Raw genomic sequence first — 230,686 nt, forward strand, 5'->3', positions numbered from 1 at the left:
GACGTACTCGGAAAGCCTCAGGCCGCAGGCAGAAGCCTCGGCGCTGGTGTTTATCAAGGAAGTATTCGGCATCGGAGCGAATGTTCGGAGTTATGGAGAGGTTGCCGCCATGGCACAGTTTAACTTTGGGAGCTTTGGGTTGGGCTACAGCTACCAGTTCAACCCCGGCAACGAGGCGCTAAACCGGCGTATCAGTAACACTAGCCATGAGATTGGCCTGAATTACCGCTTTGGTGGTGCAGGGCTGGGAATGCTATAACGATAGGCGCTGGGTCCGCTTATAGGCCCATCGCTCTTTGTAGTCTAGCCACTTCTGGCCCCGTATTTTTCGCATGGTATTATCGACAAGTCGCATGAAAAACACGTTGTACAGCATGTTTGCGAAACGTTTGGGCGTTCGTGGTAATGCGCGCAACGTCATCGAAAAGCCGCCATCTAGGTATGTGATGTAATGCCACCAGCCACTGGGCATATAGAGTGCATCACCATGTTTCATGTACACCTCATATCCCTTCGCGTGTCTGAGTGCCGGGAAACGCTCGAAATCGGGGTTGTCCATGTCAATTTTGTCAATATTGTGAATAGAAAACGGCACCTTGTATAAATGCGTACTTTGGTCAGGTCCAAAAAGTACCACCCGTTTATTCCCTTCGAAATGAATATGCAGGTTGTCCGGCAAATCGATGTCATAATGTGCAAAAACCTTGGAAAGGCCACCGCCAAAGAACAACGCAGGCAATCGTTTGAAAAACTTCAGACCGATGTCGGGATATTCAAAGTCTTCCAGCAATTGCGGGCAGTGGTCTTTCAACGTATAGAAAAAGATCCGAAGATCGGTAGGTTGTGTTTTTAACAGATCAATGTAATCGCCGAACCGCATGGTGGTTACCGGTGCGTACACACTTTCTTTCCCCTGAGCGGGTTTGTTGTCGTAGAGCGGTACCGTTTGGTCGCCCGCCAATGCTTTGATGTGATCGAACGTCCATTTGCTATTCCAGGCATTCGTCAAGTTTTTGATCAGAACCGGTCGTTGGGGGCGATAATACCGACGGATAAATTCAGTTTTGGAGATCGGCTGTATGCGTTCGAGTGGTTCCAGATTAAACGTTGCCATATGCTTTGACAGTTAGCGATTCTAGTTTGTTAGCCCGATTGATTTTTGCTAAGAGGTGCGATTTGCCAATCAATTCCGCACAGGTCAACACTGCGCCGATGGTAACACCCAAGATACCATGCATATTCACACTCTGGCCGGTGAGCAATAGATTCTTAATCTTGGTGCGTGTTGGCAGGTAGTTTTTCAATGGGTGATTGGCATCTTTAACAAATCCGTACATACCGCCAGTCTCACTGCCGATGTAATCGCGGTACGTCAGCGGGGTGGATACATAGGTGGCTCGGATATGCTTCCGGAGGTTTGGAAATTTTTTCTCCAATTCATTCAGCATGATTTCTGTTTTCTCCTGCTTAAATCGCTCATAATCGCTGCCACGGTTACCCGTTTCAGCCACGGTATTATGTGTATGTGCCCATTGTTTTACCTCGTCGTAACGCATATAGGTGAATACCGTCATGGCTTCTGCCCATTCATCCTGATCTTGTTTTACATTCATCGATACCATATAGCCCATTGGCCAGTCCTCGGGGCGGTAATGGACGTTATTCCATACGCTTGCCTCATCCCGGAAATGATAATAATTTTTATTGAGGTAAGGTACGCGTTTTGGGCTTAGCACGATATACAGACTGAACGAGGAGATGGTGTGTTCGGCTTTTCGGATATGGTTTGCATACGATTTGCGTATCGGATAGTTACCGATTAAGTCTAATGTCCTCTTGGGGTCTATATTTGCAATAAATGTTTTCGCTCGGTAGGTTTTTGCATCCGCAGTGGATACGGATTGGAGCAAGCCGTTTTCTATGTTGAACTTGACTACCTCTTTGTATTTCAGTGATTTTCCGCCATGTTTGTGAAGTTCCCGTATGAGGAGCTTGGCCAGTTGTCCCCCTCCGTTTACGCATCGCCAGGCACTTTCGATGTATGAATTGATGGATAGCGCATGGACATAAAATGGTGTCTTATCTTCGATACCCGCATACAGTAGGTTTGTGCCGGCTAGTACGGCCCGAAGTTTGGGATTAGATGTACAGTCATTGATCACATCGCTTACTTTCAGACCTAAGGTTTCTTCATTCAGCTGATACGTTTCTTCCGCGTTTAAGCGGTATAAGGGGAAGCTTTGACAGACTTCTTTCATTTTGGCATAAAACCGTTTGATACCCTCCCGCTCATCCGGAAAGTGCCGACTGAGCTGTTCCACAAAATTGGCTCCTCCCTGTGCATACGGATATTCAATGGGATCATTATCAAAGGTAACCCGATCGAATCCGTCCTGATCCATTCGTTTGAGACGCAGTTTTTCAGCGATACCTAGGTAGTGAAAATATTGGTAAAGATTCTGCCCTTTTTCCAGACCGCCGATGTAATGCACTCCTGTATCAAAAATACACCGATCGCGCACGAAAGTCTGCAGGTTACCTCCGTATTGGTTGTTCTTCTCCAATACCAATACATTTAGTCCCTCTTTGGCAAGGATAGTTGCGCAGACCAAGCCCCCCAAGCCACTTCCGATGACGATGATATCAAATGATTCATGCATGTTGGCGTAAAGATAAAATAAAGTATTTTGGATAAAGAAAAGGAAGGTTTAATTTGTGTGCGCTAGCCGCGCTGGCTCCTGTCGTGAAGGCGACTTCCTTTTCTCGCCCTCCGCCGGGCAGGCTTTATTTTTTGCCCTCGCCGGGCGGGCCTTCATTTTGCCTTGATGCAAAACGAAGCAAAAGATCAAGGCTTTGAAGCCTCGGTCGCAGGCTGATTGCAAAGCATTCATAGCGCGGATTGCAGCCGCTGTGCTTCCCCAATCCGCTTGTTTGCTGCCGATACGGTCGTTCCCGCACATGCTTTTCGGCTCCCTGCTTCCCGATTCTTCAAGGCCGGTCTCCCTCCGAACGTCCGTTCCGTGCGTCTATCCGTACTAACTCACCGTATCGCTTTTTATGCCACATGGGAGATTCTGCGGGATGCAGTGGGATGCACTACCAGCCGTAGCAGGAGCTCCAAGTGGCGAGTTTTTGGATACTTTTTGCGGTCAAAAAGTATCACGCCCGGCCGGCATGGAGGCCAAAGAGCCCTGTCGCGGCGAACGACGGAAAGCCCTGCGTGCAAAGGCAAAAAGAAAAGCCTCGTGCATCGCAACCATTAAATTAACCTTCCTTTATTTCCGATATCCGACGAAACAACCTCTTTCAAAAGCCAACTGAAAGCCAAGCATCAGCAACGAAGTTCCCGTTTCGGGCTTTACATCTCCAACCACAACCCAGGTAGCAGTTCTCGCATGCGGCATCCAGTCAACAGATGCTGGTTCAGACACCATCAGTACATCGTGTCCCGACAGCGGAGGGATGTCCGTCACAAACTGCAGTGCGTACCGATTTACGGTATAGGTATGCTGGGCTGCGCGAATTTTTTCCGCATCGGCATCCCAGGCAGTAATCCTGCGCTCTGCACTGTCGTAAACCAATAAAAAATCTAACACACCGTAGCCGCATCCCAAATGCAGAAAGCGTCCCTTGAGGGGAAGCTGACGCATCAACTGGTGATAACTGTCTTTGTAAGCATTGAAGGTGGCTTTAACGGTGCGCTGAATATGTCGTGGTTTATAAACAAAGTTGAAATAGAGTTTCTTTCTAAAGTAGTTGGCCGGCTCGTGCTCGTTGCGCAGTGCCCGGAATTCTGCTTTGAAGTAGGACGATATACGTTTCGTCCGTTCGGCATAGCCTTGGCCAAATGAGGAGTCGTCGTGTCTGATTCTGGGCAGGAACTTCATCGTGATTGGTCCGGGCTTGAGCATGTTGTCATTTTTAGGAAGCGCATGTACATTGCCATGCACCAGGAGCGGCAGGATATCCAGTTTGAGTTGTTCTGCTAGGTAAAAAGCACCTTTGTGAAATCGCTGGATGGTGGTGGTCGTCGAACGTGTACCCTCGGGGAAAATAATGATGGAATATCCCTGTTTGACCTTTTTGCGGATTTTCTCCAGGCTACCGGGTTCATTTTCGGAAGCCGGAGGGGCGCCCACCATCCGCATGGCGCGGCCAAAGAAAGGCGAGCGGAACTGCCGGTCGTTCATCATGAAGATTTGTTTGGGATGCAAGAGTCCCACCGTTGGTGTATCCAAAATTGACGTATGGTTGGCAATCAAAATGACGGGCGGATCATAATTAGCAGGTGAGCGGCCGATCACGTGCATGCGGACACCCGGTGTGCGGTACATAAGGTTGTGGAAAAACAGCTGCAAGGCACGATGGAAAACGGCAAACTTCTTCTTCCTGCTGAGCGGCACCACCGCAATGAACAGTTGTGCTAGCAGGCTCAATACCAACCCGCCGAGAAAAAAATAGCCGAAAGTTAGACCCGTGAGAATCAGGTTGACGATGCGCCAGGGCGTATTTCCCCGCTCCTGGGGTTTTGTCAGGAAGATGCGGAAAAGCCAGGGCTGCAAGGAAAACGACATCAATACCACCACCAACAAACCGATCAGTGGAATCACGGAGATGGATCGGATGGCTGGATGTTTGGCAAAGACGAGTATCCCGAAACAAAGCAGGGTGGCAAGGGCAGACATGACAACCCCGGCTTTGTACGCCGCCATATCGCGGCTGCCGTAGGTATATTCTTCCAATAGCCCTTTCGTGACAAAAATGGAATAGTCGACCCCCAATCCGAAAATCAATGTGGTGATAATGATATTGAATGCATTGAATTGAACACCAAAGGCACCCATGAGGCCCAGCGTAACCAACCACCCTAGGAAAATAGGAATATTGGTAAGCAGGGTGATTTCCAGGCTGCCGAAGAATAGAAAAGTGACCACAAAGACGGCAATGGACCCAATAAAAAACAGCGTGTTAAAATCGGCTTCTAAATTGCCAAGTAATTTTTCCTGCAAATGTTTCCGATCGATGGCCAGGATACCGGCCTCTTCATCCGCCAACGACTGGATGGCCGCTGTGGCATTGGTATCATTAATCTTTACGACGCTGGTGATGGTTGTCAGCTTCTCGCGAGTGGCTACAAACTCTTCGAGGAATAGCTCATTCAGCAACCTCTGTCCGGCGGTATCTAAGGGAGAAAACGTACGGGATAGCGTTTCAAAGAATGGTTGAAACGTGGTTTCCTTAAAACCGACATTGTGACCCTCGGTAAGTAGCTGCTGGATCAACCGCTCCTTTTTATTGCCCGACCAAAACTGGTTCCATCGGTCGATTCGTTCCTGTTGTTGCACGGCAGACAGCGCGACGCCTCCCGCCGACTGGAAAGTTTGTATGTTTCCCTGCTCCTCCTGATGCTCCAACTGACGATACAGACGGGCATTCCGGTCGGCAGCTTCGTCATACGTGCTGCCATAGGAGACCAGGTAGATGGATTTTGCTGAGTAATTTGCCAGTGTGTCAAGCCGTCGTTCGGCCAACTTAAGGTGCTCCGGCTCGTAGTTCAACGCCGCAAGGTCATCGTTGAAACCGACCCGCTGATACGTGAAAAGGCTCGCGATGGTGAGTAGGATACCTATACCGAGTATCCATTTGTTCCGACTGAAGTCGTATTGGGCAATGGCATCGATGAATGTATTTTGCCGTACGGAAACACGTTGGGTAGGTGCATAAACCTGCGGGATGAAGATCAACGAAAAGACGGCCGCACCCAACACGCTCACGGCGGAAAAAATGCCCAGATCTCTCAGTACGTCGGAATGCAGGAATACCAGGCAGAGAAAGTCGACCGCGGTAAAAACGGCACACATCAATAGCGGCTTTGCAGTGCTCTCAAACAACTTCCGGATATCCCCGGTGCCACGGTAATGCGTAAGGATGTGGATGGAATAGTCAAGTGTGAGCCCCAGCAGTACCGATCCGATGCCAATTGATATGGCAGAAATGGTGCCTCTCAGCCAGTACAGTACGGCGATTCCGAGAAGGCTTCCGAAGATTGCAGGAAAAAGGACGATCAATGGAATGGTGACACGGCGGTAAAAATAGATAAAGAGGGCAACGAGTAAGACCAATGCGATGGATAGCGTGAGTTGTATATCCCGTTTTATCTGCCGGGCGTTGGCCACTGCAACGGCTGTGGCACCAACGTATTCGGCATGGGCGCGCCCGTTAAACTGTGCGTTAAGCTGTTGGATGGTTTGGTCGAGAATCTGTATAAATTCGGTGTTTTTGGCTGTTTCTCCTGTATTTCCCGATGTCGTGATGAAAGCTAACAGGTTTTTGCGGTTGCGGCCAATCAGGTAACCGTCTTCCAGCGTAAACGGTCCGGTGGATTGCAACCGCTGGAATTTGCGCAATCCCAGAAAGGTCAATCCCAGCGGATCTTGCCTTACCAACGGCGTTGACACCAGGTTTTGCGGACGGGTAATCGTTTGGTAGGCCCGTTGTACACTCACCGCTATAGAATCCGAACTTAAGAGGGAATCAATACGACGGTAGTCGTTTTCATCCATAAAAAGCGGCAGGTTGTTGCTTACCAATTCCAACAGCTCCATGAGTTGATCATCTTCCAACCGGACTTGCAGGCGGGTGATATAGGATGCCGCCTGTTGTTCCATTGCTGCAGCAAACGCATCGGCATATTCCTGTAACGAACGTAGGTCGCCCGCCTTGGGTGTCGAAATGTTGATCACCGTTTTATCGGCAAATTTGACGGATTGCAATACCTCTGTAATGTATCCGGTACCGTCATCGGCAGGAATGAGCTTGGTAATATCCTCTTCAAACCGGATGCGGCTAGCCCAGTAAGCAAGTAAGACGAAGACCAATGGAGTGACGAGAAAGAAGATCCACCGGCGGTCTTTCAGGAAACGGTATATGGAATAAAAAAAGGTAGCCAATACAGTATTTTTGAGCTACAAAGTTAGCAGATTTTCATTTTTTTCATTTTCTTTAGCTTCTATTTCTGCCCGACCGGATGTTCAGTAGCAGGTAAGACAGGATCCCGGCCACTGCGGCCGCAGAAATACCCAGCACGAAACTACCTGCCACGTATTCCGCAAGGTGTTGCTGGATGTAGGGACGATAGGTGTCAAATTGCTGCCAGTTGAACGAGGAAACTGCCTCGGATTGTCCCCATACAAATGTGCCGATGGACAAGCAAGCGTATACGATAAATGGGATAAGTGGTGGAATACTGACGTTCGAAAACGCAAAAGCAATCAGTTTGTTAAGGCGGAGTACCCAAGCCAGAAACAACACAATGACGGTCTGAAATCCCCAGAAAGGGGAGAGCCCGATCAGTACCCCCAATGCGACGGAAAGCGACTTTTTGAGGGGAGTATCCTCACTGTGTAACAGATCTTCAAAAAAGAAACGCTTAAATCCCTTTTCTTTGAAGGTGCGGAAGTAATTGCGTGGACGGATGTACAACAACGTGACCAGTACAAGCCAGGTATTGAGTAGGCTGATACGGGTGAAGTCGCGGAAGGGCCGGAAGTGCGAAACCCGTTCATCGGGGTCATAGAGCACACGTACTGGTACGTTGCGTATCGGGATGCCGCGCCAGGCAGCCTTAACGATCACCTCGATCTCAAATTCAAATTTTGTGGTGTAAAACCGGATATCACGGATTTCCCCGAGCGGATAAAGCCGAAAACCCGATTGGGTGTCTGAAAGGGGAATTCCGGTTTCGAACCGGAACCAGAAGTTGGAAAACCGATTGCCAAAACTGCTTTTTCCCGGAATGCCGTCCTGATTCATATTTCGGTCGCCAATCAGCAAAGCCATTCCATTTTTTTCTATTTCCTGGACAAACGTAGGGATGTCATCCGGAAAATGCTGCCCGTCAGAATCCAGGGTAATCGCATAATCATATCCCTGTGCAAGTGCTTCCCCGAATCCCTTACGCAATGCATTCCCCTTTCCCCTGTTGGTTGGCAGGTCAATGCGGGTCAATGTAGAATACCGCGATAGGATATTGTGGGTTGCATCTGTGCTTCCGTCGTTTATCACAATCAGGTGCGGCGTATGGGTAAGCACGCTATCTATGACCCGGGATAGGGTTTTTGCATTGTTGTAGGTGGGAATGATTACACAAGCATTGATAGCTGCTAGTACGTCGTTGTGGGTCATTTAGGTTGATTCATTCCTTTGAAAACTCTTCGAAGTAGCCATGGATCATGGCTTTGAGGCCTTCGTCGTTAAGCGAAGGTAGTGCCTGCTTCACAAATTGCCGGTCTTCTTCGATGTGTTGGTTGTACTTTAAAAACCGGGGAAGGTGTTCCTGTACGCTGAGCCGGATCAGTCGGATTTCAGCGTTATCCGGATCATCCGCTACCGCTTGTTCAATCCATTGTGCAGCTTCCTTTATTTTCGGTCCACGGTCGGCCAGTTTCTCATACCTTGCCAACAGCATCAGGCCTGATCCCTTATAGGCTACTAAAACAGGTTTGTCTGTTTGGGTTACGTCTTTCAGCGGCTCGTAAAAGGCTTCCGCCTGCTCTTTTGATTGGGTGGCATCTTTATAAAGAAGCCGTATGTTTGTTAGATCCTGACCATGCGCACCCAACCAAGTGCTTAATACCATTAAAAGAGCGATCACTTTTCTCATAACTCAATCTTAAAGCGTTTCCTTTTGGAAGACACCGCTGAACTTGAGTGCCACGGTGTTTTCAAACGACGTGGTGCTTTTGACTGAAAGCAGCCCGTCATCTTCCTCAACATCCAAGGTTACCTGAATGTTTGGATGCTCGGTTGGATTGATGATCGCCATGAATTTTACATTGCGTGCTTTTTTCAATGTCAAGGTGTGGTCTGCCCATTTTTCAGCAAGCTCTTTGATGATCTGCATCATACACACGCCCGGTGTAACGGGCCGGTTTGGAAAATGCCCCTTAAATACCGGATGGTCCTTGTTGATCACAATGGAGGCCGACACTTTCTGGTCTTGTGCAGAAAATGATTGGATGGTATAGAAGTCGTGTAAAAGCGACATAGCGAGCAAAAGTAAAAAATTATGGGAACTATTTGGCTACGAACTTATCCTCCGGTATGGATGTGTTTTTGCGCTGGTTTGCAAAATCCAATAGGGTGTAGTCAGCCGAAGGATCGACTATTTTGACCTGCTTTACTAAAAAAGAGGAACCGTCAATCGTCAATTCGATCTGCTTGATGTATTTATTGAGCGCCTTTTCTTTGGGAACCAACACCGCTGCGTATCCCTTGCTGTTTTTGTAATAGGCGATGTAGAAGCGCATTTCATCAAAGAAATTTCCCTGTTGTACGGTTTCCGTCAACAACTCGTTTAATGCATTGAACCGCCGGTTTGCCGCAAGATCCGTTTGCGAAGTCTTGCCGCTTTCATTGCGCGTATACATCTTGTTGTCGTTGAAAATAACCGTATAGGGGGTGGGGTTGATGTATTCCCACCGGATTTTCCCGGGATTTTTGAAGTAAAGTTTGCCGGAAGATTGTACCGCATTTTCCAGGTAGCTTAAATGTTTGGTCTGCGTGAAGTTGCTTTCCAGCGATTGCAGCGTTTTCGCATTGGCTGCAGTTTTCTCTTTTAACGCGTTAATTTCGGGGGCCGTTAGTGCCTGTTGCCCAAACACCGTTATGCTTACCAAAAACAGTACGAATCCTATGACACTAATCTTGCGTATATGCATGTTGTCGGATTAATTTTTCCACAGTCACCATAGTAAACTTCCGCTTCTTAAATTCAGGCAACAACTGTTCCAAAACCGGAACAATCCGCTCATGCGTATCGTGGAGCAGGATGATATCGCCCGGTTTGGTTTTTTTTAGAATGGTGCGTACGATTCGTTCCGGTGTACGGTTAAGGGTATCGTAGGGGCGTATCCGCCACCCGATAACGGTATGCCCCGTTTCGTTGATGGCACGAGCCAGATGGGGGGTAGTCACCCCAAAAGGGGGGCGGAAAAACCGGGGCTGTTTTCCGAGGGTTTGTTCGATAGCGTCGTCTGTTTGCTGGATTTCGGTTACCCATTTCGCATGGGTATGAAAATCTATGGTAGAAGCATGGGTAAAAGAGTGGTTACCCACCACATGGCCGTGCTGCTGCAATTCTTTTATCAAATGCGGATATTGAGTTACGTGTTTGCCAATGCAGAAAAAAGTGGCCGGAATCCCGTGTTTCTCCAGTTGTCCAAGTACCTGCTTTGTATACACAGGGTGGGGGCCATCGTCAAACGTGAGGGCGATTTGGAGGGTTGCTGAATCTGCGCGGTGGACGGCCTTCAGGAAAAAATTCCATTGAATGTTAAAGGCACCCAACGCCAGTATAGCAAGTGCTATCCCTAATAATCCGATGACTAACCCAATCATTTTTCGACCAAAATCACACTATGATTCTGCCCACGGCGTTGCGTGTAGATCAATATCCGTTGCAACGTGCGGGATGATACTTCATTCAATAATAAGGTTTGAGGGATGTGTTGGTGCTGAAAAATTCCCAGCACCAGAAAAAGAGCCGCTGCAACTACCGTGTCGTACTCACCCAGCGTATGCTTGAAAGCGACCTGCGGTAAATCCGCAAATAAGGTGTCTCCCAAGGTACGATAGATTCCGTCGTAACGGGCATCGCCATTGCAACCCAGCATAACCGCATCCAGTGCATCCGTGCTTACCCCATTTCGTTGCAGGAATTCCGCAATGAATGCAGGTGGATTATCCACTTCGAGCCGTGTTTCTACCGCTAGCACCTTTCCAAGGGTCTGGTAACTCTGTTGCTGTGAGGCGATAAAAAAAATGGCACCTTCGGCGGCGATTTCTCCGGGAGTACGATCATCCAACGGGGTAGGGATTTCCGCTCCTTCGTGCTTTAAATAGCCGGCGATATCCCAGAACTGCGGTGTCCGCTCGCCTAATTCATCCACACCCCCCAACAGAACTGTCTCCGTGGGGTGCTCTGCCAGATAGATCAGGGAATCCAGAAGGGCCGATTCAAACGAATTGGCATTGTTCACATAGGTCATGTTATATCCCTTGCATCCCAATGACAATGCGAGAGCCGCCGCAGCCATATTGTGCGTAGATTGGATGAATGGCGTGGGATTCAGCGATGACCCTTCTTCGGCTCGCAGGTGTTCGACAAAGCGTTCCGAATCACGCAGGCATCCGAGGCCGCTGCCGGTGATCACCGCGTCTATAGACGTAATACCGGCTTCTTGCATGGCAAGCCGGGAAGCGAAGAGGGCCATCCGCATGCTTTTGTTCATACGCCTGAGCTGCAATGCGGGAATGAACGCTTTATAATCCGGATCCAACGCAGGGACGGGGTTCTGTGCATAGGATGTTAGCGCATCAAAGAAATAGCCTGCCTCAAATGTGGGCTGGATGGAAATACAGCCACTGCCATGTATGTAAATCGGCTTAATCATGGTCTTTAGAAAATAAGAGGGTACTGCAGTTTCCACCGAATCCGAAGGAATTGGATAGCACATGGGCTATTTTCTTTTCCCTTAATTCAGTTTGCGGAATAATTCCGAGGGACGCAATGGGCTGTGAAAAATTCAGGTTCGGAAAAACTACCTGATGCTGTAGGGCCAGGAGGGAAAAAACGGCTTCGATTGCTCCGGCGGCAGCTAATGTGTGGCCGGTGAAGGCCTTGGTCGAGCTGAAAGTCGGAAGTGCGGATGCCGATCCGTATATTCGTAATAACGCATTCCCCTCTGCGAGGTCGTTGTTCGGTGTAGCCGTACCATGTGCATTGACGTAGTCGATATCAGTGGGATTCAAACGTGCGGTTTCGAGGGCTTTTCGCATCGCAAGGTAAGCGCCCTCGCCGTTGTCTGAAGAGGCGGTTTGGTGGAACGCGTCGTTGGCATTACCATACCCTGTCAAATAGGCAATGGGCGACTTGCCACGTCGTTTAGCTACCTCAGCAGCTTCCAATACTAAATACGCTGCGGCTTCTCCTAAGTTCAAGCCATTGCGGTTTTCGTCGAATGGCCGGCAATGGCTGTCCGTATAGATCATCAGGGAGTTAAATCCATTGATGGTAAACCGGGAAAGGCAGTCTGTACCACCTACGAGGACACGGTCTAACAGACCTGCCCGGATCATCCGTGCCCCCAGCATAATGGCATTGGCGGCGGAGGAACAGGCCGTGCTGATGGTGGTCACAAAATCGGATATACCTAGGTATCTTCCCATCTGTTCAGCGGCATAGCCACAGGGGTGTGTCTGGATAAATGGCTGATGTTTCTCTGATATGAGGTAGTCATCGTAGTATTGTTCGGTGGCATCCATGCCACCCACAGTGGTGGCAGAAATCAATCCCGTCCGGTATCCGTCTCCCGGTTGAAAAGCAGCAGCTTCCATTGCTTCTTTGGCGGCCAGTAACGCCAATAGCGTGCTACGCGTGCAGGCGACCTCCGGGGAAAGATGCAGGCGGTCATACAGCTCGGCATTGCCAATGGGTATTTCCCCTACCAATAGTCGCCCCCGGTGGTAGGTATCCAGCTGTGTGATGGGGCCAATGCCGTGCTTTGACGCTACGAGCGACCGGAAATTTTCAGTTACATGGTTTCCGATGGCGGAGATAGCCCCCATTCCGGTTATAGCGATCGGGGCGGTAGGAATCATTTGCGGTTTGCCTCAATGAAATCGGCCATCGTCTGGACGGTCTCAAATACTTTTCGGCCTTCTTTGGGGTCCGATAGCTTGATGCCGTAACTTTTATCGAGCATCACGATGAGTTCCAGTGCATCGATGGAGTCCAATCCCAATCCATCGCCAAATAAGGGCGTATGGTCATCCAGGTCGTCCACGGTAAGGTCTTCCAGGTTCAGTTGGGTAATGATTTTTGCTTTCAGCTCTTGTGTCAATTCACTCATGTTCGTTATATATTCGTTTCAACTGCGCAACGGTATGCGGTACGCTACCCGACTTACCGATGTAATATAGCAATAAATCACATGTATGCCCGCTTATTTCCGTCCATCCACTAATCGCGTTTGCTAACTTTTTGTCGTCCAGTGCCGCTTGGGTATACGGGACGAGAAACTCCGGCGAATAGCGGTCAAAAATAAAGAAAACATTCTCGCTATGCAATTGATGCCGGATGCTGATTTCGCCGAGTGCAATATTCGGCAATGTGTAGACAAAGGTAGCCGGACTGGCCGTCGCATTTTCTGTATTGAAAATGCCCAATGCATGCTTATTGTCAGAAAGGTAACTGGAAGAACGATTGGAAAAAATAAGGGCCGTGTCGCTTGGGTAAGGGCCTGAATCCCGGGTCATGAGCTCAGTCGCGATGAAAATGGCCTTACACAGGCCGTCCATCTTATGAAATTTCGGATAATCGATATCCAACTGGCGATAAGCGGATTTAAGAAAATCGGCCAATGTTGTGGAAGAATCCATTTTCAACCAGGTCGTTCCGTTCAATGCGATGGAACGATCGCGGATCGTGCAGTAAGACTGGATATAGTGGGAAGGAACGTCCATGTGATTACACTTTTTCAAAAATCATAGCGATGTTGCAACCCCCGAACCCCGATGCGGTTTTCAGGAAGGTACCCAGGGGGCGTTCGGTTGGCTGAGTGATGAGGTTCAGCGGCTTACTCGTACCCGTATGCTGGAAGCCGAGCGAAGGAATCAGCCGATTGGCCCTGAGGGAGTGTATGCCCAAAATGGTTTCCAGCAGGCCACTGGCTCCGAGCGTATGGCCGTAGTAGGCCTTAAGGCTATGCAACGGTGTGTCCGATAAACCGGCACGGTGCAGGGCGATGGCCTCCATCTCATCGTTGTAAACTGTTGCCGTACCATGCGCCGAAATAAAATCAAGCATGGGCTCCCCGGCCAGTTGCATGGCTTCCCGGATGCTTCGGTACAATCCTTCTCCCGTGCGTGAGGGACCGGAGATGTGGTTGGCGTCGTTGAATGACGCCGCCGCCTTGATCCGGACCGCATCGTCCGTGGCTTTTTTGGTTACGTATGCCGCAGCGATTGCCTCGCCGAGATTCAGGCCGTTTCGGTCGCGGTCAAACGGTCGGCAGCGACCATCGGACAAGGCCTGGAATGCTTCGAAGCCCGAAACAATAAATTTCGAAATCTCATCGCCACCTACCACCAGTGCCTGATCATAGGTATCGCTGTATTGCAGGAGCTGCCGGGCTACCGACAAAGCCAACGCACCTGAAATACATGCATTCGAAATCGTAATCGGGGCATTGGCGAATCCGAAGTAGTGTTGGATTGCGTGAGCCATTTCCGCGAGGTATATGCGGTTTTCGGGAAACTGTGCCTCCGGATTGTGCAGCAGGGATACATTCCCCTTGGTAGTGGATAACAATACCAGCGTGCGCCTATCAACGGGAATGCTGTGGGCGTCTATCAGCTGTTGGATGGCCAGGATAAACAGCGTTTCGAGACGTGTGTAGCCTGATGCATTCCGGATTTTTCCGATCCATTGGTGATCGGCTATGCGGGCGGCATGGATGCGATGGTCGGCGAGCGTCGCATCATCAACCGGAGCAATTGCCGTCTCCCCCGTCAGCAGTTGCTCAAAATTCAACTTGCTTCCCATGCCCAGGGGGGAAATGATGCAATCACCGGAAATAAAGACATCCGTTTTCATAGCAATCCGTGCTGTGCTTTCCAATCTTCAAAAAAAGGTGGATTGGTGAGCATGAGCTCGCCGTTGGTATCCGTAAATACCTGAATGGTCTCCCCGGTTGCAATGATCCGTTTGGAGGCGTCATATATGGTATACCGAAACGTCATCTTTGCAGCGGGGCTGTTGATAAAGGTGGTCTCCACCGTCGCCCAATCGCCGTGACGCAGCGGCGATTTGTATTCGCAGGTACATTTGACCACCGGAGCCAGAAAACCATTGCGCTGTATATGCTGGTAGGAAATACCGAACGCCTCTCCGAATGCTTCGCGACCGTCTTCGAAATACGTGATATAGTGCCCGTGCCACACAATGCCCAGTGGGTCGGTCTCGTTAAACCGTACACGGAAGCGGGTGGTATGCTGAAGTGGAGAATGCATCAGTGCGTTTGATGTTTTTTATCATAAAATATAGCAGCAATCAGGGTAATCACAAAAAACAGCAAAAGATACCCTAACGGACGGGCGATATCGGTTGCCGTACCATTGCGAAGGATGACATCGTAAAAGGCCGATATGCCCCAGTTCATGGGTGAAAATGCCGATACCTTTTGCATGACCTCCGGCATGATAAAGGTGGGTACCCATACGCCGCCAAGTGCTGCAAGGATAATCACAAATATAGCGCCGAACGGCGCGGACTGCTCTTGGGTTTCGGCTAGGGTGCCGATAAGGATACCCAGTCCGATGGCTGCTAACCCGGCTACGAACGCAATCAGCACCATCAAGGGAAGCTGTGCGCCCGGATCAAACTCAATCAATCCAATGAGTGGGAAAATATACTTGGCGATAAGCAGCATCAACGCAAATTGGATTAGGCAGATGACCGTATAGGTGACGATTTTGCCTCCAAGGATAATGGCATAGGAAACCGGACTGGTACGCAGCCGGATGTAGGTACCCAGGTTTTTTTCCTTGACCAGGTTGATGCCCAGTGGAACCACGATGAAGAAGATGCCAAACAGAATCCATGCCGGGACATTGTGTTGCACCGCATTGGGAATGATGCCGTCTTTGCCTTTTTGCGCAATGATCTCATTAAAAGCGATGATCTCGTCGTTCAGCAGGCCGGGATCTTCGGTCAGCTCCATTTGATCAATGAATACGTCGTAAATTTTCTGTACTTCTACCTTGGAAAGCATCCGCTCGATATTGCTTTTGACACCATTCCGGAACGTCTGTCCGGCCGCCGGATCAAAGTAGATGTTGATCTCCTTGGTCTTCCATTTTTTTTGGGGTTGTTGGCCGGTAGTGGCTATACTGTCATTTCCGGTCAGGGCAAATTCCCCCAATATTTTATCGACGTTGTGGTTTACCTTGTCATTCAACTCGTCGCTGATGCCTGCCGGAATAACCAGTGCAATCTGGTATTCGCCGCCGCTCACCAAATCCCGTGCCCGGTTGTCGTCAATAGGCTGCCCGGCTATTTCGGTGATCAGCTGTACATTGGGAGCCTCAGCAAGATTCTTAGCCACCAGCTTGCCGATCTCGCCCTGGTCTTCGTCGACCAACACAATCGGCAGTGTAGATTCGCCCACGGCTTTGAACGTGCTTTCCTGAATGAGTGTGATCGTAATGATCAATACCGAAGGCATGAAAAACAGGATGGCCAATCCGCCCCAGTCACGTAGCAAGAGCAATACTTCTTTGTAGGCCGATACGAACAATTTACGCATAGTCCCTAAGTTGGCTTCCCGTAAGATGGATAAAGACATTTTCCAAGGTGGATGCCCCCGATACAGATTCGATCAGCTGCTGCGGCTTGCCCTCAACGACGATACTTCCTTCGTCAATGATCGCGATCTTGGTACAAAAATGCTGCGCTTCGTTGAGGTGGTGCGAGCTGTATATAATCGTTGTTCCCTGTTCGTTGAGTTCATGCAGCAATGCCATGATCACTTCTTTCGAATGTACGTCTACACCCACCGTGGGTTCATCCAGGAAGAGTACATTCGGCCGGTGCAGGATACCTGCCAATAGATTGACCCGCCGCTGCATGCCACCGGAAAATGTTTTGATGGGCTTCCCCGCAAAGTCTGTCAGGCCAACACGTTCCAGTCCGTGGGCAATGTCTTGTTTTAATCGGGCGGCCGGGAGTCCGTACAGGCTACCAAAGTAGTAAAGGTTTTCCGTCGCCGTCAGGGTAGGGTACAAGGCGTATTCCTGGGGTACGACACCGATTTGCCGTTGTATCTCCCGCCTATGCTGCCGATAATTGAGGTTTTTGAACCACAACTCCCCCGATGTGGGTTTAATCATTCCACACAAGGTGGAAATCAATGTAGTCTTGCCGGCTCCATTGGGGCCGAGTAAACCAAAAATCTCCCCCCCTGCGATAGAAAGTGATAAATCTTTCAATGCATACCGGTCGCTTCCCGCATATCGTTTGGACAGTTGGTGTACACGGATGATTTCCTCCATGGGACGAAAATAAGGAAAGTTGTTGAATTAGCCGCTAAACATCCTTTTTCAATCTCGTAAAGAACTGCTTTTCCCGTTCGGCAAGGCTCAGCAATTGGTCGGAGAGCTTTTCATAGACGTCGCTGCCGGATTTGCGGTTTTTGTAAATGCGTGAGATGTCCAGCGCGAAATCACGCCATGCATCGCCAATGGAAGTCATCTCCTCAGACCGCTGGATCAGTGCTGGATTATTAAGTAACGTACCCGCCTCCTGAAGGAAAGCGGCGTAAATAAAGCGGAACCCACCGCCTCCCGTACCGATTTCCTCCTGCATACGCACGAGCTGGCCCAGGTAATGGTTGGTCTTTTTAATCCCGATGGATGCGGGCCATTTGCGGATGTTTTTAGCTACCCATTTCATTGCCTGAACACCGATAATGGGAACAGGAGCCAGCATGTCGTTACAGGTCTGACGGATTCCCTTTTTAATAGCCTTCTCCAGATCGAAACTGGTGGGTAGCCGTTCCAGGTAATAGAGGTGCCCTTTGGGAGGAAGTGCCCCCTTGGCAAAACGCACGCGTTGCAGTTCGTCTTCCGTCAACCGGGTGGTATAGTCCATCACCGGGTCGCTGATGAGGTATTCTCCGGCTTCTTTGCCGTACACAACCAGGTTGTGGGCATTGAAATGGAAACGGTATTCATCCGGGAAATAGGTAAGATGATAGACGCCTACTTGCAAACCCACCGGAATGCCCTGCGCCAATTTCTCATCCAGTACAGCTTTTGCCTTTTCGGGAGATGAAAAGCGTTGGTGTTTGACACCGATCCCGAGTCGTTTAGCCAATTTCTTGAAAATATTTCCGGGCATTGGCCGGTAGCTGAAACCCGGAGCAAAATTGACCTTTATGAAGGGAAGGTAGACGAAGAATAGACCGCTGCCGATCCCAAAAGCCATCGGCTCGGAGATGTGGACGCCGCGGTGGTTCAATAAATTCGAAATGACTCCATTTTCACAATGGGCAGATTGACGGTGTTCAAAATGGATATCCATGTGTCGTATTAGCAGAGACCGGATGTTAACTGTTCAACGGTGATACCGAATACATCGGCATATTTTCGGAGCGTCTTTTCCTTCAATTTCCGGAAGCGTGTTGGATGAAGATGCCGTTTGACGAACCAGCGATGTATCCCTACATAGCTGGCCAACAGCGGAATGTCCATCCGATTGAGTTCCATGAAATAGGCGATTGGACTCAGTTGTCCGGCGATGACCGCAGTTTTTGTAGCAGCGATTCGCTCCTCAATCAGTTCAAGCGATTCGTTGAGGGCCAATGTCTTGACTTCCCAGCCACGGCTGGGGACTGTTGTATAGCGGCCGTTTTCATCAACGGCATAGCAGAGCTCATGGACATTTTTCTTAGCCAGGCTCCCTTCGTCTTGAGGCACTTCGTCTTTTTTCACTCGAAAATAATTATCTCACTGATCCTTGGTTTGCAGCAACATTTTCATGGATGCTAGCAAGGCCGTCTCCCCATTCACCGAAACCCGGCCCTGAATGTTGCAAATTTTCAAAAAATCTGAGGTAAAAACAAGTTCGGTGTGCGTGCAGGTCAGTAATTGGTCGCCTACTTTGGGCAGTTTTTGAACTTCCAGCTCAAGAATGGTGCTGATAACACCCAGGTTGTCTTTTTCTTTATCCCACAGTACTTCATTTGGCCGAATGAAAAAATAATTCAGGAAGATGAAGCTGGTCTGAGCAAGGTTTTCCAGCATTCCCATCTCAGACAGCGCTCCATCCTGTACAAATACGCAGTCGGGGCGCACCCCGAAGCAGGTCTCCGTTTTGAAGCCGTCTACCGTCACCACGCGATCAACCATAACCATGGGTGGCCGATGGGGGATGAGTTCTTCAATATCCGGGAATGAGGTGTGCTTATTCAAGGTCTTTGGCTATAACGGTTCGCATTTCTCCGGTGGCGATAATCTGTTCGTGCAACTTGACTTCCCCACGTACCAGCGTCACACCAAACAGGCGCTGCAGGATTAGAAGGCTGGTACGAAGCTCGTCACCGGCACGGGGCAACCTGATGATTTCAAAATCCTTAATGGATCCGATATAGCCAACAGGAGGATCTTCCCCCCGCAAAAAATAGTCATATCCCTGGTGCAGGGCGATGGTTTGGGCAAAATGTTCAATAACTCCAGCCTCCGTCAAAAAACCGTCGCGGTTTACCAATACATGTTCTTTGGGTATTTTAAAACCGGAAACCAGGTGGTCATCTGCGTATTCGATGAGCGTATCAACCAATACGAATGGAGGTTGTTGCGGGATCAATTTACCGATTGCCTCTTGTGATGAAACCAGGCTCATATCATTAGGTTACTTCCAACAGTGCGTAAACATAAGAAAATCTTCCGCTTTCCGGTACAGACAGCAGTATTTTTTCTCCACGTCGAAGTGTTTTCGTGTTGAAAAGTTCTTCCAATTGAATGTAACTGGATGCCGACCCCACATTACCGATTTTATGCAGGTTGATGAACCACTTTTCTTCGGGTATATCGACGCCAGCTTTGACAAAAGCTTCCGATAAACGGTCTTTGAAAAAATAAGACGAGATGTGCGGAAGAAAATAGTCGATATCGCGCACATCCACCCGGCGTCGGTGCAACACTTCTTGTATGCTTTGTACGCCCTTGGGAATGATCTGCGCTTCAAGTAGCTTAATGTCCTGTTTGATCGCAAAGATGGAAGAGGAAAGCCATTCATCCGGGGAAGCGTCGCTCCAGGGTAACAGTTTCCCATCGATCTTGGTAGCGCCTGCGTACATGCAGGTCTCCAGTTCGTTGGCATAGGAGATGCCGTCGATCCAGTGAATGGCCAGCGAGTTTCCTCGTGAAAGGGGCTGGTCGCCCAGCAGCATAGCCGCGGCGCCGTCAGACAACATCCAACGGAGGAAGTCCTTTTCAAAAGCGATGATGGGATTCTGTTCAAGCGCGACAAGCCGTTCCGATTCGTTGATAAACTTATCAGCGCGCAACCAGGAAGAAACCCGCTCGGATCCGGTGCAGACCGCTTGTTTAGCACCTCCGGTAGCGAGGGCCATATACGCGTATTTAAGCGCATTGATGCCCGATGTACAGATGCCCGAAGCGGAGTTAAGTTCCATCGGTTTGTTTTTCCACAATCCGTGTACCATACTCGCATGCGAGGGCAGCAATTGATCGGGAGTGGAGGTGCCGCATGAGAGCATATCGATTTCCTTTTTATCCACGCCGGTTTGTTCCATCAATTGGTTGATCGCCTGCAAGGTAAGTTCCGCATTGTTGTGCGTAGGTTGCCCATCTGTTCCAATGGCATAATAACGCGATGTAATCCGGTTGTTGCGCAGTACGATGGAACGCGCCCGGGATGGAAGGCCGTTTACCAAACCCAGTACCTGCTCCATACGGTCATTGGAAACGGGGTCATTTGGTAAGAACTTCGCTATCGCATTAATGTATACCTTTGGCATTACCTGGGCTTTTTAAATTGAACCGACTGATAGTATTTTGTCTCCTTCCTAACGAGGGAAAGGAAGGGCAAATGTAGTATTAAAAATAATAAAGTCACGATCGGAGCAAGCACCCATATGGCAAAAAGCAGATAATAGTTGAAGGCTTTGAGCCAAGGTTTGCGTGATTCAGCTTGGGGAAGGCCTTTGCTGCGGATGAGTTTTGCCCACTTGGCGAACATCGAATTGGCCCGTTTGTCGGTAAAAACCAGTACCGGTTTGATCCGGACGGCCTCCTGTTCCACCCACTCGGATTGCAACGTGGTGTAATCGCCGCTTCGGAGGTGCGGTAACAGTGAGGTGCCGAATTTCCGGGATTCATGGATGTCTCTCTCCGAAACCCCCGGCTTGGGAAATAGCCCTAAATAAGAATCTTTCCGGCCTTTCATCATCCAATGGACGATGGTGATCACACTGATGTGGTTGAGATGTCGGTCTACCAGTGCAACGTTCCCTACGTGGTTGGCATGGAGTTCATACAACGCTTTCTTAACTTTTTCCTGCGCCATTACCCACATGTTACGGCAGTTAATAACCGTAACCACCGGTTTGCCACTTAGCAACACCTTGGCTTCATCGCTTTTCAAAAACGAGTTAAACGGAATGGAAGGCGAGAGGTACCATACCTGATACCCCAGGACGATGAGATCGTAATCTTCCTGGAGAATCTGTTGGTCAATGGGCTCCAGTGCGCAGGGAATTTGCAGGAACGATTCCGGAAATGCATCGAAAAAAGAAAAACTACCCCAAGGGAAAGGATAATCGGCAACCGGCCGTATTCGATGGAAGGAAAGCTCCACTCCCGGATCTTCCGCCAGCGGCGCCAACAAATTATCCAGGATTTCCTTTTGCTGCCCCGTTTGGGTGTAGTATACGACTAAGACTTTTTTCATTTTCACGTAAAGGTCGACAAGTTACCTCGTACTTCGTACCTATTTCATCTTCTTTAGGCTTTCCAAAAATCGTAATAATTAAACCATTGCAAAGGATATTTTGCTAAAATTTGTTCGATGCTTTGCGTAAAGGCTTGCAGCAGGGCCTGTGCATCGCGGTGGTTGAACACCGCCTTGCGCGCGTACAAGTGATAGTGCCTATTCCGTTCGCGCATCACGTAAACAAAAAGTACGGGAGTGCTGAGCCTTGAGCTGATCAGAAAGGGGCCCGCTGGAAAACGCGCCGGCTGACCCAGAAGTTCCGCGGTCAATGTTTTGCTTCCATCCACGAAACGGTCGCCTGTGAAACAGATGATTTCCTTTTTTTCAATGACCTGATTGATGGCAAAAACATGCGACAGATCATCCTTAACCACGATAAAACCCGTTTTGGGGGTAGCCATGATGCTGGAAAGGTACGATTTGATGGCCCGCTGTTCCTCGTCGGTCGTCACCAGATGGATCTGTTTGTCAAATTCGCCCATAAAATATTGGGATACCTCGAAATTCCCCACATGGGCGCTGATGAGGATACCGGCACTGTTATCTTTAGCCAGTTGCCGGATGTGATCGATACCGTCAAATTCATAGGTGTATTTGTGTTCCAGTCCTGCGGTAATTGCAACCTTGTCAATGATGGTTTGCCCGAATACGAAGTAGTTACGGTAGGTATTTATGAGGCTTTGGATCACCGGGTTATGGCGGTGATGACGGAAATACCGATAGATAGCCCGGGTTTGCCGAGGCGAAAAGATTACGTAGTAAAAAGAAACAAATACGAGCAGTAAATAGGCAACATTTATTCCTGCGTGCTTAATCAGGAAAATGAATATTCGGTAACCGGAAACCGTTCCCTTCGACTTTCCTTCCCATTCAGCCATTGGTCTTGATTAGGCGATGGCATGCAGTTTACTGCCGATCAAATCATAGAGGTCGTTGAATGTTTGGACGTTGGTAAAATCCTTGCTTTCCAGCTTAATGCCAAAATTCGATTCGATAATGACAACCAAATCCACATAGTCCAAACTATCCAGATCGAGCGAATCCTTTAAGTTCGCTTCCGGCTGGATAACTTCCGACTCCACCTCAAATTCCTCCGTTAAAAACGTATTGGTGATATCAATGATCTCGTCCCTGCTCATGGCTAATGCTGCGCTATTACAGTTTTTTTACAATTAAAGCGGAGTTTGTCCCGCCGAATCCAAAAGAATTCGACAAAAATACATTAAAATTTTGGTTTATCGTATTTTTTACCAAACTCAGATTCCTGGCAGTTTCGTCCACTTCTTCCAGATTGATATTGGGAGCAATGAATCCATGCTGGGCCATAATCAGTGAGTAAACCACTTCGCTGGTTCCCGCCATCCAGCATTCATGCCCAGTCATTGACTTGGTAGAGCTGACAAAAGGGGCAGAGCCGAATAATTGGGTTAAGGCACGGGCTTCGTTGGCATCGCCCATGGGGGTGGAGGTAGCATGGGCGTTGATGTATTCAATGTCATCCGGGGCGAGGCCTGCTTGCCGCAAGGCCATTTCCATCGCCTGTATAGGTCCTTCCACATTGGGCGTAGAGATGTGGTCGCCATTCGACGAAAATCCATAGCTCAATACTTCCGCCAGGATAGGTGCACCCCGCCGCACCGCCGATTCGTATTCTTCAAGCACCAGGGTGGCGGCTCCTCGGCCCGGTACCAGTCCATTGCGGCTTTTATCAAAAGGGCGCGACGCCTTGGTAGGCTCGTCTTCGCGGTCCGAAAATACCCCCAGGCCGTCAAAACTGGCCATGGCGTACTTGTTGGTTTCCTGTGCACCGCCGCAGATGATACAATCCTGTAATCCCTGTTTGATAAACAGATAGGCGAGGCCAATGGCGTGTGAGCCGCTGGCGCATGCTGCACTGATGGTCATGTTGATGCCGCGCACGCGATAGATGGTGGAAAGGTTCATCGTAACCGACGAGTTCATCGACTTAAAGATGGCACCTGAACCCACCAACGTGGTGTCTCTCTTTTGCCGTACGATATCGATGGATTCCATTACCGCTTGGGATACACTGTCGTTGCCGTATACCAGGCCAATGATCTGTTTGTCAAATAATGTCTCGTCAATATTGGCGTTTTGAAGTGCCTCACGGGTGGCCACATAGGCATATTCACTTTCCTCCCCCATGCTGATGCGTTGCCTGCGGGAGAGCACTTTGGCCAGATCCGGTTTTTCAACGAAACCGGTAAGTGCCGACCGGTATCCGAATTCTTTCCGCTCGGGTGAGAAAACAATGCCTGAACGGCCCAAATAGAGCGATTCCTTCACTTCGGCCAGGTTCTTGCCCAGTGATGAATAAATACCCATTCCCGTAATAACTACACGCCGATCCATTCAAGAATAAATTCCGCCGTTGATGTGGATTATTTCTCCCGTAATGTACGAAGCTTTCCTGGACGCAAGAAAGCTTACCAAATCCGCAACTTCCTCGGCTTTCCCAAAACGATTTAAAGGTATTAATTTTTTTAGTTCTTTTTCATCCAATGCGCTGGTCATGTCCGTTTCAATGAAACCCGGAGCCACGGCGTTGACAGTGATGTTGCGTTTGGCCACTTCCTGTGCAAGTGCCTTGGTAGCGCCGATAAGGCCCGCTTTGGCCGCCGAGTAATTCGTCTGTCCGGCTGTGCCCTTGGCACCCGATACCGAGGCGACATTGATAATGCGCCCATAGCGATGGCGGAGCAGGTCCTGGATCAGAAATTTGGTGACGTTATAAAATCCGTTCAGGCTGGTCTGCACCACTTGGTTCCAATCGTCGTTCTCCATCCACATAAAAAGCCCATCGCGTGTAATGCCAGCGTTGTTAACAATCACTTCAATCAGGTCATCGGGATGTTGGCTTTTCCAATGGGCAAGTTGCTCATGGGTTTCCACTTGGTTACTCACATCAAAGCGTATTATTTCGGCTTCACCTCCATTTGCGGCAATGAGTTCCCTTGTTTCCTCCGCAGCTTTGGCGTTTGACTGGTAGTTAATTAATACCGGATAGTTCAGGTCGTGGGCCAATGCGATACAAATGGCTCTCCCGATACCCCGCGAACCTCCGGTTACCAATGCATAGTTTCTGCGTTCCATCAATTCGCTTTTTCGAAAGGCTCCGCATTGTCAAACCACTCATTGCCGAGTACCTGGCCCTTGGTGTCGATAAATCCCCATTTTCCCTTGTGCTTCACCCGGGCTAAACCGTTGATGAATCCCTTGTCTTCACCGCTGGTTAGGAAACCGATGAGTGCAACAGAGATGCCGTATTCGGCCGGGATGACCAATTCACCGGATTTGTCGATGAACCCCCATTCCTTGCCCACTTTCACAGGGGCCAAACCATCTGAACTGAACACCTCCGCGTCGGGATATTCAGGTTGAATCGCCAGTTCGCCCTGTGCATTGACATACCCCCACTTCTTGTCGAGGTATACCGGTGCCAAGCCATTGCGAAACGCTCTTGCTTTTTCAAACTGAGGTTCGATAGCCCATTCTCCCTGCGTATTGATGAAACCCAGTTTGTCATCTTTCCGCGCATATGTTAGGGTTTCGCCTTCCAAAAACGGCCATATTTTGGTGGCATCCTTCACGTGTTTGAACGTGTCGTCCGCAGTGATAATGCCGAATGCCGTGCCTTTGCGGGCTACAAACACCCCGTTACCCGAGATGTCGATCTCATCGTATTCGGGTGTAATCACAGTCTTTCCCGTGGTGGAGATGACTCCCCATTTATTACCCTGCTTTACCTTGGCAAATCCATGCTCAAAGGGTTTAATTTCCGTATAGAGAGGTTTTAATACCACATTTCCTTTGGTATCCATCAGGCCTATCAGATCGCTCTCCCGTAAAAAAGCCAGTCCATTGCTGTCAAAGTCATACAGCTTATCCGAATGAGGCAATTCTACCGGTTGACCACTTTTGTCGATATATAGCCACTTCTTCTCTTTAGCTACGACAGCTATTCCACTGTTGAATGCTTTGGCGTTGTCAAATTGGGGCTCGATGACAATGTCTCCCGAGGGATTGATGTAACCCCACTTCCCATCGATGAATACCGGAGCCAGACCATTGGAAAACGATCCTGCTTTTTCATAGGCTGGGGCAATGACCAGTTTCCCTTGGGTATTGAGGTAACCGATTTTTTTATCTTTCTTGACGAGAGCCAATTCTTGAGCCTGCGTAAGTGAAACTGCTAGTCCCAACAAACAGCTAAGGAATACTTTCATAGCTTTAGATTTTTAGTGAATCAATTCATTCGAAATAATCATTCATTACTTGTTTGCTTTCATGGTATTCATGAATGCTTTGCAATTATTGATATCATATTAGTTTCTTAACGGCATCAATGAGATCGCTACGCTAAGTTTGTTCTTAATGGCCTCATGGAACCTACATTTTCATCAACACGTTTGCCATTAGCGGTGATGAAACCCGTAAAGCCGTAGGCGAGCGGGTTTCATCGCCTTTTGAGTCAGGCGCTGACCTGTCAGGTTTCATGTGTTTTTACATGATCCTTAAGGGCGGTTAAATAGGGTGATAGTACCATATCCTCTTTAAAGATAGGAACAATCGACCGGATATCTGTATAAACTTTTTTACTTTTTGACGAAAGAAGGGACTCGCATGCCAGTGCTTCCACAGCCTGTATAAGCGTAAGCAGTTGGATAGCCAGCACCTCATATGCGTTGTCGATTACCTTTTTGGTAAGCCAGGCTGAATTGGTCCCCATGCTGACGATATCCTGGTTGTCTTTGTTGTTCGGGATGCTGTGCGTATAAATCGGCGTAGCCAGGGTTTGGTTTTCTGCGGTGGTAGATGTAGCCGTAAACTGGGCGCCCTGCATGCCAAAATTCAGCCCCAGTTTTCCCAGGTTGACAAATGAAGGCAATATTTCATTCAGTGATGAATTGAGGAGGTAATTCAGTTGCCGCTCCATCAACAGGGTTAACTTCGTGATGGCAATGCGGAGTTTGTCCATTTCAAAGGCAACGTAGTCACCGTGGAAATTGCCGCCATGATATACCGTTTCTGAAGCCACATCGATGATGGGATTGTCATTTGCCGAGTTGACCTCTTCGATGAGCGTATGGGTGCAATGTTGCAATGCATCCCATATAGGACCCAGTATTTGCGGCACGCAGCGGATGGAATAATATTCCTGCAATTTATCCTTAAAGATGCTTTCTTCAACTTTTCGGCTGTACAGGTGTTCGTCGCGTTTGCGGATCAGTTGGCTGTCGGCAATGATTTCCCGCATGCGTGCAGCCACTTGTTGCTGCCCTTGGTGTTTTTTTACACCATTCAACGTTTCGGAAAGATGGTCATCGTAGGCGCGTACCAATTCATTCATCAATGCCGAACAGGCGATGGACCAGTTCAGTAACCTTCTGCCATAGATAGCATTGACGATGCCGATACCCGTCATAACCGAAGTGCCGTTGATGAGCGCTAGTCCCTCGCGTATATGCACCTGCATGGGCTGTAGCCCCTCGTTGGCCAGTGCCATTGCTGCGGGTGTCTGCTTTCCCTGATAGATCACGTTTCCCTCGCCGATCATGTTCAGTGCCAGGTGCGCCAGTTGTACCAGATCGCCGCTTGCTCCTACGCCCCCATGTTGGTAGATCACGGGGAAAATATCGCGGTTTAATAACTCTTTCATCAACTCTACCACGCTGGGGTGTACACCTGAGTAACCTAGCGACAACGTATGTAAACGGGCTAATAATGCAGATTTTGCATAGATGGGGTCCAAAATGTCGCCCATCCCGGCTGCATGGCTTCGGATCAGGTTGTATTGCAGTTGGATTTGATCACCTTCGTTGATCCGGTATTGGGCCATTGGGCCGAATCCCGTATTGACACCGTAAATAATCTTATCTTTGGCAAATTGTTTTAGAAAGGTGTGACTTTGGTTCACTTTATCCGAAACATGCTGAGGCAAAACAACTTTTTGGCCTTCAAACAGCACGCTGTAAAAATCTGCCAACGTGATCGGATTCGTCAGTTCTATCATGTATTTAGCAACGCATAAAAATAAGCGGATGCAAACTTAGGTAAATTGACGTTGATATCCAACTGACAAAGAATCTGGATTTACCCAAAAATTAACCGGCGTCCATTACAATTGCGGTCATGGGATCGGATTAAAGTAATGGGTTAAGTTAGAAATTCCTTATACAAAACCCACTGATTACTCGGAGTTAAAGGGGATTTCATTCGGGTTTCGTTCGGAGTTTATTCGGTAGTTAACCGAATAAACTAAAAGTAAAATCAGGATAATTAGCAATGGATCCAAGTGTTATAAGTGGTTTTGGTATAAGGCTAAGATAAGGTAAGGTAGGCACACCTTGTTTTTATAGGTAACTTTGCCTAAGTTTGGCACATCCATATCCCAATTTACAATAATGATTTCAGAGCACGTTGATGTTTTAATAATCGGAGCCGGGCCATCCGGGGCCGTGGCGGCTTCCCTTTTGCATCAGAAAGGAGTGAAGGTTAAGGTTGTCGAACGGACGCATTTTCCACGTTTCGTGATCGGGGAAAGCTTAATCCCCCGATGCATGGATCATTTTGATGAGGCTGGTTTTGTCGAGGAAGTGGAAGCGAAGGGATTCGAAAAAAAATTTGGAGCCCGCTTTCTTCGCGGAAGCGAAGTTTGCTGGTTTGACTTCAGCCAGAAATTTTCACCGGGATGGGATTGGACGTGGCAGTTGCCCCGGGCGGAATTTGATCAGACCCTTACCGATATTTTGCAGCGCCGGGGTGTAGATATTGCCTTCGGTACCACCGTGGAAAATGTGGTGTTCAATGGAACCGATTCGTTGACTACGGTGTCTGACGAGGCAGGGAACCGCCGGGAAATACAGGCGCGGTTTCTGATCGATTGCAGTGGCTATGGGCGTGTTTTACCCCGTTTGCTTGATTTGGATGCCCCTTCGTCGTTCCCGCCCATGGCGGCAACATTTGTACATGTCAATGACAAGCGTCGTCCTTCGGGCGATGAAGGAACCCTGATCACGTTTGATGTACTCGACCAAAAAGTTTGGTTTTGGGTGATTCCGTTTTCCGACGGCCGTTCGTCATTGGGATTGGTTTGTCCGAAGGAGCACTTGGAAGCGTTGGATCAGGGGGATAATACGGAAACATTCCGGCAGATCATCCGCCAGTCGGATTATTACCGGGAGCGCTTTGACGGACTGGATTTTCTGTTTGAACCCAAGAAAATTGTCTCGTATGCCAAAGCGGTGAAAAAATTATACGGCACTGGCTATGCCCTTACCGGGAACAGTGCCGAATTTCTGGATCCCGTGTTTTCTTCCGGAGTTTGCTTTGCTTCCGAATCGGGCGCACTGTCTGCGAAATTGGCAATCAGACAACTGGCCGGCGAGGTGGTAGATTGGGAACATGAGTACGAAGAACACATGCTTTGGGGAGTCAGTGTATTCCGTTCGTATATACGCGATTGGTATTCAGGTGATTTGCAAAAGTTTATGTTCCATCCGGAAGTGAATGAGGACGTACGTCGCAAGGTATGTTCGGTATTGGCGGGATATGTGTGGGACAAGGAGAATCCATTTGTGAAAAAGCACGACCGCGCGGTAAAGGCGGTGACCCATCTATTGCCGTAAAAGAAGGTGAGGGTTTCCGTTGTTATCGGTTGTTGGGTAGCGCTGATGGTCACCGCTTGCGCCGGTGTCAGGCAACTGCCGTCAACGGCACACGATACGAGCCAGGTAGGAGAGCGTACCAGGGTATCCGCCGATTTTTATACGATGCCACATGGGAGACTGCATAGAAATGACCAGGGTATTTGGGAATTGTATGTCTCCGGTGACCCGCTGGAAAGGGGGGTGACCAATGGAATGCTTACCAAAGAACTGCTTGACCAGCAGGAAGCGGCGTTTGTTTCTCAGATACGGGAATTGGTACCCTCGCGGTTTCGTCAGTGGCTGTTACGCGGGTTTCTGAAGTTTTTCAATCGCCGGTTAACCCATTACGTGCCTGCAGAATACCAAACCGAGATATACGGACTTTCCCGATCTGCATCGGATGCATATAACTTTCTGGCGCCGCCTTATCAACGGCTGCTGTATTTCCACGGTGCACACGATATCGGGCATGCATTGCGGGATCTGGCGCTCGTGGGCTGTACTTCGTTTGCTGCCTGGGGAGCGCATACAGCCGATGGAAAACTGTTAATCGGCCGTAACTTCGATTTTTATGTGGGCGATGCATTTTCCGAGGAGAAAATAGTGAGCTTTATCCGTCCCGATCAGGGATACAAACACGCCATGGTTACCTGGGCGGGTATGGTAGGGGCTGTTTCGGGCATGAACGAGAAAGGGCTTACCGTAACCATCAATGCCGGGAAATCCGATATACCCTATAAAGCCAAAACGCCAATATCCTTGCTTACCCGTGAAATCCTGCAATATGCGGCAACCATCGATGAGGCTATCCATATTGCTCAGCAGCGAGAGGTGTTTGTGTCTGAATCGATTATGGTGGGTAGTGCGGCCGACCGGAAGGCCGTGCTGATCGAAGTATCGCCGAAGAAATTCGGTGTCTATGAGGTGGAAAATAATGCGGATTTGCTGATCTGCGCCAACCATTTTCAAAGCCAGCCTTATCTGTCTGACAAAAAAAACCTGAAGCAGTTGGAGGAGAGCCATTCCGCATACCGGTTCGAACGTATGAACGAGCTGATCGCATCGGCACCTCCGCTCACTCCGGCGTTGGCAGCTTCCGCGCTGCGCAACCGGGAAGGGATCAACGGTGTCCGCCTGGGGTATGGAAATGAAAAAGCCATTAACCAACTCCTGGCGCATCATGCGGTGATCTTTCAACCCGAAGACCGCCTGCTTTGGGTTTCTGCAAATCCCTATCAGTTGGGGATGTTTGTGGCGTACGATTTAAAAACCGTGTTTTCACGGATGGATACCCTGTCGACCGCCTTGCCGGTGGATGAAGCTCGTCTTCGTATTCCCGAAGATCCCTTTGTTCATACCGATACATTTGAGAATTATGAACGATTTCGGCACCAAACCCGTACCTTGGAGGCCGCTATGGAAAGCGGCGAACAAATCGACGATACCGTGCTGACCGGCTTCATCGCACGCAATCCGGATTTTTGGAAGGGATATTTTTTGGTGGGCGAATACTACAAAAAAAACGGGAGGTATGAGGAAGCGCTGCGTTATTTCCGGATGGCTCTTGGCAAAGAAGTGACAACGGAGCCGGACCGTCGGTTAATTGAGAAACGAATCAAACAGTGTGAGCGAAAATAAATGACAGCTATACCAGCGATCGAGACAGCAGATAAAAATACAATTAAGCGGTTTCAGGAAGAGAAGCTGCAGCAGCTTCTGGCATACCTTCAAGCCCGTTCCCCGTATTATCAGCACCTGTTTAAGCATCGGGATATTGATATCGGTTTGATCCGGTTTTTGGAAGATTTGACGCGGATACCGATGACAACCAAAGCAGACCTGCAAGACCATAATCGGGACTTCCGTTGTGTAGATGCCGGGCAGGTCGCCGATTACGTGACCACATCGGGTACCTCCGGTGATCCCGTATTATTGGCATTGACCGATGCGGACTTGGACCGGCTTGCTTACAATGAAGCGTTGTCGTACCAGTGCATGGGATTGCAACGCGGAAATTCATTGCAGCTTACTACGACCATCGACCGGCGTTTCATGGCAGGATTGGCCTATTTCCTCGGAGCGCGCAAAGCCGGCATCGGGATTGCGCGGGTGGGATCCGGTGTGCCTGAACTGCAATGGGATACCATCGCCCGGGTGCAGCCCGACGCGTTGGTCTGTGTACCGTCGTTTTTGCTTAAGATGATCGAATTTGCTGAGGCAAATGGCATTGATTATCAAAGAAGCAGCGTCAAAAAAGCCCTCTGCATCGGGGAGCCGCTGCGTAATCCCGATTTCTCCTTCAATGCGCTCGGGCAACGCATCCGGCGGCATTGGGATATCCAGTTGTTTTCCACGTATGCATCCACAGAAATGGCTACGGCATTTACGGAATGCGAACACGGGATCGGTGGGCATCACCATCCGGAATTGATTATCACCGAATTTGTGGACGATGAGGGTAACCCCGTACCGGAAGGGCAGCCCGGTGAGCTGGTGGTCACGACGCTGGGCGTGGAAGGAATGCCGCTGCTGCGCTTCAAAACCGGGGATATTGTGCAGCCACACAATGAGCCCTGTGCTTGCGGGCGTACCACCCTGCGGCTCGGACCCGTAATCGGCCGCAAAAATCAAATGGTCAAATATAAGGGAACCACACTTTATCCACCCGTGTTGTTCGATTTACTGAACGATTTTGAAGAAGTGGAGAACTATGTGGTTGAAATTTCGTCGGACGAATTTGGTGAAGACGAAATCACGGTGCGGGTCGGTTCCAACCGTGCCTCCGAAGAACTGTTGCTAAAAATCAAAGATCGTTTCCGGGCCAAGCTGCGGGTAAGTCCCCGGATTTTGTTCGCTCCCATACCGGAAATCAATCGGATTAAGTTTCCTGAAAACTCACGGAAAAGCGTGACGCTTATTGATTACCGGAAATAAACCTGACTGCTCGCCGATGATCGATTTTCTTATCTTTGCCGAATGGAGCGACAAACCTTTGCGGATTTCAAATTCAATAAGCAGATTCTTACTGCGATTGAGGAAGCGGGTTACACAAATCCTACTCCGATCCAGCAGAAGGCTATTCCGCCGATACTAGCCGGGCAGGACGTAATGGGTATCGCGCAGACGGGTACCGGCAAAACCGCGGCCTTTGTGCTACCTATTCTGATGAAGCTGAAATATGCGCAGGGAAAGGATGCCCGTGCACTTATCCTTTCGCCCACACGCGAGCTCGCCATGCAGATTGATGAAAACATCCGCTTGTTTGCAACCTATACCGACTTGCGTACCGTCGTATTGTATGGTGGATTAGGGCCCAAAACCCAGATTTCAGAATTGGAAAAGGGGGTGGATATCCTCGTTGCCACACCGGGACGATTTCTCGACCTCTACCTTGCCGGCCATATCGTGACCAAATCCTTGAACGTTCTGGTGATGGATGAGGCAGACAAGATGATGGACATGGGGTTCATCGGAAAACTGCATCGCATACTGGAGGTGGTTCCACGCAAACGGCAGAACCTGTTGTTTTCGGCAACGATGAGCGAACTCGTACATAAGATTGCCGGCGATTTTCTGGCTTTTCCTACGTTGGTGGAAGTGAGCGAACAGGCGACGCCGGCCCAAACGGTTACGCAGACACTCTACTACGTACCCAATCTGAAAACCAAGATCAACTTGTTGCAGTACTTGCTGAAAGACGATGAGACTTTTAGCCGGCTTATTGTGTTCTGCAAAACCAAAACCGTTGCAGACAACGTTTTCCATTTCCTCGAACGCCGGTACGGTACGGAAAATGTGCGAGTGATTCACGCCAATAAGGGACAGAATACACGGATCAATTCCATCAATGCGTTTAAAGAAGGAACGATCCGGATATTGGTGGCAACGGATGTCGCGGCACGCGGATTAGACATCAGTAATGTGAGCCACGTGATCAACTTCGATGTGCCGATCGTCATCGAGGATTATGTACACCGGATCGGCCGCACAGGCCGGGCATCCCAAAAAGGAGATGCCATTACTTTCTGTAATCCGGCGGAGGAGTATTACATCCGGAAAATCGAAAAACTCATCCGGCAGCAGATTCCCGTAGCGGACATTCCCGATGGCGTATTTGTCGAAAAAACGGATTTCGAAGAGCGGCAGGCCATTGCGCGCGAAATCGATGCGCAAAAACGGAAAGATAACCCGGAATTCAAAGGTGCGTTCCATGAAAAGAAAGGAGCTAACCAGAAGACGAACAAGCAGGGGCGTAACGATAGAAAGCATAACCGTACATCCGGCAAGCCGGATACCCGCAGGACGAAGCGATGAAGCGACTAAGAATTACTCCTTTGAACATTGCGTCGGCCTTGTTAATGACCTGGCTGCTATGGCAAATGATCGTGGATACAATTGGGATGGGCACCATTGGCTGGATTTTCTTACTTTTGTTGGTCCTGGTTGTGGCCGATCAGTTTTTTCGCCTCATGCTGCGTAGCCTGAAGCGTGTGTGGATCGCTGAAGGGATTTTTGTCGTATTTGTGGCGCTGGCGATCTGGATACTGAGGGTATGGTAGCGGATGGGGTAACGAGATAGGACACGGATAACACGGATTAAGCGGATGTTTGCTGAAGAACTTTTTGGTGAAAATCCGTGAAATTTGTGTCATTCGTGACTAATTTAAAAAACTAAACATGAAGAAAGCAGAAATAAAACTAACGATCGAATTGGACGACAACAATGTACCGGATAAGATTACCTGGGAATCTACGGACGGTGAAAATAAAGAAGCGCTTCCCGCAAAAGCATTGTTTTTAGCCTTATGGGATCACAACTATAAAAACTCGTTACGTATCGATTTATGGACGAAAGATATGCCGTTGGATGAAATGAAGCGGTTTTTCTATGAAACCTTACAGACATTGGGCGATACGTTTATCCGGGCTTCGGGCGACGATGAGATGGCGAAGGCGGTGATTGGCGACCTGCGGGACTACTGCGATCATTTTGCCGAAAAAATGGAGGTAACACAAAAGCAGAATTGATTTGGAAATTAGTTATAAATCTGAAATCGAATGAATCACTTCTTAGTAAAATCCGAGCCATTTAAATACAGTTGGGAGCAGTTTCTCAAGGATAAACAGACCTTTTGGGATGGTGTACGTAACTATCAGGCACGGAACACCCTGCAATCCATGAAAAAAGGCGATTTGGTATTGTTTTATCATAGCAATGAGGGCAAGGAAGTGGTCGGGATTGCCAAGGTCGTGAAAGAGCACTACCAGGATCCAACCACGAACGATGAGCGATGGGTTGTCGTGGACCTGGCCCCGGTAGAGACATTGAAGAAGCCGGTTACGCTGGAAACTATAAAGGCAGACCCGTTGCTCCAGCACATTGCATTGGTGCGGCAGGGAAGGTTATCGGTCATGCCCCTTACCCGGGAAGAATTCGATCGAATCGTCGCGTTGGGTAGTGGAAATTTTGTAGATTAGTGCCCTAGTAAGAATTAATCCCCATGGATATGCTGAAACAATATGCAAAATATGGCCCTTTGATGTGTCTATTGACAATGGGCATGATGTCGTGCAACAACGGAACCACAACGCAGAAACAAGAAGAAGAGATCCATAATGCGGCCACACAGGTCGTGCCCGAAGAGGCGGAAGGATTGATCGGACGTTGGGATATCACCGTAGATAAAGACGGCAAGCAAGTGCCATCCTGGCTGGAAGTCAAACTTTCGGGCTTCGATGTACTGGTAGGTGCTTTCGTGGCCGATGCGGGAAGTAGCCGCCCCGTCTCACACATTACACTCAAAGACGGTGTGTTTTCTTTCCAGATTCCACCGCAATGGGAAGGAGGCGGCGGATTGTTTACCATGGAAGGGAAGCTGGAAGGAGACGGGATAAATGGGACAATCACGACGAACAAAGGAAATGTCTTCCAATTTACCGGAGTTAAAGCGCCTTATCTGGTTAGAACAGGTGAAGTGACATGGGGCGAACCGATCGAACTGTTCAATGGCAAGGACTTAACGGGGTGGAAAACTTCGGGCGATAACAGCCAATGGGTGGTTGAAGACGGTATATTGATCAATAAAGAAAGCGGAGCTAACCTGATCAGCGAGCAGCAGTTTGAAGATTTTAAACTGATAGCCGAATTCCGTTATAAAGAAGGGGCCAATTCCGGCATTTATTTGCGGGGGCGCTATGAAGTGCAGATAGAAGATTCCCCGAAAGACAGGCATCCGGGGTCGCATTATTTCGGAGGCGTGTATGGATTCTTGTCGCCCAGTGAAATGGCGACGTTGGGTCCGAATGAGTGGAACCGATACGAAATCACCCTCCGGGGGCGCATGGTTACCGTTGTGGCCAATGGCAAAACAATTATCAGTAATCAGGAAATCCCGGGAATTACAGGCGGTGCACTGGATAGCCATGAAGGAGAGCCGGGCCCGATTTACATACAGGGAGACCATACCGGAGTAGAATTCCGGAAAATTACTGTGATACCGGCGAAATAGTCTATCGGATAAGACCGGATAGCCAGCCAAACAATTTCCGATTGCCTTTGTTGAATACTACAAAACAGACAGTATGGCAAAGACAATCGGACTTATTTTGGTCATCGTTGGTATCGTAATGTTGGTATGGACTGGTTTCTCGTTTACAAGCAAAGAGAAAGTGGTGGATATCGGGTCGGTTGAGATCAATGCAGACAAAGAAAAACAGGTTAACTGGCCGCCTTATGTCGGGGGCATCGTCTTAGTGGCAGGCGTGGTTCTGTTGCTGGTTCCACGCAGGAGATAGTGACTATATTCTCCAAAACATAGAAATATCCTTACTTTCGTAGTCGTGGAGAGAGACTACGTTACCCTTACCGATCAACAGTTGGCTTCGTTGCTACGAGCGGGGGATTCAGGTGCGTTTAAACTTATCTACGACCGGTTTTGGGACAAATTACTCGTAGTTGCGGCTAAGCGGCTGGATAATGTTCCTGAGGCCGAAGAAGCAGTACAGGATATATTCCTGAATCTTTGGCGCCGGCACGAGACCTTTGAACTAAAAGTATCTTTCGAAAATTACCTGGCCGTAGCTGTTAAGTTTGAGGTAATTAACCGCCGCGCGAAGCGTGTACGGGAAGAGGTGTTACACGAAGAACTCAAGTCCCTGCTGCCTGCTGCCTGCACCCACAAAGCAAGTTTTGATTTAGAATACCTTCAGCAACAGCTGGAACACAGCCTGAACAGTCTTCCCCCGAAATGTCAATTGGTATTTCGCCTCAGCCGTGAAGATGATTACACAAACAAGCAAATTGCAAAGGAGCTTGGTATCACAGAAAAGGCGGTTGAAAAGCATATCTCCAAAGCTTTAAAAGTCCTCCGCAGACGAATGGGACGGTATTATCGCTGGTATCGTATCTTGCAGAAAGAAAATTTTACAAAAAAGGTAGGGTACGATGCGTCTTCCTTGGCTATATAGAAAAAGACAAGGAAATGACCCCAGAAGAAATCGATCGGTTGGCCAAAAAATGGCAAGACGGTACGATAAGTGACGAAGAGTACGCGCGATTTGAGCAGTGGTACGATTCGTTTGATGATACGGTGCTCAAAATCGATTCGGATGAAGGGGAGGCCGCTATGAAGTCGCGCCTTTACCAGCAGATTACCCATGTGGGCGGAATAGCACATACGGATTTGCTCCCCCTGTATCGCCGTCCGTTCGTGTTGCGTTATGCGGCGGTAGCAGCTGTATTGCTGGTTGCCTTTCTTTTTTACTGGAACCATCAAAATGCATTTATTGACTTGCCCTGGGTTGCTCATGTAGATGTCCGTGCAGCGGAAGAGGTCAGGCAGGAAATATTGCCGGATGGCTCCATTATCTGGTTGAAACCCGGTGCTTCGCTTCATTACAAAAAGGATTTTGTCAGACGTGACGTGGTGCTAGTTGGCGAAGCACTGTTTGAAGTTTCAAAGAACCCGGGGCATCCCTTCCGCGTGCAGGTGGGTGACTATGTCGCAACCGTATTGGGTACCAGTTTCAATATCCGGCAGTCAGCTAACCGTAAAGATATGGAAGTGGTGGTGCTTACCGGTAAAGTAGCGGTCCGTAAGCAGCAACAAAAAGCGGAAGGTGAAGTGTATGCTGCAAAAGCCGCTGCGGAGGTCGTATTAATGCCAAATCAACGATTGAAGACAAGCAGAGGGCTTAGGCTGGAGGCACCGCCCGTAGAAACGCTTGAATTGCCGCAAGAGAATGAATATACACAGGGAACGGCTTATAACATGTGGTTCAATGATACTCCCTTTAAGGAGGTCGCCCGTCGTATTTCCACGAAATTCGGTATAACCATAGAAATTGACAATGAGCGGTATAATGCGTGCCGGATCAGTGCGAACCTCAACGATCAACCGCTTGAATATTCGGTTGAATTGGTTGCTGCTGCACTGGGTGCTGAATATAAAATTGAAAAAAATAAGGTAACATTAAAAGGAGGAGGCTGCTTATGATCTGATGGATACACCCCTGCCAAACGGTAAATGTTTGCCTGTTACTAACTACTAACCAAACGGTAAACGAATGAGAAGGAGTGAAACCAAGTTGTAAATAAATATCCTGAAAAAGTCCAGATTCTGGCTGCCACCAGAACCCGGACAGTGGTTTAATAAAATGTAGTACTTTATCTTGGGAATTGTTAATTCCCAATCAAACCGAAACAAAAATATGAAAATCCAATTGTATGGAAAAGCCATACTGTGGCATATGATCCGTATTACTTTCTTTTATATGGTCGCGTTGCTGTTAGGTGGAGGGCTCTTATATGCCGATCCAGCTGATGCTCAATCATTGAAGCAACCCATCGACCTTACTATTGCGAATAAACCGATTACACAGGTACTTCGCCAGATCGAGCAGCAAACGGATATCCGCTTCATTTATACCAACAATCTGTTGGATGGAGCCGAAAATGTAACGCTCGATGTGCACCGTCAGCCTGCGGCTGACGTACTGGAAACTCTACTCTCACCGCTGGCTATCCAATATGAAGAAAAGGATAGGGGGTACGTAGTATTGAAGAGACGTGCCGAAACACAGGCTATGCTGGCCCTGCTTTCGTCAATATCGGCGAAAGCCCCGACCCATAGTATTGTAATTGAGCAGACCTCAGTGACCGGTAAGGTGGTTTCTGCCGTGGATGGTCAACCCCTGGAAGGCGTGACGGTTACAAATAAGCGTACCGGTCTGCATGCGGTTACCGATGGAAGTGGTGTTTACCGCATTACGGCTATAGCCAGTGATGTTTTGGTGTTTTCTTTCGTCGGCTACAAGGAACGTGAGGAAGCAGCGAATCCGGATCTTGTTATCCAATTGGAAGAAACAAATACGGGTTTAGATGAAGTGGTTGTGGTAGCTTATGGTACAACCAAGAAAAGAGATTTGACGGGTTCGATTTCTACGGTGGATTCCAAGGTACTTACCAACCAATCCAATTCGACGGTAAGTAGGGCATTGGAGGGCGCAGCGCCTGGCATTCAGGTCTCGGCAGTAGACGGTCAACCGGGTGTGGATATGGGAATCCGTGTACGTGGTTTGGGGTCTGCAAGCCAAAATACGTCCAATGCATTGGTCGTTATTGACGGTGTGCCCGCTCAAAATGATAATCCGCTGTCTACGATCAATCCGAAGGATATCGAAAATGTCACGATCCTGAAAGATGCAGCATCGACCGCGCTGTATGGTTCACGCGGGGCTAATGGGGTGGTGTTGATCACCACAAAACGAGGGAATAAAGGTGTGCCGAGGATTTCTTTTGAAGGAAAAACAGGTGTGAATCAGGTAGGGCCTTATCAGTTCGACAAAATATCCGATCCGAAGGATATTTATGAATTTGCCTGGCTATCCATCTATAACTCGGTACGGTATGGGGTGGATGGAACGGGTATTTCCAAAGGATACACGACCAATGTCCAAAACCCGAATATGAGCCATGAAGACGCGGCGGAATTTGCGAGCGCCCATTTATTTGACTACGTGGGGTCAACCTCCAATTTCCAGATGAATAATTTGGGTAACTGGATGCTGTATGACGTACCGGGGGCTGTATATACGCCCAAGGGTTCTGGTGCGTCTGCGAGCGCTACGATGTCAGGTGCCTATTTGGTTAACCCCGATGGGAAGATCAATCCGAATGCAAAATTGCTTTATAACGAGAATTACGACAAGTACCTGCTTGAAAATAGATTGAGGCAGGAATATAACTTGTCTGCTTCCGGAGGTTCGGATCGCGTGAATTACTTTTTCTCAGGGGGGTACCTGGAAGATCCATCTTATATCCGCGGATCTGCATTTGAACGGTACAATGCGCGGGCTAATGTGGATGCGCAATTATTTGATTGGCTAAAAGTGGGTACAAATGTTGGCTTCTCGAATCGGACTACCCAGTCGCCGGCCACACGTTTTGGCCGGAATCCGGGAAGTGCGGTTGCCAACGTCTTCCGGTTTATCAACGGACAAAACCAATTAACGCAATTGTACGCACGTGATCAAGCCGGTAACATTGTGATGGAAAACGGTGAGAAAAAAGTGCATGTATTGGCAGGAGATACGTATTCGCCGCTTGGTCCAACATCTTCGGCCCTTTCCACTACCAATATTCTGACCGTGCTGGATAACGATATGGATATTCGGGTTTCTGACGACTGGAATACGCGGACCTATGGTCAGATCAATTTCCTGCAGGACTTTACGTTTACGGTTAATTTCTCATTGGATAAATATAACGAGCGGAGAACCCGTTATTGGAACAGTGAATCCGGACAAGCTGCCGGGGTAGGAGCTTTTGGAAAAGTTTTTTCAACGGTAACCATTATGAATACCCAGCAATTGCTCAATTACAATAAAGTAAGTGGGCTGCATTCCGTTGAGGCATTGCTCGGGCATGAGTACGATTCTTTCAATTACGAGCTGCTCAATTACAACTCTTCTTATGAGCTGATCGATAACTTTCCAAGCTATGTGAATTTTGTTGGTCGGTACAACGGCGGCACGTTTTCCAATCCGGGAGGAGGGTTGGACATCCGGCGGATGGAAAGTTATTTCGGCCGGGTGAATTACATTTATAACGATAAATATTATGCACAGGCTTCGATCAGAAGGGATGGATCATCTAAATTTAAATTAAAAGACAAACGTTGGGGAACCTTTTGGTCGGTTGGTGCCGGATGGCGTGTGAACGGTGAAAGCTTTATGGAAGACACCAAAGGGTGGCTGGATATCCTGAAGCTTAGAGCCAGCTACGGCGTGATCGGAAACCAGAATGGGATTTCCAATTATTCCGGGTATCAGACCTGGGGATACGGAGCTACCTACACGGAGACGACCAGCGGAACCGGAATTCCGGCTTCTTATACGTTGACGCAAAACGGTTACGTGAACGACCAACTGACGTGGGAAAATATCCATACATTGGATGGAGGGATTGATTTCGGGTTGTTTGGGCGTATACGGGGATCGTTCGATTTTTATGACCGCACCACTGAAAATGCGATCTGGAGCCAACCCATCGCTTTCTCGAAGGGACAATCTTCGATCTCGACGAATTCAGCCAAGTTGAACAATAGAGGTTTTGAAATAGACCTTTCCGTGGATATCATCCGCAATGCCGACTGGAACTGGACGGTTTCAACCAACGGAACACACTATAAAACCATACTGAAGGCAGTCCCCGATGGAGTTGGATCCGATGCGTTGGACGGTAATTGGACTTCCGGGGTGGACGGATGGACGGCTGCCGGTACAGGTTCCGTGGGCAACATCACCTACCTGAGAGGCATTAACAAGGACTACTTTAACATGTACCTGTACAAATACGGAGGCGTAGATCAAGCTACGGGATTGCCGTTATTTTATCACCAGGTTACCGAAGCGGAGGCAAATGCCGGATTATATCCGAATTATAGCGTAGGAGAAAGCTTTACAACAACGGATTACTCCCTCGCCAGCCGGTATGAAATGGGAAGCGCATTGCCAAATTGGATCGGCGGTTTCAGCACCACCCTGCGGTACAAAAATTTTGATTTATACGGTGCGCTAGCCTATCAAGTGGGCGGCAAATTCTTAAGTACAGAATACGCCAATAACCTATATGTCAGCGAGAATCCGGGTAGCGCAATTTCTGCGGAATTGATAGGTAATACCTGGACACCGGAAAATACATCGGCGAAATTTCCCATGGTTATGTATGGGAATACCTATGGGAATGGATCGACCATTGGCAGCTGGATGTATACGGATATGGCTATGTTCAGCGCCTCGTATTTGAGTTTCAAAAATATAACGATCGGATATACATTCCCCGAAGCTTGGTTGAGCAAGTACAAGATTGGCCGACTGAGAATCTTTGCGTCGGGAGATAATCTATTTATGGTTACTTCTCATTCCGGCATTGATCCCCGGCAATCGTTGGTCGGCGGATGGGAGGTCGGTGCATTCTCTTATCCCACGATGCGTACGTTTTCGGGTGGTATAAATTTGGAATTTTAAGACAAAAGAAAGATGAAGAAGATTTTAATATACCTGTTAGGAGGAATGTTGATCGTTTCCTGCAGCAAGAAACTTGAAGTAACCCCTCCAAATAATATCACGGATGAACAGATTCAGGAGCTGTTGAAAAGCGGGGACGAAGAGACCATCGAACTGGTGTTAGGCGGAATGGCCAACAATATGCCGAAGATGATCAATTTCAGCGGCATAAACGGTACCGGGACTGCCGACGGTCGGTATAGGAGTGTGCAGGGACTTGATGTGATGCGGAATATAGAAGGCAACGACATCGTGTTTGCAGACCGGAGCCTCAATATGTTCGGTGCGGATGAATACAACCTACTGGATTTTACTTCAGCCTCGTCAGACAAGAATTCACCGTATTGGTTTTATGCGTGGGGTGCCATCACCACGGCAAACAAAATGCTGAATTACCTGGATGATGCGACGGTAGGCAGCAACAGTAAGCTGCAGGAATACAAAGCCCGGGGGCTTATTTTGCGGGCCTATGCGTACAATTACCTGATGGAAAATTATCAGGATGCATATCTGCAGGGTGGACAGGCGAAATTAGGGATGCCTATCTATGATTTTTATTCGCCGGTTCAGGAAAGCAAAGGACGGGCAAGTGCCGGCGAGACGTATGAATTTATCAAAAAGGATCTGACCGATGCGATCCGGTTACTGGAAGAAGCCGGGATTGGTTATACGGCGGAACTTGCCGATCTGGATTTAGGCGTAGCTAAATTTATATTGGCCCGGGTGGCATTGTGGACCGGGGATTGGGCCACGGTTATCAGCCATTCGAATGATATTCTTGCCCACTATCCTGATTTAATGGGAGAATCCGTATATGGTGGCAAAAATACCGGTACAAACAGTGATCCGGTGTTGAGACCGGAACAGAATGGATTCCTGAACAATGCCGCAAATCCGGAAGTTATTTTCGGCTTTCCATTGGGAGAGGCGCTGACAGCACATAACAGTTGGATGAATCCCTTTGCCGAGGGGTACGGTGGTTTGAGTCAGGGCTTCCAACGGATCGACAACCGGCTATATGACAAGATATCGAGTTTGGATTATCGCAAAGACTGTTTCATGGGGCAACCCTGGGGCGATTATACGTATCCAACGAATGGTGACCAACGTACCATTCCGGTGCTTACCAACCTGAAATTTGCGGCGACACATGGATTGGGTAGCGACGATAAAAAGAATGTCGGAACAGTTACCTGCTATTACATGCGTTCTTCAGAGGTATTGCTGATGAAAGCCGAAGCGCAGGCGCAGAGTGGAGATGAAGCGGGTGCAGAAACCACCTTGAATGTATTGCTGGCGGCCAGGACCAAATCTGGATCGACTCCGTTGACCTGTGACACTTATCCGGCCATGGCTGGATTATCGGCCCTGGAAATGGTTCAATTGCAATCACGGATCGAGCTGTGGGGTGAAGGGGGCCGTGAATTCTACAATAATAAACGTTGGAATATAGAAGTAAACCGTGCTTCTTCTGCCAACCACGTGGATAAGTCTACCTATCCAGTTTCAAAAATGACATTGCAGATCCCTTTAGACGAGATCATGTACAACGATAAAATGGAACAGAACTAACGGTGCTGTTCTTGACCGTCTCGTTTCATAAATTTTAGCAAGGAAGGGGAGATCGTATCTCCCCTTCGTAATAAAATTGAACATGGATAGAAGATCTTTTTTAGTTACAAGTTCCCTATTGGGATCGTCGTTGTTATGGATGGGCCAAAAGAATGCGAGGGCGCTGACCAGCGTTTCCGCATCCCCCCCTGATTTATTCAGCTTATTTCAGGAACCCGGCAGTGAATACCGACCGTTTGTGCGGTGGTGGTGGAATGGAAATAAGGTGAGTAAATCCGAAATAACCCGGGAATTGAAGCTGCTGAAGGAGGCCGGTATCGGCGGGGTTGAAATCAACCCGATTTCGTTTCCGAGTCGCGCTGACGATATGGGAATCCGATCCCTCCGATGGCTCAGCGACGAGTGGATTGATACGGTGAAATATGCAGCAGAACAGGCGAAAGAGTGGGGGATGACCGCAGACCTCATCGTCGGTTCGGGTTGGCCCTTTGGTTCAGAAGATCTCAGCGAAGAGGAAACTGCCCAAGTGGTGCTGGTCTATGCAGAAGAAATCGAAGGACCGACAACGTATCAAGTAAAACCTTTCCACTTTTTCAGCGCGGTGGACCCGGGCGTAACGGATAAAAATGCACTGAGAAATCCCGAATTGCTCGCATTGAAGCTGGCAAAAAATCCAATCGGTTCACTGGCAGATGTGACGGATCTGTCCGATGAGATCGGAAAGGAAAAAATGGTTATTGACATTCCGGAAGGCAAGCACGTATTGTATGCACTGGTTAAATTCAATGCCTTTGCAGCGGTCATAAATGGCGCACCTGGTGCCGCTGGTTCCATTCTGAACCATATGGACCGAGAGGCTGTAACCCGCTATCTTCATCGGATGTCGGATACCATGCAACAGCGCATCGGTCCGTTGAAGAACTACCTGCGGGCATTGTTCACCGATAGCATGGAGCTGGAGGGAAGCAATTGGACAGCTGATTTTGCAGCGGAGTTTAAAAAACGGTGCGGTTACGACCTGATGCCCTATCTACCCTTCATTTTGTTCAAAGTGGGGCGGCTGGGTGCAGTAGTGGATGAAGACTACGGAGCTAAAAAGACGGATGCATTCAACGAATTACTCAGCCGCGTGCGCTTCGATTATGAGTTTACCAAAGCGTGTATCCTGAAAGAGCGGTTTACGGATACTTACGTAGGTTGGTGCCGTGACCTGGGGGTTAAGTCACGGGCGCAGGCATACGGCCGCGGATTTTTTCCGCTGGAGAGCAGCCTGGACTATGACATCCCGGAAGGGGAATCCTGGACAACGAATTACCTGAGACACAAATTGGGGGAAGAGATGTCCAACGAAGATTACCGGCGGGGACGGGGCTATACCATGATTGACAAGTATGTTTCGTCTGCAGCGCACCTCAAAGGAAAGCGAGTGATAAGCTGTGAAGAAATGACCAATACCTACGTGGTCTTCAACGCTACCCTGGAGCTCCTGAAGCGGGGGTCTGATCAGGCGGTAATGGCGGGCATTACCCATTCGGTATGGCATGGGTTCAATTATTCTCCCAAGGAAGCGCCCTTTCCCGGATGGATACAATATGGATCTTATTACAGCGAAAAAAATAATTGGTGGCCCTATTTCAAGTACCTGAATGCTTATAAGGCAAGGTTATCATCGCAACTGCAAAATGGCGATTACTTTGCCGATATTGCAATCTTGCCGGCAAATTATGACCTTTGGGCGAATCACGGTGTGCAAACGGACCCTTTTCCTGAAAAGTTAAATGTGCCCTATACATCCTTATTATGGGAAGCAATCAATAAGAACGGCGGGAGCGCGGATTATATTACTGAAATCATACTGGATGGATGTACCGTTTCCGATGGTAAACTTCGTTACGGCAACCGGGAATATTCCGTACTTTTCCTCCCCGGAGTCGCCAGTATAGCGGCATCTTCGTTGGAAAAAATTCATCAGTTTGTCCAAAGCGGTGGCAGGGTATATTGCATAGAGCGGCTGCCCGAGAAAGGATTGGGTTTAAAAGGGCTAGCCGGTGAAGACGTTGCCGTGAAGGAATGGGTGTCCAAATTACAGGCATTCCCCCAGCGGTTTGTACGGCTTGACAAACCGGCCGACCATGATTTCTTAACATGGTATACGGAGATCGCAGCTACCCATGATTTACCTTCCTACCTTCGCATAGCGGTTCCAAACAGTTATTTTATGCAGATACGGTATCAGCGTGACGACGACAGTGAGCTGTTCTTTTTTCAGAATGCCCATCGCTACGATTCGCACGTTACCGACGTTGTTTTTACCGAAGCGATCGCCAAGGGACGGACATGCTGGGTCTGGGATTTGGAAAAAGGGGAACGATCGATATGGGACCTGGATAAAGACCGGTCTGTCCGGATTGAGTTGGGGCCGAGTGAATCGTTGATGCTGGTGTTTGATAAACATCGGAAAGGATCGAAATGGAAACCCATTCCGATGGCCGGCGCGGAAACGCAAACATTGGACACGTCCTGGGAGGTGGTCCTTCGCCATCAGCAGGAATCGACCGAGCGGACGATTGAGCTCACCGAACTGGTTGACTTTAAAGACCGGGAAGACCTGGTTCATTTTTCGGGAACCGCCGTTTACCGGAAGAATATCCGGATCGAAGATGCCGCAGCCTACGCCTTAAACCTGGGGCGTGTGGAAGGAATTGCCGATGTTTATGTGAATGGAAAACAGGTTGGAGTAAAATGGTTCGGACGCCGGCTGTTTGACCTATCCACTGTATTGGAGACCGGTGATAACCTCCTGGAGATTCATGTGGTTACGACCATGGGTAATTACCTCAAAACGCTGACCGATAACGAAATCGCCCAATTCTGGGTTAATCGGAAGGGCCGGGAACAAGAGATACAATCCATGGGAATGATCGGACCGGTAACGTTATATAAAATATAAGTATTTGAATCAATGAACAAATTATTTCTCGTTATTTTTTTAGTAGTTTCCCAATGGTGCCGTGCACAGGAATTTCAGGCGGGTGACTTCGGTATCCTGGCGGATGGGCAGACATTGAATACGCGATCCATTCAGGCGGCCATTGATCACATCCACGAAAAAGGTGGGGGGAAACTGGTGTTTTCTGCGGGCAACTATGTGACGGGCACCATTTACCTGAAATCGAATGTGACACTTCATCTGGAGGAGGGAGCCAGTCTGCTTGGGTCGAATAATCCGTTTGACTACGTTAAAGATCCGTATGTCAACTGGCAGTCGATGATTTTTGCAATCAAGCAGCGGCATATCGGGATTACCGGTAAGGGAACGATCAACGGGAGAGGTTTTCAGACTGCGGTAAATGCGGTTCAGAATGTGCACCGGGGAATCGTTGAAGATGAACTGAAGCTGGACCGTGTGCGGGAATGGAACAGACCTGAAAACATCTATTTCCGCGAATGCGAAGACGTGACGATTCAGGATATCACGCTTCGGGATCCGGGCAGCTGGAACCAGACCTACGATCAGTGTGTCAACCTGCTTGTGGAACGGATCAAGGTAGACAGTAAATCGTATTGGAACAACGACGGAATAGACATCGTCGATTGCAGGAATGTCGTCATCAGGGATAGCTATTTTGACGCGGCCGATGATGCGATTTGCTTTAAATCCCATGATGCAAATGCTTTTTGCGACAGCATTTTGGTTGAAAACTGCGTAGCGCGGTCAAGCGCGAGTGCCCTGAAGTTCGGAACCGTTTCCCGGGGCGGATTTAAAAATTTCGTCGTCCGCAACCTGACTGTGTACGATACGTATCGGTCAGCCATCACGTTTGCGGCAGTCGACGGAGGTTTTGTCGAAAACATCCTGGTTGACGGTGTACGCTCGATCAATACGGGCAACGTGATCTTCCTTCGCATCGGTGACCGTTGGAGCCAGGGGAAAAAACCCTATATGAAGAACATTACCATTAAAAATGTCTACGCAGAAGTGCCATTGGACAAGCCGGATGCGGGGTATAATTACGAGGGCCCCATCGAGGATCTGCCGCGGAATATTTCTCCTGCAAGTATCGTCGGATTGCCCGAATACAAAATAGAAAACGTACGGCTGGAGAATATCGAATTGGTTTATCCGGGCGGCGGAAATCCGCTTTATGCACATCGGGGTACGGATCCGTCCGAGCTGGACAGCATTCCGGAAATGGCCGATAAATATCCGGAGTTTTCACAATTTAAGGAATTGCCGGCCTGGGGATTTTATATCCGGCATGCGAAAAATATTGATTTTAAGAATGTGACGTTCAAAGCGGCGCGCAAAGACTACCGGCCCGCAATTGTAACGGATGATTTAACGGGAGGGACGTGGACCGGGGTGCGTTTCGAGGAACCGCAGTCTGACGAGAAAAAACAATATATTTTCCATAACTCCCAAAACATTAACGTTGATTAAGCCAGATGCTATGAAGAGAATTGCTTATTTAGGGTTGTTTTTTCTGATGGCGGCCAATGTGCAAGCCGCCGAATACAACGCTTCGCTTTTCGGCTGCAAATCGGATGGAGTCACCAATAACACCAGTTCCATCCAGTATGCCATTGATTTTATTTCAGGTAAGGGCGGTGGGACACTGCATTTTTACGTGGGCAGGTACCTCACCGGGTCGTTTGAACTGAAATCCAATGTAACCATCGAATTACACGAGGGGGCGGTCATTTTAGCCAGTCCGAATGTTTACGATTACCTCAATTATTCGGGCAGTAGGGCGTTGATTTATGCCAACGGCCAATCGAATATCAAAATACAGGGAAAAGGTGTCATCCAGGGGCAGGTACCGCTGTTTACCGCAAATATGGAAAATCTGACATCGAAGGGGATTGTCAGAAAGGATAGTCAGCACCTGCTGCCTGATCTGATACGGATTGAAAACTCGGAGCAGGTAACGGTGGATGGGATTATGCTGCTGAACGGGCTGGAAAACGTACAGTCGTACATTGGGTGCAGGCAGTTGTCGCTTTCCAATCAAATCATCAAGAGCAACGCCTATGGAAGCAGCACGGGAATTTTCCTGTCGGCCTGCTCAGCGGTTGAGCTACGCTCGTTGTATGTCGATGCCTCGGGCAAGCCGCTGCGGGAAGAAGGGAAAAATGAAATCCGCCTTCAGGAAAATTGTGTGACACCTAACGGAAAAAAGCTATAAAATGTACACAAAGATGTCAACGAAACGATATATACTCAGTTTTATTTTTTTCTTGCTGATTTCTTCGGTTTTTGCAACCGAATATAATGCCTCTTTTTTCGGAATTAAATCCAATGGAACTACACTGAATACCAGCTCGATCCAGAAAGCGGTCAACTTTATCAGTGAACGGGGCGGGGGTACGTTGAAATTCTACGTCGGACGGTACCTGACGGGTACCATCGTGTTGAAGCCCAACGTAACGATCCACCTGGAGGAGGGAGCCGTGCTGGTCGGGTCGACCAACATTTACGACTATAACATCGATACGCCCAATTGTGCATTGATTTACGGCAAAGGGGTCGACAACATCGCCATCAAAGGGAAAGGCGTGATTGACGGACAGGGCAGGGAGGTGGCTTACCATTTGATGGATCAGATCCATAATGGGATCATCGCCGATCCGCTGGATTACGACCGCCCCCGGAACAGACGCCCGAAAGCAATCTATCTGCGGGAATGCAGCAATGTACGGATTGAAGGAGTTACCATCCGGAATGCGGCCGACTGGGTGCAGACGTACGACCAATGTGAAGATATAGTGATCGATGGAATCACGGTAGACAGCAAGGCTTTCTGGAACAACGATGGGATCGACATCGTGGATTGCAAAAATTTTAAGCTGTTGAATTCCTTCATCGACTCAGCGGATGATGCGATTTGCCTGAAGTCGCACGATGCTTCGAAGCGATGTGAAAACGTGGAAATCCGAAACTGCGTGGCCCGGTCAAGCGCGAATGGAATCAAATTCGGTACCGTATCGGCGGGCGGATATAAAAACATCCGGATCATCAACAACAAGGTCTATGATACGTTCCGTTCAGCATTCACGATTGCTACGCCGGATGGTGGGATCGTGGAAGATATACTGGTGGATAGCCTGTATGCGTACAATACCGGTAATCCGCTGTACCTGCGTATCGGTGCGCGGTGGAATAACGGAAGGCAGGGCGCCCTAAGTAACGTGGTGATCCAGAACATGTATGTGGAAGTGGCGGCTGATAAACCCGATGCCGGTTATTCGTACGAAGGTCCTGTCGAGGACAATCCGCGGAATATATCCCCATCCAGCATTGTGGGGCTGAAAGACCAGCCGATCCGCAACGTCACCCTTCGCAATATAGCATTTGTTTATCCGGGAGGCGGGAATCCTAACTATGCATACCGGGGAACTACCGAAGAAGAATTGGCCGCGATTCCGGAAATGGCAGATGCTTACCCGGAGTTCTCCCAATTCAAAGAGCTCCCCGCCTGGGGTTTTTACATCCGCCACGCAGAAGGGATTACCTTCGAAAACGTAAAGCTGCGGGCGGAAGCGAAGGATTATCGCCCCGCCTTGGTCCTGGACGACGTGAAGGGATACGATGTGTCGGGATTGACCGTGGAAGAGGGAAAGAATAAAAAGAAAAAACAGATCTTTGTACAAAATTCCAAGAAATGATGCGCGTTTCAATCCTTATGCTGGGTCTTGTTGTTTCATGTGGTTTAGCAAACGCACAGAAGCGGCCGGTGGACTATGTAAATCCCCTGATCGGCACCGCACGGATGGGCCATACCTTTCCGGGGGCGACCGTACCTTTCGGCTCTGTGCAGTTGAGTCCGGAAACCGATACGTTGTCGTATGAAGTGGACGGCGCATATAACAAAGATGTGTATCGGTACTGTGCCGGTTACCAATACGACGACCCCACTATCGTCGGATTCAGCCATACCCATTTCAGCGGTACGGGCCACTCCGACCTGGGAGACTTTTTGATCATGCCCACGGTAGGCGAACTCAAGCTGAATCCAGGCACGGCGGACGATACCGGGACAGGGTACCGCAGTAAATTCTCACACGACCGTGAAGTTGCCGAAGCTAACTACTATAAGGTACTGCTGGACGACTACAACGTCACCGCTGAACTGACCACATCGGAGCGGGTGGGTTTTCACCGCTATACTTTTCCCAAAACAGCGGATGCACATATCGTATTTGATCTGAAAGCCGGCATCTATAATTACGATGGGAAGAACGTTTGGACGTTCGTCCGGGTGGTAAACGACACGCTGGTTACCGGGTATCGGCAGACAAATGGCTGGGCGCGTACACGTACGGTATATTTTGCGATGACTTTTTCCAGGCCGTTTAAAAGTTATGGGCGGAAGAGTCACGACCAACCTCAGGTATACAGGGGATTTTGGCGGAAGTTCAACCAGGAAAAGAACTTCGCGGATCTGGCAGGAAGGGACATGACGATGTATTTCGATTTTGATACCCGGGAGGATGAAGAGGTACAGGTCAAACTGGCGCTCTCACCGGTGAGTCAACAGAATGCCCTGGCAAATCTATACCAGGAGATTCCAGACTGGGATTTCGATTCGGTGAAAGCCGCCGGACAGGAATGGTGGAATAAAGAGTTGTCCAGGATTGATGTCGAAACGGTGACCGAGGATGACAAGGTCAATTTCTATACGTCGATGTACCATACCTTTTTGGGACCGACCGTCTATATGGATGCAAACGGGCAATACCGGGGATTGGATCAGGAAACGCATGTGGCAGAGGGTTTTGTTAACTACACCTCGTTTTCGTTATGGGACACCTTCCGTGCGCTGCATCCCTATTTCAACATTGTGCAACCCAGCCGCAATGCCGATATGGTTGCTTCCATGCTGGCGCATTACGACCAAAGTGTATTGGGCATGCTCCCCATCTGGTCCCATTACGCCAATGACAACTGGTGTATGAGTGGATACCATGCCGTTTCCGTTATTGCGGATGCCATTGTGAAAGGAGTGTATACCGGAGATGCGGAAAAAGCGCTGGAGGCGTGCATCGCCACGTCAAACCGGGAAGATTACGAGGGAATCGGCGAGTACATCCGGAGGGGATATATTCCGGCAGATCTTAATGGTACTTCCGTATCTTCAACGCTCGAATATGCGTATGACGACTGGTGCATTGCGCAGATCGCCAAGAAGCTGGGGAAAGAAGCAATCTATCAGCAATACATGGAGCGGGCGGGGAACTGGAAAAACGTGTTCGACGGACGCATCGGTTTCATGCGGCCGAAAAACTCGGATGGTGAATTTGTAAAAAGCTTTGATGTGCTGGATACGCACGGGCAGGGATTCATCGAAGGGAACTCATGGAATTTCAGCCTTTTCATTCCGCATGATCCACACGCGCTTATCGGATTACATGGAGGGGAGAAGAAGCTGGCTGCGTATCTGGATAGCCTGTTTACCATGGAGCTGCCCGATAAATATTTTGAAAATACGGAAGATATTTCCCGGGATGGGATCATCGGTAATTACGTGCACGGCAATGAACCTTCGCACCATGTGGCATACCTGTACAACTATGTGGGGCAGCCCTGGAAAACCCAGGAGCGTGTCCGGTACATTCTGAATGAAATGTATCAGGCCCGGCCCGATGGCCTTGGCGGCAATGACGATTGCGGGCAGATGAGTGCTTGGTATATTTTTGGCGCACTGGGCTTTTACCCGATTTCACCCGGTTCGTTGACGTACGAGCTGGGGAGTCCGTTGATCAAACAGGCGAAGCTGAACCTGGAAAATGGCAAGACGTTTACCGTCCGGGCAACAAACCAGTCGCCGGATCATGTATATGTCTCCAAGGTATTATTGAACGGAACTCCATTAAAGCGGCATCACATCACACATGAAGAAATCATGGGTGGAGGTGTGCTGGAGTTCGTCATGAGTAAAAAGCCGAGATAATTACTCCCGCACCACTTCTTTGAACAGGTTCTGCAGTTCTTTGGCATCTTTGGGTTTCAGCTTGCCGGCCAGAACTAATCGTAGTTCACGGCGTTGGAGTGCTTCATTGTAGAGCTTCTTCTCCTCATCCGTTTCGGGGATCAGCTGAGGTACGGCAATGGTTCGGCCATTCTGGTCGATGGCGACAAACGTATAAAAGGCTTCGTTAGAGCGAACCTTGGTGCCTGAGGGGATATTCTGCGCCGAGACCACCAAGCGGACCTCCACTGAGGTATGAAAGGCACGTGTTACCTTCGCCTCAATGCTGATAACATCTCCCAATTTGATGGGATGTTTGAACGATACGTTATCGACCGAGGCGGTTACGACAATCCGGTTGCAATGCTTTTGGGCCGATATCGCTGCAGCAATATCCATCCAATGCAAGAGCCGCCCGCCCATCAGGTTGTTCAGTGTGTTGGTATCATTGGGCAGCACCAACTCATTCATGATGGTGTAGGATTCGCGCGCAAATTTTTGGGTCATACTGCAAAGATGGGATTATTTTTCGGGTTTTTCTCAAAGATGCCAAGCCGCAAAGAACACTTTAACGGCTTGGCGTCTTTGCGCTTCTGCGGGGGATATTATTGCCTCCGAAGCTGCTGGTCGACCAACTCCAATCCTTCCTGAAAGCTATGGGGGTTGTAACCCAATACGGAACGGGCCTTATCAAGGATAAATCCCGTTCGTGCGGGTCTTGGAGCTGCTTGGCTCAACGTGGAAGAACTCACTTCACGGATAAGCGATTTATCCAATCCCCAGAAGTCGGCCACGGCTGCCACCAATTCATGGATGGCGAACAGGTCCTTGCCCGAAATATGAAAAATTCCTTCCGCCCCTTGGGTGGCAGCAAGCAGGCATGCTTGGGCAAGGTCCTCGGCTAATGTGGGCATGCGCCATTGATCGTTCACGACGTTTAAGGGCTGTCCCTTTTCGAGTGCACCTTTGGCCCATAATACGATGTTACTCCGGCTCATATCAGCCACGATACCATACACCAGGATGGTACGCAGAATAGCCCACTTGCAGGAGGATTGCTGAATGATTTTTTCGGCATCCCATTTACTTTGGCCGTATAAGCTCAACGGATTGGGCTCGGCATCCTCCGCGTACGGCCCTTCTTTTCCGTCAAAAATGAAGTCTGTGGACAGGTGAATGAGATGGATACCATAGATTTCGCACAGTTCAACGAGCGATGCCACGGCTTCGACATTTAGTTTCCGGCAACCTTCGGGATCGTGCTCACACGCGTCGACGTTGGTCATTGCCGCAGTATTGATGATTACATCCGGGCGGTATTCGGCCACCGTCTCACGGAGCCGTTGCGGGTCAACGATATCCAAATCAATGTAGTGATATCCATTTTTTACGGGATGGCGATTCTCGCCACGCGACGTGGCGATCAGTTCGATGGAGTTATCCGCAAGTGCTAAATCTGTTATTTTTTGGCCCAATAGGCCATTGCTGCCGGTTACGAGGATTTTGTTCATATGGCGACAAAGATACACATACAAAACTTTTCTATCAGCACAGTACAGGTTGCTTTTTTAAAGTGAATACCTACCTTTGGTAATACGTCATTAGCTTTGCTGTATTTTTTATGACTTTATAAACCTGGTATGCATAATTGTATAGAAATTCCATCGCAGAATTTATTCGTTTGTTCATGGTATTCATCAATTTTAATTAGAAGGTGCCTGATAAGCGCTACTGTCGTGCATATGAGATAGACTGGTTTCCAATAAAAGGGGGTAGTATTGCAACGTAATTAATAGCTTAATAGGAGGCCGATGGAAGATAGTTTTTTATCCAAATACAATTGAACTTGCTTTTTTGGAGCTAATACATATCTTTGGTAGGGAGAAAAAAGTAGCAGTTTGCTCTTCCCTAAATTGCCAATTTTATAAACCTGATTTATGCGTAAGTACATAGATAAGGCAGATGATGAGTTAATAAGCTTGTTGAAAAATGACGATGAACAAGCTTTTACGGAATTATATAACCGATATTGGAAAAAGCTTTTCGTAATTGCAGCTAATCGGATTACTCATATAGAAGATGCTGAAGAAATTGTACAGGATATCTTCACTGCCCTTTGGCGTAGGCGGCAAACCTTGAGTCTCAAGTCAGAATTAACGAACTACCTCGCTGTATCCGTAAAATATCGGATCATAAAGATGCTAGATAAGTACCATAACCAGGAGCGGTATATCGATTCGGTGGTATCCCAAGATCAAGTAGACGATTCTACACAGGAATGGTTGGCTTTTGAGGAACTCCGTGCAGAGCTTGCCAAATATACACAGCAGCTTCCTGAGAAATGCCGGCTGGTTTTCCAATTGAGCCGGGAAGATGGGTATTCCCAAAAACAGATCGCAGAGGCTTTGCAGATTTCCGAAAAGACCGTCGAAGCACACCTTGGAAAAGCATTCAAAACGTTACGGTCCAAATTAGCTAGTTTCATGACGACATTATTGTAGTTTGTCGTCGTCATGTCGGTATCGTCATGCAGTTTCAGTAAGGTCCCTCGATTTACTGAATCGTAAAGATATCTTACATGACCAACGGAATATTTCAACAAAAACTAGGGGATTTGCTTTTTTGCGGGTACATACAAGTAAAGAACCAATTTGATGACCGAAAAGAAACGACACCAAGAACTGGCATCCAAGTGGCTAAATGGTACGATCACCGAGATAGAGAAATCGGAGTTCAGGGCTTGGTATGACGGGCATGTGGATGGTCGGTTTGAAGTACCATCGTCATTTGCGGGTAGCGAAGAAGAGTTGAGCGATCGGATCTTAATGAAAATTCGGGAGAATATGCATCAAGAGATCACGGCAACGGTAAAATTTAGGTATCGTTGGGTCATTGGCATTGCGGCATCTATCCTATTATTTATATCAATTGGTGTTTATTTTTGGTCTATAAGTTCACCAAAAAATATGGATAGTCCCTTGACTCGGCAGGATGTAGAGCCCGGTGGAAATCGAGCGACACTCATGTTGGCAGATGGACGTGTTGTCGATTTAAGTGCAGATCAATCGGGTATTGTTGTTGGAAAAGAATTAGCTTATAACGATGGGACTGCGGTCCTTGCACATGAATTGCCGTTACGAAAGAATGCTTCACGTTTCATGTGCCTGAGTACACCAAAAGGCGGTCAATATCAAATTACATTGCCGGACGGCACCCGAGTTTGGTTAAATTCAGCATCTTCCCTGAGATATCCTGAGGCGTTTCCTACGGATAGACGAACCGTAATCCTTGAAGGAGAAGCATATTTTGAAGTAAAAAATAGGAGTAATGTGCCGTTTGAAGTGGTGAGCAAGGGTCAGGTTGTAGAAGTGCTTGGTACCCAATTTAATATTAATGCCTATAAAGATGAAAAGAAAATAAAGACTACGTTGGTTGAGGGCTCGATATCTGTACGTCCTCACGTGGCAGATCAACAGATTGCACACAACATTGGATCTATACTAGATAGTAAGTCTGTGATGATCCTAAAGCCCGGGGAACAGGCTGTATTAACGGAAGATGGCGTACAGGTAAATAAGGTGAATACCGAAGAGTTCACAGCATGGAAAGACGGGTATTTCTATTTCCGCGATGCTACGTTACAAGATGTAATGAAGCAATTTAGTCGTTGGTATGATGTTGATATACAATATGGCATGTTGTCGGTAGACGACGGGGACCTGTTTGTGGGGAAAATTCCGAGAGAAGTGAGCTTGGCTACGGCAGTACAAGTAATAAAGGGAACCGGAGTTCAGATCGAATTCAGCGAAAAAGAACGCTCCGTCGTTATTAAAGATTTTATTGCGAATTGACACTATTTTAGATACACACAACTACGGATAAAATAAATAATTGAGAAATATGTATAAACCATCAATTGGCATAGTAGCGGTTCTATTCTTCATCGGTAGTTTTCTATTCGGATGCGGGAATAAAACAAAACAAACAAAAGAAGATAAATTTGCGGATCACGTGCGCACCACCGAGTTCCAGACGCCGGAGGAAGAAATGGCTGGATTCAAGCTCCCGCCAGGTTTCGAAATTACCCTGTTCGCTTCTGAGCCTGATATTACCAAACCGATCAATATGGAGTTTGATGACCAGGGAAGGCTGTGGGTCACCCAGTCATCTGAATACCCGATTGCCGCCGGTCCGGGTACCGGAAAGGACCGTATCTCCATTCTGGAGGACAGCGACGGCGATGGAAAAGCAGATGTATTCACGCATTTCGATGACAACCTAAATATACCGATCGGTATCATGCCGGTATCTGATGGGGCTGTTGGATTCAGTATTCCCAATATTTATCATTTTAAAGATAATGACAACGATGGCAGAGCCGATGAAGACGAGGTACTTGTTGGCCCTTTCGGATTTAAGGACACCCACGGCATGGTCAACAATTTCATCCGTGGATACGACGGATGGATTCATGCATGTCATGGATTTACCAATGTTTCGACAATTGCCGGTAGAGATGGTGATTCAGTTACGCTGGTTTCGGGAAATACATTCCGTTTCAGCATTGACGGGAGCCGGGTAGAACAGACCACAAACGGGCGTATCAATCCTTTCGGTTCGGCCATCGACGAGCGGGGGTACCTGTATTCGGTAGATTGCCACAGCAAGCCAATCTTCCAGCTGATTCCGGGTGGAGATTATCCCCAATGGGGACGTAAGGATCCTGCCATTGGCTATGCCCCTGAAATGATGAGTTATGAATTGGGATCTACCGCACTTGCCGGATTGGTTCATTATACCGATCAGCAATTTCCTGAAACCTACCGCGGTAGCTTTTTTACGGGAGACGTGGTGACCTGCCGGATTGACCGCAATACCGTAACCTATCAAGGGACCACCCCCATAGCAAAGAAAGAAGAACCATTTCTCACCAGTGAAGATCCCTGGTTCCGACCGGTGGACATAAAAACGGGGCCTGACGGTTCCCTGTACATTGCCGACTTTTATAACCGCATCATCGGCCATTACGAGGTGTCACTGGATCATCCCGGCCGTGATCGGCTGAGCGGACGCATATGGAAAATAACCTATACGGGTAAAGACGGGGGTACTGTGCCTGTCAAAAACTGGGCAAAGGCAGATTTAAACGAGTTAGTTGCCGCGCTTGATCATCCCCATTTGTCCGTCCGTTTAAAAGTGGCGGACCGCTTGGTTGAAGTTTTCAAAGACAAGGCCGTGCAGCCCGTACTCGATCGCGTGTCAGCTACAAATTCGTCATCGACGGGATATATCCATGGATTGTGGATTTTGCACCGCTTGGGAGCATTGCCCGAGCCTATCATCGAGGCAGCATTGCATCACAAGGAATCTGTCGTCCGTCAGCATGCCTTACGAATTTTAGCGGAGTCAGAAAAACTTACCGATGCCCGGCGGCGTATCGTATTGGCGGCGCTTACGGACACAGACCCTTTCATTCAGCGTACAGCAGCTGAAGTATTAAGCCGTTTTTCCAGTATCGACCACGTTGATCCGTTGCTGACTTTATACGTGAATTGCCCCGAGGAGGATTCGCACCTAAAGTATACGGCACTGTTGGCGGTCCGCAATAACCTGAGAGGAGCCGGTGTTGCAGAACAGGCGGTAAAAATGAAATGGGACGATACCAAACAGGGCACGATCGCGATGGCTATGCGCGACGTCCCGTCACAGGCAGCTGCGACATTTGTATTGGATTATGTGCTCCATCACGATATACCGCACGATGTACTGCAGAAGAACCTCGAATTTATCGGTAGGTATGCGAGTTCTGCACAGCTTTCGCAAATTGTGCCAATTATCACGGAAAAGTTTGCGGGCGATAAGCAGATCCAGCTCTCGCTGTTTCTCAATATTCAGGAAGGGATTGCCCAGCGGGGGCTTGCCGTTAATCCAGCCCTGCGGACATGGGGTACACAGCTTGCCGGTCATTTCCTGAACGAGCTGTCAGACAATCAGGATACGTGGATGAGTACACCGATGGAAAGCCGTCGGGACGATCTCAGCCCTTGGTTGATGTCAGATGCATTCCTTACGCAGGTGACGCCCGCCTTCCGGATTTACCTGAGCGAACGAAATGGCTATAAGCCCCGGTCGATCCTTTACACCAAACCCTTTACACTGCCGGCTGAAATCCGCATGAATGTATTTGATAACGATGTGCATAACACGGAGGAAAAAGTAGGTACATCAAAAAATGCTGTACGTATCCGGTTGGCCGACGGCGATCAAGTTATTGCAGAATACCGCATGAAGCAGGACACCAAGATGGAGTTTTCGGATCTCATTAAATCAACCACACTTGATTTGCATGAATATGAAGGTAAAATGGGCTATATCGAGGTGGTTGACAGCTCGGAGACAGGATCCATCGGTATCGGGAAGTTGGAACCTGCAGTGGTTGACATGCCTCCTTACACCCCTTCAGATATAGATACTTGGCGGCAGCGGGCAGCTGAGATAGCCGGGAATCTGAAAATTACGGACTTAAGGAGTCGCCTTGTACAGGTATTTCAGGCATCCTGGATCCATGTCGATACACGCTTAGCGGCAGCGAATGCACTGGCCAATATGCCTGCAAGAGAAGATGCCGATTTATTGGGTAAGGTATTCGTAGATAAATCAACACCTGCTTTATTGAGGGAACGTTTGGCGGCGATTTTGGGACAGCTACCTCCCGAGCAATCACTTCCCTATCTTCAGGAGGCACTGGAAGGCAGTGCCAGACCCGTGCAACTCGCAGCAACCACTGCACTGGCGGGATCATCCACCGGAATAGGGTTGCTTCTGCAAACCATGGAGGACGGAAAGGCAGCTGTCGATTTGCTTACGGAATTCCGGGTGAAAGAATTGCTGGAAGCTCATGCGCAACCCAATCAGCAGGCGCGCATAAAAAACCTGTTGGCGAAGGGAGAAGATGAACGTGCTGCGAGGAAGAAACTGATCGAGGATCGCATTGCCAACTTTAAAGAGACCGGGACACGCACGGAAAAAGGTAAGGCGATCTTTGAAACCAACTGTGCGATATGCCATCAGATCGGTGGTTCCGGTGGGATGATCGGTCCGCAGCTTAACGGCATCGGCAACTGGGGTGTACGGGCACTGACGGAAAAGATATTGGATCCCAATCGGAACATTTCGGAATCTTTCCGCACATACAACATTACGCTAAACGACGGAAAGCAACAAACCGGATTGTACCGGAGAACCGAGGGCGAAGTAATGGTTTTTGCAGATATCAGCGGCAAAGAGTTTAAGGTGGCCAAAAAGGACATGAAATCCTACACGCCGTCGCCTTACACATTGATGCCCGATCAATTCAGGCATATCCTTTCCGAGGAGGAATTCGGTTCGCTATTGGAGTATCTGTTGAGTGTTAAATAACAATCTTATAATACAAAGATGATCATGGAAAAAACAACTGGAATGATGTTGATTGTGTTGTCGGTTTTATCGGTTAACATCAGTTGTATGGGACAACAAAAAAAGCAAAGAACAGTGTTGTTTGAGAAACATGTACTTTGCGACACCTTTGTGTCGGAAGGGGTTACTGTTGCAGACGTGAATAAGGATGGACAGCTGGATATTGTTGCCGGCGCCTATTGGTTTGAAGCACCGGCATGGAAACAACACGAACTGGCCCAGCCGCAGGCCTTTGCGTATGACAAAGGGTACAGCAATGCTTTTCTGCATTTTGCGCTCGATGTGGACCAGGATGGCTGGGTGGATATCATTCGGGTGGACTTCCCAGGAAAAGCGGTGGTTTGGCATGAAAATCCAAAAGGTGCTCCCGGCCACTGGAAAGAACATCCCATTTACAAAGCTTTCGGAAATGAGACACCGCTTTTCATCGATATTGACGGTGATGGAAGGCCGGATCTGCTCGGCAACGATCCCGAAGCGCAGGAGGTGATCTGGCTGCAGGCCCCTCGTAAGCGCGGGGATACCGTATGGAAAAAGCACGTCATCAGCAAAGAAGCTGGACTCGGAACCCATCAATTCACACACGGACTGGGCGTCGGCGATCTAAACGAGGATGGCCGTCCGGACGTGTTGATTAACAAAGGCTGGTGGGAGGCTCCAGCCGTACACGATGACCTGCCCTGGAAATTTCATCCGGCGGATTTCGGGGAAGATTGCGCGCAAATGCATGTGTTCGATGTAAACGGTGACGGTTTGGTGGATGTTATCAGCTCATCCGCACATAATTACGGGGTTTGGTGGCATGAGCAACAGCGCGACGCTACGGGCGGCTCCCGCTGGGAAAGGCACGTGATAGACAGCACGTTCTCGCAGAGCCATGCACTGACGTGGAAGGACATCAACAGCGACGGGCATCCTGACCTGATTACCGGAAAACGTTTTTTTGCACACAATGGGCATGATCCGGGGGCTTTCGAACCGGCGGTATTAAAATGGTATGAGTTTATGCCGGGTAAGGCGCCCTATTGGCGCGAACATCAGATCGATGATAACAGCGGAGTGGGGCTGCAGGTCGTGGTCGAAGACGTAAACGGAGACGGAATGGAAGATGTTGTTGTTTCCAACAAAAAAGGGGTGTTTTTCTTAAAGCAATTAGGTCATAAATAGAAGGTAGAAAAGGCGATCAAACGAAAGGAGGTTTTACAAAAGGAATCAATAAATGTAAGTGGTTTGCCAAAAATGCCGGTAGTGATGGAAGCACTACCGGCGTGTAATGAGCAGATCTGTGATTAAATAGTAGCATGATTTGATCATGCCAATAAAGAGAAAACCAAGATAAACTCAAACATTGCAAAATTATGTATTTAAATGGATTGGGCAAGTGGCTACGATGTCTTTTGCCGCTACCACACCTGACATTTTTAAAAAAAATGTCCGGAACACAGCAACGAATGCTAATTATGAATCTATCCCTATTTTCTTTAGCTCTTGTCTGTTTCCAGTTCGCGTTTGCAGGGAAAATAGTTGCGCAGAAAGTTACCCTACAAGAAAAGGAAGCAACGGTTGTTCAATTATTGAATAAGATCGAGAAACAGACAGGCTTTACCGCATTTTATAGAAAGAAGGACATAGACGAGACAAAACGCCTAAGCGTCAATTTGCGCGAAGTGGAGCTGAGGGAGGCTCTTCATGTGATTTTTGACGAATTGGCGTGTGATTATGAGATTAAGGAGCGAATAATTATCGTGCGAAAAAGTGAGAAGAGAGAGCTCCAACAAGAAGTAACAAAGCCGCTAAAAGAGGTTCAGCATGAAGTTTTTGGAAAGGTTTTGAACCAATCTGGAGCTCCGTTGCCAGGGGTGACGGTTTCTTTAAAGGGCATGCAAGTGAGTACAGTAACTGATGAGGATGGAAATTTTCGGATTAACGCCGAAAAAGGTCAACTACTGATTTTCACGAATATTGGTTATGAGACTCATGAGGCTGTTGTCAATGATCAAAATAATTTACAGATTGTATTAATTGAAACGTTGGCTGATCTTGATGAAGTGGTTGTTGTAGCTTTTGGTACACAAAAGAAGGCTACCATCACCGGGGCAATTACATCTGTTGGGCAGCAGGTTGTCAAATCAATTACCACTTCAGATTTATCCAAAGGATTGGCCGGCCGACTTCCAGGAGTCAGGGTAGTACAAAATTCAAGTGAACCGGGGTCTTTTGATACTAAATTCGATATCCGTGGATTCTCTGATCCGCTGTTTATCGTTGATGGTATGGAAATGGCAAAGCGAGATTTTGTTAGGTTAAATCCAAACATTATAAAAGATATCAGTGTGCTGAAAGATGCTTCGGCTGCGGTGTACGGCGTAAAGGCAGCGAATGGTGTTATACTTGTCACCACCCAAAAAGGTGAGATAGGAAAGCCCGTAATAAGCTATTCAGGAGATTATGAGATCCAATCATTTACCAATACATTGACACCCTTGGACGCTTACCATTATGCTGTATTGAATACAGAGGCTGAAATCAATAACGGTATTCCACCGAATGCGACGACCTTTAGTGCCGAAGATATTCAGGCCTATAAAGACGGTACTAAACAGAGTACAAATTGGTACGATTTGGTAACGAGACCTTATTCTGATAAACAACGTCATAACGTCAGTGTTAATGGCGGCAGCGAACGCATCCAATACTTTACCTCTATCGGTTACACAGGTGAAGATGGGATGTGGAGAAGTGGAGACCTTAATTATAAAAAGTACGATTTAAGAGCGAGTGTGACGGGTGAGATTACTGACAATCTAAAGATGAGTTTAAGCATTGACGGAATGCAGGATCAAAAAAATGAACCAGGAGCTCCGGCTTTTTTACCGGGAGTGATTGGAAGTATGTATTTCTCACTTTTCATGCAAGTTCCGACCAATCCTGTCTATGCAAATAACAATCCAGCATATCTGCAGGATTCTTACGACGGGCAGCATCCATTAGCCATATCCAATGCCGATATCGGAGGCTATACACGTACGCAATTGAAAACTTTTCAGGGAAATTATACGATTGACTACGATGTGCCTTTCATTGAGGGGCTTAATGCCAGTCTCCGGTACGGTTATTATAACCTTGAACAATACATAAAGAAATGGGCTCCGAAATTTCAGATGTATTCCTATGAGGAGTCTACGGGGACATACCGCAACACTGCTACAAAGAACGATCCGGCAAATTTGATGGGTGACTATACATCCATGCAGCGGCATACACTATATGGCCAACTAAACTACGCCAAATCGTTTTTAAAGAATAACCTCAATGTTACACTGGTCTTTGAGCAGAAACAATTAAAAAACGATAATTTATCTGCTTACAGTGAATTTGATGCCAACGTTGATCAGTTTTTTGCGGGAACACGTAATCATCGGGTCACTTCTACTGATATTTACGAAATCAACAACCAGAATATCATCAGTAAAGTCAATTATAATTATGATTCTAAGTATCTGTTAGAATCAGGATTTAATTTCGGTGGATCCTCACAATTTCCAGTGAATGGCCGGTGGGGATTTTTCCCATACGCATCTGTGGGTTGGGTAATATCACAGGAGAAATTCTTTAAGCCAATGTCGTCGTTCGTCTCCCAATTGAAACTACGGGGATCGTGGGGGAAAATGGGCGACGATGGAGCAGCTGCATTCCAATTTTTGGAAGGATATGACTATCCCAGTGGCACATATGTTTTTGATGACCGGATTACCCGGGGGCTGGGTTTTAGGAGTATTCCCAATCCTAACTTGACCTGGAGTACAAGTGTTACAAAGAACATTGGATTGGATTTGGATATCAAAAACAGGTTTGTTTATCTAAATCTCGATTTCTTTCAGCGGGATCGATCCGGATTGTTGGCTACCCGGACAACCATTATACCCGGCACCATCGGTCAATCACTGTCTCAAGAGAATTTAAATAGTGACAAAATCCAGGGGTTGGAAATCGTGGTTGGGCATTCCAAAAAGAAAGGTGATTTTATGTATGATGTATCGGCCAATATGTCCTATACCCGCGGCCGGCTAATCCATATCGAGCGCAATGCTGATCCGAACTCCTGGGAGAATTGGAGAAATAACGGAACAGACAGGTGGACCAATATCGTTTGGGGATATGATTACATTGGACAGTTCCAGACCTATGAGGAAATCGTTAATTCACCTTTACAGGGTAATCATGCGCTTGCTAATCGGTTCTTGAAGCCGGGTGACCTCAAATACCGAGATGTGAATAATGATGGACTGATAAATCGGTTGGATGAGATCCCCATTGCACGGGGAAATACGCCGGAGATCAGTTTTGGTCTTGGAGGAACATTCAACTATAAGCAATTCGATTTGGACATCTTGTTTCAGGGAGCGGCTAATGTCAACTATCTGAACGACGGCCAGTGGTATGCAAGGGAGGGTATTCATTGGATAGGACGTAATGGACTTATGAAATTTGCTGATAGGTGGCATCGCGAGGATTTGTTCGATGTAAACAGTCCATGGATTCCGGGCAGGTATCCGTCTACCTATTCGAGAGGGCCGGAATCACCTTCAACCCAATCCAATATTGCGAATTCAACATTTTGGGTAAACAATTCATCATATGTGCGGCTGAAAAGCGTGACATTTGGCTATACCTTGCAAAATGCTTTCCTCACTAAAATAGGTGTACAAAGTCTCCGGATCGTATTAAGCGGATTTAACCTAATTACATGGACGGGATTGGAAGATGTGGATCCGGAGCGCCTTCAGAACTTGATCTATCCAAACACAAAAACATACAATTTTGGTTTGAACCTCCGGTTATAATCCGTTTAGCAATTATCCAAATATAAAAATATGAAAACCAATTACATATATATGTTTGCGGGATTATGGTTGATGGTGGCCCTGACTTCCTGTAAAGAATTTTTAAATACCAAACCATTAAATATCATCAGTGATGAGGACGTATTTAAAGACGAGTCATTAATCTTATCTTATCTGGCTACGCTTTATGACGCATTGCCGATGGACAATTTTGGCAACGCGATGTTAGGTCCGAATGAAAGTATAGGTGGTACGGGCAGTGGAGGTGATTTTTGGGGATACAATCACATACGAAGGGTCAATGCACTATTGGAAAAGCTGCCAGCGTCTCCGCTTAATGAAAACCTTAAAACAACTTTGATAGGAGAAGCGAAGTTTCTAAGAGCTTATTATTATTTCGGAATGGTAAAGCGATATGGAGGTGTACCGATAATCAAATCTGTGCAACAATATACTGGCGAAGGCGATATAAGTGTGTATCAGGTGCCCCGCGACGAAGAGGTTGATGTATACAATTTTATTTACGAAGATCTGGCCGAAGCAGCAACATTATTGCCAGAAACGAACAGCAAAGGCAGGGCGACGAAATTCAGCGCATTAGCCCTCCAATCGAGGGCAATGTTGTACGCAGGCTCATCGGCCAAATATGCTCCCGTACAGCTGAATGGATTGGTAGGTATCCCCGAATCGGAACAAAACAGATTCTGGCAATCGGCATTTGATGCGGCGGAGGCCATTATTAATTCCCGCAATTTTTCACTATATCAACAACAAACTGATTTAGCTGAGAACTTCGCGCAATTGTTTTTAGATGACAGTAATCCGGAGGCAATTTTTATACGGTATTATTCGTATCCTGAAAAAACGCACAACTACGATCGCGATGTGATTCCGTTCGGTGTTCGCGGCCCCGATGGTTATGGCTCGGGATCCACTCCGGTATTGGAATTCGTGGAACAATTTGAGTTGAAAGATGGGTCACCAGGTGCACTGAAAATCGGCACACCCAATGCCCCCGTTTTTTACGATCATCCTATGGATCTTTTTGCTGATCATGATCCTCGGCTTTTGGGTACGGTTATTTTGCCAGCTAGTCTATGGCGGGGAGAGGAGATCGATATTCAGGCAGGACTTTTTGATCAAGGCGTTAAAATTGAGTCAGGTGATCCCAATGTAAGGTATAATCCCGCAACCAAGCGAATTGATGCCAATGGAACTATTAAAGTAGTGGGATCAAGTGGTTTCGGCTCTGAAAAAACGCAAACAGGATTCTATTTAAGGAAATATCTTGATAATACGTTGGCACGTGCCAATGTACGTACTAACGGTTCGTCGCAACATTGGATCGCGTTGCGTTACGGTGAGGTGCTATTGAATTACGCGGAGGCAGCTATTGAACTTGGAAAAATTGCGGAGGCTAAGGAAGCTATGAATGAAATCAGATCAAGGGCGGGAATTAGTGTACTTACTGATGAAGAAGTTACCCTTGATCGGGTACGGCATGAACGGGTGATAGAACTGGGCTTTGAAAGCCATAGCCTGTGGGACTATAAACGTTGGCGGTTGACGGATCGGTTGTACAATAATTCAACGGTTGGTGCACTTAAATGTTATTTCGACATCCAAGCCAATGCCTATCGATTCGAAACTTCAACCGTGCCAAATGCTTTTAAGACGTTTGTACCCACGTCATATTATACGGCAATACCTGCCTCCGAGTTAACGGCTAATCCGAATCTGATTCAAAATCCGGGATATTAAAAACTATGAATATGAACATTTCACGAATAATCATCATCGTATTATCGGCTGTTTTCGCCTCTTGCAGTATCGATAATTATTCTCCGCCGAATGGGGGAATTCATGGAAAGCTGATCGATAAGATCACCAGTAAAAACTTTCAAACACAGCAACCCAATGGATATAATGTATTATTATTTGAGAAAGGAGGATCTCAAAATATTCCGTTGGTAATCCCCGGGAAGCCTGATGGTACGTTTGAAAATTCCTATATTTTTCAAAATGAGTATAAAGTGGTCGTCACGGAGGGTGCTTTCTTTCCGCTTGACACGGTGACAGTGCAAGTAGGAGAACGCACGCAGGTTGACTTCGAAGTGATGCCTTATCTGGCCTTGACTAACGTCAGTGTAACCACTTCACCTGGGAAAATCACTGCTACTTACAACATAGCCCGACAGGTGGAAAGCGGAAAGATATTGGATCGCATGACCTTGGTATCTGAGATCCCCACGGTTAATAACGTAGTGTTTGATCACCGACGAGCTACCGATTTGTCTGCTGTTGCCGACCCAGCGATATTAGCCGACACGTTTGTTGACGAGATCGACGGATTGACTTCAGGTAAGAAGTATTATGTGCGTGTAGCCGCGCGAATTCAATCTGCGCTCGGGCGATATAATTACAGCGATGTTTTTGAAGTTACTATTCCTTAAAAAAATGACAAAATTCGGAATTAATACTTTTTTATTTACAGGATCGTTTACAAACGACAGTATATCTTTATTTTCAAGGTTTAAGGATTGGGGATTTGATTCGGTGGAGATTGCGATAGATGACCCAACTGTGCTTGATGTTCAGTTAATTAATAAAGGGTTGACTGAAAATGGATTAGTTTGCGGATCCGCCTGTGCGGCAATGGGGCCGGGCAGGGACTTGCGGGGTACCGTAGAAGAACAAGAAACCGCGATCCGTTACCTAGAATCATGTGTTGCATTGCTTGCTGAAATTAACTGCCCCGTATTGGTTGGTCCATTGTATTCAAGCGTTGGCAGAGCTGCTTTTGAAGAGAAAGCGGCCAGGGAAGAACAATGGCATACGGTTGTGAACCACCTGCGTCATTTGGGGAGCTATGCAGAAGATTGTGGGGTGACTTTGGCGATTGAACCGCTCAACCGATATGAAACTGATTTTATAAATACCGCTTCTCAGGCTTTGGAGCTTGTTGACGAGATTGGTCTTCCGAGTGTAAGAGTACATTTGGATAGCTATCACATGAATATTGAAGAGAAATATCCTGCAGAAGCCATTCTTCGGACGGGCCGTCAACTTGCTCATTTTCATGCGTGTGGTGTGGATCGTGGGGCGCCGGGTAATGATCATACGGATTGGCTGAAAGTTATTGATGCATTGAAAAAAATTGATTATCAGGGGGATATCGTGATTGAATCGTTTACCCCGGATGTCAAAGTAATCGCTAAGGCTGCATCGATTTGGCGTACCACGGAGCCATCGCAGGAGTCCATTGCCCGCAAGGGACTGGATTTTCTGCGGGAACAGTGGGACAGGAGATAGACCGGCGAATATTAAAAGATAGAAAGGGCCGGTAGCAGGTAGGAACAGGACAACGTAATCCAACAAATTTGTTTTCTTTGTTGAGATTATAAACAAAATGCCTGAAATGAGTACCCTGCACTTGAAAATTCTTTTTTTTTGTCCGTTACTGAATGCTGTACTGTTTCTAAATGCCCAACAGCTACAGGTGTCCGGGCTGATGGTGGATCATTTGCACCATTCAGATTTTCAGGTGGTCAATGGATATCCGGTTATTGGATCCGACGAAGAGGGAGATGGTCAGCGTGTAGAGATGGCTAATAAAAAGCCGGTATTGGGCTGGGAACTCGTCAACACGGTACGGGGTGCGTATCAATCCGCTTACCGTATACTTGTGTCAAGCAGTGCCGACAGCCTCGCCAAAGAGGTCGGTGATGTTTGGGATTCGGGTATGGTGGCATCGGATGAATCGACTAATGTATTGTATGCAGGAAAACCATTGGTACCCAATACGGGCTACATATGGAAGGTGATGATATGGGATGAGAAAGGTGAAGCTTCCGGTTGGTCGCCCGTGAGCCGTTTCCGGACCGCGGCGGAATTGACCGACTATCAGACAACTTTTTATCCCCTGCAGAAAACCGATGAAGCTCCCGTACGGATCTCCAAAGCAGGGAACATCATACGGGTAGACTTCGGTAAGGCTGCCTTCGGACAATTGCGGCTGACACTGAATTCACCTACCAAAATGGAAGCGGTGACTGTTAGGTTGGGAGAGGCTGTTCATCCCGACGGGAGCATCAATCGCAAGCCCGGTGGGACAATCCGGTATGCGGAATATCAATTGTCCTTAAATAAAGGAATATACACGTATCAACTGCAGTTCCGTCCTGACAGGCGCAATACCGGTCCACAGGCTGTAAAAATGCCCGAGTACATCGGTGAAGTGCTGCCGTTCCGTTATGTAGAGCTGGAAGGGTATACAAATGAATTGGAAAATACCGATGTCGTGCGCTCCAGTGTCCATTACCCGTTTGATGACTTTGCTTCGTATTTCGAGAGTTCGGATTCTGTACTCAATGCCGTGTGGGAGCTCTGTAAATATAGCGTCAAAGCCACGACCTTTGCGGGTATTTATGTGGATGGTGATCGCGAGCGCATTCCTTACGAAGCGGATGCATACATCAACCAGTTGTGTCACTACGGTGTAGATAAGGAATACAGTATGGCGCGTAGGTCTCACGAGTACCTGCTGCACCGTGCTACGTGGCCTACTGAATGGATTCTGCAATCGGTATTGATGGCGTATAATGATTATTTGTATACTGGAGATACCCGGTCGGTAAGTTGCTACTACGAAGATCTGAAGGCTAAGCTTTTGTTGCCGCTACGTGACGCCAATGGGTTAATCAGCACGAAAACCGGGAAGCAGACCAAAGCATTGATGAAGACGATCCATTACCAGGGCGACTCGATTCGCGATATTGTGGATTGGCCGCATACAGGCGGTTTTGGCATGGTGGGCAATGGGGAAACCGATGGTTTCGTGTTTACTACCTACAATGCCGTGGTTAACGCCTTTCATTATAAAGCACTCAAGGATATGGTGGTATTGGCCACGGCCATTGGCCGGACGGAAGATGCGGCATTGTTTGCCGAAAAGGCTGCAGAGACGTACAAGGCTTTCCAGTCGTTGTTGTGGGACAAACGTAAAAAGGTATTCCGCGATGGCATCGATACCGATCATGCTTCTTTGCACACCAATATGATGGCTCTGGCTTTCGGGTTGGTGGCTCCAAAACAGGAAGATGCCGTGATGGCATTCATCCGTTCGCGTGGCATGGCGTGCAGCGTGTATGGCAGCCAGTTCCTGATGGACGCTATTTATGCAGCCGGCGATGCGGATTATGGCCTTTCACTACTTACCTCACAAAGTGACCGGAGCTGGTACAACATGATCCGCGCCGGCAGCACCATTACCATGGAGGCGTGGGACAATAAATACAAACCTAACCAAGATTGGAACCACGTATGGGGAGCTGTTCCGGCTAATGTCATTCCCCGGAAATTGATGGGTGTCGAACCGTTGGAACCCGGTTGGAAAACATTCCGTGTACGGCCTCAGATCGGCTCCTTGGAGTGGGCTAATAGTAAAGTGCCCACTATCAAAGGTGATGTAACGGTTTCCTGTAAGCAGGATCCATCCACATATGTGATGCAGCTTGTTGTGCCAGGGAACACCAGCGGGACGGTGGAATTGCCCGTGGAATTAACGGGACATCCAAATATGAGAATTAACGGGGATCCCATAAAGGTTAACATAAAGGATGGTAGGATGGTTTCTCCGCCCCTAGGTGCGGGAAACTATGAGATTATCGTAAGTAGGTAAAATAAGATGATAAACAAAAGCAAGAAAGCACTTTACACGTTGATCGCTGTCGCCGTTGTGTCGGCATTGACCGGTTGTGATTCCATCCGGTCCGGGAAAGGCGACTGGAAAACTATTGAACAGGTTTTCGCGGAAGCCCCCGACTCGATCCAAACCAGCGTGTATTGGTATTGGATTTCGGACAACCTCTCAAAGGAGGGTGTGGTCAATGACCTCCACGCCATGAAAAAAGTGGGTATCAACCGGGCATTCATCGGCAACATCGGGCTGGATGACCTGCCCGGTGGCGGTTATGGGAAGGTTAAAATTTTTACGGACGAATGGTGGGATATCCTTCACACGGCCCTAAAGACAGCTACGGAACTGGGAATCGATATCGGTATTTTCAACAGTCCGGGCTGGAGCCAATCGGGTGGTCCCTGGGTGAAGCCCGATCAGGCGATGCGTTACCTTGCCGCCACGGACACCCTTGTAAAAGGCCCTGCGAAGTTCACGGGCAGCCTGCGGTTGCCTCCGGGCGACTTTCAGCGGTTGAAGACGCTGGCATTCAGGACACCGAGGGATTACGGTAAAAGTATGGCGGATCTTCAACCGGAGGCAACGGCGGATTTTGCCGGACAACCGTTGGGGAACCTGTTTGACAAGGACCGGCATACGGAGGTCGCCCTGCCGTCCGGCACGAAGTCTACGATCTCCCTATCGGTAGCGGATGCCTTTACGGCCCGGAGTCTGACCATCTATCCCGCCCGGCGCAACATGGCATTCGACGTTACCCTGGAGGCGATGAGGAACGGAGCGTTCGAACCGGTTAAGTCGTTCCGGCTGGACCGCACCAACAATGCGCTGAATGTGGGGTTTGAGCCCTATGCGCCGGTGATTGTATCGTTCGATGCGGTGGAAAGCAATGTGTTCCGTTTCGTATTTGATAAAACGGTGGGGAATGCCGGCATTGCCGAGATCGAATTGAGCGCCACTCCGCGCGTGGAGCGTTTCAAGGAGAAATCGCTGGTACGCATGCACCCCACCCCGTTGCCCTACTGGCACGATTACCAATGGGAGCGTCAGGCAGAACCGGAGGATGCACTTTTTACCGTGGTTCCTTCCGATGTAAGGGACATCACCCCGCAGGTATCCGCCGCCGGCGAATTGACGTGGGACGTTCCCGAAGGCAGCTGGACGATCCTACAAACGGGGATGCTGCCCACTGGGGTCACCAATGCACCGGCGAGTCCGGAGGGGACCGGCCTGGAAGTTGACAAAATGAACCACGAGCACGTTCTCCGGCACTTTGATGCGTTTCTTGGGGAGATACTGCGCCGCATACCGGAAGCCGACCGGAAAACTTTTAAAGTGGCGGTACAGGACAGTTATGAAACGGGCGGGCAGAACTGGACGGATGGTTTTGAGGATAAATTCAAGCAGACATTCGGATACGATCCGACACCTTACATCCCTGTTTTTTATGGGCATGTGGTGGGCAGCCAGGACCAGTCAGACCGGTTCCTTTGGGATGTGCGGCGTTTTGTGGCCGACAAAGTGGCCTATGAATACGTAGGCGGGCTCCGTGATGTGAGCCATAAACACGGGCTGACCATCTGGCTGGAGAACTACGGGCATTGGGGCTTTCCGGGCGAGTTCCTGCAATACGGCGGGCAGTCGGACGAAATCGGCGGTGAGTTCTGGAGCGAGGGTGAGCTGGGAGACATCGAAAACCGGGCCGCTTCTTCCGCTGCCCATATTTATGGGAAAAGAAAAGTATCAGCCGAATCATTTACGGCTGCGGGAAATACCTTCGGCCGGTATCCGGCGATGTTTAAACAGCGCGGCGACCGTTTCTTTGCCGAGGGGATCAACAATACCCTACTGAGTGTCTACATCCATCAACCGTACGAGGATAAAAAGCCTGGGGTGAATGCCTGGTTTGGCAATGAGTTCAACCGCTTCAACACATGGTACTACGATATGGATCTTTTCGTGGATTACCTGAAGCGCAGCAATTTCCTGCTGCAGCAGGGGCTGTATGCGGCCGATGTCGCCTATTTCATCGGTGAGGATGCACCGAAAATGACCGGCATACAGGATCCACCGTTGCCCAAAGGTTATTCGTTCGACTACATCAATGCGGAGGTGATTTTGAACCGTATTTCCATGAAGGACGGCCGGTTTACCCTGCCGGACGGACTTTCGTACCGGGTGCTGGTGCTGCCGCAACTGGAAACGATACGGCCGGAAGTGCTGCGGAAGATCGAGCAGCTGGTAAAGGATGGGGGCATTGTGCTGGGACCCAGGCCGCAGCGTTCGCCCGGCCTGGCTGACTATGGCAAGGCTGATGAGGAAGTCCGGGCGCTGGCGGATAAGCTGTGGGGCGATGGGAAGGACACCCAGCAGAAAGAGCACGTTTACGGAAAAGGGCTGGTATTGCAGGGAATGACCCTTCAGGAGGCCCTGAAACGGGCAGATGTACCGCCGGACGTGCAGCTTGCGGATTCGGACCCCGCGGTGTTCATACACCGCACACTGCCCGATGGGGACATTTATTTTGTATCCAACCAAAGTGACGGAAAGATCCAGATCAACCCGACTTTCCGTATTTCGGGTAAGCAGCCGGAGCTCTGGGACGCCGTTCACGGAACGATGCGGGACCTGCCGGAGTTTGACGATACGGGCAGTGGAACCACCGTACCGCTGGAACTGGATAGCTACGAAAGTGCCTTTATCGTATTCCGGGAAAAAGTCAATAAAATACCATCAGCTACAGGCAAAAATTTCCCCGCGCCCAAAAACACGGTACCGATACAGGGAGCTTGGCAGGTTGAATTTAGACGACCGGATTCGACAGGCTTTACCCTACAGATGGATACCCTCACGGATTGGTCCCTGTCGGCCGACACTGCCGTGGCACATTTCTCCGGTGAGGCCTGGTATCGCAGGGAATTGCCATCGGTTGCTGTATCGAAGGGTGCACGCATTTATGTGAACCTGGGGTCGCTGGTAGCATTGGCGAAAGTGAAGGTCAACGGCCAGGATGTAGGAGGGGTTTGGACACCGCCTTACCGGCTGGATATCACCTCCGCTTGGAAGGAAGGCAATAATACGATCGAAGTAAAGGTTGTCAATACCTGGGTGAACCGGCTGATCGGCGATCAGAAATTACCACCCGAAAAGCGCTCCACATGGACACTTGTAAACCCTTATACGGCAAACAGTCCCTTGCATCCTGCCGGATTGACAGGACCGGTTACGCTTGAAGTTTTTAAGGATTAGAAAAATTGAAATGAGAACTTATTTTTTAACCGTTATCTTTTTTTTATCCGTATCCAACTCTCTTTTTAGCCAAATTGAAGATCGGTTATTTCCTTTGGCACCCAACAGTATTCATTTGGATGGATACTTGGATTCTTATATCCAACGGTCGATTGAGCAATGGAATAAAGGTGATTTGCCCTATTCGGAATTTGTGAATTTCTTTAAAGAGGGACGGCCTCAGTTTGCCTTGGGCGAAATGTGGGGAAAAGCTGTCCGTTCGGGTTGTATGTTTTATCGCTACACGCGCGACCCGGAATTAAAACGGATAATGCAAGAAACAGTCAGTGATATGTTGTCCGCCCAGGATACGAATGGCTGCATCAGTTGTTCGGAACCGGAAAAACAACCCGATGGCCCGAATGGCGACCTGTGGGAACGGAAATACGTCATGCTCGGCATGGAAGAATATTACGAATGGGTGAATCCGGATCCGGCGGTTTTATCGAGTTTAATCCGGCAGGCCGATTGTATCATGTCCCAGGTGGGCAAGGCACCGAAAATAGAAATCACTGATTTGGGATGGAGTGCGACGAATATCGGATACGAGCCCTGCCATATTGAATCCAGTTCCCTGCTGGAGCCTTTTATGCGGCTTTATGAATGGACAGGAGAGCAGCGTTTTTTGGATTTTGCGACTTATATTATTGAATCCGGGGGGACCAAGCATTACAACATCTTTGAGATGGCCCTGAAAAATGTCCAGCCGTATAAAATGGCGGGACATTATCCCAAGGCGTATGAAATGCTATCCATTTTTGAAGGACTGGTTGAATATTACCGGGTAACCGGAAAGCCGGAAATCAAACAGATGTTTCTTAATTTATTTCATAACGTCAGAAAGTACGAAATCACCGTCATCGGGAATGGAGGGTCTGACCAACCCTACCATCCGCAGGTTGCTGGGGAAGCCTGGGGAAATACGGCCTTGGAGCAGACCAACCCCGATATTACCCGTATGATGGAAACGTGTGTGGGCGTTACGTGGCTGAAATTTTGCAGTCAGGTATTGCGCATTACCGGCGATCCATCGGCCATGGATGAAATAGAGAAGTACGTTTACAATGGACTTATCGGCGCCATGAAACCAACAGGGGACGGCTTTAGCTATGTGAACCTGCTGAATGGCTGTAAGGTAAATGGTCACGGTTGGGGATGGCATTTTGATGATTTGCATGTGACCTGCTGTAACCTCAACGGCCCCATGGGATTGGCATATATACCCTACGTAGCGGCGATGAATTCGCGGGAGGGCCCCGTCATCAATCTGTATAATCAGGGCGAAATCCATTTTCGGTCTCCGCGAAGGAAGCCCGGTACGATTGCCATTGCCACGGATTACCCCGTTTCGGGCGATATCCACATGAAGGTGAGTCTCGGAGGAACGGAGAAGTTTACCCTAAAATTCAGGATTCCTGAATGGAGCAAAGCAACGACTTTACGGATAAATAACCAGGAGGTGTCTGTTGTTCCGGGCTCTTATGCTGAAATCACGAGGAAGTGGAAAGCGGGCGATGAGATCGCCCTGTCATTGGATATGAGGTGCCGGGTGTTGGATGCTCCCCATGGAAGTAACCGGGCAGGAGATAATTTTCAAGCCGTTTTATACGGACCGTTAGTATTGGCGAGGGACGAAAACATGGACAAGGATTATAACCAGCCGGTGACACTTCAATCCAAAGATGGGTTCATCCAGGCAATACAAAGTACGCCAACGGCCCAACCCATTAATCTTCAGTTTTCTGTACCGATCGAAGGGGGAAAATACATTACGATGATTGATTATGCCTCCGTCAACAATTGGGATAATGGGAAGCATGTATGTACATGGATTCCGAAGAAAGAGAAAGAATAGGTATTCATCTGAAAAAAATGCCTCAATCGGGATAAGTTAGCTCCCGATTGAGGCAATGTCTGTTATTTAAATGTGATATCGATCCATTTTCCGCTAAGTTCACCGTCGATGTTCAATACCATATTCCCGTCTTTAACAACGTGTTTAATATCCGACTTTCCGTTCTTTACCGCGGCCTTTCCGGCAGCAAACGGAACCGGTAAGCTAATTTCGCCCTCACCTGCCACACGCAGTTGATAGATCTTTAAACCTGCATCCAACGGAACGTAGCAAATATCAACGGGTTGACTGCTAAACTTGTAGTTGACATTGTCTACCGTGATGCCTGTACATTGAACGCCGTTGAATGCAATCAGCTTACCCGAATCATCTGTACGGAAAGCTACGTTCATTTTTCCCCGATAGGTCACATCACGACCGTTGATTTTCAGGTGTTGGATATCCAATTCATCGGAAGGTAGGGGATTCGCTGCCAATGCTTTTGCATCGGCTTCTTCATTCCGGGAAAATCCGCCCTCCCAGTTTTCACGGTGCGTTCGGTAATGCTTTACCAGGGCAGTGGTGCCGTTTGGAAATTTGGTGGCAAAGAAATCGGTCGTACGAGACACATAGGTGGGGTTGTCGTTTTCCGTGAATTTGCCGGTGGATGGATAGGCATTCGCGGCTGACAGGATTTCGAACAGCGTGCGCGATTCGTAGCCGAGGCTGGCCGACTGATCGTCACGGGGTCGGAATCCGCAATAGTAGGCAACGCCTTTCCCCTTTTTTAATTGCGTTCCCACAATCTGATTTTCAACTTTTGCTACGACGGTTGCTGCCGGTGAAGTGGTGCTGACGGGATAGATCCGGTCTACCAGGAAGTCGGTCAGAATTACTTGTTCGGGTACGTTTGAAAAACTATTTTCAAACGAGATTTGCTTTCCGCTGGCTATTTCCCCCATATAGGCATCGAATGGGTAGCTGACACCGAACAGCGATTGCCATTTTGTTGAACAGTCGTTTCCTTTGCTGTCGATCAGCGGAGGCGCACTGCACCAGATGACTTTGCCCCCGTTTTCCACAAATTGATCCATCATGTCGAGCAATCCGGCCTCGGGCAATGGCTCAAACAGCGCAACCAGGGTACTGTATTTTTTGTCAGCAACCTGGATCTGGCCATCCGGAAGCACTTTACCCATTTCCAGCAGCTTATCGGCCGTGAGGTAATTCGCATAGCCATACTGCGTCATCCAGCTACCGAACCGTTCTTCTACCGCTACGAGGTTCATCGGGTATAAGATCAGGACCTCGATATCCCGGTGGACGTTATCGGTCATTAATTTCATCGGCTTCGAAGGCTGGGCACCGAAGGCTTCGTTGAGCATATTCTTCCAATGGAGCGCAGCATTCGGGAATCCCCAAGCGGCGGCATAGGCATTCGGATATTTGTTGACCACGCCGATGGAAGTGCCCATGGCTGCGCCGTAATAGTTGCGGTCACCCCATCCACATTCCGCAAAATCGTTTCCGGTGGGCTGGAGGTACTCGCCCCACTTGAAATAATCATAACATGCTGCAGCGGCCTGGTGTACCGTATTGCTCCAGACGAAGTTTGATGTATATTCATATTTATAGGCATTGTCGTGGAGTTTTTCGACGTCCCATAAATCAATGGTAGGGCTTTCAGCCCACGATGAATGCGCACTCGTTGGCATCTCCCGGTCAAATAATTGCTCGGCGTAGTCTTTCGCGTGTTTAAACAGGTCGACCACCCCGTGGTTTAGCAGCTTGTAGTACCGGTCCCTTAACAAATAGGTACGATGGATGTCTTCCGGTTTTTCACCCATCACGTATTGAACGTTGCGTACCGCTCCGGCGGTCGCCTGGTAATAAGGTGCTCCATAGGCAAAATAGAGCATGTACTTGTCATCCAGTGGTTGACCATATTTTTGCTGGTATTGTTTGGAGAAACCCTCCGTTAAAAAACGGGTGTTAAATTGACCGCCCTCGTGATGCGAGAAATAGACCCAGTCCTGCTGTATGTGCATTTCATCGGAATAGAAAGCAGTTAAATTTACGCCCTTCTTCTTATATTTATCAATCAGACTGTTCAGAAACGCTGGTGCTTTCTCACTGAAATAATCCATTTCCGGGGTTTCATATTCCAATAAAACCATCACACGATCGTACCCTTCCAATTGTTTCGGGCCGTCGTAGTAAACCCGCAGGTTTCGGACCGGATAAATCATGTCGGCCGGATCGTTTTTTATGCCGTATCCATTACCACCGACGTCTATTGTATCACCCGCTTCGTATTTAATATCCTTTATTTCAATGATATCATCCGGATTAACCGCAATATGGTGCGATGCTTGTACCGGTTTTTCTTTGAACGCATACGCCTTTATGTTTTTCAGTGTAACGCGGAATTTTCCTTTGTTGTTTGTCCAGAAAAGCTGTTGCCACATCGAAATGCTGAACTGACCGTCAGAAGGATTGCGCAGCCCTACTTTGTAACCCAACCATCTTCCGGCTTCCTGGGTTTGATTTTTATAGGCTGGGCCAAGTTCAAGTGGACTAAGCAGACTCAGGCAGATGCCCATTCCATATTGTTTGGCAAAATCACTGATGAATTTGATTTTATCGACGTATTCATCCATGTCTGGGGTTAAGCGCCGCTCTGTGCCCGCTTGGGGGCGGTATTGCCTGAAAAATTCATCAAACGCAATCGTCAGCTCTTTGTCGCCCCGTTGTTTTCCTGCTTCGCACACATCCCGCAGGCTGCGTATGGAACGTGTAAAGCCGAGGGACATATCAATTTTCTTGTCCGGGTCCATTAGGTCATAAAGCTGCTGATCGCTGGTCAGGATGATCACTTCGGATCTTGCCGGTTGCAGAAAGCCTGCAACCAGTACCAAGAGAATAATTAGCTGTTTGTTCATCTGTATTATCTTTAATGGTGATCGTATTTGTCTGGAGCTATTTTTACGGCCGAATGGTTATGTCATAATCACCCGAGCCCAGTTTAAGAATAAAGCCGGTCTCTGACGCTGTAATTTCCTGGACCAGCTTGCTTTTCGTAAGGGATTCTCCATTGATGTCTACCTGTGCCTGTGAGGGAGATACCAGGTGGAAATAAGCCGTTGTATTGACCGGTATTTCCAAGTGGTGTTTTTTGATCGCACCGGAATAGTCCCAAGTCGATGCGATCCGCCCGGCGATGGAATGATAGGATCCTGTTGCTTTCTTCAATTCGACACCTGGGCCGGGAATTTCCGGCTTGATGTGAAACGTCTGGTATCCTCTGTCAATGGGTTGTATACCCAGGATGTTTTCGAATATCCATTCGTTGACCGCTCCGAAGGCATAGTGGCTGAATGAGTTCATGGCAGCATTGTGAATGAAGCCTTTATCTTTGGTATAGCTATCCCACCGTTCCCAGATGGAAGTGGCTCCGTTGGCTACCTCGTAGCCCAAAGAAGGATATTCGGTACTCAATAGGAGGCCATATGCTTTGTCAGATGAGCCGGTCATGGACAATGCAGGCAATAGGGGTTTAAAGCCCAGAAATCCGGTGGTGAGTTTATCACCATTCGCTTCCAAAAGGCTACGGAGATGGTCGCCGATGCGTGTCAAGTCCGGCTCATCCAATAGATTCATATAGATTGCGTTGGCGTATGCAGTTTGGGTATGGCCAGAAAATCCATTTTGCCCTTCTACGTAACCTTCACCGTTCCCGTAAACACGTTCGTCGATATTGAATTTGCCGTTTTTCAGGTAGTAATCTTTAAAAGCACGTTTGATAGCCGATGCCTGTTCGGAATAAGTAGTTGCGAGAGCTGCTTGGTTAGCGGCATCACACATTTCTGCCATGAGCCGCGTGCAATAGTAGTAATACATAGCCGCCAGTAGGTCCGGACTGGTTTTCTTTCCGACTGAAAGCCAATCGCCAAAACCGCCTTTCGGGCCGATGTCATCGTAGGCACCTTCCCTGACCACACCATCTTTATCCGCTTTGGATTTGAGGAAATCCATGAATTTGACCATATAGGGAAGGGACTCTTCAACGATTCTCGTATCATTATAGGCCCTGAAAATTTCATACGTGCAGATGATGCCCGCCTCTGACCAACCCGGCGAATAGGTGTCTGTGGCCCTGACGGCCGCCAACCCGTTTTTATCAAGCGGTATGGGCGCATAAATGGGAAATGCACCGTTAGGCCATTGTGCATCGTTCAGGTCACGGATCCATTTTTTGTGAAAAACCGCAATATCGCTGTTATAGGCCGCCGAACGGATATATATTTGGGCATCGCCTGTCCATCCCAGACGTTCGTCGCGTTGGGGACAATCGGTGGGGATATCGACATAATTGGCCCACTGCGTCCACACGATATTGCGATAGATTTGGTTTAGCAGGCTGTTGTCCGTTTCAAAATGACCGGCGTTCTCCAGATCCGATGTCAGTACAAGTCCGGTAAGAAAGTCGTTGGCCGGCATTTCGCGAAGGCCGGATACCTCTACATACTGAAAACCATGGTAGGTGAAGGAGGGACTCCATACCTCTTCCCGAGCGGCACCCTTCAGAATATACGTGTCGGTTGCGCGGGCTGTACGGAGATTTTCCGTCACCAGGGTACCGTCGGGATGCAACATCTCGCCATATCGGAAGATCAGGGAATCGTGCGCTTTTCCTTTGATTTTCAACCGGATATTTCCTGCAAAATTTTGGCCGAAATCGACGAGATACTTTCCATTTGCCAATTTCTTTATGGTCTTTATCGGCAATTCTTTGACCACCCTGACCGGATTACTCGGATAAAGCTGGAGTATGCTTTTTGGATGGTCTGCAACTACTTGCACCGGATCCCACGCCGCATCGTTAAAGGCGGGCTGGTTCCAGTCCTCTTTTTCTTTCGTGGCGTCATAGGTTTCGCCCTGCAACAGGTCAGATTCCATAACGGCGCCCGTTGAAGCCTTCCAATCGCTATCGGTAGATATGACCTGCTTGCTTCCATCTTCAAAAACAAGTTCCAGTTGGGCTTTCAGCAGGGGGCTATCGCCATAGTACTGATTGACTTTTTCGGCGCCCACCAATAGCGCATAGCCAATATAACCCGCGTACCAGCCATTAGACAAGATAGCACCCAATGCGTTGGTACCTTTCTGCATGTGGGAGGTTACATCGTATACATTGTAATAAATCCGTTTATTATAGTCCGTCCATCCCGATGCAAAGTAGTCGCGGCCGATCTTCGCACCGTTTATATAAAATTCGTTCAATCCGAGCGAACTCAGGTAGAGCCGGGCCGATTTGACCTTTTTGGATAGGGTAACTTCTTTTCTCAAATAGGGCGACGGTGGCAAATGGTATTTACCGGGCTTGGACAGGTCATTCAGATCATAGCCGATCCAGCGTGCACTCCAGTCGGTATTTTGAAGCAATCCCATTTCCCAATAGGCAGGGTCACTCCATTTTCCTTGCTGGTTTTCCGCATTCCATACCCTGACTTTCCACCAAACCTGCTGTCTGGATTGGAGGGGTTTGCCCTGGTATTCGATTTGGTTGGTCCGGCTAGAAGAAACCTTTCCCGAGTCCCAAATGTCGCCTTGATCTTTATTCAGTTTGTCTTCGGAGGAAGCAACGATAAGCTGGTAGGCCGACTGATACTGATTATGTTTATCGGATGTTAACTCCCAGCTCAACCGGGGAGCCGGTTCATCTAAAAAGGGGTTGTGCTTATATTCGGCACGGAGATTTACCGGGGTGATGTCAAACGCCAATGCGGATAGACCGATATGCAACAAGCAAACGCTAAAAACGTATCTTATCATGTTTACAAAATATGGGTTATTAATAAAGTAATGATTTTTTTAGTGTTAACGGACATCGCGATAACGGAACCGGCTGTTGGGGATTTTCAACTTCCTAGTTTTATTCGTTTGATTTTTGCTTGCCCTTCTTTCGAAAAAGTGATTTTTAGATTTTTCATCGCACCCTGGTAGTTTGCAGAATCTCCGAGGTAAATTCGGTAAATGCGATTGCTGCCATCTGCAGAAATGGGTTGTTGAATTTGGAAAGATACCGCTTTTGGAAAGTCCCCCGATTTCTGCTGATTTTCTTTCGCTATATTTTTATCACCTTCCGACCAGTTTAGCCAATCCGTGAGGTCGGACTTACCTACAGGTTGAATTTCGATCGTGAGCGACAATTCAGGATTTGCTGAAGTTATTTCTCCCTCGATTTCAAGGTAGGGTGTTTCAGCCGCTTTCCAAAAAGTTACAGGGCTGACAAGTGAAGTATTTTCTTTAAAATTAATGTGTAGACCATCCTGAACGGGGAAACCTGAGTCGGTTATGTCTCCCTCATAATACCAGTTTTGCCGTGACTGCTGGAAATTCCACTCGGGCTGGGGCTCAACCTTCCGGTTCGCTTTCGCGTAACCGCGGATATCCGATTCTGTTCCCAGAATTAGCGAGGTTGTATACGTCCACTTGATGTTATGATCTAAGATTTGCTTACCTATGGGGGCTGTGTGCCCCGTTTGTACATCTTTTTCCCCGCCAAAACCTTTGTGGCTATCGTTTGGGTGGAACCCGCCGTTGAATGTCATCACTTCAGGCTGGAAAACTCCTATTCCATATCCCTTGTCGTCGAGCAGTGCCACCCAATTTTCGGGTGTATAAAAGTGCACCCATGGCCATCCTTTATTGTCTGACTTATCTACGACGACGGTGGTAGGCTGGTCGGTAAATGGTTGGTCGCCCAGGTAGGTTACCAATTTATACCAGGGTCCATTTGTGTACACTGCTGGCATTTCTTGGGAACAGGCCTGATATTGGGTTGTATCGGAGCGGTGGTTGACGATTGTGGCCTCCAGGGTAATTACATTATCTGTTAAGGTATAAAGGCATTCAAATTCGCATTCTCCGGCCACACCCGTCTTGTGGGGCCATTGCATGGGAATGGCACGGACGAATAGGACATTGTCGCCATACTTTTCGAAGTCAATGACTTGCGAACGATGCCCGCCTGCGTCTCCGGATTGGATGGGATTCCAGCCCAACCCCGCCCATTCAGGGGTTGGGGTTTCTCCATTCGGCCCCACATACGGCCAGGGGCCGCTGTAATAAGACAGTTGGATTTGGCGTCCCCAATCGTGGCTATTGATCATATTCTGTCCGCCGTTTTCCCGATCGGACAAAAAGGTAACCGCACCGCCTAGACTTAGATCAATACCCAGTTTGATGCGGTCGTTTTCCAGATACCGCATGGACGATTCGACTACTGTTTCCTTCGCCGCAGGCTTTTGTGAACATGCGGTGAAGGTACCGAAGGATAGGTGAACCAATGGGACTAACAATAAACTGTATTTTTGCATTATTCCCATTTTTACCAACCTGGATTTTGCCAATTTTGACCGGTGTAAGACTGCATCTTCGTAGCTTCCGACTGGCTGATGGGCTGCAACAGGTATTTATCCGAATTTGTGTTGCGATCCTGCAGTTTGAATCTTGAATAGGTATAGCCATCGCCAGTCTTTGTAATCCGCATTCCTGTTACAAATTTGTCCGTTTCGTTGAGGATTTTCCACCGTCTTACGTCAAAAAAGCGATGTTCTTCGAAGGCTAGTTCAACCTGACGTTCGTTGCGATAGCGTACTTCGAAATTTTCTTTGCTTAGTCCCGAAGGTAGTGGAGGCATATCAACACGCGCCCTGATCCGGTTGAGTGCTTCCCGCGCCGAAAGTGCGCTGGCACCGCTTGCTTTAGCTTCTACCGCTGCATCTGGTCCGACAGACTGATAAGCTGCTTCGGCAAAGTTGAGGTAAAGTTCTCCTAAGCGGAAAATCTTCATGAGTCCGTCTGCATCTACACTAACCCCAGATTTATAATTGTTGAATTTACGGAGGTAGTAACCGGTCCGTGTATACCGGGTTTCTGTGATGTTGCTGGAAATACCACTGTTGCCACCTACGTACGTTTCAACCGGAGTGGCCGAAGGTGGATTGGTGAACGATTCGATCCGCAGATTGCGGATCGTGATTTCGTATCCATCCCCCCCGGTAGGATCAAACCGCAGAAAGTGATTTTCCGGCGATTGTCCACCATTGGAATTGACGCCGAAACCGAAATTTTCGATTGCGGTACTTAAATCGTATTCAAAGCGGGTCCACTCCGATGCTTCTTGGATCGTGATGTTTTCTCCCGACGAAACTCCACCCTGAGGTCCGCCAGCTACGCAGAAGAAGAACTCGGCGTTGTTAACGGTTTTGTTGCTCTTGTATTCAAAACTGATCACACGACGTTCTCCGGCGCTCAGTGTATTACCCAATGTGGTCGTGAATACCCAAGGGTCACTGGAAGTTGTACGGATGGTTTGCTCTCCACCATTGGTTGTTAAATCAACGTTATTGAGTGGTGTCGTAAACGTAAGTGGATATAGATCTTTGTCTACGGAACCGCTGGTAAGCGAGCGGGGAGAATTATTGTAATAAACGGACGCATAGAAGCGTGGATCCCGCCCTTCATAGGGATTCTCGGGATTATAGCCCGAAGCAGGATTAAGGATCGGCTGAAGATGCTGGGCATCGGAGTAGCCAAGTACTGGCATTTCACCCGTCGATTGCATGCCGTACGCGTCAACAAGTTCCTGTGAAGGGCCTGCACCCGCTTTTTCCGCTCCACTGGTAATCGGGGTTCCCGCAAATTTCCATACGTTGGTACGCGCTGTGGTCGATTCGAAGATGGTTTCTTTATCAATGGCACGACTGGGGTCAGACCGCAGGATAAAGTAGTACGCATATGCGTTTTGAGCGATGTCCTCCGCCGGTTTTGTCTTAAAGAGTTCGAAGCCGTGGGTGAGGCATTGATCAAGTGCCTCTTTCGTAATTTCCGTCGCTTTTTCCCAGGTATATTTACTTCCGGCCTCATACCAGAGCGGGCTTGCGGCATACAGCGCAGCCTGTGATTTGACGGCATATGCAAAAGCGCGTGTGATGGTTCCCCGTTCACTATCGCTAATATCCCACCGGAATCCGGTTGTGGCTGAATTGGTTTCAGGCAACGCCAGTGCTGCATCACAGTCAGCGAGGATGAAGTCAACGCATTCTTCAAAACTGGCCCTACGATCTTGAGAGAAATCATGGGTTACTTCATAAGGTGTGTTGATGATCGGCACGCCACCAAACCGTTTGATCAGTTGAAGATAGAAGTAGGCACGTAATACATGTATCTGCCCAATCCAACCATTTTTTTCGTTCTCGTCGATATTGGCTGTAGCAATGGACGGATCGGCAATATTGGTCAGAAAAGTATTGCATTTACGTATTCCCTGAAAGTAATGCGCCCAAGAGTAGGCACCTGCAACCGGATTGTTGGTCGAAGAAGTACGGTCATTGTACCAATCATTTACATTGCCATTGGCTCCGTCACTGGCATCGTGTGCTTCGTCGCTGAACGAGGCAAGCGGTGTACGTTGTCCCTGATACATAAAGCCGACCTGAGGCATATAGGAAAGGCATGCACCATAATAATTTCTTGTCCGTTGGTAGTTGCCAAAGACATCGGCTAAGGTCATCCTGCCATCTGAAGGTAAATCCAGGTCGGCACACGATTCCAAGCCGAAAAGACCAAAGAATATAATAGTTAATTTAAAAAATTGCTTCTTCATACCCTGTTTTTTAGAAGTTTGCACTTAAGCCAAGATTAAATACCCGATAGGGTTGAAACGTACTCATGCTCCCGATTTCAGGATCAACATACTTTGACCGCATGCGGTCAAAGGTGAATAAGTTTTGCGCCGTGAATGCCACCCGGATTCTTTCGGATTTTATCCGCTGCGATATGCTTTCCGGCAGTTGGTATGCGATTGTTAAGTTTCGTAATCGTAAGTAGGAGCGGCTGCTCAGGAAGTAATCATTAGCAACATGGTTGGTAGAAGGCGACAACGACAATGCCGGATAAGAGATTGTCTCACCCGCAGCATAACGCTCGGGTGTCCAAGCATGCAAGTGTATATCGTTGAAGATACCTTTCCCCAAATTTTCGTAGGCACCTATGCCGCTTAGGAACTGAGACGCGTGGTTGACACCGTGCAACAAGAAGGAAAACTCCCAGTTTTTCCAGGTAGCTCCTGCTGTTAAACTATATTCCTGCTCAGGTAACCGTGCATATCCCATAGGAGCCATATCGCGTTCGTCAATGATGCCGTCTGCATTCAGGTCTTGATAGATGAAATCACCCACCCTGGGCGATCCGAATGAGTAGTCGAGTCCAGAATTCGCGAGCTCCTCCGCAGAATTGAACATTCCATTGCCGTTCTGGTAGTCGATTTTATAACCCCAAAGTTGACCAAGGGCATAACCCTGGGAACGGTAAGGGTACGCATAATCGTCTCCTTTTGATGCTTCGTTAATGTCAATGACCTTGTTTTTTGCTTGCATGAAATTCGCTTGAGCGAAAACAGAAAAGTCCTTCGTGAACGTTTTGTTATAACCCAATGACAATTCCACCCCTTTGTTTTCCATCACACCGTCGTTCAACTTTGGATAGTAATTTAAGGGGATACCTTGGTATTCGGGTATTCTGGAACTGCTGTTTATCAGCATATTATTTACTTTATGGGTGAAATAGTCAACATTCAATGTAAATTGATTCCACAATCCGAGATCAAGCCCAAGGTTCAACTTTTTAATTCGCTCAGCTTCGAGCGCCGGATTACCCCGTTCCAATTCCGATCCATCGGACCGGATGTTATCCAGATACAGAAATCTCGAATCGCCCAATTGATCGTTGGCTGTAATGCCGTATGAAGCGCGCAATTTGAGCAGAGTCAGCAGGTTTGAATCGAAAAAGTCCTCTTTTGACGCAATCCAGGCACCGGATATGGCGGGTGTGCTTGCGTACCGGTTGTCGGGGTGAAATTGCTCCGAACCTGAAAAACCGTAATCGGCTTTCAGGAAATACCGGTCTTTATAGCCATAGAGCACCGTTACCCCATAATTCTGACGCATATAAGGGAGCACAGTATTGCTGCTACCTGCGGCTTCTTTTTCCTGTTTTAGGTAATAGGTATGGGCAGAAGCATCCATGCTATGGTCGCCAAACCGGCGATTATAGTCCACGCTAGCCAACAGGTTCAGGTAATAAAAGAAAGTTGAGCCTTTGCCATAAGACAGGGGAGTATTTTCAAAGGATTTGTACGTGGAGAAGTCAGTTAACGTAGAGAAATCATCGCCTCTGAGTACCCTTTTATAGCTTTGAAGGGTATTAGTTTCATTCCGTAGATACGTTTGGTAGGCCATTCCTCCTTTGACAGACAATCCCTTCGTCAAAAAATCCATGTTTAAATTGAGTCCCGTTTGGGCAATTACATTGGTTTCGATAATTGAGCGATAACCGGATCGATTTAACATGCCATAGACAGGATTATCCAAATCGGTTACGGTTACCACCTGATTGCTCATTTCAGGGTTGTCTTCGATGATTGGAGACAAGGGTCCGAACATCGTGGGGGGCTGCTGGAAAATCTGCTCATATATGCTCCATCCCATGCCACCGCCGGCTAGAATCTCTCGTTTTACGTTGCCCGTTAACCGCATGTATCCGCTCAGGTAGTTGTTAAACTTTACATCCATGTTGGTACGGAAATTTCCAATATTCACCCGTGGAGTGGGATCATATTTCCGGTCCGGCTCATCGGCAATGATAAAAGGTTCCCCTTGATTGACGAAACTCAGGTTGGAAAAATAACGGAATTTTTCACTTCCACCGGAGACATTCACTCCAATGCGTTGCCGCATTACGAAGTCTTTAATATACTGGTCAAACCAATTATTGTTTGGATATCCGATATCGCTTCCCAAACGGAACTGTTCAATGTCATTTTCAGAGAACTGGGAAAAAGGACCTAAACCATCGCGTTCGCCAGCAGCATTACGTAGCTCCGCATATTGCGCTGAGTTGATGAATAAAGGCCGTTTAGTCATTTGCTGAAAAGACTGGTCTACATAACCCTCTACATTTAATTTGCCATTGTGGCCGCGCTTTGTGGTGATTACAATTGCACCTGAAGACCCCTGTATGCCATAAATGGCCGTAGCGGAAGCATCCTTTAGCACGGAAACACTTTCGATTTCTTTGGGCGAAATGAATTCGACATATTGAGTGGGGGCAATGACTCCGTCAATGATAAGTAATGGATTATTGCCGTTTACGGATGAGGATCCGCGGATCGCTTTGGATAGGTTTCCATAACCGAAGAATGTCAACTCAGCGATATTGGAAACGACCGTTAGTCCAGGAAGCCGCCCTGCATAGGTTTCCGAGAGAACGTTGCTAGGTGTTTTATCCAATTCGGCACCCGAAACTGACGAAACGGCACCGGTAATAGACTCGCGGGTATAGGACTGATAACCATAGTTCACCGATCCACCCATATGATGAGGGTCAATTTTAAGAACAATTTCCTGATTGGCTATCTGATCGAGTGATATACGTAGATTTTGATATCCCGATGCGGAAATCAGTAGGTAGTCTCCACCTGCAATTTCGGGCAAAGGGAAGGTGCCGTCTTTGGCTGTCAGCGATACATTTTTGCCGTCTTCCGTGGCGATAATTGCGCCACCTATAGGCTGATTAAATTCATTTATGATTCGAATTGATGCCGTACTCGCCTGTTGTGCGAAAAGCGGTGCTGCCATCATGAACAGGATGATGTAGAGTGCAGCGATTTTTATATTTTTTTCCATACTAATAGTCCTTGTAGTTTACCATCCCGGATTTTGCCATTTTTGCCCCGTAACCGACTCTAGCGTAGCCGCCTCATTCAAGGGTAGGGGCAGCAGGAGATCACGGTTTTGATAGCCGCCACGCGGATTGTTGGAAATATTTCTGCGTGTATAGGTATAGCTGCCGTTCCCATTTTTGGTAATAACCATGGCGGTCAGCCACTTATTTAACTCGCTTAAATCTCCATCGGGGGTTTGCCAGCGTCTTACGTCAAAATAACGCTGTTCTTCCCAGGCTAGCTCTATTCTCCGCTCGTTCCGGATGCGCAGAATCAATTCTGCCGGTGATAGATCTGCAGGAAGTGCCGGCATTCCTGATCGAGCCCGTACCTCGTTTGCCGCGGCTCTTGCGTCTTCAAGATTGCCGGACTCGGCTGCCGCTTCGGCCAAATCCAATAAGGTTTCGCCCAAGCGATAATATTTCCAGTTGGAATTGTTGATTTGATTGATTCCACTGGCACCGGGTGTGACGAGCTTGCAATGGTAATAACCCGTGCGAGAAGCCATACGGTTTGTGATGTCAAAACTTGGTGCATGTTTTCCACCGGTGAACGTCTCTATTTCTACCGTTTGGTTGTCCCATATAATGTTGCTCCCATTGTACAATGCAGTTTCCGCCATCCGGGGATCGCGGTTTGCATAGGGATTGTTGGGATCATACAAGGTGTTTTTCGGATTGTAGTTGGGTTGCAGGTGTTTTTCATCCAAGTAAGGCTTATTGAGATCCAATACCGGCTGGCCATCAATGGTCTCGAACGCATCGATCAGTTCCTGAGTTGGAGAAGAAGCACACTTATAAGTATTGGACATGTTGCTGCCGATATAGCCGATGTGCCATACGAATACGCCGCCAGACCTTACTTGAAAGATTGTTTCCTTGTCGCGTGGTGTTGCTGAATAATCGGCGTCTTGACATACCAGTTGGCGTAATGCTGCGGCAGGTCCGTTACCGAATACAGCGGGTTGTGTGGTCTGTGTAAACAACTCGTATCCATTGGCCTTTAGTTGGGTCACCGCTTGCTTAATCACGTTGTAAGCTTCCGGCCAGTAATTTTGACCTTCGTTATGAAGCGGACTGGCGGCAAACAACATGGCTTTTGCTTTTAATGCACATGCCAGTGCTTTGGTCATCCGCATTGCGTCGTTCGGATCAGTGATGCGCCATGGTAAGTTTGTTTCCGCAATCGCAGCATCACATTCTGCAACAATAAATTTGGCTACATCATATACCGATGACCGGGTCAATGACGAAAAGTCGGCATCAAAGGGTACCGTGGCATCTAATATAGGCACTTTGCCGAACCATTTGACAAGCTCCATATAAAAGAAGGCACGCAATACCCTCGCTTCTGCTTTAAATCGCCCGCGGTTGCTTTCCGTTTTTACCGCCGCATTATCAATGAGTTCAATGAATTGAGAACACAGGCGGATTTGCTGCCAGGAGCGGTTCCAGTAATCCGTATTACCGGCCCCGTGACCATCGGGCGCATCACGCAGGCTGTGGGAGGAAGCAGAGTTGTTATCATTGTAAAGGCCGGTAGTGATGACCCCCTGTGCTTCGTCGGAAGTCCACGCATCGTCGGTAGCTGCCACCACAGCTTCTTCGAAGAACCAGTACGCGTATCCTTTTTGTGGAATGTTTTGATAGCAGGTATTCAACAATGCTTCTACTTTTTCCGGATCGGACAATACCTCGTCCATCTGCATATTGCCGTCCGGTGCCATGTCTAAGGCATCGGTACAACTTGCATAAGGAAGCACGAAAAGCAATATCATGAAGGTTAATCGTTGGAATTTCATATCATGCAACTTAAAAGGTTAGAAAGTAATATTAAGACCAAAATTGATCATCTTGGTCAATGGATAAACCAACGGGTCATTTTGCTCGGGATCTACCGTGTCAATCGGGAATTTCTTAAACGTCAAAAGGTTATTTCCGTTTATATAGGCCCTCAACTGCTGCACCCGGATTGGTTTCAGCAATTTGTCGGGAAGGCGATAACCAACTTCCATGTTTTTCAGGCGTAGAAACGAGCGGTCCATAATGAAAAAGTCATTGGCAACATGACTGACGCCCGAACTCATGGCAAGTGCGGGATAGGCGATGGCCTCGCCGTTTGCATACCGTTCGGGAGTCCAGGCTTGGCGGTGCCAGCCATTATAAAATCCAACTAATGCGAATTCATTGACACCCCATCCATTTGTATATTTGTTGCTTTGACCGATGCCTGTGAGCAGAAACGATAAGTCGAAATTCTTATAGTTCAACGTACCTGAGAAACCATAAGATACCCGCGGAACATCTGGATACCCGATCGGTACCAAGTCACGGTCGTTAATGACATTATCCCCATTGACGTCGACGTATTTGAAATCTCCTAGACGGGGGGTCCCACCCATTTGGTAGTCGGGTAAGTTATCAAGTTCTTCTTGGGTATTGATATACCCATTGCCATTGCTGTAATCAATCTTGTATCCGAATGGTTGACCGATGCTGAATCCTGTTCTGCGGTAGCGATAAGCATAGTCTTCACCATAACGGACCTCATCGTAATTAACGATTGTATTCTTATTGTATGCGAAGTTTCCTTTCAGCACGACTGAAAAATCCGTACTCATATTTTTGCGGTAAATGAGCTCCGCTTCAAAACCTTTGTTATCCACAACGCCGATATTAACTTTGGGGATATTGTCTAAGGGGACACCTTGCAAAGCTGGGACGGTTTTGCGGCTGATCAATATTTTATCCCGGTGTTCTTTAAATACATCGATATTCAGGGAGATACTATTCAAAAATCCGAGCTCAAGACCGATGTTGGTTTTGCGGGCTATTTCCCATTGGAGGGCTTCGTTACCCATTCTTCCCTGCGTGATGCCCTGACCCCGTCCCAATGTGGGGAACACACCACCCCCGATGTTGATGAAACTTTGATACAGAAATCGGTCTTCACCCATTTTATCATTTCCGGTGAGACCGTGTGATGCACGTAACTTTAAGTTGGTCAGTACAGGATTGTCTGCAAGGAACGCCTCGTTGCTTGCTACCCAGCCGACTGAAAATGCTGGAAATGAACCGAATCGATTTTTCGGTGAGAACTGTTCCGATCCGTTGTAGCCATAGTTAAACTCGGCTAGATAACGATCGTCGTAGTTATAGGTTGCTCGTCCTACGATACCCACAATGTTGTAGGGCAAATCGGCTGAGTACTTATCCCAATTGTCCCGCTGATAAAGGAACATACCGCCGACATTATGCCGTCCAAATGCCCGGCTGTAATTAAGCGATGTTTGATAATTCATATAATAGCGTGTCGACATCGATTTGGATAACCGGATTGCAGCATCCTGATTCGTACGGATCGCCGAATATCCACTGGGGTCGTCTGCGCTGCGCCCCACATGAAATGCATAGGTGTCGAGGCTACGCACTCCTTGTAAAATGGTGCCAGCCTGGCTGTCGAAGGCGATCATTCCTTTGGCTGATAATCCCTTTGTGATAAAGTCCAATCCCCAGTCCAGCGCGAACGACGAGTTCAGCATGTTGGTTGTTTCCTGCCGGTAACCGCGACGGTTGATTTCTCCGTATGTATTTCGATCTTGACCCGATTGTGCGATGATCTCATTTTCAGGAACTCCATATCCGGCAACCGTCACTGGCCCCGGATCTGTAGGAGGTGTTCCCCAAGTGTAGGCAATCATGTTTTGTACCATCCCCGCAACACTACCGCCGAATAAGTCGATCGTTTGCGGTGTATTCATTTTTTCCAGATATGTGGCAATATTCAACGATGCCTTTAGATTTTTGGCGATATTATAATCGATGTTACCGCGGAAATTATAGCGATCCATTTTATAGCTCGGATCGTAACCGAGGAAACTTTCAGGTTCTGTTTTGAAGTTTCCGCCTTGCCCGATGTATCCTGCATTCAGGAAATAAGTGAACCGCTCGCCTCCGCCATTGAAATTAGCGTTGGCTCGGGTTTGCGGGGCCCAATCGCGGAAGTAATCGTGAAATACGTCGCGATCGGGATAAAATATGGGATCCTCCCCGCTCCTGTATTTATCGATCATGTATTGGGTAAAAGGCATTTGATCTTCCGTCGCGTCAGGATTGGAATTCAGGAATGCCTGGTTTCGCAATTCAGCAAATTCCCAAGAGTGGATGCGATCTGCTTGGGACAAAAAGCGTTGGATACTATGATCTACCGAGACGTTTAACTCCGATTTGCCTGCTTCACCCCGGCGCGTGGTGATCATGATGACACCATTGGCACCACGGACTCCGAATACCGCAGTTGCAGATGCATCTTTCAAAATACTGATGGATTCTACTTCACTGGGATCTATTTTACTGATGTTATCACGTGGGATACCATCAATTAGAATCAAAGGGGAGTTGTCGTTCAGGGTTCCCAATCCACGGAGGTATAGATTGACCATGTCATTTCCCGGTTGTCCTGAAGATTGCAGTCCTACCAATCCGGGTAACCGACCGGCCAATGAGGTGGATAAATTGGCAGATGCGCTATGCTTTAAATCTTTGGTATCGATGGTTGAAATGGCGGCTGTTACGGAAACCTTCTTTTGTACACCATAACCTACAACCACTACTTCGTCCAGACCAAAGTTTTCGGATTCTAATGTGACTTCAATAAACTTTGCATCGCGGACGGGGATTTCCTGCCCTAAATAACCCACCAAGCGAAACGTCAGCGTATCGCCAATGCTTATTCCCGTCAGTGAGAATATACCGTCTGTATTTGACGATGCGGCGGCACGCTTATTTTTAACACTGACTGTTACACCAGCCAATGGGCCGTCAGCATCTTTCACTCTTCCGCTTATATCCAGTCCCTGTTGCGCATTTAAGGCAATTGGTGTGGAAGCTAAGGCGAAAACAAGCGTACATAACAGCCACGAATTTTTTAAATTTCGGAAGCGTTTAGACATAATTTGCAATTAATTGGATAAATAATCTAGTTCATACTTGGTTTCCATTGCGGATTTCTCTCCGTTAAGGGGTTATCGCATTTGAATAATGCCTATTTATCAAAATCTGAACTTTAATATAAGGTTATTAATAAGAAGAAATGTCTCCAGTGTGTCGGTCCCTCGGCCAACGATGGTTGACGTTTAACTAATAGTCAACGATACTTAATAGGCGTCCACTATACTTTTTTCATAACATGTAAAGCTGGGGTCATATAATATTGGTTTTACAACTACACAAAAATAGTGACGAATCTTCTTCCGGCAACCCGATCCATACCGTAGTGACCTGTGCTGTCCTGCTATAAATATAGGCCGTTAACTGCATAACAAGTGAAATAGTGGAGTAAAAGTAAAAAAAATGGAGTCTTTCAAACTTCTCAGGATAGTGCGGGTTGCGGGCTGCCGTTGTCGTCATTACTTTTGTTTCACTACCAAGTAAAACAGATTATAGATGCAATTTGCTAACGGTATCACAATTATAATCTTCTGTTGTATTTACTTTTAAGAAAAAAAGTATCTTATAAGAAGCAGTATCGTTAACCAATTTTTAATGTCCGGGATGATTGTGAGTGTGTTTTTTATCATTTATTGTCGCTTTATCTATTGTTCAATAGAAATTCTCCTGTTTCAATTATTGTATTGCAATTGTTGGTAATCGAGCGGTATGTGACGTTCGCCTGGAGGGATATTAGAATTGAAATTGCTAACCAAAATAAAGGATTTATGGAAAATGTGGAAAATCGGGTAGCAACGAAAATGTTTCAAATGTTTAACAGCACGTTGTCACAGTGTGTTGAATTCACCTTAAAATAATTCTAACGTTTAAATTATGAGAACAAAGAAAGCATACATGCAAATGGGGACGGTGGTGATGACGTTGCTCGCACTCATAAGTTTCAACTTTATCAGTTATGCTCAGGAACAGATTACGGTGACGGGTACGGTGCTGGATTCATTGGATAACATTCCGCTGCCGGGTGTTACCGTCAGTGTCGAAGGGGCAACTACCAGTACCAAAACCAATGAGGATGGCGAATTTAGTCTCAATGTGCCACGTGAAGCTACGTTAGTTTTTGCTTATTTGGGATACAACACGGCTTATAGGACCTTACAGGGGGAAGACCACATCGATGTTCGACTCAGTTCCGCGATACAAGGCCTTGATGAGGTAGTGGTGGTAGGGTATGGGCAGCAAAAAAAAATATCCGTAACCGGTGCGGTTTCGAGTGTGGGTAACAAAGAACTGCGCAAAAGTTCGTCTGCAAGCTTAGCGGTAGCATTGGCAGGAAAGCTGCCGGGGTTGGCGTCCTTGCAGCGGGGAGGTGGGCAGCCGGGACGTGACGATGCGACGATGTTTTTAAGGGGGGCAGCGACGACCAATGGTCAATCGCCGCTGATCTTGATTGACGGTGTGCCGAGGGATAATATCCGCACATTGGATGCCAATGAAGTGGAATCGGTAACGGTGTTGAAGGATGCGTCCGCAACGGCCGTGTTCGGGGTTAGGGGAGCCAATGGTGTCATTCTCGTTACGACACGGAGAGGACAGGAGGGGAAGATGGAACTTAATGTAAGCCTCGATCAAAGTTATACGTCGCTGACCCGGGAACCTGAACGCCTGCATTCTTGGGACTATATGGCATTGCGCAATGAAGCAGCTAAAAACGATGGTGTTGAAACCCCTCCGTTCAGTCAGGAGGTAATTGACCGCTATATCAATCCCCTGGCAGGGTTGGATCCCAATGATCCGGATTATGCGCAACAGGCCCGCATCCGGGAGTATATGTATCCCGATCACGACTATTATCGGATGTTTATTTCGAAATATACGCCTCAAACGCGGCTGAATGTCAACGCCGTTGGGGGTACAGATAAGGTCAGCTATTTCGTAAATGGCGCATTGCTCCGGCAGGGCGGGAATCTGAACACTGAACCGAAGTCGGTGCTGGGGTACGATCCGTCCTCCTGGTTGGAACGCTATAATTTCAGGGCGAACCTTGACTATAATGTCAGCTCGTCTGTGAAAGCATTCCTGAATATCGGTAATTACATTGAGAAGGTTAACATGCCTTCAGCAGGGCTATATGGTGGGGATACCAATTGGATGATACGGGATTTAATCTACCAAGCCCAGTCCGTTTTGCCTATTACGCCCGGCCCCGTAACCATTGATGGATTCGGTGTAGCGCCGGGGCAGGTGGTGGATCCGGGATATATGGACCGTTCGGCGTTTGAAATCATCAATCGGATGGGGTACCGGAATGAAGTGCGATCAAACTTGAATGCCTCATTGGGGGTAGATGTTTCGCTTGAAAAAATTACTCCCGGATTGAGTATCCGGGGTATGGTTTCGTACGATTCCCGTGCAACGACGGCCATGCAGGGCTACAAAACCGAGCGGTTGTATTTGGCTGAAGTCAATCCGGAGACCAACGCGATGAGTTATGCCGTTAAGCGCTCGGATGAGACATTGCTTAGCTTGGAAAAGGGAGCAGATTCGCGGTACAATATCAACTTGCAGGGATCTATAAATTATGCCCGTACGTTTGCCGATAAACATGAAGTGGGCGGGATGATCCTTGCCCAACGGGATTATTGGGAGTCGACCGCTGGGGAAATTCCCTTTAATGTAATTGGCGTGGCGGGTAGGATTACGTATGGATACGACAACCGCTACTTAGCAGAATTCAACATGGGCTATAATGGTTCGGAGCAGTTTGCGCCGAGTCGCCGGTTCGGTTTCTTCCCGGCTGCCTCCGTGGGGTGGGTAGTTACGAATGAACATTTTATGCCGGAAAGCAATGTGCTTTCCAACTTGAAGTTAAGAGCTTCTTATGGAAAGGTAGGCAACGACCGGATTGGAGATATCCGCTTCCTATACCAGTCTGATATTACGATTGGCGGGGGACCGTTAGGTAGTTTAGGAAGAGGCCAGGGTATCAATCAAGGGTTGCTGGGGAATCCGAACATCACCTGGGAAGTGGCAGAGAAACAAAATTATGGTGTGGACATGGGGTTGTTCAATGCGGTGAATATCGCCTTCGATTATTTTATTGAGGATCGTAGTGATATTTTGATTAGACGGCAGTCTGTACCTGAGTTTCAAGGAGTACCGCTCGATAACGTGCCCCGTTTCAACATGGGAGTCGTCCAAAACAAAGGATTCGAAGTTGAACTCAATTATAACAAAACAATTAACGATAAGCTGAACCTGACGTTTACAGGTAACTATGGGCAGAATGCCAATGTGGTTAAATTCATGGACGAACCCTCCCGGGATGAAGATTATGTCCATCGGTATCGTAACACGGGGTATGCGCTTAACCAAAATTGGGGATACAAGATCGACTACAGCAACGGCAATGGGATGTTTAATTCACAGGAGGAATTGGACGCATACATGGCCACCACTTCCTATGGTTTTGGTGTTCCAAGGGTGGGCGATTTCAAATACATCGATGTGAACAAGGATGGCGTGGTTGACGACCGCGATCAGGTACCTATCCATTACAGTTCCATTCCGGGTATTGTATATGGTTTCGGACTGTCGGTGGGGTATTCGGGTTTTGAATTATCAGCTTTTTTCCAGGGGGTTGGGAAGTATTCCGCCATGTGGGATGCCAGCCAGGGCGTCTATGAGTATACCTATCAAGGCACCTATTTCGGTTACCATAGGAATGCCTGGACACCTGAGCGCTATGCAAACGGCGATAAAATAACATACCCCGCGTTGAGTACACATAGCACAACAAACCACGTAGCGAATGATTTTTTCATCATGGACCGTTCTTACCTGCGTCTCCGAAACATTGAACTCGCCTATACAGTGCCATCTGATGTGTTCAAAAGAATCGGAATAAATACCCTGCGTATCTATGTGGGCGGACAAAATCTTTTCTTGTGGGATAAGTTACCGATGGACCATTTGGATCCGGAAAATATAGATCCGATCGGTTATCCGGTGACCAAGATGATAAATTTCGGGTTAAATGCAACTTTTTAATTGGGAGAGAAAATGATACAGCAAATTAAAAAATACGTAGTATGGGGTATGGTGTGTCTACCGCTTTTGAGTGTTTCGATCTCCTGTAAAAAGGCGTTGGACATGGCACCTGACGGCCGGTTGACATACGATGAAATATTCGCTGAAAACGACAAAGTCGGGGCATTCTTGAATTCCTGCTATACGTATATGCCTGCGAAAGGGGTGCGTTACTTCTTTTGGAGCCGGGGGCCGGTCGAGTGGAGTGACGAAGCCTGGGACACAGATGCCGAATCGGAATCCGGACTGATGTCGGGCCGGCTTTATAACGGCGATGCGTCGGCCGCGAATCATCCGGCGGTCAATGTCAGTGAAGATAGCGGAAATGGAAATTATTGGGGACGTTACTGGGCAGGTATACGCAACAGTACCGTGTTTATCAACCGTATTGACAGTGCAGTAGTAGACAACGAGTCGGATCGCAAACGGTGGAAGGCGGAAGCGCATTTATTGCGCGCATATTATTACCACGAACTGCTCAAGTGGTACGGAGCGGTTTTACCCATTGTTCGGGAACCTTATGACTTCGATGCAGATTTTTCGCAAGTGCAGAAAGCCAGTTATTACGAGGTGACAAAATTTATCATGGAAGACTGCGATGCGGCCCTGGCTACGGACGAGTTGCCCTGGCGGATTACATCCGACGGAGAAGCTTATCGGCTTACGAAGGCTTTTGCCGAGGCCATTAAGTCCAAAATGATCCTGTTCGCAGCCAGTCCGCAGAACAACGCCGGCGAAAACCGGTGGCAGGAAGCGTATGAGGTCAATAAACAGTCGTTAGCCAATTTGCGGAACCAAGGCTACGAACTGTACAATAAAGTGAATTTTCCACAGACTTACCTTTCGGACAATGCATTTATTGGCCCCGACAAAAATGAAAAAGCCGCTTTGTACAACGAATATTTCACACAGACCACGCAATTTGCGGCTGCTCCCGTCGATCGGGAGACCATTTATCAAAGCCGGGATAGCCAGGGAGATGTCTGGAACATAGATGGCATAGGTGCACAAGACGGTTACAAATCAGGCACCTGCCCCTCTCAGGAGTTGGTTGATGCTTATGAAACGATTGATGGACAGCCCATACTGGACTTGGCAAATCCATATGCAGATGAAAAGCACCTGCAACCCAACTACAATCCGGAAAACACGTTGTATGATCCGGCTGATCCCTATGCCAACCGTGATCCCCGTTTTTACGCATCTATTTATTACAACGGGTCCAGGCGGTATGCGTTTTGGAATTTTGCCGAAGCGAAGGAATCGGTGGAAAACTATCCCGCACCGATGGGTGCAAGGACCCGGATTATTGCTACCTGGGCAGGCGAACCTCAAACCGGTCTTCATCCCACGGTGCGGAAAGCAACCCGTACCGGCTATTTCCAACGGAAATTTCTGCATCCCAATTCCGGCACGAACAACCGCGTCACCGGCGCCAACTGGAAGATTTTCCGTTTGGGTGAAGTCATTCTGAATTTCGCGGAAGCAGCCGCCGAAGCGGGGCATCTCGATGAAGCACGGGAAGCAGTTAACGAGATTCGTAGCCGGGTCGGAATGCCCGAACTACCCGCAGACCTAAATCAAGCGCAACTGATACTCAGAATCCGTCACGAACGCCGTGTTGAACTGGCAATGGAAGAGAATCGGTATTTCGATGTAAGGCGTTGGCTCAATCCCGGTGAAGATCTTTCCAAAACCGACAAATGGATTACCGCAGCGAACATAATCCGCAATGGCGACGGTACGTATACCTACGGCAGGCGCACCGTTCGCGATGTGGAACGCCGGAATTATACAAGCCGGTTTGTCTGGCTGCCCATTCCATTGGATGAAGCAAACCGGTTGAGGTCAGCAACGGGAGTAGACTGGCAGAATCCAGGATGGTAGAACATGGAAAACTTTATTCAGATGACAAAGTATTTGATTGATACGGCAAGGTGGAGCGCTTTGGCAATTTTAGTGTCCCTTTGTTCTTGGGTCTATGCACAGGAAAATACCCAAACAGTAAGCGGTCGTGTGGTAGATGAATTAGGCCGCCCGTTGCCCGGCATCGGAGTCCAATCTGAAAACGGCAAAAATGGCACCTCTTCCGACTGGGAAGGCAGCTTCTCGATTGACGTTTCGGATGGCAGCACCTATCTTGTCTTTGCGGGCGACGACTACCGCACACAACGTGTCGTTTTGGCGGACGCGGAAGAGGGAATGGAAATAACGATGGTAAAGGATAACGATCGTCAGGACCAACTTGTTGAGTTGGGGTACACCCGCCAGCTCAGGCAGGAAATGACGGGCGCGGTTGCTACCGTATCGGGCAGCGTATTGGAGCGGCATCCCGTAGCCAATCTGAGTCAAACCTTTGCGGGTCGGTTGGCGGGGCTGACTACTCAGGAAACCTTTTCCGAACTGTCACGGGCCAATACAAGCTTGTACGTCCGGGGTATTTCCAGCGCGCGGTTGAATAGTCCCTTGGTGATCATTGACGGCATCCCGACTTCTTACAACAGCAGTCAGTCCCTGGAGTATATATCGGCAAATGAAATCGAATCAATCAGCGTGCTCAAAGATGCATCCACACAAGCATTATACGGAATACAAAGCGCCAATGGTGTTATTGTGGTAACCACCAAGCGGGGCAGGCCGGGCAAGGTTGACATCAACGCACGGATCGACCAGTCCATCCAACAGGTAACCACCAGGCCGGTGTTTTACACGGCGGCAGAATATGCAGAAATGCGCAATCAAGCGGCATTTAACGATGGTATCGAAAATCCGTTTACGGAGGAGCAGCTTGCCCATTTCCGGAGCCGGGATTTACCCGACTTGTATCCAAGCAACGACTGGTACGACCGTTTTATGCGTGATTTTGCGTCTATGCAACGGGTAGGAGTGAACGTGACCGGTGGTAATGACCGGGTAACGTATTTTTCCAACCTGAATTTCATGCATCAGGGAGGATATTTCAAGACCGATCAGGACCGGTACAACTCCAATGCGAACAACGTATGGATAAATTACCGTTCGAATGTCGATATGCGTTTCAACGATTACCTGACGGGCTTTGTTCGGCTTAGTGGAAATATTAAACGTGAGCGTACACCGGGTGGGGCATCCAATGCCGATGTATATGGAAGCATCTTCCAATTGCCGCCTACCCTGTATGGACCCACCACTCCTCAGGTACTTGATCCGGAGACGGGGGAAGTGCTCGACCCGGGTGGGGAAGTCATTACCACCCAGGCAATTGATTCGCCAACCTATGGGTTATTGAATCGGACCGGATATATCCGGCATACGGTAACGAACATTACCTCCCAATTCGGCCTGGATCTCGATATGAGTTTCTTAACCAAGGGATTGAACCTTTCAGGGGTATTTGCGTACCAAACCAATTCGGTGGGGAGTCTGAGCACCTTGCAGGACTTTGAGCGCTATCAACGCACGAACAATTGGGATGTGCTGGAGTTTACCAAAAAAGGGGGAGAGCAGAACACGCCGCTGCGGTACGAAAAAGGTCACCAATATTACTATCATTTGACCTATAAGGCACAATTGGATTACCAGCGTACATTCGGAAACCATCAACTGAGTGGGTTGGGATACATGTTTTACCAAAACCTGACCAAAGCCGATGTCAGTTCGCCGGAATTGCTGCCGTACAATCGGGTAAATACAGGAATCGAGTTGAATTACGGTTTTGCAAACCGGTATTTTATCAAAGCGGTAACCGGTTACTCTGCGTCTGAACAATATGCGCGGAACCATCGGTACGTATTTACCCCGGCAGTCGGCGCCAGTTGGCTGGTCTCCAACGAACGTTTCATGGAGGGATCAAAAAATTGGCTTTCTCTGCTAAAAATCCGGGGTTCCTGGGGTAAGACCGGTAACGACCAAAGCGGACTAAGCAGATACGCATATCTAGATAATATCCGGCAAGCGTCGGGCGGCCCCTTAGCTTACCTTCAATACCTAATCATCGAAGAACAGACGGGCAATCCCTTGATACAGGCGGAGATATCCACGAAAACAAACCTCGGTTTGGACTTGGGATTATTTAATGCATTCAGTTTAAGTGTGGATGTATTCAAGGAACGGATGGAAAATATGGTGGTCGGCGCGACGGCTACCGTTCCTACCTACCAAGGTGTGCCACTTGATAATTATCCCGCGGTAAATGCCGGTATTTTCGAGAACAAAGGCTACGAAATTACGCTTGGATATTCAAAAACGGTCAACCCCAGGCTTTCATTCGATGTGCAGGGGATATTTGCCTACACGAAAAATAAGGTAATAGATGTTAATGAGGCGATGAGAACGGAAGATTACGCCTACCGCCGGAGGGAGGAGGGCTTTCCCTTTGGTCAGGAATTCGGTTATTTAGTAGATTATAGCAACGGCAATGGCTTTTTCAATTCCACAGACGAAATCACCCAGAGCGGATTAGCGTACGGCTTCGGCACACCCAGGGTGGGCGACCTGAAATACCGTGACCTGAATGGCGATGGAACCATTGACGAACGGGATCTGGCACCCATCGGTTACGGAGCGATCCCCCGCATGACCTATTCCCTGTCGGGCGGGGTCAGGTACGGTGCATTTGACTTAAATGTTATTTTCCAGGGAATCGGCCAGTATTCGTCTATTATCGATGGTGCCGGGGTATGGGAAACCGAATATGACGGACTTTTCGGTTCATTACACCGAAATGCATGGACACCGGAACGGTATGAAAATGGCGAGACCATCACGTGGCCAGCACTTTCAACGACCAAATCGGTTAACCACGAAAACAGCGATTTTGTGAATTTTGACCGCTCGTACCTACGGCTCAAAAACCTGGAAATCGGTTATACGCTATCGGGAGCCAGGATCAAAGCGCTTCGCATGAATCAGATCCGATTTGTACTGAGCGGGCAGAATCTGATTACGTGGGACCATATGAAAACCAAGGATTTCGGCCCGGAAGGGGATGGTTTTCTGTCGTTTCCCGTGTATCGGGTATACAGCGTAGGAATCAATGTGATGTTATAATGGGCAAACAAATAGGGTTATGAAGGCAATCAGTAAAATAAGCTATATATTTTTAGTGACGTTGATCACATCGGCTTGCCAAAAGCAGCTGGATTTGGATCCCGACGGACGGATTACCATGGACGAAGTGTTCAGTGACTACAATCGCACACGGGGATACCTCAATTCGTGTTATGGATATGCGCCTGCACCCAATATGGACCGTGCTTCATTTACTGACGAAGCGCAGGATGCAGATGACGCAATCGCGAACTCAAAATTTACCATCTGGTATGCGGGAAGTATCACCTCTTCTTCTTTTCCCACTTACTCCGTAGACGGTAACCCCTGGATAGACCTCTACGAAGGTATCCGGAAGTGCAATGTCTTTTTGGAGAATATCCAAACCGCAACTGTATATGTGTCGGAAGAGGAAAAAAATGGCTGGATCGCGCAAGCGCATACATTACGGGCATTGTATTATCTGCAGCTCATAAAGCGCTACGGCGGCGTGCCTATTTTTGATAAGCCACTGGAAATAGATCACGATTTTTCAATGGATAGGCGGGCATCGTTTTCGGAAGTTGTGCAGTTTATTTTGAACGACTGCGATGCGGCATTGGCGGTACCGGCTACACGCGATGGGTTTTCATGGCAGATTTACGAAAATCAGTTCGGGAAAATGAGCCGTGCGGTCGCTTACGCTATCAAGTCCCAAGCGATTACATACGCTGCCAGCCCATTGTGGTCCGACGGCACGTTTACCTGGGAAGATGCGACGCGGATCAATGCCGAGGCATTGGCCCAGTGTTTGGCAAACGACTATCGGTTGTTTGACGTGCAACCCGGAGCAGACGTAGCACAGAATGCGTATGCGCTGTATTTTATTACCTCTTCAGACGATGAACGTGCAGTCGACAAAGAAACCATTTATCAGTTGGGAGAGCAGATGGCCGTGTGGCGTGATGCAGGTATGCCCACCAATCCGGGCATGGACCGCTCAGGCCCCGGGCCTACCCAGGATTTGATAGACAGTTACGAGATGGCCAACGGGGAACCGGCTATCCTGGGATATGAGGATGCAGATCGGCTTAAGCCGATCATCAATCCGGCGTCGGGATACAATGAAAACGATCCCTATACGGGAAGAGATCCGAGGTTCTACGCCTCCATTTATTACAATGGTGCGCCACGCAACCTGGGCGGAGGCTCGGGGCGTACCGTAGAGACGTTTGTTGGAGGTGCGGATGGGATTTCTTCGAACGACCGGAAACATACCCGTACGGGCTACTACATGCGGAAATTCAACAACCATCGTTCGGGTCAGAACAATAGTGCCGATGGCGCTATACGCTTGTTCCGATTGGCGGAATTATACCTGAACTTTGCGGAGGCAGCTTACCAATCTGCCGGCCCGGATGTAACGATTACGGAAGGTAATCTATCGATGAGTGCCCGGGATGCGGTGAATGCCGTAAGGGCACGGGCGAAGATGCCCCCATTGCCGGCTGGGCTTAGCAACGAAGATTTTGAGCGTAGATACCGCAACGAACGGCGGATAGAACTCGCTTTTGAAGAACATCGTTATTTTGATGTCAGGCGTTGGAAGATCTTGTCCGAAACCGATAAATTTGTTACCGGTATGCGCATTCAAAAACAGGGTGAAACACTTGCTTACTCCCGTTTCAAACTTAGGAACCGGAATAGCTTTTCTGACAAGTATCTGCTGTATCCGATTGATCAGGATGAAGTTAATAAGATTTTTAACCTGACCGGAGAGAACTGGCAGAATCCGGGTTGGTTGGATTGATTTTTAGAAACTAACCAGTATATAAACAAATGATGAAAAGGATGAAGACAAATTGCATGACCGCAATTACGTTTTGTTGCGGTTTCATGTTTTTTTTGGCGTGCAGGGGAAATCCGCCGGAGCCGCCACCCGTTATTAAACAAACCGCTTATCTTTCGTTTGATGCAGCAACGGCCAACCAACTCGATATTACGGCTAAGAGCAGTCATCAATATCAAATACGAACGACGGGCGCGGACCCGTATATCCAGCTATTACCGTTGACATCCGGACTTGCGGATGGCCATGTGGTATTAGCATTTGAATATCAAACCACTTCATCACTTCATCATTTACAGGTTTTTTTGGGGGCTCCGGTTAGCGAAGAACGTTCGCTAAAGACTTCACAGGTAGCATCCGCTCCGTCGTGGAAAACATTCTCCATTGATTTGGGCGACCAAATCAGGGATTTCAGTTGGGGCAACACGGGAGATTTCATCCGGCTGGACTTTGGCGATGAAGCGAACATCACGTTGGATATTAAGAATGTGCAGTTGCGCAAAAGAAATGAAGCGGAAGAAAAATTGGCCCGGGAGCGGGAGCTTTTCAGGCAGGATGACGAGGCATTGAACCAGGAGATTGCGGCCTATTTGAATCGGAGTTATCCCGCAGAAATTGCAGATGTATCGGTGAGTAAGGAGACAATTACGATACGTGGAACCCTCCCTGGGGGCGAAGCGGCGGTACTTGCGGAAGTTATGCCTTATGAGCAGCTTAGCCGGATTGAGACATTTAAAAATAAACATCCGATCGATGGCTCACCGTTCAGTCTATCGTTGGATCGCTATGTAGAGCAGGAGGGATTTCGGTACGATAGAGCGCTTTCGGCGTGGGCGGTTGTTCGTGAAGGCGGTACCCGGGACGAGCTATTGTCACATGCCCACTATGCGAACGATATTCAGGCCCAATGGAGTATGCCAGCTCAGTCGCTTGCCCATAAAAAAGGGCTGGGAGGATTTTCCGCCAACCGGGGCTTTATCGAAGATCTCGATGACCTGCCGGTAGGTAGCGTAACCGTCAATGTGCCGATAACCAGCTTCCTCTATTTGAATGCACACCCAGGCGCTTACGTTCACGAATACGGTGGCCGGCCCTATTATTTTGACCGTGCAAAAATAGACGAGTTGGATAAAACCTTCCGTGCTGCAGCGGCAAAAAATATCATTGTCTCTGCCATCATTTTAGTACAAAAAGCGGCGGAATGTGCAGATCCGGCAGTTGGCAGGTTGCTGCAGCACGAACACTATACCGCGGATGCGTTTTTTACGATGCCGAGGTTAGACAATGCGGAAAGCGTATACTGCTATGCTGCGGCACTTGATTTTCTTGCCGACCGGTATTGCCGGCCCGGAAGCCCCTATGGACGGATCCATCACTGGATTATGCACAACGAAGTCGACGCGGGAAGTACCTGGACCAACATGGGAAAAAATAGACCCTTGTTCGTGTTTTTAGACAACTATTACAAGTCAATGCGCATCTGCTATACCATTGCGAGAAATTACGATGAACGGTCCGAAGTATTGGGGTCGTTTACCCATTCGTGGACAAATCCGGCTCCTGGCGGTGACTACGCTACCCTGGATATGATTAATGGATTACTCCGGTATTCCGAGGTTGAAGGCGATTTCCAGTGGGGCTTAGCCTATCATCCCTATCCGGAAGATTTGAATGAACCCAAAACCTGGAACGATAGCCAGGCAACGTTCAGCACGAAAACTCCCCTGGTTACGTTCAAAAACCTGGAGGTACTGGATAATTGGGCTAAAAAACCGGAGAATACCTATTTGAAAACAAACAAGCGGACGATTTGGCTCTCAGAAAATGGGACCAATTCCCGTACGTATGCCGAAAAGGATTTACAAGAACAGGCTGCTGGGCTTGCCTATGCGTGGAAAAAACTGGAACGTCTGGACGGAATTGATGCCATGCAGTGGCATAACTGGATCGATAACCGGGGTGAGTTCGGCTTACGGATCGGACTGCGCAGGTTTCCGGATGATGAAGAGGATCCCGGAGGCAGGAAGCCGGTTTGGTATGTCTATCAGGCAGCGGGAACGGAACGTGAAGACGCTGTTTTCGAGCCGTATAAGTCAATCATAGGCCTAAGTAATTGGGATGAGATTATCAAAGACATACAATGATGAATAACCTGAATTGAACTACAGAAAGATACTAAAACTATGAATAAATTAACACGTAATTTTATCGTCCTCATTGGACTTGCGCTTCCCACGATGCTTCATGCCCAATTCATCAACAGCGACCAATGGGCCATGACCGATGCGTTGGGCCGGAAAGCGAGCGGATATGAGATTGCCGGAGGCAAGAAAAAAGATAAGTTCGTCGCGATGTTTTATTGGACATGGCACCAAGGTAACGACGATACGACTTATCAGGTAAAGAATATCACAGAAATCGTCCGGGAACACCCCGAGGCGATGAAGGATTACAACCACCCGGCGTGGGGAACCAAAAGACCCGGTTTTTTTTACTGGGAACAACCCTTGTTTGGCTATTACAAAACTACCGATCCCTGGGTGTTGCGCAAGCATGCGGAGATGCTGGCGGATGCAGGCGTGGATGCCGTGTTTTTTGACTGCACCAACGGCAGTCTCACGTGGCAGGACTCATACGAAGCGCTGCTAAAAACCTGGGACCAGGCACAGCGTGATGGCGTGAAGGTTCCCAAAATTGCGTTTATGCTGCCTTTTGGCCCGGTACCCAATGCATTGGTTTCGTTGCGACAGCTTTATCAAGATCTTTATAAGCCGGGCCGGTATAAAGACCTTTGGTTTGTCTGGAAAGGAAAGCCGTGTATCATGGGCTATCCCGATAACCTGACCGATACGGAAGAAGATCGGGAGATTGCTGAGTTTTTTACCTTCCGTCCGGGCCAACCGGATTATGTGGACGGCCCTAAACGGGATGACCAATGGGGATGGCTGGAAAACTACCCGCAGCATGGCTATGTAAAAGGAAGTGATGGTAAATTTGAACAGGTTACTGTGGGGGTTGCGCAGAATGCCGGTCCGGAAACCAACGGTCATTGCAGCGCCTTTAACCTGCCGGGTACATTCGGACGCAGCTTCAGCCAGCGCAACGGGTTTGACCCACGGGTAGATGGTTATCTATACGGCTGGAATTTCCAGGAGCAATGGGACCGGGCCAATGAACTCGATCCGGAACTGGTATTTATAACCGGATGGAACGAATACATTGCAGGTCAATGGCTGCCCGAACACGGTTGGACCGGCGACCCTTTTTCATTTGTCGACCAATTCGATTGGGAACACAGCCGTGATATCGAGCCGAACAAGGGATGGGGCGATAAAGGCGATGTATATTACCTCCAATTGATTGACAATGTGCGTAAATTCAAAGGGATGGCACCCCCTGAAAAGGCATCGGCACCTAAAACCGTACGGATCAATAGGTGGGCGGATTGGGACAATGTAACTCCTTATTTCAAGCACTACAAGGGCAATACGCTACACCGCGACCATCGCGGACGGTACGATCGGTATTACACAAACACTACCGGAAGAAACGACATTGTCGGCGCCAAGGTGGCACGGGATGACAAACAACTCTATTTTTATGTAGAAACTGCCGATAAGCTGACCTCACCGCAGGACCGGAACTGGATGATGCTGTTCATCGATACCGACCGTAATAAAGCCACGGGGTGGAATGGTTACGACATCATTGTGAACCGGGTGAATCCGCGGGGCAACCAAGCGGTGGTGGAACGGAATGTAGGAAACCGATGGGAATGGGAAGAAACGGCAGCGGTACCCTTTTCGGTCGATGGAAATAAACTCACATTCGGCGTAGATAAGCATGTGCTTGGTTTGGGAGCGGGAGCCGTGGATATTGAATTTAAATGGAATGACAACATGCAGGAAAACGGGAACATCATGGATTTCTATGTAAATGGAGATGCAGCTCCCGGCGGACGGTTTAATTTTGTCTATTCTGCAAAATGACAACAAAGAATAACCTGTCGTTTTTACTCCTTATTTTCTGTTGTAATTTTAGTTACACATTGAAAGGACAGGAAACGCCCATTCACAGCATCGGCAATGGTCAGATGCTGGTTTACGGTCGGCAAGCATGTGGAGTTTACGGGATACCTCATCATCCAAGCATTCAACTACTTGGAAGAAACCGGAGACGATGCGTTTGTAAAAGAGATCTTCCCGATGCTTAACTGGGCCTGGCAGGTGCAGGCCGAGGAATTGATCCAGGGAATGCTTCCGTTTAATGGCGATGAAACTTATGTAGCCGGGGGTATTTTGCCGAGAGAGGCACTTTGCGATGGTTCCGCGGAAGCCACGTTGCTATTCATCAATGCAAGTGAGGATTTGCTGGCATGGTCAAAAGATAAACAGATGTGGAATGAGAAAGAAATGACTTTGGCCGAACAGATTTTAACGGATACTAAAGACCGCTATCGGAGAAATTTTATTTCGGAAGGCAGGTTGCAAACCAATAACCCCGACCGGATGGAAGGGCAGGAATATCCGTTGTTTCGGCATGGGGTATGCGAGCAGATAGGCCGCGTTGAAGGTTGCGAAGTCTTCGGATGGACACAAAAAACCCAGACCAACCGATATCTTTGCGCCAATTGTTTTGCCAAATCGTCGCTTCCGGCCGTTCGGTCGAACGTTTATTTCATACCTTCCGTTACCCTGACACCCTGTTATATCAACGATTCTTTTCTTGACGGGAATTTGACGTCCCGTTTTGTCGAAGAGCTGGCCAGCGATTACATAAAAACGGGCAGATTCCCGTCTCAACAGCAGGGTACGGGGCAGTATAAGATATTGGGGTATGACTACGGCTTTTTCCTTTATGCGCTAACCCAAATTAATCATCAGCTTCGATATAAAATCTATGAAGAAATGATGGAGGCGATCGATAAAACGGGAGCTTGGGTGGAATATTACATGGAAGGTAAACCAAACGGAACCTTTTGCCGTCCCTGGGAGAGTGCCATCAATATAGAGGCAGCTATTCTCTTTGCTGAACGTGAAGGGGCAATGGATAAAAAGAAATAATAAAAAATCAAATGAGAAATTTGTTTCGCAACCCGACGATTATCTTATTATTGCCGATAATGGTGTTTTTTACGGCATGTAAATCGGTACAAAAGAATCGTAACCTAACGATCGAAAAACAACAGCAATCCGGAGCTTTGGATTCCAATTACCGCGATTTGTATACAGACACGTGGGTCGCTTCGGATGCCTTAGGCCGGACAATGCCAACCTACGAAGAAGTCGGCCCCGTGAAAGACGACCAACGCAGGGTGGTTGGTATTTTTTACATTACCTGGCATGGCGATAGCAACGCCGATCAACCGGCACCCTATACGGCCGACGTGTCCCGTATATTAGCGGCCGACCCGGCAGCCCGGTTGGATGCAAAGCATCCGTTGTGGACCGCGGGATCGTACCATTGGGGCGAGCCTGAAATGGGGTATTTCCTGAGTAAAGATACCTATGTGATCCGGAAAGACATGTCCATGTTGGCCGATGCCGGCGTGGATGTGCTGGTGATGGACGTCACCAATGCGGTGCGCTACTGGGATGAATGGGAGGTACTTTTTAAGACCATGCAGGAGATGAGGGCCGAAGGTAATAAAGTGCCGCAATTCTGTTTCTGGGCATTTAACGGGCCGGTGATTACCGTCGTGCAGGATCTCTACGACCGTATTTATAAAACAGAACGCTTCCGTGACTTGTGGTTCTACTGGGATGGTAAACCGTTGCTGCTGTATAACGGAAATCCGAAATACGACGCCAATGGACAGGATGCCAAGCAGCCCAACCCGCATTATGATCCGGCGGCCAAAACCGACGTCAACCATCCCCATTACGGCGATCCGGACTATACGGAGGAGTTTTACAGCGATTATACCCGGGAGGTAAAGGATTTTTTTACCTTACGTACCATGTGGTGGGGTTATTATAAATGGGCGGGTAAACGGTTTGTGGGTACGGAAGACAACTGGAGTTTTGGTTATGATCTTGGCAATGAATCTGTGCGGGGAATGGATCCGGACAGCCTGGTTTCAAGGCACGAGGGAAAAAAGGAGCAGGCGGCGGTCACTCCGGCCCAGCATCCGTCGAGTCTGGTGGGTAAATCGTGGACCCGCCAACATGGGGAGCCCCGCCTGAACGATCAGGACCTGCCTGAGCCTGTGGAAGTACCCTGGCTGAAGAAAACCGTTGTCCATCCGGAAGGTTATGGAATTTACTTTCAGGAGCGGTGGGAAGAAGCGCTCCGTTCTGATCCGCAATTTTTATACCTCAACGACTGGAATGAATGGACTGCGGGAAAATACCATCCCGAAGAAGGAAAAACAACCGACTTTATGCGGCGTAAAAGTCCGTATTTCTTTGTAGACCAATACAATGCTGAATTCAATCGGGCTATTCAACCCATGAAAGGAGGCTATACGGACAATTATTACATGCAAATGGCGCAGAACATCCGCAGGTATAAGGGGGTACGGCCCATTCCCGAATTATATGGAAACCATCCCGTAGCAATCGATGGCAATTTTACCGATTGGAATGAGGTCGCAGTGGAATACCGTGATACGAAGGCAGATGTAGCGCATCGTGATTACAAAGGATATGGTGGGCTGCATTATTCGAACACATCCGGCCGGAATGATATGATTACCACCAAGGTCGCGTTCGATAAGACATCGGTTGCCTTCTATGTGCAAACATCCGGAAACCTGTCGCCCCACACCGATCATAACTGGATGCTGCTATTGATTGATGCCGATCAGAACCCCGAAACCGGATGGTTTGGCTACGATTTTTTGGTAAACAAAAACGTGAAAAACGGCAACCAAACTACACTCATGCGTTACGATGCCACACGCAAAGAGGATCCCTGGCAGCTTGTCACGGAATTGGACTATCGTTACCAAGGGGATAAAATGGAACTAGCCATTCCAAGGAAACTGCTCGGACTTACCGGGAATTCTGTGAGCTTTGATTTTAAATGGAGCGATAATGCTGCTGATTTGACCGACCCGATTTCTCTCTGTGTAGACGGGGATACGGCACCCAACAGGCGGTTCAACTACCGTTGTATATGGCATAAAAAAGAAGATAAGATAAGATAGATAGTTGCTGTGCATAGTTGCGGGCCACCCATTGGGGTGGGAGCGGGTTGTCAATACGAAGGTTATCTGACTTATAGGTCAGTATAGTACGGGTTGCCGATGCTGGCCGGGTGGTTATATTTGCGATGTTATAAATCTATGTGTCACTGCATATGGCATAAAAAAGAAACTAAAGCAAAATAACACAGTATATGTACCTACTAACCCGAAACAGCAACCTGTTCCTCTGGACGATATTGACCGTCGGAATAGTAGCAGGCTGCCAACAACCGGAAAAACCCAAACAAGCATACGATGTGGCTGCTTTTTACTGGCCGGCGTATCATTACGAACCCCGTGCAGAATTTCTGTTCCCCGATAAAAAGGGCGAATGGGAAATTATCTACAATGCCAAACCCAAAGAGGAAGGGCATGCACAACCCAAGGTGCCGCTGTGGGGGTATCTGGACGAAGCCGATTCGGCCGATATGGATAAAAAAATAACAGCGGCGGTGAGTCATGGCGTCAATACCTTCATCTTTGACTGGTATTGGTACGAAGGACAGCCCTTCCTGGAAAGCTGCGTGAACGATGGATTCCTGAAAGCGAATAAAGGGCGCATGAATTTTTACCTGATGTGGGCCAACCACGACGCGACTACGTATTGGGATGTGGATAACCCGAAAATCGATTCGGTGATCTGGAAAGGTGGAGTGGACCGCGAACAGTTTGATAACGTAGTGGATCGGGTAATTGAAAAATATTTCCGTGATCCATCGTATTACAAAATCAAGGGTGAACCGGTGTTTTGTATCTATGAGCTACAGACTTTGATCAACGGTTTGGGAGGCCCTCAGCAAACCAAGGAAGCGTTGGATGATTTTCGGGCGAAAGTAAAAGCCGCAGGTTTCCCGGGACTACATCTGCAGGGGATCCTATGGTCGGCCCTGCCCTCCACGATTGCGGGGGTACCCGGCGATCAGATTGAAACGCAGGAAGACGTCCTGAAGTACTTCGGGTTCAATAGCCTGACTAACTATTGCTGGGCGCACCTCCAAAATCCCGATGGGGACTATACGCAGTGGGCGGAAGCTTCCACGGCCATGTGGACCGATTTTGACCGGGATTTTTCCATTCCTTATTTTCCAAACGTAACGGTGGGATGGGATGCAAACCCCCGCTTTCTTTTCAAGGCGGGATACATTACCAATCCGGCGCCCGAAAAGTTTGCCACGTATGTGGAAAAGGCCAAAGCCTACGCAGACGCTCATCCCGACCAGCCCAAGTTAATTACCATCAACGCATGGAACGAGTGGTCCGAGGGGAGTTACCTGGAACCGGATACGGTACATGGTCTGGGTTATTTGGAAGTGCTAAAAAAAGCCTTTGTTGAAAATGAATAATTTATCTTTTGCCTTTATCGTATTTACCTCCGTTGCATGCCTGCAAGCAGGATATGCACAGGAATCCACCATTCGGGTATTGCCCGAGCCTAAGCAGGTAACCGCACCCGGTAATTACGTTACATTTCCCGTGAAGATGTCCGTATACCTTGATAAAAATCTGTCAATAGACCGGGAATATGCAACGGTGCTGTTGGGTGAAATCGGTATTGAGCCGGTATTTACGCTACAGCGGAAACAGGCACACCTCTCGCTTGTGCGTGGGAAACAAGGGGGGAAAGGCGCAGAATCGTACCGGCTTCAGGTAACAGTCCATGGCGATAAACAGGCCATACAGGTAGCGGCCAATACGGGCACCGGTGCTATTTTTGCGCTGCAAACCTTGCGGCAACTGGTGAAAAGCCAAGCGGATGGACAGTTGACTGTCCCCGTCTGCGAAATCAAGGACGAACCCTATTTCTCCTGGCGGGCCTTTATGCTGGATGAAAGCCGCCACTTCCATGGCAAGGAAATGGTGAAGCAGCTCCTCGACGAAATGGTTCGTCTCAAATTCAACACATTTCATTGGCACCTGGTAGACGATCCCGCTTGGCGCATTGAAATCAAGAAATATCCGTTGTTGACCGAAATCTCATCAAAAGGAGATTACACACACATGTCCAAGGGAATCGACCCGGCCAAGTGGGACAGCCTGTATCAGCATAAGCCGGGCCTTTTTTATACGCAGCAGGATATCCGTGAAATCGTTGCATACGCTGCGGAACGGGGTATCCGCATTATCCCTGAAATTGAGGTGCCGGGCCATGTGTCAGCATCGGTCTATGCGTATCCGTGGCTGGGTGCTTCCAGTAAAAAGGCCGGTAAGCTGGTTCCCGGCGATCTATACGATGTGACAGATCCGAAAGTAACCCAGTTCCTGCACGACGTGTTGGATGAAATTATCGGTCTGTTCCCCGGGGGAATTATCCACATCGGAGGTGACGAAGCCAATTATGCCCACTGGCAGCAGTCCGAACCGATTAACGCCTTCATGAAGAAAGAGGGGATTCCAACCTATGCCGATTTGCAGGTATGGGCAATCAATCGGCTGTCGACTTACATCGCTTCCAAGGGGTACCAGATGATCGGATGGAATGAGATTACGGGCGACAATGTCAGGGGCGAGGCACACATCGAAGCCAGTCAATCGGAAAAATTGGCGCCCGGTACCATCGTGCAGTTTTGGGATGGCGAGGTGACCCTAATCAACAAGGCAATTGCCAAAGGCTACGACGTAGTCAATTCCAATCGCTTTTTTACCTACCTGGATTACCCCTACGAAACAACTTCGCTGGAAAAGGCCTATTCCTTTAATCCGATCCCGGATGGCATCGCCCCGCAGGATCGAAAGAAAATCCTCGGATTGGGCTGCCAACTGTGGGGTGAATTTACACCTACCACGGCCCGGATATACTACCAGTTGTTTCCGCGGTTGGCGGCGTTTGCAGTCATCGGATGGGTAGATCCGGATCAGAAACCTACGTACGAACAATTTATTCAGAATTTTAAACCCATCGAAGATGTTTGGAAAGAAAAAGGATACCTCAGTGACCAACCGTATCGGAATTAAATGTGCCCTAGCCCTTGCCATGCTGGCAAGTCCTTCCCACAGTTGGGCTCAGGTGCTTGCAGGTACGGACGATCTGGGACGGATTGTACCGCAGTTTGAAGAGGTGGGTGCCCCAATAGCCGATCGGCAAGTCGGCCTGTTTTACTTCTTATGGCAGGGCGACAAAGGATCACCTACGTCCGAGAAACACTGGGACCTGAACGAACTGTATGAACGGACACCGGAAGTGTTTCCTGATTTTGACCATCCCGGTTGGGGTGGAGGAGCCGGCCGGCCGGGAAGGTATTATTTCTGGGGAGAGTCGATATACGGGTACTACCGGGGCGACGACTACTGGGTGCACCTGAAAAATATGCAATTGCTTACAGATGCAGGGGTAGATTTCCTGGTGCTTGATGCGACAAACCGGCTTACCTACCGCGAGCAGTCCGATGCATTGATGAGAGCCATAGATGCCCTCCAAAAGCAGGGCAAAAAAGCTCCGAAAGTCGTTTTTTATACCAATACGGCTTCGGGTGAAGGTATGCAGGAAATTTATGAGAATCACTACAAGGAGGGGGCACCAAGCCGTTATCCAAACTGCTGGTTTTACCTCGAAGGCAAGCCGCTGATTATTGGCCTGTCCAAAGAGGCGGTAGGTCGTGATTATGCCGATTTCTTTACCATCCGGGAATCGCAATGGCCGAATGAGCCGGAAAAAGTAAATGGATGGCCCTGGATTGAATTCCAGCGTCCTCAAAAAGTATACAAAAACCACAAAGGCGAACGGGAGATTGTCAATGTTGCAGCCGCGCAGCATCCCAATCTGGATGCCTCGATGGGCGGATCGGCTTTCTACGGACAGCCGGGCAATTGGGGAAGAAGTTACCGGAACGGTTCACCGGGGGATCCGGCAAAAGACCTTTGGTACGGGTACAACATCCAGGAACAATGGGATTTTGCATTGAAGCAAAACGTGCCGTTCATCTTCATCACAGGTTGGAACGAATGGATTGCAGGAAAGTGGCGCCGGAACAGTGGCGACAAAAACCAGGCGCTCTTTGTTGACCAGGCCAGTCCGGAATACAGCCGCGATATCGAACCCTCGCTGACGGCGGGACTGCGTGATCATTACTACATGCAGATGGTCTGTAACATCCGGCGTTATAAGGGAGTAGACTCCCTGCAAACCATCGGGAGGGTGCAGTCTATCAAAGATTGGTCCGATTGGAAAGCGATAACCCCCATTTATGTTGACTATGTAGGCGATGTATTGCACCGTCGTCATCCGGGAGCGCAGTCCGATCCACAGGTCACCTATGTGAATGAGACGGGCCGTAACGATTTCGATGCCCTCAAGGTAGCTGCAAGCGGCGACAGGCTGTTTTTTTATGTGGCAACGGTGGATGCCATCACCCCCGCTTCCGGCGATAATTGGATGACACTTTGGTTGGATGTCGATCGGTCAGCCCTTTCAGGATGGCACGGATACGATTTCCGGGTGGTACGGGGCGATCGGCTCCAACGTTATGTGAACGGCGCTTGGCTGGAGATTCAAACTGTGGATAGCAAGGTCTTGGGCAACCAGTTGATGATCAGTATTCCCCTCGCAACGTTGGGCTTGCCTTCACAAGGCGCAAAGCTGGAGTTCAAATGGTCGGACAACATGCAGAAAGCAGATCCACTGGATTGGTATGTCAATGGCGATGCCGCTCCGGGAGGAAGGTTCAATGTACTGGTGAAATGGTGATTTGATACCATAGTGGATCATTTGCTCATTTTGTTCTGAATCGGAGCATTAAAATGGCATCGGTATCGCTATCCGAAGTTGCCTCAATATAGTCAGGTCCGTGCGTCACCGAGGCAGTTTTATACGTACCTGTGGCAGGATAATACCATTGGGCGGTTTTGAGTGTTGCCGGAAGGGTATGGCTGATGCGGAGGGTCTGCACGGTGGGAACATAAACCAATACGGTGCGGGCATCCGTGTCTGCCAGAGCCATCGTCGTGTTAAATACATTTTTTTCATCGTTCCGTTTCTTCAACCTCTCCGGTGCGGGTCTCAGTTCCCACCATTTAAATTGGTTGAAAAACAAGGGGAGACGGCCGACCTGTATGCTTGCTTTGCTGCGGATCCCGTCTTCCCACGTATATTTTGAAGGCTTCTTCATCCCATGGTTGTAGGATGTTTCCCCAATGCGCAACCAGGGCCAAGTGCTCCATGCGCCGTATCCAACTCCCGCTACCGGCGCACTGAAGATGCTCCATAAAATGCTTTTCCTGACTTCATAGTCATTTTCCTGTTCGCCCTGTGCCTCATACACCGGTTCGGTATCAATGATCGGGCGAGGTATAAGGCTCCGCCAATTGGCAGTAACCGGGCCCCGTGTTTTCCACCGAACGGCAGATTCGGAGTTCGCATGACCCGTTTGGTAAGATATCAGGTCAAGCCATGTTTCTCCATCGTATTCGTTGGCATACCATTGGAATCCCGCCGTATGGAGGGTGACGATACGTTGCTGCGCATCGGTTTCCCCGAATACAGCCCGGCCGATTTGCTTCCATTTCGCTGCATTGCCGTCCGTGAAAATACCGTCGCCGCCCAAATTCCATAAAACGTGGTATGCATCGTATCGGGCTTTGATATACTTTGCCAATTGAATAGCGCTCGGAATAGGCAGGTCAATACCGGGATTGCCTGCACCTTTCCAGGCCCAAAGCATAACGGGAGCCGCTATTAAGCCCGCTTGGTTGATTTGCTCAATTTTCCTGTCGAGTGCTTGAAAAAAGGCCGGATGGATGGTCAATGTATCTATACCGGTAAAAGCGGGTTCCTCTAAAGCCTCTGCGGGAAGCCCCCGCCATTGCGTCGTAATAAACTGAATGGCTGTATAATGGTTTTCCTTTCGATGGTCAAGATATGTTTTCCATTCTTCATCTGTAGAACGCATAGCGCCATTCCAGGCCGTACAGCCCAGATAGAAGAAAGGTGTGCCATCGGCGTGGGTAAGGTGGTAGTTGCCTTTCTGATGCGTGATTTTTCCATGCCGATAGATAGCGAGTGGTGAACGGTTGCGTTTGCAGGTAAATTGTCCGGTTTGATGGTGTAATGCGCCGTTTGTCAGATCGGTACACCGGGTTTGGAAATGCCAGGTTCCTTTTTCATTTGGCATGAATCTGATTTTCCAACTGTTTCCCCCATCCCAGAATCCCTCAGCTTTATATTGTTTCCCCGAAGGAGAGGTGAAAATGCCTTCTATTGCAACATCGTATACCGGGTTCGTGTAAGACACCGGGCTGTTTAAGGTAATTTCAAACCGGTTCCAAATATCGATCTGTGGTCTTTTTTCTACTGCTGACAGTAAGAATGGGCAATAAAAGAGCATCATCAAAATGATCCAATTGAGACATATGCCCTTGGTGCTTAAGGATATTTCTGCTGGTTTCATAGGTGTACGATTCATTTCCTGAGCGATTTATAATGGGTGAGCGCAATAAACGCCGCCTTGATCATTGATCATTACGATCAAAGGTAACAGGTATGGAAAAAACTTCCAACCTGTGCCATACCGAAAAAAGGTCAATGGCAGCGGTTTATTGCACGGAAACCTGTGAGAATTACGATAAAAATACTAATTTCGGAGCGTCCAAAGGTTGTCTTTGTGTAAATTATAAACGATTATGAATAAATATTCAATAACACTTTGCATCGGTCTGATGCTTTCAATTCAGGCGTTGATCGCCGATGTCAGGTTGCCGCAGATTTTTGCTAATGGAATGGTGCTTCAACGGAATCAACCCATTGCAGTTTGGGGATGGGCCGATCCGGGTGAGCAGGTAAAAGTTGGCCTCAATACGCAACAGCAGGAAACGACCGCCAATGCGGACGGAACATGGAAGCTGACACTTTCGGCCGAAGAGGCCGGAGGACCGTTTCAATTGGTGGTATCTGGCAAAAACACATTGACGTTATCGGATGTGCTCATCGGAGAAGTTTGGATCTGTTCGGGTCAGTCCAATATGCAGTGGACCGTGGCCAATTCTGACCGTGCCGAACAGGAGATAGCCGGCGCCAATTATCCGCAGATCAGGCAGGTGGAGATCCCGAGAAAAACATCGGGTGTGCCCTTGGATGATGTTGAGGAACCGTTGGAATGGAAGGAAGCCAATCCCCAAAATGTAGGTAATTTTACTGCGGTGGGTTATTTCTACGCCCGCGAACTTTATAAGCAATTAAATGTCCCCATCGGCCTTATCAATACGTCGTGGGGAGGTACTATCGTGGAGACCTGGATCAGCAAAGAAGCGCTGGAAAAAGATAAAAGCCTGAAAAGGGCCGTCCATGTTTTCGAGCAAGTGCCCGCAGACACCGTACGTAAAAACACAGATCCGAATCACTACCCAACCCTGCTGTTCAACGCAATGATTAATCCGTTGATTCCATACACCATAAAGGGGGCAATCTGGTATCAAGGAGAAAGCAACGCTGGTAGAGCCTATGAGTATCGGAAATCGTTCCCGATGATGATCAAAGACTGGCGTAAGCGGTGGGGACTGGGTGATTTTCCCTTTTATTTTGTGCAATTGGCTAGCTTTAAGGCAGCCGGTGGTATCAGTGCCACCGGAAGTACGTGGGCTGAGTTGAGGGAAGCGCAGCACATGACCTTATCGTTGCCCCATACAGGCGAGGCGGTAACCATTGACATCGGCAATACGGATGACATCCATCCGCGTAATAAACAGGACGTTGGAAAGCGGTTGGCAGCCATTGCTTTGCATGATAGCTATGGTCGGGATGTGGTGTACAGTGGTCCGGTATATCGAAAATTTGAAATAAACGGAGCACAGGCCACGATATCCTTCGATCACGTGAATGGTGGATTAACCACCAAAGGGGCAGACAAGGTAGTTGGATTTGAAATCGCGGGTGCCGATAAACATTTTTATCCCGCGGAGGCTCGGATTGAAGGCGAAACGATTGTAGTAAGCTCGCCTACCGTAACCAAACCCAAGGCAGTACGCTATGCGTGGGCAGATGATCCCGGAAAAAGTAACCTTTTCAATGAAGAGGGTTTTCCGGCTTCCCCGTTCCGAACAGATAATTGGACGCCAGCAACCAAGAATGCCGTTTATGAATTGAAGAACTAAGTAAACGGTATCTAATATCATAGGTAATGCAATGCTTCTTCAATCCGTATCGCTTGATTAAGCTTGGATTAATTTTCTGCTTGAATTCCTATCTGCCTGTTGGTTTGGGACAGGAAACCGTCAGCACTGGAAGCTGGTTGCCAATGGCGTGTTGGTTTTGGGGTGTCGATGAATTTAAACCCGATGGGTACAAACCTTTTATAGACCAATATGAAAAGTATTCGGCGACGGGAGTGTTGACTGCTAGCTTACGGTCATCGGGCGAACTTACCGATGAAAACGTAGTCCGTCAGATACGAGATGCGGCTCAATATGCTCAGGAAAAAGGCCTTGGTTTAGTGATGGATTTGGATATCCGTTTGGCGCGTGCGGAGTTTCGAAAGCGTTATCCGCAAGATCTGCAGGAAATTGTGTTGGTTCGTGAATTTCCACTTGACGGTTCTATGTCGTTGCAGGCAACCATTGAATTGCCAAGCTATTCCGATCACTATACTGCCGGGCGATACCCATATGGCCCCGTTGGAGTTCGGTTGGAACGCCTATATTCGTATGAAAAAGATGAGGGAGCCATCAAGTCCAGTTCTTTGAAGGATATCACCTCCTACGGCAGTTTAGCAGGAGGAAAACAACTAAGCCTATCGGTACCCCATGAATCCAGCGAAAAAATGAACTGGGCCTGTGCGCTGATCGTGGTTACCATCAATACGCCCGATCTGTTCTCAATCAACTTGCTTCGCTTTCAGCGTGAAGTTTTGAAGCTGTATGCCGGTAGCGGGTTGATCGGCGCAGCAAAAGACGAATGGGGTTTTCCAGGCAGATTCCACCCTACTACAGATGATTTGTGGTATTCCGAAGCAATGGCTTCAGTGTATCGGGAAAAACATCCTGGGCATGAACTTATCAGGGATATTTTATTGATGGCAAAGGGTGAACAGGGAAGAGAGGCAGACAGGAAGGAAGCTATTAACCGATATATGCGGATGATTTATGAACGAAACTGGGAGATTGAAGGTGACTTTTTTGAAAGTGTGAAAGAACTTTTTGGGATAGATGCAATGGTCGGTACACACCCTACCTGGTACCCCTATCCGAATGCGATGGAAATCTTCAAAAACGGACTATCATGGTGGAATACTAAGCGGGAACTGGCACAAACGGATGAAGCAACGCCCTTTTCAGTCAGAACCGCCTTAGCAAAAAAGTGGGGAAGTGCAGTTTGGTATAACATGTTTTATGATACGCAGCCAGAGCGATACGCGATTGACATCTGGCGGGCAGTATTAGGAGGCGGTCGACTGAATATTCATCCGCCCTATCCTTCTAAGGATGTCAATCGTAAATATGCATTGCTGGAAGGAGAATTGTTTCAGGCTATCCAGCGAATTCATTTATTGGACTATATTTCTTCAGCGCCGGTACATTGTCCCGTAGCCATTGTTTTTGATCATTCATCCGTGTTGAACTGGGCAGATCAAAGCCGCTTTGCCGATGTGGGGTTGCGGTTGGCGGATGCGCTTTGGGAAAAAGGAGTATACGCTGACTTGATCCCCAGCTCCGAGATTGTTAATGGGGCAGTTACCATAGCAGAAAACGGTAAAATTCGGTACGGAACTCAATTGTACGAGGTGGCTGTTTACTATAAGCCGGGATATGACAATGAGCAGGTGTCTGCGCTTTTTGACCGGGTATTGAATGGGGCTACATCTATCTTTCAGACAGAAGGTCAGCCAGATGAGACAATACAGGGAATCCTGCAAGTTCTAAAAAAAAGACGCATTCCGCCACAGACCACAGGGTCAATGATCGGATTGGCTGATTTCCCCCCCTCCGTGGTACCTGATGCATCCGGTCATATCCGGTTAATCGATGGGACTTTTATTGCGGCTTCGGGCAGCAGCGATGTAATGGGAGATCCGATAAAGCGGCGGTTTTATGTTGATGGACATGCGGTGAACGTTGATGCGGAAGGGCTTGTAGGGCTACGATTCGATAAATCGGGTAAATTACAAGCATTGGCGTGTGGTGGTTTGAAGTCGTTTCGGACGGGAAATGTTCGGATAGATCTTCCGGATCGACTAGATATTGCTTTGTTCAAGGAAGCGGGTGAGTGGCGCGGGATTATACATGGGGAAGAGCAGGATCTCCCTGGTGACTTGGCAAAGTTTACCGTAAATTGGCAGTTTGTTAAACAACCGCACGGAAAACTTCCTGCATTCAGGGATTGACGCCCGCCACCAGCTCTTTTCAGGAGAGTGCAGGACAGTGACTGCCGTTAACTTTTAGTATTATTGTGTCAATTATAAACAGAAATAATCGAAGGTTCATTAAGAATCAGTTAAGGCAAGGGTACCAATGGTGAATGTCGGGCCTGAAATCGGGGAAAAGGCAGTGCTGTCGCAATTGCGTGATGGCAGCTATGAAGCCTTTGAGTACATCTACCACCGATACAAAGTACGTCTTGCTGCGTCAATGCTTCGGTTGCTGAAGTCTACTGATTTAGTTGATGACCTGCTGCAGGAGTTGTTCGTTCGGCTATGGGAACACCGAGAATCCATTAACCCCGAACAACCGATCAAAGCCTATTTATTCCGCATTGCGGAGAATCTCGTGTATGACACATTCCGGCGTCTTTCCAAAGATAGGCGATTGCAGGATCAACTATTCCATGCCATGGAAGAAATAGGGGCTGATATTGAAAAACAATTCTTTATGCAGGAAGACAGGCAGGCAATCGAGGCGGTAATCGCTATGCTTCCGCCGAAACGCAGACAGGTTTTCACGCTTTGCAAGCTGGAATCCAAAAGCTATGAAGAAGTGAGTTCGCTGCTAAATATCAGTCTGAGTACGGTCAACGATCACATTTACAAAGCGAATCAGTTTCTGAAACAACACCTTGCCGACCATATGGTTTCGCTTTTTTCCATTGTTATTCAGACTGCACTGCTGACTGCATGGTGATTTGTCTATCGCATTTATTTCTGTCTATTTTATGGGTTTTATTCACAAGAAATTACCGAAAAATAACTAGGTTATGAAATTCCAATGGATACTTTTCACATTCTCCTTATTAGCAGGGGTTGTCAATGCCCAAACGGTTGACACGTTGAACCGACACTGGCCCCGATATATCAGCTTGGACCAATACCTACAGCCCTTCCTTACCGCTGATACAATCTATGACGAGCTGGTTATGCCTTTAAGCGATGGTAATTCGTTACCGAACGGCAAGCTGCTATTTCCGGTTAAAACAATCCTTTCCGTACGGGATGCATACTTGGGACAGACCTTCGAGGAAGGTAAGGACTGGGTGTGGGAAGGTCAGCGCCTGATATTGACGGATTCATCGCGCATCCCATTTTTCCGAGAGCAAGACTTGGTCTATTCGGAAAAACAAGAGGGGTATTCACAGCCGGGCAAGCTGCCCGGTACCTATGTGCTTTTCAGTGAGGGCGAACTATTCCATGCTAAACAGCTTGCTGTAACGTACCTGCCAGACCGGTCGGGTGAAAGTTTGCACCGGCGTTTGCCGCATAGCGAGCATCTCCCCCGTACCTTACAAAAACTACAAGCTCATAAGCCCCTGCATGTGGTATTTTATGGTAATAGCATCGAAACAGGAGCCAATAGCAGTGGCGTACAGCATGTACCTCCCTTTATGCCCAATTGGACGGAGCTTTTTATTTACCGGTTACGGCAGCATTTTGGTGGTAAGATCTCGTATAGCAATCAGGCAGTAGGAGGAAAAACAGCCGCTTGGGGCGTAGAGGAGGTAGATAGCCGCGTTTCCGCACAGCATCCGGATCTGGTGGTCATCGGCTTTGGGATGAACGACGGCACGTTTAAGGTTGCGCCCGAAGAATTTGTAGGGCAAATAAAAGCAATCATGGACCACGTGTCCCGCGATAACCCCACCTGTGAATTTATTGTGATTACACCCATGTTAGCTAATCCTACCGCCATACAGCATCAAGTACAGCTAGCCTACCGGGATCCGTTGCTCGCCTTATCAAAAAAAGGAATCGCGATTGCGGATATGACCTACTGGCACCAATGGCTACTGACGCATAAGGCCTATCAGGATATGACCGGCAATAACATCAACCATCCCAATGATTATTTAGCGCGTTGGTACGCACAGGTGCTGATTGCACTATTGATTGAGCATACCTCCAAAATATGAAAGAAAAGATTATCTTTGTAGTCATATAAACCTAAGTAATATATGGCTGCCGGGCAACATATGGAAGACCGTGATCTGCTCGTCCAACTACGGGAGGGTAGTCATGTAGCTTTCCAGACGCTGTATCATCGCTATAAAATGCGATTAGCGGGAAATCTGTTGCGTATGCTCAAATCGCCTGAATGGGTCGAAGAAGTTTTACAGGACTTGTTCATGCGGCTATGGAGCCATCGGGAGCAGATTGATCCCGAACGGCCGATCAAAGCTTATTTGTTTCGGGTAGCCGAAAATTTGGTGCGTGACATGTTTCGCCGCGCTGCGCGGGATCAACGGATGCAACAACACCTTTTGCAGGCGATGTCCGAAGCCTACTTCCACGTGGAGGAACGCCTGATTTCTCAGGAATTGAAAGAAGAACTGCGCATGGCGATCGAGTTACTGCCGCCAAAAAGAAGGGAAGTTTATGTGCTTTGCAAACTGGAAGCAAAGAGCTATGAAGAGGTTAGCCAACTGCTCCATATTAGCTCGGGAACGGTGAATGATCACATCAAAAAGGCAAACTTATTTTTACGCCGCTATTTGGCGCAGCATTCCGAGTTGGGAATTGCGCTTCTGATTACCTGGTTATCGGCCGATTGCCAGTTTTAAAAATAATCTACCTGTTTATCAGTGTTTTGTATTTTTTTTTGGGAACACGAGCACCTGATCCGGTCCGATTGTTCGTATAGGCTTAATAAAAAGAGTGAGCCATAAAACACCCATCGCCGAGCTTTTCAATAAATACTTGGAGGGAACCATACGCCCCGCAGAATTGGCGGAGTTACTGCAATACATTGAACGCTCGGAAACCGGAGATGAACTTACACCGCTGATCCAACGCGAACTAGGAGAGCAGGGAGCAGATTATCCATCGCTGAAAGCACTCGTAGATCGAGTAGAGGCGAAAGTATTTGCGGATACCGCTCCTACAGCCCACTCGGGAATCACCAGCCGTTCATCCCATTTTTCCCTGAAGCGTACGTGGGTCCGATATGCTGCGGTCGCTGCAGTTGTCATCGCTCTCGGCTTGGGCTGGCTTGTTATCCGTACGCCGATTGAAACAGGTGGTACATCGGCATCGATCGAAACAGATATCGCACCCGGTACAAACCGGGCTACCCTTACACTCGCCGACGGCCAGAAAGTTGGTCTCAATACCGCACAGAATGGGATTGTCGTCGGTGAGAAGATCACCTACTTGGATGGTACCGAAGTATCGGCTATTGATCGCCCGGCACCGGACGTTCCACAGCCCTTGTCTTTAACCACCCCCAAGGGAGGCACCTACCAGGTCACTTTGCCTGACGGCACCAACGTTTGGCTCAATTCCGCATCTACATTAACCTACCCCTCCCGGTTTGATGATAATGAAAGAGTCGTGGAGTTGGTGGGGGAAGCGTATTTTGAGGTAAGAAGTACGAGTTACGAGGTACGAAATACGAAATACGAGGTACGAGGTACGGGGAACGGGGTACGAAGTGCCTGGCCGTTTCGGGTAATAAGCAACGGTCAAGTGGTTGAGGTACTCGGAACGGAATTTAATGTCTCCGCTTATTCCGATGATCCGGAAATGAAGACTACGTTGGTGGAAGGCCGCTTGCGTGTCTCTACAGGTAAAACGCAGGGCAGCATTTTGGTGCCGGGACAACAGCTCACCAACAGAAACGGTGCGGTTCAAATCGCTACGGTTGAGGTGGGCGATTACATTGCATGGAAACAGGGTCAATTTGTCTTCTATGGCACGTCAATGCCTACATTGATCAAACAGATCGAACGCTGGTACGATGTGTCATTTGACGTAACTGTACCCGTTGATAATATCGAGCTTTGGGGTTCGCTGTCTCGTGATGTGATGCTATCGGAAATATTGCATGTGATCGAGCTTAATACCCCATTGAAATTTACACAGGAAGGGAGGCATGTGATGGTTCATCGTTAGCTACAGAAACACAGTGCCTAAAATGCCGGAAGTGCTGCAATCACTTCCGGCGATGACAAGGCAAATAATCAAAATCGATTAAGTAACTGAATTATTTAACCTGCGATACAAACCTACTAAAACCCGGCGACAAAAAAGCAGATGGAAGGGAATAGTAGTGGTGTATCAGAAAAGACAACAATTTATGCATAGTCAAATGGATGTGGAGACGCCCATGCTGCAAGGGGCTATACCACATACGGTTTTTGGATGCAAGAAACCAATTATTAACACGATCTTGATGATGAAACTAACGGTGTTACTGTTGCTGGTTTTTACTTTTCAAGTATCTGCGTTCACGTATGGACAGCGTATTAATCTTCAGGTTAAGGAAGCATCGCTGGGAGATATATTGAAGGTTGTACAAAAGCAAAGCGGCTATAATTTTCTATTCAATAACCAGTATCTCAAAACTGCTAAGCCAGTAACCGTTGATATCCGGGATAAGTCCATTGATGAGGCGCTTTCGTTGATTTTCAAAGATCAACCGTACAATTACCGGATCGAAGGTGAGATCATCACATTGGTCCCGAAAGAAAACGTGATTGCCGCCCCGGCGGACGCCGAAAGCCAACAGCAGGTAGTCCGAGGGCGGGTTACCGATTCGCTTGGTGCTCCCTTAGAAGGGGTATCGGTTTTTGTAGAAGGTACCTCACGCGGCACCGCGACAGACAATAAAGGACAATATGAATTGCAGGCCGGAGAGGGAGAGACGATTCTGTTCAGATTGGTGGGGTATACCCCGCAAGGTATTAGCGTAGGGCAACTTCGGACGATTGATGTCATCTTACAATCTGAAGCCTCCGATTTAGAAGAAGTGGTGGTGGTGGGTTATGGCACGCAAAAAAAGGCCACATTGACGGGGGCGGTGTCGTCTGTTAAGGGCAGTGATTTGGTGGTCACAAAAAATGAAAACGTCGTAAATATGCTTGCGGGGAAAATGGCCGGCGTTAGGGTTGTGCAATCGTCCGGAGAGCCTGGCGCATTCGCTTCCGGTATGCAGATCCGTGGTCTGGGCACGCCGCTTTACATCATTGATGGGGTGCCAAGAAACAATATATCAAGGCTGGATGCCAATGAAATTGAAAGTATATCGGTTCTGAAGGATGCGTCGGCCGCTATCTATGGGGTACGGGCATCCAACGGAGTGGTCTTAATCACGACTAAAAATGGCAGCAAGGGCAAAACGGCTTTTGAGTATTCCACGTACTACGGCACCCAAACGCCAATCAATACCCCAAAAGGGCTCGATGCGGTACAATTTATGGAATTGACGAATGAGAATAATATCATGCGCGGTTCTGTGGCGCCTGGTACGCTTGTTTATTCAGAAGAAACCATTGAAAAATACCGCAGCGGACAACGGACAGGAACAGACTGGCACCGGATAAATACAAATTATTATGCCCCACAATATCAACACAATTTGCAGGTCTCAGGTGGATCGGAGGCGGTCGACTATTTTGTGAATTTTTCCTATTATAATCAGGATGGGATTTATAAAAACGGCGACATTAATTACGAACGATATAACTTCCGGAATAACCTGAATGCTAAAATCACCGAAAGCCTACGCGCCGAATTGCGAATCAATGCCACAACAGATACACGTAATCGGCCTTTTGAAGAAGCATTTAATTTCTGGAGAGCTGCTTGGACCTATACACCCATAACGCCGGCTTATGCAAATTACGACCGGCGATACATGCAGAATACCGAACAGGGGCTGAATCCGTTGGCAATCACCGATGCGGACATCGTTGGATATAAGCGGGACAATCAGAAGTTGTTTCAATCTACCGGAAACCTTATTTGGGATGTGCCGTGGGCACAAGGGCTTGTTGCAAAGGCATCGTATTCTTACGACTTCACTTTTTGGGAGAATAAATGGCTTCAAAAACCCTATTACCTGTATGATTATGATTTAAACAACGATGTGTATCTGCCCAAACTGTACGGAGACCCCGCAGCAGGCGCCAATTCGTCAATCAACCGAAATACACGTTTCGGTAAAAATTCATTGCTGCAATTTGCACTAAATTACGACAATACGTTTGAAAACCACGGCATAAGTTTATTGGCGTTGTATGAGGAGGGGGTAACCGATATGGATAATTTTTATGCATCGGGTTATATCCCGATGACCTCTATTGAAGAATTGCTGGGTGCAACCAAAGAAAGTCTGGTTGGGGGTATGAATGGTGCTCCTTATACACAGGGCGCAACAGACGGGCTATGGCAAGTCGCAAACAAAGCTGTAGTGGGCCGAGCCAATTATCACTATGACGACCGTTACTATGCGGAGTTTTCGTTCCGGTATGATGGATCGTCAAAATTTGCACCCGGCCACCAATGGGGATTTTTTCCTTCTGTATCGGCTGCATGGAGAATATCCGAAGAGTCGTTTATCGAAAACTCAAACTCGCTGTCATTTATTGAGATGTTAAAATTGAGGGCTTCCTATGGAGTCACGGGCGACGACATTACGGCAACGTTTCAATTTGTCCCAGGTTATGAGTACCCAGGAGGCAATACCGATTGGTGGCCTATCTTTCTGGGAGGACAACCACGCGAAACGATTAACTTGAAAGCTACACCCAATCTTAATCTTACCTGGTACGAGTCTAAAATTTATAACATCGGACTGGATGCAGATTTATGGAAAGGACTGTTTGGATTCGAGCTGGATATATTCCGCCGGGATCGGGATGGATTGATGGCTACCCGCACGGGGACCATTCCCGACTGGATAGGGGAAAGCTTTGCCCAGGAAAATTTAAATAGCGATGCTACGGAAGGGTTTGACATTACGCTGAGGCATCGCAATACAAAGTTGGGAGAATTCAGCTATGGAATATCGGGCAATCTCAGCTTTACCCGGCACAAGTACAGGTTTATCACGCGTGTTCCATCTGACAACCAATACGCCAATTGGCGCGGCAACACAAATAATCGGTGGTCGGATATTTGGTGGGGATACGAATCCGAAGGGCAATTTCAGAATTACGAAGATATATGGTCACACGCCAAGTACATCTCTACCAACGCCGGAAATTCAGAACTTAAACCGGGCGATTACAAATATGTAGACTGGAATGAAGACGGTGTCATTGACGACAAGGATGTCCATCCGATCATGGGTGGAAACTACGGACAGCAAAGTACCCCAAAAATTTCTTACGGAATGGTATTGGATGCGCAATACAAAGGATTTGACTTCAATATTGTCATGCAGGGGGGCGCATTGGGAACCATCATGTACGACTGGATATTGGCCCGGCCGTTTATTTCAGACCAAAGCGGCCCCGCCTATTTCTATGACAGGTGGCATATGCAGGATCCCTTGGCCGATCCCAAGGACCCACGCACGGTTTGGATTCCGGGGGAACTCCCAACCACCAGTCAAGGAAGCTCTGCAATGGCATTCAACGCGTCAGCATCCACCAGCTCCATTTATCGCACGGATTACATCCGGTGCAAATCGGTAGAACTGGGTTATTCATTTTCCCAAAATACAATAAAATGGCTGGGAATAAAAGGCGTGCGTGTATTTGGTAGTGCCTATAATTTATTTACCATCACCGGTTTGAAATACCTCGATCCTGAACACCCGAGCAGCAGTTACGGATTGGTTTATCCATTGATCAGGACGATAAATGTCGGTGCAAATATTAAGATATAATGAAATTCCAAATGATACATAAGCTAGTAAAGCCGGTAATAGTTGGCTTGGTAGTGGTCAGCTCTTATGCATGTAATACGCTGGACATTGAGCCTGTAAATAATCTTACGGCCAATCAAGTGTTTCAAAGCGAAGCAGGTGTTGAATCAGTTATTGTGACCTGTTATTCCAATCTTCCCATTGCGGCGCATAACGCAAGTATTTACGGTTTGCGGGGCGATCCGGATATGCCGTTTTCAAATTGGAATAATCCCAGTGTCTTAACCGGCGAGGCCCAGGTAATGCCCTTACGGGTCGGAATGGCACCAAAGACCTTATCAGGCGGGCATCTCTCCTGGTGGGACTACAGTAGTATTCGCTACGTAAACTTGGCGATACAGGAGTTAGAAGCGAACGCGGATGTATTCTTTTCCCAGCCGGAACAATACAATCACTGGCTTGGCGAGCTATATTTCTGCAGGGCATACATGTATGCCTATATGGTAAAGTGTTTCGGAGGAGTGCCCATTGTGAAGAAATCGGTATCGTATATCGGTCTTCCCGAAGAGGAACTCTATATTCCCCGGAATACTGAGAAGGAAGTTGTGGATTTTATTGGTGACGATTTAGACTTGGCCATGTCTCTTTTGGGGCCCAATGAAGTTATGAGTGGCCGCGCAAACCGCTATGTGGCCGCAAATTTAAAGGCAAGGGTTATGTTATTTGCCGCCAGCGAGGCTAAGAATGGCTCGGTTCAGTTGGAGGGATTAGTGGGAATCCCGCAATCCGAACAAACGGACTATTATAAAAAAGCGTATGAAGCTGCTCAGTTTGCGGTAAACAACAACGGAAAATATGCGCTTTATAGCAAATACGATGATGGAACAATCGAAGGGAAAACCACCAATTTCTGGAACCTGTTTTTGGATGAATCGGCAGAAAATAGAGAACGGATGTTTATCAAGCAGTACGATGCTACCGGAGCCGTCAATCGTCCGGAGAATTGGTCGGCCCGCCAGTTACCCCATGGATTTACCACCCAGGCAAATAGCGGGGAACTTTCAGTAACTACCGAATGGTTGGAACTATTTGAAGACATCAACGGTCAACCATTTGTACTTAATATCGGTACGGAGAGTGCGCCAGTCAGATATAGCAATCCCCTGGATCTTTTCCAGAAGGCTCAGCCCCGTATGCGGGCCACCGTTTTACTGCCGGGAAGTCGGATACCGGGAAAGAACGATGCGTCGGCTGTTTTCGAGGTCAGGAAAGGAATATATGAAAGCTATCCGAATGGTAAGCTGCACGAATCATCAAATTTCACAGATACTTACCAGAATATGACCATACAAGGGCTTTGTGGTGTGGGAAATCCCAATACGAACGGGAACGGATGTGTGGTATGGAAGTATGTTGACCCCAATGCGACAGGCGTAGATTGGGCCGGTAATGTAGATTGGATCGATATGCGGTATGCCGAGGTATTGCTGAACAAGGCCGAAGCTGCCATAAACATTATTGGTCAGGAAGTAGGAGGAAAGATCATAACAATGGAAGATGCACTCAGTGCGATTAATCCGGTGCGTTTACGGGCGGGGTTACCCGCATTAACAACCCTGGATGAAACCAAAGTCATTCAAGAGCGCCGATGTGAACTCGCATTTGAAAATCAATTGATATGGGATTTCAAGCGGTGGCGGATATTCGAGAGTATCCTTCAAAACAAAACATACCATGCGCTTTACCCCTATTATATTTTTGACGAGGGAAGGTATATTTTTAAGAAGCACAACCGCACTGAATTGCAATATACTTTTGACGCGAAAGCATATTATGCACCCATTCCTGCCAGTGCGATAGATCGTAACAATAAATTGTTACCCAATAACCCTGGTTATTAAAACTTTATTGTCATTAAAAATAAGTTATTCGAATGAAACCGTTAATTTATCTGCTTGCATTGGCAGCAATTTTTTCGATATCAGCCTGTGAAACGGATTCCTATGAACTGCCGAGTGAGACATTACAGGGAAAGTTGATCGACCCCGAAGGGGAACCGCTCATTACCGAGCAACCCAATGGATTTCGGATCCGGTTGCTGGAGGAGGGTGCTTCTCAGTTTTATGATTTCTGGGGGAAGGCCGATGGAACATTTCGTAATACCAAATTGTTCCCCGCTAAGTACACCATATATCCGTTTGATGGTCCGTTTTTTCCCGTCGAACCTGTAGAAAGGGAGCTAAACGGAGTTCTGACGGTAGATTTTACCGTTATCCCCTATGCCAAAATTCAAGCATCCATTGTGGAAGAAGGACAGAATATCAACGCTACTTTCCAGATTTCCAAAGCAGCAGGTGCTGGAAAAATAAAGGACGTGCAATTGCTGGTTACCAAATGGAATCCAAATGTAGGAATGTACTGCAAAGACTGGAATGTGGCCAATGACCTATCGGGCATTCCGGATGTTGATATTCAAAATACAACCCATACACTGGCACTGCCCGGCGTTCTGGAGAAAGGTGTTACCTATTATGCGCGGGTTGCCGTGTTGTGCGAAAACACGTTAGGACGTTATAACCTTTCGCCCATCACAGAAATTACCGTAGACTAAACGAATTCAAGTCATGAAGAAAATTATAATCATAGTGATTGCCACAATGGCATTGACTCCGCTTTTATTTGTTTCCTGCGAAGATAATTACGATCCGATAGGAAACAACAAGCCGGCTACCAAACTGAAAATGGAGCCCAGGTATCTAGCATTCGACGGCAATGGAGGAACATTATCGACCGTCATCAATACCAATGCCCCGGACCTTGCATTAGGTAATCTGCCCGATTGGGTAGAAATAGCATCGCTCAACGATGACAAAACAAGTTTCACGGTAACGGTTAGTGGAAACGCCACATCAGACCAGATCCGTACAGGTGTCATCTCATTGACAACCGTTACCGGGGAAACCGAATCTTCATCAACCCTCCAGCTTGTGCAAGCCGGCAAAGGGGCGCGGATTGGATTTGATAGCTTTACGGGCGATGTGCTGGATGCCGGCTGGGCAGCTACCAGCAATTCGGCAGTAGCATTGGGTTCCGGCAATTTGACCATACAAGGCGCGCCCAATGGCATTGGGAACAGTGTGTATTTCCAAACCCCTGAAGGGCTGGTTACCCAATCAAACGGCGGCGTAGGCCATGCCGTCACGGCTTACGTAGATGTAAAAGTGGACGCAGGTGTGGAAGGTGGACTTAAAGCATATTTTAATCCAGAAACGGGCGAAGAATTTAAGTTCTTCTTTACGATAAATGCTGAAAATAAGGGGGCGTTCTACGCCTTGCGGCATATCAATGGAAACGACAATCCGATGGCATTGGGCGACGCTATTCCAGCCCCCGGTATGCCAGAAATCCCTCCATTGGGTGAACGGGACGAATACATGCGTATTGAATTTACAAATGTGGAAACCATGCCAAATTGGTGGCAAAGCGAAGTCAATATTTATTCCCTTCAGACCAGAAATGGTGAAACCAAGGTATTGCAGAAGCATTTTAGTCGAAGATTTGAGATTGATGGTCCCAAGCCTGATCCCGGATATTTCGGACTATGGGGACGGTTCGGTAGTGTAGGTTTCCGAAATTTCACGCTTTCTGCCCAGGGTATTTAAGGTGGTTTGAAAAAAGTAATATCAATGAGATCGATAGAAATAAAGTATATGAAAAGGGGGATTACGGTGTTTTTTTGGAGCATAAGTTGTGCAATGGTGATGTTAGGGACCGGGTGTTCCGATCCGGTACAGACGGATGAAGAGGCCGTATATACCATCCGTTTTGATGCAGATGGAGGAACACCCGAACCTCCGGTACAGAAAATTCAAGCCGGACAGAAGATCAATAAGCCCGATGAGGATCCTAAGAAAGCAGATCTTATGTTTGCAGGGTGGTATATGGCTTCCGGTGAGCGAGTGGACTTCAATGTGGCGATTGCGAATTCGGATATGACCCTGTATGCTAAGTGGTGGTCGGGCCCTGAGCAATTTGTCTTCATTAACGGAATTGATCTGGAGTTTAACTATGCGAAAATCAGGAATCATTTTGGGCCGCAGGAGGGACAGCGCGTTGCAATAGGACAGTCTTTTATCTTGTACTGCTTTGAAAGGCCGAGGGAGGTGATGCTGAGCAACCTGAGTAAGCACCTGCAGCAATCGCTGGAATTCGAAATTCCTATCTTAATACAGCTGGATGCCATAACGTTCATGGACGCACGGCCCGACTTATGGAATTGGTGGGATGAGTCGTTGCCGGGATATGATCCGGCTAATAAAGCAAATGTCGAGTGGACATCGTGGTCTCCAAATGACGCAGTCAAAATCGGATGGCTTAATTGGGGGCAACAAATTCGTTTGACCCCAATGCCCAACTTGATGAGCACCCAATACCGAACCGCGGTAGATGACCAGATGGGTGAATTTATTCAGATGGTCATCGAATGGTATGACGCCCTTCCGGAAAACAAGAAATGGCTGTTTGCTGGAATCAAGGTAACGGGAGAGATGGCTATCGGTGTAAATAACTGGTACTATCCCAATGGGAATGAATACCTTGACCAGGACGCATCCAATGACCCGTTTTATGGGATTAATGTGTATGATTTTCCAAGCAGGGGGGTGCAAACCATCGGGTATGCGGGATTAAAAACCGGGGGTATGAAGTCGTCGGGCAACATTACAGAAGAAGATATCGGCCGTTTGGCACAAGAACATTCAAAATTGGTAAGTAAACTGTGCATGGATTCAGGAGTGCCCAGGGAAAAAGTTTTTGTGCACGCGGGGGGTGCAGGAAAAGATCTGGAAGCGTGCCTGAATGAATACGCGTGCCCCGCTTGGAGTTTCTACCTGGAAGACGCTTCGCAACCTTCCGGATATCGGGAGGCACTGTCCTTACTGGAAAGATCAGATGCTCCTTACTTCGGGATAGCCGAATGGTCCATTGGCGCGGCTACCGACCCTAACGCGTGGACAGGTCCGATACGGGAGGGTTTGGCAATTCCAAAATGCAGGTATCTGAGTATTTACCAAAATGTGGTTGGAAGTGACGTATTTCACACCTCACCCAATCCGGCAGCCGTAGCGGGGATTAAAGCAGTGCAATAATTTTTTGGTTAATATTATTTTATTTTATGAACATCAAACAGAATGTCGCAATTTTCTTGCTTTGGTTGGCGATACCTTTACTTGCGGTTTCAGCTGTAGGCAATGAGCGAGAAAAGACTGCACAATACATCGTGATAAATTTTAGCCACCCGTCAGAGAAAGCCTTTCAAGAAGTAGCCGAGACTTTTAAGGGACATGGTAACGATTCCGTTAGGATCGGCGTTGGCGTGATCATTTCGTACTTGGCTTATGCACCCGATGAAGCAGCTAAAAGACTAAAAAATTACCTGTCATACGCCGAAAAGTACGATCTTCCCCTTGTCATTCAACTGGATGGCGAACAATGGTGGGAAAACAGGCCGGACCTTTGGAATTGGTGGGATCCGGATCAACCCGGATATAACCCCGATAACAAGTACAACGTGGAGTGGACAAGTTGGCGTGCCGATGATGCGGTAAAAATCGGTTGGCGCAATTGGGGAAGGCAACTGCGGGTCTTGCCTATGCCAAATTTGATGAGTCCGAGATACCGAACGGCCTGTCACACAGAGATGAAGAAGCTGGTACCCATGGTTGTATCTTGGTATCGGCACTTGCCCGCCAGTAAAAAACACTTGTTTGTGGGATTAAAAGTCGGATGGGAAAGTTCGATTGGCGTAAATAACTGGTATTATCCGAATGGTAACGAATTGTTAGTTAAGTCCGGAGATCAAGATCCGCAATACGGATTGACACTCGATAGCCTTCCGGCACGGGGGGTGACCGCAATGGGGTATGCGGCTGTAAGCACGTATGGATTGGCTAAATCCGGTACGCTGCAACAAGAACAACTTACCACCGTGGTGCAGGCACATCTGTCAGATCTTAGCAAGCTTTGTGCGGAGATGGGGGTGCCTCGCAACAGATTATTCACCCATTGTGGGGGGTGGAGTCAAGGAGAAACATTATATAAGGCCGCGATCAATGAATATGCTTGCCCCGGATGGAGTTTTTATGATTTTGCAGGTAATCCGTTAATGGATACCACGGCTATGGATGCCTTGCAACAAAGTAATGCGCCTTTTTGGAGTGCGGTTGAGTGGTTGTATAACGGTAAAAATGCCGATAATTGGCAATCAGCACTCCGCAACACATTATCGATTCCGTTAATCCGGTATTTATGTATTTATAATTGGGAGGGTATAAAAGAGGAGGAGCAGCCTGTTAACGCCATTAAGCGATATGTTGCGGAAACGAAGTCCGAGTGATGGAATGGTTGCGGAGAACTTTGAGGGTTGCCAATAAGGTAGAATGCAAAAGGATTACTAACTTAGGCAGTCTAATTATCCTTGTCGATGAATAAAATAATTTCCAGTTTACTTGTATGCTTTCTTTCTGTGTTAACGAATAGCTTGTTAGCACAGAAAGAAAGCTCGCTCACATTTACCGATGCCAGACAGCTCACACTGGTTGGCAAAGCTTTACCCGCTGATGCGTTCTTTCACCGGATAGACACCGCCGTCTTTCCGGGTATACCACCTGCGGTGAAGCATTTGCTTACACATTCAGCCGGCTTGGCCCTCAGCTTTGAAACCAACAGCACCCAGCTAGTTGTGAAATGGTGTACCAACCCACGGGGCCCCGGTGATAACCTGACAGCTATCGTACAGGAGGGGATGGATCTGTACATTAAGCGGAATGGACAGTGGCAATATGCCGGGGTAGCACGGCCCACAACACACGATTGCAATGAATTCGCAGTGGTGCAAAACATGGCTGCCGGCAACAAAGAGTGTCTGTTGTATCTGCCGCTTTACGACGAAACCTATTCGGTACAAATTGGTGTGGAGAGGGGAGCCAAACTGATCTCCAAGCCAAATCCGTTTAAGAGGAATATTTTGGTATACGGATCGAGTATTGTGCAAGGTGCTTCCGCAAGCCGGCCGGGGTTGGCATATCCGGCTAGGCTTTCCCGGGAAACCGGATACAATTTTATCAACCTAGGCGTAAGCGGCAGTGCCAAAATGGAGGCCGAAGTCGCTGAGATGATTGCCACCATGCCAATGGATGCATTTATTTTGGATTGTGTGCCTAATTCTTCACCTGAGCAGGTGACGGAACGTACCGCCCATTTGGTTCGTACAATCCGTGCTCAGCATCCGCTTGCGCCGATCATCGCCATTCAGAGTATTATCCGTGAGGGAGGTAATTTTGATGAGTTAAGGGCCGATCAAACAACAGCACAGAACGGAAATTTTCTCCGCGAAATCCGCCAACTGCAATCCGGGGATGAAGGGCTTTATCTCATCACGGCTGAGGACTTGTTGGGTGACGATCACGAGGGCACAACAGACGGTACACATCCCAATGACCTGGGATTCGATCGTATGCTCCAAAAGATCCGGCCGGCGGTATTGGAGATTCTCCGTAAACATGGAATATAAGTTACTGTACAAAACGGGTATTGTGGTGATCGGAGCCGGTCAAGCCGGTTTGTCTTCCGCCTATCACCTTAAAAAGCTAGGATTGGTACAGGGGAGGGGATTTGTGGTGCTGGACCAATCCGCCCAGCCCGGTGGTGCATGGCAGTACCGCTGGCCGTCACTCACACTAAGCACGGTAAATCGGATTCACGACCTACCCGGACTGGCATTTTCTGATACGGTAAATGACAATTCCCCCCAGGTGCAGGCAAATATTGCCGTGCCTCATTATTTTGAAGTGTATGAAAGGACATTTGATATCACGGTTTACCGTCCTGTGGGGGTAAAGGTCGTCTGTGAGCGAGACGGAAGATTCCGCGTTGAAACAGACCGGGGTTTCTTCTCCGCTCAGGGAATTATTAACGCAACCGGCACCTGGGAAGCTCCTTATATTCCCGAATATCCGGGAGCAGACTTATTCAAGGGGCGGCAACTGCATACCAAGGATTACCAAACCGCAGATGCGTTTGCAGGGAAACATGTCGTTATTGTCGGAGGAGGTATATCGGCTGTCCAATTGCTGGATGAGATTTCGCAGGTAACTACCACAACCTGGGTAACCCGAAGGCCGCCGCTATTTCGGGAAGGGTCGTTCAGTGAGGAGGAAGGGCGCGCTGCCGTTGCTGCCGTAGAAGAGCGGGTACGCAAGGGGTTGCCTCCTGCCTCCGTCGTTTCGGTAACAGGGCTCCCCGTTACACCTGCCATTGAAGCAATGAAAGCCCGTGGTGTATTGGAACGGCATGAGATGTTTAGTGAAATCACCGAACATGGTATTCGCTGGGCGGACGGCCGAGAGATGAACGCGGATGTGATCCTTTGGTGCACGGGCTTCCGCAGTTCGCTTGATCACCTGATGCCGCTGATGCTGCGGGAGGAAAATGGCGGCATAGTGATGACAGGCAGGTTGGCAACGATGGTGGCCAAAGAACCCCGGATCCATTTGGTAGGGTATGGACCTTCGGCATCTACCATTGGCGCAAACCGTGCTGGCAGGGCAGCAGCAACGGAGCTGACAGAATATCTTGGGTTACGCGACTAGCTTATAATTCCTCTTCACGTTCCAGCATCAAGATTGCACTTTGTGGCACAATGAAATACTTTTCATCCTGGTATTGAATCTCTGTAGATGCGCCTACATGGAAAATAGCCAGATCTCCTTCCTTTGCTTGTAAGGGAATGTATTTTACCTTTTCTTCCTGAGGTTTCCAGGCATCGTCATCTTCGGCAGGTACAGGCAGTACATATCCAGGCCCTGTTTTCATTACATAGCCCCATTGTACCTTTTCTTTCTCTTGTACGCCCGGAGGGAGATAGAGACCGCTTGCCGTCCGTTCGTTTGGCGTAGTGGGTTTTATTAATATCCGGTCGCCCACAACAATCAATTTTTTCAGCTTGTTATCTTGCGTGATTTGCGTGGTCATACAAAATGCTTTTGCTCTTAATAGCAAAAGGTGTGCAGAATAGTAACGAGTGCCAATATGACACTCGTTCGCTAGTGAAGCTGTGTCATTTCTTTCCGAAAAAGCCACCCAGCAGGCCGCCTACGTCATCGATACCCAGTTTCCCATCTCCATTTTGATCCAGCAGACCGCCCAATATATTACTGCCGGATTGTCCGCCAAGGAGGCCTCCCAATAGATCATTCAATCCATTTCCATCACTCACGTTCTTGCTGCGGCTTTGTTTCCCTAGATATCCCATGACAATCGGTGCTAACATCGCCAGGATTTGGGATACCGTACCCGATGATACGCCCGTTTTTCCGCTGATCGCCTGTTCCAGGGCACCCCGTTTATCACCCAGCACGTGCTTCAGTATCCCGTTGCCATCAGCTGTATCACTGCTTCCCAAAAAACCGGAAAGATTGTTTAGGATACTTCCATCGTGTTTGGAAGCAAGGGCACTCAATATACCCTCAGATCCCTGTGTGCTGTTGGCATTGTTTTGCAAAGCACCCAGCAAGGCCGGTATTGCGGTAGAAACCACCGATTGAGTTTCCGCTTCGGAAGCCCCCGTTTGTTTGGAGATTCCCGAGGTGAGCTGATTAACGAAATCACCGTTCAAAAGATTCATGATTTGTTCCATTACGATACGTTTATGATTAGCTAAGGTAACAACTCTCATTGGGAATACCTAACCAAATCATTTGAGCCGAAGCACCTTATATAAGCTATTTTATTGAGCCGAAGTTTGCCGGCTGTGAAGCAATCTGTGTCATACACAACGGATGATATTGCATTTAACAGTGAACGTAGCGGAGCAATTTCATTGATGCCAAAAAAATAATTAAAAGAGTAATAATTTAATTAAGTTTGAAAGATTACTGGGAGAGACCTATGGCATTTGTTGATTACTATAACGTATTGGGTGTAGATAAAAACGCCAGCATAGACGACATCAAAAAGGCATACCGTAAACTAGCCCGGAAATATCATCCGGATGTGAATCCCAATGATGAGCAGGCAAAGCAACGCTTTCAGGAGATCAATGAGGCGAATGAGGTGTTGTCCGATCCGGAGAAGCGCAAAAAATACGATCAGTATGGCGAGCACTGGCGGCATGGCGATCAGTTTGAACAAGCCCAAAGACAGCAAGGGCAGACGCGAAGCAGAAGAAGTACGGCAGACGACGGACAACGTTACGAGTATACCGGAAGTTTTGATGAAGGCGAATTTTCCGATTTTTTCGAATCCCTTTTTGGTACGCGCGCCGGCGGTGGCAGGCGTACGGTGTTTAAGGGACAAGACTACCATGCAGAATTGGAATTATCCCTGGAAGAAGCCTTCCGTACGCATCAGCGGACATTTACGGTAAATGGCAAAAATGTGCGGATAACGGTGCAAGCGGGGATTGCCGATGGACAAACCATTAAATTGGCCGGTTGGGGTGCCCCCGGTATGAATGGGGGGCCCAATGGTGATCTGTATATCAAATTCAGTATTGCCCCGGATCCCGTATGGAAACGGCAGGGGAATGATCTGTATCGTACCCTGGATATCGATTTATATACTGCCGTATTGGGAGGTGAGCTTCAGGTTGATACCTTGGCTGGCTCTGTCAAAATAAAAATCAAACCGGAAACCCAAAACGGCACAAAAATACGCTTGAAAGGCAAAGGGTTTCCCGTTTACAAAAAAGAGGGACAGTTCGGCGACCTTTATATTACGCTGGCTGTGAAAATTCCAACGCATCTCACCGCCAAGCAGAAAGAGCTATTTAGCCAATTGGCTCAATTGTAAAGGAGGACTAAATATGAATAAAGACGTCATCACCGTCAAAGAATATTGCCACATCCATCAAATCGATGTCGGACTTATCGATCGTTTGGAAGAAAGCGGTCTGGTGCGGCTCGTATCGGTAAACAGGCAACGCTGCATTCCGCACGATGCACTCGGAGTTGTGGAACGCCTGATTAGCTGGCACGTGGAGCTCGAAGTAAACCCACAGGGGCTGGAAGTTGCCAATACCTTATATCAGCGTGTACTTGAATTGCAGGAGGAAGTCACCCGGCTACGATCGGCGTTGAAAAATGTCTGAGAAATTCCCCATTGATCCATGACCAGGGAACGGATGAGATTACACAGAATCGGCGGTATGCTCGTTGCAGGACTTCTGTTTCCGGCTGCTGGATGGGCACAGCCGCAATCGGCCGATGTTAAATCCATTAGCGGTATCTATCCGCATTTGGCGATGTACAACGACGAAGGGGAATGCGGTACAGGTGCCCTAGTGCCCTGGGCAGGTAAACTATGGGCTATTACGTATGGTCCGCATCTGCCATTCGGCTCATCGGATAAACTGTATGAAATCACCTCCGACCTCAAGCGGGTTGTCCGCAAGGAAAGTATCGGCGGGACAGCCGCAAACCGGATGATCCATCCGGAAAGTAAGCAACTGTTCATCGGCCCTTATGTAATTGATGCGGATGGAAACGTTCGTGTAATTTCGTATCGTGATATGCCCGGACGTCATACGGGCAATGCCCGCCACTTAACCGACCCTGCCAATCGCATTTACTACGGAACCATGGAAGAAGGGTTTTACGAGGTAGATGTGCATACGTTGATGCCAGCCTGGTTGATGGCCGATGAGAACCTCCAGGATGCGGACACACGTGGCGTGCCGCGTGCGGACCTCATTGGCGCACATGGAAAAGGGATGTACTCCGGTCAGGGAGTGGTGGTATACAGCAACAACGGCGAGCGTGGAAAACAGGCGCAGGAAGAATTTGATGCGCCGTCAGGCGGTCTAAGTGAATGGGATGGCAAATCTTGGAAGCTGATCCGGCGGATGCAATTTACCGAAGTTACCGGTCCGGGAGGCATTCAGGGTAACCCCAATCCGCAGTCTGATCCCATTTGGGCCATTGGATGGGATCATCGATCCTTGGTGTTGGGCGTTCGGGATCACGGAAGTTGGCATTTTTACCGGCTCCCCAAAGCCAGTCATAGTTACGATGGTGCCCATGGATGGAACACGGAGTGGCCACGGATACGGAATGTCGGGACCGACGCGTCGCCGGACTACCTGATGACCATGCACGGGATGTTTTGGAAATTCCCGGGGTCATTTACCTCGATAAGCAGTGGGGGCATCCGACCACGATCCGCCTACCTAAAGGTAATTGGTGACTTTACCCGTTGGGGTGGTGGTCTGGTGTTTGGTTGTGACGACTCGGCGCAGCGTGAGTTTCTGAATAAGCGGAAAGCCAAAGGAGACATTGAAGGGCCGGGACAATCCAATTCCAACTTATGGTTTACTTCGTATTCCATGCCCGATGAATTGTGGCCCGCAACTGCTGAAGGTGCCATTTGGATGGAGGAGGAAGTAACCCCTAATACCCCCTCAGAGCCTTTCCTCTTTGCCGGGTGGCACAAACGCATGGCATGGATAAAAAATGGGAGCGACCATCATGTGAGGGTAACATTTGAAGTGGATTCAACAGGTACCGACCAATGGACCGTGTTCAGTACGGTAACAGTGCCCGCAAAAAGTGGTATTCCCCATTTTTTTACGGGGCACGATCGTGGGGAATGGATTCGTGCGCGGGTGAATAAACCTGCCCGGCTCTCGCTCCAGTTTAGTTATACCGATGCAGAAGATCGTGATAACAATCCAGATGGTATCTTTACGGGGTTGCGTCCTATCTCTCAATCCACCTACAAAGGCGGGTTACTGTACGGATTGGGAAATGACCGCCGTGCATTGGGATTGGCGGCGACGACAGTGACCCATGGAACATCACGCGCGGGAGGCTATTACGAGCTTGACGAACACCTGAAATTGGTGAAGAAAACAGACGATGCGACCGAATCTTTTATCCGTGAACGTTTTGCCATCCCGCAACAGGTAGTGACCATCGATGAGGCTTCTGCGCTGATTGTGGATGACAAGGGCCGTCGTTGGCGGTTGCCTTTCGGGGCTACTCAATATACGGCAGCCACCCAGGCAAGTGAACTGCGGATTTGCCGTGAAGTGGCTACTGAACGTGACTTATTTTCCTGCCACGGTACCTTTTACGAACTTCCAGCAGAAAATGCAGATGGTTTCGCCAAGATCAGACCGATTGCGTCCCATCCATACGGCATTCAGGACTATGCGTCCTATCGGGGAATGCTTGTAATGACTGGCATCGACCCCGAACAGCTGAAAAAGGGTAGCGGTGAGCACTTGGTTGTAGCCGATGACGGCAATGCCGCCGTGTGGATAGGCGGCATCGATGATCTTTGGAAACTCGGCAAGCCGGTAGGCCAGGGTGGGCCGTGGAATCGTACGCAAGTCAACGCGGGTGTGCCGTCGGATGCTTATCTCATGGCATTTTATGACAAACGTAGTCTTCGTCTTTTGCATGACTCCGAAAAAGACGTTACGTTTACGTTGCAGGCCGACCTGACAGGGCAGGGTATGTGGGTAGATTATAAGCGTTGGAAAGTGTCCGCCGGAGAAAACGTGGATTACGTCTTCCCCGAAGCCTTCCAAGCCCGCTGGATCCGTTTGGTGAGCGACGCGGACTGCCGGGCGACGGCCAGATTAACTTATGAGTAACGGACTAAAGATTGAGCCAACAGTTCAGGACAGCCGTTATGTTAAATCTGCCTAATTTGCACCACGTGTTTTCACAGCGGCAAACCTTAAATATGATGAATAAGTTCCAAATTCTCCCGTTCCTGCTGGTTTTTTTCTGTTCCTGTTTGGATGTTAAGGCGTCGAAGTCCAGGGCCTCGGTAGTACCGGTTCGCCTCCAATGCGAATACCTTGAAAATCCGACCGGAATAGATGTGCCGCTACCCCGGTTGGGTTGGATACTGGAAGCGACGGATAAAACCGGTTTCGGACAGGGGCAAACCGCCTACCGGATTTTGGTGTCCTCGACTGAAAAATTGCTGCAGAAAGAAAATGGAGACATCTGGGATAGTGGTTGGATCGATTCAGATGAAACGCAACAAATTCAATACGGCGGTGTGGCGTTGCAATCCGATCGGGCTTACCATTGGAAGGTGCAGGTCAAGGATGAAAACGGAGTTGTATCGGCATGGAGTGAACCTGCGTTTTGGACTACCGGCTTGTTTGATGCCAGTGAATGGCAGGCTAGCTGGATCGGAAGCGGTGAATTGTATAACACCGCGGCCCCCGGAAATAACATCTCAGATCCTTGGTTCCGGAAAACGGTTGAGTTGAGCGAAAAACCCCGGAAGGCTACCCTTTTTGTGGCATCGGTGGGTTATCACGAGCTATATGTAAACGGTGAGCGTATCGGTGATGAGGTGTTGGCTCCGGCGGTGACGGATCACACCAAACGGGCCCGTTACGTTGCTTATGACATTGCGGACCAGCTTAAACGGGGAACCAACGTCATCGCCCTATGGCTGGGTACCTCCTGGTCTATCTTTCCTCCGTATATCCTACAAAAAGACCGGCCCCTTACACCCATCGTTATCGCCCAGGGAGCCATTTATCGCGAAGAGTTTCCTTCTGGGGAAGCGAAACCCATGGCTGTTGTCGCGACCGATGCTTCCTGGATCACGCATCCCAGCCCCAATCGGTTGCTGGGTAAATGGGATTTTGCGAAAATGGGCGGGGAAATCTGGGATGCCCGTAAGGAGCTACCACAATGGAATACCCTAGCATGTGACGAATCCGATTGGAATCCGGCTATTGAATATCCCACTACATTAGCATTATCTGCCCAGCTAGTAGCAGGCAACCGGCTGTTCGATGAAATTACACCGGTAGCCATCGAAGCCCGGCCAGATGGTTCGTACCGGGTAGATATGGGCGTAAACTTTGCGGGCTGGACGGAAATCAAGGTAAGCGGGCAACCGGGAGATACCATCCGGTTTCAATATTCCGAACGGCAACAGGATGACATGACGTTTAATCTCCACAGCGCATATGTAGTGGGCGCATCGGGTACAGGTACCTTCCGTAACCGTTTCAACTACAGTTCGGGCCGGTGGATTACCATACGCGGATTAAAAAGCAAACCTGCCATTCAAGATATTAAAGGATGGATGGTGCGGACGGATTTTCAGAACGCCAGTCAATTTGAATGTTCGGATTCGTTGCAGAACTGGATATACGACCGGATCCGCTGGACGTTCGAAAATCTTTCGCTTGGCGGCTATATTGTTGACTGCCCACAGCGGGAACGGATGGGGTACGGTGGTGACGCCCATGCGACCAGCGAAACAGGTATGTTCAATTACCAACTGGGCGCATTTTATACCAAGTGGATGCAAGATTGGCGGGATGTGCAGGGTACGGAACCCATGGTAGGCAACATGTTGGATCCCAATCATGCCCGGAAAGCGGTAACCAGTGGCAGGATATGGAACAACGGTGTGCTCCCACATACGGCCCCCACCTATTGGGGGGGCGGAGGCCCCGCTTGGGGTGGCATCGTGGTGACACTTCCGTGGTTTATGTATCAGCACCACGGGGACAAGCAGGTGCTGGAAACGAATTTCCACCTCATCAGTGAATGGCTCGGTTTCCTGCAGTCCCACACGAAAGACAATCTGCTGCAACGCTTCGGTGGTCAATGGGATTTTTTGGGCGACTGGCTATGGCCGAATGCGACGGCCGAAGGGATGAATAACGATAAGCCAGAGACGTTGTGTCTGAACAATGCGTATTACGTGTTTAACTTACGGACAGCAGCCAAAATTGCACGTGTATTGGGTAAAGTGGCCGAAGCGGACCAATGGGAACAGCAGGCGAGTGCATCGGCGCAGGCCGTACATACACGGTATTTCAATGCCGGAGACGATAGTTATGCAGATGGTTCCATGGCTAACCTTGCTGCGGCACTATTGGCGGAAATACCACCCCCAGCAGTACGTGAACGGGTAATGCAGCGTCTTGAGCGGGAAATCCTGGAGGTGCGGAAAGGGCACATCCATACGGGCATCACCGGAGGAGCCCTGCTGTTTAAGTTACTCCGTGAAGCAGGAAGAAACGATCTGATTTACAGTATGGTGTCACAGACCACGTATCCCAGTTGGGGCTATATGAAAGAGAATGGGGCAACGACGATCTGGGAGATGTGGGAAAAAGACCTGCCGGGACATTCGTTGTTGCATAGTTCATACCTCTATCCGGGCGCATGGTATATCGACGGCCTGGCCGGAATTAAACGGGATCCAGAGGTGCCCGGTTTCCGTCGGTTTATCGTCAGACCCCCCTTGGCCACCGCAACCGATGTGACATGGGCCAGGGCCACGTTTCATTCACCGCAGGGACTTATCGGGTCATACTGGTCGCGTGAAGATGGCAGGCTAAAATTGGAAATAAGTGTACCTCCCAATAGCGTCGCCGTATTAGAATTGCTTCCCAGCGAACAAATTGATCGAACATCGTATGGTTCCATGAAGGAGATACCGGGGCGGGATGGGTTTTTACGGTATGAACTGCAACCGGGACACTACCGGCTAACAAGTCAGCCAGCGGGCCTTTAATTTAAATGCTGCCCCATACTCGTAACACCCGGTGTTGATCCGGTTTATAGCGATGCCATTCTCCCGAAATCGGCCATGCCGTGGCACGTCCTCATGCGTGTCGGGTCCAAAATGTACATCCGTAATGTCAAAACGTATATGGATGGGTATAATAATAAAAAATAGCTTTGGATCATCCTATTAATAAACAGTTGTAAACAGTATAAAGCAATACATTCATGCGTTTGAAAATCGGCTTATTCGGCATAGGGCTTGACGTTTATTGGGATCAGTTTGAGGGATTAAAGACCCGTTTGCTCGGTTACCTGCAACAGGTACATGGACGCCTGGAAGCCGACGACGTCGACGTCATTAATTTGGGGCTGATTGATACCGTGGATAAAGCCATGGATGCGGGTCACCGTTTCCGGCAGGCAGATGTGGACATCATTTTTCTGTATGTGACCACGTATGCCCTGTCTGCTACGGTGCTTCCGGTTGTACAACGTGCCAAAGTACCGGTCATCGTGCTGAACCTATCGCCTGAAGCTTCCATCGATTATGCTTATTTCAATGGACTGCGTAACAGGCGCAATATGACCGGCGAATGGTTGGCCCATTGTTCGGCTTGTCCGGTACCTGAACTGGCAAATGCTTTTAACCGGTCCGGAATCCGTTTTTATCAGGTAACCGGTTTAGTGGACGAAAAGGATGAATGCTGGCAAGAAGTGGCGGATTGGGTATTGGCGGCAAAGGTAGCAAATACAATGGCTCACAACCGGTTGGGAACCATGGGTACCTACTATTCGGGTATGCTGGATATCTATACGGATATGACCTTGCAGCTGGCTACCTTCGGGGGGCATATCGAACACCTGGAAGTAGACGAGCTTTCCGCACTTCGCAATGAAGTTACACCCGACCAGATCCGGGAACGCGTAGCGAATTTCCAAAAAGCGTTTGATGTGTGGCCGGATTGCAGTCTTTATGAGTTGGAGCGTGCTGCCCGTACCTCCCTGGCGCTCGATCAATTGGTGGCTACTTATCAACTGGGATCACTCGCTTATTACTACAAGGGGCGTGGTGTGCCGGAAAACGAAGATACCATGAGCTCCATTATCCTGGGAAGTACGTATTTGACCGCCCAAGGGATCCCCGTTGCAGGTGAATATGAAATCAAGAATGCCCAGGCGATGAAAATAATGGACAGTTTCGGTGCCGGAGGCTCGTTTACCGAATACTATGCCATGGATTTCGATGACGACGTGGTGTTGATGGGGCACGATGGTCCGGGGCACTTCCGGATTGCAGAGGGGAAAATCAAGGTAAAACCCTTACAGGTATACCACGGCAAGGTTGGCAATGGACTGTCGGTTGAAATGTCGGTCAAGTATGGTCCGGTTACCTTGCTGTCCGTGGTCGAAGATGGCAACGGGAAACTGTTTTTCTTGACGGCAGAGGCGGAATCGGTGCCAGGACCTATTCTGGAGATCGGAAACACAAACAGCCGCTACCGTTTTCCGATCGGTGCCCGCCGGTTTGTGGAAAACTGGAACAGCTATGGCCCGGCACATCACTGCGCCATCGGCACCGGTCACATTGCCCGCAAAATTGAAAAATTGGGGAAACTACTTCAGATAGAAACCGTTAAAATTTGTTGATGGACCATGAAAATGCGCATACATACCAAATGGATGGGCTGTCTGTTGGCCTTAACCGTGGGGTTACTCGGTCAAATTGGCTATGCACAACGGAAGGCAGACATCACCACGATCGCACAGTTAACCGGTACGGTTAAGCAACCGGATCATTCCTTTGGAAGCGCTCCGCTCTGGGTATGGCACACCGATGTCACCGAATCCATCATCGACAGTATGATGCGTGGATTTAAACGCAATGCCTTTGGCGGTGTGTTTATCCATCCCCGTCCGGGGCTGGTCACTCCCTACCTTTCAGCGGAATGGAACCGCCTGTTTACTTACAGTGTGGCCAAGGGGAAAGAACTGGGCTTGGACGTATGGATCTACGACGAAAACTCGTATCCGAGTGGTTTCGCCGGCGGCCATGTACCGGCATCCATGCCGGAGTCCTATAACCAAGGTCAGATGCTCAATTTGACAAAAGCCAAAAAAATCCCCCTGGATACACATGCCTATCTGATCATTCTCCGTCAGACTCCCGATGGATTTATCGATATTTCAGATCAACATAGCCGGTATGCAGACAGCCCCGGAACCTATTATTTATTTAAAAAAGCTTTTTACGGCAAATCTCCCTGGTACGCCGGATTCTCGTATGTGGATCTGTTGCATAAGGGGGTGACAGAGAAATTCATCGAGGTCACCATGAAAGGGTACGAGAAATCCTTTGGAAAAGAGTTTGGCCGTGTCGTTCCGGGTATCTTTACAGACGAGCCCAACATTGAGGTGCAGGGAAGAGACAACATCCGTTGGACGCCCGACCTGTTTGACCGGTTCCGGGAGCGCTGGGGATATGACCTGGTTCCGCATTTGCCTTCGCTCTATGAGGAGGTGGGCGAATGGCGGAAAATCAGGCATAATTATTATCAGGTGCTGCTCCAATTGTTTATTGACCGGTGGTCCAAGCCCTGGCATGCATATACCGAAAAGAAGGGACTGGAATGGACCGGACATTATTGGGAACATGGCTGGCCGAACCCCAACCATGGCGGTGACAATATGGCTATGTATGCGTGGCACCAGCGTCCGGCAATTGATATGCTGTTCAATCAGTTTAACGAAGAAAGTCCCAATGCACAATTTGGTAACATCCGGGCCGTTAAGGAACTGGCTAGCGTGGCCAATCAACTGGGCCGGAAGCGTACGTTAAGTGAAACCTATGGAGGTGGGGGATGGGAACTTACCCTGACGGATATGAAACGCCTGGGCGACTGGGAATATGTGCTGGGAGTAAACACACTCAATCAGCACCTGGCCGACATGACACTGGTGGGTGCGCGGAAATACGACTATCCACAGTCCTTCTCTTACCACAATCCCTGGTGGCCTTACTATGCTTCGCAAAATCGCTATTTTGCGCGGTTGTCATTGGCACTATCTGCTGGTAAGCAGGTGAATGACATCTTGGTGATTGAACCGACTACATCGGCTTGGATGTATTCCACATACCAATCCGCAGATCCCCGGAGGGATACCATTGGCTATCGGTTCCAATCGTTTGTCACTACGCTTGAACGGGCACAAGCTGAATACGATCTGGGGTCTGAAAATATTATCAAAGACCACGGTCAGATACGAAACGCCCGTTTTGTGGTGGGCGAACGCGACTACCGTACCGTGGTGATCCCACCGGGTATGGAAAACATCGATCGGATCACGTTTGACTTACTGCTGCAATTTGCGAAGCAGGGAGGCAACATAGTACTTTTTGAATCGATCCGATACATTGATGGCACACCGGCAGCGGCGGAAATCGCACAGCTAAAGAAAGGAAGCGAACTAAAAACCTTCCCACAACTGGATGAGCAGGTAATCCGCGATCATTTTTTACGGGAGGATATCGTATTCAGCAATCAGCAACTCATACAACCGCATCTGTATCACCACAGGCGGATGCTGCAGGATGGACAGTTGCTGTTTCTGGTCAATTCCAGTATGGATGAGGAAAAAGAAGTTGCGGTGGATGTACAGGGCAAGCAGGTGCTTTATGTAGACACTGAAACCGGTGATGTGCTGGATTTCCCAAGCATTGCTTCCGGCGCTTACCAATCGCTACGTTATACCCTTCCCCCGGCAGGGAGTGCGCTATTTCTGATCGCAAACCAGCAAAAGAGCGGATATCTGGCATGGAAGGCCCCGGCGTTGCCGGGACGTGAAATTACATCCGCGCGAAGTGAGGTAAGACGGTTGCAGCCGAATGTATTGACGATCGATTTTTGTGACGTGGCTATCGGAGATACGTTGCTGAAAGACATTCATACCTTTTATGCAGCAGATACGGTATTTAAGCACTACGGATTTGCGGACGGTAATCCCTGGAATACGTCGGTTCAATACCGAGATCAGACGATTCAACGGGATACTTTTGAGCAAGGTTCGGGATTTGCGGCAAGTTATCATTTCCAAATAGCCACCGGAACCGAATTTTCCGGTCTAAAGGCGGCCGTTGAACGGCCACAACTTTGGCAGGTATCCGTAAACGGTCAGGTGGTTTCGCCACGTCCGAATGAATGGTGGCTGGATCACGATTTTGCGGTATTCGATATCGGTCAATATTGTAAAACCGGGAACAACACCCTGACCATACAGGCCATGCGGATGAGTGTCCATGCCGAAATCGAACCGGTATATATCCTGGGCAATTTTTCACTTCATTCGCTCAACAAAGGTTGGGGCATTTCGCCCGCCGCACCTTTGAAGTTGGGAAGCTGGAAAGACCAAGGGATGCCCTTTTACGGACACGAGGTTGCGTATATCAAGCACTTTGAGGGTAAGAAGGGACAGTCTTATGTGGTGAAACTTGCCGACTGGAAGGGAACCGCCGCTCTCGTGAAGCTGAACGGAAAGCAGGTGGGGCATGTACATTATCCGCCTTATCAGTTGGAGATAAACGAAGGTGTTCAAGATGGACAAAACGAATTGGAAGTCATTGTGGTGGGTAGTCTCAAGAATACGCTGGGGCCGCACCACGGAAATCCGCAGCCCGGTATGGTATCGCCATGGCATTGGCGCAATGCGCACGTGTATCCGGCGGGCAGCGCGTATGATACGTATGACTATGGATTGATCGCAGATTTTGAAATACGGGAAGTTTCTTCACACCCTACACTTCCCGTTAAACTGAATGTAGACAGTAAAGAGATACCGACGGGCATCACAGCGGAACAACTCCGCTTTGGATGGCAACTGGAATCCGTCGAACGGGGTGTCAGGCAGACCGCCTGGCAGATCAAACTGGCGATGTCTGACCAGGCTTTAGAGGGGGAGGATTCCCTGCTGTGGGATTCGGGAAAAGTGCCTTCTGACGAGCAACATTTTATTCCCTATCAGGGTTCTCCGCTGACTTCAGGGAAAATGTACTACTGGAAAGTACGTATCTGGGATCAGGATGGGAAGGTTACTCCCTGGAGTACCGCTGCTTCATTTGTAACCGGCATTCTCCATGCATCCGAATGGGAGGTCAGTAAATGGATCGGGTATGAATCTTTGCCGCCGGAACTGAACGTCGTACCCGGCGTGCATGGCAATGGCGACAACCTGGGCGAGAAGGCGGTCAAACGGGCGGTCATTCCCTATTTCCGTAGATCGTTTACCTTAAACAAACCGGTTGCGGAAGCCTATCTCTTCGTTTCTGGTTTGGGGCATTACGAGGCCTCCCTCAACGGGGAAAACATAGGTGACCATTTCCTCGCTCCTGGATGGACAACGTATGAAAAGCGGTGTCTATACAATACCTATTCGGTAAAAGAACAGCTGCGGCAGGGAGAAAATGTGTTGGGGGGTGTGGTGGGTACGGGATTCCGCTATGTCAACCGGGAGCGGTACCGCAAATTGGTCAGGGCGGAGGGATACCCCATGCTCCGCGCAAAACTCCTCATCCGGTATACCGATGGAACGTCCGAAACGATCGGTACGGACGATACCTGGCGCACAGCTCAATCGCCCATCACCTTCAGCAGCATCTACGGTGGGGAAGACTACGATGCTACACGGGAGCAACCGGGGTGGAACATGCCCGGGTTTCCCGCGGCAAATTGGAAAACTGCACAGGTGGTAGACGGTCCAACGGGGAGCATGGAGCCGGAACGGGATTACCCGCTTAAGGTGATGGAAGTTTTTGAACCAACGCAGATGACCGAAGTAGGTGCGGATTCCCTGCTATACGATTTTGGACAAAATGCCTCTGGCATCATCCGGCTGGCCGTTAAGGGAAAAAAGGGGGATAAAATCCGGATTACCCCGGCCGAAATATTGGATGACAACGGGCTGCCTTATCAGGGAGCTTCCGGTTCGCCCTATTATTTTGAATACATCGTAAAAGGAACCGGCGATGAAAGCTGGCAGCCGCGGTTTACGTACTACGGTTTCCGGTATGCATTGGTGACGGTTGAAAGTGAAGAGAAGTTGGACAGGGATAAAATCCGGCTAACGATGCTGCATACCCGAAACAGCGCGCCGGAAGTAGGGATGTTCAATTGTTCAAATCCGCTTTTCAATCAGATTAATGAATTGATCCGGTGGGGTATACGAAGCAACCTGGCCAGTGTAGCAACCGACTGCCCCCACCGGGAAAAGCTGGGTTGGCTGGAACAGACGCATCTCATCGGCGCGTCCCTCCGGTACAATTACGATTGTTATAACCTTTATAGCAAGATTGTAGATGACATGCTTGAAAGTCAACTGGACAACGGTCTGGTGCCGGATATCGTACCCGAATATGTGCCCTTTGAGGGTGGTTTCCGGGATTCGCCGGAGTGGGGTAGCGCGGCCATCATTATTCCCTGGTATCTGTACCAGTGGTATGGAGACCGCTCGGTACTGGAACGCGCGTATCCGATGATGACACGGTACCTGGCGTACCTCGGAACCAAGGCCGATGGCCACTTGCTTTCGCACGGATTGGGGGATTGGTTTGACCTGGGGCCCGCTGCCCCGGGCGTTTCGCAGCTTACGCCCATTGGGCTGACGGCATCGACAATTTATTATTACGATGCTGCGTTGATGGCCCGGATAGCCGGTCAGTTGGCGCTTAAGGAAGATAGCGCCCGTTATCAGCTGCTGGCAGATCGTATCAGATCTGCATTCAATGCGAAATACTTTGACAAAACACACGCCGTGTATGCAACGGGTAGCCAGACATCGTATGCCATGCCGTTGTACCTGGGGTTGGTAGACAGTGCCCTGAAGCAGCGGGTCGAGCAAAATCTGGTAGACAGCATCGTCAGCAACGGCCGGGCACTGACGGCCGGCGATGTGGGCTATCGTTATCTGCTGCGCGCATTGGAAAACGCGGGAGCCTCTCAGTTGATTTATGAGATGAATAATCGGGACGATGTGCCGGGCTACGGGTACCAGATTCGCCGGGGAGCCACTGCCCTGACCGAATCGTGGGCCGCATTGCGGTTCGTATCCAACAACCACATGATGCTGGGCCATCTTATGGAATGGCTGTATAGCGGGTTACTGGGAATACGGTCGGCAGAGGATGGCTTGGCATTTAAGTCAATAGAGATACGTCCGGCAATCATTGCGGGGTTACCTGCTGCAAGCGGCCGCTACGATTCACCCTATGGCCCCATCGAGGTGGCTTGGAGCCAGTTGGCCGACGAACTGGAAATGAAGGTTTGTATTCCGCCGAATACACAGGCCAGGATTTATGTTCCGCATCGTCAGGGCAGCCAGCCTACGGAGGGGGGCAGGGAGGTTTCGGAAAGCCAGGGTATCGAGTACGCGGGCGAAGAGGGTAATCAGTCGGTTTTCAAGGTAGGATCCGGGACCTATGTGTTTAAAACAGAATGGAACCTGCAATCAAATAAAACACCATATCATGCAGTTCAATAAGCTACTTTTAAAGGTTTGTGGCCTGGCATGCGCAGCTGTGCTAGGCTGGGGATTTACAGCGGTGCCTTCTGACGATCCGATCGATGATTTGAGGAAAGGATTCCTGAATCCGCCTACTACCGCCCGTCCGGGTGTGTATTGGTATTTCATGGACGGCAACCTCTCCAAGGATGCCATGACCAAAGACCTGGAATCGATGAAAGCCGCGGGGATTGAGAGCCTGATTTTTCTGGAAGTCAACGTCGGGGTACCAAGGGGGCACGTCGATTTTCTGAGCGACGAATGGCAGCGTCTGTTTGCTCATGCGGTCAAAGAAGCCGAACGGCTGGGCATAGAAATCACGCTGGGTGTCGGTCCGGGATGGACCGGCAGCGGTGGCCCCTGGGTCAGGCCTGAGCAATCCATGCAGCATTTGGTTGCCAGTACAGTAACCCTTTCCGGTGGTAGCAAACAGCGTGTGTCCCTGCCGGTGCCCCCACCACATAAACCGTACTTTGGCGAGGGGGGCTTCACGCCGGCAATGCGTGAGACATGGAATGCGTTTTACGAGGATGTGGCCGTGTTGGCTTTTCCGACGCCCGCAGACCCCGCGCATGTAGAAGGAATCGATGAGAAATCACTGGTATACCGGGCACCCTTTACCTCATTACCCGGCGTAAAGCCCCATCTGCTGCAAGTGGCAGGTTATGATACTGCTGCCGGTTCGCCGATCCAAAAACGGGAAATTATCGACCTGACCGATCAGGTGGATGCCCAGGGTACGCTTACTTGGGATGTGCCACCGGGAAATTGGACGGTAATGCGATTTGTGGCGCGGAACAATGGTGCAACTACCCGCCCGGCACCCGTTCCGGGATTGGGATTCGAATCGGATAAATTCGACACGGTGGCACTAAACGCACACTTGGACCGCTATGTCGGAACGCTGCTGAAAAAAATAGGGGGAACGAAACCGCATTTGCCGGGAGGTCTGAAACGACTGCACATGGACAGCTGGGAAATGGGGGCACAAAACTGGACGCCCCGGTTCCGGGAAGAATTCCGGAAACGCCGGGGTTACGACCCGTTGCCGTTTTTTCCGGTTTATGCGGGCAATGTCGTGGAAAGTATGGAAACAAGCGAGCGTTTTCTATGGGATCTGCGGCAAACCGCACAGGAGCTTGTCCTTGAAAATCATGCCGGACATATCAAGGCGTATGGACGACGGCATGGGCTCACGTTATCAATTGAGCCCTACGACATGAATCCCACGGCTGATTTGGAGCTGGGAGCAGTGGCCGACGTGCCGATGGCGGAGTTCTGGAGCAGGGGCTTTGGCTTTGATGCGTCTTTTAGCGTCATCGAAGCAACGTCGATTGCGCACGTGAACGGGCAGGCTCGTGTACCTGCAGAGGCGTTTACGGCGCAGAACAACGAAGGGTGGAAGTTGTACCCCGGAAAAATGAAGAACCAGACCGATTGGGCACTGGCCGCAGGGTTGAACCAACTGGTATTTCACACCTTTCAGAATCAGCACCTGCCCGACTCACTCCGCCCGGGAATGACCATGGGACCCTACGGGGTACAATGGAACCGGAACCAAACCTGGTGGCCCATGGTTGGCGCCTACCACCAATACCTGGCACGGGCGCAATTCCTCCTGCAGCAGGGCAATACAGTGGCAGATATCCTGTATTTGGCACCCGAGGGTGCACCTCATGTGTTTCTGCCGCCCGCTTCGGCAATCCTGGGAGATACGATCCCCGATCGCCGGGGCTATAACTTCGATGCCTGTGCACCAAGCCAATTGTATAAAGCAGCGGTAAAAGATCATCGGATAGTTTTCCCGGGAGGAGCTTCCTACCGCATCCTGGTGATGCCGCACATCCATACAATCACTCCTGCCTTGCTGGCAAAGATCGACACATTGGTCCGAGAAGGTGCTGTCGTTGTCGGGTTACCGCCTTCGCAATCGCCCAGCCTATCGGATTATCCGCAATGCGACGAAGCAGTGCGGCAGTTAGCGGGTAAGATGTGGGGTACGTCCGTCATCCCCCAACAGCCCCAACGCCTTGCCTATGGAAAAGGTGCGATCCATTGGGGAGGTGCTCTCAGCCGTGATCTTGACAGGCTATATCCGCGTTACGAGCACGTTGCCGATATTCTGAGCGGAATGGATGTTGTGCCGGATTTTGAATCTGACGGTTCTGTACGGTATACACACCGTCGTGGGCCGGATTGGGATTGTTATTTTGTTGCCAATCGTACGGACAGCCTGATCCAGACAGCGGCCCGGTTCCGCAGTACAAGAGGGGCACCGCAGTTGTGGGATCCTGTATCGGGAACGATGCGTCCGCTGCCGGTCTACACGGTTTCAGAACGTACCACATCGATTCCATTGACGTTTGAGCCGTATCAAAGCTATTTTATTGTTTTCCCGTCCGGACAGGCGGCCGATGATTCGGACAAGCCTACCAATTTTGCGGATTATGAACCCGTATTCCGGTTAGATGGTCCTTGGGAAGTTTCGTTCGATTCCAAATGGGGTGGACCGGCAAATACGAGCTTCGATACGCTGGCTGACTGGACAACCCTGCACAATGAGGGGATTAAGTACTATTCGGGCACAGCCGTCTATCGCAAAACATTTGATCTACCCCAATCGGTAACCGGCAAGAGCCAACTCTGGCTCGACCTCGGTGAGGTCTGTAACATCGCCCGGGTGAAGCTGAACGGAAAGCCGTTGGGCGTGGTATGGACGGCACCGTGGAAGGTTGCGATTGGTGATTTGGTTGAGGACAAACAGAACGTGCTGGAAATTGAAGTGACCAATTTGTGGCCGAACCGCCTGATCGGGGACGAACGGCTGCCGGACGATGGAATAGATCAAAACGGCTGGCCCGATTGGTTGGTGACGGGAAAACCGCGACCGAGCAAACGGTACACGTTTACCACCTACAGGCACTATGGGGCAGATTCACCGCTACTCAGGTCAGGCTTGTTAGGGCCCGTCGTTATTCAACAGGCTAGTTGGTAAGGGACGGTTTGCTGTTGCCATCTACCACATCAAATTTGCCTCTATCACAGGACAGCACAGGTTGCCTTTTTATCCAAAAGGCAGTACTATTGCGGTATACCAGTTATAATAAATTGGAATACCAGCCTCCAACGATGGCGCTGAATAGACTATACAACGAGACAAACATATTGAGTAGGGTTGCAAGCGACGACAAGAAAGCGTCTGCTGAATGGTTTTATACTTATTGTAACCCGATAAGTGCGTTTGTACTGCGACTTATGCAGGATCCTTCCGTCAGTTCAGAAGACTTGATTCTTATTTATTTACATCCGAACCGGCTATTGAATCCTTACATTCGCACAAACAATTGGACTAACAGATATATATGCAAACTTTCATGAACAAAAGACCCGGTTTAGCAGCAGCGGTCGCAGTATTGCTACTGGCTTCGGCCTGCCAAACCGAGAACAAGGAAACAGAACAGGTAACATTGAAGCCCAAAGTGGAGAAAATCAACGTTGCACCGGATTTTGTGGTAGAGCACCTGTACAGCCCATCAGAAAATAAAAAGGGATCCTGGGTAGCAATGACCTTTGACGACAAGGGGCGGATGATTACTTCGGATCAGTATGGGTCGTTGTACCGGATCGATATTCCTGAAATCGGTGCCGATACGCTGACGGCTGAGCCTAAGCGCCTTGCTCTCCCTGGCGATGAATGGAAGGATGATACGACACAGACCAAAGTGGGGATGGGCTATGCACAGGGGTTGCTCTGGGCATTCAACAGCCTCTATGTGATGGTCAATCACCGGGGCGATGAAAAGTTTGAAAAAAGCAGTGGTTTGTACCGGTTGAGGGATACAGATAACGACGACCAGTTTGATGAGATTAAGCTGTTGAAGTCATTTGATGGAGAAGGCGAACATGGACCGCACAGCATCATCCTCGCCCCGGATGGACAGTCGTTGTACCTCGTATGCGGCAATCATACCGACGTACCCGAGATGGATAGCTATTTATTGCCCTCCAACTGGGACGAAGACAATGTTTTCCAACAAATTAAAGATCCTAGGGGGCACGCGACCGACCGCATGGCACCGGGCGGATGGATTGCCAAAACCGATTCACTGGGACAGCATTGGCAATTGGTTGCAGGTGGCTTCCGGAATACGTTTGATATCGCGTTTAACGATGACGAGGAACTGTTTGCCTACGATTCGGACATGGAATGGGATTTTGGAATGCCGTGGTACCGGCCAACCCGCGTGTTGCACGTTGCAAAGGGAGCGGAATTCGGCTGGCGTACGGGGAATAGCAAGTGGCCCACCTATTATCCGGACGAACTTCCCTCGTTGATCAATATCGGACAGGGATCACCTACGAACCTACTGTATACCGGGAAGGCTAAATTTCCCGATAAGTACCGTAACAGTCTGTTAGCCTTTGACTGGAGTTTCGGTATCATATACGCTATACAATTGGAGCGTGACGGTGCGAGCTACCAAGCGAAAGCGGAGGAATTTCTTTCCGGTACGCCCTTACCCCTTACGGATGGCGAGATCGGTCCGGATGGTGCGCTGTATTTTCTTAGCGGCGGACGCAGACTGGAATCCGACCTATACCGGGTATCCTATAAAAATCAGGACAAGGTAAAAGAAACGCAGGGCAAGAAGGATGATATCACCGAAGAACTGACGATCCGTAGGAAAATTGAAAGCTACTTCGAGAAAGGCCCCGATGCCAATGTGGTCGAGGAAGTATGGCCATACCTGAATCACGACGATCGGTACATCCGGTATGCGGCAATCACCGCATTGAGGCACCAGCCGCTCAAGTTGTGGGGAAAAAAGGTGTTCCGCGAGCGGAATATCCGGACGGTAACGCATGCCATGACCGCAATGGCAAGATCGGGACATCCCGAATTGCAGTCGATCATGCTGCGTAAGCTAATGACTATTGATATCAACCGGATATCGAAGGAAAATAAAATCGGCTTATTGCGGGCATTAGAGGTGATATTGTATCGAATGGGCGACCCGGAACCCGGTATAGCCAAGCAATTGGCTGCTTATTTTGCCGATGCGTATCCTACTTCCGATAACGCACTTAACCGGGAGTTTGCCAAAATATTAATCCAGATCGGGGCTCCCTACGCGGTAGAAAAGACCTTATCTTTGTTGGATAGTGCAAAAGACGATTCGACAACATTGATCCCGACATTGACCAGTTCGTCTGATCTGATCTTGCGAAATCCACAATACGGGATGGACATTGCCGGTACCCTAGCTAAGACACCGCCTGCACAGCAGATTTATTTTGCCACGGCATTGAGCAAGGCTTCTGCGGGGTGGACTCCTGAGTTGTATGAACATTATTTCAAATGGTTTTATAACGCGTTTGGATACAAAGGTGGAAACAGCTACGTTGGTTTTATCGATGCAGCACGGAAATTAGCCCTTGAAAAAGTACCCAAAGATCAATTTGATCACTATAATACCATCTCGGGCGATTCGCTCCTCGCAGCATCGGGCAAAGATTTGCTTGAAAATATCGTGCCACCCAAAGGCCCCGGAAGGGCATGGAAGGTGGACGAAGCGCAGAAGGTGGTTGAAGGAGATAAGGGACAAAGGAATTTTGAGCAGGGTAAGTCACTGTTTGCTGCCGTGCGTTGTGCCTCTTGCCACATGATGGGTGGAGAAGGAGGGGCGATCGGTCCGGATCTCACACAACTGGGAACACGCTTTTCGGTTCGCGACATGCTGGAAGCCATTATCGATCCGAATGCTGAGATTTCTGACCAATACGAATCCAAGGTGCTGGTGTTGAAAGATGGATCGTCTGTATTGGGCCGGTTGATCAGTGAAGACGAGAATACCTATTCGGTATCCCAGAATCCCTATGCGCCACAGGTATTGAAAGAAGTGCCTAAGCGCGATGTGAAGGAAGTACGGGTGGCTAAAGTATCTACCATGCCTCCGGGAACATTAAACGTGTTGAATGAAGAAGAGCTGAAAGATTTAGTGGCGTATCTCATGTCGGGGGGAAATGAAAATAGCCCGGTTTATCAGGATAAATAACAGGAGAAAGCGTGGACTGGAACCATAAAGTGTCAAATCCGTTGCAGGTGGGCGGAATAGAAACCGCGATACTGGACAACGGCCCCGGAAAAGGCACCCGTATTGCATGGGTGAATACCGGGACAGGACTTCGGTATAAGGTGGTCATTGACCGCGGACTTGATATTGCGGATGCATTTTACAATGCGCATAGCCTCGCTTGGATCAGTCATGTGGGTATCGTGGCTCCCAGCCCCGCTGGATACCGGGGAATCGAATGGCTGAATGGATTTGGCGGCGGATTGCTGACTACCTGTGGCTTGGACCATGTAGGTGGGCCGGAGTCGGACGCGTATGGACAGCGGGGTTTGCACAGCCAGCTCAGTGGCTTGCCCGCTACGATTGAATCCATTATCCAGCCGGATCCACGCGCAGGTCGCATGGACATGCAGATCACGGGAATCATTAAGCAATCTCAGCCGTTGGGTACACAGCTTGTATTGAAACGTACGATTTCAGGAACCCTGGGTGATCCTGCCATCCGCATCCACGATGAGGTAGTCAACCATGGTAACATACCGGCTCCTCACATGTTGCTTTATCACATGAACCTGGGATGGCCGTTGGTCGATGAAGGTGTAGACATCTGCTGGCGGGGGCCTTGGGTTTCGCGGGAAGGGGAAGACCGGGCAAAGATCTTCCGTGAAGGACAACCCTTCCGGAAAGGAAGCCCGCCCCTGGAGGATCACGTAGGCAGTGGTGAGGAAGCGGCATTTATCGATGTAGATGCCGATGCGAATGGGAAATGTTACTGCGGGATCCATAATCCACGCATCGGTATTGCACTGTCGATTGAATTCAACAAAGCACAGTTACCTTGGTTGACGAATTGGCAGCATTGGGGGCCGGGAGAATGTGTGGTAGGACTGGAACCGGGTACCCACCCGCCGATTGGCCAGGCAAAAGCCCGGGAAGAGGGCTCGCTCATTCTGCTGGAACCGGGCGAGCGGAGGGAATACGAGGTCACGGTGCGGATATTAGACCGATCGGACGAGATCGCCGATTTTTTGCAGCGTACGGCAAGTAGGTAACTCAAAAATAGCCACGGATGCACAGATAGCCACGGATAACAGGTACTTATCTGTGCATCTGTGGCTTATAAGCGTAAATGTTGATTCAAGTGCGGGATTCAGGAGGTAATTCATTATCTTAGAACCGTTGTATAACCATATTACCAATTATTCATGAACCATCAAAAGAAAACGTTGTCACTCCTTTTGCTGATTGCCGTGTGCGGCTTTGTGGCTTGTTCGGGTACCGCCTCCGCTCCGGGGCAAAAGGAACCTGAACAGGAACAATGGGTGACCTATCAGGGCAAGGAAGGCCCGGGAAAAGGCAAGAACATTGTTTTTATCAGTGGAGATGAGGAATACCGGTCGGAAGAGGCGTTGCCCATGCTGGCTCAGATATTGGCCAAACGGTTTGGCTTTACGTGCACGGTATTGTTCTCCATAGACTCCTTAACGGGAGAAATCGACGCGAATCAACCGTCCAATATTCCCGGTCTGGAGAACTTGGAATCGGCTGATCTGATGGTGATCTTTACCCGTTTCCGCGAATTGCCCCCCTATCAGATGCGCTACATCGATGCGTACTTAAAAGCAGGAAAGCCCGTTATCGGGTTGCGTACCGCCACGCACGCATTTCATTATGCAAAAAATCCGGGCGATCCGTATGCGAAGTACGATTTTCAGAGTACGGTGCCGGGATGGGAACAGGGATTTGGTAAGCTGGTCCTTGGGGAAACGTGGGTGGACCACCATGGTGATCACGGCAAAGAGGGTACGCGCGGCGTGAACAACGAGGCAGCGGTGGCCAACCCCTTATTGAATGGTGTAGCCGATATTTGGGTACCCACGGATGTATACACCGTTGGAGCACTCGAAGGTGCAGAAGTGCTGGTGTATGGGCAGTCCACCCGTGGGATGACTGCCGACGCGCCCATCAACGAAGACAAGGAGGCACTGCCCGTGGCCTGGACAAGGACGTATGCCCTTGAAGGGGGGAAGGAAGGAAAGGCTTTTGCAACGACGATGGGTGCTTCGGTAGACTTGGTCAACGAAGATTTGCGGAGATTACTGGTGAATGCCTGTTTTTGGGCGGTGGGGCAACCGGTCCCGGAAAAGGCAGATGTTGCATTCGTTTCTCCCTATCAACCGACGATGTTCGGCTTTGATAGTTTCAAAAAAGGTAAGTTCCCTGCAGATTACAGGCTTGCAGAATAACAACGCGTATGCGTAGTATATTTAAATTTCCATCTAATAAAAGACAACATGTTAACAATCGGCGTCAACACCTTCTTACTCACTTCTCCCTTTACCAATGAAAGCATCGATATTATCCGGCAATTTAAGGATTGGGGAAGCGATGCGATCGAAATTGCATTGGAAGATGCATCCCATATCGATCCGCATCTGATTAAACGGGCATTGGACGACAACGGTTTACGTTGCTCTTCCATCTGTGCGGCAATGGGACCCGGCCGTGATCTGCGCGGCACCAAAGAAGAACAGCAGAATTCTATCGATTACATCAGCCAGGTCTTGGAAACGATGGTCCTGCTGGATTGCCCTGTGTTGGTTGGACCCTTGTATTCTACGGTGGGCCGTACGGAGCAGACCACGGACGACGATTACAAGGTGCAATGGGATATCGTCGTGAAGCACATGAAGACACTGGCGGCCCGTGCGGGTGATTTGGGAAGGAAATTAGCGATTGAGCCTTTAAACCGTTACGAAACCGACTTTATCAATACCTGTGAGCAGGCCCTGAAACTGACCCAGGCGGTAGATCACGAAGCCGTGGGCTTGCTGTTGGATACGTACCATATGAATATTGAAGAGAAAGATTCGGCAGCGGCGATCCGGAAAGCGGGGAAACACCTGTTCCACGTACATGCCTGCGGTTGCGACCGGGGAGCGCCCGGGAACGACCACATCGATTGGGTAGGAATTCGGGAGGCATTGAAAGAAGTCGATTATACGGGCAGTTTGGTGATCGAGTCATTTACGCCAGCGGTTAAGGTCATCGCGAAAGCGGCCTCTATATGGCGCAACTTCGAGCCCTCGCGCGAGGCAATCGCCGTCAAAGGGATTTCGTTTTTGCGGTCGCACTTCGCTTAGCGTAGACCACGGATAATTTTTTGCCACGGATGCACGAATAAACACCGATTATCGGTGACCATTCGTGCATCCGTGGCTTTTGGATTACTTACTTCAACGGATGCTCTTTCAGCAATTCATCCGGGGTATAAAATCCTTTTTTGTCGGCTATCGCAGCCCGTATAGACTTTACGGTTTCCGGATCCACGGGCGTACCTTTATTGCCGAATGCGTTTTTTACGTAAGTGAGTACGGCGGCCACTTCTTCATCGTTCATCAGACCCGCAAAGGGTGTCATGGGTACCTGTCCGGGATAGCTGTGACCAAGGACTTCCATGGGGCCCTGCAGGCCATTCAGCGTCAGTTTGATCAACCGCTCGTCATTGTCGAGCCAAGGGCTGCCCGCCAGGGGCGGGAAGCCGGAAACGGGGAGACCCTTTCCGTCTGCTTGATGGCAGGTCACGCAAAATCCATCCTGCGCATAGAGCAATTGTCCCTTTTTATACCATTCAAGGTCTTTCCCTGTTAAGTCGGTAGCCGTTGTGTGTTCTTCACCGGCCGGATGGACATTTCCGTTCAAGCGGGCAAATGCAGCGCCGTAAGCGTCGGACATCCAGTCGTCCAATGGCTTTTTTGCCGCTTCTTCGAGAATGGCAAGCCCGGGTTCTTTATCCAGCCAGGATGCTGCCACCAGTGCTTCCAGGCGGACGCGCCCGTGTGCATCGGCTGCAGCTTCCTTTAGCAGGTCAGCCTGATCGGCAACCTGGTGTCCGGTGTAGCGTACCACACGCACAGCTGCAGCACGCACCCGGTAGTCATCTGCATGCAGGAGGCGGTGGAGCAGGGGCTGATCAACACGGTTCAGGCCCCAGCTTACCCACAAGCCTTCCAGCAGGTGGTGTTCGTAGTGCGGATCGTTTTTGTCCAGCTTGTTGACCCAGGTCCGCAGGTGTGCCAACACCTCCGAAGAATCCCGTCCGCGGAGCTCACGGCGGGTGCGGTAGCGGGTGCGGTATTCGGGCAGTTTCAGGTTATCCAGCAGCGTGTCGATGGGCGCATCGGCGATATAGGCCGGTTTCACCAACGGCCGCGAAGGGTAGGTAACACGGTAGATACGCCCATGCGTATGGTCCCGCAGCGGATCGCGCTGATTGTGCTGCATGTGCCCGATCAATACGTTGTGCCAATCGATCACATAGAGCGAACCGTCGGGCGCAAACTCCAGATCAACGGGCCGGAAATTGGGATCTTCGGATCGCAGCAGATCCTGCCGGTGGTGGCTTTTGTACCCCGTTCCATCGTCTTCCAGTGTGTGTTCTTTGGTTCCTAAAAAGCCGATGGTATTGTTGATCAGAAAATCGCCCTGCACCTCGTCTGGGAAATGGCGGCTCGATATGAATTCCAAGCCGGAGGTAGGACGTACCTGATGGGCTTCCTCGACCAGATTCCTTGACTTGGGCGTGAAGATGCCATATATCGGTTTAACCGTCCCGGGCATCATCCAGCTTACCGCAGGCCCCGATGTCTCGGCATAAAAGTTTTGACCCCAATCGTCGAACGCAATGCCCCAGGGGTTCGGAACCGAAAGCTGTGCAAATTCCAGTTTGCGCCGATTGGGGTCGTAACGGAAAAAACCTCCATTGGTGGTGCGCACCGTACCATAGGGGGTTTCAATGTCGCTGGCCAGGAATACACCGGTACCCATGTAGATGGCCCCCGATGGATCGGCCGTATAGGCATGGTGAGCATGATGCGTGTCGTGGTCGTCGAATCCACTCAGCAGGACTTCCTTTTTGTCCGCTTTCCCATCGCCGTCTGTATCCTTCAGCAAAACAAAATCGGTACCCTGTGAAACGTATACACCCTCGGGGGCGAGCTCAAACCCCACGGGCAGGTGCAGGCTGTCGGCGAAGATCGTCTGCTTATCCGCCTTACCGTCGTTGTCCGTGTCTTCGAAGATGAGTATTTTATCATTGGGCTTGGGGTCCCCGGGCTTCCAATGCGGGTAGGTAGGCATGGTAGCTACCCAAAGGCGCCCTCGGTTATCGAAAGACAGCTGCATGGGTTTCTCCAGGTCGGGAAATTCTTCCTCGGAGGCAAACAATTCAATCTCGTAGCCAGGTGCCATCCGGAATTTGCTGAGTGCCTCCTCACCGTACAGGTATCTCGGCACGTCCTTTCCGTTGGGGACATAGTTGGTTTTCACCTCCGGTAGCTGGGTCGTCAACGCATCCGCACTGTCCAGATTCATCCGTTCGCCCTTGAGGGCTTTCCAGATCGCCTCATCCCGGATGGCGGTCATCTCGCGGATCTTGGCGATTTCGGCAGGGTAATTATCGGGCCCGAATGGGTCATAGCGGCGGCCATAAGCCTGGACACCGTTGGGCATTTTAAAATCTTTATGCCACATCCAGTTCTTTTCCATAACCGCTGCGTGAACGAGCGCACGGTGGGAGTCGTCTTTCACCTTCTTTTTGCCGAAAACGGCATCGGCCAACAGCAGCGAAAACTTTTTATATCCTTCATCATTGAGCTGCAGGCCATCGATTGTCCACTGCCGGTTGCCCTTGTCAAACAGTTTCTTGAAGGGGGTGTACATATCCACGAACAGAACCTGGTTGCTGTCTGCTACCGCTTTCATCGCCTGTGTATACAACAACAAATTGTCGTTTTCGCGTTTGCCATTGGGTAGGTCATATTTCGCGGAAAGATCTTCGAATGCAATCGGCGATACCAGGGCTAACTGCGGTGTAGATACGCCGTTATAGCGTTGCTGCAACGTATATTTTACAAAAGCATCGAGTTCGTCTTTGTAGCGCTGGACACCTTCAGGGCCATCAAACGATTCAACGGAGCCGAAAAAAGCGATGATGATATCGGCTCTATGCCGGGTAAGCCATTGTTCGGGTGTCTCAAAATGGCCCTGCATATCGGGGTCATTTGCCTGTTCTGTCTGGAACTGCTCGGCACCGGGAAAAGCCCAAGGGGAGGGCCTGCCTGAATGGGGCCGGAATCCGGGGGTATTTCCCCCATCGCTCATATTACGGATATATAAGAGACTGTCTGGATACCGGAGCTGCATTTCCGTTTCAAAATAGCCGTAATTCATCATCCGAGATCCCAGGTTGTTTCCAATCAGCATGATGTGCGCATCTTTTTTCAATTTCAGCGTAGCATGGCGATGGGTGCATTGAAGCAGGCATAATGCAATAGGGAGAAATCCAAAGGCAGCAAATAGTTTGGCAACGTTGCTTCTCAGTTCTGTTTTCTTCATCCGTGTTTGTTTTAAATAGCTCCAGTTCAGGAGCTACCTATAGCTGTTTTATTGTTTATAAATTGTTAGGTCGCTAAAATACAAATTAGTAAATGTACTTTTAACAAGATTTTTTATTCGGCCTTCCATTTGCGAGGGGCACGGGGTCCATTACTAAGCAGGAAAGCGCAGGACGGAAGTGTAAGATCCGAAGATTACCTTTGGATTGAAGATACCCCCGCCTAGCGGTTATAGACTTACAAGGCAATAATTTTTCTTTGAACTGCGGAGCTGACAAAACGACTGTGGTTTTTTACCGATTAATAGGTATCTTTCGTGCGGATTTTGAATCAGCGGCCCGGTTGAAAGTGATGAGCCGGGTTGAAAGCGTAAAGAAATGATAATATTAACCAATTAAAAAACTCACAAAAAATGAACGAAAACGTTAACAGAAGTGCTTTATTCAATGGATCTTGTTTCGCGCTTATTACGACGGCATTTACATTTGCCATCCGGGCGGGTATTCTACCCCAGTTGGGCGAGCAATTCAATTTGACGGCTGAACAGCTCGGTTTTATCAATTCCATGTGGTTTTTGGGATTTCCGATTTCCATGATCATCGGTGGGTTGGTATACCATTCATTCGGCGCTAGGAATATCATGCGGGTGGCCTTTGTGGCACACACATTGGGAATTCTGCTGACCATTTATTCGGGAGGTTATACGGGCCTGCTGATTTCAACCTTGTTCATTGGATTTGGAAATGGTTGTACCGAGGCTGCTTGTAATCCGATGATCGCAGACATGTATTCGGACAACCACATTAAAATGAACAAAATGCTGAGCAGATTCCATATGTGGTTTCCCGGAGGTATCCTGCTTGGTGCGCTGATCTCTAAATTCATGACCGATATGGGCGGCTTTTTCCAGCAATGGCAAACCCAGATGTGGGTGTTGATGATCCCTACCCTCATCTATGTCATATTGTTTTATGGAAAGACATTCCCCAAGGCCAAAGTGGAAGGTGCGACTTCGTTAGCACAGAATTTTAAGGCAATGCTTACACCCACTTTTCTCTTTTTGTTTTTCTGTATGGCGCTTACCGCAATCAGCGAGTTTGGACCGCAGCAGTGGGTATCCATTATCATGAGCCACAGCGGAGCGGATAGCATGCTGATTCTGGCATTGACTACGGGCCTGATGGCAGTGGGTAGGTTTTTTGCCGGTCCGGTAGTAAAAGCACTGGGACAGACAGGCGTACTGTTGGGGAGTGCTATTTTCGCAACCATTGGCATTTACCTCTTTAGTGTCGTTACCGGACCCATGGCGTATTTTGCTGCGGTAATATTTGCCTTGGGGGTTTGCTTTTTCTGGCCCGTCATGGTGGGCTCCGCAGCACAGCGGGTTCCCCTCAGCGGCGCGCTGGGGATGTCTGTAATCGGCGGTGTCGGCATGTTTTCCACAGCGATTTTTCAACCCATTATCGGTGGTTGGATAGATGGAGCCCGCGAAAAAAATGCGGCTGCCGGACTCACAGACTCTGCATTGGAACTTGCTACCGGCCAGGACGCGTTGAGCAAAATGGTCTCGTTTCCTGCGATACTAATTGTATTATTTATCATTTTCTTCTTCTGGCAAAAGTCATTGAAGGCGAAATCGGTTCAGACTACCACGCAGGAAGCCCTGAATTAGCAAGTAGCTAGCGTTATCGATTTTTCATTGCGTTACCGCGCAATGGGGCCGGCATTGGGAGGAGATATGTCGGATAGGGGAAGTATATGCAGCGAATTTTGTAATCATGCCTCCGGCGAAACACCGAATGATTGCAAAATTGATACAAAACAACGGTTAAAGGGGAATAATAAGCGCCCTATTTGAGACGTATAATAAGTAGATTTAAACATAAATTATCAAATCATCAAATGGAAACAAGTAAGTTAGCAAAGAATTCATTGGAACAGGGTGAGGGCATATTGCGCTTGGCTCCGACGTGGGTACCCCGGTCATTCTGCGTGCCCGGCCGCCGGATCAAGCTTCACCCCGATGATTACTATGTGCTCGGCGGAGCGCGTGGGGGCATAGACGAACGCTGGTTCTCTTCTACCACCCCTGCGAAGAACGGCCCTCTGACCGGAGAAAACGAAGGGTTGAGCCCGGTAGTCTACGAAGATGGAGGACAAACGCGTCAATTCCTTCTGAAAGACGCGGTCGACGAGCTGAAAGGCGAACTTATTGGTTCCCGTCTTTGGGACGAATACAAAAGCTGGCCCATTTATTCCAAATTTTTTGACAACATGGGGCCGCTACCACATCACGTACACCACAACGATGAAAAAGCAGCCCTCATAGGCCAAAAGGGAAAACCGGAAGCGTATTACTTTCCGCCCCAGTTGAACAACCATGGCGGCGACTATCCGTACACATTTATCGGCTTGGCACCGGGTACAACGAAAGACCAGATCCGGGAATGCCTGGTCAATTTTACCAAGGGAGATAACAAGATTACAAACTATTCACAGGCTTATCGCCTTGAACCGGGTACCGGGTGGGACGTTCCCCCGGGGCTGTTGCACGCACCGGGAAGTTTGTGTACCTATGAGCCACAGAAGGCGTCGGATGTATTTGCCATGTACCAATCCTTGGTCAACGAGGCCGTCATCCCTGAGGAACTGCTGTGGAACGGGACGCCCAAAGACCGGATCGGTGATTTTGACGAACTGATCGATGTGCTCGATTGGGAACTGAATGTGGATCCGAATACCATGCAAAATCGGTTCATGGCTCCCATTCCGGTTCGTAGCGAAGCTGAAATGCGTGACGCAGGTTACGTTGAAAAGTGGATATGTTACAAATCGGATGCCTTCAGCGCAAAGGAATTGACGGTGTTGCCGGGCGCAACCGTAACCATCCGGGATGCAGCGGCTTACGGAATGATCATGATGCAGGGGCATGGGACCATGGGGGTATGGGACATTGAGACGCCCGCGTTGATCCGTTATGGCCAATTGACGCACGACGAGTATTTTGTGAGCGAACGTGCGGCACAGGCCGGAGTCAAGATTGTGAACCTGTCCAAAACGGATCCAATCGTTATGCTGAAACATTTCGGTCCGGGAAATCCCGACCTGGTGTTAGCGTAACCTATTTTTAAAAAACGAGATACAAACAATAAGAGAGATATGGATACGAAAAATAATTTTCCGAAGTTGCACAACGCAACATGGCCGGGAATCGTAGGGAAGGGAGAAGGTTCTGAGCCTGTGATTCCGTTTGATGACTTATTGGCCTACACGGCGGCAGCTGAAGTAGATGGAGTGAAATTTGACGGCGTGGATGTCGGATTATTGGAACCGCACGTAAACATCAATGGCGGAAAAGACGAAGTGGAACGATTGGCGGAGAAAGTTTCTGCCCACGGTTTGAAAATCGGCTCGTTGGTGGCACCTATTTGGGCTGGGTCGGCTATGGGAAGCAAAGAGAGCCGCGTGGTATTTGTGGATATGGTACGTAAGGCATGTGAGTTTGGGCAGCAACTGCGCGAAATGGGTGTCCGTCCTTACGGTGTGGTGCGTGTTGATTCTTCCTGTTCACCGGCCGATTGGGCGAAAGATCCGGTTGGAAATACGAAGGTGATCGCCGAAACATTCCGTGAAGCCTGTGATGTGGCGGCAGACTATGGTGAAAAGCTGGCTGCGGAGGGAGAAATCTGCTGGGGTGGTATGCACAGCTGGCGGGCCATGCTGAATACCTTGGAGGCAGTTGACCGGCCGAATATGGGATTCCAGGCGGACATGTCGCATACATTCCTGTACTTATTGGGATATAATCAGCCGGAAGATCGGATTTTGCCGGAAAACTTCGATTGGAATGACCGTCAGACGTTGGAAGAGGGACTTCAGACCCTTACCCGGGCGCTGCGCCCTTGGACCATTGACTTCCACGTAGCTCAGAACGATGGAACCGTTTTTGGGTCGGGTTCGCATGATAAGACCGGACGTCACTGTCTGCCGAACGACCCGAATGGTAAATTGAACATCGCACACGATGCCGGCTACTGGTTGCGCGACGAGAAGGGCGAGCTAACCAAGGCATTCAAGCACATCTGCTGGGACGGATGCATGTTCCCCAATGAGGTGCTGCATAAACAACAGACATGGAACGATATCCTGGCCGCATTAATCAGCGTACGCGAGGCACATGGCTGGCAGGAGTGAGGGTGAGGTACGAAATACGAGGTTAGAGGTACGAGGTACGAAATACGAGGTAGAAAATCAAAACATAACTAGATAACTCCAGAAAACATGAGTAAAAAAGAGTTGAGAATCGGATTAATTGGTTGTGGATTCATGGGCAGGACCCATTCCAATGGGTACAACCGGGTACCCAATTTTTTCCCCGACCTGGAATACCAGCCGGTATTGCAGGCGGTATGTTCGCGCCGGGAAGAAAAGGTAAAGGCATTCGCAGAACAATGGGGCTTTGCCTCGTACGAAACGGACTGGCGGAAACTGATTGCCCGTGACGATATCGACGCGGTGGATATCTGTACCCCCAATCACCTTCACGCGGAAATTGCAATAGCCGCAGCAGAAGCAGGTAAGATGGTGCTCACGGAAAAACCGTTGGCTAGAAACCTGGAAGAATCGAAAAAAATGGTGGATGCCGTAGCAAAAGCCGGTGTGGCCAACACCGTTTGGTATAACTACCGGCGCTTGCCCGCAGTTACCCTGGCAAAGAAAATCGTCGCTTCCGGAAAATTAGGTAAGATTTTCCATTACCGTGCAAACTTCCTGCAGGATTGGACCATTAACGCCGATCTTCCCCAGGGCGGCGACGCCGCTTGGCGGATGGACGTAGACGTGGCAGGGTCGGGCGTTACCGGCGACCTGCTGGCGCACTGTATCGATACGGCCATGTGGATCAATGGCGGGATCTCCGAAGTGTCAGCGGTGACTGAAACGTTTGTGAAAGAGCGCGTACACAACGATACAGGCAAACTGGAGCCGGTTGGGATCGACGATGCATGTATCTTTCACTGCCGCTTTTCAAATGGCTCACTGGGGCTGTTTGAGTCCACCCGGTATGCCCGGGGGCATAAAGCACTGTATACGTTTGAAATCAACGGTGAGCATGCTTCCATCCGCTGGGATCTGCATGACCTGAACCGGCTGGAATATTTCGACAATGCGGTCGATTCGGACGTAAAGGGATGGAGTTCGATCCACGTAACCAATGGAGATCATCCCTATATGGATAAGTGGTGGGTGCCGGGATTGGGAATTGGCTATGAACACAGCTTTGTTCATCAGGCGGCTGATTTTCTGAAAAGCCTGGAAAAAGGGGAGCCTTGCCAGCCCGATTTCCAAAATGCATACGAAACGCAGAAAGTGTGCGAAGCGGTAATTGAATCCGCTAAGTCGCGGAGTTGGAAAACGACAGACGTGACGATTGACTAAACGTTTTTATTTTAAGAATAGCATATGTTAACACCAAAAATTAACCTCCGGGCCCTTAAGGGCATCGGAGGATTTGTTTTAGTAGCTTCCCTATTTGTGAATTGTACATCAGGAGGCAGTCAGACAAATAAACAAGCAGAAGCCCAATCGGATTTTATCGATTTGTTTGACGGTAAAACGCTCTCCGGTTGGAGAGGCGATACCTCCCTGTGGCGTGTGGAAGACGGAGCCATTGTCGGGGAAATTAAACCCGGCAAAGAATTGGAACGGAATTCCTTTATTATCTGGGACGGAGGACGCCCCGCAGATTTTGAATTGATTGCTGAGTATAAGCTGACCGGGCAGGGAAACAGCGGTTTTAACTATCGTAGTGAAGAATTGCCGGATCTTCCGTATGCGTTGCGGGGATATCAGGCAGATATCGATGCTGCGAATACCTACACGGGGCAGAACTACGAGGAGCGTGGGCGTACCATTTTGGCATTTCCCGGGCAGCAGATGCGCCTCCCGCCCGTAGAAGGTGAGATCAGCGATTACGCCAAGGGTAACATTTGGACAGCCGGTGAAGAAACCGGTTCCCTGGGCGACCGGGATTCGCTGAAAGCACACATTAAAACCGAAGACTGGAACGAACTCCGTATCGTTGCCAAAGGAAATCACCTGCAACATTATGTCAACGGCATTTTAATGAGTGATGTAACCGACGATGACGAGAAAAATCGTAAATTTGAAGGCTTGATGGGATTTCAGGTGCACGTAGGACCACCGATGAAAATCGCTTTCAAGAACATACGGTTGAAAAATCTTTGATGGGAGTTAGCTAATTGATGAAGGATGTAGAAGCTGATTTACAAGATCAGATAACTCGGTACCTATCCAATCAGGAATGGAATGACTTAACAGATCAGGTTAACCGGTTAGCCAACGATCCGCAGCCGAATACGTTGGCAAGGGTTTTTACAGGCGTTCCACGTACGATTCGATCGGCTGATACCGCGTTGCGGATCACGGTTGACGGGGCAGTGTCTGTCGACTCGGGTCGGTTGCCGCTTTTGATTAGAGACTGGCCATTGGCGAGACTGATACGGGTCTGGGTACTGATGAACATTCCCAAGCTGGAACTGTCAGCTTACATTTCGTTGATCGAACGGCTGTTCCAATATGGAGAAATGGAGGAATTGGCGGCGCTATATGCCGCCTTACCTATTTATCATTATCCCACCGAATGGCGGTTTCGTTGCACGGAAGGTATCCGTAGTAATATGGCACCCGTAAGGCAGGCCGTCATCCTCAATAATCCCTATCCCAGTCACTTCTTGGATGAGGGTGCCTGGAATCAGCTGGTGCTGAAAGCGTTTTTCACGGATGAGAACATTCCGCAAATCATCGGGCTGAAAACACGTAACAACGGGAAATTGGCCGGAGCGTTGGTAGACTACGCGTACGAGCTTTATGCTGCCAAGCGCAACATCAATCCCTTCTTATGGATATTGGTCGCCCCGTTTCTGGACGAGCGGGCATACCGGCTCATGGAGCAGATTATCCAAGAAAGTCAACAGACGTTAACGCGAAAGGCAATTGCCTATGCATTCGGTACAGGCAATTTTGCACCGGCTACCGACTTTATAACGCGAAATAGTGAATTAACGGATTTAAGAAATACAGCCGGTACACCGTGGGACGGCTGGCTGGATCAAACAGATTAAGGCATATGTGTAATTACAGTGAGCGAGATCGGGCATCGATGGGTGAACGGGTGGCCCTTGAGTTGGATTTGGTAAAAGGGTTCCGGTTTTTTGATCCCCATATCCACATGGTGTCAAGAACAACGGATGACTACCAGGCGATGGCCGATGCCGGAGTGGTTGCAGTCATCGAACCGGCCTTCTGGGTAGGACAACCACGTACAGGTATTGATACCTTCCGGGATTATTACAGCAGCTTGATCGGCTGGGAGCGCTTTCGGGCCTCGCAATTCGGGATCAGGCATTTTTGTACGATCGGGCTGAATTCCCGGGAAGCCAATAACGAAGCATTGGCCGAAGCGGTCATGGAGTTGTTACCCTTTTTTATTTATAAAGAAGGGGTGGTCGGTATCGGCGAAATCGGCTTTGACGACCAAACGGCGGCCGAAGAAAAGTATTACCGGCTGCAACTGGAGCTTGCAAAAGAGGCCGCGCTTCCGGTGCAGGTACATACCCCCCATCGCGATAAAACCAAGGGTACATCCCGGAGTATGGACATTGCCCTGGAACACGGGTTGGATCCGGGTAAGGTCATCATTGACCACAATACCGAAGAGACGGTCAAAGAAGTGTTGGACAAGGGCTTCTGGGCCGCCTTCACGATTTATCCGTTTACCAAGATGGGGAACGAGCGGATGGTGGAAATTGTGAAACAATATGGCCCGGAGCGTATCTTGGTCAACTCTGCGGCCGACTGGGGGATCAGTGATCCGTTGGCAGTTCCCAAAACCGCTGCGCTGATGGTTAAAAGCGGTATTTCCAAAGAAGTTATCGAACAAGTGTGTTTCAAAAATGCCGTCGCTGCTTTCGGACAAAGCGGACAGCTGGATGAGTCGATGCTGGCTGAACATATCGTGATCGATCAGGGGCAGAAGTTTGAGGGGAATTCCATATTGCGTGGCGGGCAACAGCCGCGGAGAGATGCGGGATCGATCATTATATCGTAGTCACGTATGGCAAAATTAAAACCGTATCTGCAATTGATGCGGCCGGCTAACCTAGTGACGGCTATTTCGGATGTGTTAGCCGGAGTTTCCATTGCATTGTTATTTGTACCCGATGGGTCAACACTCGATGGATCGGTTTTGATCGCATTGATCATCGCCACAGTGGGGCTTTACGGAGGTGGTGTGGTTTTCAACGATGTGTTTGATGCCGAGTTGGATGCCCGCGAACGGCCCGAGCGGCCGATTCCCAGCGGAAGGGTGTCCATACGCAGTGCGGCAGGATTGGGATCGATTTTATTTCTTATGGGAGTGATGGCTGCGGGCACCGTCGGCATGCTGCCGTCAGGGATTGCGCTTGCCATTGTAGTCATGTGTTTAGTCTATGACAAATGGGCTAAGCATCACGCAATTGCCGGCCCCCTGGCGATGGGATTATGCCGTGGACTTAACCTATTGCTTGGGTTGGGCTATTCGCTGTTGGCGTTGGATCAGGTTTGGTTTCTGGCAGTCGTTCCGGTTATCTACATTGCAGCCGTAACGACCATTAGCCGGGGTGAGGTACATGGAGGCCAACGCATGCCCCTGTATTTTTCGGCTCTATTATACGGCGTTGTTGTTGCATGCATCGTGGCTTTCGGGGTGCACTACCAAAGTAGCATACTGGCGGTCGGGATGGTGTTGCCCTTTATCTTATTTGTGTTCCCACCGCTCGTCAAGGCCATCCGTACGCTGGAAGCGGGCGATGTCCGAAAGTCCGTCAAGCATGGCGTAATCGGGCTGATTTTTATGAATGCTGCTTGGACTGCGGCTGCGGGAATGTGGACATTGACGTTCGCTACCTTGCTGTTGTTCCCGTTGTCCATCTGGCTGGCAAAGCTATTTGCCGTTACATAATTTGTTTATGAAGTCTACGATTAAACAGAAATTTTCAGTTTCTTTTCAATACGATATTCATTTTACATCGGGGTTGTTTACACCCGAAAACCGCTTGCTCAGCGATTTTTTTGCGACGCGTTTGGAGGGACCTGTGCCCAAACTGCTGGTGGTGATTGATGAGGGGGTTGCAACCCATCATCCGGCACTCATAGAGCGGATACGGGATTATTTTGAGTCTGAAACAGCCGTTCAATTGGTCGGAGAGATCGCAGTGGTGCCAGGTGGCGAAACGATCAAGAATCAACCGGAGCATGTGGACCGCATCATTGAGTCGGTAGACCGGTACGGGATCGATCGGCATTCGTATATCATGGCCATCGGTGGCGGTGCCGTACTCGACACCGTGGGTTATGCAGCGACGGTTGCACATCGCGGCATCCGCCACCTCCGGGTGCCGACGACTGTCCTTTCCCAGAATGACTCGGGCATGGGCGTGAAAAACGGCATTAATTACCGGGGTAAGAAAAATTTTATAGGCACGTTCAGTCCGCCTGTGGCCGTCTTCAACGACAACCTGTTTTTGTTGACGCTGAATGACCGTGCATGGGTATCGGGTGTATCTGAAGCCGTAAAGGTAGCGCTGATTAAGGATGCTGTTTTCTTCGACTGGATTGAGAGCCATGCCGGGAGCTTACGTCGCCGCGACAGTGACGCGATGGATTACCTTATTTTCCGCTGTGCGGAGCTGCACCTCCAGCATATTGCCGGGACCGATCCTTTTGAATTCGGTTCTTCGAGACCGCTCGATTTCGGTCATTGGAGCGCCCACAAGCTGGAACAGCTTTCCGGTTTCGAGGTATTGCACGGTGAAGCGGTAGCCATTGGCATCGCATTGGACACGGTGTATTCCGCAATCATCGGTATGCTTCCTCCTGGCGATGCACAGCGGGTACTTACGGTTTTGCAGGAGCTGGGATTGCCGATTTTCCATCCGCTATTGGAAAATACAGGCGAGGTTCATCCCCTGCTGGCCGGTTTGGAAGAGTTTCGCGAACACTTAGGGGGGCGCCTTACCATCATGCTACTCAAGGCAATCGGTCGCGGTGTGGAAGTACATGAGTTGAATGAAGCGGAAGTGCTGCGGGCAGCTGCGGCCCTGCAAACCGGTGTTAATTTAGTAAGTTGATATGATCACGGCATACGGACAGTTAACCTATTGTACCAATATTCATGGAGGCGAAGCCTGGGATCAGCATTTTGAGTCGTTGAAGACGCATTTCCCAAAGATCAAACAGGCGGTGTCTCCCACGCAACCCATGGGTATCGGATTGCGGCTGGCCAATCTGGCCAGTACAATACTGATACAACCGGATCAGTTGGTTGAATTCAAGGATTGGTTGACCCAGGCAGGTGGTTATATTTTTACCATGAATGGTTTTCCTTTCGGAGCCTTCCATGACACGAGGGTCAAAGAACAGGTCCACACACCGGATTGGACGACAGCCGAGCGGCTTCTATATACGAAACGGCTGTTTACCATTCTTTCCAAATTATTGCCGCAAGGGATGGATGGTGGGATTTCCACTTCACCGTTGGGATACCGGCATCAGTATAACGCGGACCAAACCACTTGGTTGGATATGCGAAAGCGGGCGACATTGCATCTCATCGATGTGGCAATTTATTTGCACCAAATCTGTCAGGAGCAGGGTAAAGAATTGCATCTGGATATCGAACCGGAACCGGACGGCGTGTTGGAAACGGGGCCTGAGTTTATCGAATGGTTTACACAGGAATTGATTCCGTTGGGCGTGGTTCACCTCTCGGAACAATTGGGAATGACCCCCGACGAGGCCGAAGCGGCATTGAAACGGCATATCCGGCTCTGTTATGACGTGTGCCATTTTGCATTGGGATACGAGCACCACCCGGTCGTAGTGGCCGAACTGGACCGTCAGGGGATACGGATAGGCAAATTCCAGATCAGCGCCGCCATTAAGGCACATTTGCCGGAGGATACGGCCCGCCGTGCGGAAATTGGCGCTGCATTTAGAAAATTTGATGAGCCTACCTACCTGCATCAGGTGCTCGCCCGGCAAAAAAACGGTAATGTACGCCGTTTTCGGGATTTGCCGGATGCACAAGCGGCGTTACAGGATCCCGACACCCTGGAATGGCGATCACATTTCCACGTGCCGGTATTTTTGGAAGATATGGGACTGTTGCAGTCTACGCAGTCGGATATCCGGGAGGTATTGACCCTGCAGCGAGAACGTCCGGTAACCACCCATTTGGAAGTGGAAACGTATACATGGGGTGTGCTTCGTCCTGAACTGCAATTGCCCATTGCAGATTCCATTTCGCGTGAATTGCAATGGGTGCTGAAAGAATTGGAAAAGAAATGAAGAAAACCGTTGTTTTGGATGTCGTGGGCTTGTCGTCTGCATTGATCGGCGACCATACGCCTTTTTTGGCAGCCTATTTAAAAAAAAATCAGTTAGCAAAGATAAAGCCGATGCTCCCCGCAGTAACCACAGCGGTACAAACCACCTATGTGACGGGGGAATGGCCAGCAGCGCATGGTATCGTGGGCAATGGTTGGTATGACCGTACCGACAGCGAAATAAAGTTTTGGAAGCAATCCAATAAACTCGTCCAATCCGAATCGATCTGGGATACAGCCAAGCGCATTGATCCTGATTTTACCTGTGCGCAGCTGTTTTGGTGGTATAATATGTATTGCGGGGCAGATTATTCGTTGACTCCCCGTCCCAATTACCTGGCGGACGGCAGAAAGATTCCGGATTGCTATTCACATCCGGCATCCCTGCGTGATGAACTTCAAGCAAAATTTGGGCAGTTTCCGTTGTTTAATTTCTGGGGGCCGGGAGCGAATATCGCATCGTCTCAATGGATCGCAGACGCCGCCATGTATGTCGAGGAAAAACACAGTCCCACGCTGAGCCTGGTTTATTTGCCGCATCTTGATTATTGCCAGCAAAAGTTCGGTCCGGATCTGAAAAAGATCGGGAAGGAAGTGGCAGAGATTGATACTTTGCTGGAGCGGCTGGTCGGATTTTATGAACAGCGCGGCGCTAATGTCATCATTCTGTCGGAATACGGCATCGTACCCGTATCGCGTCCGGTACACATAAACCGGATCTTGCGTGAGGCTGGCCTGCTGGACATCCGTGTGGAGCGCGGATTGGAACTGCTCGATGCAGGTGCCTCCCAGGCGTTTGCCGTGTGTGATCACCAGGTTGCCCATATTTACACAAAACACGAAGAAGTGAAGCAACAGGTCAGGAAGCTATTGGAAAATGTAGCAGGGATTGACCGGCTGTTGGATGGCATGGAAAAAAAAGAAGCACACATCGATCACGAACGGGCGGGTGATTTGGTTGCCGTAGCGAAGCCCGATAGTTGGTTTACGTATTACTTTTGGTTGGACGATCGCGTGGCTCCGGATTATGCCCGCGTAGTAGACATCCATAAAAAGCCAGGCTACGACCCCGTGGAAATGTTTATGACGTCCAAATTGCGTGCCGCCTACAAACTATTGCGGAAAAAGCTGGGTTTCCGGTACGTCCTTGATGTCATTCCGTTGGACGCTTCGCTGGTGAAAGGCTCGCACGGAGCTGTCGATATCCCCGAAGCTTATTATCCGGTATTGATCGGCAAAGATAAACTGCCCGGCGATGTACTGGAGCCTACTTCGGTCAAGGAACTCATTTTGGCAAGCCTAATGGGATAAATGTGTTCCCGATCGCTCACGTATGGGAAATCCGCAAGGTTTTAGGCGAAATCCCGAACTTCTTTTTGAATAAACGAGAAAAATAAAACGGAGAATCAAAGCCGGTATGATAACCGATTTCCGTAACCGTAAGACGGGTGGTTTTGAGCAGTTCTTCGGCCTTATCAAGGCGGAGATCGAGGTGGTACTGATTAGGAGATTTTCCGGTAATCCGCTTGAAAGATTTTCTGAACTTCGAATAACTGATCGGGAATTCTGCAGCCAGTTCTTCCATCCGGATGGGAGTTGCCAGTTCGCTCTGAAGTTTCAGTATGGCTTTGGATACCCACACAGATTCCGGGTCGTTGTCCGTTTTTTCGGTCAGGTTGACCCGGTTAAGCAGTCCGATAAGCTGCAATGTAATGCCGGCGATAATCTGTTGGTAGCCCATTTGGGCTTGTGAAACCGTACTCAATAACTGGGTAAATGCAGCCATCACATCCTTGCTTAATCCCGTCTTGATAAACGGAGTTTCGGGGCGGAACAGACGGTCCATAACGCGCCTTGGATAGTCCCCGTTAAAACCCACCCAATATTCCTCCCAGCCGAACGCGGGATTGGGTTTATACCGGTGCCAAATGCCTGGAAACAGCAGAAAGCACATACCCGATTCGATCACTTGGGGCGGTGTATTGGCCGATTCAAATACCCCGCGTCCGCCGGTAATAAACACAATGTAATATCCATCAAGGATACGCCCCTTATTCCAGGAAAAGACATGGTCTGCCGGATGTTGACTCACATCGGGATACTGGGTATGCTTATCAATTTGGTTGTATCCAACTGTTGTGACGTAAAAGCCTAAATCACGGTCAATACCTCTCGTATGCAGATATTTATGGTAATTATTCATAATTGGTTTGCACAATCAATGTATCAAACATACCGAAATCAAACGGTATTCACAAACCTTAACGAGTTGGAGGAAGAGAATTTGAAAATATCAAAAAGTGCAAAGAAAGATGAAGATCGGTCATTTTATCTACCCCTTCATACAACGATATTTGTCATATATATTCACCAATTGTAATACAGTTATGAACACGGATTTGAGCAAAGAACAACTAGATTTTTATCGTGAAAACGGCTATGTGATCGTAGAAGATTTTTTGAATGCCGAAGAGCTGGAGCACTGGCGTCGTACGGTTACCCAGGCAATCAAGGAGCGTAATGGGCTGAAAATGCCGGGTAAAGACGTCCGGCTTGGTGATGACGACGGCATCAATGAAGATGCTGCCTATTACAATAACGTATTTGACCAGCTGTTGAACCTATGGCAAACCAGTGAGGAGATGAAGCAGTTAATGGTCGACGAGCGTATCGGTAAAATGGCGGCCGATTTGGCGGGGGCGGATGGTATCCGCATCTGGCACGACCAAGCGTTGATCAAACGGCCTTGGGCGAATCCGACTTCCTGGCACCTGGATACACCGTTTTGGTCGTTTTCCGATCGACGGGCATTATCCATCTGGGTGGCGCTGGATGACGCAACGTTGGAAAATGGATGCTTGTTCTTTATTCCCGGCTCACACAAAACGACAACCTTCGAAAATACCGGTATCGGAAAGAACATGGGCGGTATTTTTGAAGTATATCCCGAATTTAAGCAGACGAAGTCCCACGCGGCGGTCATGAAGGCCGGTAGCTGTTCCTTTCACAATGGCTTGACTATCCACGGTGCCCACGCCAATATGACTCCGGGATTCCGCCGGGCGATGACCTGCGCGTACATGCCGGATGGAAATACTTATAACGGAATACCCAATATCCTGCCCGATGAATACCTGAGCACCCTGAAAGTAGGAGATCTATTAAATAACGACGAACAAAATCCGCTTATTTATAAACGCTGATGCAAATAGACTTTTATTGCCCGCGCTGGGGAAGCGAACACATCGATTGGCCACAATTCACGAGGCAGGTAAAGCAGGAGGGATTCGTGGGTGTGGAGGTTTTTCCATTGGGCGATATGCCCAACAACCGTGACATGGTCAGCACACTCAGCGATGCAGGCCTGTCTTATATCCTGCTCCACGCAGAACTTCACGAGGGAAAGGATTTCAATCGGTATATCGAGGCATTGGAGCGCAACCTCTACACGTTGTTGGAATATCAAAGCGGGGCCGCAAAACCGGAGTTTATTGTTTCTCAAACCGGCAGGGAATATTACAGCCACACGCAGATGGAAGCATGCTTTGAAGTATGCGACCGGATCAGCCGGGAGTCCTCGGTCCGGATTATCCAGGAGACACACCGCAACAAATGGTCGTTTGCAGCGCATGTCGTCAAAGATTACCTGATGGAGTTTCCGTCTTTGGAACTTGCGCTCGACTTTTCACATTGGGTCTGCGTTTCGGAAAGTTACCTCGAAGATCAGGACGATGCCATCGATCTGGCCATCCGGCATGGCAGGCACCTGCATGCCCGTGTGGGCTTTCCGGAGGGGCCGCAGGTTACCGACCCACGGGCGCCGGAAAACGAAGAAGCACTGATGCATCACCTGGCTTGGTGGGATCGATGGATAACCCATTTAAAGAAAACAGGGAGCGACCGGGCTACCATTACACCTGAATTCGGGGCTTACCCCTATATGCAGTATCGTCCCTTTACTACGCAACCCCTTACCAACCAGTGGGAAATCAATTGCTGGATGCGGCAGATGCTTCAAGAAAGATATAAGGAAGTCTAATCAAAAAACAGGACAGTGCAGGTTGCGCTTTTTTAAAAAAGCCATTAGTATTGCAATAAGCCGAATACGCCAAAATTTCGGTTGCCTAATATTGAATTGATGCCGCTTCACAGACAAGATAACGAAACAATTTTGCTGAATCGTATTTCCAAAGGTGATGAAAGGGCGTTTGGCGAATTGTTTCATGCCTACTACAATCACATCGGCGAATTTGTGCAATTGTTTACCCACGACCTTGAAGCCACTGAAGAAATCGTACTGGAAGTATTCACCAAAATCTGGATAAATAGGGAGTCCCTCCCGTTGATCGAAAATTTTGATGCGTACCTATTTATTCTCTGCCGGAATCATACGTTAAACCATGTCAGGAAACAGGCTGCTGAGCAGAAAAGACATACCGCCTATCTCCGTGAGGTGGACAATGTGGCGGAGACTTTGGAGGAAGGTAGCAGCGATCCCTACGACCTGTTAGAGCAAGCGGTACAACTGCTACCGCCGCAGCAGCAAAAAGTTTTTACCCTCCGCCGGCAGGGGGTTAAGACCCCTGAAATTTCCCGGCGGATGAGCCTTTCCATTGAATCCGTCAAGAAATACCAGCACCTGGCCATGAAGTTTATCCGTGACTTTGTAAAAGCGGCTGCTGCCACATCGCTATTCTACTGGATGGTGCTATTCCAGTAATTAAATTTTTTCAAAAAATTTCATTTTCCATATCCACTTTTCCGCGTGGCCGTGTCTTTATAGCAAAAAACCAATTAGCTATATCCAAAAAGGGATGGAGATGTCGCGACTTACTATATTATTCGAGCGGGCAATGGATAAAACCATTACGCCTGAAGAACACGATGAATTGCTCGCGTATTTCGCGGATCCTAAAAATAAAAAGCTCACCGAAAAGCTTTTTGCGAGTGCATGGAAGCGTTTTAATCCCGATCATCCTGTTTTTACCCAAGAGCAAGGCTCAGCGATGTTGGCACGGCTTTCGGAAACCATTCAAACGGAAGAACGCTCCTCAGCAGGTACTCGTTTTTGGCCCGTTTTGTGGTACCGGGCAGCGGTCGCCGCAAGCATCCTGTTAGTTGTGTCGGTAGCTTCTTATTTCATCTTTTTCAAGGTGCCGGACGATTCCGATGGGATGACATTGGCTCAAGCCGTAACACAGGCCGGAATAGCGCCGGGGAATGATCGTGCCGTCATTACTTTGGGCGATGGTCGTACGATCACGTTGGATGAATCGGGTGTTGGCTTATTGGCAGAGGAAGCAGGGATACACATCAATAAGCTGGCGGAAGGCGAAATTAGCTATGAATCCTCGTCAAAATCAGCTACAGAAATAGAAGCCGTTACCTACAATACAATTCAAATTCCCAAGGGTGGGCAATACCGTTTAGTACTGCCTGACGGCACGAAAGTACACCTCAATTCTGCGTCAACACTGCGTTACCCGACGCGCTTCACAGGTATGAGCAGGGAAGTTGAACTAACCGGTGAAGCCTATTTCGAGGTCACGCAACGGCTATCGGAAAATGGCGGTCCGACAACGGCGCCATCCAAAATCCCGTTCATCGTCAAAACGGCTAGTCAACAAGTGGAAGTACTCGGCACCGTATTTAATATCAACGCGTACCACGAACAGCAAACCAAGACTACATTGGTAGAAGGAAGTGTGCGTGTGGTCACGAATACAGCAGAGGCTGTAAGGCTGCAGCCGGGCGAGGTAGCCACCTGCACTGCGGGGCAAACCGGATTGGTTGTTGAAAAGGCTGATTTGGACGGAGACCTGGCTTGGCATAACGGGTATTTCATTTTCAATGACGAAAACATCAGAAGTATTATGGAACGGGTAGCCCGTTGGTATGATGTGGAAGTAGCGTATGTGGGTAAAATGGACGACAAGCGATTTGGGGGTATCTTCCAACGATCAAAAAGCATTACGCAGTTGCTGGAAAATTTCAGGACCACCGGCTTGGTGGATTTTAAAATAACAGAAAGGAGGATAACTGTAATGGCAAAATAAAATACCCAAAAAACAGTTACCCAAAAAACCAGGTGCGTTGGCCCGCACCCGGTCGTTGTTCGTTATACGAACGGGCGGTAACTAATAAAATTGATGAGGTAAACCAATTATTAATTATAACCCAAATTCAAATGTATAAAAAATTTACCGCATGTCTTTGCGGAAGGCCGATTATTCATTCATTACCCTATTTGGTGATTATGAAAATGACAGTGTTGTTGACCGTTGCGTTCACTCAGTTGGCTGTTGCCAGTCATGGGCAAGCAGTGAGCCTTCATGTGAAGAATGCATCTGTTGCTCAGGTGCTGTATCAATTGTCGCAACAAAGTGGATATGATTTTATTTACGATGCCAAACTGATTCGGAAGGTGCCGCGCATTACCCTGCAGGTAAGTGAAGCACCTTTCAAAGAGGTGCTGGAACAATGTTTTGCAGATCAGCCGTTGGAGTTTGTATTTAACGACGATAAGACGGTCGTGATCAAACCACGAAAAACACCCGTTATCCATCCTGCTGCGCCTGTACAAGAGTTATTTGCAGGGACCATCCGTGACTCGCTCGGTAACCCGCTGGAAGGCGTGTCGGTGCTGGTGCGTGGAACATCCCGCGGTACTGCCACGGATGCCAATGGGCAATTTCAGGTGCAGGCATCGGCAGGGGAAGTGCTGGTGTTCCGCGCACTGGGCTTTTTGACACAGGAACTTACCCTAGGCAGCCAGCATACCGTGAATGTCGTACTGCAATTCGAATCGTCGGATCTAGATGAAGTGGTCGTAGTGGGATACGGCACCACGAAACGGAAAGACTTCACCGGTTCGGTGGGGTCGTTGAATCTTGAAAATTCGCCGGTTGCATTAGCTCCAAATCTCAATGCACTCGAAGCACTTAAGGGTAGCGTTAGTGGATTGAATATCGGTGCAACCAATTCGGCGGGTGGGGAGCCGGGGATCCAAATCAGGGGTCAGAATTCCATTAGCGGAAGCAACACACCGTTGATTGTGCTGGATGGTGTCATCTTCATGGGGAGTTTGAGTGACATCAGCCCGAACGACATCGCTACAATCGACGTGCTTAAAGATGCGACATCGGCTGCGACCTATGGCTCGCGATCAGCCAATGGTGTTATTGCCGTTACTACTAAGCGAGGTCGTACAGGCAAACCTACTATCAGCTTCAACTCGTCCGTGGGCTTTCAGCAATGGCAGGATCAACCGGTTATGTTACGCGGCGAGGAATGGTTGGCCGTGGTCAATGACCGTAACCAATACACCGAAGGAACAACCAATTGGTTGAAGCCCGGTGAGCTAGCTAATCGGGAGGCAGGACGTGAGACGGTTTGGCTGGACGAAGTAACCCGTACGGGTGCGATGCAGAATTACCAAGCGGCAATCTCAGGCGCCACCGAAAACATTAACTACTATTTGTCTACGTCATTTGATGATAACAAAAGTGTTATCGTGGGCGATCAATTCAACCGCATTGCTATCTTGGGAAAAATAAATACCCAAATCACTAAATGGCTGGAAGTTGGGGTGGATGCAGGCTTTTCAAGACGTGATTATTCAGGAGTGGCCGCTAATGTCGGCGCTGCACAGGCTATGTCCCCCTATGGCGTGATGTATCGCGATGATCAGGGTAATCTTGAAAAATATCCCTATACCCAATCACTGACCAACCCTTTGTGGGGAGTCGATGATGATACCCGTGATAACGAAGATTTTCTTCACAATTATCGGTTGAATACACATGCGGTAGTGAAAGTGCCTTGGGTTGACGGATTAAGCTATCGGGTTAATTATTTACTCAATCAAAACCAAACGTATTACGGTAACTTCTACTATGAAAGCAACTATGTACAGGAGGGAGATTCCCCCGATCGATATTTGCCAGCAACTATCCAAGGCTTCTTGACCAACGCGAATGGAAGCATCGATCGCCGAAAGACGTTTAGTTATGTATTTGATAATATCATCAACTATAACAAAACCTTTGGAGCGCATGCAGTGGACGTAACATTAGTCGGTACAAGAGACTTTTCAAAATACGAACAGGAAGTTGCTTCGGGTAGTGACTTCGCTGCCAATGGCAACACCATACTCGGTATTCAAGGCCTGCATAAGGCAACGGTTCAACGGATCAATCTAAATGGCAACGAGCGTACAAATATCGGCTACCTGGGTCGTGTGAACTACGCTTTTAATGATAAATATTTCTTTACTGGATCATATCGTCGAGATGGAGCGTCTGTATTTGGTGTAGACAACAAGTGGGCCAATTTTTGGGCAGCTGGGGTGGCTTGGCGTATTACCAACGAGCCATTTATGGAACCATTGACGGTGTTGAATGACATGAAACTTAAATTTTCTTGGGGGCAGAATGGTAACCAAGGTTTAGATCCTTATGGAACCTTGTCTACTATTATTAACGCGGCCAGCGGTGGTATACGTTATGAATTCTCCAATACGCCGGGCAGCATCTATTATGGATTATCTCAGGACGCCCTCGGAAATGCATTGCTTGGCTGGGAAACGACTTCTTCTTGGAACGCAGGGTTTGAATCGGCTTGGTTAGGCAACCGTATTTTTGCCGATTTGGATGTCTATTTTGCCAAGACTACCGATCAGATCTTTACCCGGAACATTCCGGTCATGACGGGCTTCAAAGAAATGAAGGCGTCCATGGGGCAGGTGAACAATACGGGTATCGAGGCAACGGTGCGTACGGTGAATATACAACGGCCTGATTTGACGTGGAGCACCACGTTTACGTTCTGGAAAAATTTCAACAAGCTGGTTTCCCTGTATGGGGAGGACCTGGATGGCGATGGACGAGAGGATGACGACATTGCCAATAGTCGATTCATTGGCAAATCACTGGGAGCCATCTATGGCTATGAACAGATCGGCATCGTTCAGGAAGATGACACAGAATACATCGAATTGACCGGGGCGGCCCCGGGTGCGCCGAAGTACCGGGATCTGGATGGGGAACCGGGTATCACTACTGCCGACCGGAAAATTCTGGGCTATGACAAGGAAAATTTCCGCCTGAATTTTAGTAGTAACCTGAACTATAAGAGTTTTGGTCTTTATGTGATGGTGACCGGAACCTTTGGAGGTAATAATATGTATTTGCTGAGTAATCCGTCCGCCTACATGACAAGTGGGACAGGACGCTTTAACGACAACCTGCACGCTATACCCTATTGGACATCAGATAACCCTAGTAGTGTATATCCCTCTGCCAGTTTTGCGGGTGACGGCCGTTTCCTCGGTCTGCAAAGCAGGGGGTTCGTACGGATACAGGATGTAACCTTGTCATATACGTTTAATCAGCCGTGGCTGTCGGCCGCCCGTATCGGTTCGTTGAAAGTGTTCGCCACCGCGAAGAATTTGGGCACCTTTACCGATTGGTTCGGCGGTGATCCAGAAACGGGCGCCAAGATTAGGGATAACGTCCTGCCCGTGGTCTCCACGTATTCGTTGGGTGTAAACTTGAGTTTTTAATTAGTATCACATGAGAGACATGAAAAGGATTTATCAATACGGTTTCGGTGCAATTTTTAGCCTGCTGCTAAGTGTGGTGGGGTGCAAATCGGATAAAGAATTCCTGACGGAGGTTCCACCTACGTTTTATACGGTTGACAACGCATTCAGCACCTCTGCACAGATCGATCAGGCATTGGTAGCGATTTACTCGCAACTGCGGGATCTTTGGGCCAACCCGAGTGAAGAAGGGTGGATTTTTGTGCTGCGGGGCAACGGTACAGATATGTATGATGTGCCCAGCATTCGGCGGGGCAATTCCTTCAATAACTATGGCAACATCAATCCCGATAATGGTACCTTTTACAATGCGTATAGTACTTGGTATCAGCTTATCGCGAAAGCAAACCTGGCGATCTATTCCGCAGATTTGGAGCAGATTGCGTGGTCCAGTCCCGAAGAAAAAGCCTATGCATTGGCGCAGGCCCGATTCTTCCGGGCATTTGCTTTCCTGAACCTGGGCGAACTGTTTGGCGGTGTACCCATTGTGACGGAGGTCACTACCCAGCCGAAGTATGATTTTGCACGTACCTCACGGGTTGAAACGTACCAATTTGTTATAGACGAATTGCAGGCCATTGAAAACGACCTGCCAACGACAACCGGGGAGGGAGGACGCCTGGTCCGGGGTGCGGCACAGCACATGTTGTCCAGGGCTTACCTTGCACAGGGAATCCAGTTGCAGACCGACGGAGATGCAGCGGCTGCACAATCGGCGTTTAACCAGTCGGTAGCCAATGCAGATAAAGTCATTAACGGCGGAACGTTTTCGTTAATGAAATCGCGCTTCGGCTCGCGGCAAGACGAGGAACAGGGAAATGTGTACTGGGACCTTTTCCAGGAGAATAACGTGAACTACCAGGATGGAAATACGGAGTGTATCTGGGCACTTCAGATAGACTATGCGGCCTATCGTGCAGAAGACGGCAAGTCTAAATTACCCTATTCCCGTACGTACGGACCTGTTTTCCGCGATGGTGCTCCGGCTCACCTGACGGGAACACTGGAAGACGTAGGCGGTAGGGGAATTGCCCAAATGATTCCAACCATGTATACCCGTGACGAAATCTATGCAGATAAGTGGGGCGACGACATGCGGAATTCGGACATCGTTTTCCGCCGTACATTCATCGGCAATGTCGCATCGTCTCCCTATTATGGACAGCCGGTGCCTTGGGACGTGATATACAATGGCAGCAGTGATGCGACCACCAATAAAGCAAATCAAAGCTTGTGTTATCCCGTTTCCTGTAAAATTGCGACCGATCGGTATACAGGATTGGCCGACGGTGAAAACATGAGCAATCTATTCCGGGACGACTATTTCATCCGCTTATCGGAAACCATCCTATTGCGGGCGGAAGCCAAACAACGCTTGGGAGATAAAGCCGGTGCGGCCACCGATATCAACCTGCTGCGCGAACGGGCGCAGTGTGGCTACCTGGTTACGGCTGCGGATGTCGACGACCGGTTTAACCTGATTTTGGATGAGCGTGCACGGGAACTGGTCTATGAAGAGAGCCGCTGGAATACGCTGTTGCGAATGGGCGGCACTACCGCCGTCGAACGGATCCGCGCGTATGCGTTTTGGCCGGAAGCGAAAGCTACCCTGACGTTTGATTACAATTTATGGCCGATTCCCAACACGGTGATCGATACCAACAAGGACGTGCCATTGGAACAAAACGATGGGTGGAAAAATAGATAAGCGCATGGCGGGTATCCGTTTTTTCTCGCTGGTATTCATTCTCAGTTGCATGCTTGGAGCTTGTGTAAATCACACAAACCAGCAACAGGCGCTGTCGGAAGAACAGTTCCGGCATCCGGGATCGGAATATGGGCCGAGCTGCTTTTGGTGGTGGCTGAACGGGAATGTTACGGAAGCATCCATTACGCGTGACCTGGAAGCGATGAAAAACAAGGGGTTCCGTGGCGCGCTGATTTTCGATGCGGGCGGTGCGGAACAACAAGGGAATGGACAGGTACCCGCAGGGCCGCTGTTCGGTTCACCTGAATGGACGAAGTTGTTTAAGCACGCGGTGAACGAAGCCTCCCGGTTGGGATTGGAACTTTCCCTAAGCATTCAAAGCGGCTGGAATCTTGGGGGGCCTGATGTGACCCCCCAAGAGGCCGCCAAGTTGATCACGTGGACATCCGTAACGGTACACAACGGGCAAACAGATGTGCAGCTTCCGGTTCCTGAGCACCGGGAAGATTACTACGAGGATATTGCCGTACTTGCATACCCGGTTCATAAACAGGCCGAAGGACTGGAGCCGGTCAGCGATTTGAAACCGAAAGGTGCGTTTGGAGAAGCGGCATTTTCAGCACACGATATGCGTTATCTGCTCGAAGATAAAGTGGCCGACGATGGCCGGTTTCATGCCACGCCCCAGGAGGTACAGGACATCAGCGGACACGTAACACCGGATGGCCGGGTGGAATGGGAAATCCCTGACGGGGAATGGGAGATCATCCGGTTCGGCTATACCAACAACGGTGCCCATGTTTCTACCGCTAGCGGCGCATGGAAGGGACTGGTGATTGATTATTTGAACAAAGATCATTTCCAGCGGTATTGGGATACCCATGTCGAGCCATTGCTGAAGGAAGTGGGAAACGAAGCCGGCAAGGCATTGCGCTATTTGCACACCGACAGCTGGGAGTTGGGTGGTACAAACTGGACCCAGGGCTTCGAAGCCGAGTTTAAGAACCGGAGGGGGTACGAGTTACGGCCCTACCTGCCGGTACTTGCCGGGAAAATTATCGGCAACCGGGAAATCAGCAATCGGTTCCTGGCCGATTTCCGTAAGACCCTTGGCGATTGCATTTCGGATAACCACTATGCCACATTTGCTGCCAACGCACAGCGGTATGGGATGGGAATCCACCCCGAATCTGCCGGTCCGCACGCCGGACCCTTTGATGGGTTAAAAAACTATGGGCACAGTGAACTGGTGATGAGTGAATTTTGGTCGCCATCCAACCACCGCCCGACGCCTGAAAGACGCTTTTTTGTGAAACAGGCTTCCAGTGCGGCGCATATTTACAACCGACGGCTGGTAGGTGCTGAAGGGTTCACAACCATCGGTCGGCATTGGAACGATGTGATTTGGGAACATATGAAACAGAGCTTCGACCACGAGGTTTGTGCAGGTGCGAACCGGGTTTATTTCCATACGTTCACCAACTCGCCCGAGGAAATGGGCGTTCCCGGCCAGGAGTACTTCGCCGGTACGCACATGAATCCCAACATCACCTGGTGGGATGAAACCGATGCATTTTTTCAGTACCTGAGCCGTATCCATTACCTGATGCAGGACGGCCGCTTTGTGGCCGATGTACTGTATTATTACGGCGATCAGGTACCTAATATTGCCACTTTGAAGGTGAGCGACCCGGCAGGTGCCCTGCCCGATTTTGATTACGATGTAATCAACGAAGACCGATTGTTGGCACTTGACGTACAGGACGGGCAACTGACGCTGCCCCATGGCATGCAATATCGCGTGCTGGTGCTCCCTGACCACGGCGTGCTTTCCATCCCTGCACTCCAGAAAGTAGCGGAACTGGTGCGGAAAGGTGCAGCAGTTATCGGCCCCAAAACACAGAAGACCGTAAGCCTGACTTCCTATCCGGGGTCAGAAAAAACAGTTCATGAACTCGCTTCCGAACTTTGGGGGGATTCAGCGGGGGAAAAGGGAAGTCGCACGGTGGATAAGGGGACCGTCTCCTGGGGATATACGGCCCGGGAGTGGCTGCTCGAAAACGGGATTCCTTCCGATTGCCGCATTGAACCGTCTGACGACTCGCTTGCTTTTGACTACATTCACCACATGCGTGGGGATGAAACGTCCTATTATTTTATCAGCAGCCAGAACAAATCGGCATGCGATGCGGATGTTACCTTCCGTGTGGCGGAAAAATTGCCGGAGCTGTGGAACCCCGTGACCGGTGAAATCAAGCCTGCCCGGGCATTCCGGCAGGCGGATGGTCTTACCACTGTTCCGTTGCATTTTGCACCGATGGGATCGTGGTTTGTCGTATTTCGTCAGGACATTCCCGCCGCGCAGCAGGGGGAATTTGCCGATAACAGGTCCCGCTTTATCCCCGTAGATACGCTGTCGGGTAGCTGGAAGGTGTATTTTGACCGCGACTGGGGTGCGCCCGCGGAGGTAGAGTTCCCTGAACTCCTGGACTGGAGCCAACACCCCGATCCGGGTATCCGGTTTTATTCCGGAAAGGGCAGGTATGTCAAAAACCTGGTGGGTACCGGTACGTATGAGGAACAACCCTTGTGGATCGACCTGGGCCGTGTGGCCGATGTGGGCGTAGCCCGCGTACGGCTCAATGGCCGGGATCTGGGAATCCTGTGGACACCGCCGTACCGGATTGCGTTGGAAGGCATGAAAGCAGGAGACAATGTGCTGGAAGTGGAGGTGGTAAACAGCTGGCGCAACCGCCTGGTGGGCGACCGCGGACTGCCGGAGGATAAGCGGTATACGCGGACCAACATTGCCATACGGGACGATTGGGAACTACTGGAATCGGGGTTGCTGGGACCTGTTGTGTTGGGTAAAAACGAATGAGATGATTGAATGGAACAGAATATCCGTATGAAGAAAAAATACAGCTGCTTGCTGCTCGTAATCGTGTTAAGTATGGTACAGGTAGCCGTTGCGGATACCGTTGCGCCCACGGGTCTGATGACAAACCTCCTGAGAGAGCCTGAAAAATCGGTCATCACGACCTTGACGCCAACGTTCAGTTGGATGGTGCCTGCGTTGGAGTCCGGTGACTTCCAAACGGCGTATCAGCTTCTGGTCGCATCGTCTCCGGAACAGTTGGAAGCAGATAATGCCGACCTGTGGGACAGCGGAAAAGTCGGAGACGGGAATGCGTTGCATATCCCGTATGCCGGAAACGCGCTCAAATCCGGTGCAACCTATTATTGGAAGGTGCGGGTATGGAACAAAGACGGGCAGGTTTCCGCATACAGTGAAATTCAGCCATTCCACATCGGCGATGCCTTGCGGAGCAGGCAGTGGCCCGGCGAAAGCCGCTGGGTACGGCTGGATACTGGACGGGGCAAAGAAATATGGACGTTTGAAGACCGTCCGCCCATCCAATACCATCCGGCTTATCCGGTACAGGTGAGCCGTAAGACAAACGGTACCTGGTTTATTGCATTCGAGCGCGCCGGATTTGCGAATGTAGCGCTTACCTTGAATTGGAAGACCGCACCGGATGAGCGTAAGGATACTACCCTGACGGTCCGTATCGGCGAAAAAAATGCCGGCGATTCCATCGACCGCCAACCGGGCGGCGGGGTGATTTATCAGGAGTATCCTTTAACCATCAAGGCGGGTATGCATACGTATTATTTGGATATTCCGCGTTTCAAGGCACATTATCCCCATAGTCAGGTCATGCCTGAACACATGATGGAAGTAATCCCATTCCGTTTCGTGGAGGTTGCCGGTACCGGTCTCGACCTCTCGGTGGTCTCGGCCGAACAATTGAGTTTGCACGTGCCATTTGATGAATATGCGTCTTATTTTGTCAGTAGCGATACGTTGCTGAATCAGGTGTACGACCTATGCCGTTATTCGATCATTGCCAACACATTCAACGGTGATTATGCCGCTAGCCAACGTGAGCGGATGATGTACGAGGCCGATGCGTATATTCACCAGTTGGGGCATTACGCGGTGGACCGGGAGTTTGCTACCGCGCGATATAGTCTGGAAAACATGATTTACCACGCCACATGGCCCACCGAATGGATATCACATTCGATCATGATGGTTTGGATGGACTTTCTCCACACGGGCGATACCAGCGTGATCCGGAAAAATTACGACGATATCCGGCCCAAAATGATGACGGCATTGACCATGCCCAATGGGTTGATCTCGACCACCACGGGTTTGGTAACCGACGAATTCCAGCAATCCATTTTTTTCAACGGCGAGAATTTTCGGGATATTGTCGACTGGCCGCAGCGTTCAGCGGCTTTGCCGGAGGGAGGAGAGACAGATGGGTATGTATTCACCGATTACAATACCGTGGTCAATGCATTCCACTACCATACCTTGAAACTCATGGAAAACATGGCCCGCATCATCGGTAAGAACCGGGAGGCCGACCAGCTCCGCAAAAGACACACCAGGCTTTTCACGATTTTCCAGCGTCAGTTCTTCGACGCCAAACGGGGAGTATATACCGATGGAATCGGAACAGATCACGCTTCCCTTCATGCAAATCTATATCCGCTGGTATTTGGCCTGGTGCCCGATCAAGAAAAGCAACGGGTGCTGGATTACATCAAAACAAAGGGGATGGCCTGCAGTGTCTACAGCGCTAACTATTTGCTGGAAGGATTATTCGACGCAGGTGAAGGCGAATATGCACGATCACTTTTGACCTCAAAGAGCGACCGGAGTTGGTACAACATGCTGCGCGTAGGGGCTACAATGACCACCGAGGCATGGGATAATAAGTACAAAAATAATAATGGCTGGAGCCATGCATGGAGTTCTTCCCCCGCCCATATCCTGCCCCGGAAGGTAGTGGGAATCACGCCGTCGGCCGCTGGGTTCAGACGGGTGACTATACGGCCGCAGCCGTCGGGACTGACGTGGGCCAAGGCCAAATTGCCGACCATCAGCGGACCGGTTGAGGTTGGATTCGACCAGCAGCAAGGTGATTTCATGCTAACCGTGTCCCTGCCTGCAAATGTGGAAGCGGATGTGTACCTGCCCATCTCAGCGGAGACAATGGACTTTACCCTGTCACAAAACGGAATGGCGAGAAAGGACGCGAAGAAAGTGGGTAACTATGTGCTGCTGAAGAACGTGGGAGCAGGGAAGCACGAATTTAAGTTAAGTACACCTTCCATGTAAGCACAGGATACCCGATTGCATTATTCTACTTAACTTGCGCCTTGTTATAAACCATGCGATTTCAACATGAGTAAGTTATTTTACAGTGCACTATCCTTTTTAGTTTTGTTCGTAGTGGAACAACCCCTGGCTGTGGGCCAGCGGAGCGAATTAACCCGTGAATTCATAGCCCCGGTACGTGTCCTGTGGCAATCGGGAAACATTGCTAATACCGAGCAGTTGCTCAAGCCCGGTAATGGGCAGGCCGATCTGACCAATGCCAGCATCTGTGTGCTGAAAAACGAAGGTGAGACCACGAGCAGTATCCTGCTGGATTACGGTAGGGAATTGCAGGGTGGCCTGGAAATCGTCACCGGCATGTGGTCGCCGGGAAATACCCCCCGCAATATACGGGTCCGCTTCGGCGAATCGGCCAGCGAGGCCATGGCTGAAATAGGAGAGAAAGGGGCTACCAATGACCACGCTATCCGTGATTTTCAACTCCAACTGCCCTGGCTGGGTAGGGCACAGGTAGGAGAAAGTGGGTTCCGTTTCGTGCGCATCGATCTGCTCGATGCCGATGCTGAACTGCATCTGAAAGAAGTACGCGCTATTTTCACGTACCGGGATATTCCTTACCTCGGTTCTTTCCATAGCAGTGACGAACGCCTCAATAAGATTTGGCAGACCGGTGCATATACCGTACACCTTAATATGCAGGAATATTTATGGGATGGTATTAAACGCGACCGCTTGGTGTGGGTGGGCGATCTTCACCCCGAAGTGTCTACCGTGAATACCGTTTTCGGCTACAACGAAGTGGTGCCGAAAAGCCTGGATCTGGCTCGCGATGTGACACCCCTGCCGGGTTGGATGAGTGGTATCAGTACGTACTCCATGTGGTGGATCATCCTGCATTACGATTGGTATATGCACCATGCAGATTTAGCTTATCTCAAGGAACAGCAACCTTACCTTTCTGCCCTGGTTAAACAGATCGTCTCCAAAATTGGGCCGGATGGCAAGGAAATGATGGATGGAAACCGCTTTTTGGATTGGCCTTCCAGCGAGGATCCCGCAGCTATTCATGCCGGCTTACAAGCCATGTCGATCTGGTCGCTTACAACGGCGGCTAAATTGGCAGTGATTCTGAACGACCGTGAAACGCAACAGACGGCAGAAGAAGCGGTGAGCCGCCTGAAACAATACCTGCCGAATATGGGACAGTCGAAACAGGCAGCGGCACTCATGGCACTGACCGATCTGGCACCGGCTTCGGAAGCAAACACGGTACTCTCAGCCGGAGGTGCGAAGAATTTTTCTACCTTCTATGGTTATTACATGTTGCAGGCAATGGCCAAGGCGGGAAATCACCAAGGTGCGCTTGATGTCATCCGCAACTATTGGGGGGCAATGCTGGACTTGGGAGCTACCACATTTTGGGAAGACTTCAACCTCGATTGGCTGCCCAACGCAGGGCGTATCGATGAACTGGTGCCCGCGGGGAAAAAGGATATCCATGGCGATTATGGTGATTATTGCTATGTGGGCTTCCGCCATAGCTTCTGCCATGGGTGGGCGTCTGGTCCTACCTCGTGGCTTACCGAACATGTGCTGGGAATCCGGGTGACTGCACCGGGATGTAAGGAAATTACCATAACCCCGCATCTGGGAGACCTGGAATATGCCGAGGGAACCTTTCCGACTCCCTACGGCGTGCTGAAAGTCAAGCACACGAAGCAACCGAACGGACAGATAAAATCGGAAATTGACGGGCCTAAGGAAGTTAAAATCATCAGAAATTAATACGTAGCTTTGTCCTTCACCCGGGTCCAGTGACCGGCGACGTGGCTAACGTATTTGTTGCCTTACGCTGCCCCGGGGTTACAACCAATTGTATATAAGATGGTGAATAAAATCGCATTTAAAATGAAATTGATGCCTAACTGCCGTGAAGAATACAAAAGGCGTCACGACGAAATCTGGCCGGAAATGGTGGCATTGTTGAAGGAAAGCGGGGTCAGCGATTATACAATTTTTCTGGATGAAGAATCCGATACACTCTTTGCGGTACAGCGACAAGCGGCCGATGGCGCATCGTCACAGGATATTGGCAGTCATCCGGTTGTGCAGCGGTGGTGGCGATACATGGCAGACATCATGGAAACCCACTCCGATTCGTCGCCTGTCAGCAAGCCGTTGAAACTGGTGTTTCATTTGGATTGATCGATTTAACCCTGTATTTTTAACGCTTGGAAACGCGTTAAGAAACGGTATGAAAACTGCACCCATGTTTGACCACATTCACATCAATGAATATTCCGCTACGCCCAAATATTTACAGTTGGCCAATGCGGTGATTAACGCGATTGAAGTCGGAAAAATCCAGAAGGATGATATGCTTCCTTCCATCAATGAACTGAGTTATGTGCTGGAAATATCGCGGGATACCGCCGAGAAGGGATATAAACACCTCAAGCAATTGGGGGTGTTGGGATCCGTCCCCGGCAAAGGGTACTACATTGCAAACGCAGATTTTAAACAGAAGCTTCAGATTGTCTTGTTTTTTAACAAGTTGAGTGCCCATAAAAAGATTGTTTACGATGCTTTTGTCCAAGCAGTGGGTACCGATGCAGCGGTCGATTTCTATGTATATAACAACGATCTTTCGTTGTTCCGGAAATTGCTCCAGAACCTACGGAAAGAATATACTCACTATGTAATCATTCCGCATTTTATCGAAGGGCGCGATAAGGCGGCCGAAATCATCAATACCATCCCGAAAGATAAACTGGTATTGCTGGATAAGCTTATATCGGAGGTAGACGGCGAATATGCGGCGGTATACGAAAACTTTGAAAAGGATATCTACAATGCACTGGAAGAAGCAAAAGAACCCCTTAGCAAATACCATACGTTAAAGCTTATTTTTCCCGATAAAAGTTATTTTCCCAAAGGCATCATCAAAGGGTTCTATCGTTTCTGCCAGCAATATGCTTTCAATCACCTCCTGGTAAGCGACATTGAGGATGAACCGATATCTGCAGGAGAAGTGTACATCAACCTGATGGAAGATGACTTGGTGAAGTTACTTGACCGGGTGATTTCATTGAAACTGAAAATCGGAAAGGAGGTGGGCATCATTTCGTACAACGAGACGCCCTTGAAGAAATTTATCCTTAACGGCATCACGACCATTTCAACCGATTTTAAGCAAATGGGTGAAACCGCCGCACGGCTGGTATTGGAGAATTCCAAACAACACGAAGAGGTGCGGTTTTACCTGACGCTCCGGCCATCTATATAATTGGTGGTCAGTCGTGGGTGATCGGTGGTCAGTCTAGCGGGTCACCGACCACTCACCACCGATCACTCACCACTCATCACCGACACCGGAAACTGCTCCATAATGCCGGTGACGATTTCCGGTAATTTATTGATGGCCTGCTCCGGGTTCTTGACTTCCCCGCTACCACGGGCTTGCCAGACAACCCGATTGGACCTGCGGTCTTTTGCTTCGATGATCAGATGTCCTGCGCGGTAGCGCTCTTTGCCGACCGGGCGGTTCCAAGCGCCCCAACCCCAGGCACCCCATCCCCATCCAGGTCCCCACATCCACGGATTATATCCCCACATCCCCCACGGGCCGTAAGGATATCCGCTGTATAGGGGACGGCTTTTGTTATTTACGATGGCAATGTAGCGGAAAAGCAGGTCAGGATTATCTTTTGAATACGTCAGCCCACGTGCCTCCAGCTCGCGGTTGGCCGCTTCCAAAATGTTCGCATTCGCGATGTCGTTGTCAAAATACGATTTGGAAAGCGAGTCTGATGGTGGCAGCCATCCGTAGGTATGGTATTGCGAAAAGTCAGTGCTCTCTATTTTGGTCGTATGGTATTGGTATGCCGAACAGGATGCCAATACCATAAATAGTGGGATGCAATATATTAACAACCGTTTCATTGTAGAAACCTCCTATATAATCAGTGTTTTTATTAGACTGCGGGAGGAGGCAATGGTTTAATCGGGGCGCTAACCCATCATCGGATATTTGGCTACCAGCGGCATCGCCCTTCCGGCACCGAACGCCTTGCTGCTGACACGCAAAATCGGCGGAGCCTGAAACCGTTTAAATTCAGCGCGGTCTACCAAGTTCAATACCCGCTGTACCAACGCTTCCTCGAATCCAAGTGCAACGATCTGTGCGGCACTTTTTTCGTTTTCAATGTATTGGTAAAGTACCGAATCCAGTAATTCATATTCGGGTAGCGAGTCGCTGTCTTTTTGTCCGGGGCGTAATTCTGCCGATGGCGGTTTGATGATCGTGTGCTGCGGAATAATCTCCCGGTTGCGGTTGATGTAAGCTGCCAGCTTGTATACCTGTGTTTTATAGATATCACCAATTACGCCCAGCGCGCCTGCCATATCACCGTATAGCGTTCCGTAGCCTACGGCTGCCTCGCTCTTATTGGACGTATTGAGCAGTATGTAGCCCAGCTTGTTGGAAAAGGCCATCAGGATCGTGCCACGTATACGTGCCTGGATGTTTTCTTCCGTTACATCGGGGGGCAAACCACTGAAAGCCTGGCTGAGGCTCTGGTCGAATGCGTCTGCCATGGGTTGAATGGGAATAATCTCGTGCCCGCATCCCGTATTGCGGACCAGATCCAGGGCATCGGTGATGGAATGATCGCTGGAATAGACAGACGGCATGAGCACTGCCATCACATTTTCCGGGCCCAGGGCTTCGCAGGCGAGCGCAGCCACGAGCGCAGAATCGATCCCTCCCGATAAGCCGACAACGGCCTTTCTGAAACCCGATTTGCTGAAATAGTCACGGATACCCAGCAGCAGCGCCTGGTGAATTAGGGGAGTGTCTAACGGAGGTTGCACGGCAGCTGTATCCTGCAGTGCGGTGAGGTTCTTTCCCCGCAGTTCGTAGTACTTCAGATCCTCGGCAAAGGAAGCCATCGTATCAATCAGATCGCCGGAAGGGGCTAAGACGAGGGAACGTCCGTCGAAAATAATATCAGCATGTGCACCTACCTGGTTTACGTAGAGCAGGGGCGCACCCGTTTCCTTTGCGTGCGATTGCAGGACCTCCATCCGCTCACGCAGGTGGTTGTAGGAAAACGGCGAGGCAGCAATGTTGATGATCACATCCGGATTTTCCCCGCGCAAAACTTCCATGGGGTTGCGCCGATACAATTTCGGTGAAGCAATATTCCAAAGGTCTTCACAGATGGTGAGTGCGATCTTCCGGTTTTGATACGTAATGCACTGAAACGTATCGGTCGGCTGGAAATAGCGGTATTCGTCAAACACATCGTAATCGGGAAGCAGCCCTTTGTGGACAACCTGTTGTACCGCGCCGTCCGCAATCAGTAATGCAGCATTGTATAGCGGTTTGCCTTTACCGCTGGTGTTGCGTACCGGGGCCCCGATGATGCAGGCGATTCCCCGGCAGAGGTCGGCAATTTCAGTAAGGGCACGTTCGCAACGATTCAGGAAGGCCGGTGAGCGCAGCAGGTCTTTGGCTGGATACCCGCCGATCGCCAGTTCGGCAAACACCACGAGGTCGGCCCCCCGGTCTTTTGCCTGCTGAATGGCCCGGGCAATGGCGGCATGGTTCCGTTCAAAATTTCCGATGTGGTAATTGAGTTGGGCTAAAGCGATGATCATGCGACGTTACGCTTGAAAGTTAACGTTAGAAAAAGATACCGAAATTAAACGCCACGTAGGAGTTCCGGGGTTCACCTTGCTTCACGACCCGGGTAAATCCATTATTGAAACTCAGACCGGTCATCATGACCAAGTTATGGTCAAGCTGCCATTCCACACCGCCGCCGATCTGGAGCGCCAGCCGGAAGAAATCTGCATTGTTACCCATTGAAGTACGGGAAGAGGTACCGCCAACTTTTTCCTTTGCATTGAGTTTGATGCCGCCGGTGAAGCCGAATTGTCCGTAATAGCTCCGGAAATACCGCATCGTGCTTTTCAGTTTGAGGGATATCGGAATTTCAGCGTATTGAAGCCTGTATTCATTAGAAATTGAGGTGCCGGGTACGCTGGATACGGGATCAGGGTATGCTGCGTCGTTGTTCAGCGTATTCACCAACAATCCAGTAGAAAAATAGTAGTTTTCGGTAAAAGCAAAATCAGCCAGCAGCCCGTAAGCGAATCCGAATTTCGGACTGCTGGCATGATCCTCGGTGTCTCCGTACCGCATCCAGCCCATATTCGGCGCAAACGTAATGCCGAATGATAGGGGTTTGTATTGGTAGGTGGAGCTGTAGTAATCCTGGGCCAACCCTTTTTGCTGGAAGGAAATAAACGATAACAATAAAGCAAAAGGAAAAAGTCGTAAGATATTGCTGTGCATACGATTGAGTATATCCGTGTAAATCTGTTTCATCCGCGTCATTTGCGTTCCGTCATCCCCACTAAAATCCTTACCTTCGTTGCCAAGTTGATGAACAAAAATGATGCTCAAAATCAATGTACCGCAAATTTATGGCTTTTTTTTCATTATCGTACTGTTTTCATGCAACGGCGAAACCCGTGTGGACGTAAGCCATATCGATGTGGATATTCAGATTGAGCGCTTCGACAGGGCGCTGGATAGTCTGCATGCGGATAATGTGCTTGCGAAGAACCGCGAATGGCTGCACCGGTACGGGTATTTTTATGCCGACTACATGCAATACATGCTGGAGGCAGGTAATCCGTTGGATAGCGCCCATATCGTACCTGCGTTGACGCAGGTAATCGCGACGGATGATTTCAGGGCCCTGAAGGCCAGTGTGTATGAGACGTATCCGGATCTAGCCGCACAGGAGGAAGGGCTGACCGATGCATTCAAGCACCTCACCTATTATTTCCCAACACTGACGATTCCACGGTTTATTGCCTTTTTTTCGGGGTTTGCTGTCCAAACCCCCGTTGGCGAAGACTACGTGGGCATTGGGTTGGATATGTTTTTGGGGGCAGATTCCAAGTTTTATCCAGCGCTGCGGGAAAGTATTCCCTATTACCTTTCCCGCCGGTTTACACCTGAAAATATTGTGCCACGCACGGTGGAAAGCTATATCCGCGAAGAGCTGTACCCGCAGAACGACCTTGATGTTACCCTCCTTCAACACATGGTCTATCAGGGGAAAATACTGTACGTAATGGACCGGGGCATGCCCGATGTAGCCGATACACTGAAAATCGGTTATACCCGCGAACAGTGGGAGTGGGCTGAGCGTTATGAAAGCGACATCTGGGCTTGGTTTTTACAGGAAAATCTTTTATACGAAGCAGACTACAACCGCATACAGAAATATCTTGGCGAAGCACCATTTACCCCTGAGTTGGGTGAAAACAACGAGTCGGCCCCTAAACTGGGGGTATTCATCGGGTGGAAAATGGTCCAAAAGTATATGGATCGGCACCCCGAGACAACCTTAGCCGACCTATTGCGTATCGAAGAGGCACAAACCGTATTGGATGGCGCACGGTATCGGGGAGATTAATTCAAGAAATATTGAGCTAGGACCACTAGTGATATTACTGTAGCAACCACTGTACCTACGCTATATACCAATAATTTGTTGTTAAATTCTCTTACTAAGGCAGTTTCTAATTGAGCAACCCGTTCATTGGTAGCTAAACCTTTCGTTTGAGATTCGACCTCAACCTTAACCCGTGATTTAATATTCGAGACGATTAATTCCGCCTGTTCTTTGCCAACCTTTTCACGTAAGGCTTCATAAAGTTGCGTATCTGTGATTAAAATTTCCATGGTGACTTACTGTCTATAGACTTTCAAATATCGTCAAAAAAATGGGAGCACAAAAATTATTATCGTAAGTGATTCGCAACGTCCGAGGTACCGTGGAATAAAAAAGCCCACGATGTTTGGTCGCGGGCTTCCGTACTAATGTTTGATTTTTTTATTCGCCTTTACTTTTTTACTTCAACTTCAAAGTCCAACGACATAAATGGAGGCATCGAGGAATCACCTTGTATCCCATAGCCCAACGTACTTGGAAGGAAAAAACGGATTTTTCCCCCTTTGTTGATCAATGGAAGAATCTTCGTAAAGCCGGTAACAGTACCCCCGGCCAGGTTCAATTTGGCATCCGTGCCAGAATTCTTTACCGCGCCATCGGGGTTTTTGAGCGTGTAATTTACCGTTACGGTTGAATCGGCTGAGACGGGGTCTCCGTCTCCGGGTTCGATGATGTGGTAATAACTGTTGTCTTCGCGTTTAGTGAAGTCTTCAACGTTTAATCCGGCTTTTGTCATGGCGCGCTGAATCACACCATCCTCGTAATCCACAAAGTTGTCGTGCACAGTCACTACATAATCTAACGATGCGTTGGATGGAATGCCAAGACTTTGGTTGCCGTTTCTTCCGTACATTAGTCTTGAAGGCACGATAATCCGTATCTTTCCATTGGTCTTTTTGAGTACTTCACGGATTACTTCCTTGAAATCACCTTCCCGTTCCACGGTGGGTGTCCCTGCATAAGCTGAACCAAACGGGAAATAACCAAAGTAGTCTGCATAGCGGTTACTGGAACTCAGCGTATCGGCCGAATTGTAGACGCCGTCCAAGCTTTTCACCGTATACACAACCGGATACATCTTTTTGTAATCGATTGGGTTGCCCGTTCCTTCTTCCAGCACTTCGTAAAACAAATCGGTTTCCTTGTATTGGCTTACTTTAAGGTTGTTGGCCCGGATATATTCCCGGATATTGGCATTATCCAATTCTTCAAACGATTGGTATTCTTTTTTTGCGCAACCTGCCAAAAATATAAATACGGTAAGGATGCAAGGGATCGATTTCGTCATCAGTGTTTGAAAAGCTGCTTTTCTATTAGTTTCCGGATCCACTTGGCGGCACAATATCTAAAACCTCGATTTCGAAATCAAGCGGAGAGTTTGCAGGTATCTTTCCACTGGATTGATTGGCATAGGCCCATCTTGACGGAGTAACGAATCGGATTTTGGCGCCTTTTTGAAGGCCACTTACAGTTAATCCATTTACGTCATTGTCTTCGATTTTTTGGGGGAAGAACGCAACCGGCCAAGCAGTGATGATGTTTCCGCCAAGTGAAAGCTTCACACCTTCATCCTCTTGCTTTGAATCAAACACCGTTCCATCGAGCAATTTCCCGGTGTACTTTACGGTTACCGTTGGGAACTCAAGGCCTCCCTGACTGGTAACTTTGTATTCATAAGAGCCAGGTTCACCCGGATCAATGATTTCATACCAGATTCCCCAGGATTCATTGAACGAAGGAGCCGAAAGGTTCGCTTTGGCATATTCTTCAATAATGGGTTTTTCTAGTTGGTATTGTGCGGCCGGATCAAACGTCTCTCCATCTTTAATACACGAAGAAACTCCTATAGTCACCATCAACCCCAATACAAGTACGTTTAATTTTTTCATGTTGTTTGTTTTCAACTTCGCGAGCCGCAAAGTTATTTAAATAATCTGATTAATTAGCTCCTTAACACAATTTAACATATGAACGTTAACGGGAGCAGATGCCTCTTTGCTACAGTGTGGTTTATTTTCTTTTGGCTCCGAAAACCTGTACCCAGTAATTGCCTTCGTGTGCAATGGCCATTTCCTCGTAGGTATCCCGCATCATGTTGGCGCAATGGCTGGGGCTTGTTAACCACTTTTGGATGGCCTTATCTAAATCAAAATCGCCGAAAGCGATGTTTTCTCCATAGGCAAGAATATTGCCTGCGTTGGAAATGTAACCGGAGGCAACGAGACGCTGGTACACATTTTCGCCCGAAGGGCTGGTGTGGCTGAAGTAGTTGTTTGCGTGCATGTCCTTTGCGTGGTTCAATGCGGCTTCATAAAGCTTTACATTCCAAACCAGTTTGCCGGTGGCCGGCATGGATTGTTCGCCGCAATCGCAGCCTGTTTGGCGCAGCGCGTTCACGGCATTCAACATGGAACTAATCGTTGTGTCGTTTTCCACAGGTAAGTCTGCAGGGTCATCTTTTTCACCACCCAGGGAATGATCCGAAGATTCCTTAGGTAAGACAGGTTCCAGCGATTCGCTCACATTCGGCTCGCACGCAGATAACACCGCTAATAAGCAGAAAACCGCTGGTACCAATCGCTTTAACATAGGTAGCTGTTAAATTTCTCGCAATAAAGGAAATTTTTCGATTTGTTCCAAATATTTTCTTGCTATTTAATATTGGATTTTATACGATCTATTAAAATTGGCTATTCCTGCAGCTTTTTGATCAATTCAGTTAGGGCCTTTTTATCCAATACGCCGGGATATGTAAGGAGGATGTTGAAACGCTCGTCAATAAGTACCCAAGTGGGGAAGGCCAGCCGGTTGTCGGCGTTTCCGAGTGCATAAGCGAGCTCATGAATGCCTGTGCCTACTCCGGTACGCTGGAATGCATAGGTTCTGCCGTTGAACGTGATGTTTTCCGAGGTTTCCGCATCAAGCTCCGAAAAATAGAAATAAGGGGAGGCGGCCTGAAAATCTTTGTTTTTTTTGAGTTGTGCCTTTTGCAGCTGGCAATAGGTGCACCAACGGGTCGAAATCAGGATCAGACCGGGCTTGGGATGAAGACGTATGCTGTCTGTCAATGCATGGATGGAAGTGGCCGGTAGTTGGCCCACAGCGCCGTGGCACATTCCTAGTGTAATGATCAACGTTACCATCAATTTTCTGAAGAACAACATACGCCTCCTTGCTGTTAATACAAACTATAACGGACGCCGATAAAGCCCCTTGCTCCTTGGTTGGGTGCATATACGTACGAAGGGTCAAAGGTAAGCGCGTACGGGTTTTCGGCGGTCACCGCCGGTTGGCCGTTTGCATCCCAATCCACCAATTTGTCGAAGGGATCGTGCGGCCTGGCAATCAGAAAAGGAACGCCCTTATTGGGTGTCCAGTTCAACAGGTTTTTGACACCTCCATAAATTTCAATCCCATTGCCGAATGCCTTGCTCACCTGGATGTTTTGGATGCTCCACCAGGGCGAACGGTCCGGCCGGGGGTCCTCGTCGCTAAGCAGGGGCAGCCGCATGGGGCCGTACAGGTTGCCCGTATAGTCCAACGTAATGCCAAACCGCCTAAAGGTATAGCTGGCACTCCAAACACCGGTAAATTTCTCGGTGAACAGCTGTTGTGTCTTTTGCCCGTTTTCTACGCTATATACATCCATCGCCGTGGCCCCGGCATTCAGTTTAAGACCATTCATCAATGCCAGGTCAACATTCAATGAGACGCCCTGCGAAACCGCATGTCCATCCAGATTGCCGAAAAATATTTTGGTAGCATCGCTGTCGTAATCTGCGATGATTTTGTTGTTAAAATAGGTGTAAAATACGGTCGCATCAAAGCCGATAATCCCACCGCTGGCAAAGGGAATTTTTTTCACGAGGTTCACGTTGCCGTTCCATGAGGTTTCCGGTTTCAGTTCGTCCTCAAAAATCACTTCGCGCGCGCCCGTCAGCGCCGAGTGATCTTCGGTAAATACATTGGCTACGCGGTATCCGTTGCCGAAACTTAGGCGCAGCACATTGTTTTTATCCGCAGAATTCCACTTGTAATTGACCCGTGGCGTCAGGATGCTGCCGTGGATGGAATTGTAGTCATACCGGGCACCCAACAGCAGCTTGTGATGATCATTCAGGGTAATTTCGTCCTGAAGAAAAAAACCAGGCAGATTGGTGACGGATGGTTTATTGATATCCGGGTTGTTGGAATTGGCGGTAACCACCGTATTGTCATCGTAATAGGTATAACGATAGGTCAATCCAGCCAACAGATCGTGGCTTCCTATGGGCTTATTCCAGGTTAGCTGGCCGAATCCGATGTATTGATCGGCAAGGAAAGGAGTGTCTCCATAGGCACTGTTCTGATCGTGACCATTGGCGCTGAACATGAATAAGATGTGTTCTTTTACCGGAAGCTGATAGGTGCCGAACAGCTCCCACCGGCTGGTGTAAATGCTTTCGCCGTATACCTCGTCACCACCCCGGTACCGGGGCTCCCAATTCATCTCGCCGCCCCAGCGGTCTTCGTAGATGTAGCGGGCCGCAAAGGAAAATACCCGGCTTTCTTTGCGTTCGAAGTTCCACTTATTGAATAACGATATGCGGTGTTGCAGGGTCACATCGGTAAAGTGGTCGTTGTTATTGTCGATCGGGTTTTGGTAATTGAAGTAATTAGCGCCGAACAGCGACTGGATTTTGTTGCTCACATTGAATTTAACGGCAACGTCGGTATTGATTTCGCCCCAACTGGTGCCGAAGGCATCAACAGAAAGAAGAGGCGTCGTTTTCGGATTTTTGGTGATGATGTTGATGAGGCCACCAACGGCTTCACTTCCATATAGCGTGGAGGCAGGGCCTTTGACAACTTCGACACGGTCGATCAACGATTGCGGTATACCGCTTAAGCCGTATACCGTAGATAAACCACTGACAATGGGCATGCCGTCTATTAATACCATGGTGTATGGACCTTCGAGTCCGTTGATGTGGATATCACCCGTATTACAGATGTTGCAGTTGAGCTGAGGGCGTACGCCATTGATGTTCTGCAAGGCATCGAAAACCGAAGGCACCGGATTGGCTTTGAAGAACTTGGCGGTATATACCTCCACAGGAACCGGGCTGTCCAGTTTGGAAACTTCTTTCATCGTGCCCGACACCACCACTTCGTCAAGCGATGCGCTTTCGTCCCTCAGTATGATGTCCTTTTCTACCGGTGCGGAACCATTGGTACGTACCTTGGTAAGATAAGGCTGGTAACCCACGTATTTTACCTCCAATTCCCAGTTGCCGGCCGGTACGCCAGCCAACACATACCTTCCTGCACTGTCTGCCGTAGTGCCGGTGCGCAAGGTAGGAATGGATACTGTAGCCCAGGGTACGGCATCCCCGTTTTTGTCGGTTATGGAGCCCTTGATAGAGGAGGTTGCCTGTCCGTATATAACGAGTGGACCTATTAGAAAGACAGCGGCGATCCATACCGCATATATTGTGTTCATTTGATTTAATCCTATAGGGTGTAGCAAATATCCCCGGCTGTTCGCGGCTACGTTACGGCCGTACACTGGGGGTATCCTGATAAACTTATTAAGCTAAGAAAATGGTAAGGAGCAAAGTGATTAACAGGTGGGAGGGGGGCCTCGGAGGTAAACGGCGTGTAAGAAATCGGTTTGCGGACGGGACGTCCGGAACGGTTCATACGTCATGCAGACCGGTGTAAGGATCGGCTGCTCATAGTAAAAGAAATTCGGTTGAAGGAAACTGCCCTGAAAAACGACATCCAGCAGGTGAATTTCACTATCCGAATGGTGATGCTTGGTAGCGTCTGGGTCTTTCTTGAGGTTGTACGGGTGTGTGTGGATAACAATCCGGCCGTCGGCCGTCTTATGCTTGTGCATGAAGATGGTACCGCTAGCCGTAATCAGGAAAAATAAAATTACCTGAAGGAGGGCAAGCCGTGTGCGTATGTTGTTATTCCATTTCATTGTTAAGCCGAAGCACGAGGCACCTTGCCAAGTGACACACCGCAAATATACTTATAAAAAGTTTGATTGACCTAACAAAATATTAATAAATTATTAACTTATTATGAATGAATGATTTAACTGCTATGTTAGGTGATTATTTTGGTCAGGGAAGACTAAGGTCGGCTCGTATTTTTTTGCTTCTTCGAAGTCCATAAGCGCGTAAGAAATGATAATGATGACATCTCCTACCTGCACAAGGCGTGCAGCTGCACCATTCAGGCATACCGTACCCGATCCGCGTTCGCCTTTGATCACATAGGTCTCGAAACGTGCGCCGTTATTGTTATTTACAATCTGCACTTTCTCATTAGCGATGATGTTTGCCGCATCCATCAAATCTTCATCGATCGTGATGCTGCCCACATAGTTTAATTCTGCCTGTGTAACACGTACGCGATGGATCTTTGATTTTAATACTTCGATTACCATGATACAAAGATACGGAAAATAAAAATTAGTTGTATTTTTACATTTCCTAATGCCATGAGTTCCAAGGTTCTTATGTCTTCCTTCTAATCGATTAACTACTGGCCCGTACCTGATTAATACCTGCTTCACTATGAATCAGTAGAGAGACCGTGTTGTACCCGTGGTGAGTCCGCGTATTTACCATAAAAAGTTGGACTCACCCTGGACTCACCCTGGACTCACCGTGGACTCACTCCGAAGAAGGTACGGCGAATGTCTATAGAAGGTACCTACTTGATATGGAGCTGATACGGAGATTTAGAAATGTTGGGGCAAAAATAGAGCGGTCAGCTGAAATGATTCAAATTTACTTCATACAATCGAATGATCCAAAAAATTATTGCAGCAAAACATTGTCGATCAACCGTACCCCGTCTACCCACGCGGCTACCAGGGCAACGAGGGGTTGGCCGGCTGTGAACTCGTGGGCCTCTTCGAATGTGTCTGCCCTGTAAATGGCGAAGTATTCCAATTGGACCCCCGGACTGTTCCGTAGTGTGGCGATTGCTTCTTTCCGGAGTGTGCTGAGGCTCTTTCTGCCAATCTCGGCTTTCGTTTGCTGCAGTGTACGGTAAAGCGCCAGGGCCTGCTGCCGCCCCAGGACTGTTAACCGTACATTGCGTGAACTCATAGCGAGGCCATCGGGTTCCCGAACGGTAGGGCACATTTCCAGTGCCACCGGGATCCGTAGCGAATCAATCATGTATTGCACTACCTTGTATTGCTGAAAATCTTTTTGGCCAAAGCAGGCGACATCCGGCTGCACCGCATCCAATAGTTTTTTTACAATCTGGGTGACGCCTTGGAAATGCCCCGGCCGGTGCATTCCCTCAAGAACCTGGTCCAAATGGCCTAAATCTAACTGCCAGGATTCGTCGGCCCCATACATCTCGGCTACTTCCGGATGAAAGAGGACATCGCAAGCCGCATCCTGTAACATGCGGATATCGGTTTCGATGGGTCGGGGATATTTTTCCAGATCTTTCGGATCGTTGAACTGCGTAGGATTAACGAAGATGCTGCAAACTACCACATCCGCAAGGGTTCGGGCGTGATGAATGAGTGCGATATGGCCTTGATGCAGCGCGCCCATTGTGGGGACAAAAGCAATACGCTTTCCCTGGTTCCGGTACGGTTGCAGTGTGGCGTGCAACAACGTTTTGGTTCTAGCAGTTTCCAACAGGTTAAACAGTTTTTTGTTTGGCAAAAGTGCTAATTTTTTGGTTTATTTTATTAACGATACAGCTAACTAATTGGTATGTTGACAAAAAATGATTATCTTTGCAAACCGGTTTTACTTTGCTAATAAAATTAATACACAAATAATTGGAGATGGCAAAAACGAAGATTTTGTTTGTTACCCACGAGATGTCGCCTTTCCTCGAACTAAGTAAAATTTCTGAAATCACCCGACAATTGCCCCAGGCCATGCAGGAAAAAGGATATGAAATCCGGATTCTGATGCCGCGCTTCGGGAACATCAACGAGCGCCGGAACCGCTTACACGAGGTGATTAGGCTGTCTGGGATGAACATTGTCGTAGACAATAACGACAATCCGTTGATTATTAAAGTTGCTTCCATTCCGGCAGCACGCATGCAGGTGTATTTTCTCGACAACGAGGAATATTTCCAACGCAAGCATGTATTCTGTGATGAGTGCGGAAAGTTTTTCGAAGACAACAACGAACGTACCGTGTTTTTCTGTAAGGGGGCACTGGAAACGGTAAAAAAATTGGGATGGGCACCAGATGTGGTCCATTGCCATGGGTGGATGAGTACGCTGATTCCAGCTTACCTAAAAACAGCGTATAAAGACGATCCGACTTTTAAGGATGCAAAGGTGATTTATTCCCTGTATAAGGAAGAGTTTAACCATTCCTTGGGTGAAAATTTTGCAGAAATTGCGCTCACCGGTAATATGACGGCCGATGATGTAGCTCCCTATGGTTCCGGCGATTATGCGGGGCTGTACCAGGGTGCATTAGCTTATTCCGATGCCGTGGTTCTCACGGGTGACGATGTCGATAAACAACTGTTAAATATTGTTAAAAAGAGCGATATTCTGTCATTTGAGGTGGATGATAACCAAGAATTCGAAAATTATTGCAACCTTTACGAACAATTTTCAAGCGTGGAGCTTGAGACGGAAGTAGAAGCATAATTTTGGATTTAATATTCTTGTTACGAATGAGGAATCATACCAAGGACTTATTAACCCTGTTGATAAGTCTTTTTGTTTTGGGAGGTTGTACGAACCCTTCGGGAATCGGACTGGATGTAGACCCCGATGATCAGATAACCGGTGACATAATCGATTCGCTGACGTTGCAAGCAGTCACCTTGCTGGATGACAGCACCCGTTCATCTTCTTTTAGTCAAACCGCATTCGGCTGGTTTGACGATCCGGCTATCGGAAAGACAGTTGCGGATCTCGCCCTGGCGATCGGTAAGCCTTCTTCGGGATCTGCACCACGCATCCGCCCCGATGCGGAAATCGATTCGGTGATTCTTGTACTCCCATTTGGAAGAGAATATTTTGGGGATACGGTCAATACCACGTTCCCATTGCAGGTACGGCAGTTGAAAGAGGTTTATACTGACGGCACCTATTCCACCAAGCAATGGTCGGTCGAGGAAGAAGTGATCGGTACTAAAACCGTACCCCGGTTTGCGTATAAGCTGAGCGACAGTGTGCAGGTACGTAAATACATTGACGGGAAAGATTCAACGATAAAAGATATCCCACAACTGCGTATATCGCTATCTGCTGAGTTTTTCAGATCATTGTTCAGCAATACGGTTGATTCGGCAACACTGTCCACCGAAGCTGGTTTCAATAATCATGTCAAGGGGCTTTACGTAAGCGTGGATGAAAGCGCAATGTCAGGAATAGGCGGAATTGTGACCTTTCAGGGTGTTTCTGGCACAACCGGAATCGAGCTTACTTACCGGCAGCCCAATGGAAAGGAAGGGGACGATGCCGGTATCGACACCGTCCGGACATTCCTACCGACAACGGTAACTGCATCGGACGGTTATAATACCACTACGTATCGACGGCTTACTTCAAGTATCCGGCGTACCTATACCGCCGATGTACAGGCCCAGTTGGAGAATCCCGAAGGAAATTTTGAAAAATTATACCTGCAGGCGCCTGCAGGACTTCGTACCCGGTTGCGGATTCCTTACATCGATAAGCTGAAAGGACGCAATATTGCGGTAAACAAAGCCGAACTGGTGCTGTATTTGGACGAGGCGGAAGGAGTGGAGTGGGATATTCCTGCACCGAGGCTTACGTTATACCGTGAAGACATCGCTGGGCAACGGCAACCCGTGCCGGATGGTGATTCACGTACCAATGGGACCAATTTTGTCGGCGATGGCCGTAGCATCTTTTATCGATCCGGCGGCAACTGGCGTGCTTTCGGTGGCGCAATTGACCGGGACAAGCGCCGCTATGTGTTTCATCTGACATCCTACATCCAGGACCTGTTATTGGGAAAAATAAATAGTAATGAGTTTTTTATCGCTCCGGCGGCCCTTTCTGATGATCGGACGGTACCTTATTACCCGGTGCTGAACACAGGCAGCCGGGCGATTCTCCGGAATGGGGAAGCGGTAGGTGCTAAAATGCAATTGAACATTTACTATACGCAGGTCGGAGATTAACACGCTGGCAAACGCAAAGACTACTTGATGCCCACGGATACACGAATCATCCGTGGGCATTCGTCGTGTATCCGTGGCTACCATAAACGCCACTGGTGCACAGATAAACACTAATCTTCCGCATACATTCGTGCATCCGTGGCAGAAGATCAGAATATCCCCAATACTTTTTTATCGGATTGTTGGCTGTGCTTCCGGTTTGCAGGGAAGCTGGGTTTGACTTTGGTGTTTATCTCCGGCGAACCAACCAATGTCATCGCACAGCGGAAGCCGGTCATGGCATTGGATTCGTCCTGCTGCATAAAACGGCGGGTGGCAGGGTTAAGCCAATACGCACGATCATTCCAGGAACCGCCTTTATATACCCTTGATTTATCGTTGACCAAGGTCGTAACGCCATAGAGTTCGCTGTTGGCTTCGTCGGCATATCCCCGTACATCGTTGTTAAACGCAACACTTGCGGAATCGGCGGCCGAGGCCTGTAGCTCCTCCCATGTTTGTTTCCTGGGTGCCTTAGCAGGTACCCGGATCGGCCGGCCATATTTATCTTTGGCGAGCGTACCGTCAGCATCCTCATAGGCCTTGTCCATATAGACGTTGCCACGGAATGGATTAAAATCTTCGAAGTCCTCATAAGACAATTGCCGGTACACATCCCTTACCCATTCGTTTACATTGCCAGCCATGTTATACAGACCATAATCGTTGGGAAGGTAACTTGTTACAGATACCGTGATGTCTCCGCCGTCATTTAGGTACCCGGCGACCCCCATATTGTCACCACCGGTGGCTTTAAAGTTGGCCATCATGAGCCCCTGGGTCCGCCTCTTCGGTGACCGCACGCCCAACCCATTCCAGGGATATACCTTGCCGCTTTCGATGTTGCCGTATTCGGTGTTTCCGACGAGTCCCAACGCCGCATATTCCCATTCCGCTTCCGTGGGCAACCGGTAGGGTTGCTTAAGTACACCGTCTTCCATTCGCACGGGCCGGCGGGCACCATCTTCAGCACCCGGTCTATTGTCTTTTGGCATCTTTTCACCGTCGATGCCTTCCCCCCGGTATTGGCCATTGAGGTAAATATCGGTGTTGAACGGTTCGTTGGGACGAGCCTGGGATTCAGCCAGCTCCCGGTATCCAACCAACGCTCCTTTTTGGCGGAGAATGTGCTCGTTGACACGGTCGGTGCGCCAAATGCAGTAGTCATTAGCCTGTTCCCACGTTACCCCCACCACGGGATAATCCTGGTATGCGGGATGGCGGAGGTAGAGGTCTACATACGGTTCGTTGTAAGAAAGGGGCTGACGCCATACCAGTGTATCCGGTAGCGCATTGTAATAAAGTTCTTTGTCTTCCGGGAAATTTTGGTTGAGCCAGTGAAGATATTCCAGCCAATCGGCATTGGATACTTCGGTTTCGTCCATATAGAAAGATGCTACCGTTACCCGGCGCTTCAGATTGTCATGTGCATACGTAATGTCTTCGTTTAAGCTACCTCCCATTACGAAGGTACCTCCCTCGATGACCACTAATCCCGGTCCGGGACCTTCCTTTACCTTTCTATTTATTTGTAAGCCACCATTATATGGGTCATTGTAGGCAACGCCGGTTTTAGACGATACGCCACTTCGGTTCTTACAGGCAGTGATAAATATCCCGCAAAATAACAATATAAGGAAAGGGATAAAATATGTATTTCTTGTCTTCATTCGGTATATCAAAAGGCACGTTCTTTCCAGAAACCAAAATTAAATAAATTTATTGAAGTTAATTGCATCGTTTTGACTCAAATTTCATACCATTTGAGATTGTACGGGTAATTGGCTATGTTTGGGAGATCATGAAAATAAAAGTAGGATTCGGTTTTGACGTGCACCAGTTGAAGGAAGACCATCCCTTTATGCTGGGAGGAGTACAGGTGGCGCATCATTCCGGTGCTTTCGGACATTCCGATGCCGACGTACTGGTGCATGCGATATGCGATGCCCTTTTAGGCGCGGCCAATTTGGGTGATATCGGGCATCATTTTCCCAATACGGATGAACGGTGGCGGGGCATCAGTAGTTTGGTGTTGTTGACGGAATGCGTGCGCTTGCTTAACGACAAAGGATGGACTTTGGGTAATGTGGATGCCATGCTATGTCTGGAAGCTCCCAAAATAAAACCCTACATCCCCCAAATGAAGGAGCACATTGCAAAGGCTGCGGGCTTATCGGTGGACGATGTATCCATCAAAGCGACCACCAATGAAACCATGGGATTTGTCGGCAGGCAAGAAGGGGTTGTGGCCTATGCCGTCTGTCTGATCGAACGGAATCAGTAATCATCCTGCCACTCGATTTCGAGGGTTTCTTTATAGGAAAACTTCAGTAAGTGTCGTATCAATACACCTTTGATTTGCTCAAGTGCCTCCGTATTGGTCGCTTCGATTTCGAAGACAAGCATTTCCGGCTGAGCAGTCATGGAACAGATGCCCTGGGGAAAAACCGCACGACCGGTTGTTTCGGTATATTCGGTTTCGATTTTATGCCGGAAATGCCGGCATAACTTGCCAATGTAACTGCTGGCCAGGGAGGTGCGGATGTGTGTGGTGGAACGTTTCATATAGATATGCCTGTTTGCTGTTTATTTTCGGACTAAGATATCTTTTGGGCGGTAGCCATAGTATTTCAGGAACGCGTTGGAAAAATGGGAAATATCCCGATAGCCGACTTCGTAGGCTATTTCGCTGATTGTGTGTTGCCCGTCTTTCAATAGCGAAAGGGCCAGTTTCATCTTTTTGTGAATCACATATTGATAGATGGTTTGGTTGTAATACGCTTTGAAGCCCACCTTTAATTTATATTCGTTGAGCATGACCAATTTGGAAAGGGTGGGAATGAGCGGAGGGTTTACGAAATGATCATCCAGAATCTGCCGGGCTTCCACGAGTTTGGGTATATCCGAAGCGGGGATAGGCAAACTACCCGTTTCCGGCTGTACAAGGGATAAAAATTGCTCCAGTTGGATGACCAGTATTTCCTTTATTTTGGCTTCCAGCAACAGCCGGGAAAGCCTACCCTGCCTATTGGCCGCCGTAATCTCGGCCAGTACGCATTTGACGGCTGGCGTGAGTTTAAATGGCCCCGGTGAAAAATAGGTGTGCTCTTTCTTTTGGACCTTAGTGACAAAATCCTGATGCAGTATTGATTCTTTGCGGATCAGATTAAAATAGAAATTCTCCGAAAGAATAATGCAGACATAATGGATTTCCTGTCCTGCCGGCATCAGGTACCGTCCGTTGAAATCGGGAGTATAAGAGATGTTATGGTATTTCAATGTGGCGGGATGAAGCGGATCCAGGCTTTCGACTTCAAATTCGATCGTCCCATTTAAGCCGAAGTTGAGTAGGATATTGCTGCCCTCAACGCGAAAAATATCTTCGGTATCTTTTCGAAAGCTCATTTTGCAGTTGGCAATAATCAGTCCCGACGTGGTCAGGTAATGGGCCTCCATGTACCGGACGGCTGGATGGTCTAGGGTATTGATCCCTTCTTTAACCTCACTATCAGGAAGATAATCATCGCCGACTTCCAGGTGGTAGATCCAGCCCGGTATACCGATTATGCGTGAGGTCAACTTCATGAATTTGTTTCAATCTGGTAATTTCGGATTGGCAGCAGCTTAACCCTTTTTTACAAATAATAATACCGATCACGCAAGCGGACTCCTCAAGCAGACCGTATTTTTGCTGCAAATTTATTTATAATAAATCTAAATACGGTATTTGGATGGTTAAAATTTACAATTGAAATGATAGTTAATCTTATTCGGCCTGCCTTTGTATGTTTTTTATTGTGCATCTCATTGGTTTATGCCCAACGGCGTGAAACCGCGAAAGCCATCGGTTATGTACATGACAGCGAGGGCAATCCCCTGACCGAGGCCGTCGTGCATTTAAGAAACACTTCGTATAGCACCGAAGTAGATGATAAGGGCCATTTCGTGCTGTTAGTGCAACCAGGAGAATATGAACTGGTTGTTTCTTCCATAGGCTATTTGTCTAAAACGGTGTCGGTATCCTTAAAAAACGGAGAAAATAAACTCGGCCATTTGATGCTTAAATCCGATCCAAACATGGTGATCGATCAGGTGGTCATTACGGGTAAATCAGCCATCGCGGAGGTACGCGAGACGCCGTTCAATGTGGTGGCGCTGGATGCCAGATCGCAGTATAACTCCACGCTGGATTTGGCGCACTTGCTGGATAAGGCGTCCGGTGTCAAAATCCGGGAAACCGGCGGGGTAGGATCGGATATGAGCATTACCCTCAATGGGTTTACAGGCCGGAACATCCGTGTTTTTATCGACGGAGTACCCATGCAGGGGATGGGATCCGCTTTTCAGCTGAACAATATACCGGTTAACATGGCCGAGCGGATCGAAGTGTATAAAGGAGTGGTACCGATCGAGTTTGGGGCGGATGCATTGGGGGGTGTCATCAATATCGTTACCAACCGTACCAGCAATACCACGCTAGACGCTTCCTACGCTTATGGATCGTTCAACACTCACAAGAGTAACGTCAGTTTCAACCATACGTTTAAGTCGGGGGTATCCCTTCAGGTGAGTGCTTTCCAGAACTATTCTGACAATAATTATAAGGTAAAGACCACCTATCGCATCTTTGCGGCCGAAAAAACGCCTGGAACGGATGAAAATGGCAACACCATACCCTGGCAATCCGGTTCTTCCTGGTCGCCGGACTCGGCTTGGTTCAGGCGTTTCCACGACACCTATCGGAATGAGACCCTTATCGCGAAGGTAGGCATTGTCGGCAAACCCTGGGCAGACCGGCTGCTCTTGGGGCTTACCATGGGGCAGGTGCATAAGGATGTCCAGAATGGGGCGGAGATGAAATTTGTCTATGGCGAACGTACCGCGCACAGCAGATCCGTGCTGCCTTCGTTTGTGTATGACAAGCGGAACCTGATTGTGGATGGATTGAGTGTGCGGGTGACGGGAAATTATAACTACGAGAAGGCCGGGAGTGTTGACACGACTTCCTACAAATACAGCTGGAGCGGGGACAGAAGGCTGATCAAAGATTTGCGGGGGTTGAGTAATTCCTATGGAGAGGCCAGTTTCGGACTGAGTGAATACGCAAGCAGCAACGAGTCTGGCACCGTTAATATCGGGTACCGCATCAACCAAAGCCATTCGATTGCGGTCAACAACGTACTGACGCATTACCTGCGTAAGCCCGATATTGCCAGCATTGCACAGACCATCTATCCGGATCTGCCAACTGCTGCGGATAGCATGACGCGTACCAGTTTCAAGAATACGCTGGGTTTGGAATACCGGTACACGTTTAAACGGAAGTGGAATACCAATGTTTTTGCCAAACATTACCTGAATAAGGCATCGGGTCCGGAAACGGGAACCAATACGGAGACGGCTGCAGAATATACCTACCGCAGAAAGGAAGACGCCGGAAAGATCGGCTACGGAATTGCGACCACCTATTTTTTCCGTGACCTGCAATTGAAGGCTTCTGCCGAGAAAGCGTACCGCCTGCCCACTGACCGGGAACTGTTCGGGGACGAGATACTGGAAGAGGGGAATATCAAGCTGAAACCGGAGGAATCCAATAATTACAACATCGGCTTTACACTGAACAAGGAACTGAACCCCGCTTTTACGGTGTATGTGGATTGGTCGGGCTATTACCGGGACACCTACAATTTCATACAGACGATATTGGCAAGGGTTGGGGATGACGTAAACGGTAATTCCATTTACCGGCGCACCAACCATGGCCGGGTAACGCGCCTGGGCACCGACATAGAGGGGCGATTGTATTACAAAAATAAGGCAACCATCGGAGCGACCCTGACCTACATGGATATCCGTGACAAATCCTATTTTTCCGACGAGGCAGGGAAGATAGAAAATGGCAATTACGGCTATCGGATGCCCAATCTTCCCTATTTCTTCTGGAATGCTGACGCAGCTTATTACCTGCACGATCTGTTTGGCACAGGAAATACACTTAACCTGAATTATACGCTCAATTACGTAGATAAAATCTACCGGAACGCCCTGGCGTATGGCGATCGGTCGTCCAAGGATTTTATCCCCAAACAATTGTTCAGTGATTTTACCGCGACCTACATCATGCAGAATGGGAAGTACAACATCTCCTTTGAGGTACGGAACATTGAAGATGCCATGCTGTACGACAATTTTAGTTTGCAGAAGCCCGGAAGAAGTTTCGCGGTCAAGCTCCGGTATTTTTTCATCAAAAGGAACCAATAAATACGAGTATACACTATGTTCCGTTACATCATCCTGTTGTACAAATTTGAGACTTGCCCGATGGTAGTCAATGGCCGTATTCGTGATGATTTTGCCCATCCACGAGGTAAAAGGTTTCGATTCGTCAAAGCGGTCAATGTGGCTGAATATTTTCAGGAAACTTTCGCTCAGGATATCCGATGCTTCGTCCGAGTTGCGGGCATACCGCCGGCATATACCCATAGCATAGCTGTGGAAATGCCTGAACAAAGCATATTGGCTTTCTTGATCGTGCTTTCGGCAACCGGCAATATACTTTTGTACTACTTCTTCATTAACTGTCGGCAAGCGTTTTTTTCCAGTTTTTAGCAATAATACGTTGAATTTCAGCAAAAGGTTGCCTTGCGGAAATTATTTTTTTTATTCCGGAAAGGGAGGCAACCAATCTTCGGTAGCTGCCGTATTGTGGAATATAAAACAGTCCTAAAATTGATGATATCATGGTAACGATGAAATTCAATCCCATTCGAATTGCATGGACAATGGTCGTGGCAATTTGCTTCACGGGCGTTTCCTGCAATGACGACGATCAACCCGAACCGGGACCCTTACAAACGGGGATTTTGGTGAAAGCCGATGCAACATTCGGTCAGATCCTTACAGACAGTGCGGGGCAGGTTTTGTACATTTTCTCACGGGATGCGGATGGAAATTCTGCGTGTGCGGGTAATTGTCTGACGCTATGGCCGAAATACTACAGCAGTCATGCAGCTTCCAGCGAGGGGATCGACAGCGAAGACATCGGCACTACCACCTTAGCCGACGGTTCGCTGCAAACCACGTACAAAGGCTGGCCATTGTACTACTACGCCAACGACGAAGTGCCGGGTGACATACGGGGGGATGGTGTAGGCGGCAATTGGTTCGTGGCCAAACCGGACTATTCGGTGTTGCTGGTGCAGAACCAACTGGTAGGAGGCGACGGCACGGCCTATACGGCTGATCTGATGCCCGGTGAAGGACTGACATCATACCTGGTAGATGCCTTTGGAAGGACCTTGTACGGCTTTGTCAACGACCGGTATAATACGAACAATTTTACCAGAGAAGATTTCAGTAACAACGGCGTGTGGCCGGTTTACGAATCGGATGTCCAATCGGTACCTTCCACCACCGATCCGGAAGATTTTGCGGAAATATCCGTATTCGGGCGGACGCAGCTCACCTATAAGGGATGGCCACTCTACTATTTTGGGCAGGATGGCGCTCGGGGAGAGACCAAAGGAATTGATTTTCCGGCGCTGGGAATCTGGCCGGTGTTGAATCCCGATTCGCCGGAAGCTACAGCGCCTTAGGCGATACAAGTAACTAAAAACTAACGCTATATTCTATACGCTATGAAGCAGATCGTAAAACGTACTGCATGGTTCCTATTCGTGACGTGCTGCCTGGCCGGCTGTGGGAAAGACGGCGACGGTCCCAGTCCTGAACCTCCACCGGGGAACGGAGGAGAGGGGGTAACAGTGGATAATGTGACCTATGCAAACTTTGCGGGGGGATTATTTCAATCCCGTTGCAGCAGTTGCCATACCGGATCAGGGCCAGGTACGGTTCAATGGGTTTTTTCGGGATATGGTTCCGTGCGTGATAATCTGGCGCGCATCAATGATGCGGTCATTGTGCGTAAGATCATGCCGCAAGACGGAAGTTTGACCAATAGGCAGTTCGAGTTATTAAAGGCATGGATTGACAAAGGTGCCCCCCAATGAAAAAACTAATTGTTTGGTTTTTCGTGTTATTCCTGTGCCGCCAAGTGGCGGCACAGGATATCTTGGTGGATAAAGCCAGTCGCGTTTCTTTTTTCTCTGAGGCACCGCTGGAAAACATTGCCGCGGTGACGTCAAAAGCGGTCTCGGCATTGGGTATCACAACTTATGAGGTCGCATTCAAGGTACCGGTCACTTCCTTTGAATTTGAAAAGCAACTGATGCGGGAACATTTCAACGAAAACTATCTTGAAAGTGAGAAATATCCGTATGCCACATTTGGGGGTAAAATCAACGAGCAGATTGACTGGAATGTTGGAGGTATACAGCAGGTAACGGTCGTCGGAAACTTGGATATCCACGGCGTGAAGAGACGTTATACCACGCAGGCGACCCTCGAAGTGACCGATACTGCCATACATGCCCATGCTAAATTCAACGTGAAGCTAACCAATCATGGCATCAAAATACCGCGGGTTGTTGTTAAAAACATTGCCGAAGAAGTCGAAGTTGAAGTCTCAGCTACTTATCCAAAATGATCATATCCGATGAATATTCCTACATATAAGACACTTTTATCCATTGCTATGCAACTAGCGGTGTACATGCCCGTATCGGCCCAGCGTGATATCGAAAAAGCACTGGGCAGTGATACCGCTGCACAAGAACGGCAAGCGGTGATCGCAACCTTTAAAACGACACGGATCATCAACAGCCAGTCCATAGAGACCATTCATAAACATGAACTTGATTTCAAGGTAGACCACCGGTTTGGCGATGTAGCCGGCGCGAATGGTGGCGCCCGGAATTTCTTTGGGTTGGATAACTCCACGGATATCAAAATCGGATTCGAGTATGGAATTACAGATTACCTAAATGTGGGAATTGCCCGTGCCAAGGGGGCTACCCGCGTATCCCAGCTGTATGAGACCAATCTGAAATACCGGCTGTTGCGACAGACGGGGGATGGTAAGATGCCGCTTTCCATGACGGTTTATGCCAGCATGACCATCCCGGGTGTAAAGGCCGATCAGCAGAACCCCGGTGAAGCGATTTCATACAGACAGTTTCCGGATCGGTTAAACGTTGTAGGTCAACTCATCTTGGCCCGGAAATTCGGCACCCATTTCTCGTTGGCGCTGCATCCCACTTATATCCGCCGTAACACCACCGCTGATTACGACGGTGAGAACAACCTGTTTGCAATGGGAATAGGAGGAAGGTTGAAGGTGAGCAGGCGTATGGCGCTGGTGATGGATTATTTTTTACCTTTTCGTTCAACGGCAAGCAAGGAAAGGTACGAAGATGCCATCGCCACGCTATATAATCCGTTGGGCATCGGGCTGGAAATCGAAACCGGCGGTCATGTGTTCAACCTTAATTTTACGAATGCAACCGCTATTCAGGAGATGCAGTATATCCCGGAAACAACCTCATCCTGGATTAAAGGACAGTTCCGGTGGGGATTCACGATATCCAGGAGGTTTTCCCTGGACGACTGAAGATTACCGTTGGCGTGTGACGGCGCGTATAACGGTATAGATACTGATACACACACCGGCAAGGGCAAACAACGCTGTCCAAAGCGGCTTTTCGGCATTGCGAGATTGATCGATACGATATCCGATATAGGTAAACAGGCCGATAATAGCAAGCATCTGGAAGCCTACACCTGTAAAATAGGCATATTTTCCCAATGTATTATTCGGCGATCGCTTTGGGCTTTTCATAGGCAATAAGCTTCACATCGGGTAATTGGCCCGGAAGTCCCAAACTTTTGCTGGTCGTGCACTTTCCACTGATGGAAGCACCGTCTTCGACAACGAAGCGCATCGCCTCGATATCACCCTGTATCGACGCTGAATGGTTGAGCTGAAGGAGTTCTTTGGCGATAATCTGGCCCTTGACTGCACCTGAAATTTCACCGGAATGGCAGGTGATATTGCCTAAAATTTTCCCTTCGTCCCCGATGACCAATTTGGCTGTGCAGGTGACGTTTCCCTGTATCTGGCCATCAATGCGCAAATCACCCGTGGTGCTGACATCTCCGGTGATTTCGGTACCCTGTGCAATCAGGTTAAAGCTGTTTCCCCGTTGTTCTTGCAGTTTTTCATTTTTTCTGTTCACAAACATGTTGGTGATGTTTAGGTAAATACAATGTTTCAAAAAGCGATGTAATCGGTGGGGTTTACCGGGTTTCCATTGTACCACAACTCGAAATGGAGGTGTGGACCCGTACTCAACTCTCCCGTATTGCCCGCGAAGGCGATTACCTCCCCACCACGTACAAAGCTACCAACTTTTTTGATAATCGACGCGCAATGTTTATAAAGTGACAGTAAATTATTGCCATGCTGGATAATGGCTACATAACCGGTCTCGGGCGTGTAGGATGCAAAAACCACATGCCCGCTCAGGGTAGACCGGATAGGCTCGTTTAGCTTTACCGCAATATCTACCGCATAGTGTTGTTCTTTGGCGTTGAAACTGGAACTGATGATCCCCTTAATAGGGCTATAGAATGTATAGGATGAGATACCGGTACGGGCATTGGCCTGATTTTCGGGCAGGTCATAGGGGGCACCCGATTCGACAAGGTGGCGTAGCGCCAATTCATCTTCCGAAAGCCCCTTTTCGGGGTCTTTGCCGTTGGGTGCAGTTGTGGGTTCGCTTCCTGCAGGTGCGGTTTGACGGCTTTCTTCCAAGGTCTCTCCGGCTTCGCCACCCAGTACGTTCCGCAGGTTGGTGAGGTAAATGTCATTTGCATGCGCCACCTGTTCCATGGAATCGATACGCGCATACGCAGCAATTAGTCGGCTCCTGTCATACGCATTCAACGACGAACCGATAACATATTCGCGTAGGGGTGTGGCCCGGATCAGCAGGGTCGTAAAAATAATCAACACCGCTACGGCTGAAACTGTGCCGGTGAGCCAGTACCACAATTTGCCGGTAAAAGCAGCTTTTTCGGCAAAGGTTTCTTCGTGGAGAATGATCAACTTGTAGCGCGAATTCAGTGCTTTTGCAAGTTTGTTTTTTTGTTTAGCCAATGCTGTTTCTTATTAGTGCCGTTGGGTAAATGCAGTTTCGCGCAAAGCCGCAGAGCCGCGAAGAGGCTTTCTTTGTGTCTTCGTTCCTTTGCGTGAAATTTCAAGCCGCAAAGTCTCAAAATAATTGGTACTTTTGCGTGTGTATTCCCAGCAAAGGTATTCAATTTTTACAGCACATTGGTTAAGAAATATAATCGCGATGGTGCTGGTATCCGGTATGGCGATGGCTTGTTCTGTAAAAAAACAGGCCGATGGACAAGAATATGATCTGATGGAAAATCTGACGGCCCGGTATAACATCGTATACCATGGACGCGAGATCATTGCCGATGTGGAACGGGAAAATTTTGCCTCCCATCGGGATAATTACCAGCAATTGCTTCCTGTACTGATTGAGCCGACGGAGGCAACCGCTTCGGCCAATACTCGCCTGATGGATTCCGTGATTGGGAAGGCATTGGATATCATCAATCGAAAGGCACGGAGTAAGTACATCAACGAGGCATACCTGCTTACAGGTAAAGCCAACTACCTGAAGGGAAATTACTACAATGCGGTTGAATTTTTTTCCTATGTGGCGAATACGTTTGCTGATCAGCCTGAATACCGGCAGGCGGCACTGATATGGAAGGCTCGGTCTTTCATGCAGCTGGGCAACCTCGCGGAAGCCGGTTTGGTACTGGATACGGTATTTACAGGTTTAGAGACAGAGAAAAAATCGGTTGGGCTTGCATTTGCTACGCAGGCCAACTATTATTTATTGACGCACGACGAAGAATCTGCAATCACCATGCTGATGCAGGCACTTGACCATACAGGGCATAAGCCGACCAAACTCCGTTGGCATTTCCTGTTGGGGCAATTGCTCGAAAAACAGGGCCGTATGGAAGAGGCATATGCACATTACAGCCGGGTTGTCAGGAGCAATGCACCGTATGAAATGTCTTTTCATGCCGGATTGAACCGGGTATTTTTGGTCACGGCGGATAACGCGTCGGCTGAAGATCGGGTACGCTTACTGCGGCGTATGTTACGGGATGGAAAGAATGCTTCATTCAAAGATCAGCTATACTACCAGATAGGGGAGGTTTTCTATGCTGACGGTAATGTGCCTGAGGCGTTGGCCAATTACGAAAAGGCGCTACGGTCGTTCAATGATAACCGGTATCAGGCAGTAAGGACTTATCTTAAGCTGGCAGATCACTATTTTGGACAAGCGGATTACCCAACGGCAAAATTGTATTACGATAGTGTAGGGATGTCGCTGCCGGCTGATTTTCCGGATGCGGGGGCTGTCCAGCGTAAAATTGCGAACTTGGATGAGTTGATCGGGCAGCTTCGGATTATTGCTCACCAGGACAGCCTGCAATACCTGGCAAGGTTGGATGAAGGACGCCGCCAAGCGGAGCTGGATAGCCTGATTACGCGAACCTATGCTCAGATCGAGGCAGCGAAACCAAAGTCGAAGCAATCTGGGTCTTCACGGTCGACCGACCGCCTCCCGTTTGATGATCTTCCGGGTATGGCGGCTTCTTATACGGATAACCGCTTTTATTTTAATAACCCGGACGCAATGGGAATGGGGCAGGCGGAATTCAGGCGGAGGTGGGGGAATCGTCAGCTGCGGGATAACTGGCGTTTCAGCGATATGACCGGCGGTGTGCAAGCAAATGCCAGCAATCCGGTCGTTCAGGAAGAACAGACCAGTCCGTTGGCGGATACGGTGGCGACCGACAGTACTGCGTGGGCCAGCCAGCTTCGGGAGCGCTACCTGCTTGACTTACCAAATACGGAGGAAAAAATGGCGTTGTCAAACGGCCAGATCCACGATGCCTTGCTCCGTGTCGGGGCCATTTACCGGGATGACCTGCGGGACCATAAAGAAGCGGCGGATGCGTACGAAGCCTTGCTGGAACGGTATCCCGATACCAAAGAGGCACCACTCGTTTACTATAACCTGTACCGGTTATATCTGGATGTCGACGAACAGCGAGCGGCCTATTACCGAGAGAAGCTATTGTCAGCATTCCCGCAATCTCTGTATAGCAACATCATCCGTGACCCGATGTATCTAGCCAAGCTGGAACAACAAAAGCAGGTGTTGGATCAGGCCTACGAACAAATCTATGTCCGCTACACCGAGCAACAATATACGGAAGTGGTGGATGAGGTAACCCGTATTCTCGAACAGGGACAGGGCAGGGAGCAGATACGCAGTCAACTGGCTTACCTCCGTGCATTGGCGTTGGGGAGGATATCCACGTTAGATACGTTTGAAAATGCCCTGTTGGAATTGGTGAAAGATTTTCCCGAAGACAGTTTGGTTACACCACTCGCGACGCAGCACCTTGCGTTTATCGAGGCTAACCGTGATACCTTGACGGGTAGAACGTATGCATTACAGGGTGTTGACACAGATAGGGAGCGGTTTGTAGACGAACCAACGATTACCCTATGGCCACAGTTGGTCATCCGCCATGGACCGGAACGGCCGAGACCCCGCAGGGAGCTGGCGGTCGGAGCCGCGGTACAAACCGGCATACGGACAAGTGGGAAGTTGGAAAATACCGGAGGCATTACGAGGCAGCAGTTGGCCCAAACGGCGGATGTTGGCGAGATTGGCCCCAGTTCCTATCGGAACCTGGAACTGCTGCCCGATTCAGCTACCTATTATTTTGTTATTAACGTGACGAGCGAGCGGGTAAACCTAGCTCCCTCCCGGTTTGGCATCGGCCAGTTCAACCGTACGCGGTATGCAGGTGCCGCGATTAGTCACCAGCTCAAAACCGTGGATGGGGAAAATCAACTGATTTACATCGGCCCCTTTTCTACCTATGAGCAGGCCAGGCTTTATGAAAGCCGTATATTGCCTATGTTACCTGACATTATGAAAATTCCGGCAGATTATTATAACACATTTGTGATTACCGAACGTAATTTTGGCACGTTATCTGATTTTGACAAAATCGACGATTACCACTCCATCTATCAGGAACAAGTGAAGGGTGATCAGTGAAGGGTGATCAGTGGTGAGTACTTAGTATTAACAGCATAGAATGAGTAAACAAGTAAAGAAGAAGAATACATTAACCACAGAAGACGTTAAACGGTATACACGCAATTTCTGGAAGGTGCTTATCGGGGTGATTCTGTTGGAGTTTTTATTTATCTTTAGTGTAGGCATCGGGCTATTTGGCAAATTGCCTACATTCCGTGATCTGGAAAACCCGAAAAGTAACCTGGCTTCTGAAGTCATCTCAGCGGATAATGTAGTGCTGGGCACATACTTTGTGCAGAACCGCTCGAATGTCCGGTACGATGAACTATCGCCCAACCTGGTACAGGCACTTATCGCTACCGAAGACAAACGGTTTTACAGGCATTCGGGAATTGACTACCGGCGTACCTTTACCATTATTTTTTATAACCTGCTTGGAAGACGGCAGGGCGCCAGTACAATCACTCAGCAGTTGGCACTCAATCTTTTTTCCGAGGGACGTGCACGCAGTACCGGTAAACGGATCATTCAGAAGTTTCAGGAGTGGATTACGGCCGTACGTTTGGAACGCAACTATACCAAGGAGGAAATCATCACCATGTATTTCAATACCGTGGATTTCGGTGCTTATAACACATATGGAATCAAATCAGCAGCCCGTACCTATTTTAATACCACGCCTGATAAGCTGAATGTGCAGCAAGCGGCTATTTTGGTGGGTATGTTGAAGGGGCCTGGAATTTATTCGCCTGTGCGGTATCCGCAGAATGCCATCCGCCGCCGGAACGTGGTGATTGAAAACATGCGCAGTGAAGGCTTTCTTACACGCGAGGAGTCTTTGAAACTGCAAAAAGAGCCGTTGGTGCTGGACATGCGCATTTCGAATTACGGGGAAGGTCTTGCGCCCTATTTCCGGGCGGTGATGAAGCGCGAGATCCAACGGCAGTTTAATGAAATGTCAATCACAAAAGCTGATGGAACCCCTTGGGACTTGGATCGGGATGGCTTAAAGATTTATACAACCATTAACTCGAAAATGCAGCTGTATGCGGAAGAGGCACAGAAAGAATGGATGAAGACCATCCAAGCTTCGTTCGATAAACAGTGGAAAAGCAGGGATCCTTTCCGGGGTGATAAGGCGAAGCTCTTAGAGACAGGAATGAAGCGGTCAGACCGCTACCGGATGCTCAAGCAAGCGGGGAAATCCGATGCAGAGATAAAAAAGGATTTTGACACACCGGTACCGATGACCATCTTTACCTGGGAGGGGAACAAAGATACGACCATGACTCCGATGGATTCCATCCGGTACAACAAGCTGATTCTGCGGAACGCCTTCATGTCTATGGAGCCGCAAACGGGTTATGTTCGTGCCTGGGTAGGAGGAATTAATTTTGAGCACTATAAGTATGACCAAGTGAAAATGGGTACCCGGCAGGTAGGCTCCACAGCGAAACCGTTTACTTATGCGGTCGCGATTGACAATGGGTTCTCTCCCTGTTTTCAGGTTCCCAACGTGCCGTTGACTGTGGGCAGTGGTCCGTATGCATGGACCCCGCGCGGCGAGTCGGTGGGCAGCCCGATTACGTTGCGTAGGGCCCTGGCGAATTCCCAGAACTTCGCCACGGCATATATGGTTAACGAGGTTGGGGCCAGGGCGGTGGCAACCCTGACGAAGCGGATGGGCATCACTTCGGAGGTTCCCGAATACCCGTCTATTTCCTTGGGAGCATACGAAGCATCGGTGTATGACATGGTAGGTGCTTATTCCGCCTTTGTAAACCATGGCGTTTGGGTAGAGCCTACTTACATCTTACGCATTGAGGATAAAAACGGAATGCCGATTTACGAGAAGGCCCCGCGCGTTACCAAAGTGCTGAATAGTGAAAGTGCATACATCATGGTGGATATGCTGAAAAGCGTGGTGGACGGAGGTTCGGGCCAACGGCTGCGCTGGCGGTATAACTTTACGAATCCCATGGGGGGAAAGACAGGTACGACAAATGACAACGCAGATGCCTGGTTTATCGGCATTACGCCGGAACTGGTGAGTGGTGTTTGGACGGGAGCGGAAGACCGTGGTATCAGCTTTTATTCAATGGCCGAAGGACAGGGAGCCCAAGCCGCTTTGCCTGTATTTGCCTTGTATATGCAAAAGGTCTATGCCGACACGACACTTCATTATACAAAAGATGATTTTCCGTTACCCGAGGGGGGGATCAGCAAGGAGCTGGATTGCAGTAAATATCAGGAGTTTATGCCTCAGGAAGAAGAAAAGCTTGACGATAGGCTTGGGTTTTGATGACCAAATTTGATTACCGTAAGGCGCTTGAAGAAATACCGCATCGGCCAGGGATTTACCAGTACTGGGATGCCAATGGGGAGCTTATATATATCGGAAAGGCAAAGGATCTCCGGAACCGGGTAAGTTCTTATTTCGTCAAAGACAGCCTGCTAAACGGAAAAACCCGCGTGCTGGTGCGCAAAATCAACCGGATCACGTTTACCATCGTGGATACGGAGATCGACGCCTGGCTGCTGGAAAATAGCCTGATCAAAAAACACCAACCACGGTATAACGTCATGCTCAAGGATGACAAAACGTATCCGTGGATTGTGATCAAAAATGAACCGTTCCCCCGTGTTTTCCCCACACGGAAATACGTCAAAGATGGATCGCGGTATTTTGGTCCGTATGCTTCGGTGGGGATGATGCATGCCATCATGGATACCATCCGGGAGTTATATCCCCTGCGTACATGTAACTTGGCGTTAACGCCGGAAAACATTAGCAGAGGGAAGTTCAAAGTATGCCTGGAGTATCAGATCGGCAATTGCAAGGGGCCCTGCGAAGGGTATCAAACAGAAGAAGAATACGAGCAAAATCTGAATGATATCCGAGACATCCTCAGTGGCAAAATTGGGATGGTGATCCGGCGGTTAAAGAACGAGCTGGATAAAGCGGCGGCCGAATTGAAGTTTGAGTACGCTCATCACCTGAAAAATAAATTGGATTTACTGGATCGTTACCAAAGTAAGTCCACCGTGGTCAATTCCTCTATCACCAATGTGGATGTGTTTAGCATTGCTTCCGATCAAAGCTACGCCTTTGTCAATTACCTGAAGGTGATGAACGGTGTCATCATTCAGACGCAGACCGTCGAATTGAAAAAACGGCTTGATGAAAGCGATGCGGAGCTGCTGAGCTTAGCGATTCCCGAAATCCGTAGCCGTTTCAACAGCACCTCGAAAGAGATCATTGTTCCATTTACCCTGGGTATCGATGCGGGCAACCTGAAGTTTACGGTTCCGAAACAGGGGGAGAAAAAAAATCTGCTGGAGTTATCACTCAAAAATGCGCTCTACTTCAAGAAAGAGCGGCTCAATCAATACGAAAAGCTGAATCCGGAGCTGAAAGCGGAGCGCATCCTGACTCAAATGCAGAAAGACCTGCGCATGAATGTACTGCCCCGTCATATTGAATGCTTCGATAATTCCAATTTCCAGGGGAAGTATCCCGTTTCGGCAATTGTTGTGTTCAGGGATGCCAAACCATCCAAGAAAGATTACCGGCACTTCAACGTAAAAACGGTGGAGGGGCCCAATGACTTCGCTACGATGGAAGAGGCCGTGCACCGGCGTTACCGGCGGCTGCTGGATGAGGGGCAGACACTGCCGCAGCTGATTGTCATCGATGGGGGCAAGGGGCAGCTATCCGCTGCGCTAAAGAGCCTGAAACTGCTGGGGATCGACAAGCAGGTAACCGTCATCGGTATCGCCAAGCGGCTAGAGGAACTGTACTATCCCGGCGATCAGTATCCGCTATACCTGGACAAGAAGTCCGAGACGCTGAAAGTGATCCAGCACCTCCGCGACGAAGCGCACCGGTTTGGCATTACCTTCCATCGCAAACAACGGAGCCTAAAGACATTCCGGACGGAACTTGAAAACATACCCGGCATTGGCCGGACAACCGCAGAGAAGTTGCTCAAGGCGTTCCGATCCGTAAAAAAGATACAGGAAGCAACGCCTGAGCAACTCCGCGAAGTGCTGAACGAAAGACAGGTGACAGCACTCAGAGATTATTTCATATCTTAATCTTTTGCCGATCCTCTTTACAATTGCAACGGCAAGAATTTGGAGGTATCCTGCTGGCTTACGGGTATCGATCCCACGGGCGCCCAGCCGGCATCCATTTCTACCAGTGCGAAATTAACGTAGTTGCGGGTGTTGCCCAATATCGATTTTTTCAGCGAAAATTCAAGGACATTTTTACCGCCCAGTGTTTTCATCTGCGAAAACAGCAATGCCTCGCCGAAGGTGGCGATATCCTGCCAGCTCCAGCCGTTGTCTGGCGCGTTGTGCCGGAAAATACTGCCAGCCGAAGCGAGGGGATTGGCGCGGTCGAAGCTGCCTTCAATCAAAAAGTCGGCACCGGATGCAACCGGGTACATCCATGTGATGTACCCGGTTTGGGGGTTATTATCGGCATCGATGTAGAAGTCCATAACCGCCAGGTTAAATTCGGGCGTGCCTTCCAGGTAGAAGTTAAGGAAATCGGATGAGGCAAATGTTTTAATGCCCAGTATGTTTCCTCCGGCGCCACCTTCGTTCACCGCGGCATAGGGCACATTTTCCCAATCTGTAAAATCCCCATCAATTTTGATATTCGGTCCCAGCACGACGACGGTGTCGGTAAATGCACTTTCGGTGGTGCCCATGGTGGCCGTCAGCGTGACGAGGAAATCGCCCTTTGCGCGATAGATATGCTGTGGAGAACGGGCGATGGAGGTATCTCCATCGCCGAAATCCCAGTGGTACGACGATGCATTTGATGAGAAATTGGTGAAATTGACAATAAAACCGTCGGCGACGTAGCTGAAAACCGCCTTAGTTCCATTGGTTTCTTCCTTTTTGCAGGAAGCTAAAATCAGCAGGGCTAATGCAAGCACCGGCATGTAGTTTCGTATGTTGCTCATAGTTCTTACTATTTTTTGCGTCATTGTTTATCGGTTTTTATTCCACCGTTAGTTGTCGCAGGAGGCTGTTTAACCCCGTTTCATCCTGCCATACGGCTTCATTGGCTAGACGGATAGCGT

Annotated in this window: 163 protein-coding genes and 1 pseudogene (2 of these 164 cut by a window edge); 100 read left to right on the forward strand and 64 right to left on the reverse strand. The window is 48.9% G+C overall.

Features of this window, described 5'->3' with window-relative positions; translation table 11 throughout:
- On the forward strand, window positions 1-259 hold the final stretch of the coding sequence (locus IEX60_RS02655; protein WP_188747070.1) for a PorP/SprF family type IX secretion system membrane protein. It extends 635 nt beyond the left edge of the window; the window shows 259 of its 894 coding nt (coding positions 636-894); the start codon falls outside the window, past its left edge; the stop codon is at window positions 257-259.
- Here the strand turns inward: IEX60_RS02655 and IEX60_RS02660 are convergent.
- The 28 genes from IEX60_RS02660 to flxA form a co-directional block, all read right to left on the reverse strand.
- The gene (locus tag IEX60_RS02660; RefSeq protein ID WP_188747072.1) at window positions 254-1,114 is read right to left on the reverse strand and encodes a cupin-like domain-containing protein; all 861 of its coding nucleotides are present in this window, start codon (window positions 1,112-1,114) and stop codon (window positions 254-256) included. The genes IEX60_RS02655 and IEX60_RS02660 overlap by 6 nt on opposite strands.
- Entirely contained in the window at window positions 1,101-2,660 is a 1,560-nt protein-coding gene (locus IEX60_RS02665) for a phytoene desaturase family protein (RefSeq protein ID WP_188747074.1), read from the reverse strand. The genes IEX60_RS02660 and IEX60_RS02665 overlap by 14 nt, the downstream gene beginning before the upstream one ends.
- A 615-nt stretch (window positions 2,661-3,275) precedes the next feature.
- The gene (locus IEX60_RS02670; protein ID WP_188747077.1) at window positions 3,276-6,950 is read right to left on the reverse strand and encodes a 1-acyl-sn-glycerol-3-phosphate acyltransferase; all 3,675 of its coding nucleotides are present in this window, start codon (window positions 6,948-6,950) and stop codon (window positions 3,276-3,278) included.
- A gap of 52 nt (window positions 6,951-7,002) precedes the next feature.
- On the reverse strand, window positions 7,003-8,184 hold the full coding sequence (locus tag IEX60_RS02675) for a DUF2062 domain-containing protein (protein ID WP_188747080.1): 1,182 nt from the start codon (window positions 8,182-8,184) through the stop codon (window positions 7,003-7,005).
- A gap of 10 nt (window positions 8,185-8,194) precedes the next feature.
- Window positions 8,195-8,662: a hypothetical protein gene (locus tag IEX60_RS02680; protein ID WP_188747082.1), complete on the reverse strand. Its 468-nt coding sequence runs from the start codon at window positions 8,660-8,662 to the stop codon at window positions 8,195-8,197.
- Window positions 8,663-8,671: 9 nt separating this feature from the next.
- Entirely contained in the window at window positions 8,672-9,046 is a 375-nt protein-coding gene (locus IEX60_RS02685) for an ApeI family dehydratase (RefSeq protein ID WP_188747084.1), read from the reverse strand.
- Window positions 9,047-9,074: 28 nt separating this feature from the next.
- On the reverse strand, window positions 9,075-9,719 hold the full coding sequence (gene lolA2 / locus IEX60_RS02690) for a flexirubin biosynthesis/transport protein LolA2 (RefSeq protein ID WP_188747086.1): 645 nt from the start codon (window positions 9,717-9,719) through the stop codon (window positions 9,075-9,077).
- A complete protein-coding gene (locus IEX60_RS02695) occupies window positions 9,700-10,398 on the reverse strand; it encodes a polysaccharide deacetylase family protein (protein ID WP_188747088.1) in 699 nt (232 codons plus the stop codon). The genes lolA2 and IEX60_RS02695 overlap by 20 nt, the downstream gene beginning before the upstream one ends.
- Window positions 10,395-11,453: a beta-ketoacyl synthase chain length factor gene (locus IEX60_RS02700; protein ID WP_188747090.1), complete on the reverse strand. Its 1,059-nt coding sequence runs from the start codon at window positions 11,451-11,453 to the stop codon at window positions 10,395-10,397. The genes IEX60_RS02695 and IEX60_RS02700 overlap by 4 nt, the downstream gene beginning before the upstream one ends.
- On the reverse strand, window positions 11,446-12,660 hold the full coding sequence (locus tag IEX60_RS02705; RefSeq protein WP_188747093.1) for a beta-ketoacyl-[acyl-carrier-protein] synthase family protein: 1,215 nt from the start codon (window positions 12,658-12,660) through the stop codon (window positions 11,446-11,448). The genes IEX60_RS02700 and IEX60_RS02705 overlap by 8 nt, the downstream gene beginning before the upstream one ends.
- Entirely contained in the window at window positions 12,657-12,911 is a 255-nt protein-coding gene (locus tag IEX60_RS02710) for a phosphopantetheine-binding protein (protein WP_090625203.1), read from the reverse strand. The genes IEX60_RS02705 and IEX60_RS02710 overlap by 4 nt, the downstream gene beginning before the upstream one ends.
- Window positions 12,904-13,524 (reverse strand): 3-oxoacyl-ACP synthase, encoded by a 621-nt coding sequence (locus tag IEX60_RS02715; RefSeq protein WP_188747095.1) that lies wholly within the window; start codon window positions 13,522-13,524, stop codon window positions 12,904-12,906. Before IEX60_RS02715 ends, IEX60_RS02710 begins: the two co-directional genes overlap by 8 nt.
- A 4-nt stretch (window positions 13,525-13,528) precedes the next feature.
- Window positions 13,529-14,656 (reverse strand): beta-ketoacyl-[acyl-carrier-protein] synthase family protein, encoded by a 1,128-nt coding sequence (locus IEX60_RS02720; RefSeq protein ID WP_188747097.1) that lies wholly within the window; start codon window positions 14,654-14,656, stop codon window positions 13,529-13,531.
- Entirely contained in the window at window positions 14,653-15,072 is a 420-nt protein-coding gene (locus IEX60_RS02725; protein WP_188747099.1) for an acyl-CoA thioesterase, read from the reverse strand. The genes IEX60_RS02720 and IEX60_RS02725 overlap by 4 nt, the downstream gene beginning before the upstream one ends.
- A complete protein-coding gene (locus tag IEX60_RS02730) occupies window positions 15,072-16,367 on the reverse strand; it encodes an ABC transporter permease (RefSeq protein WP_188747102.1) in 1,296 nt (431 codons plus the stop codon). The genes IEX60_RS02725 and IEX60_RS02730 overlap by 1 nt, the downstream gene beginning before the upstream one ends.
- Window positions 16,360-17,112, reverse strand: coding sequence for an ABC transporter ATP-binding protein (locus tag IEX60_RS02735; RefSeq protein ID WP_188747105.1), 753 nt, complete (start codon window positions 17,110-17,112; stop codon window positions 16,360-16,362). The genes IEX60_RS02730 and IEX60_RS02735 overlap by 8 nt, the downstream gene beginning before the upstream one ends.
- A 34-nt stretch (window positions 17,113-17,146) precedes the next feature.
- On the reverse strand, window positions 17,147-18,142 hold the full coding sequence (gene darH, locus IEX60_RS02740; protein WP_188747107.1) for a BtrH-related acyltransferase DarH: 996 nt from the start codon (window positions 18,140-18,142) through the stop codon (window positions 17,147-17,149).
- Between the two features lie 8 nt (window positions 18,143-18,150).
- Window positions 18,151-18,552, reverse strand: coding sequence for a flexirubin biosynthesis protein DarG (DarG, locus tag IEX60_RS02745; protein ID WP_188747109.1), 402 nt, complete (start codon window positions 18,550-18,552; stop codon window positions 18,151-18,153).
- A gap of 15 nt (window positions 18,553-18,567) precedes the next feature.
- Window positions 18,568-19,032, reverse strand: coding sequence for an ApeP family dehydratase (locus IEX60_RS02750; RefSeq protein ID WP_188747111.1), 465 nt, complete (start codon window positions 19,030-19,032; stop codon window positions 18,568-18,570).
- On the reverse strand, window positions 19,025-19,462 hold the full coding sequence (locus IEX60_RS02755; protein ID WP_188747113.1) for a hotdog family protein: 438 nt from the start codon (window positions 19,460-19,462) through the stop codon (window positions 19,025-19,027). Before IEX60_RS02755 ends, IEX60_RS02750 begins: the two co-directional genes overlap by 8 nt.
- Before the next feature lie 4 nt (window positions 19,463-19,466).
- Complete coding sequence (darB, locus tag IEX60_RS02760; protein ID WP_188747115.1) at window positions 19,467-20,603, reverse strand: dialkylresorcinol biosynthesis protein DarB; 1,137 nt, start codon at window positions 20,601-20,603, stop codon at window positions 19,467-19,469.
- A complete protein-coding gene (locus IEX60_RS02765; RefSeq protein WP_188747117.1) occupies window positions 20,603-21,535 on the reverse strand; it encodes an NADPH-dependent FMN reductase family protein in 933 nt (310 codons plus the stop codon). The genes darB and IEX60_RS02765 overlap by 1 nt, the downstream gene beginning before the upstream one ends.
- Window positions 21,536-21,588: 53 nt before the next feature.
- Window positions 21,589-22,455, reverse strand: a complete 867-nt coding sequence (locus IEX60_RS02770) for a lysophospholipid acyltransferase family protein (RefSeq protein ID WP_188747119.1) — start codon at window positions 22,453-22,455, stop codon at window positions 21,589-21,591.
- A gap of 9 nt (window positions 22,456-22,464) precedes the next feature.
- Window positions 22,465-22,716: an acyl carrier protein gene (locus tag IEX60_RS02775; protein ID WP_188747121.1), complete on the reverse strand. Its 252-nt coding sequence runs from the start codon at window positions 22,714-22,716 to the stop codon at window positions 22,465-22,467.
- 16 nt (window positions 22,717-22,732) lie between these two features.
- Window positions 22,733-23,950 (reverse strand): beta-ketoacyl-[acyl-carrier-protein] synthase family protein, encoded by a 1,218-nt coding sequence (locus IEX60_RS02780; RefSeq protein ID WP_188747122.1) that lies wholly within the window; start codon window positions 23,948-23,950, stop codon window positions 22,733-22,735.
- Window positions 23,951-24,691 carry a flexirubin biosynthesis SDR family reductase FlxB gene (flxB, locus tag IEX60_RS02785; protein ID WP_188747124.1) on the reverse strand — a complete coding sequence of 247 codons (741 nt, stop codon included), beginning with the start codon at window positions 24,689-24,691 and terminating at the stop codon, window positions 23,951-23,953.
- On the reverse strand, window positions 24,691-25,824 hold the full coding sequence (locus tag IEX60_RS02790) for a WG repeat-containing protein (RefSeq protein WP_188747127.1): 1,134 nt from the start codon (window positions 25,822-25,824) through the stop codon (window positions 24,691-24,693). Before IEX60_RS02790 ends, flxB begins: the two co-directional genes overlap by 1 nt.
- A gap of 260 nt (window positions 25,825-26,084) precedes the next feature.
- Complete coding sequence (gene flxA, locus IEX60_RS02795) at window positions 26,085-27,611, reverse strand: flexirubin biosynthesis tyrosine ammonia-lyase FlxA (protein ID WP_188747129.1); 1,527 nt, start codon at window positions 27,609-27,611, stop codon at window positions 26,085-26,087.
- 391 nt (window positions 27,612-28,002) lie between these two features.
- Here flxA and IEX60_RS02800 point away from each other — a divergent pair, with 391 nt between their 5' ends.
- From IEX60_RS02800 to IEX60_RS02885, 18 genes are all read left to right on the forward strand, one after another.
- Window positions 28,003-29,226 carry an NAD(P)/FAD-dependent oxidoreductase gene (locus IEX60_RS02800; protein WP_188747132.1) on the forward strand — a complete coding sequence of 408 codons (1,224 nt, stop codon included), beginning with the start codon at window positions 28,003-28,005 and terminating at the stop codon, window positions 29,224-29,226.
- Window positions 29,227-29,232: 6 nt separating this feature from the next.
- Window positions 29,233-30,885, forward strand: a complete 1,653-nt coding sequence (locus IEX60_RS02805) for a C45 family autoproteolytic acyltransferase/hydrolase (RefSeq protein ID WP_229717376.1) — start codon at window positions 29,233-29,235, stop codon at window positions 30,883-30,885.
- Entirely contained in the window at window positions 30,886-32,181 is a 1,296-nt protein-coding gene (gene flxY, locus IEX60_RS02810; protein WP_188747134.1) for a flexirubin biosynthesis putative acyl-CoA ligase FlxY, read from the forward strand. It abuts the gene before it with no gap.
- Between the two features lie 42 nt (window positions 32,182-32,223).
- Window positions 32,224-33,561, forward strand: coding sequence for a DEAD/DEAH box helicase (locus IEX60_RS02815; protein ID WP_188747136.1), 1,338 nt, complete (start codon window positions 32,224-32,226; stop codon window positions 33,559-33,561).
- Window positions 33,558-33,806: a hypothetical protein gene (locus IEX60_RS02820; RefSeq protein ID WP_188747138.1), complete on the forward strand. Its 249-nt coding sequence runs from the start codon at window positions 33,558-33,560 to the stop codon at window positions 33,804-33,806. Before IEX60_RS02815 ends, IEX60_RS02820 begins: the two co-directional genes overlap by 4 nt.
- Window positions 33,807-33,924: 118 nt before the next feature.
- On the forward strand, window positions 33,925-34,275 hold the full coding sequence (gldC, locus tag IEX60_RS02825) for a gliding motility protein GldC (protein WP_188747140.1): 351 nt from the start codon (window positions 33,925-33,927) through the stop codon (window positions 34,273-34,275).
- 30 nt (window positions 34,276-34,305) lie between these two features.
- The gene (locus tag IEX60_RS02830; protein WP_188747142.1) at window positions 34,306-34,725 is read left to right on the forward strand and encodes an EVE domain-containing protein; all 420 of its coding nucleotides are present in this window, start codon (window positions 34,306-34,308) and stop codon (window positions 34,723-34,725) included.
- 23 nt (window positions 34,726-34,748) lie between these two features.
- The gene (locus IEX60_RS02835; protein ID WP_229717377.1) at window positions 34,749-35,756 is read left to right on the forward strand and encodes a 3-keto-disaccharide hydrolase; all 1,008 of its coding nucleotides are present in this window, start codon (window positions 34,749-34,751) and stop codon (window positions 35,754-35,756) included.
- A gap of 73 nt (window positions 35,757-35,829) precedes the next feature.
- Window positions 35,830-36,042, forward strand: a complete 213-nt coding sequence (locus tag IEX60_RS02840) for a hypothetical protein (RefSeq protein WP_188747144.1) — start codon at window positions 35,830-35,832, stop codon at window positions 36,040-36,042.
- A gap of 45 nt (window positions 36,043-36,087) precedes the next feature.
- On the forward strand, window positions 36,088-36,714 hold the full coding sequence (locus tag IEX60_RS02845) for an RNA polymerase sigma factor (RefSeq protein ID WP_188747146.1): 627 nt from the start codon (window positions 36,088-36,090) through the stop codon (window positions 36,712-36,714).
- Window positions 36,715-36,728: 14 nt separating this feature from the next.
- A complete protein-coding gene (locus IEX60_RS02850; RefSeq protein WP_188747148.1) occupies window positions 36,729-37,742 on the forward strand; it encodes a FecR family protein in 1,014 nt (337 codons plus the stop codon).
- Between the two features lie 214 nt (window positions 37,743-37,956).
- On the forward strand, window positions 37,957-41,775 hold the full coding sequence (locus IEX60_RS02855; RefSeq protein ID WP_229717378.1) for a SusC/RagA family TonB-linked outer membrane protein: 3,819 nt from the start codon (window positions 37,957-37,959) through the stop codon (window positions 41,773-41,775).
- Between the two features lie 12 nt (window positions 41,776-41,787).
- The gene (locus tag IEX60_RS02860; protein WP_188747150.1) at window positions 41,788-43,386 is read left to right on the forward strand and encodes a RagB/SusD family nutrient uptake outer membrane protein; all 1,599 of its coding nucleotides are present in this window, start codon (window positions 41,788-41,790) and stop codon (window positions 43,384-43,386) included.
- Between the two features lie 82 nt (window positions 43,387-43,468).
- Window positions 43,469-46,336 carry a glycosyl hydrolase gene (locus tag IEX60_RS02865; RefSeq protein WP_188747152.1) on the forward strand — a complete coding sequence of 956 codons (2,868 nt, stop codon included), beginning with the start codon at window positions 43,469-43,471 and terminating at the stop codon, window positions 46,334-46,336.
- Between the two features lie 12 nt (window positions 46,337-46,348).
- The gene (locus IEX60_RS02870) at window positions 46,349-47,827 is read left to right on the forward strand and encodes a glycoside hydrolase family 28 protein (RefSeq protein WP_188747154.1); all 1,479 of its coding nucleotides are present in this window, start codon (window positions 46,349-46,351) and stop codon (window positions 47,825-47,827) included.
- A gap of 10 nt (window positions 47,828-47,837) precedes the next feature.
- Window positions 47,838-48,572 carry a glycosyl hydrolase family 28 protein gene (locus IEX60_RS02875; protein WP_188747156.1) on the forward strand — a complete coding sequence of 245 codons (735 nt, stop codon included), beginning with the start codon at window positions 47,838-47,840 and terminating at the stop codon, window positions 48,570-48,572.
- Between the two features lie 13 nt (window positions 48,573-48,585).
- Window positions 48,586-50,052 carry a glycoside hydrolase family 28 protein gene (locus IEX60_RS02880; RefSeq protein WP_188747158.1) on the forward strand — a complete coding sequence of 489 codons (1,467 nt, stop codon included), beginning with the start codon at window positions 48,586-48,588 and terminating at the stop codon, window positions 50,050-50,052.
- Complete coding sequence (locus tag IEX60_RS02885; protein ID WP_373284988.1) at window positions 50,049-52,337, forward strand: GH92 family glycosyl hydrolase; 2,289 nt, start codon at window positions 50,049-50,051, stop codon at window positions 52,335-52,337. The genes IEX60_RS02880 and IEX60_RS02885 overlap by 4 nt, the downstream gene beginning before the upstream one ends.
- Here the strand turns inward: IEX60_RS02885 and IEX60_RS02890 are convergent, their stop codons facing one another.
- Both IEX60_RS02890 and IEX60_RS02895 read right to left on the reverse strand, forming a co-directional pair.
- Window positions 52,338-52,862 (reverse strand): acyl-CoA thioesterase, encoded by a 525-nt coding sequence (locus tag IEX60_RS02890; protein ID WP_188747160.1) that lies wholly within the window; start codon window positions 52,860-52,862, stop codon window positions 52,338-52,340.
- A gap of 98 nt (window positions 52,863-52,960) precedes the next feature.
- On the reverse strand, window positions 52,961-53,866 hold the full coding sequence (locus IEX60_RS02895; RefSeq protein WP_188747162.1) for an SDR family oxidoreductase: 906 nt from the start codon (window positions 53,864-53,866) through the stop codon (window positions 52,961-52,963).
- Between the two features lie 426 nt (window positions 53,867-54,292).
- On the opposite strand from IEX60_RS02895, the gene IEX60_RS02900 reads away from it, so the two are divergent.
- The 11 genes from IEX60_RS02900 (at window position 54,293) to IEX60_RS02950 (ending at window position 75,495) form a co-directional block, all read left to right on the forward strand.
- Window positions 54,293-54,856 carry an RNA polymerase sigma factor gene (locus tag IEX60_RS02900; protein WP_188747164.1) on the forward strand — a complete coding sequence of 188 codons (564 nt, stop codon included), beginning with the start codon at window positions 54,293-54,295 and terminating at the stop codon, window positions 54,854-54,856.
- Between the two features lie 153 nt (window positions 54,857-55,009).
- Window positions 55,010-56,206: a FecR family protein gene (locus IEX60_RS02905; protein ID WP_188747166.1), complete on the forward strand. Its 1,197-nt coding sequence runs from the start codon at window positions 55,010-55,012 to the stop codon at window positions 56,204-56,206.
- Window positions 56,207-56,255: 49 nt separating this feature from the next.
- Window positions 56,256-59,774, forward strand: coding sequence for a PVC-type heme-binding CxxCH protein (locus IEX60_RS02910; RefSeq protein ID WP_188747168.1), 3,519 nt, complete (start codon window positions 56,256-56,258; stop codon window positions 59,772-59,774).
- A gap of 87 nt (window positions 59,775-59,861) precedes the next feature.
- Complete coding sequence (locus tag IEX60_RS02915; protein ID WP_229717379.1) at window positions 59,862-60,980, forward strand: FG-GAP repeat domain-containing protein; 1,119 nt, start codon at window positions 59,862-59,864, stop codon at window positions 60,978-60,980.
- 284 nt (window positions 60,981-61,264) lie between these two features.
- A complete protein-coding gene (locus IEX60_RS02920) occupies window positions 61,265-64,657 on the forward strand; it encodes a TonB-dependent receptor (protein ID WP_229717380.1) in 3,393 nt (1,130 codons plus the stop codon).
- 30 nt (window positions 64,658-64,687) lie between these two features.
- Window positions 64,688-66,418, forward strand: a complete 1,731-nt coding sequence (locus IEX60_RS02925) for a RagB/SusD family nutrient uptake outer membrane protein (RefSeq protein WP_188747174.1) — start codon at window positions 64,688-64,690, stop codon at window positions 66,416-66,418.
- 11 nt (window positions 66,419-66,429) lie between these two features.
- The gene (locus IEX60_RS02930) at window positions 66,430-67,110 is read left to right on the forward strand and encodes a DUF3823 domain-containing protein (protein WP_188747176.1); all 681 of its coding nucleotides are present in this window, start codon (window positions 66,430-66,432) and stop codon (window positions 67,108-67,110) included.
- Window positions 67,091-67,969, forward strand: a complete 879-nt coding sequence (locus IEX60_RS02935) for a sugar phosphate isomerase/epimerase family protein (protein WP_229717381.1) — start codon at window positions 67,091-67,093, stop codon at window positions 67,967-67,969. Before IEX60_RS02930 ends, IEX60_RS02935 begins: the two co-directional genes overlap by 20 nt.
- A 106-nt stretch (window positions 67,970-68,075) precedes the next feature.
- Window positions 68,076-70,337, forward strand: a complete 2,262-nt coding sequence (locus IEX60_RS02940) for a family 78 glycoside hydrolase catalytic domain (RefSeq protein ID WP_188747178.1) — start codon at window positions 68,076-68,078, stop codon at window positions 70,335-70,337.
- Window positions 70,338-70,343: 6 nt separating this feature from the next.
- The gene (locus tag IEX60_RS02945) at window positions 70,344-73,601 is read left to right on the forward strand and encodes a glycosyl hydrolase (RefSeq protein WP_188747180.1); all 3,258 of its coding nucleotides are present in this window, start codon (window positions 70,344-70,346) and stop codon (window positions 73,599-73,601) included.
- A gap of 10 nt (window positions 73,602-73,611) precedes the next feature.
- Window positions 73,612-75,495, forward strand: coding sequence for a beta-L-arabinofuranosidase domain-containing protein (locus IEX60_RS02950; protein ID WP_188747183.1), 1,884 nt, complete (start codon window positions 73,612-73,614; stop codon window positions 75,493-75,495).
- 62 nt (window positions 75,496-75,557) lie between these two features.
- Here the strand turns inward: IEX60_RS02950 and IEX60_RS02955 are convergent, their stop codons facing one another.
- The 7 genes from IEX60_RS02955 to IEX60_RS02985 all read right to left on the reverse strand — a co-directional run bounded on the left by IEX60_RS02955 (window position 75,558) and on the right by IEX60_RS02985 (window position 93,215).
- Complete coding sequence (locus IEX60_RS02955; protein WP_188747185.1) at window positions 75,558-78,416, reverse strand: hypothetical protein; 2,859 nt, start codon at window positions 78,414-78,416, stop codon at window positions 75,558-75,560.
- Between the two features lie 43 nt (window positions 78,417-78,459).
- Window positions 78,460-81,309, reverse strand: coding sequence for an alpha-L-rhamnosidase (locus IEX60_RS02960; RefSeq protein ID WP_188747187.1), 2,850 nt, complete (start codon window positions 81,307-81,309; stop codon window positions 78,460-78,462).
- Window positions 81,310-81,395: 86 nt separating this feature from the next.
- Complete coding sequence (locus IEX60_RS02965) at window positions 81,396-82,856, reverse strand: hypothetical protein (RefSeq protein ID WP_188747190.1); 1,461 nt, start codon at window positions 82,854-82,856, stop codon at window positions 81,396-81,398.
- An 11-nt stretch (window positions 82,857-82,867) separates the two neighbouring features.
- Window positions 82,868-85,147: a RagB/SusD family nutrient uptake outer membrane protein gene (locus IEX60_RS02970; protein WP_229717382.1), complete on the reverse strand. Its 2,280-nt coding sequence runs from the start codon at window positions 85,145-85,147 to the stop codon at window positions 82,868-82,870.
- 10 nt (window positions 85,148-85,157) lie between these two features.
- Complete coding sequence (locus IEX60_RS02975; RefSeq protein WP_188747192.1) at window positions 85,158-88,226, reverse strand: SusC/RagA family TonB-linked outer membrane protein; 3,069 nt, start codon at window positions 88,224-88,226, stop codon at window positions 85,158-85,160.
- Window positions 88,227-88,244: 18 nt separating this feature from the next.
- The gene (locus IEX60_RS02980; protein WP_188747194.1) at window positions 88,245-90,065 is read right to left on the reverse strand and encodes a RagB/SusD family nutrient uptake outer membrane protein; all 1,821 of its coding nucleotides are present in this window, start codon (window positions 90,063-90,065) and stop codon (window positions 88,245-88,247) included.
- Window positions 90,066-90,083: 18 nt separating this feature from the next.
- Window positions 90,084-93,215 (reverse strand): SusC/RagA family TonB-linked outer membrane protein, encoded by a 3,132-nt coding sequence (locus IEX60_RS02985; RefSeq protein ID WP_188747196.1) that lies wholly within the window; start codon window positions 93,213-93,215, stop codon window positions 90,084-90,086.
- An 871-nt stretch (window positions 93,216-94,086) separates the two neighbouring features.
- Between IEX60_RS02985 and IEX60_RS02990 the strand changes: the two genes are divergently transcribed.
- The 11 genes from IEX60_RS02990 (at window position 94,087) to IEX60_RS03040 (ending at window position 116,025) form a co-directional block, all read left to right on the forward strand.
- The gene (locus IEX60_RS02990) at window positions 94,087-97,260 is read left to right on the forward strand and encodes a SusC/RagA family TonB-linked outer membrane protein (protein WP_229717383.1); all 3,174 of its coding nucleotides are present in this window, start codon (window positions 94,087-94,089) and stop codon (window positions 97,258-97,260) included.
- A 102-nt stretch (window positions 97,261-97,362) separates the two neighbouring features.
- Window positions 97,363-99,186 (forward strand): RagB/SusD family nutrient uptake outer membrane protein, encoded by a 1,824-nt coding sequence (locus tag IEX60_RS02995; protein ID WP_188747197.1) that lies wholly within the window; start codon window positions 97,363-97,365, stop codon window positions 99,184-99,186.
- A gap of 21 nt (window positions 99,187-99,207) precedes the next feature.
- Entirely contained in the window at window positions 99,208-102,327 is a 3,120-nt protein-coding gene (locus tag IEX60_RS03000) for a SusC/RagA family TonB-linked outer membrane protein (RefSeq protein WP_188747199.1), read from the forward strand.
- A 19-nt stretch (window positions 102,328-102,346) separates the two neighbouring features.
- Window positions 102,347-104,116: a RagB/SusD family nutrient uptake outer membrane protein gene (locus IEX60_RS03005; protein ID WP_188747201.1), complete on the forward strand. Its 1,770-nt coding sequence runs from the start codon at window positions 102,347-102,349 to the stop codon at window positions 104,114-104,116.
- A gap of 41 nt (window positions 104,117-104,157) precedes the next feature.
- Window positions 104,158-106,299, forward strand: coding sequence for a DUF5722 domain-containing protein (locus IEX60_RS03010; protein WP_188747204.1), 2,142 nt, complete (start codon window positions 104,158-104,160; stop codon window positions 106,297-106,299).
- 39 nt (window positions 106,300-106,338) lie between these two features.
- Window positions 106,339-108,144 (forward strand): hypothetical protein, encoded by a 1,806-nt coding sequence (locus tag IEX60_RS03015; protein ID WP_229717384.1) that lies wholly within the window; start codon window positions 106,339-106,341, stop codon window positions 108,142-108,144.
- Between the two features lie 96 nt (window positions 108,145-108,240).
- Window positions 108,241-109,218, forward strand: a complete 978-nt coding sequence (locus IEX60_RS03020) for a hypothetical protein (RefSeq protein ID WP_188747206.1) — start codon at window positions 108,241-108,243, stop codon at window positions 109,216-109,218.
- Between the two features lie 11 nt (window positions 109,219-109,229).
- Window positions 109,230-111,305 (forward strand): hypothetical protein, encoded by a 2,076-nt coding sequence (locus IEX60_RS03025; RefSeq protein WP_229717385.1) that lies wholly within the window; start codon window positions 109,230-109,232, stop codon window positions 111,303-111,305.
- Between the two features lie 191 nt (window positions 111,306-111,496).
- On the forward strand, window positions 111,497-112,687 hold the full coding sequence (locus tag IEX60_RS03030; protein ID WP_188747208.1) for a glycosyltransferase WbsX family protein: 1,191 nt from the start codon (window positions 111,497-111,499) through the stop codon (window positions 112,685-112,687).
- Complete coding sequence (locus IEX60_RS03035) at window positions 112,680-114,296, forward strand: beta-N-acetylhexosaminidase (RefSeq protein ID WP_188747210.1); 1,617 nt, start codon at window positions 112,680-112,682, stop codon at window positions 114,294-114,296. The genes IEX60_RS03030 and IEX60_RS03035 overlap by 8 nt, the downstream gene beginning before the upstream one ends.
- Window positions 114,247-116,025 carry a hypothetical protein gene (locus tag IEX60_RS03040; protein ID WP_188747212.1) on the forward strand — a complete coding sequence of 593 codons (1,779 nt, stop codon included), beginning with the start codon at window positions 114,247-114,249 and terminating at the stop codon, window positions 116,023-116,025. Before IEX60_RS03035 ends, IEX60_RS03040 begins: the two co-directional genes overlap by 50 nt.
- Window positions 116,026-116,050: 25 nt before the next feature.
- On the opposite strand, the gene IEX60_RS03045 is transcribed toward IEX60_RS03040, so the two are convergent.
- Window positions 116,051-117,724, reverse strand: a complete 1,674-nt coding sequence (locus IEX60_RS03045) for a glycoside hydrolase family 140 protein (RefSeq protein WP_188747214.1) — start codon at window positions 117,722-117,724, stop codon at window positions 116,051-116,053.
- A gap of 232 nt (window positions 117,725-117,956) precedes the next feature.
- Here IEX60_RS03045 and IEX60_RS03050 point away from each other — a divergent pair, with 232 nt between their 5' ends.
- The 14 genes from IEX60_RS03050 (at window position 117,957) to IEX60_RS03115 (ending at window position 137,929) form a co-directional block, all read left to right on the forward strand.
- Window positions 117,957-119,423: a sialate O-acetylesterase gene (locus tag IEX60_RS03050; RefSeq protein WP_229717386.1), complete on the forward strand. Its 1,467-nt coding sequence runs from the start codon at window positions 117,957-117,959 to the stop codon at window positions 119,421-119,423.
- Between the two features lie 143 nt (window positions 119,424-119,566).
- Window positions 119,567-121,648 (forward strand): hypothetical protein, encoded by a 2,082-nt coding sequence (locus IEX60_RS03055; protein ID WP_229717387.1) that lies wholly within the window; start codon window positions 119,567-119,569, stop codon window positions 121,646-121,648.
- A gap of 127 nt (window positions 121,649-121,775) precedes the next feature.
- Window positions 121,776-122,381: an RNA polymerase sigma factor gene (locus IEX60_RS03060; RefSeq protein WP_188747218.1), complete on the forward strand. Its 606-nt coding sequence runs from the start codon at window positions 121,776-121,778 to the stop codon at window positions 122,379-122,381.
- Between the two features lie 73 nt (window positions 122,382-122,454).
- Window positions 122,455-123,603: an SGNH/GDSL hydrolase family protein gene (locus IEX60_RS03065; protein WP_188747220.1), complete on the forward strand. Its 1,149-nt coding sequence runs from the start codon at window positions 122,455-122,457 to the stop codon at window positions 123,601-123,603.
- 42 nt (window positions 123,604-123,645) lie between these two features.
- Complete coding sequence (locus tag IEX60_RS03070) at window positions 123,646-124,251, forward strand: RNA polymerase sigma factor (RefSeq protein ID WP_188747222.1); 606 nt, start codon at window positions 123,646-123,648, stop codon at window positions 124,249-124,251.
- A 94-nt stretch (window positions 124,252-124,345) separates the two neighbouring features.
- Complete coding sequence (locus IEX60_RS03075) at window positions 124,346-125,581, forward strand: FecR family protein (RefSeq protein WP_188747224.1); 1,236 nt, start codon at window positions 124,346-124,348, stop codon at window positions 125,579-125,581.
- Between the two features lie 280 nt (window positions 125,582-125,861).
- Window positions 125,862-129,302: a TonB-dependent receptor gene (locus IEX60_RS03080; protein WP_188747226.1), complete on the forward strand. Its 3,441-nt coding sequence runs from the start codon at window positions 125,862-125,864 to the stop codon at window positions 129,300-129,302.
- Between the two features lie 11 nt (window positions 129,303-129,313).
- Window positions 129,314-131,182, forward strand: a complete 1,869-nt coding sequence (locus tag IEX60_RS03085) for a RagB/SusD family nutrient uptake outer membrane protein (RefSeq protein WP_188747229.1) — start codon at window positions 129,314-129,316, stop codon at window positions 131,180-131,182.
- Between the two features lie 32 nt (window positions 131,183-131,214).
- Entirely contained in the window at window positions 131,215-131,892 is a 678-nt protein-coding gene (locus IEX60_RS03090) for a DUF3823 domain-containing protein (protein WP_188747231.1), read from the forward strand.
- A gap of 13 nt (window positions 131,893-131,905) precedes the next feature.
- Window positions 131,906-132,943, forward strand: coding sequence for a BACON domain-containing protein (locus tag IEX60_RS03095; RefSeq protein ID WP_188747233.1), 1,038 nt, complete (start codon window positions 131,906-131,908; stop codon window positions 132,941-132,943).
- 24 nt (window positions 132,944-132,967) lie between these two features.
- Complete coding sequence (locus IEX60_RS03100; RefSeq protein WP_188747234.1) at window positions 132,968-134,428, forward strand: InlB B-repeat-containing protein; 1,461 nt, start codon at window positions 132,968-132,970, stop codon at window positions 134,426-134,428.
- Window positions 134,429-134,454: 26 nt separating this feature from the next.
- Window positions 134,455-135,675 carry a hypothetical protein gene (locus tag IEX60_RS03105; RefSeq protein ID WP_188747236.1) on the forward strand — a complete coding sequence of 407 codons (1,221 nt, stop codon included), beginning with the start codon at window positions 134,455-134,457 and terminating at the stop codon, window positions 135,673-135,675.
- Between the two features lie 87 nt (window positions 135,676-135,762).
- Window positions 135,763-136,851, forward strand: a complete 1,089-nt coding sequence (locus IEX60_RS03110) for an SGNH/GDSL hydrolase family protein (protein WP_188747238.1) — start codon at window positions 135,763-135,765, stop codon at window positions 136,849-136,851.
- Window positions 136,841-137,929 carry an NAD(P)-binding domain-containing protein gene (locus IEX60_RS03115; protein ID WP_188747239.1) on the forward strand — a complete coding sequence of 363 codons (1,089 nt, stop codon included), beginning with the start codon at window positions 136,841-136,843 and terminating at the stop codon, window positions 137,927-137,929. Before IEX60_RS03110 ends, IEX60_RS03115 begins: the two co-directional genes overlap by 11 nt.
- Window position 137,930: 1 nt before the next feature.
- On the opposite strand, the gene IEX60_RS03120 is transcribed toward IEX60_RS03115, so the two are convergent.
- Window positions 137,931-138,311, reverse strand: coding sequence for a co-chaperone GroES (locus tag IEX60_RS03120; protein ID WP_188747241.1), 381 nt, complete (start codon window positions 138,309-138,311; stop codon window positions 137,931-137,933).
- An 85-nt stretch (window positions 138,312-138,396) separates the two neighbouring features.
- Complete coding sequence (locus IEX60_RS03125; RefSeq protein WP_188747243.1) at window positions 138,397-138,975, reverse strand: DUF937 domain-containing protein; 579 nt, start codon at window positions 138,973-138,975, stop codon at window positions 138,397-138,399.
- A 251-nt stretch (window positions 138,976-139,226) separates the two neighbouring features.
- On the opposite strand from IEX60_RS03125, the gene IEX60_RS03130 reads away from it, so the two are divergent.
- From IEX60_RS03130 to IEX60_RS03180, 11 genes are all read left to right on the forward strand, one after another.
- Window positions 139,227-140,129 carry a DnaJ C-terminal domain-containing protein gene (locus IEX60_RS03130; RefSeq protein ID WP_188747245.1) on the forward strand — a complete coding sequence of 301 codons (903 nt, stop codon included), beginning with the start codon at window positions 139,227-139,229 and terminating at the stop codon, window positions 140,127-140,129.
- 13 nt (window positions 140,130-140,142) lie between these two features.
- Window positions 140,143-140,427, forward strand: coding sequence for a chaperone modulator CbpM (locus IEX60_RS03135; RefSeq protein WP_188747247.1), 285 nt, complete (start codon window positions 140,143-140,145; stop codon window positions 140,425-140,427).
- 33 nt (window positions 140,428-140,460) lie between these two features.
- The gene (locus tag IEX60_RS03140; RefSeq protein WP_188747249.1) at window positions 140,461-142,935 is read left to right on the forward strand and encodes a hypothetical protein; all 2,475 of its coding nucleotides are present in this window, start codon (window positions 140,461-140,463) and stop codon (window positions 142,933-142,935) included.
- A gap of 92 nt (window positions 142,936-143,027) precedes the next feature.
- A complete protein-coding gene (locus tag IEX60_RS03145) occupies window positions 143,028-145,847 on the forward strand; it encodes a family 78 glycoside hydrolase catalytic domain (RefSeq protein ID WP_229717388.1) in 2,820 nt (939 codons plus the stop codon).
- 218 nt (window positions 145,848-146,065) lie between these two features.
- Window positions 146,066-147,487 carry an arabinose isomerase gene (locus tag IEX60_RS03150; protein WP_188747250.1) on the forward strand — a complete coding sequence of 474 codons (1,422 nt, stop codon included), beginning with the start codon at window positions 146,066-146,068 and terminating at the stop codon, window positions 147,485-147,487.
- A 6-nt stretch (window positions 147,488-147,493) separates the two neighbouring features.
- The gene (locus IEX60_RS03155) at window positions 147,494-153,367 is read left to right on the forward strand and encodes a family 78 glycoside hydrolase catalytic domain (protein WP_188747252.1); all 5,874 of its coding nucleotides are present in this window, start codon (window positions 147,494-147,496) and stop codon (window positions 153,365-153,367) included.
- Entirely contained in the window at window positions 153,354-156,383 is a 3,030-nt protein-coding gene (locus tag IEX60_RS03160) for a glycosyl hydrolase (protein WP_188747253.1), read from the forward strand. Before IEX60_RS03155 ends, IEX60_RS03160 begins: the two co-directional genes overlap by 14 nt.
- 379 nt (window positions 156,384-156,762) lie before the next feature.
- Window positions 156,763-159,444, forward strand: coding sequence for a c-type cytochrome (locus tag IEX60_RS03165; protein WP_229717389.1), 2,682 nt, complete (start codon window positions 156,763-156,765; stop codon window positions 159,442-159,444).
- 11 nt (window positions 159,445-159,455) lie between these two features.
- Window positions 159,456-160,514, forward strand: a complete 1,059-nt coding sequence (locus IEX60_RS03170) for an aldose 1-epimerase family protein (RefSeq protein ID WP_229717390.1) — start codon at window positions 159,456-159,458, stop codon at window positions 160,512-160,514.
- A gap of 153 nt (window positions 160,515-160,667) precedes the next feature.
- A complete protein-coding gene (locus tag IEX60_RS03175; RefSeq protein ID WP_188747255.1) occupies window positions 160,668-161,708 on the forward strand; it encodes a ThuA domain-containing protein in 1,041 nt (346 codons plus the stop codon).
- A 48-nt stretch (window positions 161,709-161,756) separates the two neighbouring features.
- Window positions 161,757-162,605, forward strand: a complete 849-nt coding sequence (locus tag IEX60_RS03180; protein WP_188747256.1) for a sugar phosphate isomerase/epimerase family protein — start codon at window positions 161,757-161,759, stop codon at window positions 162,603-162,605.
- An 88-nt stretch (window positions 162,606-162,693) separates the two neighbouring features.
- Here the strand turns inward: IEX60_RS03180 and IEX60_RS03185 are convergent, their stop codons facing one another.
- Window positions 162,694-165,858, reverse strand: coding sequence for a PVC-type heme-binding CxxCH protein (locus tag IEX60_RS03185; protein WP_188747257.1), 3,165 nt, complete (start codon window positions 165,856-165,858; stop codon window positions 162,694-162,696).
- 411 nt (window positions 165,859-166,269) lie between these two features.
- Between IEX60_RS03185 and IEX60_RS03190 the strand changes: the two genes are divergently transcribed.
- The 11 genes from IEX60_RS03190 (at window position 166,270) to IEX60_RS03240 (ending at window position 178,615) form a co-directional block, all read left to right on the forward strand.
- On the forward strand, window positions 166,270-167,529 hold the full coding sequence (locus tag IEX60_RS03190) for an MFS transporter (protein WP_188747260.1): 1,260 nt from the start codon (window positions 166,270-166,272) through the stop codon (window positions 167,527-167,529).
- 230 nt (window positions 167,530-167,759) lie between these two features.
- Complete coding sequence (locus tag IEX60_RS03195) at window positions 167,760-168,977, forward strand: cupin domain-containing protein (protein WP_188747263.1); 1,218 nt, start codon at window positions 167,760-167,762, stop codon at window positions 168,975-168,977.
- A 39-nt stretch (window positions 168,978-169,016) separates the two neighbouring features.
- Window positions 169,017-170,051, forward strand: a complete 1,035-nt coding sequence (locus IEX60_RS03200) for a sugar phosphate isomerase/epimerase family protein (RefSeq protein ID WP_188747265.1) — start codon at window positions 169,017-169,019, stop codon at window positions 170,049-170,051.
- Between the two features lie 87 nt (window positions 170,052-170,138).
- Window positions 170,139-171,293: a Gfo/Idh/MocA family protein gene (locus tag IEX60_RS03205; RefSeq protein WP_188747267.1), complete on the forward strand. Its 1,155-nt coding sequence runs from the start codon at window positions 170,139-170,141 to the stop codon at window positions 171,291-171,293.
- A 24-nt stretch (window positions 171,294-171,317) separates the two neighbouring features.
- Window positions 171,318-172,103 carry a 3-keto-disaccharide hydrolase gene (locus IEX60_RS03210; RefSeq protein ID WP_188747269.1) on the forward strand — a complete coding sequence of 262 codons (786 nt, stop codon included), beginning with the start codon at window positions 171,318-171,320 and terminating at the stop codon, window positions 172,101-172,103.
- A 17-nt stretch (window positions 172,104-172,120) separates the two neighbouring features.
- Complete coding sequence (locus tag IEX60_RS03215; RefSeq protein ID WP_188747271.1) at window positions 172,121-172,999, forward strand: EboA domain-containing protein; 879 nt, start codon at window positions 172,121-172,123, stop codon at window positions 172,997-172,999.
- Between the two features lie 5 nt (window positions 173,000-173,004).
- Complete coding sequence (locus tag IEX60_RS03220; RefSeq protein ID WP_188747273.1) at window positions 173,005-173,985, forward strand: TatD family hydrolase; 981 nt, start codon at window positions 173,005-173,007, stop codon at window positions 173,983-173,985.
- Between the two features lie 6 nt (window positions 173,986-173,991).
- Window positions 173,992-174,879, forward strand: a complete 888-nt coding sequence (eboC, locus tag IEX60_RS03225; RefSeq protein ID WP_188747275.1) for a UbiA-like protein EboC — start codon at window positions 173,992-173,994, stop codon at window positions 174,877-174,879.
- A 7-nt stretch (window positions 174,880-174,886) separates the two neighbouring features.
- Window positions 174,887-176,047, forward strand: coding sequence for a 3-dehydroquinate synthase (locus IEX60_RS03230; RefSeq protein ID WP_188747277.1), 1,161 nt, complete (start codon window positions 174,887-174,889; stop codon window positions 176,045-176,047).
- 1 nt (window position 176,048) lies between these two features.
- Complete coding sequence (gene eboE, locus IEX60_RS03235; RefSeq protein ID WP_188747279.1) at window positions 176,049-177,266, forward strand: metabolite traffic protein EboE; 1,218 nt, start codon at window positions 176,049-176,051, stop codon at window positions 177,264-177,266.
- A complete protein-coding gene (locus IEX60_RS03240) occupies window positions 177,263-178,615 on the forward strand; it encodes an alkaline phosphatase family protein (RefSeq protein WP_188747281.1) in 1,353 nt (450 codons plus the stop codon). The genes eboE and IEX60_RS03240 overlap by 4 nt, the downstream gene beginning before the upstream one ends.
- Window positions 178,616-178,631: 16 nt before the next feature.
- Here IEX60_RS03240 and IEX60_RS03245 read toward each other — a convergent pair whose 3' ends face one another.
- On the reverse strand, window positions 178,632-179,507 hold the full coding sequence (locus tag IEX60_RS03245; protein WP_188747283.1) for a helix-turn-helix transcriptional regulator: 876 nt from the start codon (window positions 179,505-179,507) through the stop codon (window positions 178,632-178,634).
- Between the two features lie 184 nt (window positions 179,508-179,691).
- Between IEX60_RS03245 and IEX60_RS03250 the strand changes: the two genes are divergently transcribed.
- The 11 genes from IEX60_RS03250 to IEX60_RS03300 all read left to right on the forward strand — a co-directional run bounded on the left by IEX60_RS03250 (window position 179,692) and on the right by IEX60_RS03300 (window position 197,096).
- Window positions 179,692-180,507 carry a phytanoyl-CoA dioxygenase family protein gene (locus IEX60_RS03250; protein WP_188747285.1) on the forward strand — a complete coding sequence of 272 codons (816 nt, stop codon included), beginning with the start codon at window positions 179,692-179,694 and terminating at the stop codon, window positions 180,505-180,507.
- Window positions 180,507-181,343: an IolE/MocC family protein gene (locus tag IEX60_RS03255; protein WP_188747287.1), complete on the forward strand. Its 837-nt coding sequence runs from the start codon at window positions 180,507-180,509 to the stop codon at window positions 181,341-181,343. Before IEX60_RS03250 ends, IEX60_RS03255 begins: the two co-directional genes overlap by 1 nt.
- Window positions 181,344-181,442: 99 nt before the next feature.
- Window positions 181,443-182,024 (forward strand): sigma-70 family RNA polymerase sigma factor, encoded by a 582-nt coding sequence (locus IEX60_RS03260; RefSeq protein WP_188747289.1) that lies wholly within the window; start codon window positions 181,443-181,445, stop codon window positions 182,022-182,024.
- Between the two features lie 100 nt (window positions 182,025-182,124).
- Complete coding sequence (locus tag IEX60_RS03265) at window positions 182,125-183,360, forward strand: FecR family protein (RefSeq protein WP_188747290.1); 1,236 nt, start codon at window positions 182,125-182,127, stop codon at window positions 183,358-183,360.
- 200 nt (window positions 183,361-183,560) lie between these two features.
- Window positions 183,561-186,866: a SusC/RagA family TonB-linked outer membrane protein gene (locus IEX60_RS03270; protein ID WP_229717391.1), complete on the forward strand. Its 3,306-nt coding sequence runs from the start codon at window positions 183,561-183,563 to the stop codon at window positions 186,864-186,866.
- A gap of 19 nt (window positions 186,867-186,885) precedes the next feature.
- Window positions 186,886-188,613 carry a RagB/SusD family nutrient uptake outer membrane protein gene (locus tag IEX60_RS03275; RefSeq protein WP_188747294.1) on the forward strand — a complete coding sequence of 576 codons (1,728 nt, stop codon included), beginning with the start codon at window positions 186,886-186,888 and terminating at the stop codon, window positions 188,611-188,613.
- On the forward strand, window positions 188,594-191,494 hold the full coding sequence (locus tag IEX60_RS03280) for a glycosyl hydrolase (protein ID WP_229717392.1): 2,901 nt from the start codon (window positions 188,594-188,596) through the stop codon (window positions 191,492-191,494). Before IEX60_RS03275 ends, IEX60_RS03280 begins: the two co-directional genes overlap by 20 nt.
- A 9-nt stretch (window positions 191,495-191,503) precedes the next feature.
- Complete coding sequence (locus IEX60_RS03285; protein ID WP_188747296.1) at window positions 191,504-193,810, forward strand: alpha-L-rhamnosidase-related protein; 2,307 nt, start codon at window positions 191,504-191,506, stop codon at window positions 193,808-193,810.
- 66 nt (window positions 193,811-193,876) lie between these two features.
- On the forward strand, window positions 193,877-195,595 hold the full coding sequence (locus tag IEX60_RS03290; protein WP_188747298.1) for an alpha-L-rhamnosidase-related protein: 1,719 nt from the start codon (window positions 193,877-193,879) through the stop codon (window positions 195,593-195,595).
- Window positions 195,596-195,694: 99 nt separating this feature from the next.
- A complete protein-coding gene (gene rhaM / locus IEX60_RS03295) occupies window positions 195,695-196,015 on the forward strand; it encodes an L-rhamnose mutarotase (protein ID WP_188747300.1) in 321 nt (106 codons plus the stop codon).
- 49 nt (window positions 196,016-196,064) lie between these two features.
- A complete protein-coding gene (locus IEX60_RS03300; protein WP_188747303.1) occupies window positions 196,065-197,096 on the forward strand; it encodes a GntR family transcriptional regulator in 1,032 nt (343 codons plus the stop codon).
- A 62-nt stretch (window positions 197,097-197,158) separates the two neighbouring features.
- Here IEX60_RS03300 and IEX60_RS03305 read toward each other — a convergent pair whose 3' ends face one another.
- The 3 genes from IEX60_RS03305 to IEX60_RS03315 all read right to left on the reverse strand — a co-directional run bounded on the left by IEX60_RS03305 (window position 197,159) and on the right by IEX60_RS03315 (window position 200,204).
- Window positions 197,159-197,752, reverse strand: coding sequence for a DUF4136 domain-containing protein (locus IEX60_RS03305; protein WP_188747305.1), 594 nt, complete (start codon window positions 197,750-197,752; stop codon window positions 197,159-197,161).
- Window positions 197,753-197,821: 69 nt separating this feature from the next.
- Complete coding sequence (locus IEX60_RS03310) at window positions 197,822-199,471, reverse strand: NAD+ synthase (protein WP_188747307.1); 1,650 nt, start codon at window positions 199,469-199,471, stop codon at window positions 197,822-197,824.
- Between the two features lie 25 nt (window positions 199,472-199,496).
- Window positions 199,497-200,204 carry an outer membrane beta-barrel protein gene (locus tag IEX60_RS03315; protein ID WP_188747309.1) on the reverse strand — a complete coding sequence of 236 codons (708 nt, stop codon included), beginning with the start codon at window positions 200,202-200,204 and terminating at the stop codon, window positions 199,497-199,499.
- Window positions 200,205-200,271: 67 nt separating this feature from the next.
- Here IEX60_RS03315 and gldB point away from each other — a divergent pair, with 67 nt between their 5' ends.
- Entirely contained in the window at window positions 200,272-201,306 is a 1,035-nt protein-coding gene (gldB, locus tag IEX60_RS03320) for a gliding motility lipoprotein GldB (protein WP_308420726.1), read from the forward strand.
- Here gldB and IEX60_RS03325 read toward each other — a convergent pair.
- The 9 genes from IEX60_RS03325 to panC form a co-directional block, all read right to left on the reverse strand.
- A complete protein-coding gene (locus tag IEX60_RS03325) occupies window positions 201,303-201,575 on the reverse strand; it encodes a hypothetical protein (RefSeq protein ID WP_188747311.1) in 273 nt (90 codons plus the stop codon). The two genes, gldB and IEX60_RS03325, sit on opposite strands and share 4 nt — an antisense overlap.
- Window positions 201,576-201,736: 161 nt before the next feature.
- The gene (locus tag IEX60_RS03330) at window positions 201,737-202,633 is read right to left on the reverse strand and encodes an FKBP-type peptidyl-prolyl cis-trans isomerase (RefSeq protein ID WP_188747313.1); all 897 of its coding nucleotides are present in this window, start codon (window positions 202,631-202,633) and stop codon (window positions 201,737-201,739) included.
- A gap of 25 nt (window positions 202,634-202,658) precedes the next feature.
- Window positions 202,659-203,234, reverse strand: a complete 576-nt coding sequence (locus IEX60_RS03335) for an FKBP-type peptidyl-prolyl cis-trans isomerase (RefSeq protein ID WP_188747315.1) — start codon at window positions 203,232-203,234, stop codon at window positions 202,659-202,661.
- 121 nt (window positions 203,235-203,355) lie between these two features.
- A complete protein-coding gene (locus IEX60_RS03340; protein ID WP_188747316.1) occupies window positions 203,356-203,934 on the reverse strand; it encodes a CAP domain-containing protein in 579 nt (192 codons plus the stop codon).
- Between the two features lie 101 nt (window positions 203,935-204,035).
- Window positions 204,036-204,488 (reverse strand): thioredoxin family protein, encoded by a 453-nt coding sequence (locus IEX60_RS03345; protein ID WP_188747318.1) that lies wholly within the window; start codon window positions 204,486-204,488, stop codon window positions 204,036-204,038.
- 35 nt (window positions 204,489-204,523) lie between these two features.
- Complete coding sequence (locus IEX60_RS03350; RefSeq protein WP_188747320.1) at window positions 204,524-206,827, reverse strand: TonB-dependent receptor; 2,304 nt, start codon at window positions 206,825-206,827, stop codon at window positions 204,524-204,526.
- A 120-nt stretch (window positions 206,828-206,947) separates the two neighbouring features.
- Entirely contained in the window at window positions 206,948-207,313 is a 366-nt protein-coding gene (locus tag IEX60_RS03355) for a DUF8478 family putative metalloprotein (protein ID WP_188747322.1), read from the reverse strand.
- A 123-nt stretch (window positions 207,314-207,436) separates the two neighbouring features.
- Window positions 207,437-207,784 carry an aspartate 1-decarboxylase gene (panD, locus tag IEX60_RS03360; protein ID WP_188747325.1) on the reverse strand — a complete coding sequence of 116 codons (348 nt, stop codon included), beginning with the start codon at window positions 207,782-207,784 and terminating at the stop codon, window positions 207,437-207,439.
- A 376-nt stretch (window positions 207,785-208,160) separates the two neighbouring features.
- Window positions 208,161-209,030, reverse strand: a complete 870-nt coding sequence (gene panC / locus IEX60_RS03365) for a pantoate--beta-alanine ligase (protein WP_229717393.1) — start codon at window positions 209,028-209,030, stop codon at window positions 208,161-208,163.
- Between the two features lie 125 nt (window positions 209,031-209,155).
- Between panC and IEX60_RS03370 the strand changes: the two genes are divergently transcribed.
- Together IEX60_RS03370 and IEX60_RS03375 are read left to right on the forward strand one after the other, a co-directional pair.
- Window positions 209,156-209,986 carry a glycogen/starch synthase gene (locus tag IEX60_RS03370; RefSeq protein WP_188747327.1) on the forward strand — a complete coding sequence of 277 codons (831 nt, stop codon included), beginning with the start codon at window positions 209,156-209,158 and terminating at the stop codon, window positions 209,984-209,986.
- A 26-nt stretch (window positions 209,987-210,012) separates the two neighbouring features.
- Window positions 210,013-211,494, forward strand: coding sequence for a DUF4270 family protein (locus tag IEX60_RS03375; protein WP_188747330.1), 1,482 nt, complete (start codon window positions 210,013-210,015; stop codon window positions 211,492-211,494).
- Window positions 211,495-211,643: 149 nt separating this feature from the next.
- Here the strand turns inward: IEX60_RS03375 and IEX60_RS03380 are convergent, their stop codons facing one another.
- Window positions 211,644-213,203 carry an SUMF1/EgtB/PvdO family nonheme iron enzyme gene (locus IEX60_RS03380; protein WP_188747339.1) on the reverse strand — a complete coding sequence of 520 codons (1,560 nt, stop codon included), beginning with the start codon at window positions 213,201-213,203 and terminating at the stop codon, window positions 211,644-211,646.
- Between the two features lie 131 nt (window positions 213,204-213,334).
- Here IEX60_RS03380 and ispF point away from each other — a divergent pair, with 131 nt between their 5' ends.
- On the forward strand, window positions 213,335-213,817 hold the full coding sequence (ispF, locus tag IEX60_RS03385) for a 2-C-methyl-D-erythritol 2,4-cyclodiphosphate synthase (protein WP_188747341.1): 483 nt from the start codon (window positions 213,335-213,337) through the stop codon (window positions 213,815-213,817).
- On the opposite strand, the gene IEX60_RS03390 is transcribed toward ispF, so the two are convergent.
- Together IEX60_RS03390 and IEX60_RS03395 are read right to left on the reverse strand one after the other, a co-directional pair.
- A complete protein-coding gene (locus IEX60_RS03390) occupies window positions 213,811-214,098 on the reverse strand; it encodes a DUF2218 domain-containing protein (protein ID WP_188747344.1) in 288 nt (95 codons plus the stop codon). The two genes, ispF and IEX60_RS03390, sit on opposite strands and share 7 nt — an antisense overlap.
- Before the next feature lie 21 nt (window positions 214,099-214,119).
- Window positions 214,120-215,118, reverse strand: coding sequence for a helix-turn-helix transcriptional regulator (locus IEX60_RS03395; RefSeq protein ID WP_188747347.1), 999 nt, complete (start codon window positions 215,116-215,118; stop codon window positions 214,120-214,122).
- A gap of 168 nt (window positions 215,119-215,286) precedes the next feature.
- Here IEX60_RS03395 and IEX60_RS03400 point away from each other — a divergent pair, with 168 nt between their 5' ends.
- The gene (locus IEX60_RS03400) at window positions 215,287-217,794 is read left to right on the forward strand and encodes a TonB-dependent receptor plug domain-containing protein (protein ID WP_188747349.1); all 2,508 of its coding nucleotides are present in this window, start codon (window positions 215,287-215,289) and stop codon (window positions 217,792-217,794) included.
- A gap of 66 nt (window positions 217,795-217,860) precedes the next feature.
- Here IEX60_RS03400 and IEX60_RS25095 read toward each other — a convergent pair.
- Window positions 217,861-218,166 (reverse strand): annotated as a pseudogene (locus IEX60_RS25095) (RNA polymerase sigma factor); the annotation flags it as partial.
- Window positions 218,108-218,275, reverse strand: coding sequence for a hypothetical protein (locus tag IEX60_RS03410; protein ID WP_188747351.1), 168 nt, complete (start codon window positions 218,273-218,275; stop codon window positions 218,108-218,110). The pseudogene IEX60_RS25095 and the gene IEX60_RS03410, both read right to left, overlap by 59 nt.
- On the opposite strand from IEX60_RS03410, the gene IEX60_RS03415 reads away from it, so the two are divergent.
- From IEX60_RS03415 to IEX60_RS03430, 4 genes are read left to right on the forward strand one after another with little or no spacing between them, the layout of a single operon-like run.
- A complete protein-coding gene (locus IEX60_RS03415; RefSeq protein ID WP_229717394.1) occupies window positions 218,274-219,128 on the forward strand; it encodes a hypothetical protein in 855 nt (284 codons plus the stop codon). The genes IEX60_RS03410 and IEX60_RS03415 overlap by 2 nt on opposite strands.
- Window positions 219,129-219,170: 42 nt before the next feature.
- Window positions 219,171-219,542, forward strand: a complete 372-nt coding sequence (locus IEX60_RS03420) for a hypothetical protein (protein ID WP_188747353.1) — start codon at window positions 219,171-219,173, stop codon at window positions 219,540-219,542.
- Window positions 219,539-220,078 carry a YceI family protein gene (locus IEX60_RS03425; RefSeq protein WP_188747355.1) on the forward strand — a complete coding sequence of 180 codons (540 nt, stop codon included), beginning with the start codon at window positions 219,539-219,541 and terminating at the stop codon, window positions 220,076-220,078. The genes IEX60_RS03420 and IEX60_RS03425 overlap by 4 nt, the downstream gene beginning before the upstream one ends.
- Before the next feature lie 9 nt (window positions 220,079-220,087).
- Window positions 220,088-221,041: a DUF5777 family beta-barrel protein gene (locus IEX60_RS03430; protein ID WP_229717395.1), complete on the forward strand. Its 954-nt coding sequence runs from the start codon at window positions 220,088-220,090 to the stop codon at window positions 221,039-221,041.
- 3 nt (window positions 221,042-221,044) lie between these two features.
- Here the strand turns inward: IEX60_RS03430 and IEX60_RS03435 are convergent, their stop codons facing one another.
- From IEX60_RS03435 to IEX60_RS03445, 3 genes are read right to left on the reverse strand one after another with little or no spacing between them, the layout of a single operon-like run.
- A complete protein-coding gene (locus IEX60_RS03435) occupies window positions 221,045-221,269 on the reverse strand; it encodes an AtpZ/AtpI family protein (RefSeq protein WP_188747358.1) in 225 nt (74 codons plus the stop codon).
- Window positions 221,241-221,672 (reverse strand): bactofilin family protein, encoded by a 432-nt coding sequence (locus IEX60_RS03440; RefSeq protein WP_188747360.1) that lies wholly within the window; start codon window positions 221,670-221,672, stop codon window positions 221,241-221,243. Before IEX60_RS03440 ends, IEX60_RS03435 begins: the two co-directional genes overlap by 29 nt.
- A 29-nt stretch (window positions 221,673-221,701) precedes the next feature.
- A complete protein-coding gene (locus tag IEX60_RS03445; RefSeq protein ID WP_188747362.1) occupies window positions 221,702-222,589 on the reverse strand; it encodes a M23 family metallopeptidase in 888 nt (295 codons plus the stop codon).
- Between the two features lie 199 nt (window positions 222,590-222,788).
- Here IEX60_RS03445 and porW point away from each other — a divergent pair, with 199 nt between their 5' ends.
- From porW to uvrC, 3 genes are read left to right on the forward strand one after another with little or no spacing between them, the layout of a single operon-like run.
- Complete coding sequence (gene porW, locus IEX60_RS03450) at window positions 222,789-225,605, forward strand: type IX secretion system periplasmic lipoprotein PorW/SprE (protein ID WP_188747364.1); 2,817 nt, start codon at window positions 222,789-222,791, stop codon at window positions 225,603-225,605.
- 40 nt (window positions 225,606-225,645) lie between these two features.
- Window positions 225,646-227,889 carry a penicillin-binding protein 1A gene (locus IEX60_RS03455; protein ID WP_188747366.1) on the forward strand — a complete coding sequence of 748 codons (2,244 nt, stop codon included), beginning with the start codon at window positions 225,646-225,648 and terminating at the stop codon, window positions 227,887-227,889.
- Window positions 227,889-229,685: an excinuclease ABC subunit UvrC gene (gene uvrC, locus IEX60_RS03460; protein ID WP_188747369.1), complete on the forward strand. Its 1,797-nt coding sequence runs from the start codon at window positions 227,889-227,891 to the stop codon at window positions 229,683-229,685. Before IEX60_RS03455 ends, uvrC begins: the two co-directional genes overlap by 1 nt.
- A 17-nt stretch (window positions 229,686-229,702) precedes the next feature.
- Here uvrC and IEX60_RS03465 read toward each other — a convergent pair whose 3' ends face one another.
- On the reverse strand, window positions 229,703-230,566 hold the full coding sequence (locus tag IEX60_RS03465; protein ID WP_229717396.1) for a PKD domain-containing protein: 864 nt from the start codon (window positions 230,564-230,566) through the stop codon (window positions 229,703-229,705).
- A 37-nt stretch (window positions 230,567-230,603) separates the two neighbouring features.
- A protein-coding gene (locus tag IEX60_RS03470) for a DUF4832 domain-containing protein (RefSeq protein WP_188747372.1) crosses the window boundary here: on the reverse strand, window positions 230,604-230,686 show its 3' portion. It continues 1,282 nt past the right edge of the window; 83 of the gene's 1,365 nt are visible here — the last part of the coding sequence; its start codon lies off the right edge, out of view; its stop codon occupies window positions 230,604-230,606.

Origin of the sequence: Parapedobacter defluvii, assembly GCF_014642075.1 — a bacterium.
Taxonomy (GTDB): Bacteria; Bacteroidota; Bacteroidia; order Sphingobacteriales; family Sphingobacteriaceae; genus Parapedobacter; species Parapedobacter defluvii.

Bases quoted from the DNA above. Each gene is read 5' to 3' on its own strand.
- IEX60_RS02775 (WP_188747121.1), bottom strand. From the start codon at position 22,716: ATGAGCAGGGACGAGATCATTGATATCACCAATACGTTTTTAACGGAG.
- IEX60_RS02715 (WP_188747095.1), bottom strand. From the start codon at position 13,524: ATGGACGTTCCTTCCCACTATATCCAGTCTTACTGCACGATCCGCGAT.
- IEX60_RS02665 (WP_188747074.1), bottom strand. From the start codon at position 2,660: ATGCATGAATCATTTGATATCATCGTCATCGGAAGTGGCTTGGGGGGC.
- IEX60_RS02660 (WP_188747072.1), bottom strand. From the start codon at position 1,114: ATGGCAACGTTTAATCTGGAACCACTCGAACGCATACAGCCGATCTCC.
- IEX60_RS03210 (WP_188747269.1), top strand. From the start codon at position 171,318: ATGTTAACACCAAAAATTAACCTCCGGGCCCTTAAGGGCATCGGAGGA.
- IEX60_RS03290 (WP_188747298.1), top strand. From the start codon at position 193,877: ATGAGTAAGTTATTTTACAGTGCACTATCCTTTTTAGTTTTGTTCGTA.
- IEX60_RS02725 (WP_188747099.1), bottom strand. From the start codon at position 15,072: ATGCATTCTCCACTTCAGCATACCACCCGCTTCCGTGTACGGTTTAAC.
- IEX60_RS02800 (WP_188747132.1), top strand. From the start codon at position 28,003: ATGATTTCAGAGCACGTTGATGTTTTAATAATCGGAGCCGGGCCATCC.
- IEX60_RS03280 (WP_229717392.1), top strand. From the start codon at position 188,594: ATGGGTGGAAAAATAGATAAGCGCATGGCGGGTATCCGTTTTTTCTCG.
- ispF (WP_188747341.1), top strand. From the start codon at position 213,335: ATGAAAATAAAAGTAGGATTCGGTTTTGACGTGCACCAGTTGAAGGAA.
- IEX60_RS03095 (WP_188747233.1), top strand. From the start codon at position 131,906: ATGAAGAAAATTATAATCATAGTGATTGCCACAATGGCATTGACTCCG.
- IEX60_RS03070 (WP_188747222.1), top strand. From the start codon at position 123,646: ATGGCTGCCGGGCAACATATGGAAGACCGTGATCTGCTCGTCCAACTA.
- IEX60_RS03035 (WP_188747210.1), top strand. From the start codon at position 112,680: ATGAATAATTTATCTTTTGCCTTTATCGTATTTACCTCCGTTGCATGC.
- IEX60_RS02960 (WP_188747187.1), bottom strand. From the start codon at position 81,309: ATGATAAGATACGTTTTTAGCGTTTGCTTGTTGCATATCGGTCTATCC.
- IEX60_RS03425 (WP_188747355.1), top strand. From the start codon at position 219,539: ATGAAAAAACTAATTGTTTGGTTTTTCGTGTTATTCCTGTGCCGCCAA.
- flxB (WP_188747124.1), bottom strand. From the start codon at position 24,691: ATGGAACGCAGAAACTATGCATTGGTAACCGGAGGTTCGCGGGGTATC.
- IEX60_RS03165 (WP_229717389.1), top strand. From the start codon at position 156,763: ATGAACAAAAGACCCGGTTTAGCAGCAGCGGTCGCAGTATTGCTACTG.
- IEX60_RS02780 (WP_188747122.1), bottom strand. From the start codon at position 23,950: ATGGATCGGCGTGTAGTTATTACGGGAATGGGTATTTATTCATCACTG.
- IEX60_RS03090 (WP_188747231.1), top strand. From the start codon at position 131,215: ATGAAACCGTTAATTTATCTGCTTGCATTGGCAGCAATTTTTTCGATA.
- IEX60_RS02895 (WP_188747162.1), bottom strand. From the start codon at position 53,866: ATGAACAAAATCCTCGTAACCGGCAGCAATGGCCTATTGGGCCAAAAA.
- IEX60_RS02975 (WP_188747192.1), bottom strand. From the start codon at position 88,226: ATGGAAAAAAATATAAAAATCGCTGCACTCTACATCATCCTGTTCATG.
- IEX60_RS03040 (WP_188747212.1), top strand. From the start codon at position 114,247: ATGTTTGGAAAGAAAAAGGATACCTCAGTGACCAACCGTATCGGAATT.
- IEX60_RS03050 (WP_229717386.1), top strand. From the start codon at position 117,957: ATGAATAAATATTCAATAACACTTTGCATCGGTCTGATGCTTTCAATT.
- IEX60_RS03415 (WP_229717394.1), top strand. From the start codon at position 218,274: ATGGTAACGATGAAATTCAATCCCATTCGAATTGCATGGACAATGGTC.
- IEX60_RS03055 (WP_229717387.1), top strand. From the start codon at position 119,567: ATGGCGTGTTGGTTTTGGGGTGTCGATGAATTTAAACCCGATGGGTAC.
- IEX60_RS03005 (WP_188747201.1), top strand. From the start codon at position 102,347: ATGAAGGCAATCAGTAAAATAAGCTATATATTTTTAGTGACGTTGATC.
- IEX60_RS03430 (WP_229717395.1), top strand. From the start codon at position 220,088: ATGAATATTCCTACATATAAGACACTTTTATCCATTGCTATGCAACTA.
- IEX60_RS03395 (WP_188747347.1), bottom strand. From the start codon at position 215,118: ATGAAGTTGACCTCACGCATAATCGGTATACCGGGCTGGATCTACCAC.
- IEX60_RS03185 (WP_188747257.1), bottom strand. From the start codon at position 165,858: ATGAAGAAAACAGAACTGAGAAGCAACGTTGCCAAACTATTTGCTGCC.
- flxY (WP_188747134.1), top strand. From the start codon at position 30,886: ATGACAGCTATACCAGCGATCGAGACAGCAGATAAAAATACAATTAAG.
- IEX60_RS03030 (WP_188747208.1), top strand. From the start codon at position 111,497: ATGTACCTACTAACCCGAAACAGCAACCTGTTCCTCTGGACGATATTG.
- IEX60_RS03255 (WP_188747287.1), top strand. From the start codon at position 180,507: ATGCAAATAGACTTTTATTGCCCGCGCTGGGGAAGCGAACACATCGAT.
- IEX60_RS03400 (WP_188747349.1), top strand. From the start codon at position 215,287: ATGATAGTTAATCTTATTCGGCCTGCCTTTGTATGTTTTTTATTGTGC.
- IEX60_RS03135 (WP_188747247.1), top strand. From the start codon at position 140,143: ATGAATAAAGACGTCATCACCGTCAAAGAATATTGCCACATCCATCAA.
- porW (WP_188747364.1), top strand. From the start codon at position 222,789: ATGGTGCTGGTATCCGGTATGGCGATGGCTTGTTCTGTAAAAAAACAG.
- IEX60_RS03085 (WP_188747229.1), top strand. From the start codon at position 129,314: ATGATACATAAGCTAGTAAAGCCGGTAATAGTTGGCTTGGTAGTGGTC.
- IEX60_RS03000 (WP_188747199.1), top strand. From the start codon at position 99,208: ATGACAAAGTATTTGATTGATACGGCAAGGTGGAGCGCTTTGGCAATT.
- IEX60_RS02945 (WP_188747180.1), top strand. From the start codon at position 70,344: ATGATAAACAAAAGCAAGAAAGCACTTTACACGTTGATCGCTGTCGCC.
- IEX60_RS02770 (WP_188747119.1), bottom strand. From the start codon at position 22,455: ATGGCTGAATGGGAAGGAAAGTCGAAGGGAACGGTTTCCGGTTACCGA.
- lolA2 (WP_188747086.1), bottom strand. From the start codon at position 9,719: ATGCATATACGCAAGATTAGTGTCATAGGATTCGTACTGTTTTTGGTA.
- IEX60_RS02885 (WP_373284988.1), top strand. From the start codon at position 50,049: ATGATGCGCGTTTCAATCCTTATGCTGGGTCTTGTTGTTTCATGTGGT.
- IEX60_RS02820 (WP_188747138.1), top strand. From the start codon at position 33,558: ATGAAGCGACTAAGAATTACTCCTTTGAACATTGCGTCGGCCTTGTTA.
- IEX60_RS03375 (WP_188747330.1), top strand. From the start codon at position 210,013: ATGAGGAATCATACCAAGGACTTATTAACCCTGTTGATAAGTCTTTTT.
- IEX60_RS03020 (WP_188747206.1), top strand. From the start codon at position 108,241: ATGGTCAGATGCTGGTTTACGGTCGGCAAGCATGTGGAGTTTACGGGA.
- IEX60_RS03355 (WP_188747322.1), bottom strand. From the start codon at position 207,313: ATGAAATGGAATAACAACATACGCACACGGCTTGCCCTCCTTCAGGTA.
- IEX60_RS02680 (WP_188747082.1), bottom strand. From the start codon at position 8,662: ATGAGAAAAGTGATCGCTCTTTTAATGGTATTAAGCACTTGGTTGGGT.
- IEX60_RS03240 (WP_188747281.1), top strand. From the start codon at position 177,263: ATGAAGAAAACCGTTGTTTTGGATGTCGTGGGCTTGTCGTCTGCATTG.
- IEX60_RS03265 (WP_188747290.1), top strand. From the start codon at position 182,125: ATGTCGCGACTTACTATATTATTCGAGCGGGCAATGGATAAAACCATT.
- IEX60_RS03315 (WP_188747309.1), bottom strand. From the start codon at position 200,204: ATGAAACAGATTTACACGGATATACTCAATCGTATGCACAGCAATATC.
- IEX60_RS03330 (WP_188747313.1), bottom strand. From the start codon at position 202,633: ATGACGAAATCGATCCCTTGCATCCTTACCGTATTTATATTTTTGGCA.
- IEX60_RS02980 (WP_188747194.1), bottom strand. From the start codon at position 90,065: ATGAAATTCCAACGATTAACCTTCATGATATTGCTTTTCGTGCTTCCT.
- IEX60_RS03420 (WP_188747353.1), top strand. From the start codon at position 219,171: ATGAAGCAGATCGTAAAACGTACTGCATGGTTCCTATTCGTGACGTGC.
- IEX60_RS02890 (WP_188747160.1), bottom strand. From the start codon at position 52,862: ATGACCCAAAAATTTGCGCGCGAATCCTACACCATCATGAATGAGTTG.
- IEX60_RS03060 (WP_188747218.1), top strand. From the start codon at position 121,776: ATGGTGAATGTCGGGCCTGAAATCGGGGAAAAGGCAGTGCTGTCGCAA.
- IEX60_RS03455 (WP_188747366.1), top strand. From the start codon at position 225,646: ATGAGTAAACAAGTAAAGAAGAAGAATACATTAACCACAGAAGACGTT.
- IEX60_RS03080 (WP_188747226.1), top strand. From the start codon at position 125,862: ATGATGAAACTAACGGTGTTACTGTTGCTGGTTTTTACTTTTCAAGTA.
- IEX60_RS03345 (WP_188747318.1), bottom strand. From the start codon at position 204,488: ATGGTAACGTTGATCATTACACTAGGAATGTGCCACGGCGCTGTGGGC.
- IEX60_RS03300 (WP_188747303.1), top strand. From the start codon at position 196,065: ATGAAAACTGCACCCATGTTTGACCACATTCACATCAATGAATATTCC.
- IEX60_RS03160 (WP_188747253.1), top strand. From the start codon at position 153,354: ATGCAGTTCAATAAGCTACTTTTAAAGGTTTGTGGCCTGGCATGCGCA.
- IEX60_RS03465 (WP_229717396.1), bottom strand. From the start codon at position 230,566: ATGAGCAACATACGAAACTACATGCCGGTGCTTGCATTAGCCCTGCTG.
- IEX60_RS02940 (WP_188747178.1), top strand. From the start codon at position 68,076: ATGAGTACCCTGCACTTGAAAATTCTTTTTTTTTGTCCGTTACTGAAT.
- IEX60_RS02710 (WP_090625203.1), bottom strand. From the start codon at position 12,911: ATGAGTGAATTGACACAAGAGCTGAAAGCAAAAATCATTACCCAACTG.
- IEX60_RS03150 (WP_188747250.1), top strand. From the start codon at position 146,066: ATGCGTTTGAAAATCGGCTTATTCGGCATAGGGCTTGACGTTTATTGG.
- IEX60_RS03015 (WP_229717384.1), top strand. From the start codon at position 106,339: ATGAATAAATTAACACGTAATTTTATCGTCCTCATTGGACTTGCGCTT.
- IEX60_RS03145 (WP_229717388.1), top strand. From the start codon at position 143,028: ATGATGAATAAGTTCCAAATTCTCCCGTTCCTGCTGGTTTTTTTCTGT.
- IEX60_RS02855 (WP_229717378.1), top strand. From the start codon at position 37,957: ATGAAAATCCAATTGTATGGAAAAGCCATACTGTGGCATATGATCCGT.
- darH (WP_188747107.1), bottom strand. From the start codon at position 18,142: ATGGATATCCATTTTGAACACCGTCAATCTGCCCATTGTGAAAATGGA.
- IEX60_RS03350 (WP_188747320.1), bottom strand. From the start codon at position 206,827: ATGAACACAATATATGCGGTATGGATCGCCGCTGTCTTTCTAATAGGT.
- IEX60_RS03045 (WP_188747214.1), bottom strand. From the start codon at position 117,724: ATGAAACCAGCAGAAATATCCTTAAGCACCAAGGGCATATGTCTCAAT.
- IEX60_RS02705 (WP_188747093.1), bottom strand. From the start codon at position 12,660: ATGATTCCTACCGCCCCGATCGCTATAACCGGAATGGGGGCTATCTCC.
- IEX60_RS02695 (WP_188747088.1), bottom strand. From the start codon at position 10,398: ATGATTGGGTTAGTCATCGGATTATTAGGGATAGCACTTGCTATACTG.
- IEX60_RS03335 (WP_188747315.1), bottom strand. From the start codon at position 203,234: ATGAAAAAATTAAACGTACTTGTATTGGGGTTGATGGTGACTATAGGA.
- IEX60_RS03410 (WP_188747351.1), bottom strand. From the start codon at position 218,275: ATGATATCATCAATTTTAGGACTGTTTTATATTCCACAATACGGCAGC.
- IEX60_RS03155 (WP_188747252.1), top strand. From the start codon at position 147,494: ATGAAAATGCGCATACATACCAAATGGATGGGCTGTCTGTTGGCCTTA.
- IEX60_RS02730 (WP_188747102.1), bottom strand. From the start codon at position 16,367: ATGCGTAAATTGTTCGTATCGGCCTACAAAGAAGTATTGCTCTTGCTA.
- IEX60_RS03200 (WP_188747265.1), top strand. From the start codon at position 169,017: ATGGATACGAAAAATAATTTTCCGAAGTTGCACAACGCAACATGGCCG.
- IEX60_RS03245 (WP_188747283.1), bottom strand. From the start codon at position 179,507: ATGAATAATTACCATAAATATCTGCATACGAGAGGTATTGACCGTGAT.
- IEX60_RS03110 (WP_188747238.1), top strand. From the start codon at position 135,763: ATGAATAAAATAATTTCCAGTTTACTTGTATGCTTTCTTTCTGTGTTA.
- IEX60_RS02905 (WP_188747166.1), top strand. From the start codon at position 55,010: ATGACCGAAAAGAAACGACACCAAGAACTGGCATCCAAGTGGCTAAAT.
- uvrC (WP_188747369.1), top strand. From the start codon at position 227,889: ATGACCAAATTTGATTACCGTAAGGCGCTTGAAGAAATACCGCATCGG.
- IEX60_RS02875 (WP_188747156.1), top strand. From the start codon at position 47,838: ATGAAGAGAATTGCTTATTTAGGGTTGTTTTTTCTGATGGCGGCCAAT.
- IEX60_RS02950 (WP_188747183.1), top strand. From the start codon at position 73,612: ATGAGAACTTATTTTTTAACCGTTATCTTTTTTTTATCCGTATCCAAC.
- IEX60_RS03065 (WP_188747220.1), top strand. From the start codon at position 122,455: ATGAAATTCCAATGGATACTTTTCACATTCTCCTTATTAGCAGGGGTT.
- IEX60_RS02870 (WP_188747154.1), top strand. From the start codon at position 46,349: ATGAACAAATTATTTCTCGTTATTTTTTTAGTAGTTTCCCAATGGTGC.
- IEX60_RS02830 (WP_188747142.1), top strand. From the start codon at position 34,306: ATGAATCACTTCTTAGTAAAATCCGAGCCATTTAAATACAGTTGGGAG.
- IEX60_RS02990 (WP_229717383.1), top strand. From the start codon at position 94,087: ATGAGAACAAAGAAAGCATACATGCAAATGGGGACGGTGGTGATGACG.
- IEX60_RS02860 (WP_188747150.1), top strand. From the start codon at position 41,788: ATGAAGAAGATTTTAATATACCTGTTAGGAGGAATGTTGATCGTTTCC.
- IEX60_RS02790 (WP_188747127.1), bottom strand. From the start codon at position 25,824: ATGAAAGTATTCCTTAGCTGTTTGTTGGGACTAGCAGTTTCACTTACG.
- IEX60_RS02685 (WP_188747084.1), bottom strand. From the start codon at position 9,046: ATGTCGCTTTTACACGACTTCTATACCATCCAATCATTTTCTGCACAA.
- IEX60_RS03215 (WP_188747271.1), top strand. From the start codon at position 172,121: ATGAAGGATGTAGAAGCTGATTTACAAGATCAGATAACTCGGTACCTA.
- IEX60_RS03125 (WP_188747243.1), bottom strand. From the start codon at position 138,975: ATGGAACAAATCATGAATCTTTTGAACGGTGATTTCGTTAATCAGCTC.
- IEX60_RS02815 (WP_188747136.1), top strand. From the start codon at position 32,224: ATGGAGCGACAAACCTTTGCGGATTTCAAATTCAATAAGCAGATTCTT.
- IEX60_RS03390 (WP_188747344.1), bottom strand. From the start codon at position 214,098: ATGAAACGTTCCACCACACACATCCGCACCTCCCTGGCCAGCAGTTAC.
- rhaM (WP_188747300.1), top strand. From the start codon at position 195,695: ATGGTGAATAAAATCGCATTTAAAATGAAATTGATGCCTAACTGCCGT.
- IEX60_RS03220 (WP_188747273.1), top strand. From the start codon at position 173,005: ATGTGTAATTACAGTGAGCGAGATCGGGCATCGATGGGTGAACGGGTG.
- IEX60_RS02700 (WP_188747090.1), bottom strand. From the start codon at position 11,453: ATGATTAAGCCGATTTACATACATGGCAGTGGCTGTATTTCCATCCAG.
- IEX60_RS03250 (WP_188747285.1), top strand. From the start codon at position 179,692: ATGAACACGGATTTGAGCAAAGAACAACTAGATTTTTATCGTGAAAAC.
- IEX60_RS03190 (WP_188747260.1), top strand. From the start codon at position 166,270: ATGAACGAAAACGTTAACAGAAGTGCTTTATTCAATGGATCTTGTTTC.
- IEX60_RS02910 (WP_188747168.1), top strand. From the start codon at position 56,256: ATGTATAAACCATCAATTGGCATAGTAGCGGTTCTATTCTTCATCGGT.
- IEX60_RS03370 (WP_188747327.1), top strand. From the start codon at position 209,156: ATGGCAAAAACGAAGATTTTGTTTGTTACCCACGAGATGTCGCCTTTC.
- IEX60_RS02995 (WP_188747197.1), top strand. From the start codon at position 97,363: ATGGCACCTGACGGCCGGTTGACATACGATGAAATATTCGCTGAAAAC.
- IEX60_RS03230 (WP_188747277.1), top strand. From the start codon at position 174,887: ATGAAGTCTACGATTAAACAGAAATTTTCAGTTTCTTTTCAATACGAT.
- IEX60_RS02985 (WP_188747196.1), bottom strand. From the start codon at position 93,215: ATGTCTAAACGCTTCCGAAATTTAAAAAATTCGTGGCTGTTATGTACG.
- panD (WP_188747325.1), bottom strand. From the start codon at position 207,784: ATGGTAATCGAAGTATTAAAATCAAAGATCCATCGCGTACGTGTTACA.
- IEX60_RS02720 (WP_188747097.1), bottom strand. From the start codon at position 14,656: ATGAAAACGGATGTCTTTATTTCCGGTGATTGCATCATTTCCCCCCTG.
- IEX60_RS02880 (WP_188747158.1), top strand. From the start codon at position 48,586: ATGTCAACGAAACGATATATACTCAGTTTTATTTTTTTCTTGCTGATT.
- IEX60_RS03180 (WP_188747256.1), top strand. From the start codon at position 161,757: ATGTTAACAATCGGCGTCAACACCTTCTTACTCACTTCTCCCTTTACC.
- IEX60_RS03120 (WP_188747241.1), bottom strand. From the start codon at position 138,311: ATGACCACGCAAATCACGCAAGATAACAAGCTGAAAAAATTGATTGTT.
- IEX60_RS02920 (WP_229717380.1), top strand. From the start codon at position 61,265: ATGCTAATTATGAATCTATCCCTATTTTCTTTAGCTCTTGTCTGTTTC.
- IEX60_RS03130 (WP_188747245.1), top strand. From the start codon at position 139,227: ATGGCATTTGTTGATTACTATAACGTATTGGGTGTAGATAAAAACGCC.
- IEX60_RS02675 (WP_188747080.1), bottom strand. From the start codon at position 8,184: ATGACCCACAACGACGTACTAGCAGCTATCAATGCTTGTGTAATCATT.
- IEX60_RS03105 (WP_188747236.1), top strand. From the start codon at position 134,455: ATGAACATCAAACAGAATGTCGCAATTTTCTTGCTTTGGTTGGCGATA.
- IEX60_RS03285 (WP_188747296.1), top strand. From the start codon at position 191,504: ATGGAACAGAATATCCGTATGAAGAAAAAATACAGCTGCTTGCTGCTC.
- IEX60_RS03275 (WP_188747294.1), top strand. From the start codon at position 186,886: ATGAAAAGGATTTATCAATACGGTTTCGGTGCAATTTTTAGCCTGCTG.
- darB (WP_188747115.1), bottom strand. From the start codon at position 20,603: ATGCCAAAGGTATACATTAATGCGATAGCGAAGTTCTTACCAAATGAC.
- IEX60_RS02865 (WP_188747152.1), top strand. From the start codon at position 43,469: ATGGATAGAAGATCTTTTTTAGTTACAAGTTCCCTATTGGGATCGTCG.
- IEX60_RS02955 (WP_188747185.1), bottom strand. From the start codon at position 78,416: ATGAACAAACAGCTAATTATTCTCTTGGTACTGGTTGCAGGCTTTCTG.
- flxA (WP_188747129.1), bottom strand. From the start codon at position 27,611: ATGATAGAACTGACGAATCCGATCACGTTGGCAGATTTTTACAGCGTG.
- gldB (WP_308420726.1), top strand. From the start codon at position 200,272: ATGATGCTCAAAATCAATGTACCGCAAATTTATGGCTTTTTTTTCATT.
- IEX60_RS03115 (WP_188747239.1), top strand. From the start codon at position 136,841: ATGGAATATAAGTTACTGTACAAAACGGGTATTGTGGTGATCGGAGCC.
- eboE (WP_188747279.1), top strand. From the start codon at position 176,049: ATGATCACGGCATACGGACAGTTAACCTATTGTACCAATATTCATGGA.
- IEX60_RS03310 (WP_188747307.1), bottom strand. From the start codon at position 199,471: ATGATCATCGCTTTAGCCCAACTCAATTACCACATCGGAAATTTTGAA.
- IEX60_RS02835 (WP_229717377.1), top strand. From the start codon at position 34,749: ATGGATATGCTGAAACAATATGCAAAATATGGCCCTTTGATGTGTCTA.
- eboC (WP_188747275.1), top strand. From the start codon at position 173,992: ATGGCAAAATTAAAACCGTATCTGCAATTGATGCGGCCGGCTAACCTA.
- IEX60_RS02925 (WP_188747174.1), top strand. From the start codon at position 64,688: ATGAAAACCAATTACATATATATGTTTGCGGGATTATGGTTGATGGTG.
- IEX60_RS03140 (WP_188747249.1), top strand. From the start codon at position 140,461: ATGAGATTACACAGAATCGGCGGTATGCTCGTTGCAGGACTTCTGTTT.
- IEX60_RS03205 (WP_188747267.1), top strand. From the start codon at position 170,139: ATGAGTAAAAAAGAGTTGAGAATCGGATTAATTGGTTGTGGATTCATG.
- IEX60_RS03305 (WP_188747305.1), bottom strand. From the start codon at position 197,752: ATGAAACGGTTGTTAATATATTGCATCCCACTATTTATGGTATTGGCA.
- IEX60_RS03270 (WP_229717391.1), top strand. From the start codon at position 183,561: ATGAAAATGACAGTGTTGTTGACCGTTGCGTTCACTCAGTTGGCTGTT.
- IEX60_RS03440 (WP_188747360.1), bottom strand. From the start codon at position 221,672: ATGTTTGTGAACAGAAAAAATGAAAAACTGCAAGAACAACGGGGAAAC.
- IEX60_RS03325 (WP_188747311.1), bottom strand. From the start codon at position 201,575: ATGGAAATTTTAATCACAGATACGCAACTTTATGAAGCCTTACGTGAA.
- IEX60_RS02840 (WP_188747144.1), top strand. From the start codon at position 35,830: ATGGCAAAGACAATCGGACTTATTTTGGTCATCGTTGGTATCGTAATG.
- IEX60_RS03025 (WP_229717385.1), top strand. From the start codon at position 109,230: ATGAGAAATTTGTTTCGCAACCCGACGATTATCTTATTATTGCCGATA.
- IEX60_RS02965 (WP_188747190.1), bottom strand. From the start codon at position 82,856: ATGCAAAAATACAGTTTATTGTTAGTCCCATTGGTTCACCTATCCTTC.
- IEX60_RS03100 (WP_188747234.1), top strand. From the start codon at position 132,968: ATGAGATCGATAGAAATAAAGTATATGAAAAGGGGGATTACGGTGTTT.
- IEX60_RS02755 (WP_188747113.1), bottom strand. From the start codon at position 19,462: ATGAGCCTGGTTTCATCACAAGAGGCAATCGGTAAATTGATCCCGCAA.
- IEX60_RS03195 (WP_188747263.1), top strand. From the start codon at position 167,760: ATGGAAACAAGTAAGTTAGCAAAGAATTCATTGGAACAGGGTGAGGGC.
- gldC (WP_188747140.1), top strand. From the start codon at position 33,925: ATGAAGAAAGCAGAAATAAAACTAACGATCGAATTGGACGACAACAAT.
- IEX60_RS03260 (WP_188747289.1), top strand. From the start codon at position 181,443: ATGCCGCTTCACAGACAAGATAACGAAACAATTTTGCTGAATCGTATT.
- IEX60_RS02900 (WP_188747164.1), top strand. From the start codon at position 54,293: ATGCGTAAGTACATAGATAAGGCAGATGATGAGTTAATAAGCTTGTTG.
- IEX60_RS02915 (WP_229717379.1), top strand. From the start codon at position 59,862: ATGGGACAACAAAAAAAGCAAAGAACAGTGTTGTTTGAGAAACATGTA.
- IEX60_RS03380 (WP_188747339.1), bottom strand. From the start codon at position 213,203: ATGAAGACAAGAAATACATATTTTATCCCTTTCCTTATATTGTTATTT.
- IEX60_RS02850 (WP_188747148.1), top strand. From the start codon at position 36,729: ATGACCCCAGAAGAAATCGATCGGTTGGCCAAAAAATGGCAAGACGGT.
- IEX60_RS02930 (WP_188747176.1), top strand. From the start codon at position 66,430: ATGAACATTTCACGAATAATCATCATCGTATTATCGGCTGTTTTCGCC.
- IEX60_RS02765 (WP_188747117.1), bottom strand. From the start codon at position 21,535: ATGAAAAAAGTCTTAGTCGTATACTACACCCAAACGGGGCAGCAAAAG.
- IEX60_RS03175 (WP_188747255.1), top strand. From the start codon at position 160,668: ATGAACCATCAAAAGAAAACGTTGTCACTCCTTTTGCTGATTGCCGTG.
- IEX60_RS02970 (WP_229717382.1), bottom strand. From the start codon at position 85,147: ATGAAGAAGCAATTTTTTAAATTAACTATTATATTCTTTGGTCTTTTC.
- IEX60_RS03340 (WP_188747316.1), bottom strand. From the start codon at position 203,934: ATGTTAAAGCGATTGGTACCAGCGGTTTTCTGCTTATTAGCGGTGTTA.
- IEX60_RS02735 (WP_188747105.1), bottom strand. From the start codon at position 17,112: ATGGAGGAAATCATCCGTGTACACCAACTGTCCAAACGATATGCGGGA.
- IEX60_RS03435 (WP_188747358.1), bottom strand. From the start codon at position 221,269: ATGAAAAGCCCAAAGCGATCGCCGAATAATACATTGGGAAAATATGCC.
- IEX60_RS03010 (WP_188747204.1), top strand. From the start codon at position 104,158: ATGAAGACAAATTGCATGACCGCAATTACGTTTTGTTGCGGTTTCATG.